The organism is Flavobacterium agrisoli, assembly GCF_016522065.1.
Lineage (GTDB): Bacteria > Bacteroidota > Bacteroidia > Flavobacteriales > Flavobacteriaceae > Flavobacterium > Flavobacterium agrisoli.
Genome location: NZ_JAEHFV010000006.1, coordinates 1 through 230,686, shown reverse-complemented (window position 1 = coordinate 230,686; position 230,686 = coordinate 1). Strand labels below are relative to the sequence as shown.

Sequence of the window (230,686 nt, the reverse complement as noted above, 5' to 3'; positions counted from 1 at the left end):
TGCGAATAATTATTTAACACATTTGCCATAGCCGTCAAAGTTTGCGAAGTAGCAAACGGCCAAATCGCTCCATCCCACTCACAAGTTCCGGTTCCGTGAGTTCTAAAACGCGGACTTCTTCTTTCTGCCGTTGTCAAACCAAAAGGAGCCGAAAACCCATTTTCATCTTTGACCTGTAGCCAAGCTTTTTCAAAACCTTTGTTTTTAGTTGGCAAATTAAAATACCACGGAATAAATCCAATGGCTTCTCTCACCTCTGCCAAGGTATCTTTCTGGGTAAAGGTTTCAAAGAATTCACTTTTCGAATTCCACAATTTGGTTTCCACCAATTCTTGCAAAACATCGGCTTTGACCTTAAATTTAGCCTCCACTTCTTTGTCACCTTTCAACGAAGCCATTTCAGCAATTGCCATCGCATTTCCGTACATATAACTGTTGATGGTTGGTCTTGCATTTTGCACTTTTCTTCCACCGCTCAGCGATTCTTCCATACCATCTTTTACATCGTGTTGCCAAAACAAACCATCTTTACGCTGACGGTCTTTTTCCCAAACCGCATAATCCGTAATCATGTCTGGATACATATCCAACAAGAATTTCTCATCCTTATTCACCAAATAACTGTTGTACAAAGCATCCGCCGTCCAACTGCTGAATTTATACAACTTGTTCATTGGTTTTCCTTCATTACCACGGTACCAAATCTTCACATCCTGTTCAATGTATTTCGGGTCGTGTACCCAACGAAATTCATTAATATGATGTCCCACCGCACAAGCAATCAAATTGTATTTATCGGCATACGAACGATCTACTAAAAACTCGGTAATAGCATAACCTTGCGGTGTTTCTTTGATATGTTTTCGAGCTGTCCACCAACGGTAATAGTAGATTTCTTCAAAATTTTGTTGCGGACATTCAAACAACGGAATATTCTTTTCCATCCAAGCCCAAGAACTGTCATTCGGAATCGCAAATTTCAGATTCTCGTCCTCCATCGTGTTGAAATAATCCACATAATGCTTGTAATTTTGACTTTGCAAAACCACTCCTTTTCCGCCTTTAGACGAAACCGAAGTCGATTTACAACTGCTTAACGTTGCAATTGCAATTCCTAAAGCGATTATTTTATATTTAAATTGGTATAACATATTCAAATTTATTTTATTTTTTTGGGCGTGCCCCTCCGGGTCGTGCTGTACGTTCCCGCTTTTTTTTGTTCGGCTGAAAAAGCCTCTCAAAAAAAGAGCTCCACTGCCATCACTCACGCGGACCGACAATCACATTTATTCCACTTCTATACCCAGAATATTTTCTTTTTTCTGTCACATCGAGCGCAGTCGAGATGCTGTTAGTGTTTTCAACTGCGCTCGGTTCTCGACTGCGCTCGAACTGACAACTAAAACTTAGTTATCAATAATCAAATTAATTTCCGAAAAAACTATACGTCTGCCCAGCTTTCATTTCCACATCGTATTCATTGTACTTTGGTAATTGTACTTTAGGCAATTTCGCTTCTTTTGAAACAATCGGTTTCTTCACTTCCACATCATAAAACAACGGATTTGAATTTTTACCTTTTGCTTTTTTAAGAGAAATTCCTTTATCTCCTTTCAAGGTATTTTCTAATTTCAAACGGCAGTTTCCTCCTAATTTTGAATAAATTTTTAAAGTCGAAACTTTATTGTTTTTCCATTCCATATCAATTACAAATCCACCACGGGCTACCAATCCTTTTATAGAACCGCTTTTCCAAACCGTTGGCAAAGCTGGCAACAAGTGAATGGCGTCTTCTTGTGATTGCATCAACATTTCGGCGATTCCGGCGGTACAACCAAAGTTTCCGTCAATTTGAAACGGTTGGTGTGCATCGAGCATATTCGGATAGGTTCCACCACCTTTACGTTGATCGGCGGTTACTAAATGTAATTGATCCTGAATCAATTTATACGCATGATTTCCGTCTAATAAACGCGCCCATAAATTTACTTTCCAACCCATTGACCAACCCGTAGATTCGTCGGTTCTGTAAATCAAAGATTGCTTTGCTGCTTCAAATAACTCAGGGGTTTTTATTGGCGAAATTTGGTTGCTCGGAAACAAGCCATACAAATGCGAAACGTGTCGGTGATTGTCTTTTGGATCATCCCAATCTTCTTGCCACTCTTGCAACTGATTGTGTTTACCCACTTTCATCGGAGGCATTTTTGCCAAAGCAGTGCTTAATTCTTTTGTAAAAATTTCATCTGGGGCAACTAGTTTTGACGCTTCCATCACGTGCGTAAACAAATCAAAAACCAACTGATTATCCATAGTCGTTCCTGATGCAATCGTTGATTTTCCATCTTCTGCCGCATGGGTATTTTCAGGCGAAGACGAAGGCACTACCACCAAATAACCGGTATTTGGGTCTTGAATCATAAAATCCAAAAAGAACTGTGCTGCGCCTTTCATCACAGGATAGATTTCTGCTAAATATTTTTTATCACCTGAATACAAATAACGTTCCCACAAATCCTGACAAACCCAGGCACCACCTGTTGGCCACATCCCTGAAGCCGCCTGATCTACAGGAGCAGTCACACGCCATATATCGGTATTGTGATGCAATACCCAACCTCGGGCATTGTACATTGTTTTTGCTGTTTCAGCGCCCGTTATACTCAACTCTTTTGCCATCTGGATAAAAGGCTCGTGCATCTCCGAAAGATTGGTAACCTCAGCCGGCCAGTAATTCATCTCAGCGTTGATGTTGGTCGTGTATTTACTGTCCCAAGGTGGCGAAACCATATCGTTCCAAATTCCTTGTAAATTGGCTGGTTGGCCGCCCGGTTGCGAAGAAGAAATCAGCAAGTAACGTCCAAACTGAAAATACAAACTTGCCAATTGCGGATCAAATTCTTTTTTGAAATCACGAATTCGTTCATCGGTAGGTTTCTTCACATTTTCATTTGAACCCAAATCCAAACTCACGCGATTAAAGTATTTTTGATAAAAAGCTACGTGATTGTTTTTTATCGTTGAAAAATCTTTTGGCAATGCTTTCTCCAAATACGTTTTACATTTCACCGATTGATTTTCGTCTAAAGTTTTATAATCAACAAAATTAGTTGCAATCGAAATGTACAAAGTAGCTTCATCAGCTCCGTTGATGCTTAAAATACCATTTTTAGAGGTTACTTTTCCACCTTTATTCTGAACTGCCAAACGACCTTCAAACTTCACTTTCCCTTTTACGCCTTCAAAATTGGTTCCGGTTCCCGTCATTACAATTTCGTTGTTATCCGAGAAAGAAGTGGTTTTATCAATTGGGGAATTCATCATCACATTACAACTGATTTTTCCGGCTTGACTCGCCGTTAATTTTACAGCAATAACCTGATCTGCAAAAGCAGTCAACACTTCTCTTTTATACGTAACACCATCCACTTCATATAGTACCGATGCTGTTGCATTACTGATATCTAAATCGCGATAATAGTTTTTATAATCGTTATGCCCGTTGAACGAAATGTAAACGCTTCCAAAAGTTTGATACGCCATACCGTCATTGGTTTGCGACATAATATCTTTGGTTGCTAAATCTTGTGCTTCTTTGTATTTGCCTTCAAAAATTAATTTTCGAACCACAGGCAAAGCCGCGATTGATTTATCGTGTGCATTGGTATTTGGCGAACCTGCCCAAATAGTTTCTTCGTTCAATTGCAAACGCTCAACAGACGGATCTCCAAAAACCATCGCCCCCAAACGACCGTTTCCTAAAGGCAAAGCTTCATTCCAGATTGCAGCAGGTTTGTTGTACCAAAGTTTTAAATCGGATTTTGATTGCGCTGTTGTGGCAAATGAAACGATTCCGAAACAGATTGCTGTAATTTTACTTTTTAACTTCATATTTTTATTTTTTCTCACGCAGTCCCGATAACTATCGGGAACAGATTTTTTTCTTTCTGTTTGTCTTAATACTTGATTCTTTGTACTTAATTCTTCTTAACTTCTGGCAACTTCTCGTTTTTTTCGCCGAACATTTCATATAATTTGTTGATGTCTTTTAAAGCATTTTTAGGTAAATTTTCAGCTTTATTACCAAAAACATATAGTTTTTCATACGGTTCAATTACTACCGATGACTCATCAATTTCGCCTTTCGAATTTTGTACTTTTTTTAAATCCAATCCTAAATATTTGGCCATAAACGGATACATTGCCATTCGTTTTGACAAACCATAATCATGCCCTTCGGTTGGAAAATGGGCATTTTCGACCAAATTCTTTTTACCATACAATTCATACGTTCTTTGAATAAAAGGAAACTCCAATTGCGGCACCGCCAAAGTCCAATCTTTTCCATCGGAAATTACCAACTGCGGATTTGGTGCTGCCATTGCCGCTACTTCTGCATTGTTCGTTCCGTTGCCACATAAGTGAATCCCACGACCACTTTCGCAAGGACAACCTCCCGAAAAATGAGAAGAAACCATCACCACGGGAACCGAAACCGTAATTCTTGAATCTAAAGCAGCTAAAAACATCGTGTGTGAACCACCTCCTGAACCGCCCGTAACCCCTACTCGGCTCATATCGGCATATTTGAGAGTGGAAACATAATCCAGCAAACGCATTCCGCTTAAAGCCTGAATGGTCGCTGCAATACTGTTTCGGTGGGTTTCTGAAGGGAATTGCAATAAGGATTCTCCCCAAGCAAACAAATCAAAATTAACCACGATTGCTCCCATTTGCGCCAACATTGCACAACGATATTGTTCATCTTTTCGATATCTTCCATCACCAAAATGTCCGTTTGGAGTTACCACAACCGCCGCTTTTTTTGGCAACGGAAACGGTTTGTAAATTGACCCAGTGGTATAAACTCCCGGCAGGATTTCTAACGCAATATTCTCTACCGAATAATTTTTGTATTTGCGAATGGGTGTCAAAATCGGTTTTGATTTAGGCATCGCTGGAGCTTTGTCTAACCCTAATGAAGTTCGCATACAGGCTTGTAATTCGGCTTTGCGTGTTTCCCATTGTGCTTTTGTGGGATACAAATCGACTAAATATTTTAAGTTTTCGCTTGCCTGATCTACCGAAATTTTATGATGTTCGTATTTTCTAATTTGGTACGTACCATCAGGTTGTTTAAAATACATCAACTCAAATGGTGTAAGCACTTTGGTTAACGAAACTTCCAGATTCCCAGGTTCAATTCTCCATAATCCATAATCCAGGGTTTTGTCTTTCAACAATCCGCGGTCGTCAACGACTTTTATTTTAAAAATAGATTCAATGCGTTGCACCGTTTCCTGCAAAGTTGCTTTGTAATTGGTATCTGAAGTTTGCGCTCGCAATTGTGTCACCACAAAAACAAACAACAACATTATCATTTTATGTACGTTCACTATTTTCATTTTTTATTTATTTTCAATTCACTTTCAATTCTATATTTTCCGGAAGGCAATTCAAAAACCATTTTATTCACTTTTGAATCAAATTTCATTTTTTTGAAAACGTTTCCGTTTACTTTCACTTTCGATTTTTCTGTAATTGGCAATTGAATTGTAGCCGATGTATTGACAGGAATTTCAAATTGGAACTTGATTGTTTTATCCGATTTATGCCACTCCGAATGAATGTTTCCATAAACCGACTCGTAATTGGCTTTCACAAAAGTCATATCGCCAACAATTTCCGGAGCTAAGAAAAAATGTTTGAATCCAGGTTGTTTTTCATCCAATCGAATTCCAGCCAAACTTTGATAAAACCATTCTTCAATTTGCCCCATCATAAAGTGATTCCACGAATTTCCTTTGCGCGGATCCCATTGCTCGGTTAAAGTAGTCAAGCCAAATTTTATCTGAAAACCATAACCCGGCGCATCATAATGATTATTGATTTTGTACATCGTTTCATTTTGACCGTTTAGCGCCAATGCTTGAAATAAATAACGATTCCCCACATCACCAGTTGACAATCTATCGCCTTTGGCTTTGATATCGGCTAATAAATTTTGCATCACGGCATCTTTATCTTCCGGGTTAACCAAATTCATATAAATAGCCACCGCATTGCTAAACTGACTTCCAGTTCCGTATTGTTTAGTTTGTGGATTGAAAAACTCGCGGTTGAAAGCATTCTTAATATCTTTTGAAAGTGTCTCGTATTTAGAAACATCCGATTTTTGATCCAAAAACTTTGCTGCTTTGGCTACCAAAAATGCCGCATAATAGTAATGTGAAGTCGCCGAAAGTGCAATCGGACTGTTTTTAGAATAGCCCGCAGGATGATCGCCATAATCGTACCAATCGCCTAAACCATGCGAAACAATATGATTTGTTGCTTTGGTTCCTAAATAATCCACGTATTTTTTCATTACCGGATAATACTTTTTCAATAAGGAATCATCGCCATAATATTCGTAATACATCCAAGGCAACATCACACCCGTAATTCCCCACTCTGGCGAATCGGTAAAATCACCACCAAAAATCACATACTCCGGAACAATTGAAGGAATTAATCCGTCACGTTGTGAATCGGCGATGTTTTGCATCGTTGCTGGAAAGTACCCCTCCATATTGTAATTAAACATCAAACCAGGTCCGTTCAAATGAATTTCTTCTAACCAACCTAATTTTTCACGTTGCGGACAATCGGTCAAAACGGATTGGAAGTTACTTTTTATCGCATTATTGATTAACCAATGTGTTTGGTTAAAAAGCTCACTTGACGATTCAAAACTTCCCGCTTCTCCAGCCGAATTGTAAATGAAATTTGATTTTAAATCGACAACTGTTGGAAGTTCATTGTTTTTAGCTTCTTTGTAATTGATGTTCTCAATTTGCACGTATTGATACCCGTAATAACTAAATTTCGGTGTCCATTCTTCTGTTCCTTCGCCTTTCAAAACATAATCAAAATAATACGGTTTACCCGTTTTCCCCTGACTTACCGTTCCGTCATCATTCAAACTTTCGCCCACCCACATACGAACGCTTTGTCCTTTTTTTCCTTTCACTTTAACCGTTGGAAATCCCGAAAGATTTTGCCCCATATTAAAAATGTAAAAATTAGGTTTCAGCTCTTTTGCTTCTTTAACATCGTATTGTTTTTGAACGATAATCGGTGTTGCCGTTTGCGCTCTCAAAACGCCCTTTGGTGCTTTCTGAACTACTACTTTTTTCCAATCCGAATCATTAAATCCTTTATCATTCCAACCTTTTTGTTCAAATTTGGCATTGTAATCTTCGCCTCCAAAAATGCTGTTGTACGTAATCGGGCTTTTGCTATATTTCCAACTTTCATCTGATTTTATAATCTCCTCAGAACCGTCTTTATAAGTGATTTTCATTTTCAAAAATAAAGTCGGAGGTCCAAAACTCACATAAAATTTAGTGTAACGATCGGCTACGGTGTTGTACATTCCGTTCCCCAACCAAACGCCAATGGCATTTTCGCCCTGCTGTAAATCAGAAGCAGTAAGTTCGTAAGTATTAAAATTTACCGATTTATCATAATCTGTCCACAAAGGCGCAAAAACACTGTTCCCAATTTTTTTTCCGTTAATAGACAATTCATATTGCCCTAAACCCGAAACATAAATCACCGCTTCTTTGATTTCTTTGTTTACCGAAAAAGGTTTACGCAACAAAATACTTCTGCGTGACAAGGAATCCGAAGCATTAATTATGGCTAATTTTTTCTCTCTTTTAAAAGTTGCCGTATGCATATTTCTACCTTCTGGCAAATGGCTATCGGCTTTGGTAATCGCTCCAATCCAAGTTGGTTTTAAAGTTGCAGCTTCAGGAATAGTTCTGAAAAATGCCGAATCACTCCAACTGGATTCGATATTGGAATTATCCCAAATTTTCACTTTCCAGAAATATTTTTGACCAAAAGCCAATTGTTTCCCGGTATAATTTACCAACTGACTTTGCGCTGATTTTACTCGACCGCTATCCCAAATATCCCCTTGATTTTGCTTTAATTTTTCGGCAGAAGTAGCTACCAAAATCTGATAATTTTTTTGAATTACTTTTTCTTTAGAAGCATTTAATTGCCAGCTAAACCGAACCTGATTCGGATTTATAGCCAATGAATTTATCATTCGTTCGCAAGTCAATTTTTGAACGGTAACTTGTCCAAAAGTTGATAATGAAACGAATAATGTTAAAAGAAAAAATAGGTTTTTAAAATTTTTCATATTGTTTTTGCACGCAGATTTGACAGATTTACGCAGATTATATTTTTTACACTTTCGTATTACCACTGCAATTTCTTCTTTTCGAATATTTTAAATACACTGTAAATTATAAATACAATTAGAAGTAAAAGACTCATCAAAAAAATAAAAAACATTGTAACTGGAATATATACGACTTCCCACTCAAAAGTTATTGGATGCGACAAATAATATCCTGGATTATTGCGATTTATTATATCAGAAAAAATAAAATAAACGAACGGGATACTAAACATCAGAAATTGAAAAATCTTGAATTTATATTTGATAAATTGATCAACAACCAAAAGAATAAGTCCGATTAAAAGAAAAATAAATACGGTTGCAATTGCAAAAGTTGATGGCAATAAAACAAAATAAGTGTCATGAATATTCAAACTTTGGTCATTCTGACTAATTAAAGTGTATAAAGTCAAAACAATTCCAGTTATAAAATAAAGATTGGCAACCTTTTTAAGTTTCTCCATCGCTTTTACTATTTCAATCATTAAATCTTTCAATTTTACAATTTCTTCGTCACCAACGATTTAATATTAAACACCGCTTCAGGAATTTCCATTCCGGTATTTTTTAAATCGTCATAATCTTCGGTATCAGGTTCAGTATCTGGATTTGGCGTATAACGTTGTTCACCTGTGCGGAACATTATACGTTCAAAACCATCAACAGGAGCATAAAAAATACGTCTTGATTCTTCACCGTTATTTACTTTTACGATGTAAGTACGCATTTTAACATCCAAATTAACTGTGATGGTGTATTCTTTTCCAGCCTCATATTTAGCAATTGAGCTATGACGCGCTCCATTTTTTACTTTAATTTGTCCTTCCGAATCAAACACCAATCGCACTGCAGGTAAACCTTGTCGATTTTGGAACTCAATTTGCAACAAACCATGATTATTTTGTTCTGGTTTCACGGTAAAAGTCGCCTCCATTTTTTCAGCAAAAGGAATCACACGTTCTACTCTTGAATAATCAAATAAATCTTTATCACGCAACGTCAGCCATTTTTTGCCATCGTCTTTCTTTTCGATTTTGGCAGAAGCCCAAGATAAGTTGTAGGTATTCCATAGTTTTAATTCTTCGCCATTTGGTAAATTGCTAAAAACATCATTTACATTGTCTTTCACAGTACTTTCCACAGGCACTGGCACTGAAGCCACCCAAATATCTTCTTTGTTGACACTATAAGAAACCCAAAGTTTTCCGTCCGGTGGTGTTCCATTATTTTCGGTTATTCCGCGAGGATATTGTGGTCCCGCAGATTTGTAATTTCCTCCGTAACGCATTGGGCTCACTTCGCCGTGAACCAACAATAAATCTTTATAATTGATTCCATCATCAGAAGTCGAAATCGCCAACGGCCAACGGTATTCTGAAGGATTATAAATCGTTGCGTAACGGTTATCCGAAGTTTTTTGTCCCCAAATTTTGGCATTACTGTTTACAAAACCAGGTGCGCGCAACGGCATATACTCCCAAGATTTTCCACCATCTTTACTCAATGAAGTCAAAGCGTGTTTCCATAAACCCACTACATTTCCGTTTGGCAAATGATAATAACTAAAGGCTTTGTATGGCTTTTGCAACGGAATTAATTCATCATCACGATCAGCTTCTTCTACCCATTGCTGCATGATTAACGGTTTAGACAAAATCTCTTCGCAGGCTTTTTTCAAAAATTTATCTTTTGATTGGGTATAAAATGGAAATGCCGATTTCGATTTGTCCCAGGTTTTATTGTAACGAATGAAATAAATTGGTCCAAAACTTCCATCTTTACGAACCTCACGAATCACACGACCAATTCCTTTTCCATCGTTTGGATCGTCTTTTTCGTCCATCGCAATTCCGTAATACCCCAAAGCGTATAACTTTTTATCCGAAGACGTATAAAAGCCCATACGTTGGTGCATAATGGCATCCAGATTTTTAGCAACGCCTTCAACACCTTCTTTTTTCCAGCCGTCGGGAATGTGATAAATTGGAAAAATCACCTGAGGTTTAGTCCAATTTTCTCCATCTTTTGATGACAAAATCAATGTCTGGCTTGGCGGAATATGCTCTCCCGAAGGATCACTCAAATAATGTAAATAAAAAGTATTATTCCAATACGCCATCATCGGTTGGTGGTTGTATGTCCATCCAAAACCGTCTGCTTTTTCGGGATTTTCACGGCTGGCACGCATAATTTGTGTAGCGTGAACTCCTACCGCTGGAGCCAATTGCCCATGATGGTAATCAACGTTTGAAAGTGTTTTGCCAACGTAACGAACGGTATCATTTTGTGCCATTACAGAGTTTACGGCTCCACAAGTCAACAAAATAGCTGATGCCGTTGCAATGTTTTGTTTTATGTCTTGAAATGCAATCATTATTATTATTTTTTCTCTAATAATCCTTTTAAAACTTCTTCGGAAATTGTGGTAATCGTTCCGTGTTTGTGTCCTTGTGGAAGCGATATTTTAGAAGAAACATCTTCAAAATGCACAAAATCAGTCGTGCTTAACGCTTTGTAATTTTTGGATCCATAATTGTCATAATACAACAACCAGTTTTTACCCACCTTTACCACTGTAGGTCCTTCTGATAAATATTCGGTTAAAGGTTCCGATCTTTTTCCGAATGGTCCTAAAGGCGTTTTACCGAATGCTACTTCTATCTTTCTATTGGGTCTGGTGTTGTCTTTTAAAACCAAAACATAAACCTTTTTCCCTTTTTTGACAATCACACAATCAATGACGCTAAAGCCTGGATCATAGTACAATTTAGTATCCGAAAAGGTTTTGAAATCCTTAGTCGTTACATAATACATTCGGTGGTTGTTTTTCTCATCTTCTACTCCTTTTTCGAATCGAAAAGGAATTGTCGAAGCCCAGATAATGATGTATTCTTTTTTGACATCATCATAAAAAATTTCGGGTGCCCACACGTTTACCACTTCGGGTTCATGCTTCATCACCGGAATATATTGTTGCTCCGACCAATGCATTAAATCTTTGGAATTGGCATAACCAAAACCATTTCCGCCTTTCCAATCCGTTGTCCAAACCATGTGATAGGTTCCATCTGCACCTTTTGTGATGGACGGATCACGCATAATTTTGCTGGCTCCGATTTCAGGTTTTAAGAATGAACCTTCCAGACCTTTCCAGTTGTAGCCGTCTTCGCTGTAAGCCAGATACAAACCTTCGGTAGCCGGTTCACGAAAAGAAGTAAAAAGATACAGCTCTTTCTTTTTCTGGGAATAGCTAACTGCAGAAAGTAAAAGTGTGAGTATAATGACTATTTTTTTCATTATAATAAATAAATCAATTATTCTACAAATGCATTTTTAGCTAATGTACTTCCTTTTTTTACCGGCGTTTTCACATTATTAAAAACATTGTTTTTCAAAAATACATTTTGCGTATTTTTTCCATCAGCTTCAATAAAAACATCGGTTGTGTTAAACGGAAAATTGTTTGATATCATTGCATTTGAAACGTTTTCTAACTGTATAACTGCCTTATCTTTCAATGGGCTATTCGAACCTACATTGTCTAAAATGATGTTTTTGGTATCTGTAATTTTGAATGAGGAACCAATGGTTGTATTGATTTTTACGTCGTGAAATTCGATTCCATCGGTAACCGCCACGGTGAAACCTTCTTTAGCATCCATGTTGATGTTAGAAAAAGTAACATTTTGCACAGGCATTTCGGTAATTCCCCAGACTACACCCGCTTGATTTACTTCAGAACCAGTAATGTTACTCATGTGAATGTTTCTAAAAATTGGTGTACGTTCTGAAACAGGTTCTTCTTTCGTTCCTTTATCATAAAACAAATCCAATACAATGGCTTCTTTTTTGATGTTTTTCATCACGATATTATCCACACGAATTTCTTCAACAACTCCACCACGACCGCGAGCTGCTTTCATTCGGATTCCACGATCAGTTCCATCAAAAATACAGTTAGAAATAGTAATTTTTCGGATGCTTCCCGACATTTCACTTCCAATTACTACACCTCCATGACCACTTAACATGGTACAATTGGTAATCGTAACATTTTCAGTCGGACGGTTATATTTTCGCCCATCGGCATCACGCCCAGATTTAATAGTAATACAATCATCACCAACACTGATGTGCGAATTTGAAATATGTACGTTCGTACAAGAAGATGGATTGATTCCGTCAGTATTTGGCGAATATGGATTGTTGATCGTAATTCCATTGATGGTAACGTTATCACAAAACACAGGATTTACGGTCCAGAAAGGAGAGTTTTTAAAAGTAACTCCTTCAATTAAAATGTTCTTACATTCGAAAGCCTGAAAAAAAGCCGGACGGAAAAACTTTTTATCGATAGTTCTTTTGTAATAAGCTTCATATTGGATGTTTTGGTTTTGCTCTACCCACATTTTTTGCCATTTGGTTAACGGCAGTGGTTCTTTAGCCGATTCAATTCGGTACACTTCTTCCCACCAAGCTTTACCTTGCCCGTCAATAATTCCACGCCCGGTAATAGCAATATTTTCAACATTTTTCGCATAAAATAAAGGCGAGAATGTTTGCATCACAATTCCTTCGTAACGCATTTCTACAAAAGGTAAATAGTCGTCAAAATTCTGAGAGAACTTTAATAAAGCGCCCGAATCCAAGTGAATCGTAATATTGCTTTTTAAAACAATTGGTCCTGTCAAATATTCTCCTGCCGGGAAAAATATTGTTCCTCCTCCATTTTTTGAAGCTTTTTCAATGGCTTTTTGAATAGCCGAAGTACACAATTTCCCTTTATTGTTTCCGCCTTCGTTCAAAATATTAATCCAACCATCATTTGCGAAAGCACTGTTGAGTCCGGTGATGAAGAAAAGAATTATTATGATGCTTTTGATTTTCATTGTGTTTAATTTTTGGCTCTCGCAGATTTAGCAGATTGTGCGGGATTTTTTATCTGCTTGATCTGCAAAATCTGCGAGAAATATTTTTTATTTATTTGATGTTAAAATTAAAACCCAGTCGTTTCCGTCTTCTTTTTTCCCAGAAGGTTGAAATTCTTTTGCTCCTTTATTATCAAAAGTTCCAATGGTTGTTTTTTCTCCATTTTTTGGGTTATACCAGGTTGCAGTTACTTTATTACCTGAAATTTTCCCCAAGTTCACTTTCAATTTTCTTCCGTTGTAGGTATATAGTAACGCATAATTTTTTCCTTTAAAAACAGGTACATAATCATATTTTTCACCTTGGTTGGCAATTAATGAAACATCGGCAATACCTTCGGTAAAAGGAAACTCTTCCATTAATTTTTTGATGTAAATCATTTGTCCGGCTCCAGTATCATTGATAGCATCGTACCAAAACACTTTATTTCCGTAGGCTGGCTTATCCCCTTTTCTGAAAAATTGCATTACGGCACTATGTCCATAAGTATAACCCGCACCACCCGAAAGTACCGACCAATAGCCGTAACGACGCACATCATTTGCATTCCATTTTGGCTGTAAAGTATCGTGTAAACCATGAGGAATTCCTTCATAAGATGGTTCTCCGTCCAAAGTTGGTTTAGTCGGTTTTAAATCCCAATCTCTCAACACAAATTTGTAATTGTCTTCTTTAAAAGCGGTAGGATCCGTTTCCTGAGCATAAGTTTTATGTCCGGATTGGAACATATTAAAATCCAGCCAACTTGCATTATGAAAATTCTCTGAAGAATCGGTTCTACCAAATGGGTGAAAAGTCATTAACTGATCTGGATTTGACTTTTTAATGGTGTTTCCAATGGCATTCCAAATATCCTGAAATTCGTTTCCTTTGGTATCGCCTCCATTTAACCAAATGATATTGGTTCTCTTTTTGTATCGGTCGGCCAAAAACTTTGCGTATTTAGTCGCTTGTTCTTTACTTACCTTATCGCCTTTAGAAACATTAGTTCCCCAAACCGGAACCATCGCAACGTAAATTCCGTTTTTTTGAGCCATATCCAAAGTATAATCGATATGATCCCAATAATCATATTCCGATGCATCATTCGGATCATTACCCGGTGATGTAATTTGATCGGCCACATTATCATTCATTAATGCTTGATCACCGTAGACATTTACTGCATTCAAATTATGCAAAACCATAACCTGAACTACATTGAAACCCTTGGCTTTTCGATCCTCAAAATATTTATTCACACCTTCTCTATCCAGTTTACTAAATGCTAACCAGCCTGTATCACCCAGCCAAAAGAATGGTTTTCCGTCTTCGGTAACCAAATAATGTTTGTTCTCTGATACTCTTAATTTTGGCAAATTCTTGGATTGCGAAAAACCAGTTTGTGCAGTCAACACAAAGCTTATACACAAGGCGAAAATGGATTTCAGGTTCATTTTATATTTATTTTGAATTATGTTTTTTTCTTTTGCCACAGATTTAGAATGATTAAAATGATTTATTTCTAGACTGTGTATTATAATTTTGCACGCAGTCCCGATAGCTATCGGGAGCAGACTTATTTATTTTTTTATTTTTTCACAACAAAAAGTACTTTTTCATTCGTTAAAGAAGTTGGAAAATCTACTGAACTCCCTCCTTTTATGTCTTCCAATTGCATTGCTTTTCCTGTTTCGGCATTAATAGCAAAAACTTCGAATATCCCTTTGTAATGGTTTAAATCAATTGAAAAATCTTCATTTTTGTTTTTATAAAAAAGATAACTTTTGCCTTCATCCTGCAATTTCCATACCGAATCAGTATAAGAAGTGTTAATTTTACACGTCATTTTTTCAAGTGATTGATAAAACCCTGTAATTGAAATTTTTGGAACATTTGACAAAGAACCTCCCGCCATTAAAACAGCCCATCCAAATCGTGGTGATCCCATTGTAGAATAAATAACAGCCTTTTCAGGATATTTTTCTCGGTATTCTCGAACGGCACGATAGGTTTGTTCAAGCGTTTCTTTTCCGGTTTTCATCTTTCTCGCGTGCTGCCGCGGAGCCAAGTTTTTTCCACCTTCGGGTGCGTATAAACTTCCGTCCTCCTTATAATACCAATAACGAATATCGATTACATCAACGATTTTGGCTCTTGAAGCATCATTCAGAATAGCATCCTGAACATCTTTGGTGGCGCTCAACGCAATTTTAGATTCGTTTTTATTCGCCTTTTCGTAGTTCGCGATAACATCAATCCAGAATTCCATGAAAGACAAAGGCCCGGTATATTCGGCACTTGTTAGTTGCAGAACGTTTGCGTTGTCTTTGAAATTCTCTAAATTTTTCTCGATAAAAGCAACATGTAGTTTTCGGATATTCTCATTTTTTACATCATAAAATTGTTCTGCTAAGAAAATCCTTTTATCACCCGCATAAGGTGGAGGTTCCGGCAAACCGGTTGTATTGATGTTATTCGCAGGACGCCAAGGCGAACTTGCCCAGTGAGCTCCCGCTTCTAAAATATTGTGCTGAAAATAAGCTTCGTTTAATAACACTTTGTCTTTTTGAGCGGCTAATTCGGCAAAAGTTTTCAATCGGTTCCAATAAAAGGCATTGTAATGGGTTAAATCGTATTTACTTAAATGATCCCAAGCGGTTCCTTGTCCACTTCGGTCGAAAGGCTGTTCGTAAAAAGGAGCCCAAACATCGGCATCAATTCGGCGAATACGCTCGTGATCGGCCATGCGTTGTTCGTACCACAATCCGTAATTATGATCGATTGCCGATTTATTATTTTCGACTAAATAATTCACCGTTTCTTCCAGATTATCCGTGTAACCCAATCCATAATGTCCGGGAACAAAACGCGTAATATGAGGTCTTGATTTGGCAATTTCCGATTCGCGTAAACTACCGCGCCACCAAGGTACATCAATCACTTCTCCCGTAATTACTCCTTTTGAAGCAACTAGCCATCCGTTTTTAATACCCATTTTATTTTCAGAATTTAGCGATTCTTCTTTGGGTTTTACCTCAGAAATGCGTTTGGCTTTTTTATAGTCAATCGAAATCGGATTTCGAACAGATGCTTTTTCAATAAACTCTTTTAATGTTTCGTTTAATTTATAAGCCTGAGCAGTTAATTCGGCTGCTTGTTCTAAGGTTGGACTCGATGATGGCTCTGAACCTAAATCCAAAATTTGCGGTTGCATTGGCAATTTACCCAAACGCTGTTCCAATAAAGCATAAAACAAACTTCTCGGACTGATATGGTTATTTACATCTTTCCAATGTCCGTTTCCTGCCCATTGCGCCCAAACACCAAAAGCCCAGTTGTTGGCGGTTGGTGGATTATAATTTTCAATTTTCGAGGCCGACGTTTCCCAAATTACGCTATTGGCAACATTCCACCCAAGGCCTCTGGCATCTTGTTCTTTGTTTTTGAAACTAATGGCATTTCCATCAATTGAAGTAACATCAAATAGAATTCCCGTTGCCCAACTTCCAACGGAACCACTAAAACTAAATGGCAAATGTGATTCGCATTGCAAGAAAACATTTGGTCCTGCCGTAGCATATCCTCCAACCACAAAATCATTATACCCAAACTCCGAATAACAACGTTGAAATAAAGTTTGTTGTCCTTCCGTATAAAAAGTATTTCTTCTAAAAGCTGCAATTTCTGAAATGGGGTTCAATGCCAAACAATCTTCAACCGTAATTCTTTTGGCCGTTTTTAAAATAGAAACCGCTCCTCCAGCAAACTGTTCAAAATTAACCTGACGTACCCAAATATCTTCCGCATTTTCTATCGAAATTCCGTACCAACGGTGTTGCTCGTCTTTTGGATTTGTGGTATCATAAACTGATTTTAAGGTCAAATTTTCGATTCCGATGCTATTAATTCGGCCAGCCCAATCATACGAAACAACAGTCGATTTGGATAATTCTTCGTCTAATGCATTAGTTAAAGGCGCATCTAGCGTAATTTTATTTCCTTCAACAGCCGTGATTTCACGATCGGCACGGATAATAAAATCATCTGCTTTCCATCCAATCCATCCACTTTCACCACCAAAATCGGCAGTTCCTAAAAGTTCAATCCAATTTTTAGCGATGGGCGTATTGATTACAACATGATCGCCTTTTTTAAATTTTGCTGCATTTTTAACCGAAAGCTGCATGGCTCCCAACGGAGTAAAATTATTGGCTAAACCAACTGAATCTTTAAAAACTCGATTATTAATTCCAGTGATATTGACAATCGCTTTTCGATTTATAGAAGTACCTAAAAGAGTCGTTCCGTTAGTTCCTGAACCGCTTCCTCTAAGTACAACTCCAGTTTCTTTCAAAATAATTTCGCCCGAAACTTTGAAAACACCTTTATCCAAAAGAACCGTTCCTTTAAAACCGTTTTTATCCGCTTTTAATTTAGAAACATAATCCACAGCAGCCTGAATCGTAGCGGTTGCATCTCCCGAAATATGCGGTACAAAAGTTTTTATACCCACATCGGGGAGAGCAACAGTAGAAGCCCTATAACCCGCAAAAGAAAAATCAGGAATTTGGTTTCCTTTTGCATCGGCTGTACGTTCTAACTTTCCTTCTTTGGTTTTTGTAATATCGGGAAATGTGTTTTGAGAAGTTCCTATTTGAATGCTAAAAAGCAGCACAAAACCAGACAAAATTATTTTATCTTTTTGAAGAGCGATTCTATTTTTAAAGTAATTGAAGTTCATTCTATTTTTATTTTTTAGAAGATAGAGACAAGAAGCAATCGTTTAAATTCATATCAAATATCTTGCTTCTTGTCTCTATTCTCTAAGCTCTATACTTACTGCAATAATGCCTTTTTCAACGGATCTGTATTATTTTCTGTTTTGGTCCAATCAACTTTTTGCGTTGGATCAATTCCGTTAAAATATTTCTCGATATTAGTATAACCATCGCCGTTCATATCTTTATTTGCATCGGAAGCATCGTTTGGATTTAAACCGAATTTCTTTTCCCAAGCATCCGGTATTCCGTCATTATCCAAATCTTTATAGGCTTTTCCTTTGTATTCCGGATAACCGCCTACTTGATCAGGATGAGTGATGATTCCTTTTTTATAAGAATCGGCAGGTAATCTTCTTTTAATAAATTCCTTACCAATTGTATTTTCCAAACCGTCTTTCACCTCGATTTTTCCGGTACGAACCTGTTTTAGGATTCTTTCGTCAACACCATCACGTTTTGGTAAAGTAGCACCCACATTTTCCAAAACATAGTCATACGCTTGCTCTGCTTTCATGATAGAAACAGGAGGCATTTTGAATGCTTTGTTTTGTTTGATTTGGGCTAAAAAATCTTGGGTTGCCTCAGGCGATAAATCTTCCAATTGCACACCACCGTTCCAATTATCTGCCGTTACTTCAGGAGAATTCACGATAAAATTTCCGTCAACATAAGCTTTTCCAAATTGTTTGGGGCTGATGTAACCTGATTCTGGCTTGATGATTCTGTATCGAATTGGCTGATCGATTGGCGTAATAGGACCCGGTTTGAAATAATTGTTGATGATGTTGTATTGCGAACGATAGTCCCCTCCATCAAGGGTACGGTTCCACCAATTGAAAATCACATTATTAACAAAGTTAAAACTTCCGAACATTCCAACAGAAGCATTTCTCGAAATATTATCGGCCCATAAATTGCGAATAAACATACTATTCAAACCTCCAATAGTACTCCCAAAAGCGTGATTGTATGTATCCAATCCTTCTGAAGAAATCGTATTTTGTATGGTGACATTAACAGCAGGCAATTTTTCTAATTTTGATTTTTCATTCACTTGAAATTGATGACGATATAACGAAATATTTTCGTCTAATCCCCAACTCAACGAACAATGATCAATAATTACATTTCCGATAACATTTCCTCCTAAGGCATCATCGCGACGCGTAACATCAGTTGCACCACGACGAAAACGAAGGTAACGAATGATGATATCATGCGTATCCAATAAAACGGATTCGCCCGCAATACAAATTCCGTCACCCGGAGCGGTTTGACCTGCAATGGTAATATAAGGCGCCCGAACGGTAATTGGTTTTTTAAGTTGAATAATTCCCGAAACATTAAAAACTACGGTTCTAGCTCCAACAGATTCTAGCGCTTCTCGAAAAGTTCCTTTTCCGCTATCTTCCAAACTAGTCACCACAAAAATTTTACCACCACGACCACCGGGTGTTTGCGCACCGCCTCCCATAGCTCCCGGAAATGCAGGAATATCTGCAAATACTAAATCGGTTGGAACGGCAGCCCAAGGCACATAAGGTCGCCCTTGTAAGGCTTCGGCTTTAATAATGTGTTCGTTGTCTTTCCAAATTTCATCCAAGCGCGCACTTTCGGATTTCATCATAGCATCTGTTTTATCCTGTGATTCTTTAGGAATTTCGGGATATTGTGCAAAAAGTGCAATAGAAAAGATGAAAAAAGAAAAGGTGGTTATTTTTTTAGGCAGAAAAGAATATTTCATAAGATTGCTTTTTAGTTAATAGAACAAAAATTATTCCTTTGTTTTATTCTTTTCTTTTTCTTCCAAGCGTTTGTGCCAATCGGTACTTTCTTTATTTAAATCGTAACCTTCTTTTGACAAATAATTGTTGATACGCCCTTTATATTTACCAAACCAAGCGTGTTTTTCTTTAGATGTTCCAGCATCCATAGCATGTTCACGAGCTTCGACCAATGCATCGTAAATGTATTTTTTTTGAGGTGCGGTTAAATTGGGAATCATATCCTGAAAGGCCGCATAAGTATTGGGCATAACATTGTAGGTCATGCCGTCTTTTACAGCGGTAATTTGGTCTTCATTTAAATTTTTACCTAATTTTTTCAAATAAGATTTGTGTAATTTGGTAATTGACTTATCTGATTTAGCAGTAATTTTTTCAACTTTTGCTTTTTGATCTTCTTCGTTAAGAGCAGAAGCCATTATCTCTTTTACATCTGCCTCTTTTTTTTCTTGAATACGACTCAAATTTTGATATTGTTCGGCAATGGTTTGCGTGACTTCTTTTTGAGTTTTAGTATCGTGTAAGTCCAGTTTATCGACAATTTTGGCCGCACGTTCTTCGGTAACTTTTATATATTCTGGATCCAAATTTTGCTGTGCCATTGCGGGAATTGCTGCTAGCATAAACAATCCGATTAGCGTTATTTTTTTTAGTAACATCATGTAGGGGTTTGTAAATTTTAAAAAAACATTCTTACTTCACCAAAAAATGAAGTAAGAATGCAGCAAATAGAACTTAATAAATTAATTAAGCAATGATTTTGTTAACGTATCGCGATTGTTTTTCAAATCTGTCCAATCGGTCTTCTTTTTAGGATCGGTACCGTTAATGTATTCTTCGATATTCGTGTAACCATCATTATCCGAATCGATAGTCGCATCCGACGCATCATTTGGATTTAATTTGTGTTTTTTCTCGTAAGCATCTGGCAAACCGTCTTTATCCGAATCGGTATAAGGCGTTCCTTTGTATTCTGGATAACCGCCCACTTGAGAAATATCTGTAATAATTCCTAACTTATACGAATCCTGCCCTAAACGACGGTGTTCAAATTGATAAAAAGAACTCGGATCTAAACCTTCAATATACTCTGGTTTTCCGGTTTTTACCACACGTACAATTCGGCTGTCTACTTGGTCTCTTAATGGCAAAGTCGCTCCTGCATTTTTAAGCACATAATCGTATGATTCTTCGGCACTCATAATTTTATCAAACCACGGCATTGGCATTGGCTCGTTGACTCTCATTTTAGGGAAATAAGTGGAAGCTTCTTCAAAACTCATTAATTCACCTTTTTTATTTTCCATCTGTACACCACCATCCCAGTTGTCTTTGGATACTTTTTTGTTTCCTTCCACCACATTTCCGTTAACATACGCTCTACCAAAAACCAAATAAGGCAACTTACTTCTGCCCGATTCTGGTTTTAAAATACGGTAACTAATTGGTTCGTTTAAATTGGTTACTGGACCTGGTTTGAAATAGTTATTAATGATGTTGTATTTGGCTGTATAGTCACCCCCATCAATAGAACGATTGTACCAATTAAAAATAACATTATTTACAAAGTTGAAAATTCCGTTCCAGCCAATAGATGGATTTCTTCCGGTATTAGAAGACCATAAATTGCGTAAAAAAGAGCAATTTTCGCCGCCTAAAGTACTTCCAAAGGCATGGTTGTAAGTATCTAATCCTTCGGCAAATAAACTATTCTGAATGGTTACATTAACCGTTGGTAATTTTTGGTCTTTAGAACCTGGCATACCATCATTATACATATGACGGTAAAAAGACATGTTTTCATCTAATCCCCAAGTACCCGAAACGTGATCCATAATGATGTTTCCTACAGGATTTCCTCCGATAGCATCATCACGACGGCCTACGAAAGTTTCGCCACGACGAAAACGCATGTGACGAATTACAACATCGTGCGTATCGACCCAAATGGTTTCACCAGCCACACAAATTCCATCGCCAGGAGCGGTTTGACCTGCAATAGTTACATAAGGCGCGCGAACAATTAAAGGACTATTTAATTTGATAATTCCCGAAACATTAAACACTATTATACGGGCTCCACCTGTTTCTAAAGCTTCGCGTAAGGTTCCCGTACCGCGATCCTCCAAACTGGTAACGGTAATTACTTTACCGCCTCGACCGCCAAAGCTGTACATTCCTCCTCCTTCAGCACCTGGAAAAGCAGGAATAGACGCTTGTGGCAAATCGGTAGGTCTAGATGCCCACGGAATATAGGGCTTACCCTGACTCGCTTCTTGTTCGACAATTACTTTTGCTTTTTCCCAAGCTTCATTAGACAATTTTTCAGCCGCAGCTTTAATTGAGTCTTCTCTTGCTTTTACTTCTGGCGAAATTTTCGGGTATTGGGCAAAAAGCATGGAACTGCTCATCCCTAATCCTACTAATAACATCATTTTCAAAGAGCAATTTTTCATAGAAATTTTCATTATTGTGGCATTTTATAACCAAATCACCTGTCTCTTAGGGAGAACAGGTGAGTTGGTTTATTATTAAGTAAAAAAATTATTCTTGGTAATTATAGATTCCTTGAGCATTGGATGCATCATTCCAACCTATTGTCTGCTTTAACCATGGGTTTTGTGTTAAAGCTTCTGAATTCAATCCCATTATATAATAATTAGGATTAAATTTAATGGTTACCTCTGTCTTATTAACATTATCCATTGGTGTTACTAAATCAGCTAAAACAAAATTAGTTGTGTAAAAGGCAGCTAACGTATTCAATTGTGTTTGAAAATTAGCAGAATCTGGATCAACACTTATTGAAGCTCTTGCAGCTGTTAAAGGATCAGTTGCTGTGGCTACATTTTTGTACTGCAAATAATGTCCGGTACGTTTTGTACCATTAATCGGAGTTAATCCTAATTTTGCGCAAGTGTTATTAACCACACCATTAACTGCTTCATCACTATATAACATCCAACGTTGTACATCATAAAAACGCTTTCCTTCATAAGCTAATTCAATTTGACGTTCGTATAAACAAGCCGCTATTGCAGCATATTTATCGGCTAATGTTCCTATACCATAATTATTGGCAGAAGGAATTCCTACTCGGTTTCTAATTTTTCCAAGATAAGATATTGTACTCGCTGTATTACCCAATGCGGCATAACATTCGGCTATATTTAACAGCAATTCTGCATATCGATACTCAAAAATATCAGTACCCGAATATTGATAAGAATTCGCATTTGTAACTGCAACATTGGTCATTTTACGAACATAGGCAGGACTGTTTTCTTGATTATTATCACTAAAATTTGCTTTACCACTAGCATCTAACCAACGGTAAGACCAAGCTACACTATTCGCATTTTCTTTATATCCCCATTTCATACCCGAAAAAGCAAAGGTTCTATAAAAACGTGGATCACGATTTTTGAAGAACAAAAAAGGATCATATTGATTGGCACTTGTAGGTTTTGATCCATCGGCCATAGGAAACAAATCAATCATTTCTTTTGGAGCTTCTAAGGCTCCCGTACCACCTTGAGAAACTAAACGGATTGTTTTTTCCCAAGAATTGTTTAAGTAAACATTTGTATTACCTGTACCCATTAATTGAACCGTAATTGCTTCAGGACAAAAAGCATTATCAATTACAAACATATCTTGCCATTGCTTAGCAGAATTACCATACAAGCCATAACCATCAGCAGTTAATTGATTTTCGGCAGCTAAACCAGCCGCTAAAGCTTTTTCCCAACGCTCTGTTGAAGAGTCCCAATTTTTGTTAAACAGTGGACTAGCATACGTTAATAATACTCTAGACTTTTGGGCTAAAGCAGCACCTTTTGTAAAGCGTCCATAATCTGTAGAATCCCATTTACCAGGCAATAAGGAAGCAGCCATGTCTAAATCAGCTATAATTTGATTTACAACCTCTGTTACAGAAGCTCTTGGCAATTTAATTGCTTCGTCATTAGATACTGCATTTTCAACAGTAGTAACAATAGGTACACCACCATAAACACGCATCAAATCATAATATTGAAGCGCTCTTAAATAATATACCTGTCCTTTACATCGATTACGAAAAGTCTGGTCTAGATCAGCCCCTTTCACGTCAATTTCTGCTAAAAAACTATTACAATCTCTAATACGGTTGTACGGATCATTTTGAGTTTTATCAGATAAGGACTTACCGTAGTAACCTGAACCATCGACTGAATTCACCAAAGTTAATTGCGGATTTGTCAAATCATAAACTCCTCCAATTTCTTCGGTTAATCTTGAATTGGTATCATTATACAATCCCGTTGTATTAAGAGTAGGCGATTTATATGCCGAGAAAAAATCGTAATACAAATTATTTACATACCATCCGGTTTGTTCTTGACTTTCATAGAAAGAATCGTCGGTTTGGTTATAGTTTTTTTTCTCTTCTAGAAAATTATCACTACATGAAGCACTTAGTACAGCTGCCATGGCTAGTGTTAAAATTGATTTTATATTAAATTTCATGATTTTGTAATAATTAAAATTAGAAAGTTAAGTTTACGTTTAATGACCAAGTTCTCAATGTAGGATATGGCATATATGGGCTATCATACATATTACGGTAATGATCAGGATACGGATTGTATAAATCCCATAAATTATTACCTGTTAGTCCAATCGTAAACGTTTGAATATTAATGCTAGACAATACATCTTTAGGTAACGAAAATCCTAAAGTTAAATTTCTAACAGTACAACGAAAAGTATCCAATTGCCAAAAATCAGAAGGTGCACCAACCATTTCATCATCATAAAACGCGATATTTGGATATCTTCCATCAATATTATCACTACCGTACATGTCCGTCAAGAAACTTTCATGACTCCACATATTGTGTGATGAAGACGTCCCTTGTTTCACTACATCAATATCACGGAAGCCTCCCCATGATGTTGCTATCTGAGTTCTAGCAAAAAAGCCTTTATACTTGATTCCGAAATTCGTTGTAAAGCCATACGTTCTGCTATTATCAACCAATTTTACGTAATCATTGTTTTTTTCAATTCTTCCATCAGCACCAGCTTGCTCACCAGTAGTAGAATTAAATTGTCCGCCAACATCTTCGTAAGCTAGCATCCCTTTTTGCATACCCGAAATATCGGTTATTTTATTAAACATAGGAGTTGTACCTGCAGCAGTTGCTCTTTCTGTTAAATAATTCCAATAATTGGTGATATCCTCATCTGTTCTCAAAATACCATCTCCTGTAGATGTTCCTTTCCAAGTTCTAAAACCCCAAGTTGGGAAGAATGTAGACGCTCCCTCTTGTGTGATGTTGAATGAAGGATGTTTTAAAGCTTGCTCTGGATATTTTTTTACCTCATTACCATTAAATCCAAAGTTGACCCCTACATTATAGCTTAAATTTTCAGTCGCTTTGTCGCTCCAATTAACGCTAAACTCTGTACCCCATGCATCTACTCTAGCATAATTTTCTTCTGCAAAAGCTCCTCCTACTGAAATTGGCACTCCTACCGAACTTGCCATTGAAGTTAGCATATCATCATTTTTATCTATATAGTAGTCGATACTTACTTGTAAACGATTACGCAACACATTAAAATCAAGTCCAATATTATTTTTTATAACAGCATCCCAACCTACATTACGATTCGGATTTACTTTTGGAGAAAGACCTGTTCCTAAAAGACCTCCATTACTACCAAATTGATAGCCTTTATCTGTTATGATATCATAGTATTGATCCCATCTCCAAGCCTGAACATTATCTCTACCCGTTTTACCAATCGAATAACGTAGTTTTAAGAAATCAATTCCTGGCAAAGCATTTTGAAACCAATCTTCCTTAGACATAATCCAACCGAATTGTGCTGATGGAAAGAATCCCCAATAGTTTTCTGGTGCAAATTTTGTTGAAGCATCCGATCGGAATAAAAATTCAACTATATAACGATCTTTAAAACTATAATTAACACGCCCTAAATAGGATAATGTTCCAGATTCTCCTTTTGTTGCAATAGAATTTGAGGTTGAAAGGGTACCAGCGGTTTGATAAGTTCCACCATAATCTTTACCAGTACCTTCATACAATAACGTTCTATTAGTATAATCATTCTCAGATTTTTCAACACCTGCCATCGCTTGAATATCATGATTACCAAAAGTTCTATTATAATTAATAAAAAAGTTAGATTGTACACTTTTATTAAAAGACGTATTATAAGCAACCCTTGCGTTTGAAGTATTGGTTTTTACTTCCATATTTTTTTCTTCGGCAGCACTAGCAAGATGATACCCTTCTTTTTCGTAATTTTTTATTCTCACCAAATCAAAAGGCAATTGCACCTGCTCTGTGTCATTCGTAAACTCCGTTCTAGCATAAGTTCCTTTAAGAGATAATCCCTTTACAAAAGGCACTTTGTAATTAATAGACATATTTACATTATACGAAAAATCATTTGTAGTTTGCTTCGAACCATTGTCTAAAGTCGCAAAATAATTCCATCCCGCAATAGTTCTATTATTAGGCGCACCTAAATTACGATCGGTACGAGGAAATGGCGAAGTGTAATATTCTTGACCTTTATAGTCCATAGTAATAGGAATGTATTTAGGCATATGGAGTAAATACCCATAATCAGCTTGTTCTCCTCCACCCGCTAATGATCCGTAACTACCATCACTAATATTTGCTGAAGCCTTCGTAAAAGATTTTTCAAGATCGGTTGTATTGGCCGAAATAGCAGCGGAAAAATCTAAAGAGTTTGATATTTTAATATTTGACCCTGTTCTAAAAGTCCATTTATTATAATCTTGTTTTCCTAAGTTTGCTCCTTGCGTAAAATACGTAGCACTAGCAAAATAGGTGGCTTTCTCCGTTCCGCCACTCACATTTAAAGCGTGTTTTTGTTGAATAGCTGGTTTCCATGCCTCTTTTAACCAATCGTAATTCAAACTTTTCATTTGTTCCAATTCATCTGCCGAAAATAATCTTGCTTGATCATTATTTTTAGCACTTAAAAAACGATTAGACCACAAACCATAATCATAAGCATTCATGGTTTTCGCATGACTAATAGCGTCATTTACAGAGAACTGACTTAAATATGACAATTTTGTAGCCCCCACTTTACCTCTTTTGGTCTTTACAACAATTGCCCCTTGAGCCGCACGAGCACCATAAATAGCAGCAGAACCATCTTTTAAAACGGTAATACTTTCAACTTCCGTAGGATCTAAACGATTGAATGTTTCTAAAGTTGGTTTACCGTTCACAGGATCTACCTGTACCATATCATCAATAACAATCAACGGAATATTCGTTCCTCCGTCTTTAGAAAAGCTAAAGGTTTGACGAATTTGTAGTGCAGCTGCATCTCCTGGTCTTCCTGAACCACCAGAAACAGACAATCCCGGAACTAATCCTCTTAAAGATTCCGATAAATTAGAAACTGGTAAATCCTGAACCTGAGAAGGATCTATTTGAACAATCGCACCTGTTAATTTTTGTTTTTTCTGCTCACCATAACCTACTACTACAACATCCTCAAGTTGATTCGCATCGTCTTTCATTCGAACATTTAAAACCGTTTTTCCAGCTAAAGGCAACTCCTCTTTCTTCATACCTATAAAGGAAAAGACTAAAGTAGCATCGGCTTTAGCAACTTCAATTTGATAGCCCCCATTGAAATCTGTAACCGAAGTATTTTTGGTCGATTTTTCAGTTACATTTACCCCTGGAATAGGTGCCCCACCTTCATCGGTAACTGTTCCGGTAATTTTTACTTGCGACCACGAGCTTTGAGAAAATCCCAACATACTCATCAGTACAAATAAAATAACACTACATCTTTTTGTAAGTGCTTGTTTCATAAATTTTTGATTTTAGTTATTAATTTAGTTTGGTTTGTATTTAAAATAAGTACGTAAATTAAACCTTGATATGTGTTAAAACTATTAAATGTTTAAATCACATTTATTATTTCCCTCAAAAATAAAGGTATAGACCTGCATGACTATCCTGCTCTATCCTGCTTTTAACCAATACTCTAGTTAAAAAGGAAAATAAAATTCATATAACATAAAAAAAAGAATAAATAATAGCTAATATTCAAAATTTTACATTAAAAAAATATCAAATATTCAAAGTTTAACAAAAACAGTGTCAATTTTTCAAGAATGTTAAAACACAACATCTAAAACACTAATAATCAATAAAATAAACACAATTACAGTACAAAATCAAGTAATTAAAAAATATTTTCGTTGATTTAGTTTTGACGAAAGATAACAAAAATGAAAGAAAAATAATATTAAACAAAACAGATTTATTCTGACAAAAGCTTTTTGGTGTAAATTTCAACTATAACGTTATCGTAAAATTAAACTATAAAATTGAATTCATGCTCTTTCTAGAGGATCTGTTTACAACAAAACATAAAAAAAAGTGCTCTAAAATTCTCTAGAGCACTTTGTAAGCATGTAAAAGTTTTTTTTATGGCTTCCAACCTTTTAAAACTTTTTCTAAATCGTACTTTTTAAGATCCGATTTTTTCAATTGATGCGACCAGGATATTCTTTTCGACAAATCTTTAGCTCCTTCACCTTTGCTGTTATATTCCGCATAAAAAACAGTTTTTTCTTTATCTGGAAAATTTTTGTCGCCTTTCCAAGGATTCCAGCCTTCCGGAAGAATGTGGCTTCCCATTTCGGTATTGATAAAAACGGTTTGCGCATAAGGCCTCCAAGGTCTGCCTAAGAAAACTTTATCTACCGTATTGTCTTTCGCAATTAATTTACAATCCACAAATACTAAACCGTAAGCATCCTCCTGATACGTTGAGGCTGCTGTGATATACGAATTCGTCAGACTTTCAATCGTGCAGTTTTTGAAATAAGCCGTTGCTGCGCCAAAAATAAAATCGGTTGTACCGTTAATAAAGCAATTTTCAAAATAATTTCGAGTGCCTGCTTTTGCCAAATACAAAGTATCCTGATTCCCTAAAATGGAACAATTTTTTACAGAAACCCTGTCGCCTTCGGTATGCAGAGCCACAGCCTGACCTACTCTCCCAGCTGTATTTTGAATCGTCAAATTTTCTAAAGAACAATCATTGCCCTGAACGAATAAAGTGTACGAAGTATAGGTGCTAAATTTTGTATCGCCCGTAACATCAATGCCTCGGAAAGGTTTTCCGGAATAGTCATCAAACAATATAATGGTTTTCTCCCTATCAGCTCCTTTCAACGTAATATTTCTTTTGAAAGAAGGGATTACTACTTTTTCATTATATGTTCCCGCTTGAATCGTGATCACAACTCTTTTCTCGGCATGATCTCTTACTTTATTGATCGCTTCCTGAATGGTTTTAAAATCTCCTGAACCGTCTTGTGCTACGGTTAATTCAAATCGGTTATCGGTGGTTTGTGCCGATAAAAAAAGCGAACTAAATGATAAAAATAGTGTTACAATATATTTCATAGTTTTATTTTTTTTTAAACCATATAAGATATTTAAGGCATGTAAATTTCAACTTAATTCTTAATTCTTAATTCTTAATTCTTACATGGTAATTTATTTTAATGCGATAACCAAACAGACATTTCTCCTTTGCCATGATTTCCCCACGCAAAATACGGAATTAATTTCACCTTATATTCTTTATTGTCTTTTGTCGAAATAGGTTTGTATAATTTTTTATCCCAAGAATTATCCGGAGTAATAAATGAATTAGCAGTTATATGCAACAATTGTCTGTTAGCCACTTTTACAAAATCGGTAGTGAATTTAGAATTGACATCTAACGTTACATCATTTACACTGGTATTGGCCGGTAGCGTATTCGATTCTAAACAATACACAATCGGCCCACGTTTTACTGCCAACTGATTTTTTACTTCTTCCACCAACGGATTGGCTCGCATTACCTCAACCGGCATTGGAATATTCAATTCGATTACATCTCCTTTTTTCCATTTTTGAGCCATTTTTTGATACGAACCTGAAGTAATAGCCTCATTTATATTTTTACCATTAATTGAAATAGCTGTTCCTTGGCTCCAACCTGGAATTCTTAAAAAGAAAGCAAAATCTTTTTTCGGTGCTTTTTCTATTTTCAAAGTAATTTTTCCGTCCCAAGGATAATTCGTGGTTTGTTCTATTTCAATTTTTTCTCCAGTTTCTGTTGTGGAATGCAAATGATTACTTCCGTATAAGTTCACATAAACGCCCTCTTTTGAAAAACTGTAGGCATAATTATTTACCTCAGCTACCGTTCGGGTAACATTTGGCGCACAACAATTGGACAAAGCGATATAACCTTCACGCTCATTCCCCCAACGTTGCTGAAAAGGCAAATCGTTAGAAACATTCAAGGGATTATTATAGCAAAATTTATTTCCTTCTAAATTAATGCCCGACAACACACTATTATACAAAGCCAGTTCTACAATATCTGCATATTTGGCTTCGCCGGTAATTTGAAGCATTCGCCAATTCCATAATACGTTTCCAATATTCGCACAGGTTTCAGTATGCGCTGTTGCGTTTGGTAGTTGAAAAGGCCTTCCGTATGCCTGATGAATTTTCTGTACCACCGTTGGATCATACGAAGTGCCGTCTGGAGAAACACCATCATACAAAGCTCCACAAGCTCCGGTAATGTACATTTTTCGATACGTTACATCATCCCAAATCGATTGCAAATTATCCAGTAATTTTTTTTCACCTGTTTCTGCATATAAATCGGCTACACCGGCATATAAATAATTCGCTCTAACGGCGTGACCCATTGCAGTTGTCTGCTTTCTAAACGGAATTCTATCCTGATTGTCATCAGTTCCATCGTTAGTTGTTCCTCTAATATCAATCAGATTATTAGCCAGTTCCAAATATTTTGGATTTTTTGTCGTACGGTACATTTCGACAATTCCCATATAATGTGACGGACAAATGGCATTACGGGCTAATTCAGGTGACGCTTTTTTGTAGAAATCATATAAAAAATCGGCAACGCCTTTGGCAATATTTAAAAAGTTCTCTTTTCCGGTTGCACGATAATGAATACAAGCTGCCGTCATCAAATGCCCCATATTGTATTTCTCAAAACCCAATTGTTTTTTTACTTCCTCTGGACCTAAAGTTCCCCAACGCTCATCAATTAAAACGGGAGTGTGCAAATAACCATCCTTACGTTGGACTTTTGCAAACAGCGCAATGGCTTCATCCATTTTTTTGTTCAGATTTTTATCTTTGGTAACAGCATAAGTTGCCGCCATTCCTTCAAAAATCTTGTAAAAATCACCATCATGAAAAGAAGGTCCTTTGAAAGTTCCTTTTCTGTTTCCGGCTGCAATTTCAAAATTAGCGTAAGCATGCGAAACGTCATCATTATGATACAAGTCCCACATATACGGCAGGGTATTTTGGGTTTCTACATCAAATTGTTCTTTCCAAAAACCGTTTGTCCATTGTACATCCTGCATTCCTACACTCTGTAATTTAGAATACGGACTGTTGGAATTGGCAACCAAACCTTTGTTTTGGGCAAAGATTACGGTTGAAAGAAATAAAGAGGATATGATGATGTTCTTTTTCATTTTGAATATCTTATTTATATAAAAAAGTTAACCGCTAAGTTCGCGAAGAATTACGCAAAGTACACAAAGTTCTGCGAACCTTGCGTTTCCTTTGTGCCATTGCGGTTAGAATTTTATTTCACAAACACATTAAAAGTTCGACTCATCGAATCGCCATCTTTATCGGTTACTTTTACCGTAAAAGAACCAAAACCAGAATCACTTGAGGCTATAAATTCAATAACTGAACCTTTTAACACTCCTTTGCCTTTGCTAATTTCTAAAATAGCAAATGAAGGTTTATTTTCATATCCTTTGAAATAGTCTTTAGCATCTAATTTTAATTTCCCTCCTTTTTCAATAAAGAAATGAGGCTCTGCCATCCAATTCAAATAATCTTCCAGTTGGGTAAAGCCGTCTTTATCAGTATCTGAATTCGCATCCGAAAAATCACCTGCTTTTGAATTCTCATTCAAACCTTTTGCTTTTTCCCACCAGTTTGGCAATCCATCGTGATCGGTATCCCAATCAGCAGCTCTCGTCTCTGAAGTGAATTTTGGAAAACCTCCTGCATCGGCTTCGTTATCAATCAATCCACCCAAACCACTTTTACTTCCTTTGTAAGTATACGTTCCTTTAAGAGTTTCATCAATAATACGTTGGTCGTGTTTATCAAAAAATGGCTGAGTAGCTCCAACATCAGATAAAACATTTTTATAAGCTGCATCTGCACTTTGTGTCGTTACATACGATTCAAAAAAGGGTTTCGGTAAAAACACATCATAATCTACAGTGGCGTTATTGGACAACGTAAACTTTCTTCCCTTGTCTTGATTTTTTTCATCAAAATAACCCGGCATCACATTTCCATCAAAATAATATTGCTGTTTCCCTTTTCCAACACCTTCAATTTGAGCATTCAAAGCCACAAAAATTTTGGTAGAAGCTCCCGGTTTGTAATAATTATTGACAAAATTCACCTGATTAGCGCCACCATCGGTAGCACGATGTCCCCAGTTGTACACCACATTATTTCGGATATCAATTTTTCCTCCGTAATAACCATCACCATTTAAACCACCACCAATACTCCAGTTTCTACCTTCATTATGCGCTAATAAATTATGATGAAAACTTCCGATATCACCACCAATAGTAGCCGCATAACCGTGCATTTTTCCTTCTCCATATTTATGATGTCCTGCTACATTCAAAGCCTCTGAAATTAACGTGCGTTGCAAACTAATATGATGCGCACCACGAGAACTGAAAGATTCATCAATTGTCCAACTAATCGAGCAATGGTCAATAATACTATAATCGGCACCCGTTAATCCCATTCCGTCAAATGTTCTTCCGCCACCAATACGCACCTTTAAAAATCGAACAATTCCATCATCACCCGTTAACCCAATTGGCGCTCTAGTAATTGTAATTCCTTCGCCCGGTGCCGTTTGCCCCGCAATTGTTATATAAGGCTGATTGGCTACTAATCTTGACTTTAACTCGATATTTCCAGAAACCGTAAAAACAATAGTGCGTGGCCCAATTTCCTGGTTAATCGCATCACGTAAACTTCCTGGCCCATCATCATTTAAGTTGGTAACTTCAACCACTTTTCCACCTCGGCCTCCAATAGCAAAACGCCCATAGCCTTCAGCTCCCGGAAAAGCCAGTTGTGCAGGTTTGAAAGACCAAACATTTCCTGTTGTTACATTTCCTTTACCATCAATAGCATCCACTCTCCAATAATACGTTGTACCGCTATATAAATCAGTTACTTCAAAATTATTTTGAGTAAATTTTCCTTTGTATTCCTTTGATTTTTCGTTGGCATCAGCAACTGCTTTTTCGTTTTCACCATAATACAACTGATGCGAAACTGCATTTTTAGAAGAGTTCCATTCTAAAGTTGCTTTTTTATCCGTTGCAACAAAATGTTCATCTCTGTTTCCAGGTTTTGGAGAACGTGCCTGATTCATCAAATTAGGAGTATCCAATTCGAATCCGTTGATAACAATTTGTTGCACAACATTGGGATCTGTTGTAGGATCAATTTCAAAACGAATTTTAGCCTCCTTTGATTTATCCACACTAAAATTCAAATACGCCATCGTCGCATCAATTTTGGCATTAGCTCTTTGAGTAGCGTTTACTGTTTCTACTAACTTTCCGTTGACATAAATTTTGATTGGCGAAAAACGTTTACCAGTAATCACATCAAAAGCATTATGAAACGTTAAAAGGGTGTGGTTTCCTTCGGTTAATCCACTAATGGTCAATTCCAAATTTTCAGCAGAAACCAATCCATCTGCTCCCAATCTATTATAAAAAGGCGCACTCATTCCTAACTTATACCATTTGGAATTGAAGTTTCCTTTTAATTTAAAATTGATTCCGCTAAATGATTTTTCGGCTTCTTTTACTTCATTCAAAACCCAGGATTCATACCCCACATCGTGTACTTCTTCCAGTCGTCGTCCTGCAAAATCAAAATCTACTTTCACCGATTTTTTATCCAATGATTGGGCTTGCGCATTTGAAGCTAAAATCATTGCCAAAGCAAAAGAACCTACTAATTTCTTCACCATTTTTCTTTTAATTTAATTGTATTTTTTCTGCTTCAGATTTACCCAGCAGATTAATTATGTCTTTTTCTCTTTCTTTCGGAGTTACTTTTAAAAGTTTTAATTCGCCATTTAAAAGTTCCACCTCAACTGTTGTATTTTGTGTGGCGTGTAATTTAAAATGCACATTCCAATCTTTTGGCCAGGCTGGAAACAAATAAATTTTCCCATCGGATTCCTGCAACAGCATTTCCTGCATACCAATCATTCCTGCTCCACCCCAATTGTGATCGGGAACCCAATCAAATCCTGGTCCCCAAAAAGCTGGAAAACGTCTTTCGGAATTCGCCATTTTTAGTAAATTATATTTGGCTGCTTCTGGAGTTAATCCCAAACGAGCCGAAAAAATATTGTCCTGTTTCCACCCAATATGACTTCTGAATTTAATCGCATCGGCATCGTATTTCCAGGTGTTCAAAGCGGTTTGCAAATCCTGTTTTCCAATACCGTAAATCCCCCACGGATACACGGGATACAATTGCGGTACTTCGGTGTTATTGATTCGTTCCCAAGATTTTGCAGGAACTAAAACTTTATGGTTTTCGATTTGACCAAAATTCAAAGGCGGAATCCTTTTTTGAAAACTTTTTAAATATTCCACTTCTTCTTTGGACAACTGATTTTCGGAAAAGTTTAAAAGATTTTCTGTAATTACCGTCAAAGCCGAAATAGTACTATTGGCATTGTTCGCCATTTTATAGGTTTCTGCTCCCGAACCCGGAAAAAGAATTAATTTTCCGTTTCCATCCAAGGCTTTACGACCTCTTTGTTTGGCTAAATATTGGTAATGTTCATCAAAAAAACGAAGACAACTAATGATAAATCCGTTGTATTTTTGAATGTTTTCGTTCGCGTATTCTTTTTGCTGCAACATCATCTGGCAGAATTCCAAAACCGTGTCCCATTCGTATTCCAGCCAGGCATTATATTCCATTCCCGGGTCGTAATCCGCTGGGCGTTTCCATTCGTATTCTGCAGGATTAGGCAATCCGAAATTTTCTAATTGCTCTGTAAATGATGCTCCGTTGTGATTCCAATACACTTTCGAACGCAATTCGGCATTTTTTTGCAGACGTAAATAATAATCCAATTGCGATTTCATCATATCAAAATCGCCACTTTTTACCATTGGAAAATAGACCAAACGTTGGTTTTGTTGTGTCATGGTTCCTCCTCCCCAATTTCTGAAATCGGGTGTGAAATCCAAATCTTTATTGGTAAAAACGGGATCTACTGTAAACAATCCGCCATTAAATTTCGTCGGGTATTTTCCATACGCATTACAGCCCAACATATAGCGAAACAGTTGATAATTCTGTCCGATTTGATAAACCGAATCTTTTTCAACTTTTGATTTTTGGGTGTAAATAAAACTTCTATTCCAATAGTTTTTCCACCAAGCTAAAGTTTGTTTTTCCGCATTTGTTTTATTTTTTGATGAAGATGTAATTCTACTTTGCAAATTGGTTTTCCAAGTGGAAATATTTTCAGATTGAACTGTTTCCAATACAATTTTAAAATCGTGTTTTTTGGATGCTTTCAAAGAAGACAACTTATAGCCCTTGAAATCGGTACTTTGGTACTTTCCTTCGTAGGTTCCATCTCCTTTTAGATTGTTACCCAAAAGCATTCCGCCAAAAGTTAAATGCGACAACGGATTCATCATTTGGTCTTTTACCGACTCCATTTTTTGTTGTTTTACAGTCACATCAAAAACGGTTTCAGCTCTGTTTTTATGATAAAATTGAATGCTATTTTTATCAAAAGCAACCGAATCTTTAAAGGTGAAAATTTCGCCCTGTGGTGCCCATTTGTATGAATTCGCATTGTTCGCTTTTCCTTTAGATGGTCGATTAAAATGACGCCAGTTTTCATACGAAACCGTCATTCTTACAGGCTGTTCACTTTCGATATCTGCATAAATCACTGGGTTAAAAACGTCTACCCACAATTTGATTTTAGTGTCATTTTGCGAAATTTTCACACAGCCTTCTTCCAAATCCAATTCTTGTCGGAAACCTTGATTTCCCTGAAACGGATTCGGACTCAAACTTACTTTTACTCTTCCTAATTTCAGTAAGGTATTGTGCTCATCAAAAGTGCCACTTCGCGAAAAATAAAAATACAAATCGTTGTTTTCTACCCAAACATTCAGTCCGATATCTCCACCACCCAACGGCATGGATTCAGATGAATTGTTACTTTGCGTACTCCAGATTTGGTTGTAATTATTGAGCACAGGAATTTGCGCTTTTGCTAAAAGCGTAATGAAGAAAAGTATGTATTTTATGTATTTCATTTTCTTAAGTTTCGTTTGTCATTCCGTAGGGCACGAACGATAGTGAATTGGCGAAGCAATCCCAAGTTGGTTACTCCCGTTGCTGAGATTCCTACGGAATGACAAACTGTGAACTAAAAACTGTGAACTGTCAACTTTTTTTACCACTCATCAGTCCTGAAAGACGACAACGGCAAACCACCTCCGCTAAACAATTCTGCCTTTGCAAAATCTTTCCACAAAAAACGTACTGCCACAGGTTTCGCTACTTTATCCGAAGTCAACACCACTGATTTTCTGCGAACAACCGTTTTTGCTGGATAAAAAACTTTGTCTTCTCCCGCAATTTCAAAACCAACAACTTCTTTTTCAAAAGTCATGATTCCGTTTTCTACATTATCAAAAGAAACGGTAACCGAACCATCTTTAATTTCCATCGATTTGTATTTCGGACTTTCATATTCAAAGCCTTCCAAACCATAGGTTTTCGCCAATGCCCAAAAAGCCAACCGGTTTCCGCCTTTTTCTTTGTCCATTGGATGAATGTTATTTTCTTCGCCCACATCCATTAACACCGCCATTCCCGAATTCGGAATTACTGTTGAAGCCTTCAACTGTGCCTCTCTCAAATAAGCCGAATTGTATTTTTCGACATAATCCTTCGGGTGAAATTGTTTGTAATTAAACGGTGCGATTTGGCAATAATAAAACGGAAAATCACCTTGTTTCCACAAAGTTCTCCAACTGCTCACCATTTTTTGAGACAAGGCCGAATATTCCGAAGCACGTTCGTAATTCGATTCGCCTTGGTACCAAATACAACCTTTGATGCCGTAACCAATTACTGGCGACAACATTCCGTTAAATAATGTCGTAGCCACACGATTTGGATCTTTAGCTAAATCTTCTTTTGTAGTTGGAATTTTAGCACTGGCAAAATCCTTTAACATTTCCTGGTTCATCCAAGCTTCCATACTTGAACCACCATACGAAACGACAATCATTCCCACAGGAACTTGTAAAACCTCGTTTAACAACGACCCAAAATACCAAGCCGTAGCACTAAAATTAGATGTCGATTTTGGCGAAGCTACTTCCCATTTCCCTTCAAAATCTTCTTTAGGTTCTAGAACGGTCGCTCTCGGAACGGTAATCAAACGGATATTGTTATTACTAGAACGAACTATAGTTTCGTTTCCATTTTTTACTGGTTGCCCCTGAAAACCTTTCAACGGCATTTCCATATTGGATTGTCCCGAACAGAGCCAAACTTCACCAATCAACACGTTTTTGATAACTACTTTATCCTTACCTTCCACAACTTCTATCGAATAAGGACCACCAAAAGCTGGCGTTTGCAAATTGGTTTTCCATTTTCCTGAAGTATCGGCTTTTACTTTATAGGTTTTCGCATCCCATGAAGTTATGATAACCACATTGGCATTCTTTTCTGCCCATCCCCAAATGGGTGCGTTTGATTTTTGTTGTAACATCATATTGTCGGTAAACAAGGCCGGGAGTTTGATTTTGGCGTTGATTTGAAAAGTTGCTAAAAAGGCTAAAATTCCTAAACCAAATTGCTGTATTTTTTTCATAAAATCTATATTACACTTCGTATTATTCTATTTGTCAGTTCGAGCGCAGTCGAGAACCTATTATCTGCATCTCGACTGCGCTCGATGTGACAAAAAAATCATCTTATTAATTCTCTTTTACAATCTTAATCGGTCCCAATAAACCTGCCTTCAACAAAGGTCTTCCCTCCAATCGATAGCGCGCCAAAGTCCAAGTCAATCGCTCTTTTTTGGGTAATTTTTGGTCGCCCATCAAACGGTTTGCCCAAGTGTTTGTCACTTTAATTTCGATGATATTATTTCCTTTTTTTAAAGCAGATGTAATTTGCGTTTGATACGGAAATGTCCAAATGGTACCACAATCTATGCCATTAATTTTAACTTCGGCGATGTTGGCAATTTCTCCTAAATCAATCCAAACTTTCTCGCCTTTTTTCCCTTTCCATTTGAATGCTGACGTGTAAACCGCAGTTCCCGAATAATACTTGATAGCTTCATTTTTTGAAGTTGACCAATCGAATAATTTTGTGATTTTCTGCATTTCTTTCGGACCATTGAAAGTTTCGTCAAATTGCAAATTCCAGTTTTCATCTAAAGTTTGAACCGTTTCAAATTCACTCCAATTTTTAGCTTTTTCCGCTACTTTTGAATTTAAATCTTCTTTAAAAATCACAAAACCGGATTCGTTAGCATCTAATTGAATCGGAATTACAGTTCTTCCCTTTTCGATTACAAAATCTGTTAAAACGGTACTTTCATCCGTCACGGGATTGTACCAAAATGGTTTTTTATTTACAATTCTAAACGAAATTTTCACCGTTCGATTTTCTTCTTTTTGATTCGAAATAAAATACAAATCTTCAGTTTCCGATTGACGGTGTGTCCACGCAAAAGTCTCTACTTCTTTTCTGCTCAAATCCGGAAAAAGCACATCAGGCTGAATCCCAATTTCGGTAAAATCATTTCCTAAATACGGTAATTTTATAACCGTTCCTTGACCAATTTTCCATTTTGATTTGTTTGAAGTAATCCAAATTGCATCAATTACTTTTTGCCATTTTGCCTTCAATTCTTCTGATTGATTGCCAAGCATTATTTCGGGTTTTTCACCCACCAAAACCGTTGCACCGTGCTGAATCAATTGCAGAATTTTTTCGGCAGTAACCAAAGTCATCACTTTGTTTGGTGCTAATTTATGAACGCCCGGAAACAACAAAGCACCGTACTGAATTCCGTTTTCAAAAGTGACTTTTCCGTTTACTACTTTGGCTTTGTTCAGCAACACATCAGCATTAAACGAATCATACTGATAACCATTTAACGGATTAATCCATTGTGATAAATCGGTTACATTTTTAGAATAGGTTACCTCTTTTGGCATATTCGCCGAAGGTTGCCCTTCATTTTCCAAACGGATTTTCTCGCTTTCCAATCGTGCTGCCCCAAAAACATTCGGAATAAAAGGCACTAATCTGTCCGGGACAAACGAACGTGAAGGTAAATCTTCACCAATGAAAACCGCCAAATCAACCACGGGATTTCCTTTTTGCAATTGCAATTGTACGCGTTGGCAATAATCAAAAAATGCTCTTCCGGGTTTCCACCAGGTTTGATCTCTTTGGAAAAAAGTTCCGATATCATCCAAAGTCATTCCCGGTTTTCTGTCCGTCCACGGATTATGTACAAAAACGTGGTAAAACAAACGATTGATTCCCAATGCATAATTACGGTCGGCAACTGTTTTTAAATTTCCGGGATGTTCATCCCAATCCATTCGCAAAGCCGTAAAAGCCTCGGCCTGTATGATATTTTTTCCGTAAATATGACCACCAGAAATAGCATCAACCATATCAAAAGGTTTGTCGTGCGTTGGGCTTTTCAGCCAAAATTCGCCACCCGGATAATCCACATATTTAAAATGCAACAAAGCATCACTCATCATTGTAGGCGCTACATTTTCGGAACTGAATTTTACATTTGATTTTTTGGCAATATCGGCAACCGTTCCGTAGAAATTCTCCGCAACCAATTCGGATATCGTTTTCCGAACATCGTACAAAACGTTTTCTGAAAACTGTACATTTTCAATTGGAATTCCGGCTAAAACAGGCAAATAATCTACAATGTCGTAACCACGTCTTTTTTGAAATTCACTTCTAAAAACATCCGACCAATTCTGGCTTCCACATTCCCAACTGTCTAAATGTAAAATTTTCAACACTTTCGAAGCCAACTCCGGTCCCGCTGTTCTTTCAGCTTCTCCAAACCAATGATCGAGTTGAAAACGTATGTATTCGGGATTGAATTTATCCACTTCCAAACCTTTTCCGGCTCCGCCTGTTGCATTTTCGTGTCCAGTAGAAGTGTGCCCCATTCTAAGTATTTTCCAGTTTCCTTTGGGTGCTTTCCAATTTAATTTTCCGTCGGCATCAACAAATTGGGAAATATTGACGATTGCCTTTTTGGAAGCTACATCCGCATCGGGAATTTCAGCCGTAGTTGTAAACGGACTCAAACGCCAAATAGCTCCGGATTTACCTTGGAAATTTCCAATCGTAGCCAGACTAGAAAGCGTAATTTTACTCACTTTCAAACTCGATTGTTTCCATTTGGCAAAATCCAAATCTTCGGCTCCCGGTTCGGTTCCATTTAAATCTAAAACGAAACGGAAGTATTTTGCTGTAATCGGTTTTAGGCTAAAAGTGGTTCCATAATCTGTATTTTGCCAGCCTTGACGCGGTGGTTGCAATCGCTGATGAAAAGTGAAATTTTTTCCATCATTACTGGTTTCGATAATCATTCGCTGTGCCTGAAAATCCAAACCTTTGGTTTCAACTGTAATCGTTCGGCATAAAAAAGGCTTACTGAATTCGTATAAAATCCAGCCTTTCTCTGCAATTTTAAGATTTCCATCTTTCTTAGAATCCGCTAAAAAAGAAGCTTCTTCATTATTGGAAGTCGTTACTTTAGGCAATAAAAAATTCGAATTTTGCTCGAAATCTTTAATCGGAATCGCAAAAGTAGCAATGTCTTTATAGTAGTCTTTATAATGTTCAGGTGTAGGTAAATTCAAAGAAATTGATTTTCCACCCGTGATTTCTTTGGATGACCAAACCACTTTTTGCATAGACTTTTCAGGCGTAATCCAAGGACCTCCAGCTACAGCAAAACCATCGGCCGCGTGAAAAGCCAGTTTTAATCCCAAACGATCCGCTTCGATAAAAGCCCATTTGATCATATCCCAAAACTCGGGAGATAATTGCAATACGGGTGGCGAAATCAAGGGCGGATCTGCTGGCCCTTTAATTGTCATCAAATAAGCGCCTGCCAATCCAGCCTGTTTCATGGCTTCTAAATCGGCGGTAATTCCGGCTTTGGAATAGGCCGATTTCATCCAATACCAATACACCCATGATTTTGAGGATTCGAGTGTGGGTTGAAAAGAGGTATTTTCTTTTTCATGAATTCCCTGTGCGGAAACGAATCCCGCAAAAAGTATGATGAAAAAGAAGCTTATTTTTTTAAACATTATTATTCATTTTTAATCTGCTTGATCTGCTAAATCTGCGGGGAAAAATTCTCTCTCGCAGATTTAGCAGATTCGGCAGATTTTTTTTTATTCTATTACTATTTAAGTTTCTTCAAATTTTCTTCCAATCCATTTTTGCTTTCGCTAAACGGAATCAAATAGAAACTATACTTATAATCTTTTGCCTTAATTTGGTATTGCTTTAAAGGTGCTGATACAGGCGACCAACTGTCATTTCCACCCACACCCATTTGCAACAAATCGATATTTAAAGTGATATAACCCGGATCATCTAATTCGTACGTGCGTTTTGCCGAATTCATATTTTCCTGCGTAAATGGCCAGGCACTTGTCTGCAAAAATTGATCTTTATGCGCAATCAACAATCCTTTATTTTGATTTGGAGTTGACAATGCCATCCAGCGTACTTCCATTCTGTTTCCGTTTTCTTGCGGTTTCAAATACGGCTCGATGAATTTGTCAATCGGCAACGAATAACGCCCAACTGTAAATCCGAAACTTCTGTCCCAATAATTTTCCAACTCCCCTTTTCCGTACCACGAAATTTGGCTGAATTGTTTTTGAACTCCCATTTGCATTCCCACTTTTGGAATATTTGGCAATGGTTTTTCTACTTTTAATTGGTAATCTACCTGAATCGTTCCGTTAGACTGAATCAAATAATCCACACGGACAGAAGCCGAATCTTTCACCACTTCGTAATCACTGCTGATTTTGATTTGGCTGCCATTAGTTTCCGAAGTCATTTTTCGCAACTTCGGTACAGCATTGTACCATTGTTTCAACAACTTGTTTGGTTTCCAGCCTTTTTTATCATTATCCGTTAACGGACGAGTGAAATTAGGCAATAACGGCGCAAAAACCTGTTGTTCTTTTTTGTACAAATACGAAGATAAAGCGCCATTTTTCTTGTCGATTGTAATTTCGAAATCAGCTCCTGAAACTTTATAATTAGCTTCCGATTCAGCCAATTTTGCAGTTCCTTTTGAAGACAATTCGATGTTGTTTCCTTTTTGCAACAAAAACTGATCTTGTGAAACAGCCCATCCTTTTGAAGCCCAAAATTCGTCTTTGGCTAATTGGAATTCGATATTCAAGAAATACTCGGCTCCGTTTTTAAACTTCGGAAGGTATTTTTTTACATTCAAAGAATAATCACTTCCGGCAGAAATATCAATCGGTTTTAGAACTTCGGTTTTAATTACAATTCCATTTTCCAAAACTTTAATTACCGGAATAAAATCAGCTAAATTTTGAACAATCGAACGATTATGAATTTTCAGAACGGAATTATTTTCTAAAGTAGAAACAGCAGGCTGATAAATCCATTTGTTTTCATACATCGCAGCTTTTGGACGACCATCTGCCGAAACCATTCCGTTGATATTGAAATTTCCGTCATGTTTTTTCTCTCCAAAATCACCACCATAACCAAAATATTCTCTACCGGTTTTGGCATCTTTTCGAAGCATTCCCTGATCTTTCAAATCCCAAATACAACCTCCAATTATGCGAGGCGTATTGCGAAATTCATCCCATAATTCTTTCAGATTTCCAGTTGAATTCCCCATCGAATGCGCATATTCTACAAACAAAATCGGACGTGTATCTTTCTTTTGATCCACCAAAAATTTAGGAGTGAAAACACCCGGATAAAAACGGCTTACCATATCTACATAAGGTTCGTCCTGCGGGTTTTCGAAACGGTGCGAATGATCAACCGTTTTTGGGTAACGCGGATCTAAAGGATCGATGTAACCGTCCAATCTCGGATTTCCTTGTGCCGGTTCGTAATGCACCGGACGTGTAATATCATAATCGTGCACCCAGCCAGCCATTGCAGAATGGTTCGGGCCTTTTCCGGCTTCGTTACCCAAACTCCACATTACCACACTTGGGTGGTTTTTATCTCTTTCTACCATTCGGGTCATTCGATCCAAATAGGCTCCAGTCCAGGTTTGATCGTTACTCAAAAAACCTCCCAATCCGTGAGTTTCCAAATTGGCTTCGTCCATCACCATCAAGCCGTATTTATCGCATAATTCGTAGAAATACGGATCATCTGGAAAATGGGCAGTTCGCACAAAATTGAAATTGAATTTTTTCATCAATTTTACATCTTCTTCCAAATCCTGATGATTTACGGCTTCTCCACGTGACGGATGATGTCCGTGATGATTGACTCCGTAGACATAGGTTTCTTTTCCGTTGATGAGCATTTTACCGTTCGCCTTGGCGAATTCAATAGAACGGAAACCAATTTTTGATGTTTTTACTTCGCTGATACTTCCATCAGGATTTTTGAGCGTCATGACCAAAGTGTACAAATTTGGCTTTTCGGCACTCCATTTTAACGGATTTTTGATCGTTTCTTCAAAAAATCCAAAACGTACTTTGTCCAAACGTGGCGATACTTCGCTGATGATATCAATGGCTTTTCGAACCAATGGTTTTTCAAACAAAGGTTTGTGATTGGCATCATATAATTGCACTTCGAAAGTGTGATTTTTAATGGTATCCCCAGTCAAATTATCCAAACGTGGACGTAATTGAAACACTGCATCTTTGTATTCTTTATCTAATTTGGTTTGCACAAAAAAGTCTTGAATACGCAACTTTGGCTCTGCCATAATGTACACTTCACGCTGGATTCCACTCAAACGCCAATGGTCCTGATCTTCTAAATACGAGCCATCACTGTAACGGAACACACGAACCGAAAGAATATTTTCGCCCTTTTGCAAATACGGTGTAATATTAAATTCAGACGAGTTGAAACTGTCTTCACCATAACCCAAAAATTTGCCATTAAGCCATACCTGAAAAGCCGAACTTACACCTCCAAAATGAAGCGAAACGGTCATTCCGTCCCAATTAGCTGGAACGGTAAATTTGCGTTGATACGAACCTACAGGATTATCGTCTTGAGGAACATAAGGAGGATTTACGGGGCGGAACGAATACACAGCACTTTTATAAATTGCCTGCCCGTACCCTTGCATTTCCCAATTGGATGGCACTGGAATTTTATTCCATCCTTTGACTTCTGATTTGTAAAAATCTTGTGGAGCTTCCTGAAGATTTTTAGCGAATGAAAAATTCCAATCGCCATTCAAAATCTGAATTCTACTTTTCATTCGGTTACCTGCAAGAGCATCGGCTACGCTAGCATACGAATAACCTGTAGCACGAGCCGGCTGACGGTTTATTCCTGAAAGCATAGGATTCTCCCAAGGCGTATCAGCATAAACTTGAGCCAAACGAGGCACTCCGGCAGGTTCTCCTGTTACTAGTTGTGCGTTTACTCCATAAGTTGTAAATAGTAAAACACAAAATGTAAATACTATTTTAGGAGTCCAAAATCGAAACTTAGAAAAGTGATTTATTTGAATTGACTTGAACATTCTATTATTTTTAGTGTTTTTTGTCATTCCGTAGGAATCCCAAGTTAGTTACTCACGTTGCGTGAGATTCCTCCGGAATGACAAACTGTGTCTTTATTATTTTATGTGTACACGACCTAACAGGTTTTCAAAACCTGTTAGCTCTGACAGATTCTTAATTTTTTTATTTCTTCTCTTTTTTAACCTGTGGCGCAACAAAATTCATTTCGCTTTTCCCTAAATCTTTTGAAGTCGCCACGGCAATTCCTCTTTGTTCTGCTTTGTTAACTGCGCAGTAAAAATGATAAACCACGCCATCGTGTTTTACCACAAAAGATTTATGTGCAAACCTATTATCGTAAGGTTCTGAAGATTCAATTAAGTTGTCACCTTTCCACTCTTTCCAGTTCACTAAATCATTCGAAACGGCAAAACGATTGAAGGCTCCTTGATTCCAATCTCTCCAAAAAGCACCAAAATAAAACATCACCCAAGTGTCATTGATTCGCTGAATATAAGCATCTCCTGTGATTCCTCGGTGGTGATTCAACAATGGTTTTTTACCGTAACGTTTCCATGTTTTCATATCATTTGAAACCGCCATACCAATGCGTTCAGCACCTTTTGCCGGATTCAAACTATCGCCACGGGCGTTGTAATACATGATGAATTTACTTCCCGTAATGCGTTCTTTATCTTCAATAACCGAATTTTTATACATCGTGCTGTTATCCCAAAAACTTGCATCTTTATCTTTTGGTGTCAAAACCGGTTTTGGCAAACGTTCAAATTCGTGGGCTTTAGTTGGTGCTTCTTTGGTATAAGCCATTCCGATGGATAAAACTCCAGCTTCATAACCTGTCGTGTTTCCACCAAAATAACTCATCCAGTATTTATCATCGTATTTTTTCCATTCGTACGAACCGCCCCAAGTGTAATCCTGCAATGCAATGTAACCTGCTTTTTGGTTCACATCCCATTCTTTTTCATCTTTAGAAAAAGACATTACTTTTCCTAAATGTTTCCAATTTAATAAATCATCGCTTTCGGCCAGCCAAGTTTCATAACCACGTCCGTCGTAAATTAAATACGTCATGAACCATTTCCCATCTTTACGAAAAACCGAAGGGCAGTCCATTTTATAGGAATTGTCCGTTGGCACCATTACCAAACCGTATTTGTATGGCGTTTTTATTTCGTTGTAAATTTCGTTCATCACGGCATCGTTGATGTCACGCTTTTTGTAATGGGTGGCACAACTGGCGATAAGAAACAATGCAACAGCTATTAATAAATATTTGATTCTCATTTTGTTTTGTATATTTTTTTGGCACGCAGTCCCGATAGCTATCGGGAGCAGATCGAGCAGATTTCTCTATACTCTTGTTTCTTGCCTCTATTTTCTATATTCTCTTTTCTATTCTCTTTACTCTACTTCAAATCCTTCAAACGTTGTTCCATAACCTCTCGATCCAATTTTACTTTCACCATTCCAGTTGGATGGAATCTTCTTTTTAGATCGATAGCATTGTAAACAATAGTGTATTCGTCATTCCCTTCCGGAATCAAACACAAAGGCGTACGCATGATGTCCCACCATTTTTTGACTTTGGTTTCGATAGGAATATAACGTGCTTCCGACCAATTTACACCATCTTTTGAAAGTGTGTAACCGATCATATTGGGTAAATGATGCCCCCAGCCTTCAGGACCTCCATCAAAAATGGCAATGTACAAACCGTTTGGCAACTGACTCACAATCGGGTTTTCTACAAATTGCGGATGTATTGTTTTTATTGGTTCTAAACCTTTATTTAAGCGTGACCAAGGTCCTTCCAGACTTTTTGATTCAGCCAAAGCCACAAACCAGCCTTTTCCAGATTTTTTAGGATAATCTGCCCAAGATTCAAATGGATAAGCTCCCGAATAAAATCCGAAGAATTTATCGCCCACCTGATACGGAAAAAACGAAGCCACACCCTGACGGCCTTCCCAAGGTTGAGAATCCAATCCGGGTTCCATAATAATGCCCATATCTTTGTAAGGCCCTCCAATTCCGTCGATTCCTTCTACCGTTGACTCACAACGCCAAATTCTTCCAAAAGAATGATTCGGCTCTATTTCTTTGTGAACCGTATAGGCCAAATAATAACCGTACCATTTATTTGTTTTTTCATTAAAAACAGGCATATACGACCAAATTGCAGCACGACGATCATTCATTGGGTTATCATCTTCGGTGATGGCATACACTCCGCTGGCTTGATAAATAGTGGATTCTCTTTTCCAATGAATAGCATCTTTACTGGTCCAATGTCCGATTTTAGTTTTTACACGATCGTAATAATAGTCCACTCCTTTTTCACCAGCACGTTCTGTTGGGAACATGTGATACGTATCTTTTATTTTTACCACACGACCGCCTTCAAAACCGCCCTGAATTCCTTCTGTTCCGGACATTCCTTCATCAATTACCGGAGCATCTTGTCCTCCAATAACTTTAAAAAGTGGTTTTTCATCAGAGAAATCTTCAATGATATATGGGAATTTCCATTCTCTTCCGTCTAACATTTTAGCATCTGTCTGAACCAATGAATTCGCATTATTTAAGGCTCCCAATACCATAAATAATCCTTTTTGATTTGGTAAAATGGTTTGTATCCCTTTTTTAAAATCCAAAGCATAAACATCAACAGCAGGAAGTCCGGTTACGGTAACTCCATTTTGGATAACCAACTGTGCATTCCCTAATTGATTCGGTTGTAAATAATCGGCTGAAGTATCTTTAAAAACTCCGATTAACAATTTTGAAGGATGCGAAAAGTTTAATTTCAAAGCATCATGAGACCCGTTTTTATAACTTCCCAGTGGAAGCCGAACTGCTTTAAGACCTTTTAGTTCCGGAGCAAATCCGACAATATTGTGTTTACTTTCCGAGAAAACATGGGCATATTGTTGCACAGTATAAGTCTGCCTTTTTTTTGTAACGACAGTGTAAGAAACGGGTTTTAAAGATGTATTTTGTGCAAAAATGGAAAACTGAACGCCTAAAACGAACAAAAACAGGCTGAATATTGATTTAATTTTTCGCATTATTATTTATGAATAATTAAGGATTTTATCAACCCTTTCAGAGTTCTAAACTCTGAAAGGGTTACTTAAACAATTAGATTGCTTTATAAGTTATTTTATATTCTACATTTGGTTTCACAATTAACTGGTATTTGTTTTTAGCCAATTCTGTAATTGTTCCTGAATTTGTTTTTGGTTTCGATTTACTTTCGATAATCAATTTTCCTTCGCCTTCGGCAGATTTTACTTTGATTTCTGATTTACTAACGTACAAATCAACTTCGCCTTTTGGTGTAGGTACTTTTCCTTCCATCCATTCCAATCCGCCTAAATTCGGTTTGATTTCATATTCGGCATAGCCCGGAGCTGTTGGTTTTACACCCAAATAATATTTTCCTAATAAATAAATCGGACTTGCTCCCCAAGCGTGGCAAAGGCTTTTTCCGTAAGGGCGACCATACATTGTTAAATGCTCTGTTCCTTTTTTGTTGGGTCTGTATTCTTCCCAGAAAGAGGTTGCGCCTTCATTTAACATTCCGCCCCAATAATCTTTCATTTCTTTCAACACATAATTTTGTTCACCCATTGCACATAAGGCTTCCAACTCATAAAAACGCATATAGGGAGTTGTAATTTGAAGAACATCTTTATTCAGTAACACCTTATTTTTTACACTTTGTTTTTGTTCTTCATTAAAATAATTGAAGAAAATACCAAACATATTTGCGTATCGGGTTACAATATTTTGGATTACGCCGTCGATACGCTGGTGTTTCATCACGTTCTCTTTTTTATCCCAAAACACATCAAAAAGCTTGGTTTTTAAATCTGCTCCTAACTTTTGATATTGTTTTTGATCATCCTTTTCACCAGCAATTTCAGCACTAACAGCCATGGCCTCCAAACTTCTTGCCAAAAGCATTTGCTCAAAACTAACCTCGCCGGTTTTAGGCAATCCATCTGCCCAATCAATAAAAACCCAATCCCCTTCTAATGGTTCTAAGAATCCGTTTTTGTTTCTTCTTTCTAAACAGAAATCCATTAATGATTTCATTCTTGGATAAAAAGTTTTAATGAATTTCGTATCGCCTGTGTGTAAATAATAATCGTAAACACCCACAAACCAATACAGCGAATAATCCATGATGATATTGACATGCGCCGTCACAGGATCTTTACCACGCAAAGCCAATAACGTTCGTTCTACAGATGGCGAATCAAAGAATAAATAATAATTCATTAAATAACTTTGATACGCATCGCCTGACCAAACCCAGCGGTCACGTTTTATTCCATCAATAAAAAATTCGCGGGAAGTTAAATGCATCGTGTAAGCCGATACATCCCAAATTTGATTCAATTGTTTGTCCGAAGATTTGAATGCCCCTCGATAATCCAATGGTAAATATTCATACAACATCGAAATCGAATCGTATTTTACACCCGCATCTGCCTGCACCTGAACATAACGGAAGGCTTTCGAACCATCGTGTGTATACGTTTCAGATTGTTTTCCATCAAAAGATAAATGGTCTAAAGTTTCGCACTTGGCAGAATCCAAAGCTTCTTCACGAGATTCTCCATAGTACAATGCTAGTTTTCCTTTTCCTTTTAAACCGTGAATTTTGATATAACCAAAGGTTTCTTTTCCAAAATCGATTAACTGACCAGCTCCTATTTTCTCCGTTTTTTTGGCGCTCATAGGTTTGGTTGTTAGTTTGAATTCGGAAGGCTTGCGCTTTGGTGAATCAAAATTCCAAGAACCAACAGGTACCCAAGGCGTACCGGATTGTTGTGCTTTTCCCGTTTCATCAATCCAAAGTTTATCTTCGTTAGTTACTTTCCAGGAAGCGTCCGATTTCACGTATTTACCTTCAATATAAATAGCTGGTAACACTTCCTGATTATACACTTTAAAGGAAATTTTGTGTTTTCCGGCAGGAACTGTAATTGATTTTGGCTGTCCGTAAATCTGAACACCATCTAAAAGTAATTGAAAAGGGCCTTCTGAGAATATTTTTACCTCATCTGGTTTTGGAATATCTACTTCAGTTTGAAAAGTAACCAAAGCATACGGACTGTAATATTGCCAAAGCGGTGGAAATACGGCTTCGCGTTCTGTACGCCTTACCTGCATTTTATTGCTTAACCAAATTTCGAAATCCCCTGGATACCAAATCCAGGTGGCTGGTTTGGTTTCCTGAGCCTGAACAGAACAAACTGGAGCTAAGAAAGTAAAAAAGGCAATAAAAAACACCACCTTTAAAAAGGAGTTACGAAAACGGTTTAGCATAGTTAGTTAATTTGAGCGCTAAAGATAAGTGTTATTTTTACATTTTACAACTTCACTTTTTTTAGTTTTGAAAAATAAGTCAGTAAAAAATTAATTATTAAGACTTTATATTTTAAAATATTTGCAATATCATAAAATTAAAAAAGGCCGCTTCATTTCTGAAACAGCCTTTTCTACTCTTTATTTTACGAACTTAGGGTAATATCCTATTTAAGATTTTTTGGATATCGGTTTTTAATTCGATTAATTCATTTTGACTCAAATTTAGTTTTTCCTGAATTTTACTCGGAATCTCGCAAGCTTTAGTTTTTAGCTGTTTTCCGGCTTCATCCAAGAAAATCTCCACTACTCTTTCGTCTTCTTTTTTTCGTTTTCTGCTTATAAACTTTTTATTTTCAAGCCTTTTTAGCAGCGGTGTTAACGTGCCACTATCGAGATACAACTTTTCGCCAATTTGATTTACTGTTTGCCCGTCTTGTTCCCAAAGCACCATTAAAACCAAATATTGCGAATAAGTAATATCCAACTCATCTAAAAAAGGTCGGTACAAACCCGTAATTTCTTTGGCAATTGCATAAAGCGGAAAGCAAAGTTGTTGATTCAGTTGTAACGATTTTGAATTTTCCATGAGTTAGAAATGAGAAACTATTCGAAATTATTTTTTAGTGATGATGAATTCCTCCATCGGAATTCTGACTTTTTTCATGTGTGAAAGCCAATCGTTGGCCTCGTCGCGATAACCTAAATACAAAAGAGAAACGCTTTTTAAACCTAATTCGTTTAGATTTAAAATTTCATCAACAGCTTCATTACTAAACCCTTCGGCTGGAGTACTGTCAATTTTTAATTCGGCAGCCTGTGCCATAGCCAAACCAAGTGCTATGTATGTTTGTCGGGCCGTGTGTGCAAAATGTTCTTCGGGCGTTTGAGCGCCGTATATTTCTTTAATTTTATCGGTATAACTGCTAAAACGACCTCTTGGTAATTCGCGTACATCGGTATGCAAATCGTAAACTTTATCAATTTTTTCGGGAGTGTAGCTGTCCCAAGCCGCAAAAACCAAAACATGTGAACAATCGCGCATTACCTCTGGATTTAAAGCGCCTTGCACCATTTTTTCTTTCAGTTCTTGATTTTCGACTACAATAACACGAAAAGGTTGCAAGCCCGAAGAAGTTGGCGCCAATCGTGCCGACTCTAAAATTTTAAACAAATCTGCTTCTGTTATTTTTTTGGTTGCATCGTATGCTTTAACTGCGTGTCTCCAGTTTAAATCGTCAAGTAAGGCCATTTTTATTTTTTTTAATTAAATACTATTTTATTTGATTACAAAATTACGACACAATTATATTGTACACAATTTAATTGCGTTAAAGTTGTTTTAAAGAATTTATATTATATTCAAAAAAAACTCAATCAAAATCTAATGATTTTGATTGAGTTTCAAAAATTGGTAACCTAATTAAATTTAATCAATCATTTCCCAATCGCCTAATTTAAAGCTTTTATCAAAAAATGGTTCTGTTGGTCCGTATAGTCTGAAATATACAAACCAACCATCATCACCAACTGTTTTCATATAATTAGACTCAAACCCTTTCGGTGCTTTGGCTCCAACATAAATATCTACAGATCCATCTTTATTTTTCTTTAATTGTTCGCTTCTGCTTCCTAATGTAGCGGCTTTTAAATCAGTCCCTCCATTATCGTAAGGTCTTCTGGTATTTTCGCTATAAAGTGTAACCGACCAAAATTGTTTTACAGGAACATTTGCTGGAACGTGTAATTTATACGTTTTATCCGCTCTTAATAAATTTCCGTTTTTATCTCTTTTGCTCGTCATATACACTTGACCTGCGCCAACTGGAGGATTAACCATTCCTTTAGAACTGTATACCGCTTCGTAAAACCAAGTCGTTCTTTCATCAATTTCTAAACGCTTATCCGTTTCCTGTTCGACTGTAAAATCAAAACTTTTGTACCAAGAAGTTCCTTTCCACCATGGTTCTGCAAAGCGAGGATTAACTTGTAAATTTCGGCACATTAATTCGCCCATGGCCGCACCTTTAAGTAAAATTGTTTTTTGTGCTTCGGTTGGATTAAACGGTTTTCCTTTTTCAATTCCCAAAGGCATCAACATCGAAGGCCAAACTTTATCAATTTCACGAATTGGTTCGTTGTTTAAAATCTGAGAAAGACTTTTCCAATACTCCAAACCTCTTGGGGCAGTACCGCTCCATTCCACATCTTTATTTTCAATGTAATTGAATGGTTTTTGGGCTTCACCAACATGACCCATTGTAAATTCTTTTTTGAATTTATTATAATATTCTGGACTTGGATCCAAGATTCGTAGTGCGATTACTAAAAAGTTAGAAACACTTTGCAATGTATAGGTATTAGGCTTTTCGTATTTTTTAATATCGTCTTCAGGCCCTACAATAATAAAAGTACCTCCTTGCGCTTTTTCTGGACCTGTTTGACCAATATCGGTAACGGTGCGTTGCCAAATATCAAGTAATCCACTTGCAGTTGCTCCGGCTGGGTAATGAAACTCAACTGGCCCTTTTTTCAAATCTACATAACCAAACATATAGGGAGTGGTTAAATTTCCAGTAACAATTCCTCTTTTTTCTTTAAGTGATTTTAACACTACGATATCATGCTCCGTAGTTAAGCCGTATTTTTCTCGTAAGGCATTTTGTTGCGTCACCACACTTACCATTGGCATACTCCAAACATAACTTTGACAGGCACGCTGATAGTCCATTTCGCTAAAAATTTTATTCGAACTTTCGGTATCAAAATAATTATCAACGAGTTTAATATCACCAAAAGAAGTTTCGATTGTTTCGTCTCCTTTTAAAGTGGCTTTTTCTAAAGGTACTTTACTACTTTGCGCCTGAGCACTTACAGTCATTATACCTGTAAGCAAACCTAAAAAAATTGTTTTTTTCATAATGGTATTCTTTTAATGAATTATTTATCTCCTTTTTTTACCAATTCAAAATCACCTACTTTATACGTTCTGTCAAAAAATGCTTGATCAGGCCCATAAAAACGGAATAAACTGAACCAGCCTTTACCAGGAACCGTTTTAATCCAATTCACATTTCCTTCTGGTTTTTCTGGCGCAATATAGAAGGTATAAGTTCCGTCACTATTTTTTACTAAATTATTCATTGAATTAAGCGAAGGATAATCTTGACCTTTGGCCACCACACCCGAAGCGGTTTCGGCATCATAAATAGTTAACGACCAAAATAATTTGGCGGGCGGATTGGCTGGGAAAGTAATTTTATACGTGTTTTCACCCATTAAAAAATTGCCATCTGCATCTTTATAGGCATTTCCATATTTAGCACCCAATCCTACTATCGAAGACATCATTCCCGTACTTATAGAATAATGGTTTACATACATGTGCGCTTTTGCATTTACATCGGTATGACCCGTTTTACGATCTCTAAATTCTTCATCTAATAACGTATGCATAAAGTCATCAAATTTATTATGCGCATGGGCTACCCATTTGCGATCTTCCCACCATAAACTGTCTGGTTCTTCATCAAAATTACCCGAAATGGTTTTGGCCATTCTCCAAGCAGTTTCGGCAGCTTGACCTAAAAGTTCTTTTTGACGTGGACTTGGTTTAAAATCGGCTCCTTTTTTGATTCCGATTGATGCCATCATACCGTGCATATACGGATCTACTGAATCCACTCGGTCACTTTGGATAAAGCGGTTAAGCATTTAGAAATAAGTAAAATCATGCGAGAACAAAGCAAAAGAAGGTACATCAGAAGCATGTTGAAATTCCATTGGTTTTGCCTCGCCAGACAACGGATAAATTTTGATTCCTTCTACTCCTTTTACTCCTGGTTCTAAATTGTCAACCGATTGAAAAAATCCTCTTTGAAAAATAAAAACTCCATTGGTTTTACTTTCATAAACAAAATAGCCTTCCGGAATTTTTCCGTTATAACCTTCGGGAATTACTACATACTTTCCGCCTTTACCATGATCAGGACCCGGAAAACCAATGTCTCCCAAAAAGTAGGTGCCATCTGGTTTTTTTGGACCTTGTAGCGGTCTGTGCCAATAATCATCTAACAAACCCTGCAACATCGGAGGAACATCTAAAACCAATGGACCTGTTTTACTCAAATCAGCAAAACCAAGTGCATAAATAACATCCGAATTAGGCGTCGTAATTACCGTATTGGGTTTTAATCTTTTTTCGAAAACCGATATAACATTGTAGCCTTCTCCAAAAGTTTTGCCTAAACCTTCTTTCATAGCATACATATTAACAGCAGGAAGCGACCATAAATAAGTTTGTACCGCTCTTTGAAAATAGAGTTCTTCTGTTAAAGTACGGGCATCATCGGCAGAAGGATAGCCACTTTTTAAATCCAAATTGGCTAATTTTTCGTAATGATTTCCTCCATTGCTTTCTGAAGAGCCATGTTTCTCTTGGTCTTTACAACTGGTTAATACTACTGCAGAAAGTAGTATCATACCTAAAACTTTTTTTTTCATCTTATTCAAAAATTGGTTAATAGTGTGTCCATGAAGGCGTTATTACAATAAAAAATGAATTTCATATTAATAAAACCCTTAACAAAAATAACACAAATTATATTACAAAATTTTAAATATATATATTAAAATTTCAACACGTACTATTTTGAATTTTAGAATATATATCTGGAACATAAAAAAAAAAGACTATTCCGTAATCTGAAACAGCCCTCACATATAAATTTTTAAAAGAATTATTACGGAATAGCAACCGTATATTCTGTTTTACTCACCAATTTTTCGATGCCATTGCCGGTTAAAAAATGAGCATCAATCGTCTTTTCGGATGGACTAAAATCGGCATCATTAAAAACCAAATAATAAATTTTAAATCTAGTAGTAAACTTTACATTTTTATTTTTGTCTAGGTACGAAGCCATCAAACATAAGGGCTGGTGTGCCGATAAAACATCGCCTGGTTTCACTAAAATAGTTTTATCATCAATATCAAAATAGGAAGTAAAAGTATTGTCAGGATGTTGTAGAATTATTTCTTTCTTTTCTACACTTGTGAGTGCTCCTGTTGCATCATTAGCCGATGTGCTAAATAATGATCGTATTTCAACCACTTGCCCTTTTCGCATTGCAAAAACGGTATCTTGAGTTGTTGAATAAACCCTATGCGCTTTCCATTGGTTGTTATCAAAACCCTGTCTATAAATATCATACGTTTTAATCTTTTTATTTTTTTCAAAAGGTAAATAATACACCGTGGTTGAATCAATTTTCGGATTTAAAAAACCGCGATGTACAGCATATCGAAAGGATAAATCAATCTTTTTGGTTGTATCAATAGGCTTTAGTTTAAACAAAACGCCAGTATCTTCATTCACATTTACAACTTGTTTGCCTGTAGTTTCTGAATTCAAAAGCTTTGTAAATTCTACAACCGCAACATAACTACCAATTCCTTCTTTTAAATATTTAAAATCAACCGAATTATCATCATTAACTTTTGGTTTTATAATAAGATTAGGTTTCGAAGAAGATTGAGCAAGAGCGCTATTTGCAGACAATATAAGGGATACAAAGAAAATTACCCTAAATAATTTTACATTCATAATAATTTGACTATTAGTTAATAATCAAATATAGATAAAAAAAAAGCTACAAAAATGCAGCTTTAAAAAATAATATTACCTTAATCAATGACCATTAAAAAACAAATATAAAGCGAGCATGACCAAGCTCAATAAAATCCAGAGTATTTTTACTTGTTTATCAGGTTTGGCAGCGGGGTTGATTCGCAATAATTCTTGATGGTCCTTTTGTCCTTTTGTATCGAAAATGGTGATCAAGTAAGCCATAACGGAAAGTCCGACGAAAATATAAAACGATAATAGTAAAAAGTGAGGCCATTGGTAAACCCCATTGGGTAAAACCCACAAATACAAAACGCCTGTTCCTAAACTGATAATGGTTCCTAAAGTCAGCGTTAAATTGGCTGCTTTTGTGGTTGTTTTATTCCAAAGTACACCAAACAAAAACACAACCGACATAGGCGGAGCGATAAACCCCAAAACCGATTGAAACACATCAAAAAGATTCAGCCCTTTTATGCTATCAATAGCCAAGGTAATAAAAACAGAAAGCAAGGAACCGATTAAAACGGTGAGCCTTCCTGTTTTAACAATTTCGGCTGAAGAGGCTTTTGGCGCGTATTTTTTCACATAAATATCCATAGTAAAAACGGTGCTTAACGAATTTAAAGCCGAACCAATTGTACTAATTAAAGCAGCAATTAAAACCACGATAATTAATCCTCTTAATCCCGCTGGAAAAAGTTGCGTCACCATAGTCATGTAGGCTTCGTCTGGGTTTTTTAGTTCCGGAAAAAGTACCAAACAAATAATTCCGGGTAAAATAAACAAAGGCACATCCAAGATTTTTAACCAACCAATAAAGTTGGCTCCCAATTGTCCTTCTTTTAAACTTTTGGCTCCCAAAATTGATTGCACCATCGATTGATCGGTACACCAAAACCAAACGCCCATTATCGGATAACCGAGTACAATGGCAATCCAAGGGTAATTTTTATCATCGGCAGGTAATAATAAATTCCAATGCGAACCTGGCACACTTTCGTAAATATGCAGGAGGCCACCGGCTTTGTTGACACCTAAAACAACTAATAACAACGAGACTCCGATGAGCAACAACATCTGAAAAACATTGGTATACGCAATCGCTTTTAGTCCGCCTGCTGCTGCAAAAAAACCAGATAAAACCACCATTAAAATCACCGAAACATACATGGGCAAGTCTAATAATTGTTTGACTAACACACCGCCTGCAAATAATGTTAACGACAACCACGAAATTAAAATGGTAATTAAAGTGTACCAAGCCAAAATAGTTCGGGTAGAATCGCCAAAACGTTTCCCCATGAACTCAGGCAATGTGAGTACTTTTGCACCCAAATAACGAGGTGCAAACACGACGGCTAATAATAAAATAAATACGAAGGCATACCAAGCAAAATTTCCGGCAACTATTCCGGTAGTAAAACCCACACTAGCCGAAGCAATTAACATAGAAGGCCCCACATTGGTCCCCCACATATTAAGTCCGATACTGGGCCAACCTAATGAATTTCCGGCTAAAAAAAGGTTTTCATCGGATTTTTTATTCTTCACAAAAGAAACATAATACCCAAAAAGGATTAAAACCAACAGGTATCCTATAATGACCAAATAATCGACCGTTTCTAAAAAACTACTTATTTTTCCCATGGTTACAGAATTGTTTCGGGCAAATCAAATTCATTAAGAACATCAGCAATTTTGACCGGCATTCCTGTTTGTAAAGTTTTATCCATCGCTTGTAATAATGCCACGGTTCCGATACCTTCTTCCATATCGGGATAAGCGGTAAAACCTTGCTCAATGCTATCTACAAAATATTCTAAATAGTTTTGATATTCTCCTCCATGATGGCTTTGTCCTTCAAAACGGAAGTAATATTTTAATGTTGAATCGCCCCAGGTGATTACTTTTTCTTCACCAGTTCTATCCGTAACGGCATAACGTAATTCGTGATAATCAGCCTGACTTGCTCCTTCGGTTGCTCGCAAAATAGTACTCATTCCACTGTCACGTTGTGCGGGTTGTGTTGGCGAAGTATAGACTCCACTCACACGAGCAATTCTTCCATCAGTCGCTTTGAAGATAAAATGCATGGTATCTTCATTTTTTAAACCAGCAGATTGTCCGTTACTGCTAATCATGCCATACCCCATCACTTCTTCGATATTTGGCAAATACCAACGAATAAAATCTACAGGATGACTCAAACCTCCATACAACCACTTAAACGATTGTAAAAGCGACCATTCTTTTTTCAAAAACCACCTATGATCAGCGTGATATTGCGCTTCAATCGTAATTAAATCACCAATTAAACCTGCTTCATAATCAGCTCTTTGTCTTTTGGCCGGTTCAAAAAATCGAGAGCTTTGACCAATGAAAACTTTTTTTCCTGTTGATTTACTCAATTCTAATAATTCCTTGGCATCCGAAAGATCATCGATAAAAGGTTTTGTACACACCACGTGCTTTCCATTCAATAAGGCTTGTTTGACATGTTCAGCATGCAAATGATCAGGAGTATAAATGGCTATGATATCAATAGATTCATCTTGTAATAATTCATTATAATCGGTAGTGTAAGAATGAAAATCGAATTCTTTAGCACGTTGCTTGCAAATTTCTTCATTTCTGTCACATACTTTTACCAGTTCTAATTTTGAACTTTCCAAAGCAGCCGACATGGTGCTACGCCCTTCTCCTAATCCTAAAATGGCTATTCTTAACATTGGTATTTTTACTTTTAAATAGTTAGTTTTAATTTTTCTAAAATGAAACTCAACTGTGTTCAATTTGACAGAAGTCTTGTTTCTTTACTCTGTTTTCTATTTTTTCTCTACTTTTTCTCTTCCAAATTCACCTTGTCCATAAACATCCAAACTTCTCCTGGTTTTGTTCCTTCAATTCCGGTTTGGTATTTTTTCATTAAGGCATTCCATTGGTCAACTCTCGGATTGTTTTCAGTAGTTTTCGGATTTAATTTATCCAGATTTTCCCCTTTTGGAATACTAATTACTAAGATTAACTGACGCCCGTTTTTGAAAACCTTTAATTGCTGAAAATCGGCATTACAGAAACCTTTGGCTACTTCCGGCCATTTTTCAAATTGTGTGGTATGATAATCAATGTATTCTTTTTGCATTTTTTCATCGGCTACTAAATTAGCTGTCAAGACAATGTTTTCCCATTCGGATACTGGTTTTACATTTTTACATCTTTCAAAGTTTTGGAAATCATACACCGGATTTTCGTAAATTTTAATTTCTAATTCCGGAAAAGCCAACGCTAATTTACGCTTAGTTCGTTCTGGCTGATTCATCAAACCATAAATCACCAAATGATTTTGCCATTGGTACAATTCCTCTCCAACAATTCTAAAACCTTTTATGGTCGATTTAATTTTGGCAAGATCCAAATCTTTTCCGATTACTTCAATTGCAACCGCTTTTGGCATTTCTTGTAATCCCCAAGCTTCATCAATTACAACCTCTTTCGTTAAAGCTTGAAAAGGCTTTCTAACGCCTGCATTTTCTTTGATTTTTGAATCTACAAATGCATAATTATCTTTCCAGATATTTCCAGCAGGACCATTATTGTTTTTTAAAATTTTCTGAATCGGAATCCAGTTGTTTTGAATAGTAAAATGTTGTGAACCTTCGTCAGTATACAAATACAACCACAAGAACGGATCATGTGCATACGGACTGTTGTATACTTTATCTATATAATTTTCTTCAATACGTGAATTCGCTTGTGATGAAAGTGTGTAAATTCCGGCTACATCATGTAAATGTTTGGCATAATGATGAATTTTATTGGCGATAATTTTATTGTTTTTCATCACATTTTCCGTGTGCGTCCAACCCCAGCCCATCGAAATTCCGCTATACGCGACATTAGAAATTTCGTTATGTTCAATCGTTAGATTTTTCACAAAACCGGCAGCAATTCCCAAACATCCCCAATCATCATTAGCAACATTTGTAATTACGTTATCTGCCACCAATTCATCCGAACAAATTTCGCGATCGTCTTTAACCACCAAAGGCAAATGTGCCTCAAAAGGTTCTTCAGAGAAAACGCCTAAAGCGATTCCGTTTCCACCAATATCTTTGAATAAATTTCCTTGAATTGTATTGTGATTGGTTCCTTTGTTATAATCAAGTCCCGTTGATGACAAATGTTCAAAAGAACAATTTTCAAATAGCGTATTATTGGCAAAATTAACCTCTACCGCAGCTCTTGGTCTACCTACCCATGCCTGATTTTCTAAATTAGCCTGATTTGGAGTTCCCGGTTCTTTTAATTTGTAAGCATCCAACAAATACATTCCTGCTTGCAATGGCACGTGACCTTGTTGCGACGGGCGCAACCAGTTACTGTACTGAAATGAAATTCCTTTAAAATGAAAATCATGCACAGGCGAATCAATAGTTCCTTTTACTTCTACTAAATTTTCTAAAACAGGAGCTGTAACTTTGGCTTTCGTCATATCTTCTCCCTTTCTAGGAATGTAATAGATTTTAGCATTTTTTCGATCCAAATACCATTCCCCAGGTTCATTCAATAAATTTTTAGCATTATTTAAAAAGTAAGCCGAATTTCCGTTGTTTTTAGAAATCCAAGGAGCTGGCCACGGATGCTCACTCTGAATTCTACTCTCGGGCTTTTCAAAAGAAAGTCTGGCACTATCTTTTACTACTTCAATATTTTTAACTCGCAAATGCGCAATGGCCCACCATTGTACAATGTACATTTCCATTCCCGGCTCATATTTTACCGATCTATCTTTAAACGGAATCCAACACGTTTCTGTTTCCTTATCCCAAGACAAAATACGCTCCATCGTAGTTCCAGGCGTATTTTTAGCACGAACTGCTTTTACATCATTTACCCAAAGCTGACGGTAATTTAAAACTTCTCCAGCCACCGATGGTGCATCGGCAACCCAAACCGTCCCTTTTTTAAGTCCGTTTATAGCTTCGGCTTTTTTCCAATTTTTAATTTCAATTCCACCATGCATAATTGGTCTCGCATTGTTTGCGGCCATAATTACCGTTGGACTTTCTTTAGTTCCAGAATCTTCCGGGCGAATAAAAATAGGCTCATTTAGCCAATACGTTCCGTCCATGACCATAATTTGAATTCCATTTTTGATCGAAGAATCTTTTAATCGTCGAAGTTCTCTAGCTTTACGAACAGCCATATGAACAGTTGCCAATGGACTTTCTTTTGTTCCTGAATTGGTGTCTTTTCCTTTAGCAGAAACCCAAATTTCGGCAGCGTTAACAGAAAATAATGAAGTTAAAAAAAGAACAAAAATCAATCTGATTTTTAAGGTAATACAATGCATTTTGTTTTGTTTTTATTTTTGATCAATTTAAAAAATACTCAAACTGAATATCTCAATCGTTTGTAAAAGGGACACAATATAATAGAAATAAAAATAATAAGTGTCATGTTTACACAAATAAATTTTAGAACTGTAAAAAGGATCTATTCGGTTACCCTCCAAAACATTAAAAATGGCATTCAATAAAATAAATATAGTTCTAAAATTAATTATTCGTAAAAAAGACCACATCTGAATGCTAAAGCAATTCTTTTAACAAGATTTGAATTTGTATCTTTGGCGATTTATTTTCAAAAAACAATATGATTGCACGATTAAATGAGAGAAAATCCTATCCCTGGATTGTTGTTGGTTTATTGTGGTTTGTGGCTTTACTAAACTATTTAGACCGCCAATTATTATCCACAATGAAATCAGCAATGATGGTAGATATTCCCGAACTTACAAAAGCAGAAAATTTCGGTTTATTAATGGCCATTTTTCTATGGATTTATGCAATCATGAGTCCAATTTCTGGGATAATCGCCGATCGTCTCAATCGTAAAAACATCATTATAGGAAGTCTTTTTGTGTGGTCTGGTGTTACCTTAGCAATGGGTTATGCAAATTCTTTTAATCAAATTTATATTTTGCGTGGCATCATGGGTTTTAGTGAAGCCTTTTACATTCCTGCCGCTTTATCTTTAATTGCCGATTATCATCAAGGAAAAACACGCTCTTTTGCCATTGCCATTCATACTACAGGAATTTATTTAGGACAGGCTTTGGGCGGATTTGGCGCAACAATTTCTAAACATTTTTCTTGGCATTTTAGCTTTCACTCTGTTGGTTTATTGGGTGTTTTGTATAGCATTATTTTAATCTTTTTTATAGAAGAAAAGAAAACGTATTTTGTTGAAGCTTCGCAAAAAATAACTTTTTCACAAGAATTCAAACAACTATTTAAAGGACTCGGAATTTTATTCGGTAATATTTCTTTTTGGGTCTTACTTTTTTATTTTTCCGCTCCGAGTTTACCAGGATGGGCGGCTAAAAACTGGTTACCTACTTTGTTTTCAGAAACCTTAAATTTAGACATGGCAGTAGCCGGACCAATTGCTACCATTACCATTTCTATGGCTTCGTTTATTGGCGTTTTGGTTGGAGGATCAATTTCTGACAGATGGGTTATGAAAAATATTAAAGGTAGAATTTACACAAGTGTCATTGGATTATCCTTAACTATTCCAGCGCTATTTCTATTTGGAAATTACACAACGATACAACCCATTATTTTGGGCGCTATACTTTTTGGTTTAGGGTTTGGAATTTACGATACCAACAATATGCCGATCTTATGCCAATTTGTTTCTCCAAGATATCGTGCAACTGGCTACGGAATCATGAATTTCGTTGGAATTTCTGCTGGAGCTGTGATAACAGAATTTTTAGGAAAAGCAGCCGATAAAGGTGGCATGCGAGACGTGTTTGTTTTATTACTTTTTGTAGTGATTGCAGCCATTGCTTTACAATTAATCAGTTTGCATCCCAAAACTATTGATATGACAGAGGAACAATCTAATTCTTAATTTAAATACTAAAAAAGGCATACAAGATTCAACTTATATGCCTTTATATTTTTATTTAAGATTTCAAAAAAAATCTAAATCTCTAATTTGTAAAACGATTTGGCATTTTCAAACCAAACTTTATTTTGCTCATTTATACTAAATTGAGACAAATAATTTTCTACAGTTTGCACCACTTTTTGATATTCAGCAGCTACATTACAAACAGGCCAATCGGATCCAAATAACAAACGATTAGCTCCAAAATTTTCAAAAACAACGTCTAAATACGGTTGTAAATCTTGGGTTTTCCAATTTTGCCAATCCGCTTCGGTAACCATTCCAGAAACTTTACAAAGTACATTTTCTGCTTTGGCAATTTCTTCGATATTTCTTCTCCAAGAATCAATTTCACCCGATTTAATGTCGGGTTTTGCAATATGGTCAATCACAAATTTTTGTTCCGGAAAACGATTTACCAAATCAATAGCAGCAGGCAATTGGCGATGAAAAATCAAAATATCATATGTATAATTAAATGATTTTAAAGCTGCAATACCATTTCTAAAATCATTTCGCAACATAAAATCATCCGCTTCGGCTTGCACCACATGACGAAATCCTTTAATAATTTTGTGATTAGAAAAATGTTCCAATCGTTCCGATATGTTTGCTGCACGCAAATCCACCCAACCTACAACACCTTTTATGAAATCATTTTTAGCCGCTAAATCAACCAAAAAATTCGTTTGTTCTTCTGATTGGTGTGCTTCAACCGCTACACAACCTTGAAATTGATTTTCATCCAACAAAGGTTTTAAATCAGCTGGTAAAAAATCACGTTGAATTGCAGCCATTGAATCGTCAATCCAACTATCACGAACGGGATCAAATTTCCAAAAATGCTGGTGCGAATCAATTCTTTTCATTTTCAATTAATTTACATCCGAAATTAAAGCACGATCCAAATGCACATAACCTCCATCTACAAATACAAATTGTCCAGTGGTGTGTGAGGAACGATCCGAAATAATAAACAATGCGGTATCTGCAATTTCAATCGTTTTGGTCATACGCGATTCAAACGGAATACTTTTATTGATTTTTTTCAAAACAGCTTCTCCATCTGGAACCGTTTTAATCCAGTCTTCGTAAGCTGGCGTATAGCTTTCGGCAATAATAATAGCATTCGAACGAATTCGGTATTGAATCAAATCAACAGCCCATTCTCTCGTAAGTCCAAGAACACCGCCTTTTGCTGCAGCATAACCTGAAGTCCCGCCTTGGCCTGTTAAAGCTACTTTTGAACCAATATTCAAGATGTTTCCTTTTGATTCTTTTAAATAAGGTAAAGCAAATTTTACAAGCAAGAAATAACTCACCACATTCAATTTTAATGAATCCATAAATTCATCATAAGTTGCATCTAACCCAGCGCCATCATTCACTCCTACATTATTAATTACAGCATCAATTCGACCGTATTTTTCAATAATTTTTGCAACTGCGGCTTCCATTGCCACCGGATCGGTAACATCGGTTTGTACAAACAAAGCATCAATTCCTTTCTTTTGCAACGCTTCGGCATAACCAAAACCTCTGTTATTTCTATCAACCAAAGCAGGAATAGCACCTTCTTCGGCCAAACGGTTAATCATGGTTTCGCCGATGCTTCCTTCTTTTCCGGCTGAACCAGAAACCACCACAATTTTTCCTTTTAAATTCAAATCCATTCTTATTATTTTTTGAATTAATTTATTTCAATTAATGCTTTAATCGTATTGTTTTTGGGATCAATCCATTTTCCAAATTCCGAAATCATTTCATTAAAATCGGCTCTGTGGGTAATGTATTTTTTAGGATCAATTTTTCCTGATTTTAAACAGGTCATTACATATTCAAAATCTTCAATAGTGGCATTTCGGCTACTCATTAAAGTTGATTCTCTTTTGTGAAAATCAGGATGGCTAAAACTCAATTCGCCTTTTTGCAATCCTACCAAAACAAAACGTCCGCCATGCGAAATATAATTAAAAGCCGTATTCATTACTTTTTGATTACCCGTTGCATCAATCACTACATTTGCCATATCTCCATTGGTTAACGCTGCTAAACGAGTAGCAACATCTTCATTCAATGGATTGATAGTTTCATCTGCCTGAAGTGCTTCTTTACAGAAATTCAATCGATAATCATTGATATCCATCACAATTACTTTGGCGCCGGCAATTTTGGCAAATTGAATTAATCCCAAACCAATTGGTCCTGCTCCCATAACTAAAACCGTATCCGTAGCTTTTACCGCAGCACGACGAACTCCATGAGCCGCAATTGCCAAAGGTTCAACTAAAGCCAACTCATCAAAATCAAGACCCTGACCGTGTAATAAATATTGCTCTGGAATAGTCACATATTCACTCATTCCCCCATCAATATGCACACCAAAAACTTTGATATTTGCACAACAATTGGTCAAACCATTACGGCACGCCACACAAGTTCCACAACTGAAATACGGAATAAAAGTTACTTTATCACCTGGTTCAAAACCTTTTGCATTTCCTTTTACATATTCAGCAGCCAATTCATGACCTAAAATTCGTGGGTATTCAAAATAAGGTTGTGTACCTCCAAAAGCATGAATATCAGTACCACAAACGCCAATTCGTTTTATTTTTAACAATACCTCTCCCTCTGCAGGTTCTGGCATTGGTTTTTCTTTAATTAAAAACTCTTGCGGTTTTTCGCAAACAATATATTTCATTTTATTTAGTATAAGCTTTAGCTACTTGTTTACTTGACCCCAAACCTTCTAATCCTAATTCAATTACATCACCCGGTTTAATGTAAATTGGATCTGGCTTAATTCCTAATCCAACTCCTGGAGGAGTTCCCGTGCTAATAATATCACCTGGAAGCAACGTCATAAACTGACTTAAATAGTGTACTAAAAATGGAATTTTAAAAATTAAGTTTGATGTATTACTGTCTTGAAACGTTTTTCCGTTTACAGTTAACCACATTTTTAAATTATTTACATCGGTAATTTCGTCTTGAGTAGCCAAAAATGGTCCAAGTGGTGCAAACGTATCGCTTCCTTTTCCTTTCGCCCATTGACCACCTCTTTCAATTTGAAATGCTCTTTCGCTATAATCATTTAACAATGCATATCCCGCTACATAATCCAAAGCTTCAGCTTCTTCTACATAACTTGCTTTTTTACCTACCACAAAAGCCAACTCGATTTCCCAGTCTGTTTTTTCACTATTTTTAGGAATAATCAAATCATCATTTGGTCCACAAAGAGAAGTGGTTGATTTGAAGAAAATAATAGGTTCTGCAGGAACCGGAGCATTGGTTTCACGACAATGATCAATATAGTTTAAACCAATACAAATGATTTTTGAAGGACGTGCCACAGGCGAACCTAATCGCACTTCATTACTTACTTCAGGTAATTCAGGATTTGACTCTAATGCTTTTTTTAATTTTTCTAAACCATTTTCTTCAAAAAAAGCTTCATTATAATCCGAAACCAAAGAAGAAACATCGTATTTTTTTTCACCGATTATCACACCCGGTTTTTCTTTTCCAATTTCACCAAAACGTATTAATTTCATTTTTTTATTTTTTAAGTTACTAAGTTCCTAAGTTCCTAAGATTCTGAGTTTCTAAGGCTAAAAAACTTAGCCACTTAGTTACTCAGCATCTTAGTTGCTCTTTTTTTTAAAGTTACTAAGTTGCTAAGATCCTGAGTTGCTAAGGCTAAAAAAACTTAGCCGCTTAGTTAATCAGCATCTTAGTTGCTCTTTTTTTTTAAGTTACTAAGTTGCTAAGATCCTGAGTTTCTAAGCTTAAAATCTTAGCCGCTTAGTTACTCAGCATCTTAGTTGCTCTTTTTTCTAATTGTTTAATTTAATAAATCCACCATCAATTGGGTAATCTGATCCGGTAATAAATCCAGCCTCATCACTACATAAATATAATGCTAGTGCCGCAATTTCGTCTGGTTTCCCCATACGCCCAATTGGTTGTGATTTAGATAATTTTTCAAAAATTTCTTCTTCTTTGCCTGGATAATTTTTATTGATAAATCCGTCAACAAAAGGTGTATGAACACGTGCCGGTGAAATAGAATTACATCGAATTCCTTCATCGATATAATCTCTTGCCACAGACAAAGTCATTGCCATTACTGCACCTTTAGCCGTTGAATAAGCAAAACGATCTTGGATTCCTACCCATGAAGCTATAGAAGCCATATTTAAAATCACACCTCCGTTTGATTTACGAAATTGAGGAATTGCAGCGAATAAACAGTTATAAACTCCTTTCACATTCACATTCATCACACGGTCAAAATCAGCTTCGGGAGTGGTATCTACTTTCCCAACATGGGCAATACCAGCATTATTAATCAAAATATTGACGTTCCCTATTTTTTCAAAAGTCTGTGTAACCTCTTGTTGATTGGCTACATTACAAGCATATGAAAACACATTTCCACCTGCATTTTTGATTTCTTCAACTGCATCTTGAGCACTTTCTTGAGACAATTCAACAATATGAACTTCGGCACCCTGTTTAGCGAATAATGTTGCAATGGCTCTACCAATACCACTGCCTCCCCCTGTTATTACCGCTTTTTTGTTTTGTAATGAAAACATATTTATTTTAAATTTAATTAACTGATCTGTGTGTTTATTTAGCTATTAAGTTGCTAAGATTCTAAGTTTTGTAAAACTACTTTTCTCTATCTTATAGTTTATAAACTTTAAAATAAAAATCACTCCTTTTTATTTTGAAACTAAGAAACTCAGTAGCTTAGAAACTTAAAAATTATTTATTTAATTCTAAAGCTGCCAAAATAAAAGGCCCAGTCACTTTAGGATCGTTATCTTTTCTTCTTTCGTTAATGTAATATTCATACGAACCATCGCGATACGGTTTTCCGCCCAAACCAGCAACTGCACAAGCATTGGTAATTTCAATTTCACCATTTGGATAAACCTTAGTAAATTTTGAAGTAATTCCATCAAACGCTTTTTCAGCTATTTTATGAAATTTTTTAGGCAAGTAGCCATTTTTGGCCCCTTTCGCAAAAGCATATGCAAACATAGCCGTACCCGAAGTTTCTAAATAATTTCCTTCGCGAGTTCCCATATCAGTCACTTGATACCACAATCCAGACTTGTCTTGAAATTTCACTAAAGCATTTGAAATATCATTTAAATACGAAATCAACGCTGCGCGTTTTGGGTGATTTTCAGGAAAATAATCCAATACATCTACCAATCCCATCACATACCAACCCATAGAACGTGACCAAAAATTAGGCGAAACACCTGTTTCTTTATTTGCCCAAGGCATTTGTTTACTCTCATCCCAAGCATGGTATAACAATCCCGTTTTTGTATCAGTTGCATATTTCTGAATCAATTCAAATTCTTTAGCAACTTCATCTAATTTGGCACCATTTTCAAAAGTTGTTGTGTATTCAGCAAAAAATGGTTCACCCATATACAAACCATCTAACCACATTTGGTTTGGATAGATTTTTTTATGCCAAAATCCACCACTTGGCGTTTTAGGTTGTTCTTCCAATTGCTTACGCAAGGTTTGCATGGCAATTAAATAACGTTTGTCTTTGGTTTGTTCGTAAATATCAAATAAAATACGCCCCGTAGGAATATTATCGATATTAAAAGCCTCATATTTATAGGTTTTAATCGTACCGTCGGCTTCAATCAATTCATCAGCATATTGTTTAGCATAAGCGGTATACTTTTCATTTTTAGTCACTTTTCCCAATTCTTGAAAAGCATAAGTTACCAAACCATGAACGTAACTTATATGTGCTTTTTTAGCATCGTCAAGCATCCATGATTCTGGATGACGCTGCATTAAAGTTTGCGCCATTCGTTCTGACCATTTTAAATCTTTAGAAATAGTTTGCGCAATAGCACTATTCACTAAACCAATTATTATTAATATGGTAATTTTTAGCTGTTTTTTTAGTTTAAAAATCATTACTGAATTATATTGTTAACAATTAAAAGAATAATAAATGTTATTTTCACATTTACAAATATAAAACTTAATATTAAAAAAGGACTTCAATTTTAAAAATGAAACAAAAAAATAAATTTACTCAAAAACATTGAATCTTTTTAATCTGATTTTAAACATACAACAAAAAATACGTTGACAAATTGAGAAAAAAAATTTTTTTGATTATAGCATATAAATCTAATTTCTATATTTGTAAATGTAAGTTCTACATTTATTAAATTATATTTCCTGAAATGAAAATACTCAAAGGCATAACTTGGAATCATACTCGTGGATTATTACCCATGGTTGCCACCGCTCAACGTTTTAACGAACTTCACCCAGATATTGAAATCACTTGGGAGAAAAGAAGTTTACAAGAATTTGCTGATGCATCAATTGAAACTTTAGCCAAAAAATTTGACTTAATGGTAATTGATCACCCTTGGACGGGTTTTGGGGCAGATACCAATACTATACTTCCATTATCTGACCATTTTTCTACCGATTATATTAAAGACCAAGAACAAAATACAGTTGGAAAATCATACGAAAGTTATGTTTTCCACAATAAATTATGGGCTTTACCTATTGATGCAGCCACTCCTGTTGCAGCAGCTCGTTTAGATATATTAGAAAAAAATGGAATTGCGGTTCCAAAAACATATGCCGATTTATTAGCCTTAGCCAAAAAAGGATTACTCGCTTTTGCTGGAATTCCGGTTGATTCGTTAATGACATTTTATTCTTTTTGCTGTAGTTTGGGAGAAGCTCCTTTTCAATCAAAAGAAATCGTGATTTCGGAAGAAATTGGAACCAAAGCCTTACAAATGCACCGCGAACTAGCACAATTGATGGATCCGGCTAATTTTAACCGAAACCCAATTCAGGTGTATGAAGATATGGTAAATTCAGATGAAATTGCATATTGTCCTTTTGCTTACGGTTATTCCAATTATTCAAGAGAAGGTTACAGCCGTAAACTATTACATTTTTATGATTTAGTTGAATTAAATGGCAATCCAATGATTAGTTCTTTAGGCGGAACCGGATTGGCCGTTTCATCCCATTCTCAATTTCAAAAAGAAGCTTTGGCTTACGCCGAGTTTGTAGGTTCGTCGCACACCCAACAAAATATTTTTGCGGATAACGGTGGACAACCTGGACATTTACAAGCTTGGAAAAGTGACCGCATTAATAACATTACTCATGATTATTTCAAAAATACATTACCTACTCTACAACGGGCCTTTTTACGTCCGAGGTACATGGGACATATGTATTTTCAAGATCATGCAGGTGACGTAGTTCGCAACTATTTAATGAATGGTGGAAGTGAAAATGAAGCATTACTTGCTATGAACGAATTGTATCAAAAGTCATTAAACTCAAAATAAAATGAAACCATTAGAAGGTTTAGTGGTATTAGAATTTTGTCAGTTTTTGGCAGGGCCTTCGGCTGGATTAAAATTAGCCGATTTGGGTGCTCGTGTCATCAAAATTGAACGACCAATAAAAGGAGAAGCTTGTCGTCAACTAAGTATTAAAGATTTATTTGTGGATGACAGTAGTTTACTTTTTCATACCATTAATAGAAATAAAGAGTCATTTGCGGCTGATTTAAAAAATCCCGAAGATTTGATTTTGGTTAAAAAATTAATCGAAAAAGCCGATATCATGACCCATAATTTCCGTCCGGGTGTAATGGAAAAAATTGGTTTAACCTTTGACGAAACTTTAAAAATCAATTCTAAAATCATTTACGCCACAGTAACAGGTTACGGAAACGAAGGTCCGTGGGCAAAAAAACCTGGACAGGATTTATTGGTACAATCCCTTTCTGGCTTAAGCTGGTTGAGTGGCACAAAAGATCAAGGCCCAGTTCCTTTTGGAATATCGGTTGCTGACTTAATGTGTGGTAATCATCTCACTCAAGGCATTTTAGCCGCTCTACTCAAAAGAGCCAAAACTCAAAAAGGGGTTTTAGTAGAATTAAGCTTATTAGAATCCATCCTAGATGTTCAATTTGAAGCCATCACTTCGTATTTGAATGATGGTGGTCAACTCCCAGAACGTGGCAGTGAAAAAGGTAGCGCCCACGCATTTTTGAGTGCTCCCTACGGCGTTTATAAAACCACTAATGGTTATTTAGCTTTAGCAATGGGCGATCTACTTTTTATTGGTAAAACTTTAGGTATAGATTTAAATGAATATGCCGATAAACATGTACAATTTTCAAAAAGAGATGAAATCCGAGAAAAATTAGCCAATCAAATTAAAACTCAATCGGCTGATTATTGGGTAGCATTACTAAATAAAAATGGAATTTGGTGTGGCAAAGTAAACAATTATCAAGATTTGGATCAACATGCATTTGTCAAGGATTTACAATTAAAACAAGTTGTTAAAAATTCGCAAGGCAAAATTTTAACCACTACCCGATCTCCAATTCAATTGGACGGAAAAGTATTAACTAGCGAAAAAGCGGCACCAAAAGTAGGCGAACACAATTCACAAATTCACGAACAATTTTTATCCTAATGAAACCTTTAGAAGATTATTTAATAGTTGATTTTAGCCAGTTCTTATCAGGACCTTCAGCTAGTTTACGATTAGCCGATTTGGGTGCTCGTGTGATAAAAATTGAGAAACCAGGAACAGGAGATATTTGTCGTACATTGTATACTTCTGATTTAATTATGAATGGTGAATCTTCGGTTTTTCATACCATTAACCGAAACAAAGAATCCTTCGCCATTGATTTTAAACAAGCTTCAGAATTAGAAAAATTAAAAAAATTATTAGCCAAAGCCGATGTGGTAATGCACAATTTCAGACCCGGCGTTATGGAACGTGTAGGTTTGAGTTTTGAAGAAGTAAAAAAGATAAATCCAACAGTCGTGTATGCTTCTATTTCGGGTTATGGAAATCATCCCAATTTAAAAGATTTACCTGGACAAGATTTGCTTTTACAATCACTAACCGGATTAACTTGGTTGAGCGGAAACGAAGAAGATGGTCCAGTTCCGATGGGATTATCAATTATAGATATGTTAGCCGGAGCTCATTTGGCACAAGGAATTTTAGCAGCTTTATATCGTAAAACCACCCAAAATGTTGGCGCCTTGGTTGAAGTAAGTATGTTAGAATCTTCTTATGATTTTCAATTTGAATTGATTACTACTTTCTTTAATGATGGCGGGGCTTTACCAGTTCGAACGAAAGCAAATAATGCCAATGCTTATTTAGGCGCTCCTTACGGAATTTACCAAACACAAAATGGCTTTTTAGCTTTGGCAATGGGACATATTCCAACTTTAGCATCACTTTTAGGTTGTAAAGAGTTAGAAGTTTTTACTGAAAACAAATTTGATCTTCGTGATGAAATCAAAAATATTTTGGCCAATCATCTTAAAACACAAAACACAGAGTTTTGGTTGAATATTCTAGAACCTGCCGATATTTGGTGTGCTAAAGTCTTAAATTACAAAGAACTTTTTCTTGAAGAAGCGTACAAAGTTTTAGAATTTACTCAAAAAGTAAGCATGATTGATGGTTATCATTACGAAACAACCCGTTGCCCTATAAAAATTGACGGTGAGTATTTCACTTCGACCAAAGGTTCACCTAAATTAGGGCAAGACAATGAAAAAATAATCAACGAATTTATTGCTTAATCATGACAAAAATACGAATTGCAGTTCGAAAATTTGAACCATTTGAATCAACAATACAAAAGCTTTGGAACTTGTTTTGCCAACAAAACAACGTTTCAGTTGACTTAGAAATGGTTCCAATGGAATTACATGATTTGTATAATAAAACGTTAGTTGAAAAAGGGTTGCAAAATGGTGATTGGGACATTGCTCACCTCAATACCGATTGGATTTGGGAAGCCGTTAATGAAAAAGCAATCGAAAATTTAAGTCCGTTTATTGAACAAAATCCACCACAAGATTTCCCCGAAGGTTGGCACAATTCATTATTGCATTTACAAGAAGTTGAAGGAAAAGTTTATGGATTACCTTTTCATGATGGGCCAGAATGTTTACTTTACAGAAAAGATTTATTTGAAAATCCTACTGAAAAAGAAAACTTTAAAACACAATTTGGCTATGACTTGAATCCACCAAAAACTTGGATAGAATTTGAACAAATTGCAGCATTTTTCAATCGTCCTGAACAAAATTTTTTCGGCTGTGTTTTCGCTAATTATCCTGATGGTCACAATACAGTTTTTGATTTTTGCTTGCAATTATGGACACGGGGCGGCTCATTATTGAATGAAAAAAATCAAATAACAATCAACTCCCAAGCCGCTGTAAAAGCATTAGATTTTTACCGAAAGATTGTCAATAATTCAAATACAACACATCCTAATTCTAAAAATATTGACTCGGTTGAAGCCGGATTAACTTTTGCTAAAGGAGAAGCTGCTATGGCAATCAATTGGTTTGGTTTTGCTTCTATGTCCGAAGTTATTGACGAATCAAAAGTGAAAGAAAAAGTAGAAATTACCGAACTTCCTTGCGATCCCAATCATAAATCAGCCTCTCTTAACGTATATTGGCTATATACTATTGGTAGTGGTAGCAAAAATAAAGATTTAGCATATGAATTTTTAAAATTCGCTACCACACCAGAATCTGATGCTTTGTTAACGAATGAAGGCGGAATTGGCTGTAGAAAATCAACTTGGCATAATACGGAAATCAATAAAAAAATTCCATTTTATCACAAATTAGGAATGTTGCACGAAAACGCACTCACTTTACCTCAAACACCTTTATGGCCAAGAATCACAGAACTTATTGACCAAATGGTCATAAAAGCAATTGAAACCAACATTTCATCAGAAGACATTTTAAACGAAACACAAAAATCAATCGAAAAATTATAAGTACGATGGATATACAATATAAACCATTATTACCCCAAAATCCGGATCCTATTATTATTATTGGCGCCAGCGGTATTGTAAAAGATGCACATTTACCAGCTTATAAAATGGCGGGATTTTCGGTATATGGGATAACAAACAGAACTTTTGCTAAAGCTAAAGCTATGGCCGAGGAATTTGGAATTCCAAATGTATATGAAAATGTAGCCGAAGCCGTAAAAAAAGCTCCTAAAAATGCGATTTACGACATCACCGTTTTACCCGACCAATACATCGAAATTTTAGAACAATTACCTGATGGTGCTGCTGTTTTGATTCAAAAACCAATGGGTAACGATTTAGCACAAGCACGTGAAATTGTAGAGGTTTGCGAACGAAAAAGTTTGGTAGCTGCCATGAATTTTCAACTTCGATTTTCTCCTTTTGTCAGTGCTGCTCGCTATTTAATTAACAACGGAATTATTGGGGATTTATACGATTTTGAGTTTAAAGTAACCGTCAACACACCTTGGGAATTATTCCCTTTAATTAAAGAACATCCGAGATTAGAAATTCTTTTCCACAGTGTACATTATATCGATTGTATTCGTTCGTTTTTAGGAAACCCAAAAGGTGTCTATGCAAAAACTTCGCATCATCCTTTAAAAAAATTATCCTCTTGCCGTTCATCCATCATTTTAAATTATGGCGATGACAAACGTGTGGTAATTAATACGAATCATGATCATCATTTTGGACCCGAACACGAAGAAAGCTATATAAAATGGGAAGGTACAAAAGGCGCTATTAAAGCAAAAATGGGACTTTTAATGAATTATCCCGACGGAATGCCCGATAGTTTTGAATATGCTGTGGCTGATAAAAATGGCGCTTTTAACTGGACAAAAGTAGCTTTAGAAGGTTCTTGGTTCCCAGAAGCTTTTATCGGAACAATGTCAAATTTAATGCGATTTAAAGAAGGTTCTGATGACAAATTATTGGCTAGCGTGCAAGATGTTTTAGACACTATGAGAGTCGTGGAAGCCTGTTACATTAGCGATAGCCAAGGCGGAATTTCACTAAATGAATTATAATTGAGTCGAAAGTCAAAAGTTGTAAAGTCTTAAAGTTTTTCGTTTTGATTACTTCTTTTTGACTTTTGACATTCGACTTTTAAACTTTTAAACATAAAATATATGTATTTCAAATCCACTTTTTTTGAAGATTACCAACTTCATGATAAACGAGTTACTTTAGGCAGAACCATTACCGAAACCGATTTTGTGGTTCATGCGGGTCACACAGGGGATTTTTTTCCGCATCATATGGATGAAGAATGGTGTAAAACACAGCCTTTTGGACAACGAATAGCCCACGGAACTATGGTTTTTAGTATTGGAATTGGTTTAACAGCTTCAGAGATTAATCCTGAGGCTTTTTCAAAAGGCTATGATCGTTTGCGTTTTGTAAAACCCGTTCATATTGGTGACACTATTCATTCAGAAATTACTATTTCTGAAAAAACAGAAGCTAAAAATCCAGCTATGGGAACTGTTATTGAACATGTTGAAATAATTAACCAACGCGGCGAAGTGGTTTTGGTTTGCGATCACATTTTATTAGTCAAAAAGAAATAATTCTTTGTCAGGTATAAAACTCAAACAAACAAAAAGAAAACGATTTCTTTGCTTTTAACCCAAAACCTTAAAAAAAACTAACTATGCAAATAACCAACCAAACAGGCGATACGCACGAAGTACCCACTCAAAACGGCTCTTCTAAACAATACCTTTTGCCTTTCATATTAATTACGAGCTTATTCTTCCTTTGGGGAATGGCGCATAATCTGGATTCAATATTGATTCCGCATCTCAAAAAAGCCTGTCAACTCAACAACAGCCAATCTACTTTAATTGACACGGCTGTCTTTTTTGCTTATTTCGTCATGGCGATTCCGGCGGGAATGCTCATCAAACGTTTTGGTTATAAAAACAGTATCATTACCGGATTATTGGTATTTGCCACTGGAGCCTTTTTGTTTGTGCCTGCCGCTAATTCTAGAACCTACGAAATGTTTTTATTCGCCCTATTCATTATTGGTTGCGGATTGACCATTTTAGAAACCAGTGCAAATCCGTATGCTGCCATTTTAGGACCTCCTGAATCAGCTTCAAAACGTTTAAATCTAGCGGCATCCTTTAACGGACTAGCAGCTATGGTTGCTCCAATTGTAGGCTCTTTATTTATTTTATCAGGAAAAAATTATTCCGAAACAGAATTGGCCGCAATGCCTGATGCCACCCGAGCTGCTTATTTATTAGAAGAAGCTTCGGCTGTAAAATTACCTTACATTATTTTAGGAAGTGTGTTGGTTTTGGTAGCCATTTTGTTTTTTTTCATGAAATTACCATCCATGAAACCTACTCATACCGAAGCCGAAATTAAACCTGGTTTTTTCTCGGTTTTAAAATTTTCTCATTTAAGTTGGGCGGTAGTGGCGCAATTTTTTTATGTGGGCGCACAAGTTTGTATTACCAGTTTTTTTATTAGAATTGCACAACAAGGCGCAGGCTTAGATGAAAAAACAGCTGGTTATTATTTAGGTATTTACGGTTTCCTTTTCATGGCCGGACGTTTTATTGGAACTTTCTTTTTAAAATATGTAAAAGATTATGTTTTGTTATCAATTTACTGTGCCATCAGTATGATTTTGTGCCTGATTGCCATTTATGGAAGTGGAATTATTGTGATTTATGCGCTTGGCGGAATCGGTTTTTTCATGTCAATTATGTTTCCTACTATTTTCTCATTAGGATTAGTTGGTTTAAAATCGAATACCGAAACAGGTTCTTCTTGGTTGGTGATGTCAATTGTGGGTGGAGCTATAATTCCGTATGGAATGGGGACTTTAATCGACATGAAACACGATGATATTCAATCTGGTTATATTATTCCGTTGATTTGCTTTGGTATTATTTTGTACTTCGGAATTTTTGGAAGAAGAGTAAAAACGGTGTAACAAAGCAATTATTTTATCTAAAAAACGGCTATTTCTTAAAACAAGAAATAGCCGTTTTTTAATTTCCCCTCTTGGAAGAATTCCGTACTAAAAGTGCTGCGTCTAGTATGATTTTGTTGAGCATCACTTTCTTTTCCGGATGTTTAATACGTTCTAAAAAAGCCAATGCTGCTTCTTTACCAATATCGGCACTAAACTGGTTGATAGTTGATATTTCGGGTTTCATTATCGTACTAAAAGGTTCATTGCCAAAACCTACTAAAGCCATTTCTTCGGGAACTTTAATTCCTTTTTCTAACAAAACTTGCAAAGCACCTAAAGCGGCATTATCACTCGCAGCGTATACCGCATCGGGGCGTTGTTTTCGGTTTAATAAGGAAGCCATAATACGTCGACCGTCTTCAATTTGCAAATTACTTTCGATAATTAAATCTTCCTCAACCGGTAATTCCCATTTTTGCAACGCATCTCGAAAACCTCTAATTCTGTTTTTAAAAATTCGGGTATGACTAAACCCCGTTATATGGGCTATTCGGGAACAATTTTGCTGTACCAAATGTTCTACAATTAATTGACTGCAATTGTAATCATCGATCCCAACATAATCCACTTCTAAATCATTTTCACCGCGGTCAAACAAAACCAATGGTACGCCTTTTTGTTTGATTTTTCGATAAAACTCAAAATCGACCGTTTCGCTGGCAATCGAGGCGATAATACCGTCCACCTGAATATTAAGCAAGGTATAAATACTCTGACATTCTTTTTTATACGATTCATTGGTTTGCGCCATGATCACATTATAGCCGTTTTTATTCAAAATAGCTTCAATGTTTTCGATAACCGAAGCATAAAAATGCGTATTGATTCGCGGTACAATTAAACCCACCAAATTGCTCTTGCCTTTTCGAAGCGCACTCGATAAATAATTGGGTTGGTAATTGAGTTGAATAACAGCTTCTTGAACCGCTGCTTTTGTTTTTTGGCTAATGCGAGGATGGTCATTTAATGCCTTAGATACTGCAGAAGGTGTTAAACCTAACAGCGTTGCAATATCTTTTATGGTGGTTTTTTTCTTTATTTCCAATTTTTTTCTACATTTGTTCCATCGATTGAACAAATGTAATTTCTTTTTCTTAAAAAAAACAAAAATTAAATAATAAAGTCCTTACATAGCCACAAAATTACACCTAAAGAATTGCGAGATTCTTTATTTTTTTGAAAAAAATTCAATCGATTGAACTAATCAAATTTCAAACTAGTTAACAATTATTAAAATGGAAAAAATAGTCACTTTTGGCGAAATTTTGTTGCGTCTTTCTACCGAAAGACACTTAAGGTATTCTCAGGCAGATACTTTCAAAGCTACTTATGGAGGAGGCGAATTTAATGTGGCCGTATCGTTAGCAAATTACGGTTTAAATGCAGAATTTGTAACCCGTATTCCGAATAATGATATTGGACAATGTGCCATAAATGAAATGCGCAAATTAAACGTAGCCAACCACAATGTATTGCGTGAAGGTGACCGTATTGGAATTTACTTTTTAGAAACCGGTTCAAGTACACGTGCTAGTAACGTGGTTTACGACCGTGCCAATAGTGCTATGGCTACCTTGGAAAAAGGAATGCTAAACTGGAGAGAAATTTTGAAAGATGCTACTTGGTTTCATTGGAGTGGTATTACCCCTGCCCTTTCTGAATCGGCTGCCGAAGCTTGTATGGAAGCCATCGAAGTAGCGCACGAAATGGGAATTACTATTTCGACCGACTTAAATTACCGCTCTAAACTTTGGAAATATGGTAAAACACCTAAAGAAGTTATGCCAAAAATGTTGCAATACAGCAACGTTATTTTAGGAGATATCGATACTGCTAACTTTATGTTAGGCGTACCAGACGTTAACCCCGATTACAAAAACTTAGAATCGTTACCTGCTTTATACGACAATCTTTTTAAACTTTGTCCTAACTTAAAATATGCCGCAACTACTTTGCGTTATTCTATAAGTGCTTCTTACCAACGTATTGGAGGTATTTTGTACGATGGCGAAACCGTTTACAATGCCGATGTACAAGATGTAACTCCTGTTGTAGATCGCGTAGGTAGTGGTGACGCTTTTATGGGCGGATTAATTTATGGATTAAATGAAAAACCATTAAACAAACAACGTGCTCTTAATTTTGCAGTGGCGGCTTGTTGTTTAAAACATACAATTGCCGGAGATTATAATTTAGTAACCAAAGAAGAGATTGAAAAATTAATCGGTGGAGATTTTTCAGGAAAAGTATCAAGATAAAAAAAGAAAAAATGGCACAATTTACAAGAATTGAAGTTGCACAAGCAATGAAAGATACCGGAATGATTCCGTTGTTTTTTAGTAATGATATCGAATTAAGCAAAAATATTTTAAAAGCCTGCTACGATGGTGGAGCTCGTTTGATGGAGTTTACCTCTCGTGGTGATTTTGCTCACGAAATTTTTGCCGAATTAACCAAATACGCTATCAAAGAATTACCTGGAATGATAATGGGTGTGGGTTCGGTAACCGATGCAGCAGCGGCTTCGTTATACATGCAATTAGGCGCTAACTTTATTGTAACTCCTGTTTTGAGAGAAGATATTGCCATTGTGTGTAACCGTCGAAAAGTTTTATGGTCACCTGGCTGCGGAACTTTAACCGAAATTACAAAAGCCGAAGAATTAGGTTGCGAAGTTGTAAAACTGTTCCCTGGTGATTTATATGGCCCTGATTTTATTAAAGGAATTAAAGGACCTCAACCTTGGACTTCCATAATGCCAACAGGAGGTGTTAATCCAAGCGAAGAAAACCTAAAAGGATGGTTTAGTGCGGGTGTTCACTGTGTAGGAATGGGTTCGCAATTAATTAGTAAAGAAATCATTGCCAATAAAGATTATGCTGGTTTGACTCAAAAAGTTAAAGAAGTATACGCTATTATTGACAAATTGAGAAAATAATACCCAACTTGGTTTTCCCTAAAAAAAGTCCTCGAAAATTCGAGGACTTTTTGTTTTTACAATTCCGATTTATAATGTACTTCGGACAAGTTGCGTAAAATTTCAGCACTTTTTTCGGCGGTAATATCCCGTTGCGACTCTCCTAATAATTCATATCCTACCATAAATTTTTTCACGGTTGCCGATCGCAATAAGGGTGGGTAAAAATGCATGTGAAAATGCCATTCCGGATGCAACTGTCCATCGGTTGGCGCTTGATGAATTCCGGATGAATAGGGAAAAGAAGTCGAAAATAAATTATCATATTTTATAGTCAACTTTTTCAAAATAGCAGCATAGGCGCTGATTTCTTCATCCGTCATATCGGTTATTTTCCCAAAATGACGTTTGCTAATAACCAACGTTTCATAAGGCCAAATAGCCCAAAATGGCACCAAAACTACAAAATAATCGTTCTCTAAAACAATGCGTTCTTTTTTGACAAGTTCTTCCTGTAAATAATCCCCTAACAAACTCGATTGGGTTTTAGTATAGTATTGTTTTAAACTCAACTGCGTTTTAGCCACTTGTGTAGGAAGCGACGATTGCGCCCAAATTTGTCCGTGTGGATGCGGATTACTGCACCCCATTACACTGCCTTTGTTTTCAAATATTTGAACGTGGTTGATAAAATCATTCGCGCCTAAAGTAGTATACTCTTTTTGCCAAGTTCGGATGATATTTTCGATGTCTTTTTCTTCCATTTCTGGCAAGGTCAAATCGTGTCGAGGCGAAAAACAAACCACTCGCGAAATGCCGCGTTCGGGTTGCGCTCTAAAAAAAGTAGTATTTGAATCGGCCTTAAACTCGATTTCTTCTTGTTTCATAGCCGCAAAATCATTTTCGAAAACATAGCAATTTTCGTAGTCCGGATTTTGCTCGCCGTTAGCTCTTACATTACCGGGGCACAAATAACATTCCGGATCATATTCGGGTCTTTTTTCTGTAGCAACGCTTTCTTTTTGCCCTTGCCACGGACGTTTGGCTCTATGCGGAGAGACCAAAACCCATTCATCTAATAACGGATTATATCTTCGGTGCGGATCTTCGTTTATATCAAAATTTCTCATAGTATTATCCTTTATAAAGTGTGGTGCCATCGCTAATTTTTACATCATACGATTTCAATTCAATGTCAAATGCCGCTTGGTACAATGCTTTAAATTTAGTTTTAACCGCTTCTTCCGATCCTTTTTTTATCAAATTAATAGTACAACCACCAAAACCGCCGCCCATTAATCGAGAACCGATTACCGCTTCATCTGCTTTTGCATAATCAACTAAAGCATCCAATTCTGCACAACTTACTTCATAATCATTTGACAAACCATCGTGCGTTTCAAATAAAAGTTGACCAACCAATTGAATATTACCCGCATCCAAAGCTTGACAAGCTCTAGAAACACGGTTTATTTCGCCTACCACATAACGTACTCTTTTGTATACATCGGCCGAAAATTGTTCTTTAATTGTTTCAACTTGATCGGGAGTACAATCTCTGTAGGTTTTTAATTCTGGAAAATTCCGTTTTAAAATCGAAAATCCTTCTTCACATTCTTTTCTGCGCGTATTATAAGCCGAAGTAAACAAGGAATGTTTTACATTACTATCAAATAAAACCAAAGAATAATCGCTAAAATCGGCATCGTGATAGGTATATGCTAAAGTATTACAATCTAACTGAATCACTTTGTTTTTTTGGCCGTGAACACTAGCAAACTGATCCATGATGCCACAATTAATTCCAACCCAATGTTCTGCTTTTTGTCCCATTAAAGCAATGTCTTGTTTCGAAATTTCAAAACCAAATAAAGCTTGTAAGCCAAAAATCAACCCACACTCTAAAGCAGCCGAAGAAGACAAACCCGAACCAACCGGAATATTACTGCTAAAAACACAATTAAAACCCGAAAGCTCATATCCACTTTCTTTTAAATATTTCACAACACCCGAAAAATAATTGGTCCAAATTGCATCGCGCAATTGCATTTCGCCTTGTAAATCAATGGTAACGGTTTCATTCAAGTCAACCGCAACAATGTTCGCCGTTTGTGAGTTGTTTTTTTCAAAGGCAAAACAAATAACTTTATCAATTGCAGCAGGCAATACATCACCATCATTATAATCAACGTGTTCGCCAATTATGTTAATTCTACCTGGAGAAAGAACTACCTTATCTGGTTCATTTCCAAATTTCTCAGCAAAAAATCCCGTGGTTTGTTCAATTAAAATAGCATTCATTTTTATTTTTTTTCTTATTTGAATCTTATGAAAGTTTTCAAATTATTTCCAAAACAAATCTAAGCACAATTTAAAAAAAACCACACTAGTACCTACCAGTTTTTGTTTTAAAACTTAAAAAAGCACCTTTATAATCGAGCGCTATTCCATCAAAAATTAGAATACTCTATTAAAAAAATGTATTTTTAAAAGAAATTAAAAAGTGCCATGATTGAAGAAAAAAAATACCCTATAGATAAAGTTATTTACCCTATTCAAAAATTTATTCAACAGGAAAAAGCAGGCGGAATTGTACTAGGAATTAGTGTCATTATTGCCATGTTTTTAGCCAATTCGGCTTGGTCGGACGATTATTTTCATTTTTTTGAACATAAAGTTGGGTTTCATTACGACGGTAGATCCTTTTTAACCTATAGTTTTCACCATTGGATAAACGATGGTTTGATGGCGGTTTTCTTTTTTGTGGTAGGTTTGGAGTTAAAACGCGAAATTGTTGGTGGCGAATTATCCAATCCCCGAAAGGCATTACTTCCTATTGCAGCAGCCTTAGGCGGCATGCTTTTTCCGGCTCTTATTTACTATTTTTTTAATCCAACCGGAATTGCAAGTAACGGTTGGGGAATTCCGATGGCAACCGATATAGCATTTGCATTAGGCGTTTTATATTTGTTAGGAGATAAAATTCCGCTTAATCTAAAAGTTTTCCTAACCGCCTTAGCTATAGTCGACGATTTAGGCGCTGTTTTAGTAATTGCCTTTTTTTATACTTCGCATATTTCGTTAGAAAGTTTGCTCTTTGGTGCTGGCTTTTTATCTATCATGTATATGGGAAACAAAATGGGTGTTCGGAGTATTTTATTTTATGCTTTTTTCGGAATTCTAGGAGTTTGGACTTCCTTTTTGCTTTCCGGAGTTCACGCCACTATCGCAGCTGTTTTAGCCGCTTTTACCATACCGGCAGATGTGATTATAAAAGAAAATGCGTATGCTAAAAAAATCAACGATTACATTAATCATTTCAAAGGAATTGATCCTGTGGAGCAAATTCCAACACTAACCAGTCATCAATTGCATGTTTTAGAAAAAATAAAAACCGATACCAATCAGGCCATTCCGCCTTTACAACAATTGGAACATGCCATGCATCCTCTTATAACCTTTGTGATAGTTCCTATTTTTGCCTTGGCCAATGCCGGCATTTCGATCAATGTTGATTTTAATGAGTTATTCAATACCAACATTGCTATTGGAGTAGCTTTAGGACTTTTAATTGGTAAAGTAGTAGGAGTTGTTGGTTTTACTTTATTATTGGTAAAACTAAAAGTAGCGCCTTTTCCGAAAGGAATGACTGTTGCTAATTTATTTGGTTTAGGCATGTTAGCCGCCATCGGATTTACCATGTCACTATTTATCACTTCTTTGGCCTTAACCGATCCTACCCATATTACGCAAGCTAAAATTGGGATTTTCTCGGCTTCCATTATTGGTGGTTTACTCGGCTATTTTATTTTGAAAGTTTGCGGCAATAAGCCTTAAGATAGTCCATTTTTATCTAAAAAAAAGAATCAATTCCGCTTTATTTGTGTTATTTGGCTCTAATACTCCATTCAAAATCCATTTCCGAAACTTGAATTCCTTCTTCGTTAGTACCTATTGATTTCATCCAGAAAGTTTGACCTTCACCAGTTGCAATTGTTTTTTCGATGGCTTCTTTAATGAGATGGCCATCGTTACACACAAATACAATTCGACCGGTAGCTTTTTTGGAAAAATTTCCTTTGTTGTTGGCCACTAACATTGATATTTTCTTTCCGCTTTGCTGGATATACCCCATAACAAGTGCGCCCGTAGTCAATTCGGCTGCCATAGCTTGTACCGCGAAATACATCGAATTAAACGGATTTTGATTAATCCATCGATGCTTCACCGAAACCACACATTGGCTATCAGAATGGATTTTACTCGTACCCCACATAAATAGGCAGACGGCAACTTAAAAAATAAAAATTGGTTGAGTTTGGATACGCTAAGTCTCATTTTACTTGGATTTTTTGCTAAGATACTCAAAAATAGTATGCAAGCATATTAAATATATTTGTTAAAATTATGTTAATATATGGTACTATGCAATACAAGATACTTGTTTTAAGACATATATTTGCATAAGAAATTACTAGGTAATTCATTTAATCATCAAAATCATCAATCAAAATGGAAGCAACAAACTTTAAAAACACCGCAGCCTTAACACATTTAAGTGCTCTTTCACAATATTTAATTCCGTTTGCGAATTATATTTTTCCAATCGTTATCTGGAGCACTTATAAAGAAAAATCGGAATTTGTATCAGCCCAAAGCAAACAAGTTTTAAACTTTCAATTGAGTTTGTTACTGTATTCTATTATTCTGTTAGGAATTAGTATTCCGATTTTGATCTATCATTTTTTTCAAAATATTCCTTTTTCGACCATCATCAATGATAATGAAATCATCATCGACCATTTTAATTTTAATGGCCATATAGGCGCCTTGAGTGTTGCCATTTTAGCCTTAATCATATTAGGAATTTTAAAAGTATCCGAATTCTTTTTAATCATTTTTGGAGCCATTAAAGCTTCAAATGGCGAAAATTACCGCTACCCTATTAGCATCCCCTTTTTAAAATAAAATTCATCAATCAATCATCAATCAAAAAACGAATTGTTCAATCAAAAAAAAACATCATGCAATTATGAACATTGAAAACACAAAAGCCCAAATGCGCAAAGGTGTTCTTGAGTTTTGTATCTTATCTGTTTTAAAAGAAAAAGATGCTTACACTTCGGAAATATTAGACACCTTAAAAAACGCCAAATTATTGGTTGTAGAGGGTACTGTTTACCCTTTGCTAACGCGACTTAAAAACGATGGTTTGCTCACTTACCGTTGGGAAGAATCAACCTCGGGACCACCTAGAAAATACTACGGACTAACCGAAATTGGCAAAACATTTTTAAAAGAACTAAGCGGTACCTGGACCGAACTTTCAGGCGCAGTAAACACAATCACCAATCAAAACTAATAATCATGAACAAAACAGTCAATATAAACTTAGGAGGCATATTTTTTCATATAGACGAAGATGCTTATTTGAAATTATCGCGTTATTTTGACGCTATAAAACGCTCTATTAACAACTCGGTTGGACAAGATGAAATCATCAAAGACATCGAAATGCGCATTTCGGAATTGTTATCCGAAGGTCAAAAAAGCGACAAACACGTAATCAGTTTAAAAGATATTGATGCCGTGATTGCTGTAATGGGTCAGCCAGAAGATTACATCATCGAAGACGACGCTGCTCCAAAATACAATTACAACCAAACCAACACGAGCAAGAGAAAACGCATGTATCGTGATGTTGATAATAAAGTGATTGGTGGAGTGGCAACCGGAATTGCTCATTATTTAAAAGTAGATCCGGTTTGGGTAAAAATTGCTTTTGTCATTTTGTTATTTGCCAGTTTTGGAAGTATGTTAATTGCGTATTTAATTCTGTATATTGTAATTCCGCCGGCGATTTCAACTTCTGAAAAATTAGAAATGACTGGAGAGGTTGTAAACATTAGCAACATCGAAAAAAAAGTACGTCAAGAATTTGACAATGTAACGGATAAAATTAGAAACACCGATTACGAAAAATTAGGTAATGATATTAAATACAGTGCAAAAAAAACAGGAGATACCTTTGGTGAAATTTTGCTAAAAATATTCAAAGTTTTTGCCATTTTTCTAGGGAGTATTTTAGTAGTAACCGGAATTTTTACTATTCTTTCTTTGTTCATCGGATTGTTTACTTTGGGCAGCAGTACTTTTATAGAATATCCTTGGAGTGATTTTATCAATGCCGGAAATTATACCGATTATCCTATTTGGACATTTGCTTTAATGACGTTATTTTCGGTTGGAATTCCGTTTTTCTTCCTAACATTATTAGGATTTAAATTAATTTCTCCCAATTTAAAATCGATAGGAAATTTAGCTAAATACACTTTATTGGCGCTGTGGTTAGTATCAATTGCCTTTTTAATTGCTGTTGGATTAAAACAAGCTTCGGAAGTTTCGGTAGAAAATAAAATAGAAACCAAACAAGAAATTGCGATCGCTAAGACAGATACTTTAAAAGTAAAATTCAAGTACAACGACTATTATGCAAAAGATATTGATGATCGAGATGAATTTCGATTTGTAGAAGATGCTGCTGGGAATTCCTTAATTTATTCTAACGACATCCGACTGTATGTAAAATACAACGAAAACACCACAACACCGTACATTCAAATTGAAAAATCAGCCAAAGGAAATTCGTTTTCAGATGCCCGAAAAAGAGCCGAAGGCATTCAGTACAAAGCCGAAATTGTAGGCAATGAGCTTATTTTGGACAATTATTTTGTAACAGCAGTTAAAAATAAATTTAGAGATCAAGAAGTTCGCATATATTTGTACTTACCTAAAGGTCAGTATTTTAAACCAGACTATACGATTTCACATTTTGACCATTCCGATAGCGATATTTTTGACCCTAATTTTGACAACCATCAAAACTACATTTACAAAGCCGATGCCTACAAAATAGAGTGCTTAAATTGTCCGAATGAAGTAAAAAACGAAGAATGGGAGAACGAAAACCATTCTCAAGAAGACACCATCAAAGAAGTTTCGGTAAAAATCAACGGAAAAGAAGTTATTAAAACTTCTGTAAATTTAACCAAAGACAAAAACGGAGTGATAATTAAAAACAACTAATCATGGTCAAACTCATCATTTACATCACCAAATTAATCATACTTACCATTACGGCCCTATTTTTTGCCTCTTGCCATTTTGGCGATCGTATGAATAGTATTACCGGAAGCGGAAATGTAATCACCGAAACCCGAGACATTGACGGAGAATTTACCGAAATTGAAGTTGACAATGCTATTAATTTAGTGATTGAACAAGCAAACAACACCGAAATTACGGTAGAGGCAGATGATAATATTATTGATAAAATTACGACCAAAATTGAAAATGGCGTTTTAATTATTGAGTCTGAAAGTTCGGTTTTTAACAACGTGACCCAACGCAAGGTAACGGTAAAAGTACCTGTAATTCATAAAATTGAAAGTTCAAGTGCTTCTTCAGTAACATCATCGAATGTTATAAAAAGTGATAATTTGAGTTTGGATGCTTCTAGTGCGTCTACTATGAAATTGAAAATTGAAGCAGAAAAAGTATCGGTTAGCGCCAGCAGTGCCAGCAGCATCCGATTGGAAGGAATGGCTCTTGATTTGGAAGCCGATGCTTCGAGCGCTTCGTCTATCCACGCCGAAAATTTGGAGGTAAACAACATTAAAGCCGATGCTTCGAGCGGCTCTTCAATTAACACCCACCCTATTCTTTCGCTTAACGCAGAAGCCAGTAGCGGAGCCTCAGTACGATACAATAATATTCCGAAAAACCTCCAAAAAGATTCAAGTTCGGGCGGCTCTATCAAACAAAATTAAAACCAAAAGCTGTTAAAATACTTTCAAATCATTCATCAAAAGTGGATGATTTTTTTATATTTGTCCAAATCCAAAAGCATTTTTGATGAAAAAAGCGACTCTTATATTTTTATTAATTTTTTCCACAACCCTTGTCTTTGGCCAACGAAAAGACCGCATAAAAGGATCTAAATCCGTTACGGTAGAACTAAAAGAAATTGGCTCATTCAATCAAATTGACATTGAAGACAATATAGAAGTGTTTTTAGAAAAAGGAACTAAAAATGAAGTAAAAATTGAAGCCGATAGCAATTTACATGATATTATTGAATTGGAATTACGGGATAAAAATTTGCGAATTTATACTTCCAAAAGAACAACCATTTTTAAAAAATTAGTGGTTCATGTAGTGTACACAAACGAGTTGAAAATGGTAACAGCCAAAAACGATGTTCATTTGTATGCTATTGAAGAATTAAATTTAGATGATATCACGTTGAAATCGAATGATTATGCTAAATTATTTCTGAATGTTAATTCGAAAAAATTCAGTCTGATTGCCAATGATAAAAGCAAAATAGAACTGAATTTAAAAGCAGAAGAAGGAACTATTCAACTCAACCAAAATACCGACATTAAGGCTTTGGTGGCCACAACTCAATTTAATTGCGACATGTATCAAAAAACAACGGCTGCTATTGAAGGGGAATCGGTTAGCGCTACCATTCGTTTAGACAACAACGCTGTATTTACTGGAAACAAACTCACTATCAAAAGTGCCAATCTCACTTCCGAAAATTATGCAAATTGCTCGATTTTTGCGGCAGAAAACATTTCAATTGCCGCGGCAGGCGAAACCGAGACGTATTTATATGGCAATCCTAAAATTCAAATAACGCGTTTTGCCAATCAGGCGCAACTATTAAAAGTTCCGAAATAAAAAAATCCCGACCTAATATTAAAGTCGGGATTTTTTTTAGGTTTTAATTCGAAACTATTACTCTTTTGCAGCCAAATAACGCTCTGCGTCTAAAGCAGCCATACAACCTGTTCCTGCAGCTGTAATGGCCTGACGGTATACGTGATCTGCAGCATCTCCCGCTACAAAAACACCTTCAACGTTTGTTTTTGCCGTTCCAGGAGTATTAATAATATAACCGGTTTCATCTAACTGTAAATAGTCTTTAAAAATATCTGTATTGGGTTTATGCCCAATGGCCACAAAAAAACCAGTCGCCGAAATATCATAAGAAGCTCCTGTCGTTTTATCCAATACTTTAACAGCTTCTACCACTTGCCCATCGCCTAAAACTTCAAGTGTATCGTGGTTTAACAAAATTTCAATATTTTCGGTCTTACGCACGCGTTCTTCCATAATTTTAGAAGCTCTAAATTTATCGCTACGCACCAACATGGTTACTTTTTTACATAATTTAGATAAGTAATGTGCTTCTTCGCAAGCCGAATCACCAGCACCCACAATTACTACTTCTTGATTTCGGTAAAAGAATCCGTCGCAAACCGCACAAGCAGAAACACCTCCGCCCATTTGCAAATAGTGTTGTTCTGAAGGCAATCCTAAATATTTAGCCGATGCACCGGTAGAAATAATCACCGTTTCGCAATGCAACTCAATACTATCATTAATCCATACTTTATGAATTGATCCTGAAAAATCAACTTTAGTAGCCCAACCATCGCGGATATCTGCTCCAAATCGTTGTGCTTGTTGTTGCAGTTGTACCATCATTTCGGGTCCGGTAACGCCATCTACATAACCCGGAAAATTTTCTACTTCATTGGTAGTTGTTAACTGACCTCCAGGTTGCATTCCTTGATATAAAACAGGATTCATATTAGCTCTAGCAGCATAAATAGCGGCCGTATATCCAGCCGGTCCAGAACCAATTATCAAACATTTAATTTTTTCGATTGTATCTGACATAGTATAATATTTTCTTTTTTTAGAGTTACAAATGTAGTTTTTTTAATAAAAAAACAACCTGTTAAACACATCACTTTTACTTATTTAAAAATAATAAGGTTCTATTTAAAAATATGCTTTGGTAAACTAAAAATAAGTTTTATATTTGCACCCGCTAACGGGGTGTAGCGTAGCCCGGTTATCGCGCCTGCTTTGGGAGCAGGAGGCCGCAGGTTCGAATCCTGCCACCCCGACAAAGTCTTTTCATTTACTTGGAAAGACTTTTTTTTTTGCAAAAAACTAAAATATAAAAAAATTTTAGTGTACCAATTGCAATCAGAAAGACAAAAAAATCAAATCTTGCTACCAAGAAAACATCGTATACTAAAGAAAAACATTACATCTTATTTACCGACATAAAAAAACATTCAAAAAGTTACTTCTTGAATGTTTTTCAATCTAACTAGTGATTTCAACTTTTAATTAAAATCAAAGTTTAGAAAATACTATTTTTATTCGGCATTCCCGTACATATTCGATTCGCCTCCATCAATTGCAATCGTTTGACCACTTACATAACCATTTTCGTCGCTAATTAAAAAAGCAACTAATTTAGCCACATCTTTCGGGTTTCCCAGAGCTCTTGTAGGATTGTGTTTGGCATATTGCTCTTCGGCAGCTTTTGGATTATCTGGATTTACTTGTTTAAAAGCCTCTGCAACCATCGGTGTCAAAATAGCGCCGGGAGCAATAGCATTGGTTAAAATTCCGTATTTACCATATTCCAAAGCAGCGTTTTTAGTCATTCCCGAAACAGCATGTTTACTAGCCACATAAGGCATTTGATTGAGCACTCCACGAATACCACCAACAGAAGCCACATTTACAATTCGGCCGTAATTTTGCTTTTGCATAACAGGCAGCACATAACGCAATCCGTAATAGACACCCATTAAATTAATATCGATCACTTTTTTGAAAATCGACACATCGTATTCTGTAATCGAAGCTTGTTTACCTTCAATTCCGGCATTATTATACAAACCATCAATTCTACCAAACTTTTCTACGGCTTTATTCACATAATTTTCTACAGCTTTTTCATTCGAAACATCGGCAACCACGGTTAGTATTTCAACATCACTAAATTGCTTTTGAATATCGGCTGCGGCTTTATTCAAACTTTCCTCATTATAATCAACCATAACTAAATGAGCACCTTTTTTTGCTAATTCTTCAGAAGCGGCATAACCTAAACCCATCGCTGCGCCGGTTATAATCATTACTTTATTTTTCATTTTGTATTAAATTTTTTATGAATTTTAAAGTTACCCAATCTTTTTTTCGATTTCCGTTAAAAGGCTATTAAGCTTTTCTTAATTCGAGAGTAAATTGTAAATAATTCACTTTTAAAGAGGCCAAACAAATCAAATAAATAGTAGAAACTACAAAATCAAAACATTCCAATCGCCTTAAGTCGTATCAAACAATGGCTTTCCCAAATGTTTATAAAATAGATTTTCAAAAACCATAATTAATTGTATTTTTACGGTTCAAAATCAAGAAAACAAATGGGCAAAATCATTGCTATTGCTAATCAAAAAGGAGGCGTTGGAAAAACGACAACATCAGTAAATCTGGCCGCTTCTCTAGGTGTTCTAGAAAAAAAAGTACTTTTAATTGACGCTGATCCTCAGGCAAATGCCACCTCTGGCCTCGGGATTGATGTAGAAAGTGTCGAAATTGGTACTTATCAAATTTTAGAACACAGTCATACCCCAAAAGAAACTATTCTTCCTTGCACAGCTCCAAATGTTGATGTAATTCCGGCGCATATCGATTTGGTTGCTATCGAAATAGAATTGGTCGACAAAGAAAACCGCGAGTACATGCTAAAAAAAGCGTTAGAAAGCGTAAAAGAAGAATACGACTTTATCATTATTGATTGCGCGCCTTCATTAGGTTTACTTACCTTAAATGCCTTAACGGCCGCCGACTCGGTGGTAATTCCTATTCAATGTGAATATTTTGCATTAGAGGGTTTAGGCAAATTGCTAAATACTATAAAAAGCATACAAAAAATACACAATCCAGAACTCGATATCGAAGGATTATTATTAACGATGTACGATTCGAGACTTCGTTTATCCAATCAAGTAGTTGAGGAAGTTCAAAAACATTTTAATGATATGGTTTTTGAAACCGTAATTCAGCGAAATGTAAAATTAAGTGAAGCCCCTAGTTTTGGCGAAAGCATTATTAATTATGATGCTACCAGCAAAGGAGCCGTTAATTACATTCACTTAGCACAAGAAATTATAAAGAAAAACAGCAATTAGTTTTTATGACAAAAGCAATTAAAAAACAAGCATTAGGAAGAGGTTTGTCGGCATTATTAAAAGATCCAGAAAACGACATCAAATCGGTTGAGGATAAAAATGCAGATAAAGTAGTAGGAAATATTATTGAGCTTGAAATTAGTGCTATAGAAATAAATCCGTTTCAGCCTAGAAGCAATTTCAACGAAGAATCGTTGCGTGAATTAGCCACTTCTATTAAAGAATTAGGTGTAATTCAACCCATTACTGTACGTAAATTAGATTTCAACAAATACCAATTAATTTCGGGAGAGCGTCGTTTGCGTGCTTCTAAATTAGTGGGATTACAAACGGTTCCTGCTTACATCCGAATAGCTAACGATAACGAATCGTTGGTTATGGCTTTGGTAGAAAATATTCAACGTCATGATTTAGACCCAATTGAAATTGCGCTTTCGTATCAACGTTTGATGGATGAAATTCAATTGACACAGGAACAAATGAGCGAACGTGTCGGTAAAAAACGCTCGACCATTGCCAATTATTTGCGTTTGTTAAAATTGGATCCGATTATTCAAACCGGAATTAGAGATGGTTTTATTTCTATGGGACACGGGCGCGCTATCATCAACATTGAAGACTTAGATGCGCAAACAGATATCTACCAAAAAATTGTAAGCCAAAATTTATCGGTTCGTGAAACAGAAACTTTGGTTAAAAACTACCAAGAAAGTCTAAAGCCAAAACCAGAAGGAAAAGCCAAGCCAACTAGTTCTTTTGTGGTAAAAGAAACACAAAAAAACACCCTAAACGATTATTTTGGGACTAAAGTTGATGTGAAAGTAGCCGGAAATGGAAAAGGAAAAATCACCATTCCGTTTCATTCGGAAGAAGATTTTAGCCGATTAATGAAATTAATTAACGGGTAGTGTACAAATTTGCATTCATAACTATTTTTTTAATCGGTATTACGAACGGCTCTCTTTTTGCTCAAACCAAAAAAGACAGTATTTCGGTAGCAGAAGACAGCCTTCCCAGACTGGACATTGACCCGTTAACACCAGCAAAAGCAGCTTTTTACTCGGCTATTTTGCCCGGTCTCGGTCAGGCGTACAATAAAAAATACTGGAAAATTCCGCTTGTTTACGGGGCTATCGGAACGAGCATGTATTTTTATATCGACAACAATAAAAAATACCACGACGTACGAGACGCCTACAAACGGAGGTTAGAAGGCTACAACGATGATGATTTTGAATATCTTGACGATGACCGTTTAATTGCGGCTCAAAAATTTTACCAACGCAACCGAGATCTTTCAGCTCTTTTTGTAGTTGGTTTTTATGTTTTAAACATCATCGATGCCAATGTTGATGCGGCTTTAATACAATTCAACGTAAACGACCGTTTGTCTTTTAAACCAAATGTTTACACCAATGATGTAACATTTAAGCCCAATGTGGCACTAACTTTTAATTACAACTTTTAAAAACAACTTACGTTTTTACAAAAGATAAAATACATACTGATGAAAATTGCACTTTTAGGATACGGAAAAATGGGTAAGGTAATCGAAAGAATTGCTTTAGAAAGAGGACATGAAATTGTCTTAAAAAAAGATGAATTTAACACTTATGACGGACTAGAAAATGCCGATGTTGCTATCGATTTTAGTGTTCCAACAGCTGCGGTTCCTAATATTTCCGCTTGTTTTAATACGGGTATCCCTGTAGTGTCGGGAACTACAGGTTGGTTAGCCGATTACGATAATATGATTGCGCTTTGCAACGAAAAAAAAGGAGGCTTTATATCTACATCCAATTTTAGTTTAGGAGTGAACATCTTTTTTGGCTTAAACGAATATTTAGCAAAAATGATGGCCACTTTGGATACCTATAAAGTGAGCATGGAAGAAATTCATCATATTCATAAATTGGATGCGCCTAGCGGAACTGCCATTTCTTTAGCTAAAGGTGTTATCGAAAACAGCCACTATGCCAACTGGACTTTAGAAAATCCGCAAGCAAACGAAATTCACATCGAAGCCATTCGTGAAGGAGAAGTACCCGGTACTCATACAGTTACCTATCAATCAGAAGTAGACACAATCGAAATCAAACACACTGCACACAATCGCGAAGGTTTTGCTTTAGGAGCTGTCATTGCAGCCGAATGGTTGGCTGGAAAACAAGGTATTTTTACCATGAAAGATGTTTTGAATATCAACTAATTTCGAAATTAGAAGTCACCATTCTTTTTCAACACTTTAAACAAGACAATTATGACACTTTATTTATGGTTTGTGTTTTTCTTAGCGGTACAAGTAATTCACTTCTTAGGAACATGGAAACTTTATGAAGCGGCCGGAAAAAAAAGCTGGCAAGCAGCAGTACCGGTATACAATGCCATCGTATTAATGAAAATTATAGGTCGCCCAACTTGGTGGACTATTTTGTTGTTTATTCCCATAATCAACTTAATTATGTTCCCTGTAATTTGGGTAGAAACGTTACGCTCTTTTGGCAAAAAAAGCACCTTAGATACTGTTTTAGGTATTGTAACTTTAGGACTCTACATTTATTACGTTAATTACACTCAAAAATTAGAATACCAAAAAGACCGCAAACTTACGACAAAAGACAAGGCTTCAGACACTATTAGTTCTTTGCTTTTTGCCATAATTGTCGCTACTTTGGTACATACTTATGTGGTACAACCCTACACTATTCCGACTTCATCGTTAGAGAAATCACTTTTAATTGGCGACTTTTTATTTGTGAGTAAAGTCAATTACGGACCCCGTGTTCCTATGACCACCGTAGCTTTACCGATGGTACATGATTCGATTCCGTTTATCAAACAAAAATCATACGAAAAATGGCCGCAACTACCTTATTTCAGATTACCTGCTTTGGAAAAAATTCAGCGTACGGATATTGTGGTTTTCAACTGGCCAATGGATACGGTCTACAAATTTTTCGACCGATCAGGTCGTAGAGCCGACAAGCCTATCGATAAGAAGTCAAATTACGTGAAACGTTGTGTTGGTATTCCTGGCGATAGTTTGGCTATCAAAGACGGCTATGTTTACATCAACGGAAAAAAATTGGTAATGCCCGAAAGAGCCAAACCGCAATACTCGTATGAAGTGGCTTTAGATGGTAAAACTCCTATCGATTTTGAATATTTATTGCGAGAATTAGATATAACAGATGCAGCTGGATTTAAAAACAGCGCCACAAGAGATACTATCATTTTTAGTGCTCTTACAGCTGCTAGCGCCGAAAGGCTTAAAAACACACCTGGAATTACAGCCGTAACCAGAATGATTACAAAAGGTGATGACCCTAGTATTTTTCCTCACAACGGAAAAGGAAATGCTGACAACATGGGGCCAATATACATTCCCGAAGCTGGAAAAACGGTCGCTCTTAACACCGAAAGCTTGCCTTATTACAAAGAAATCATAAGTGATTATGAAGGTAACGACTTGAAAGTAAACGGAAATGAAATTCGTATTAACGGTGCCGTGGCAAAAACCTATACTTTCAAACAAAACTACTATTGGATGATGGGAGACAACCGTCACAACTCCGAAGACAGCCGTTATTGGGGTTATGTCCCTGAAAATCACATCGTCGGAAAACCTGTTTTTATTTGGATGAGTTGGGACACAAACGGAAAAGGATTAAACAAAATTCGCTGGAATCGTGTGTTTACAACAGTTGATGGCGAAGGTCAGCCACAATCATATTTTCAATATTTCTTATTAGTATTGGTACTCTTTTTTGTCGGTGATTATTTCTGGAAAAAAAGAAAAGAAAACAAAGCATAAAATACCGTTCAAAGTCCAATGGTCTGAAGTCATAAAGCAAATTCAAAAAATTAGCTGCCGACTTTAGACTATTGGATTTTAAAAACTTTAGACTTAAGAAATGAACTCTTTACTACTTCCAACCTATTTCCCTTCTATAAGCCATTTTGCTGTAATGGCACAATCAGAAACAGTCACTTTTGAGATTGAAGATAATTTTCAAAAACAAACCAACCGTAACCGAACGTATATTTATAGTCCAAATGGAATCCAGCTTTTAAACATACCCGTTAAACACTCGAAAGACAGTCATCAAAAAACGAAGGATATCCGAATTGAAACCGAATTTGATTGGCAAAAACAACATTTTAAATCCCTAGAAGCCGCCTATCGTAGTTCTCCTTTTTTTGAATATTTTGAAGACGATATTTATCCCATTTTCGAGAAAAAACATACTTTTTTGATGGATTTAAATTGGGAAGTTTTCGAAATTGTAAGCCAATGCCTTCGTATGAAAATTGAATACTCCACCACAACGGAATATTTTAAAGAAGTTCCGGGTTTGACCGATTTTCGACAGTTAGCGAACGGAAAAAAAGACCCAAATCAATTTCAACCGTACACCCAAGTTTTTGATGACAAACATGGTTTTATCAATAATTTGAGCGTATTGGATTTATTATTTAATGAAGGAAAATTTGCTGCCGAATACCTAAAAACACAGCCTTTACAATCGTAACTAATCCATTGAAAGTGTAGCCAAAATGGGAAAATGATCAGAATTTTCAAAATCTGAGAAGCTCTCAAATTGTTTCACTTTCATACTATTATCTACAAAAATATAATCGATACGGGCTGGATAATAACGGAATTTATAGGTGGCACCAAAACCAATTCCGGCCTCTTCAAAACTATCTTTCAAACCGCCTTTAATATTTCGGTATACATACGAAAATGGACTATTGTTCATGTCGCCACAAATAATCGTTTTGTATTTGCATTCTTTTTTATGCTCTTTAAAAATCTCGGCTTGTTGCTGTTGTTGCATAAAAGCTTTCCCAATACGGCTAAGCAACTTATTTGATTTTTTTTGATCAATCACATCGATATTTTCGGAAATTTCGTTAACATCAGGAGAAATTTTGATCGACTGTAAATGCATGTTGTATACGCGAATAATTTCTTTTCCTCTTTTAATATCGGCATAAATCACATTATTATTGGAATTCGGAAAAGCGATATTACCCTGATATAAAATGGGATATTTAGAAAAAATAGCTTGACCCGTTTTAATTTTATTGCCTTCCATCAAAATATAACGGTGTGGGTATACTTTCAAATCAATATTACCCGAATTCGAATATTCTTGAATACATAAAATATCTGGATTTTTTTCGTTGATAAAATTCAAAATATTCTCCGGTATATCATCTCTCGGCACCCATTTGAATACATTTAATAGTCTTACGTTATAACTCATTACAGTAAAATCCTTATCATCTGGATGAAACTCAGGAGCCGAAAATTTATAAAACTTATTAATGAATGTAATTCCCATAAGCAACACCAAACCGGAAAGAATCATTCGTTTTTTTAGTTGCAAACCCCAATAAATAAAAAATAAGCCATTTAAAACAAAAAATAACGGCATGAAAAGCGTAAAAACGGATAACAACGGAAAAACCCGAGGCGCTAAAAAAGGAAGAATATAGGCCGTAAAAGTGAGTACAGTTAACACTATATTCAGAAAAAACATGATTTTATTGAACCAAGAAAGGTTTTTCATTACGTAATTTTAAAGTTTACTTTCCGGCTTTAAATAAAAATTCCTTTTCCTCTTTAGTCAAACAATCGTAACCCGACTGGCTGATTTTATCTAATATTTCATCAATTTGCTGTTGTGTTTTGTCTCGGGTAACAATTCGAGAAGTCGTCTTGGGGTTAGGTTGTGCTTTGTAATTTTTGTGGACTTTTTGAAAAGGTGTTTTGGGTTTTCTATTGAATAAGTTTGCAAAAAAATCAATAATCTTAGTTACGATTATGCTTAAATCGGTGCCATTTTGCAATAATTTTATATATAAAAACCCAAAAAAAGCGCCTGCTAAATGCGAAACGTGACCGCCCATATTACTCAGCTGAAATTGCATCAAATCCAAAAGTAGAATAACAGCGGTAACATGCCATAATTTCACATTCCCTATCAACATCAATCTAACTTGCATAAGCGGCTGATAAGTGGTCACGGCTACCAACAAAGCCATAATTGCCGCAGAGGCCCCTACAATTGAAGCTTGATAACCCAAAAAATAAAAAGTAGCCGCATAAAACAATCCAGCAAAAACGGCACTTAATAAATACAAGCCTAAATATTGTTTTTGAGTAAAGAATGTTAAGAAAAGATAACTTGAAAAATTGAGGACAATCATATTAAAAAACAAATGCAAAAATCCGTCGTGCAGAAAGGCATAAGTTAAAAATGTCCATGGGTAAAAAAGGAAGTCGGAAGGATTTGAAGACAAAGCCAACCAAGAAGGTAAGCTGAAAAGTCCAGTTGAAAATTGATAGAAAAAAACCAACGAAACCAAAAAGCAGCCAACATTCCAATAAATCATGCGTTGCGCAATGCCTCCCAATTTATATTGCAATTTCAAATCATCAATAATACTCATACAAATTTTCTTATAATTCTGAATAAAAATAAAAAATTAAAATGCTAATTCCAACGATTGTTATTGAACTGATTTTTTTGCCAATACTTCATAATTAAAAAACCAGCAATAGCACCACCAACGTGAGCAAAATGGGCAATACCGGGGCCACCACCTCCAAAAAGCGAGTTCCCTTTAAAGCCTAAAAACAGATCTATAGCCAACAAACCCGGAACAAAATATTTGGCTTTTATCGGAATTGGAACAAAAAGCAAAGCCAATTCAGCATTTGGAAACATGCAAGCAAAAGCGACCAAAAGGCCATAAATAGCACCCGAAGCCCCCACTACTGTACCCAAATAAGAACTAGCAAAATTTTGAAACTCCGAAACAGTCATTACTTCTTGCCAACGCGTATCAATTTTTCCTTGATTTAACAAAGAAACAATATCGGTTTTTTCAAAACTATGATTGCTTAATATGGAAATTCCATCTTCAAAAAAATAATAATTCACTCCTGTATGCAATAAAGCTGCACCTAAACCACACGAAATATAAAAAAACAAAAACTTTTTAGGTCCCCAAAAATGCTCTAAAGCCGAACCGAAAGAATACAAAGCAAACATATTAAAAGCAATATGCATCAGATTACCATGCATAAACATGTGGGTGATAGGCTGCCAAAATCTAAAACTTTCGTTTTCCGGAAAAAACATGGCTAAATAATCATACGAAACAGGCACTAACTGCGACCCTATAAAAAAGATCACGTTAATGATTAACAATTGTTTTACTAGAGGAGTGATTCGCATCATAAGGCAAACTTTTTATCTATATCTTCTACACGCATGGTGATGAAAGTTGGTTTATTAAAAGGAGAAATATTAGGATCTTTGCATGCAAAAAGCCCATTTACTAAGTTATCTTGTTCTTTTTCGGTTAGATAAGAACCTGTTTTTACCGCCAAACTTTTTGCCATCGATTTGGCAATAGTATCATTTTGGCTGTAATTGTTTTCGGGAACGCCATCTTGCAAATCCGAAATTAATTGTTCGATTACAATTGAAACTTCGCTTTCGGTGATGTGAACCGGAATGCCGGAAATGACCACATGGTCTTGCGTACTTTCTTCAAAAACAAAACCGGTAGTGACCAGCGATTGTTGCAACTCACGAATCAACTCCATTTCAGTTGCCGAAAAAAACAAATTAAGCGGAAACAACAATTGCTGACTTGCAGCCTGATTTACGGTCATATTAAGCAAAAATTGTTCGTACAAAATGCGCTGATGCGCGCGTTGTTGGTCTACAATCACCATTCCTGATTTTATAGGCGAAACAATGTATTTTTTATGAATTTGATACGTTTTATACACCGCTTGCTCCACTTCATTATCATTAAACAAAGAGGCTGTTACGGCTTCGTTTTCAAAAGTATGCGAAACTATATCTTCGGTATCATTTTTTAAACCGACGTACAAACTTTCCCAACTGGCAGTAGGTTCGACTTTTTTATACGAATACGAATTTCCACCAGAAGAAGCTGAAGCCATTTGTTTTTTAGGCATTTCAGACATTTCAAAAGGATTAAAGGTACTATCAACCTGAATTGTAGGCGTTTCACCTTCTAAATCTTTATAATGATAAGGCGTATCCAAATTGGCATCGCGATCAAAATCGAGAATCGGCGCCACATTAAACTGTCCCAAACTATGTTTGATGGCTGCTCTTAAAATAGCGTACAAAGCCTGTTCATCGTCAAATTTAATTTCGGTTTTTGTGGGATGAATATTAATATCGATGGTATTCGCAGGAACCTGTAAATACAAAAAATAACTTGGTTGCAAACCATCTTTTAAAATACCGTCGTAAGCCGCCATAACAGCGTGATGTAAATACCCACTTTTAATAAAACGATCGTTGACAAAGAAAAACTGTTCGCCCCTACTCTTTTTGGCAAATTCGGGTTTACTCACAAAACCTTGCACTTTTACGATTTCGGTTTCCTCGGTTACAGGCACTAATTTTTCGTTGGTTTTCCCAGCAAAAACACCAACTATTCGCTGACGTAAAGTAGTTGCAGGCAAATTAAACATTTCACTTCCGTTATGATAAAACGAAAAATGAATGTTCGGATGCGCCAAAGCCACACGTTGAAATTCATCCATAACGTGCCTAAACTCAACCGTATCCGATTTCAAGAAATTGCGACGAGCCGGAATATTAAAAAACAAATTTTTAACCGAAAAAGAAGTCCCTTTAGGCAATACGGCTACTTCTTGCGAAACAAATTTACTTCCTTCAATTACAATATGTGTACCTAGTTCGTCTTGGTCTTGTTTGGTTTTCATCTCCATATGCGCAATAGCAGCAATTGAAGCCAATGCTTCTCCTCGAAATCCTTTAGTATGCAGCGAAAACAAATCTTCGGCATGGCGGATTTTAGAAGTTGCATGACGAGCAAAACACAAACGCGCATCGGTTACACTCATGCCTTTTCCATTATCGATTACTTGTACTAACGATTTTCCAGCGTCTTTAATAATTAACTTGATATCGGTTGCTTGAGCATCTACCGCATTTTCAAGTAATTCTTTGACAACCGAAGCGGGTCGTTGAACCACTTCGCCGGCAGCAATTTGATTGGCAACATGATCTGGAAGTAATTGTATAATACTCGACATTATTGGAAATTGGGTTTGAAATTTTGGTGCTTTGGATTCTAAACCAAGAAGCACAAATTTAATGAATTTTGACTGGCTTTTGGAGCTTATCCCTTCATAAAAAAAACAAAAAACCCATACCATTTTAAGACGGCATGGGTTTATTACACGTATTTATTTTGTTATTCTTTGAGTTCCAAGGGTGTGCCTTCATCAATTTGAATAGCGCCACTAGTTAACATCGGATTTTTATATTCGTGTATTAAAGATGCTTGCTGACGCAAAAAAGCCATTTTAATAGCCGCAATGGCAGCTTCGGTTCCTTTATTACCATGAATTCCACCACTTCGATCGATAGATTGTTGTTCGGTATTATCGGTTAACACACAAAAAATAACGGGTACATCGGTTTGCACATTCAAATCTTTTATACCTTGGGTAACACCTTCACAAACAAAATCAAAATGTTTGGTTTCGCCTTGAATCACACAGCCAATAACAATTACCGCATCCACATTTTGCGTTTGCAGCATTTTTTTAGCCCCGTAAACCAACTCAAAACTTCCAGGAACATTCCAACGTATGATATTTTGTTCACGAACATCATTATCAATTAAAGCATCGTAAGCACCGTTATACAAACCTTCTGTCACTTTTTCATTCCATTCTGAAACCACAATTCCAAAACGAAAATCTTTTGCTTTTGGCAGTGTATTTTTGTCGTATTCTGATAAATTTTTATTTGCAGTAGCCATTTTTACTATTTTTATATTCTAATTTACGAAACTAAAGTTAAAAAATAAAGGTTAGAAGCGATAAGAAATTAATAAATTTCTAACAACTTCTAACCTTTAAATTAGGAATAGATTTTAATTACTGAGCCAAACCAATCAAGGCATCAACAGAGGCGCCTTCTGGAGTAGCTTCGTATTTTTCTTTTATTTCAGTAAAATATTTTAATGCATCTTCTTTTTGTCCTAGCTCATAAGCCGTTTTTCCAGCTTTCATTAAAAAACGAGGCGTTGTAAAATCATTTGTATTGTATTCGGCCGCTTTTACGTAATAATCTAAAGCTTCTTTTGGTTGATTTTTTTGCGAATAAGCATCACCGATTGCGCCTTTAGCCAAAGCACCCAATACCATATCATCCGATTTGAATTTCTCTAAATAAGCAATGGCTTGATCGTATTTACCTGTATTTAAATACGCAACTCCAGCATAATAATTAGCTAAATTTCCCGATGCTGTTCCTGAATACTCATCGGCAATTTTAACAAAACCAAATTTTCCTTCTGCCCCATTTAAGGCCAAGTTGTATAACGAATCGCTAGCAACTCCGTTGGTTGCTTTTTCAAAATTTTGTTGTGCTAAAAACATTTCGTTCGCAGCATCTTGCTCTTTTGGAGCGGCAATAAATTTTTGATAAGCCAAATAACCAATTGTAACAACCGCAATACCAGCTACTAATCCAATAATTATTTTTTGATTTCTAGCAACCCAATCTTCTGTTTTAGAAGCTGTTTCATCTAACTTAGAGAAAACTTCAGCTGTTTTACTGTCTTTTTCATCAACAATAACTTCTTCTACAGTTTCTTTAACTTCTTTTTCTTTAGGTTGTTTATATCCTCTTTTATTGTAAGTTGCCATTTAAAAATTAAATTTAGTGAACGGCAAAAATAAAATTTTTATTGAAACCGACGTAAAAAAATTAGATTTTATCGCTTTTTTACAGTTATTTTTCTTTTATTAAAGTAAGCCTCTGAAATTCAACATTCGAAATCGACAACGAGACCTTATTTTTAAAGGCAACTTTGTCAAATATTTTCAATAATTTGCAACTTCAAAAATAAAAAATCGCTAAAAACACAACTTGCTGTAAAAGTGTTACTTAATCCATGTATTTAAAAAAACTAGCCTTATTTAATTATAAAAATTTTGCCGAAGCCAATTTTGAATTTGACGCGAAGATCAATTGTTTTGTCGGAAAAAACGGCATTGGAAAAACAAATGTTCTCGATGCAATTTATCATTTGGCCTACGGAAAAAGTTATTTTAATCCGCTGGCAGTGCAAAATATAAAACATGGCGAAGAGTTTTTTGTGATTGATGCTGAATTAGAAAAAAACAAGCGCAATGAACAAATTGTTTGCAGTTTAAAAAAAGGGCAGAAAAAAATCCTAAAACGAAATGGTAAAACCTATGATAAGTTTTCGGAACACATCGGTTTTATTCCGTTGGTGATTATTTCTCCGGCCGATCGCGATTTAATAATTGAAGGCAGCGAAACCCGACGCAAATTCATGGACAGCGTTATTTCTCAACTGGATGCTCCTTATTTACATCAACTTATTCAGTATCAAAAAATCATTAGCCAACGCAATGCACTGTTAAAATATTTCGCACTAAATCACGTTTACGACGCCGATACTTTATCAGTTTACAACGAGCAATTGAATGGGTTAGGAAAGGCTATTTTTGAAAAAAGAAAAGAATTTATTTCCGAATTCATCCCGATTTTTAACCAACACCACCAAAGCATTACGGGAGAACAGGAAAAAGTTCAAATTGTATACGAAAGTCATTTATTCGAAAAAGATTTGTTGCAATTATTTGAAGAAAATTTGAGCAAAGACAGAGCCTTGCAATACACAAGTGTGGGCATTCACAAAGATGATTTATCATTTGAAATTGACGAACATCCCATTAAAAAATTTGGTTCGCAAGGCCAACAAAAATCGTTTTTGATTGCATTAAAATTGGCTCAATTCGAATTTTTAAAAAAACAAAGTGGCGTTAAACCCATTCTGCTTTTTGATGATATTTTTGACAAACTCGACGAAAGTCGGGTCGCCAAAATTGTCGAAATGGTCAACACCGATACATTCGGTCAATTATTCATTTCGGACACACACCCCGAAAGAACCGAAAGCATTGTTAAAACCACACATCAGTCTTATAAAATATTTAATTTATGATTTTATAAAGTCATGCAAAAATCAAAAATCCTTATTTTAGCTGAAAACATTTTGCAATCCCCAATCCTTATCTTATATGAAAATCACTAAAATTCTATTATTAATAACCGCTTTTATTTTTGCCTCTTGCAACGGACAATCCGAAAAAACGGTTGAAGTTTTGCCTTCCAAAACCTTTAGCGAAAAAATAAATACCACTCCGAATGTACAATTACTCGACGTACGAACTCCAGAAGAGTTTTCATCGGAACACCTTGACAAAGCCGTTAACATCAACTGGAAAGACAGTGATTTTGAAACACAAGTAGCAAAATACGACAAAGAAAAACCCGTTTTTGTATATTGTTTAAGCGGTGGAAGAAGTAAAAAAGCAGCCGAAAAGTTAAATGAATTAGGATTTACATCGGTTTACGAATTAGAAGGCGGAATCACCAAATGGAATGCCGATGGTTTTGGAAAACCTCTGGACAAAGTGATCGGAATGACCAAAACCGAATACAAAAAATTAATTAAAAGCGATAAAAAAGTATTAGTCGATTTTTATGCCGAATGGTGTGCTCCTTGCCAAAAAATGAAATCGTACATCACCAAAATGGAGCAAGATTCAACAAGTGATGTTGTCGTAATTCGCATCGATGCCGATAAAAACAAAACGCTAGCTTCTGAAATGAAAATCAACCAATTGCCTACTTTAATTTTATACAATCCAAATCAAGAAGAACAATGGCGCTATTTTGGATACATTAGCGAAGAGAATTTAAGAAAACAATTGTAAACCAATTATATGCTAACGGAAGAATCACTACAATTTTTAGACGATTTAAAAAACAATAACAACCGAGATTGGTTTTTAGCTAACAAAAAAAGATACGAGATATTCAAAAAAGATTACCACCAACTGGTGGCTGATTTTCTGGATAAAATAAAACCTTTAGATCCATCTTTAGAAATGCTTGAAGTCAAAAACTGCACTTTCCGCATTAATCGCGACATTCGTTTTTCGAAAGACAAATCACCTTATAAAGCGCATTTAGGCATTTGGATTTCTGCGGGTACAAAGGGTTTGAATCGCTCAGGATATTACATTCATATTGAAAAAGGAAATAGTTTTATTGCGGGTGGTTTGTACGCTCCCGAATCAGAAGATTTAAAAAAAATAAGAAAAGAAATCGCCTTTTTTTATGACGATTTAGAAGCTATTTTAAACGAACCTCACTTTAAAAAGGAGTTCAATACTTTTGATGTAAATGAAAGTAATTCGCTTAAAAATCCACCAAGAGGTTACGAAAAAGACCATCCTGCAATTGCATTTTTAAAACTAAAAAGCTTTGTTGTAAGTCAAAAATACGAACTTAATGAAATTCTGAAACCAGATTTTGTAAACAAAATGACTCAGAAATTGATCACCCTAAAACCATTAAATGATTTTTTAAATCGTGGTTTAACTACCGACGAATTTTAGGCAAATGCAAAAAAGAAAAATACTCTTTTTGGGCGAATCCTACCGAGCCGATGCTATAACTTGGATGAACGGTTTGAAAGAATTTGGCGATTTCGACATCATTACATGGGAATTACAAACGCCAAATCTGCAAAAAACAAAACGTATTTACGAGTTTTGCACTGCTTTATTTGCCATAAAAAAAATTGTTCAGAAAGAAAATCCGGATATGGTCATAGCCGAACGAACCACGAGTTATGGTTTTTTAGCTGCTTATTCAGGAGCCAAAATAATTGCTGTGGCGCAACAAGGCCGCACGGATTTATGGCCAGAAAACTCTATTTTATTGCCTTTTAAAAAATATATTCAAAAAAAAGCATTTCAAAAAGCAACACTTATTCATGCTTGGGGACCTGTAATGGCTGAATCAATGCAAAAAATTGGAGTAGACATAAACAAGGTTTTAGTACTCCCAAAAGGCATCAATCTGGATACTTTTACGCCAATCGAAAAAAAGTTTCAGTTTATTACTGCAATTGTAACGCGCTCGCTTCAACCCGAATACAATCATGAAACCATACTTAATGCTTTTGGTATCTTACACCAAAAAGGAATTTATTTTTCTTTACTAATTGTGGGCGATGGCAATCAGTTAAAAAAATTAAAAAATAAAGTTCACGATTTACAAATTGATAAAAAAGTCACTTTTACGGGAAGAATTGCCAATACCGAATTACCTCAATTGTTACAAAAATCCAACATCTATTTGAGTATGCCAGTTACAGAAGGCGTTTCGGCTTCTTTATTTGAGGCAATGGCCTGCAACTGTTACCCCATTGTTTCGGAAATTCCGGGCAATCAAAGTTGGATTTCGCATCAAAAAAACGGGCATTTAATTCCAACCAACGAAGCTCAAAAACTTGCTGATGCCTTACTTTGGACAATACAAAATCCTGATTTGTGTGAACAAGCTATTTCCGAAAACCTAAAAATGATCGAAAACAAAGCCAATTATGCCATCAACATGAAATACATTGCGACAAAATACCACGAATTAATTGAAGCAAATTCGAGTAAAACCAACTAAAACTTACGCTATACTGCCCGTACAACTCAATAATAATTCTTACTTTTGGCAGATGCAATTCACTTAAAAAAGTCGGTTTTTTATGCACATCACTACTCATTTTCCTTTAAAAAAATACAACACTTTTGGTATAGAAGCTTTTGCTTCCGAATTCATAGCCGTGCATTCAGTTGAAGAGCTAAAAACCGTTTTAATCGAAAATAAAGACAAGAAAAAATTCGTTCTTGGCGGCGGAAGTAACATGTTATTGACAAAAAACATCGACGCTTTGGTGATTCACATTGATTTAAAAGGCAAAAAAATAATTCAAGAAAACGAGGAAACTGTTGTTATTGAAAGTCAAGCCGGCGAAAACTGGCATGAATTTGTACTTTGGACCATTGACCAAAATTTTGGCGGTTTAGAAAACATGTCGTTAATTCCCGGGAATGTGGGTACAACTCCTGTTCAAAATATTGGTGCTTATGGCGCCGAAATAAAAGACACTTTTATTTCTTGCGAAGCTCTACATATTGAAACGCAAGAAAAACGCACTTTTACCAATGCCGAATGTCATTTTGGTTATCGCGAAAGTATTTTTAAAAATGAGGTTAAAGACCAATATATTATAACTTCGGTACGATTTCAATTGACCAAAAAAAACCACCAAATTAATACAGCTTATGGAGATATTTTGGGCGAATTGGCTAAAAACAACATTTCAAATCCTACTATAAAAGACGTTAGCAATGCCGTAATTGCGATTAGACAAAGTAAATTACCCGATCCAAAAGAACTCGGTAACAGCGGCAGTTTCTTTAAAAACCCGATTTTATTGAAACCCGATTTTGAAAAAATCCACCAAAATTTTCCGGAAATGAAATATTTTGAAGTTTCCGAAACCGAGGTCAAGGTTCCTGCAGGTTGGCTAATTGAACAAGCCGGATTAAAAGGCAAACGTTTTGGCGATGCAGGAGTGCATAAAAACCAAGCTTTGGTTTTGGTAAATTACGGAAATGCAACCGGGCAAGAAATTTTGGCTGTTTCTAAAAAAGTACAAGACACCGTTTTCGAAAAATTTGGGATTGCCATTGAAGCTGAAGTAAACATAATTTAACTTTTATTCAGTTGCATTTTTGTACTTAAAAACACCTTAAAATAGTGCAAAAGTTACCCTTTAAATATGATGAGAATTAAGAATTCCTAATTACATTTGTTGCTGCAAAATTCAAATTAAAAAGACATAAAAACCAGATGCTTACAATCATATTCTTCTTTTTTATTGCCATTACCATCATACAATTTTTATATTATTTGGGTATTTTTAGCAAATTTGCATTTATTGCACCCGCCACATTTACCTCCAAAAAAATTCCGGTTTCGGTAATTGTATGTGCTAAAAATGAAGAAGAAAATGTAAAAAAATACATTCCGCTTTTAGCCGAACAAAATTATCCCGATTTTGAAATTGTTTTAATTGATGATGCTTCCAGTGATGAAACCCTTGAGGTTTTTGAACAGTTTGAAATATTATATCCCAATGTACGTTTGGTAAAAGTAAAAAACAACGAAGCGTTTTGGGGCAATAAAAAATACGCCTTAACTCTCGGTATTAAAGCGGCCAAAAAAGAGTATTTATTGTTTACCGATGCCGATTGTTTCCCCAATTCAAAAGATTGGATAACGGCTATGACGTCGCAATTTACGCTTAACAAAACCATTGTTTTAGGCTACGGAGGGTATCAAAAAAGAGAACGTTCTTTACTGAATAAAATCATCCGATTTGAAACTATTTTAACGGCAATTCAGTATTTTTCGTGGGCAAAAGTAGGCAAACCTTATATGGGAGTGGGACGGAATTTAGCTTATAAAAAAGAGGAATTTTTTAATGTAAACGGGTTCATCAACCATATTCAGGTGCGTTCGGGAGATGATGATTTGTTCATTAACGAAGCCGCAACCAAAACCAATACTACTATAGCGTATGCTCCGGAAAGTTTTACCTATTCCGATCCGAAAGAAACCTATAAAGAATGGTTTAATCAAAAAAGAAGACATGTTGCAACAGCATCGCATTACAAACTTTTTGATCAAATTCAGTTGGGATTATTTTACAGTTCGCAATTATTATTTTTCCTTTTAGCGATTCTTTTGTTTGCTTTTCAATTTCAATGGATGATTGTTTTAGGCTTGTTTTTACTTCGTTACTTAATTTCATGGATCATTATTGGAAATTCAGCTAAAAAATTTGAAGAAAAAGACCTTATTTTTTGGTATCCCGTGCTCGAATTGGTTATTATTTGCACACAAATGAATATCTTTATAACTAATATCTTTTCAAAACCGGTACATTGGAAATAAATTCGAAAATTGAAAAAGCTAAAAAAGGCGACCAAAACGCTTTTACTTTTCTGTTAGATCGTTATTGGAATGAAGTCTACGGTTTTATGCTAAAACGTACCGAAAACGAAACGATTGCTGAAGATATTACCATTGAAACTTTTTCTAAAGCTTTTGATAAAATTAGCACCTATAATACCGAATTTCAGTTTAATACTTGGTTGATTGCCATTGCTAAAAATGTACATATTGATTTACTTCGCAAAAGAAAATCAAATCTTTTTGTTTCGATAACCGATCAAGAAGAACAACAAGCCTACAACATTGCCGATACCGCTCCTACTGCCGAAGACACGTTGATTACCGAACAAAATTTATCGCGATTACTACAATGCATTAAAGAATTAAAACCGCATTATCAAGAAATTATTCAATTGCGGTATTTTCAAGAATTGAGTTATCAAGAAATTGCCCTAAAAATCAATGAACCACTAAGCAATGTAAAAGTAAAATTACTTCGTTCTAAAAAATTATTAGCCGAAATCATAAAATCGAAAAGATAATTGCTTAACTTTATAGAAAGAGTTACGATTCTGATAATTTTACCTCTCCTTTTTTACCGATTACCCATTTTTGTTCTTTTCGTTTTTAACTTTTAAAAACAATTTTGCTTATGATTTAACTGCTACTTAACCTTTAAATCCATGAATTATGTCAAAATTAAGCATTTACGAAAACAGCTGGAATGAGCTCGTTTTCGAAAACCGAAACAAAGAGTATGGTGCGTATCAACTACGTCATGACAATTCAAAAACAGCCTTTACAGCGCTCTTTATGGGTTTATTGTTCTCGGCGAGTATTGTGGCTATTCTATTCTACATCAGTAAAATAAAAAGTCCTTCGCCCGATATGAGTCCGACAGAAATTCCAACAATCGACCGGGTAATTGAGTTTTCGAAAGTACACACAAATCAATTAAAACAGCCCGTAACACCACCAACTGTAGCATCAGCTAAAACAGCTGCTCCTGCGCCCATTGTTGAAAAAAGCCAATTAGTAAATCCAGTTGTAGTACCAAGTACCGATGTTACCCAAGAAATTGCAAAAAATATTGAAAACAACATTCCTACGACTGCCTCTATCGAATCGGTTGGAACAGGTTCTGGAATTTCAGCGGGAACTTCCTCAGGAACTGGAAATGGAACCGATAGCAGTGGAAAATCAGATTTAGATTCGGCCATTGTAAATAGTGGTGTTTTAGATGTAAAACCAACTTTCCCGGGTGGAATTGAAAAATTTTATAAATATGTGGGAACTAATTTCCGTCAGCCAGAATTGGATTCGGATCAAATTTTCAAAGTATATGTTTCGTTTGTAATTGAAAAAGACGGTAGTTTGACTCAAATTAAAGTGCTCCAAGATCCTGGATACGGATTAGGCAAAGAAGCAATTCGAGTTTTGCAATCTTTAAAAACCAAATGGAATCCCGGCATAATAAACAACAAACCTGTTCGTACCGCCTATAATTTACCCATAACAGTAAAAGCGCCCTAATACAAGACAGAACTTCGGTTCTGTTTTTTTTATTCTTCAAAGAAAACAAACACATTCTTCGGTTAGAGAACTAACAACATATCCCAATTAGGCTCTATATTTTAAAACTACATTCCGTATCTTTGCACTTTGAATTTTGAGATATGGAAAGCGTTATAGAAAACAATTTACCCGTTGGTAAACCGAAATGGTTAAAGGTAAAATTACCAATTGGTCAAAAATATACCGAACTTAGAGGCTTAGTCGACAAATACAGTTTAAATACCATTTGCACCTCCGGAAGTTGCCCCAATATGGGCGAATGCTGGGGCGAGGGTACCGCCACTTTTATGATTTTAGGAAATACCTGTACCCGTTCTTGTGGTTTTTGCGGTGTTAAAACCGGTAGACCCGAAACGGTAGATTGGGACGAACCCGAAAAAGTTGCGCGCTCTATCAAAATAATGAATATCAAACACGCCGTAATTACCAGCGTGGACCGCGATGATTTGAAAGATGGTGGTTCTATCATTTGGAACGAAACCGTGAAAGCCATTCGCAGGATGAATCCGAATACAACTTTAGAAACCTTAATTCCGGATTTCCAAGGGATTGAAAGAAATATTGATCGAATTGTAGCGGCCAATCCAGAAGTAGTTTCCCATAACATGGAAACCGTTCGCCGATTAACCAGAGAAGTTCGAATTCAGGCAAAATACGATCGTAGCTTAGAAGTTTTACGCTATTTAAAAGAAAAAGGCATTAACCGAACTAAATCGGGAATCATGCTTGGCTTGGGTGAATTAGAAGAAGAAGTTTACCAAACCATGCGAGATTTACGAGAAGCCAACGTAGATGTAGTAACATTGGGTCAATATTTACAACCCAGCAAAAAACACTTGCCAGTACTCGAATTTATTACACCCGAACAATTTGAACGTTACGAAAAATTTGGTTTAGAATTGGGTTTCAGACATGTAGAAAGTGGGCCTTTGGTACGTTCTTCTTATAAAGCACAAAAACACATTTTATAGTCGAATGTAATAAAGTCAAAAAGTCGAAAGACTTGATAGCTTGACTTGACAACTTTCTGACTTTAGACTTTAATATCTATGATACGAATTGCTATAAATGGTTTTGGAAGAATTGGACGCAATTTATTCCGATTACTCTTAAACCATCCCGAAATTGAAGTAGTGGCTATTAACGACATTGCAGATACCAAAACCATGGCTCATTTGATTAAATACGACAGTATTCACGGTGTACTACCTTATACGGTAACATCGGATAAAGCGGGGTTATCAATCAACGGCAAGTCTTATTTGTTTTTTCACGAAAAAAATATTGCCAACCTCGATTGGAAAGCACAGCAGATTGATTTTGTTATCGAATCTACTGGAAAATATAAATTGCACGAAGATTTAGAAAAACATTTAAAAGCAGGAGCCAAAAGAGTCATTTTATCCGCTCCATCTGAAGTGGACACAATAAAAACAGTAGTTCTTGGTGTGAATGAAAACAGCTTAGACGGAACCGAAAAAATAATATCTAATGCCAGCTGTACGACTAATAACGCAGCTCCTATGATTCAGATAATTGAGGAATTGTGCGGAATTGAGCAAGCTTACATTACCACCATTCACTCTTACACCACCGATCAAAGTTTACACGATCAGCCCCATAAAGATTTAAGAAGAGCCAGAGGTGCCAGCCAATCTATTGTTCCTACCACAACCGGTGCTGCTAAGGCATTGACCAAAATTTTCCCTAAATTGCATAACAAAATGGGAGGTTGCGGCATCCGTGTTCCGGTGCCCGATGGGTCGCTAACCGATATTACTTTTAATGTAAAACGAGCCGTAACCATCGAAGAAATTAATGAAGCTTTTAAAAAAGCAAGTCAAACGCAACTAAAAGGAATTTTAGATTATACCGAAGACCCAATTGTTTCGGTTGATGTTATCGGCAATACCCATTCCTGTTTATTTGATGCACAATTAACTTCGGTTATTGATAAAATGGTAAAAGTTGTCGGTTGGTACGATAACGAAATTGGCTATTCTTCGAGGTTGATTGATTTAATTTTATTAACCCATAAAACAATTGAAGATTAAATTTTAAGAAGCAGTAAATGAAAAAAATTTTCCTTTTAATTTTTCTTGGATTTTTTCATTATAGTTCGTTCGCTTACCCGAATGAAACGCAGGACAGCATTGCTTATTACAATAAAATCGCCAATTACAACCTCTCTTTAAAAAAAACAGATAAAGCTATTTTTTTTACTAAAAAAGCAATTGAATACAGCCTTAGAAAAAAACTTACTAGCGAAACAGCATTTGAAACTTTTAAATTAGGAAAACTGTATTACAGCAATAAAGAATATGATTTGGCTTTAAAAAACTTCAACAGAAGTATTCTTTATTACAACAAACTTCAACCCCAAACCAACAAAGGTTTAGTCTATTTTTATTTGGGATTGACCCAAATTGCGAAAGAAAATTATTCGGCTTCCGAAAATTATTTTGACATTTCGACGGAAATTTTCCAAACATTAGGCGTTTCCGATACCTCAGGTGCACTCAACTTAAAAGCTTCCAATGCTTATCTGCAAAAAAAACAATACGATTTAGCCAAAAAAACGCTTAAAAAAACGACTGAAAAAAAAACAATTGCTTCACTAAGCAAAGCCAAATCGGAATCTTTTTATCAATTAGGCATTATCGAAAACGAATTAAAAAGCGATTCGGCCATTGTATTTCTCGAAAAAGCTTTGCAATTGAATAGCCAAAGAGATGATTTAAATCAAAAAAGCAAAATACTTTTGGCGATAAGTAAATACTACAAAAACAAACACGATTACGATCGGGCTTATACGTATTTAGATGAACATTTTCAGTTAAAACACCACATTCAAGAAATTAACAATGCAAAAACCGAATATTTAGCCTATAAAACGTATAAAAAAAATGAGCTTTTAAACGAAGCGCATCAACGTGAAAAAGAAGAAATTGAAGCCGAAAATTCGGAAAAATACACACAATTAGTCAGTATTTTGGCAATTGGATTAATTTCTATTTTGTCTTTATTGAGTTTGTCCTTGTACAAAAACAATATTATTAGAAATCAAAATAACATTGTTTTAAAAGAAAAAAACCACGAACTATTAATTGCCAAAAACAAAGCCGAAAAAGCTTCGAAAGCCAGAGCCGAATTTTTATCAACGGTGAGTCATGAACTCCGAACACCACTGAATGCCATTAACGGAATCACTCATCTTTTAATGCAGGAAAAGCCTAAAAAATCGCAAATTGGGTATTTGGAATCCTTGAAATTTTCGGGCAATTATCTTTCAACTTTTATCAATGAAATTCTTGAAATCAACAAAATTGAATCGAATAAATTAGAAATTGAAAAAATCAGTTTCAACCTGAAAGAATTAATGACCAATATTAAAAGTTCGTTAATCGAAATGGCGTCTTCAAACAACAACGAATTTATTTTGAATGTTGATGAAAAAATCCCCACTAATTTAATAGGCGATCCCACTAAATTGGCGCAAATTGTCATGAATTTGATTAACAATGCTTTGAAATTTACTCAAAATGGGCAAGTAAAAGTTATGGTTAATTTGAGTGAAATTCAGAATGAAACCACTGCCTTACTTCATTTTCAAGTAATCGATACTGGAATTGGTATTCCAGCTGACAAACTACAAACTGTTTTTGAGAGTTTTTCGCAAGGTTCTGTCGAAGTCAATCGAAAATATGGTGGTACAGGCTTAGGTCTTACTATTGTAAAAAAATTGGTAGAAATTTTGGGTGGCAAAATCAAATTAAAAAGCGAAGTGGGTAAAGGCTCTACTTTTTCTTTTAATCTAAAATTTGATATTACACCCGTTTCGGAAGTTAGTATAGAAGAAGTGGATGAAATCTACAACGATGCCATTCTAAAAAACAAACGAATATTATTGGTTGAAGACAACAAAATCAATCAAATGATTACCAAAAAAATGCTTCAAAATAAAGAAATGGAGTGTTTTATAATAGATAACGGCGAACAGGCAATTGAAACTCTAAAAGCTGAATCGTATGATTTAGTACTGATGGATGTTCACCTACCAGGCATTAACGGTACTACAGCTACGCAAAGTATTCGAGCATTTGATACCAAAACTCCCATTATTGCTTTAACAGCTATTTCGTTAGAAGAAAACCGCGATTCGTTATTGGCATTTGGAATGAATGATGTAATTACCAAACCTTTTGTTCCCGAAGAATTTTATGCCATAATTGCCAAATACTTGGAGCAAAATTAATCGTTTTCGATCATTTTTTTGATTAGCAAACAAACTTTGGGCTCGGCTAATTTAGCAGCTTGAAGGACCTCATCATGCGAAATAGTTTCTAAAAAACCCTCTCGACCAATATCCGTAATTACCGAAATACCAAATGTTTCTATTTCCATGTGACGCGCCACGATTACTTCGGGAACCGTAGACATTCCGACACAATCACCACCCATTTTGGCTACCATATTGTACTCGGCTAAAGTTTCGAAAGTAGGCCCTTGCAAGCCAAAATAAATTCCTTCCTGAACTTTTATTCCATTTTTTAAAGCAATTTTTTGAGCTTGAGCAATCATTTTTTTGGAATAAGGTTCGTTCATGTTTACAAATCGAGGACCAAAACGCTCCTCATTAGGTCCGCGCAAAGGATGCTCGGGCATGAAATTGATATGGTCTTTAATTAAAATAATATCACCTACTTCATAATTTGTGTGCACGCCACCAGAAGCATTGGAAACAATCAATTTTTGAATTCCCAAATATTTCATTACCCGAACAGGAAAGGTAACTTCTTGCATCGAATAGCCTTCGTAATAATGAAAACGACCTTGCATGGCCACCACTTTTTTGTCCCCAACGGTACCAAATAATAATTTGCCTTTGTGTCCAAAAACGGTAGAAACTGGAAAATTAGGAATATCGGAATAGGGTAACGAACAAGTAATTTTTATTTCTTTAGCAAATTTTCCCAATCCGGAACCTAGAATTATTCCGTATTCCGGAACAAAATCGCACTTACTTTGTAAAAACTGAACGGTTTCTTGTACTTTCTCCCACATAATTTTGTATTATTTCATCAAATTTATTTTGGTTACGTACAAATGAAGATTGTATTGGCAAATAGTACAATTGAGGCGCTAAAACCGTATCCATTAACCGAACATAATCTTTTTCGGTAGTTATAATTTTTAATCCTTTGGCTTTTTCCTGAATAATTTGGATATCGGTTTCGCTAAAAAAATGATGATCCGGAAAAACCAAACAGTCATCTTGAGCCGACTTTAAAAAAGTAAAAAAACTATCCGGCTTGGCAATTCCAGCTAAAAGCAGCTTCTTTTCATTTTTGATTGAAGCTACATCAAGAACCTCGTTTTGACTATAAACATTTGTATCGTAATCTATAAAGGTAAAAAATAATTCTTGTTTGGGCTGTAATTTCAACTTCTGTTTAATTCGATTTTGCTCTTCTAAAGAAATATCAGGCGAACATTTGGTTACCACAATTATATTGGCACGGTTAGCTCCCGCTTTAGTTTCTCTTAAATTCCCGGTTGGCAACATACAATCATCAGCATATAAATCGCCGTAAGCGGTTAAAAGCACATAGAATCCAGCTTTAACTTTTCGATGTTGGTAGGCATCATCTAATAAAATAACGTCGGGTTTGTTTTTTTGCGAAAGCAATTGTTCTATACCGTTTGCTCGGTTAGCATCGACAGCAACCTGAATTCCTTTAAATTTTGTAAAAAACTGAAATGGTTCATCGCCTAAAATAGCCGCATTGGCATTTTCATCAGCCAATACAAAACCTTCCGATTTCCGTTTGTAACCGCGGCTTAAAGTGGCTAATTGATTCCCCTCAGCTAATAAACGGATTAAATATTCTATTTGAGGGGTTTTACCCGTGCCGCCTACACTTAAATTTCCAACGGCGATTATGGGTAAATTATAGTACTTTGATTGTAAAAATTGGCGGTCAAACATCCAATTGCGAATGCTTGTTATACAACCATATAAAATGGAAAATGGAAATAAGAGTATTCGAAGAAATTTCATTTCACGAAAGTATAAATTTTTCGTTAATTTGTTTTATTAACCCCTTTTAGCTTTACATGTTTATATTTTAAAGACTGCACAAAACGAAAACTCCAAACCCAAAATAAAGATGAAATTACAAGATATAGTTACCGTACTTGAAGAAATGGCTCCCCTAGCCTATGCCGAAGATTTTGATAATGTCGGTCTTTTGGTTGGAAATCAGGAAATGGAATGCAGCGGTATTTTGGTTTGTCACGATGCGCTCGAATCGGTAATTGACGAAGCCATTGGGCGTAATTGCAATCTGGTAGTATGCTTTCATCCTATTTTATTTTCGGGAATTAAAAAAATTACGGGCAAAAATTATGTAGAGCGTGCCATTTTAAAAGCCATAAAAAACGACATTGCTTTATATGCCGTTCATACCGCTTTAGACAACCATCCGAATGGAGTAAATCAAATTTTTTGTGATGCCTTAGGACTTATCAATACTAAAATTTTAGTTCCGAAACAGCAATTTATTCAAAAATTAGTTACCTATACTGTTCCCGAAAATGCCCAACAAGTGCGTCAATCCTTATTCGAAGTCGGAGCAGGTTCTATAGGCAATTACGACCATTGTAGTTTTTCATCAACTGGCACAGGAACCTACCAAGGAAATGCTGAGAGCAATCCCGTAATTGGCGCAAAACACGAACTCGTATCGACCGAAGAAATTAAAATTGAAGTTACTTTTGAAAAACACTTACAGTCTAAAATTTTAAAAGCCCTTTTTTCTAGTCACATCTACGAAGAAGTGGCTTACGAAATTTATGATTTAAAAAACCTTCATCAAAATATTGGTTTGGGGATGATTGGAGAACTTTCAAAAGCAATGACTGAAGTTGACTTTCTTCAAATGGTGAAAGAAAAAATGCAAGCTAACGGCATCCGTTTCAGCAATTTATTAGCAAAACCCATTCAAAAAGTCGCCGTTTTAGGGGGTTCGGGAAGTTTTGCAATTACAAACGCTATTCAGGCAGGAGCTGATGCTTATCTCACTGCCGATTTAAAATACCATCAATTTTACGAAGCCGAAAATAAACTATTACTCGTGGATGTGGGGCATTTTGAAAGTGAACGTTATACAAAAAATTATATTGTTGATTTTCTTAGGAAAAAAATCCTTAATTTTGCAATCATTTTATCAGAAGAAAATACAAATCCAGTTAAGTACCTATAGAATATGACGAATACGAAAGAATTAAGTGTTGAGGATAAATTAAGAGCTATTTACGATTTACAGTTAATCGACTCTAGAATCGACGAAATCAGAAACGTAAGAGGAGAACTTCCGTTAGAGGTGGAAGATTTAGAAGATGAAGTGGCTGGTTTAAGCACACGTTCAGAAAAATTAAAAGGAGAACTTGAATTAATCGATGAGCAAATCAAAGCTAAAAAAATTGCTATTGACGAGCACAAAGAGGCTATCAAAAAATACTCAAAACAACAAGAAACGGTACGTAACAATAGAGAATTTAACTCTTTGACTAAAGAAGTTGAGTTTCAAGAATTGGAAATTCAATTGGCTGAAAAGCACATCAAAGAAATGAAAGCTTCTATTGAGCATAAAAAAGAAGTTATTGCTGGAATTAAAGAAAAATTAGATGCAAAATCTTCTCACTTAAAACACAAAAAATCAGAGTTGGATGCTATCATGGCCGAAACTCAAAAAGAAGAATTGTTTTTAACTGAAAAATCTGCCGAATATGCAGCTCAAATCGAAGAGCGTTTATTGGCTGCTTACAACCGTATTCGTTCTAGTGTTCGTAACGGATTAGCTGTAGTTTCGATTGAAAGAGGTGCTTCTGCTGGATCTTTTTTCACAATTCCACCACAAACACAAGTTGAAATTGCTTCAAGAAAAAAAATCATCACCGATGAGCATTCAGGAAGAATTTTAGTTGACGCCGCTTTGGCCGACGAAGAAAAAGAAAAAATGGAACAACTTTTCTCTAAGTTGTAATACACATACCAAGCCTCGAAATTCGAGGCTTTTTTTATTTTGTTTTTTATTTTGGGAATTAAAAAAAACATCCGGTTTGTAACATTAAAATCAATTGGGATTTACCTCAATTGTTTGAGTTACATTCACCCCGAAAAAGCGTTATCAAAATCTTACGCTTTATTCAGTCAGCCACGATTGGGTCGCTTACAAAAAGAAAAACTACCTGCCATCCTGCAAAATACTATTACCGAAACTTTCACTCACGAAGACCATCATTTTCAAACTTATATTTGGCAAGGAAATGAAAACACCATTTTATTGGTTCATGGTTGGGAAAGCAATTCGGCTCGATGGGAAAAAACATTGCCCTACTTACAAAAATCAGGCAGTACAATTATTGCCCTAGATGCTCCCGCCCACGGACAAAGTAGTGGTGTCGAATTTAATGTACCGCTTTACACCCAATTTATTCAAAAAGCCGTTCAAAAATACCAGCCCAAAAGCATTATCGGACATTCTATTGGCGGGATAGCCTGTGTCTATCACCAATATTTGTTTCCGGAAAGTAGTATTCAAAAAATGGTAATTTTGGGAGCACCTTCCGATTTACGAACTTTGCTGAATAACTATCAAGGAATGTTGGGCTTAAATCGCAAAAATTATTCGCTTTTAGAACGCCGTTTTTTAACGCACTTTAATTTTAATGTCGAAGATTTTTCGGGAAGTAAATTTGCTGAAAAAATTACCATTGAAGGGTTGATTGCACACGACCAAACCGATACTGTTGTAGCGTATTCTGAGGGTGAAAAAATGGCAACAAGCTGGAAAAAAAGCCAGTTTATAACCACTAATGGATTGGGGCACGGCATGCATAATTCCGATTTATATGAAAAAGTCTACTCTTTTTTATTTTCTTCTTAACATCTTATTTAACCTTCGTTTTTTTTAGTTTACCTTATTTTCCTAATTGTTCCGTTTTCAAATTACCTATCTTTGCCTCATGGAAGAATCTTTAAAACGCTTAAATAAATTCATAGCCGAAACCGGTTTTTGCTCCCGCCGTGAAGCTGACAAATTCATTGAAGAAGGACGTGTAACCATTAACGGTAGTATTCCTGAATTGGGTACCAAAGTTTCTCCCAACGACGAAGTTCGAATTGACGGTAAACTGATACACGAAAAAAATGAAAAACTTGTTTATCTAGCCTTCAATAAACCAGTCGGAATTGAATGTACCACCAACCTTGATGTTCCAAATAATATAGTAGATTACATCAATTATCCCAAAAGAATTTTTCCAATTGGCCGCTTAGATAAAGCCAGTGAGGGATTGATTTTTATGACCAACGATGGAGACATCGTAAACAAAATACTACGCGCCCGAAACAACCACGAAAAAGAATATACCGTTACCGTTAACAAACCCATTACCGAAAGATTCATCCAACGAATGGGAAATGGCATACCGATTTTAGATACAGTTACCCGAAAATGCAAAGTCGAGCAAATTAGCAAATACAACTTCAAAATTATTTTAACACAAGGTTTAAACCGTCAAATTAGAAGAATGTGTGAGTATTTGGGTTATGAAGTTACCGCTTTAAAACGAATTCGGATTATCAATATTTCTTTGGATGTGCCAGTTGGTCGTTATCGCGATTTAACAGATGCCGAGATTAAAGAGTTGAACCAATTAATTGCGCCTTCAAGCAAAACGGAAGAAGCAAGTTTACCTAAAGCTGAACCCACGCAACGCAAAACGAATTTTTATCCAAAAAACCAAAACCCGTTTAAAAAAAGAGGCGAAAAGTAATTTGGCTTTAAATTTTAAAATGCAGTAATTAAAGTTAATTCTTCCGATAAAAGTCCGACCAAAAAATCGAACATATTTAATATAATCGTAATTGAAACCCGTAAAACCGTTCCAGGACTATACCCAAAATAACGTTTAAAGGCCGTTACAAAATGACTTGGCGTTTTATAACCAAGTTTGTCGGCCACTTCGCTCACATTATAATCGCCTTTCTGCAACATTTGATTGGCTTTGTTCATTTTAATTTCATTCAAATAACCAAAAACGGTATTTCCAAAAAGGGCTTTAAATTGCTTTTTGAGTTTAAATTCGTTGGTGCCTACTTTTTTTGCCAAATCAATTAAAGAACAAGGCGAAGCTAAATTTTGAATCACCAATTTACGCGCTTCGTTCATCTTTTCGATATCCGATTTAGAAAATTGAGTCTGAACCGATTCGTTTAGTTCATATTGCTCTAATTGCAGTAATAGTAATTCGGTAATTTTATTTTCTAAATACAATCTTTTGTATTGCCCCGTTTTTTCGCAAGAAGCCATTTCTCTCAAAACCGTTTGCATTTCGGGCGTTAAAGCCAAGGTATTTTTTATAAAATCTTGAGGAATTTTGGTGTGTTGTATTTCGGTAAATTCCATTTTATTATCCCAAAACATATAATTCAAAAGTGCTTCAAAAGCTTCGCTGGGAAAAAAAATAGATACCGATTTAATGGTTTCTGAACTCGCTGGAACTTCAAAAACCTCCGTTCCTTTATTGATTTTACGAATATGATGCGAAAGCGAATGAAGGTCTAATCCTTTAAGAAAAAAATTCATTTGCATCAATTTATCATTAGATTGCAATTCAAAATGAACGGGGCGAACCAAATCAAATTCTAAAAAACTAATCAAGAACGAACCCGCATCCAATCGGTTTTCAGTAATAATGCCATATTCAGGGTCATCAAAAACAACTTTTGCTTCTTGCAAACTGTTTGCTTTTTTCTTTTTGCTTCCATTTAACTGATTGCAAAAAGTAAAATTCGTTTCTTTAATAGTAGTTTTAATTCTCATTAGGCAATTCCATTTCGACAAAAATAAACTATATTTATTCTAAATAAAAATAATCCTTTAAATAAAATTCGTAATCCTTTACAGACAACTTCAAAAAGAACTTCTTAGAATATTTTTGCCCAAAAAATAAACCAATACCCAAAAAGGATTAATGAAAGGCAAAAACTACCATTTTTTTTACCAAGCTCTAGTTTTAATTTTCGCGCTGTTTTGCACCAACTTTATCGTGGCACAAAGCGGAAATGTATCTGGAAAAATTTTGTTAGGCAATTCGCAACCACTTCCAGGAGCGAACATTTTAATTAAAGGAAATACCATTCAACGTTCGGCTATTTCGGGAAATAATGGCGATTATTTTATAGAAAATTTGCCTTATGGACATTATGATATGGAAATTTCATCTTTAGAATCGGAGACCAAAAAACACCATATTCATCATAATAGCCCGAAACACGTTAGTAATATTAAGGTAGAAAAAGCATCTACTAAGGAGTTGGAACACGTTATTGTTCAAACGACTTCAAAAAAGAAAAAAATTGAAACAACCGGTTTTGCCGTAACTGTGATTGAAACCAAAGAAGCTTCGTTACGAAATTTAACTACTAACGAATTATTAGATCGTTCTGTAGGTGTTCGTGTGAGACAAAATGGAGGAATCGGTTCTAATGTAGAATACAACCTTAACGGAATGTCAGGAAGTACCATCGGGGTTTTTCTAGATGGAATTGAAGTTTCTACTTATGGATCTTCTTTCAATTTAAATAATATCCCACCTTCAATGATTGAGCGTATTGAAGTTTATAAAGGCGTACTTCCATCACATTTAACCGGAGACTACGTTGGTGGTGCCATCAATGTCGTTTTGAAAAAAGATGTTTCACAAAACAATTTTACTGCGGCAGCTTCATATGGTTCATTCAACACTTTTCAATCGGATCTTGGAGGTTCTTATCGCGACAAAAAAACAGGGTTAGCTGTAAGAGGCTCGGGATTTTATACTTATACTGATAATAGTTATGAAACCTGGGGGAGATCCACAAAATATGTAAACAGAGATTTACAACAAATTCCTTACTATAGAGCCAAACGTTTCAATAATACGTATAAAAATATTGGCGGTCGTATTGAAGCCGGATTTACCGATACCAAATGGGCTGATCAATTTTTCATAGGTTATAACGGTTCTAGCAATTACACTGAACTTCCGCACGGAATAACAATGGCAACACCTTATATGGGTAGATTTAGCGAGACTAAGGCTCATGTTTTATTGTTGAATTATATCAAAAGAGATTTTCTAATAAAAAATTTAGCCTTGAATATTAACGGTACACGAAGTTTTCGTAGTACGTATGTACAAGACACTGTAGGTTATGCCTACAATTGGGATGGTAAAATAAGAGAGACTCCTACCGAAGAATACCTACTTGACGAAAGCGGAAATCAAGTACCTAAAAGAGATTCTCTTGGGAATATTATATATAGAAAGGATGACCAAACAGTTCCAGAATATGAAACGGAAACGGTATACATTCCATTAAAAACGTTATTGGGTGGGCAACAAGGTAGAAAAACGATTACCAATACAGATCGAAAAATTACCAATGTTCGTTCTAATTTGGGGTATCTAGTTGCAAATGGTCATCGTGTTTCGTTGAATCATAAATATGAAGCTACTGATAGAAAAGATGAAGATTTATTCAATCAGAATATGACAGGTTTAGCCACTGTTAGTAAGATTTCAAAACACATCCTTTCGATGAATTATGAAGCAGAAACCTTCAACAAAAAACTGCGGACTAATATTTTAGGAAAATATACTAACAATCGTACTAGTCAAACCAGTTATGAAATTGCGACTACCGATAACGTAAACACACTTATACGAAAAGACACTGTTACAACTGATTATAATTTTGGATACGGGGCAACGGTTTCTTATAATATTTTATCCAATTTATATCTGATAGGTTCTACAGAAAATTCGCCTATAATGCCTAGTGATGAGCAAATATTTGGAGATCCAGAGTTGAATATTTTGTCTAATCTTGATTTACAGCCTGAAAAATACATCAATTATAACTTAGGTTTCCGTTGGGGACCAGCCGATTTTGGTAAACATAGAATTTCCCTTTATGGCAATCTATTTTGGCGAAATGGGTATAACAAAATTGTCAGACAAACCGTTGCCGACAGTGATATTGAAGACGAAGCAGAGGCCGACATTCAAGTAACCAAATATGTGAATCTAGATCAAACACAGGCCAAAGGTTTTGAAGCCGAAGTGAATTATGTTTATAATAACCGGTTGAATGCTTCTTTTAATATTTCAAAATTCAACAACCTTGATAAAAGTGAGATAGATGACCAAGGAAATCCAAATGCTTATTATGGTCATCAAGTTGCCAATGAGCCTTATTTTACGATGAATCTGAACACACAATATAGTTTTCGCAATGTGTTTCAAAAAGAATCGGTTTTATACGCTTATTACAATTTTGGATACGTAGGAGAATATTATGTCGTAAGAGGTGAACCTTCATGGTCCAAAACACCAGCTCAGATTCCGCAGGATTTAGGATTTAGTTATCGTTTTCCATCTAAAAAATTAATTGCCAGCTTAGATATTAAAAACATTTTTAATGCCGAGGTATATGACAATTTCCAAATTCAAAAGCCCGGTCGAGGTATCTATTTCAAATTAAATTACACTTTTAATACATTTTTATAATCAAAACAATAAATAACATGAAAAAGAATTTATTTAAATCAGTACTATTAAGTACCGCAGCCATCACTTCAATACTGTTAGGAAGCTGTAGTAGCGATGACAATTCAGAGCCAACCACTCCACCCGTAGAAAATGAAACACGCTGGATCAGTTTAACGGGATCATTCCCAGACGAAGGAGGAACCGCTGGTAATGGCGGTACACGTGCTTATGCTATCACAGAAGAAAATGCAGCCAATACTAATTATGTAGTGGAGTTATTTAAAATGAATGGACAAACCTATGTAAATGGGTTTGGTTTAAAATCGGAACGTACTGCCCGTGTACAAGCATCTGCTGATGGTAAATTCTTGTATAATATTCAATATACTGGAACTGAAGGTGGTACTTTTAACAAATATGCTGTAAATGGTGAAGGGAATTATGAAGAAGTAGGTTTTGAATTGAATACTGCTACCATTTTAGGAACAGCTCCTCGTTGGGTAAAAGCTGCTGAAGGAATTGGTGTGGGTGTGTATGCTAGTGCTGGTGATATAGAATATGAAGGTACTGCTCCTAATTTTGTTTTCAAAAAACGAGAAAGTGAAATAAAGATTGCAATAATTAATTTAGATAATACTTCAATTACTAATACCGCTGTATTTAATTTTCCATTTACAGATGCTGAAAAAGCTGCTGGTTACAGTGTAGGGCGTATTGATGTTCCTGTATTAAACGCTGCCAAAGACAGAATATATATCGGATGTAATGTAAGCAAAATTGATCCTTCAGGTAAAATTACAATTAATGCTACTTCAGGATTACCTTCTTGGCCAAATGATGCTGCTAATATTGATGGTACAAAAACATTGGTGGTTGATTATCCTTCACTTAAAAACCCTAGAGTAATGACTTCAACATTGACTAAAACGAATAACCACGGATATCGTACGATGACACAATATGTGGGTACTGATGGGCATGTTTACCAAGCTACTGCTACTTCTGGTGCTGATATCTTACGTATTAGTAAAGCCAATTATAACTATGATGCAGGTTACCACTTTAACTTAAACACTGCTTTAGAAATTACAGGTGCTCAGATTAGAGCTTGGAAATATGTTAAAGATGGCTTAGGAGTTGTACTTTATACTATTTCTGGTACTCCAGGAGGATATGTTGCTTTAATTAATTTAAATGATAAAACAGCAACTAAATTAACAACTGAAATCGAAACAGATGCCGGTTTAAATACTACTTTAGGTCAATATCAAAATATTGGGGTAGTTGGTGACAAAGTTTATCTTCCATTGACTCCAGCTGGTAAAGATGGTAACATTTATATCGTAGATGTAAAAGCCAAAACGATCACAAAAGGAGCTCAGTTAAAAACAGCTACAGGAAGTTTTTACTTAGGAGCTTACTAAGTAAAAACTAATATAAATAATCTGAGGCGTTCTAAAAAGAGCGCCTCATTTTATTTTTTCAGGTTATTCCGCTAAAAATTGATAATACAAAATTTTGGATAAAAAAGGTGCTTTTTCGTTATCCTTGATTTGGTAATCTACCCAAACATTCTCAATATTATTTTCCTCAAAATAGGCTTCTCTGAGTGTGTGATTAAAATGCAAATTTGCTAAATACTCGGGCTCTACTCCCTTTCCAACTGCAATATTGTATTTGGTAATTAAGTTTCCCCAATTGACAAAACTACATACTAAAATAGTAGCAAATCCGTACCAAAAAATACGTTTAAACAAATAAGCATTCGTTTTTTTATTTTTAATTTTTTGAAACGAATACCACAGTCCAAAAAAGACCAAAATCAGAAAAGCAAACACACCCAAACGTTTGTAGGTAAAACCAAATTCTGAAACGTATTCGGTATTTTTAAGAAAAGCGGTAAACAGCAAACACATATTTAAAACTATCCAAGTTTGCGCTAAAATTCGCAACCGATTTCCTTCTTTTTGAAAACTATCTATAGTTCTAAAAAAGATCAAAACTACTGCAATGGCCATAATCATAGAAACAATTACACTGTTGATACGCTCATGAATTTCGGCACTTAAATTACCCGAAATGGTTGTTTGAAAAAATTGTTCGTAGGTATACGAAGCGATAAAAATTAGAATAAGCGCATTCAATAAAAACAGACTTATTTCGCCACTTTTACGTTCGAAATCAATTCCTAAAAAAGAGTTATTTCCATTTGATGCTGCATTAAAATCATCCTCCAATCGGTTTTGAAAATGGTAAACAGCATCCGGAATCCAAAAATTCCAATAACTGAATGAAAAATAAAATCCAAAAACAGAAACAAACAGAAGCTGATAGAAGTTAATATCCAATTCGTATCCCATGAACAAATCGGTAATTAAAGTACTCCCGTTGGCGTAAACCCAAACGAACAGACTTAAAAAAACCATAGGAATTATTAAAAATGCAATGGTTTTTTTTAGCCAATTTTCTTTTATATTTTGTTGTGGAACATAGGATTGAAAGAAAAAAACACGAATTGAACTTGCCACGGCATTCAGAATCGCTAGCGGAAAAGCCAAAATGATGGTTAAATTGGGCTTTTCTAATCGAAATTGTAATAAAACGAACGAACTAAATAAAGCCAGAAAAGAGAAAAAATCGCCATAATAAGCAAAGGAAAAACAAGAACATAAACTACAAAGCCCTAAAATCAAAGCCACTTTGTCTTTAAGGAAAGTTGTTGCATGTTGATAGACCAGTAAACCAAGTAAAAAAAGGCCATAAAGCCCCAAATTATAACCGAGCCATTGGTTGTAAAACAGCACGATAAACGCAATTGTGCTCGCTAAAATGAATTGATGTTTTTTCATAATTTAAAATTTAAAAGTACTTTGAATTTCAAAGTAGATTGATAAAAAAAGGTTATTTTGATTTAAATAATTTTTCGAGAACGTTTAAATGATCTGTAAAAGCTTTTCTTCCTAAAGCAGTAGCCCGATAAGACGTTTTAGGTTTTTTACCCACAAATTCTTTTTTAATTTCGATATAATTTGATTTTTCAAGTGCCGTGGAATGGCTGGCTAAATTACCATCGGTAATTTCCAACAAGGCTTTCATCTCGGTAAAATCAATCCATTCATTAACCATTAAAACCGACATGATTCCTAAGCGCACCCGACTTTCAAAATCTTTATTTAACTTATCGATGATACTCATTTACTTGTATTTTTTGAACACCACCAAACCGTAGACAATATGTAAAATTCCAAAACCAATTATCCAAAACACTAATCCGTAACGCAAATAAAAAAGCGATACTAATCCCACAATAATTTCCAAAACCCCAAGGTATTTAATATCTGAATAGGTATATTTTTCAGCATTTACCAAAGCTAAACCGTAAAACAACAAAGTAGTGGGCGCCACCAAAACCATTAAATTATATTTAATCAAGGCTAAACAAAAAATAGCTCCAACCAATAATGGAATAGCTAACTGAATCAACATTTGTTTGGTGGCAGTGGTCCAAATAGGCAGTTTGTATTTTTGGCTTTTTCTCACCGTAAAAAAAATGGCAGAAATCAAAGCTACAATCAAAATGATCATACCTACTCCAATCAAATGTGTAATGACATCACGACCATACACACGATCTTCCAAATCAAAATAGTTAATTTTATTTGTTTTAAACCATTGCAAAATATACAAACCCCCTATAAGCGCTGATAATCCGGCACAAACACCTGACAAACCGCTGAGCGAAATAAACCGTGAAGAGCGCTCCATCATGGAACGTATGTGTATTAAATCTTCGTGATGTTTTGAATCCATATAAAAAGTACTTTGCAATTCAAAGTTAAATAAAAAAAGAATACGAAAAACATTGAAACAAAAAAACCTGCTCTCTCGAACAGGTTTTTTATTTATTTTTATTTTCTTCTTATTTAATATTAAAACTTATCACCCCACCTAAACCAAACTGAAAGGTACTTACATAATCGGTAACACCGACAATTCCAAAATAAGTCCAATAATAACTATCCCCCACAGCAGCGGTCATCGATTGCAAATAAGCATGCAAATTAACCGAAACAGCCGAATTGGTTTTGATCTTAACCCCTGCTTTAATATCCCACGCAAAGTTAGTATCATTGCCACTTTGCGGCGTTTCAAGAATACCTAAACCAAGTCCACCTCCTATAAAAGGTGCCACTTTAGACGAAGGACGATCAAAATAATGAGTACCTTCGACTAAAATAAAATTCAAAGCCCCTTTATCATCTCCCGCATTTAACTGCATCCCCAAAGGTCCACCGTATAAGGGCAAACGTGTGTCTTCACGTAAATATTTTATTTCGATAGAATTATGGTTACGAAGAAAATATTCTAAACCCACACCATATTGAAAAGCATCTTCCACATAGGCACGCGAATATTCGTATTCGATTTTATCCGAGAACGAATAACCACCATATATATTAACCGAAAAAGTTTGCACTGCTTGTGCTTTAATCCCTAAAGACAACAATAAAAAAAGTGCTAGAAATTTAATTTTTTTCATATCACATACAATTTAGAATTAACATTTTTTAACAAATTTAATCTTATTTTTTAAATGATATTAAATTGGATGCAGAATTAACAAAAAAACCTGCTCTCTCGAACAGGTATTTAGCTTTATTTTTTTAGAAATTTTATTTCCTCGCTCTAATCTTTCGAGCCAAAAGTGTATTTTTCAGCAACATGGCAATCGTCATTGGTCCTACTCCACCTGGTACTGGCGTAATGAAAGATGATTTCTTACTAACGCCGTCAAAATCAACATCTCCTTTAATTACATAGCCTTTTGAGTTTGTTGCATCCTCAACACGGGTAATTCCTACGTCAATAATAACTACGCCATCTTTTACCATATCCGCTTTTAAGAATTCAGGAACACCTAAAGCAGTGATGATAATATCGGCATTTTTAGTGAATTCTGCTAAGTTTTTAGTACGGCTGTGCGTTAAAGTAACCGTTGAATCACCTGGGTTTCCTTTACGGCTCATCAAAATACTCATGGGGCGACCCACGATATGAGAACGACCAATAACCACGGTATGTTTTCCCGAAGTTTCGACTTTATAACGCTCTAACAATTCCATAATTCCGAAAGGAGTTGCTGGTAAAAACGTTTCCATTTCTAAAGCCATGCGCCCAAAATTTGTTGGATGAAAACCATCAACATCTTTTTGTGGATCAATCGCTAAAAGAATTTTTTCTTCGTCGATATGTTTTGGTAAAGGTAACTGAACGATATAACCATCTAGGTTTTCATCTTCATTCAGCTCTTTAATTTTAGCTAATAATTCTGCTTCTGTAGTTTCTTCTGGCAAAGCAACCAAAGTCGAATCAAAACCGATTTGCTCACAAGAGCGCACTTTACTACCAACGTAAGTTAAACTCGCACCATTACTTCCGACAATTACAGCAGCTAAATGAGGCACTTTTTCGCCGTTGGCTTTCATTTGTTGCACTTCGGCAGCAATTTCTTTTTTAATATCTTCTGAAGTCTTTTTACCGTCTAGAATTTGCATAAAAACTATTTAATTTTGTTATTGAATTGGTTGTAAAACAAAACAGTTTTTTAGTATTACATCTTGAATACTAAAAAACTGTACGCTTATTTATTTTGGCATTCCCGGCATTCCTGGCATCCCGCCTTTCATACCACTCATCATTTTCATTAAATTTTTCCCGCCTGGCCCTTGCATCATTTTCATCATCTTGCTCATTTGGTCAAACTGTTTCATCAATTGATTTACTTGCTCCACTTTAGTACCAGAACCTTTGGCAATACGTGCTTTTCTTTTCACATCGATAATAGACGGTTTACTTCTTTCTCCAGGAGTCATCGAATGAATGATGGCTTCGATGTGTTTGAAAGCATCATCTTCAATTTCGATATCTTTCATGGCTTTTGAAGCACCCGGAATCATTCCGACTAAATCCTTCATATTACCCATCTTTTTCACTTGCTGAATTTGCGTTAAGAAATCATCAAAACCAAATTCGTTTTTAGCGATTTTCTTTTGAAGTTTTCTAGCTTCTTCTTCATTAAATTGTTCTTGCGCACGTTCTACCAACGACACCACGTCTCCCATTCCCAAGATACGCTCTGCCATACGAACTGGATAGAACACATCTAAAGCATCCATTTTTTCGCCAGTTCCTACAAACTTAATTGGTTTGTTCACTACGGTTTTGATAGAAAGTGCGGCACCACCACGAGTATCACCATCTAATTTGGTTAACACTACTCCATCAAAATTTAATATATCGTTGAAGGCTTTAGCCGTATTCACCGCATCTTGACCCGTCATAGAATCTACTACAAATAACGTTTCTTGTGGTTTGATAGCCGAATGTACACGGGCAATTTCGTCCATCATTTCTTGATCTACGGCCAAACGACCGGCGGTATCTACAATAACCACATTTAAACCACTCGCTTTTGCGTGTTTTATTGCATTTTGAGCAATTTCAACTGGGTTTTTATTTTCGGGCTCTGAGTATACTTCTACCCCAACTTGCTCACCCACCACGTGCAACTGGTTAATTGCTGCTGGACGATAAATATCACAAGCTACCAATAATGGTTTTTTGCCTTTTTTAGTTTTTAAATAGTTGGCCAATTTACCCGAAAAAGTCGTTTTACCCGAACCTTGTAAACCCGACATCAAAATAACGGTTGGTGTTCCCGACAAATTAATTCCGGCCACATCACCTCCCATTAATTCCGTCAATTCGTCTTTCACTAATTTAACCAACAATTGCCCTGGTTGTAACGTAGTTAATACATCTTGACCAATGGCTTTATCTTTTACACGTGCCGTAAAATCTTTAGCAATTTTAAAGTTAACATCGGCATCCAGTAAGGCGCGACGAACTTCTTTTAAGGTATCGGCAACGTTTACTTCGGTAATTTTACCGTGCCCTTTTAGTATATGAAACGCTTTATCTAATTTATCACTTAAATTATCAAACATAATGGTGCTTTTTTTTGGAATTGCAAATATAGTAAGAAGTTACAAAGGTGCAAAGTTACAAAGGCGCAAAGTTGTGTACAGAATGGCTATATTTTAAAACAAAAAAAGAGGCCAGACAAGTCCAACCTCTTTCCAAAAAAAAAATAAAAAAAACCAAGTTACTAACTTTTGAAATTTTAGTATTACTTCAATAAGGCATATTCAAGTACAGGATTTCCTCTTACACCTGCATCGTTGGTAATCGATAAAAAATTAAGTTTATAATAATTACCAACTGCATCTTTCACTACATAAAAACGATCTGTTCTTACACTTGGTAAAGAAGTTGGACCTCCACCGCTTCTCCAGTTAGCTCCAATAACTCTTTGATCTGATTCAGAAGTGGCAAAATTAGCCTCTACTACTTTGGCAAGCGTATAATCGGCATACGAACCACCTTCGGCTACTAATACTTGATATACTTTGGTTCCAGCTCTAAAATTGGTTGTAATAAAATCAGCATAACTATAAGTAACATCCTGACCTGAGTATGGAAAATAGTTGGTAAACGTTGTAAAGTTTAAATCCCATTTTGTTTTTAAAGGCTCTACGTTTACTGTCTTAGCATCTGTTAAACTAAAAAATGTAAAGTTATAATTGTTATCTTTTGCAATGGTTTTTTCGGTAAAAGTAGTCGAGGTTAAATCGGCATATTGAATTTTATATCCGCTTCCGCTTCTTAGGATTCTTACCTTTTTCCAACCTCTAGCGTCGCCATCTACTGCAACCGAACCTACGGCTGGTGTTGTAGTGCCTACTGCATTTCCAAGGTTTACTAAATACACTTTATTATCAGCATCCGTAGCCGAAATTTCAGCAATAGCAGTACCAACTCCAGCACCAGCACCTGTTAGAATTCCTGTTGGATTATCTACATATCCTAAGGAAGCTGCGGTAGAATATCCTACCACAACAGTATTGTCAATTTCTTGTGGTAAAGTGATATCGGTAGTTTCTAATTTTTTTACAGCCATTTTTACAGATCCATTAATTACCACTATAAAATCAGATCCAGAAGCAAAACCGAAGTCCCAAGAAGTTCTGTTAACAGCTGTAGTTTCGCCTGCACTCAAATCAACATACACTTGGTTGGGTTGGTTGGGTCCACCAACTTCTGGTTGCAATGTTTCACCCACAGTAGGAATTTCAATTGGAGTTTCGTCATCGCTTGAACAAGATGCAAGTGTTAATAGAGCAAGCGCTAAAGAAAAAATAGTCTTTTTCATGATTTGTATTTATTATTTAAGATTAAGATTATACGTGAGTTTTATAAAATAAGAGCGCCCATAAGCCAACATCACGTCCGAAGAAGTGGCATGTGCTGCTCCGGTGTTGGTTCCGGTTTGAAAAACATTGGTTACATCAAATAAATTTCTAGCTCCTATCATGGTTTCGAACTTATCATTGAAAAAAGTTTTTCGAACTGTTAGATCTAACCAATTGCTATCTCCTATTTCCGAAATTACATATTCTGAATTTCCTTCTATATACTGTTGTGTTTTACCATTGTATTTGTAATAGGCAGCGAAAGTGGTTTTCCAGCTAGGCACCAAATAAGACACACTACTGTTTAGATTGAATGAATACAAAAACTTATCATCCGAAACAAAATCCTGATTATCGATCAACTGCGATACACCAATAAAAGAGGCTCCTAAATTAAAATTGAATCTACCTTTTTGAAACTGATTCACAGTAGCCACATTCCACATTTGGTATTTACTAATATTAATGTATTGATACATCGGCGTACCTGTATCTTCATTAAAGCCAATCAAAGCCATATCAATACGATCATCAACATCCATAAAACTTGCGGTAATCATATTTGATAGTTGCCAATCCGACCCTAAATAAGACACTTTTTTAAGGCTTGTTTCGTATGATGTGCTTTTTTCTGGAATTAAATTTTCATTTCCTGTAAAAAAATGGCCGTCAAAAATTTGTTTAGAATAAAGTTCATCGAAGGTCGGTGTTCGAAACGATTTCCCTGCCGAAATACGGTATTCTATCCCTTTATTAAAAGCATATCGAAGACCTAACGAGGAAGCGTATTGATTATCAAAAAGAGACTGAATAGAAAAACGAACTCCAGGTCGAATCGCAAATCGTTTGGTAGCATTAATTTCCGAAGAAGCAAAAAAATCATAATTATCGATTCGCTTTTCGATAGGCACATACAAGTTATTAGCTTCTTGTACCAAAGCAAATCCTTTGTTATGAGTTAATTCGTAACCCAATTGCAAATCGACAACCTCACTATCAAAGAAATTCGAAAAAGTTCCGGTAGCATACGCCACTTCCATTGCTTGATCTTTTTCTTTTGCATTGTTGGCTTCGGTCTGGGTGTATAAATAATATCTAAATTTTTCTTCGTCACGTTGCTGTTTTTGATGCGAAAACGAAACGTTAAAATGCAATCGCGAAAACAATCTTCCCGACGCATTCAGATTATGAAAATAGCGATTGGTCAAATAGCGCTTATCATCAGCATATCGGTAAGAACCCAATTGCGAATTATAACCTGATTGTACGGTGCTGTTATAATAATCTATCGTTTCGTCTAAATATTCAAATTTGTAAAAAAAGTTAAACTGATTTTTGTGATACGCAACTAAAGCAGTCCCGTTTAATTGCTCTTTTGGCAACCAATTGTACCCTCTAGTAAAATCGGTTTCGTAATAATCTTTCCCATTTTTGCCACCTAAATAGCCTTGAAAATCATTTCTATTTAGTCCTGCGCTCACATACCAATTATCATTAAAAGTATGAGCAGCACGTAGTGATTGAATATGTCTTCCTTCATCAAAAAACGCAAATTCATCTCCAACAGTTTCTTCTTGAACCGAGGCCGTTAAATTCCATTTGTATCGAGATGTTTTTTTGGTAATAATGTTCAATACTCCACTAACTGCATTGGCTCCATATGCCACACCCATAGAACCTTCTACAATTTCGATTTGAGCTACATCATTCAAATTAATTTGAGATAAATCGGTATTATTACCAAATCCTTGATCGTTAACTAAAGGCACATTATCAACCAAAATTTTAAAATATTGCGCATCTAAACCAAATAACGATACTGTCGAACGGCCACTTGAGCTGCTAGGTCTTAAGGTAATATTTAAATATTGGTTTAACACATCTGATAAATTGGTTGCTGCTAAATTCTGAATGTCTTTACTCGAAATAACACGCACATTAAAAACGGACTTTTTAATTGATTGCGGATTAAACTGGCCGGTTACCACCACCTCATTCAATCGTTCATCTATTGCCGTACTGTCTTTTGTTTGACTAAAAATACTTCCGCAAAAAAGGAAGCATAAAAACGTGGTATTTTTAAAATTCATTATTTTTATTTAATCTTAATAATCTGATGCAAATATATAATTATTTTTATTTGTTCTAAATAAATTTTTATATTTGCCGAAATTTTTAAAACAAAAAGAAACCAGTTATGATTACAAAAAAACGCTATTTTACTGCTTTTCTAGCACTTAGCACGCTGTTAGGATTTAGTCAAGACAAAAAACAAAAAGACATTCAAGCCATTAAATCGATGTGTGGGTGTTATGAAGTAAAATTCAACTTTGCCGAAACATTTGCGTACCCAAAAGATTCTGCTTCTTACAAAGCCTCTGCAACTAAACATGAAGGTGCGTTAGAATGGGTGGAACTGATAGAAGACACTCCGAACAAAATTTCAATGCAACATTTACTAATTGCTGGCCCAGATATGATTATCAAACACTGGAGACAAGATTGGTTATATGAAAACACTGATTTGTATTCTTTCTATAAAGACAACACTTGGAAATATAACAAATTAGATAAAAAAGCCGTAAAAGGGCAATGGACGCAAAAAGTTTTTCAAGTAGATGATAGTCCGCGTTACGAAGGTTCTTCAACTTGGGCGTATGTCGATGGAAATACCTATTGGGTAAATGTGGCCGATGCGCCATTACCTAGAAGAGAACATACCAAACGCGATGATTACAATGTTTTAAAAAGAAGAAACATTCATGAAATCACGTCAACAGGATGGAATCATGAGCAAGATAACGACAAATTAGTCCGTGATGATGCGGGTAAAGAGTATGTATTGGCTCAAGAAAAAGGCTTTGATGTATACACTAAAGTAGCCGATTCTAAATGTATTGCAGCTCAAAAGTGGTGGAAAGAAAACGAAGCGTTATGGAAAAATGTTCGTGCGAAATGGAATCAGGTTTTTGCCGAAAATAAAGACTTGAAACTAGAAGAAAAAGTAGATAAAAAAGCCTTGTATTCGCATTTATTCAAATTAGAGCCAAATGCGCCAAAATCAGAATCGGATGCGATTATTGACCGTTTTATAAAAAAATAACAATTTGTGTTAGTTTGGTTAGTTGTAAAAAGCCGGTAGTTTGCAAAAACTATCGGCTTTTTTTATAATTTGAATAATCTGGATTCTATCGAATTACATTCTTTCTGGAACTTCTATTCCTAATAAAGAAAAGGCCGATTTAATAATTTCGGCTACTTTTTTAGAAAGCTGCACGCGGAATACTTTTTTGGTAACATCAACCTCTCCTAAAATATGCACCGATTGGTAAAACGAATTGTATTCTTTAACCAAATCATAGGTATAATTTGCAATTAAAGCCGGGCTGTGGTTTTGAGCCGCGTTTTGAATTACTTCTGGAAATAATTCGATTTGTTTTAAAAGTTCCTTTTCTTTTTCGTGGATTTCAAAATCCAAATTCACATTTGCAGAAAAATCAAAATCGGCTTTACGAATAATCGATTGTATACGCGCGTACGTGTATTGAATAAACGGCCCTGTGTTTCCAGCAAAATCAACCGATTCTTCTGGATTAAATAAAATACGTTTTTTAGGATCGACTTTTAAAATATAATATTTCAAGGCACCCAAACCTATAGTGCGGTACAAATCGGCCTTTTCTGTTTCCGAATAACTATCTAATTTACCTAATTCTTCGGAAATTTGACGCGCTGTATCGGTCATTTCAAACATCAAATCGTCAGCATCAACCACGGTTCCTTCACGACTTTTCATTTTACCAGAAGGCAAATCGACCATTCCGTAAGACAAATGAAATAAGTTTTCGGCCCAATCAAAACCTAATTTTTTCAAGATGATGAACAACACTTTAAAGTGATAATCTTGTTCGTTGCCAACTGTGTATACCATTCCGCCTACATCGGGTTTGTCTTTTACACGTTGAATGGCCGTTCCGATATCTTGCGTCATGTAAACAGAAGTTCCATCAGAACGCAATACTAATTTTTCATCTAAGCCTTCATCGGTCAAATCAATCCAAACCGAACCGTCTTCTTTTTTATAAAAAACACCACGCGAAAGTCCGTCTTCTACCACGTCTTTTCCAAGTAAATAGGTGTTACTTTCGTAATAATTGTAATCAAAATCAACACCAATGTTTTGATACGTTACCTCAAAACCATCATAAACCCATTGGTTCATTTTCTTCCAAAGTGAGACCACTCCTTCATCGCCGGCTTCCCATTTACGCAACATTTCTTGGGCTTCTAGAATTAAAGGCGCTTTCTTTTTGGCTTCGTCTTCGGTTAAACCTTGTGCCATTAAACCGTTGATTTCATTTTTATAGGCTTTATCAAATTCGACATAAAAATTACCAACCAATTTATCGCCTTTCAAACCAGTTGATTCGGGCGTTTGACCTTCGCCAAATTTTTGCCAAGCCAACATCGATTTGCAAATGTGTATGCCTCGATCATTAATGACTTGCGTTTTATAAACCTTTTTCCCAGATGCTTTTAAAATTTGAGAGACCGAATAACCCAAAAGTACATTACGAACATGCCCCAAATGCAATGGTTTATTGGTATTAGGCGAAGCAAATTCTACCATTACCGCTTTTTCGCCATCGGTTGGTTTTACATATCCAAAAGTGGAATTGTCTTTAATAGAATTGAAAAAATCCAAATAATACGAATCGGAAATTACAATGTTTAAGAATCCCGAAACCACATTAAAACGAGAAACTTCGGCTACATTTTCAACCAAATAAGCACCAATTTTGTTTCCTAATTCTACCGGATTGCTCTTAATTACTTTTAACAACGGAAAAATCACCATGGTCACATCGCCTTCAAACTCTTTTCGAGTAGTTTGAAATTCGATTTTTTCCACGTTTACATCAAATAAAACTTGAATGGCTTTTTGTATAGAAGGGGTAAGAATTTGCGCTAATGACATGTACATGTATTTTTTTAAGACTGCAAATATACTTCTAATTGGTTAAAGTTTAAAGAGCAATTGCTTGTAAAATACAGTTTCAGGAATTTGGTGCGACTCTTTTTTTGTTAAAAATGCATGGCACTTGTAACATATTAAAAAAACAACTGTCTTATTTAGCATCAATCATCAAATTATCAATCAATCAAAATTCGAAATCATGAAAATCAAACTTTTTGTCCTATTCTTCATCGGAATAGTGAACGGACTTCTGGCACAAAACGGAGGTACCATTTCGGGAACTGTAACCGAAAAAAACAGCAAATTTCCTATTTCTTACGCCACAGTTGCTTTAAAAGAAAACGGAAAACTAATTACCAGTATGGTAACAACAGACAATGGCGGTTTTACCTTTAAAAACCTGGCCTTAAAAAATTACCAGATTGAAGTACAATACATCGGTTTTAAAAACTTTGTAAGTATAGTCGATTTGAATGCAAGCAAAACTTCGGAAAATTTTAAAATCGAATTAGAAGAAGTGGCCACCGAGCTTAAAGGCGTTAACATTATTGCCGAACGCTCTCCTATGGAACAAAAACTCGACCGAAAAGTCATTACGGTTGGTAAAGATTTAACCACTGCCGGCGCAACGGCTTCGGATATTATGAGCAATATTCCTTCGGTAAATGTAGATCAGGACGGAAAAATTTCGCTAAGAGGAAATGAAAATGTAAGAGTGATGATTGACGGTCGTATTACCAATATTGATCCATCACAATTACTAAAACAAATTCCGTCGACTTCCATCAAAAAAATTGAATTAATCACCAACCCTAGTGCAAAATACAATCCAGAAGGAATGTCGGGAATCATCAATGTGATTTTGCATAAAAATGCCAACAATGGGTTTAACGGTAGTTATAGCGGCGGTATCACGTTTGGTGAAACGGCTAAATTCAATCAATCTTTAGACTTGAATTACAAAGTAAACAAAGTCAATTTTTTCGGAAATTTCGGAAACAACTCAGGTTTAAACCACAACACCGGAAAAATTACACGTTTGGATGCTCCGAATACACAGATGTTAGATATTTACAACGACAATGATTCCTTTTTATATAAAGTAGGAATGGATTATTTAATTGATGACTTTAATACGCTTTCTTTTTACACCCATCAAAATAAATATTCGGGAACTGGAACTGTAGATACCGCTATTGATTATTTTAACAGCGATCCGAATGTTGCGTCTCTTTTTCAGAATTCGCTTTATGATAGCGAAAACAACACCGGAACTTACAATTTGGCCTACAAACACCTATTTAAAAAAGAAGGGCATACCTTAGATGTGGAGGGAAATTATAGCGATTCGAAAGAAACTCAAGTAGCTTTTTTTGATACTGATGTCACCGATATTAACAACAGCACCAGTAATAGCAGCTACCACGATAACAATAAAAACGAACGAAAACTGAGTACTTTTAATATCGATTATGTTAATCCGTTGAACGAAAAAACTACTTTAGAAGCGGGAGCCGAAGCTCGAATTACCCGTTCCAACAACGATTATTTTACCGAAAATCCCACAGTAGCCATTGAAAACCGAACCTCAACCTACACCTACGATGTGGATATTTATTCGGCCTATGTTACGTTTGGACAAAAATTTGAAAAACTCAGTTACCAAGTAGGCGGCCGATTTGAAAGTTACAAAGTAGCGACAAATTTAAATGAAGGTCAGGAAAGATTTGATGACGATTACATCACGCTATATCCATCGGCTTATTTAACGTACAATTTGAATGAGAAAAACACCCTTCAACTCAGCTACAGCCGAAGAGTGGATCGTCCGAGTCTGGAGCAAACCAAACCTATTAGAGAGTTTTCGACTCCGCTAGTGACCTCTTACGGAAATCCCGAATTACGTCCGCAATTTACCAATTCGGTTGAGCTTAATTATACCCGTAATTTCGAAAAAGGCACTTTTACCACGGGTGTTTATTTCCGTAATATAAACGACCAAATAAGCCGAGTGCTGTATCCCGACGTAAATGATCAAACTAATAAAAAACAAATTCTGACGTATACCAATTTTGATCAAAATACAGCTTATGGCTTTGAAATTTCAGCAAATTATAAAATTACCAAATGGTGGGATGTACAACCATCTGTAGATTTTGCGAGCATTAACCAAGAGGGTATTGTCTTTCAATACAACCCGGTTTCGCAAGAAAACAATCCGTTGAACCGTAAGGTAACCATGTCTTCCTTAAACGCAAGATTGAATTCGAATTTAAAAGCGAACAAACGTTTAAGTTTTTTGATTTTTGGATTTTACAGAAGTCCTGTTGATGAAATCCAAAACCACCGCAAAGAAATGTATAAAATAGATGCCGGTGCTCGCTACACTTTGTTAGACAACAAAATGAGCCTGAGTGTTCGATTTAATGATATTTTCGATACAATGCGATTTGCTTTTGATACCGAATATCCTTATCCGCAAAGCGGGCAATTTAACTGGGAAAACCAAACCGTATATCTTGGTTTAAACTACAATTTTGGTGGAGGAAAAAACAAAAGTTTACAACGCAAACAACGTGAAGACAACACCAACAAAGGTGGCGGAGGCATGTTTTAACCGTAACAACACCCATTTTATTTTTTGAATTAGTTTTTGTAGAAAAAAAATCCCGAGACAGTCTTGCTTCGGGATTTTTGATTTATGCTGTGGTTAAAGAATGAAGAAGCCCTTCAATTTCGGGGACACTCGGCACATCGGATTCGTCTAAGATGGCAGCCGAATGGTATATTTGTTTCCCTAAAACATTTTGAATTGGTTTGATAGTATCAGCACGAATACCGCCTCCCGCAATGATTTGAATTCTGTCTTGAGCTTGTTCAACCAATTGCTCTAAAACAGGAAGTCCTGCTAAGGCCGTTTCGGCTTTTCCCGAAGTTAAAACCGATTTAAATCCCAATTCTATCAGCGTTTCCAAACCTTCTTTTACGTCTGGCACGCTATCAAAGGCTCGGTGAAACGTACAAGGCAACGGATAAGCAAGTTGAATTAATCTTGAATTTCGCATTTTATCGATTGTACCATCGGGATATAAATTTCCGAAAACAAATCCGTCGATTCCCAATTTTTTAAAAATGCTAATTTGTTGTTCCATCAATTCAAATTCGTCATCAGTATACACAAAATCGCCACCTCTTGGCCGAATCATGACAAATAATTTAGCTGTAGTAATATTTCGTGCGGCTTCAATTAATTTTACATCAGGAGTAATTCCGCCTAGTTCCCTATTATCGCACAATTCTATCCGGTGAACGCCACATCTTTGTGCAAGTGCAACCGAATACAATCCAAAACAAGCAATTTCCAATTGGCTATAATCCATTTACATTTATTTTGTATTTTAAACTCAAAATACAAAAAAAACGTATCTGAAACAGTATACGTTTTCTTAAAATTTTTATGTTATTACCATTTGATAATAGCACTAGCCCATGTAAATCCACTTCCAAAAGCGGCTAAAACTACGGTATCGCCTTCTTTAATTTTGCCTTGTTCCCAGGCTTCGGTTAAGGCAATCGGAATAGAAGCTGCTGTGGTGTTTCCGTACTTTTGAATGTTATTATAGACTTGGTCGTCTGTTAATTTGAATTTATTTTGAATAAATTGCGAAATACGCAAGTTGGCTTGATGCGGAATGAGCATATCAATATCCGAAACCGTCAAATTATTGGCTTCTAAGCCCTCATTAATTACTTCTGCAAAACGAACAACCGCATTTTTAAATACAAACTGCCCATTCATATATGGAAAATAACTTTCATCATTTGGGTCGTTGTCAGCAATAATATCAGTTACCCAACGTGCACCCATACCCGGAGCTTGCAAAGCCAATTCTTCGGCATGTTGCCCTTCTGAATGCAAATGAGTAGATAAAATTCCTTTTGAAGTATCTTCCTCTCGACTTAAAATAGCGGCTCCGGCACCATCGCCAAAAATAACCGATACACTTCGGCCTCTAGTGGTCATATCCAAACCGGTTGAATGCACCTCGGAACCAATTACCAAAATATTTTTATACATTCCGGTTTTAATATATTGATCGGCTACCGAAATAGCGTACACAAAACCCGAGCATTGGTTACGTACATCCAAAGCACCTACCGTTCGTAAACCCAAATCCCGTTGCACCAAAACACCTGGACCTGGAAAATAATATTCCGGGCTCAGCGTGGCAAAAACAACAAAATCAATATCCTCTTTGGCTATACCCGAGCGTTCGATTGCAATTTTGGCCGCTTTAACCCCCATTGTGGTAGTCGTATCCTCTCCTCTCACAATATGCCTGCGTTCTTGGATTCCGGTTCGTTCCTGAATCCAAGCATCGTTGGTGTCCATAATTTTAGACAAATCATCATTGGTAACCACGTTGGAAGGAACATAATACCCTAATCCTGCTATTTTTGAACGATACATATTCTTCTTTTTTGTTAAAAATTGGAATGCAAATTTACTTATCTTTTAAAAATCAAGTATACAATTTAGTGTTTTTTTCGATACTTCAATTTTTAATGTTATTTTTTATGAATTAGAAATATTTCAAATAGGATATTTCAAGAATTCGAATTTCATAAAAAACAAGCCTCAAAACGGCTGTTAAAATTAATATTTCGCACTACTTTTTACTTTTTATTGCATTATTTTAGTCGAATAAACTTCTAAACAAAATTTCCCCTATGAAAGTAAAAGTCGCGTTTTACCTTTTGCTAACCACTTGTTTAACAGGTTATGCACAAGAAAATTTAACCTACCAAAAACCTCCAGCTTCTATTTTAGCTTTAGCCGATTACGAAAGAGCGCCTGCCGTTACAATGGATTCGAAAAAAGAATACATGCTTTTGTCGTATCGAAATACCTATAAAACATTAGACGATTTAAGCCAAGACGAATTGCGATTAGCAGGCTTGCGAATTAATCCGAATACCAACATTTCGACGACGGTAACGTATTACAACAACATCAAGTTGCGAAAAATAAAAGATTTACAAGAAGTACAAGTCAGCTCGCTGCCAGTAAATCCTAAAATTGCTTACCTAACATGGTCGCCCGATGAAACAAAAATTGCCTTTACCAACACAACGCCAACTGGTGTAGAACTATGGGTCGTGGATGTAGCTTCGGCCAAAGCAACTAAACTCAGTACCCCAACGGTTAATGCCAATTTGGGCAATCCTATTAACTGGTTTAACGACAACAAATCAATTTTGGTTACGTTGTTGCCAAAAAATAAAACAGCCTTATTAGATAGTAAAAAAGATTTGCCAACCGGACCTATTGTTTCCAATTCTGATGGTGCCAAATCGCAAAACAGAACCTATCCCGATTTATTAAAAAATAAAATTGACGAATCTAATTTTGAAAGTTCGGCCACTTCCGAATTATACAAAATTGACTTGAACGGAGCCGCTACTTTATTTAAAGAAGCAGATTTATATACCGATGAAAGCTTTTCGCCCGATGGTAAGTATATTTTGCTTACCACCATTCAAAAACCATTTTCTTACATTGTGCCTTTGTACCGTTTTCCGCAAACCTCAACCGTTTACGATGCTAACGGAAATAAGATAAAAACGGTGAACGAAGTTCCTTTAAACGAAATTATGCCAAAAGGTTTTTCATCGGTAAGAAAAGGAAAACGAAGTATGAATTGGAGAGCCGATCAACCGGCAACGCTTTATTTTGTTGAAGCTTTAGATGAAGGCGATCAATCAAAAAAAGCCGATTTTAGAGATGAATTATTCATTTGGAAAGCGCCTTTTGATACCGCGCCTACATCAATCACCAAATTGCAACAACGTTATGCTGGCATTATTTGGGGAGATGAAACCAACTCCATCGTTTTTGATTCATGGTACGATACTCGAAATACCAAAACCTATTTAATCAATCCTTCTAAACCTAGCGCAACACCCAAAATTATTTCAGATAGAAATTCGCAAGATGTGTATGCTGATCCTGGAAATTTTGAAACCAAAAAAAATCAATTCAATCGTAAATCATTGGCTATCGAAAACAACAAAGCCTTTTTAATTGGTGATGGTCTTACTAAAAAAGGGCAATTTCCTTTTATTGATGAACTGGATTTGAATAGTTTAAAAACCAAGCGTCTTTATACCTCTACTTTAACCGATAAAAAAGAAGATTTACTCTCAATTGAGGATTTTAAAAAAGGAGACGTTTTAGTCTCGATTCAATCTAAAAATGATTATCCTAATTATTATTTCCGAAACATCAAACAAAAAAACAAACTAACTCCTATAACCCATTTTGCTAATCCGTTTGAAAGCATTAAAAATGTATCTAAAGAAGTTATCAAATACAAGCGAAAAGATGGCGTTGAATTATCGGGAACACTTTATTTACCAGTTGGTTATGATAAATCCAAAAAAGAAAAATTGCCTTTGCTAATTTGGGCTTACCCTACCGAATACAAAGACAAAAATTCGGCGGGACAAGTAACTTCTAATCCAAATGAATTTACTTACCCGAGTTACGGTTCATTTATTTATTGGGTTACGAAAGGGTATGTTGTGTTAGACGATGCTGCGTTTCCCATTATTGGCGAAGGAAAAACGGAACCAAACGATACTTTTATACAACAATTGGTCGCTAATGCCGAAGCAGCTATTGATGCAGTAGATACATTAGGTTATATTGACAGAAAAAAAGTTGCTGTGGGCGGACACTCGTATGGTGCTTTTATGACTGCCAATTTATTGACACATTCCAATCTTTTTGCTTGCGGAATTGCCCGAAGTGGTGCTTACAACCGAACGTTAACTCCTTTCGGATTTCAACGTGAACAACGTAATTATTGGGAAGTACCTCAAATTTACAACGAGATGTCGCCTTTTATGAATGCCGACAAAATGAAAACGCCTTTACTTTTGGTACATGGAGAAGCCGATAACAATCCCGGAACGTTTACGCTTCAAACAGAACGTTATTTTCAAGCCTTAAATGGTTTGGGCGCACCGGTAAGAATGGTGATTTTACCTAAAGAAAGTCACGGTTATGCTGCCAAAGAAAACATTTTGCATTTGCTTTGGGAAGAAGACCAATTTTTAGAAAAACATTTGAAAAATTAATTTTAAATAAGCCCGAATCAACATATGGTTCGGGCTTACTTTTTATAGGAGCGATAACCTCACATCGGTATTATGTTCTATTTCAAAAGGACAATCAAAAAACAATGGTTTTTTTTGATAAGCAGCCACAATTAAATAATGACTTCCTTTAAACAAACATTGTTTTACCGTTACAGCCAATTTTCCTTCTAAATCCAATTGCAATTGATGTGGATAAACTAATATGGCAGCATCGGTATCTTTTTCTTCCAAATCAAATAAATCCGAATGCAACAATTCGTTTACCTCTCCAAACAAAGAAGCTACATATTTGGTTTGTGGATTATGATAAATTTCTTTTGAATCACCTTGTCGCACAATTTCGCCCTTTTGCATCACAATGGTTTCATCCGAAAAAGACAAAGCATCGGTACTATCGTGCGTAGCGATAATACAAGTGATTCCTTTATGTTTTAAATAGCGGAATAAATTGCGTCTAAGTGCATTTTTTCTAAAAGCGTCAATTTGGCTAAAGGGTTCATCTAATAAAAGTAAATCGGGTTCCAAGGCTAAAACACGAGCTAACGCAACTCGTTGTTGCTGGCCACCGCTCAAATATTTGGCTTTTACTTGGGCAAATTCGGTCATTTCTACCATTGCCAACAATTCATCTACACGCTCTTTTTTTTGTTCTGGATAAATATTCGATAAATACTTGCCTACATTTTCTTCTACGGTAATGTATGGCATCAAATCAAAATCCTGAGCCAAATATTTCATGTTTTCTACCCCCGGAATCAAATTATGACTTGGACCTAGCACTTCGGCATCATTATAAAAAATTTGTCCCGAATCTAAATTATAAAGTCCGTAAATTAATTTTAAAAGCGTGCTTTTCCCGCAACCGCTTTCGCCGATGATGGCTACATTTTGTCCTTTTTGAACAGAAAAATTCAGTCCTTTAATTACTGCTTTTTCGATGTAAGTAAAGGTTATATTTTGCGCTACTAACATAGTTTAATTTTGAGGTGCAAAAGTACAATCTTAATTATATTTTACCACTTAATGATGTACTAAAAAAAAGAAAATGCACGGCACTATTTGTTACTTATAGAACTAAAAAAAAAGCTGCTTCCGCAATGGAAACAGCTTTTGTTACATACAATATAACATGTTATTGTCCCGCCTCAGTTTTGGCATCTTGTACCATTTTATCATTTGCCGTAATAGCAAATTCAACACGACGGTTTTGACTTCTACCTTCTGGTGTATCGTTTGTTGCAATTGGATCGGCAATACCCAATCCTTGCGTTTTAAATCGGCTTGAAACCAATCCTTTAGAAGCTAAATAGGCTTTCACCGATTCGGCTCTTTTTTGAGACAAAGTCAAATTATATTCTGGTTTTCCTGTATTATCGGTGTAACCAAAAATTTGAATATCAGTATCGCTGTACTCTTGAAAAACAGGCACTAACTTATCTAAGTTTGCTTTTGCTTGCGCTGTCAAACTCGATTTGTTAGTATCAAAACGAACCGCGTCTTCGTTTAAGGTTAAATGAATCCCTTCGCCTACTCTTTCAACATCAGCTCCTGGCAATGCTTGGTCAATTTCACGGGCTTGTTTGTCCATTTTATTTCCAATCAAAGCACCTGTACCTCCTCCAACTGCAGCACCAATGGCAGCACCCAAAGCAGCATTACCACCTTTACCAATATTATTTCCTAAAATTCCTCCAAGAACAGCACCTGCTGCCACTCCAATTCCAGCACCTTTTTGGGTATTGTTGGCATTTTTAACCGAATCACAACTCGTGAATAATCCTGCCATTACTAATAAAGCGCTTAACCCGTATAGTTTTATTTTTTTCATCTTTTAAATCTGTTTTAATAATTAGTTGCTTCTTTGAAATTGGTAGGTAACACTTTTGGTTTGTCCGCCTACATTAATTTGATCAATCAATTGAAATGAATTTTCGGTTTGATTGGCAACTGTTAATAAATACCCACTTTTTACATTTTTAGATTTTTCGCCTTCGTTTAAAATCTTCAACACAAAAAGACCTTGGTTGTTAATACTCCACACAATTGGCGATTGAAAAGAGGTACAACCCGCAGCATTCAAACTCATGTTTCCTTTGTTATTGTTGGAAATAAAACTCCAAGTACTTCCAATAAAACATTTTGAATCGGCAATATCAAAAGAATTTACTTTGATATAATCAGACCCCGGATAACTTACATCGGTTAAAATCCAGTTTCCTTTAATGGCTACTTGCGAAGACTTATCTAACTTGGTAGACAACGTATCCGAATCTGCCGCTGTTGCCGAAGATTTGCAAGCAAAGAACGACAAAGCTACTACGCATATTAAAATAATTTTTTTCATCGATTGGTTTTTTTAAAATTAATTCTCTTACAAAGATACAATCCAAAATTATTTTCAAATGTCTAAAATTTTAATTTTTTCTTTCAAAATTTACACTCCGACATTTTGTCACTCCTAATTGGTTTGGTATCAGATTTGAATACAAGAAATCCGATTACAACATACATTAAATTAAAATTTAAAAAATATGGCAACAGGTAAAATTAATGTTTCAGTAGAAAACATCTTTCCTTTAATTAAGAAGTTTTTATACAGCGACCACGAAATTTTCTTGCGTGAATTGGTATCGAACGGAACCGACGCTACATTAAAACTCAAACACCTAATTAGCATTGGAGAAGCTAAAGTTGAATATGGTAATCCTATTATTGAAGTTAAGGTAGACAAAGAAGGAAAAAAAATCCATATCATCGACCAAGGTTTAGGAATGACAGCCGATGAGGTAGAAAAATACATTAACCAAGTCGCTTTTTCGGGCGCTGAAGAATTTTTAGACAAATACAAAGATTCGGCCAAAGACTCTGGAATTATTGGTCACTTTGGACTAGGATTTTACTCGGCATTTATGGTAGCCGAAAAAGTAGAAATCATTACTAAATCATACAAAGAAGAACCGGCTGCTCATTGGACTTGCGACGGAAGTCCAGAATTTACGCTTGTTCCAGCTGACAAAACTACACGCGGAACCGAAATCATCTTGCACATTGCCGAAGATTCATTAGAATTTTTGGATGATTCTAAAATTGGTGGTTTATTAAACAAATACAATAAGTTTATGCCAATTCCGATTAAATTCGGAACCAAAACAGAAACGCTTCCAAAACCAGAAGATGCGCCAGAAGATTACGTAAACGAAACTATCGAAGTTGATAACATCATCAACAATCCTAATCCGGCATGGACCAAACAACCTTCTGAATTAACGGATGAAGATTATAAAAACTTCTACAGAGAATTGTACCCAATGCAATTTGAAGAGCCGTTGTTCAATATTCACTTAAATGTAGATTATCCGTTTAATCTAACCGGAATTTTGTATTTCCCAAAATTAGGTACGGATATGCAAATTCAACGCGATAAAATTCAATTGTACCAAAATCAGGTTTTTGTTACCGATAATGTTGAAGGAATTGTGCCTGAATTCTTAACGATGTTAAAAGGAGTTATCGATTCACCAGACATTCCGTTAAACGTGTCGCGTTCTGGTTTACAAGCCGATGGTGCGGTGAAGAAAATCTCAAATTATATCACGCGTAAAGTGGCCGATAAATTAAAAGCATTGTTCAACGAGAACCGTGCTGACTTTGAAGCCAAATGGAATGATATTAAAATTGTTTTGGAATACGGAATGTTATCGGAAGATAAATTCTACGAAAAAGCAGGTGCTTTTGTATTGTACCCAACGGTAGACGATACTTATTTTACTTTAGCTGAATTAAAAGAGAAAGTAAAAGAAAATCAGACTAATAAAGACGGTAAAATTGTCATTTTATACGCTGGAAACAAAGAAGCGCAACATGCTTATATTGAAACAGCTAAAGAAAAAGGATACGAAGTATTGTTATTAGATTCGCCAATTATTTCGCATTTAATTCAAAAATTAGAAAGTGACAATAGCGACTTAACTTTTGTACGTGTGGATTCGGATCATATTGACAATTTGATTAAAAAAGAAGACAAAGCAATTTCTAAATTATCTGAAGAAGAAAAAACAAGCTTAAAAACGTCTTTAGAATCGTATATTCCAAAAACCTATACGGTACAATTGGAAGCTTTAGATAGCAAAGCCGCTCCTTTTATCATTACGCAACCTGAGTTTATGCGAAGAATGAAAGAAATGAGTCAAACTGGCGGTGGCGGAATGTTCGGAATGGGCAATATGCCAGAAATGTACAACTTGGTAGTAAATACCAACTCTGATTTGGCAAACAACATTTTGAACACCGAAGACAAAACACATCAAGAACACTTGGTAAAACAAGCGCTTGATTTGGCTAAATTGTCTCAAAACTTATTAAAAGGAGAAGCCTTGACAGCTTTTGTTAAACGTAGTTTTGAAATGATTAAATAAGCTTTTTATAAAAAAATAAATTTATCCAAACCCTCTCTGAGTTCCATATTCAGAGGGGGTTTTATAATTTAAATTACAAATTTACGTTACATTAAAGTGCTGTTAGAATTCTTCTTACACGATTTTTGATAACATTTTATATATTTGAAGCACCCTTAAATCAATTATAAACTAAAAAAAACCAACATGAACAAAACCAAAATTTCTTTCCTGTTAGCTACTGTCGTTATGAGCTTCTTTTTTTCTTGCAGCAGCGACGAATCTACTCCAACTGTAGCAGAACCGTCAGCAATAATGGCGGCTATGACCATTGATGCTGCTAACAACTTCGATTTGCAAACCGGTATCGAAGTAAGCACGAATAACAGCACCACCAAAAAATCTACTGCCGAAACCTGCGCTACGATTTCTGTTGAAAACACGACAACCGCCTACCCTAAAACTTTTATAGTTGATTTTGGAACAGGTTGCACAGTCAATCAAATTACCCGAAAAGGAAAACTAAAAATTACCATTACGGCGCCGGTTATCGATACGGGTGCCAAAATGACGATTGAACGTGTAGACTATTCCATTAACAATTTAAAGTTAGAAGGAAGCATCGAATATACGAACACAACAACCGATGCCAAAGTACCACAATGGACACGCAAAGTGACAAATGGGAAATTCACCAATGGCAACGGCAATCTTTTTCTGAATTCGGGTTCGTATACGGTAAAACAAACCGCTGGAGTTGACACACCGTACCTATTAACAGACAATGTTTACGAAATGACGGAAGGAAAACATGTTGTGACCGATCATAATGGAAACAACGTAACGTTAACTGTAAAAATCCCATTAATTAAAAAATACAGCTGCGCCTTTATTTCGCAAGGCCAACTTCAAATTGAAAGTGGTTTATTTAATGGTACCGTGAATTATGGGAATAACGATTGCGACAGCGATTACACTTTTACACTCAACAATGGTTTTGTGTTTAATTTAAAAATGTAACCTAAATACAATAGAATTTTCAAAAATCCCGTTAATTTTTTAATGGGATTTTTTTTTAGAATTAAACCTTTTATAAAAAATAAAATCTAACAATTAAGTGGTTATTAAAATCGAGGTTATTATGAATCAGAATACGCTTTGGTCACTCCGATTGGGATTTTCGAATAAAGAAGCCCAAAAAATAGATAAAATGGGTTTTAAATCTTTTTTATCGAAATCTTTTGCTGTCAAAAATTCGGATACTATTCCTGATTTTTTAAAAACTTCGCCCAAAACCAAAGCCGATTTTGCCGAAAAAAGAACTTTTTTAAAAACCGCAACTGCAGAAGAGAAAAAAGAAATTCAAAAAGAATCCATCCATGTCTTATTCGAAATGAAAAATTGGTGGATTGAAAAAATGATGACAGCCGAATTTCCGCTGCAAGAAAAAATGACATTGTTTTTACACAATCATTATGTGGCCACTTACCAAAAAGTGAAAGCCAACTATTGGATTTACCAGCACAATCAAGTAATTCGTAAAAATGCTTTCGGCAATTTTAAAACCTTAACCAAAGAAATTTTAAAAACCAATGCCATGGTTCGGTATTTAGACAATACTGATAATCGAAAAGGAAAAATCAACGAAAACTTGAGTCGTGAATTGCTTGAATTATTCACTTTAGGAATTGGAAATTATACCGAAAACGACATTCAGAACGGGGCAAAAGCCTTAGCTGGATTGGGAATTGGCGATGAAAAGGCCGAATACAATCCGCGCTTCCAAGATCGTTCTAGCATTACTTATTTTGGAAAAAAAGGCGTTTTCGATTCGGATGCCATTGTCGATATTATTTTCGAACAAAAAAGCAGTCCGTATTTAATGACTCGCAAAATTTTAAAATGGTTTTTATATGACTATCCTTCCGAAGATTTAGTGCAGTATTATGGCGATTATTTTAGAAAAGTCGACTTTGAATTTCAACCTTTATTGAAGAAAATTTTTACCGAAGAATTTGAAAAAAACACAGCGGGCACTAAAATTAAAAACCCAATCGAATTTAGTTTGCAACTTGTAAATGAACTCGAATTACATCCGCAAAATCTCACCCCGATTACGCAATTTATAAAATCGCAAAGCATGGATTTGTTTAACCAACCGAATGTTAAAGGTTGGGAAGGCGGAAAATCGTGGTTAACAACTCAAATTTATTTGCAACGAAACCTTATGGCCGATAGACTGTGCAATGGAAATTTGAACCCGAAAACGGACAAAAAGAACAAAAAATACAATGTCGCGCCAAAATTAGAATGGCAAAAAGGAACCAATTTGACCATTATAAAAGAACTTAGTCAGCGCTTATTATTTGAAGTAAATCCAGAAAATCAAAAAGATTTTGAATCTATCTTGAAATATGATTTTGACCCCGAAGCACCGAATGCTAATCAAGCAGTTGTGCGTTTGTTTAATGAAATGATAAAACAACCCGAATTTCAATTAATTTAACCTAAAAAACGAGTTATGAATAGGAGAAATTTTTTATCGCTAACCGGAACTTTAACCGGAGGCGCTTTGCTCGTTCCTGATTTCTTGTTCTCTTTTGGAAAACAAAAAAACATCATAACGGGTGAACAATGTTTGGTTTTTGTACAATTAAACGGAGGAAATGATGGACTTAACACGTTTATTCCGTACCAAGATCCGTTGTATTATGAAATGCGTCCCAAAATTGCAATTAGTAAAAACGATGTTATTTCGGGCAATAAAAATATGGCTTTTCATCCGGCTTTGAGCGGTTTTGCAGAGATGCAGCAAAATGGTGATTTAACCGTTTTACAAAATGTAGGCTATCCAGAACCGAATCGTTCGCATTTTCGAAGTCAAGAAATTTGGCAAACAGCCTCCAATTCCAATCAATATTTAAACGAAGGTTGGTTGGGTCGTTATTTGGATTTGCAGTGTAAAGAACATACCCCAACGGCTGGAATTAACTTAGATAATATTGATAATTTATCACTTAAAGGAGAAGTTCCAAATTCGATTACTATTAAAGATCCGGCTAAATTTAAAATAAAAAATTCACAAGAAGAAAACAACAGTTTATCCAAAAACCCTGAGCTGGATTTTGTTCGAAAATTAGCCAATTCGGCGGTAGAAGGTTCTGAACAAATTCAAAAAGCACTCGCAGCATCTAAAACCGAAAATTCATATCCCACTACCGATTTGGGCAAAAACTTAGAATGGATTAGCCGTTTAATTAAAGGTAATTTAAACTCAAAAGTATATTACACTTCTTTAAATGGTTTTGATACCCACGACAACCAATTGCCGCTTCATAAAAACAAATTAACCGATCTTAATAATGCCTTATCGGCTTTTTATAAAGATTTAAAAAATGCCAATTTGCTTCAAAATACAACAATTGTCGTTTTTTCTGAATTTGGACGACGTGTGAAAGACAATGGCAACGGAACCGATCATGGCACAGCAGCGCCCGTATTTGTAATTGGAGGAAATAACACAGGTGATGTGATTGGTGATAATCCAAATTTAAGCGATTTAGAACACGGGGATTTGAAACATCAAATTGATTTTAGAAGTGTGTACGCCACCTTGCTCGAAAAGAAATTGAATTTTAAAGCCGATGCCATCGGAATTACAAATCCAATCATTCAAAACCTTTTCTAAAACCTCTTTTAAAAGAGTATCTTTGGGGCTAATTTTAATAAATGAAAGATTCTACTGTTTTAAAAGGAGTTATTTTGGTTGCCATTGGAGCTAGCAGCTATGGCATGTTGGCAACCTTTGTAAAAATGGCTTATGAGGAAGGATATACAACTGCCGAAGTTACTTCATCTCAATTTATATACGGAATTTTAGGTTTATTACTTATTACTCTTTTTCAGAAAACAAAAACAAAAACAAATATTGTAAATCCTTCTAGAAAAAACATTTGGTCTTTAATGCTAGCTGGAACCTCTACAGGACTTACAAGTGTTTTTTATTATTTGGCCGTACGTTATATTCCTGTTTCAATCGGGATAGTTTTGCTTATGCAAACGGTTTGGATGGGCGTTTTACTCGAATATTTTTTGGATAAAAAAAAGCCTTCTTTACAAAAAACGCTAGCCGTACTACTAGTTTTAACAGGAACTGTTTTGGCTACTAATATATTTCAAAACCAGACCCAACTGGATTGGCGCGGATTAGTTTGGGGTATATTAGCCGCAGCTTCGTTTACCACCACCATGTTTACCGCTAACCGAATTGCTACCCATGTTTCGTCGGCACAACGCAGTTTGTTTATGCTTTTAGGTGGAGCCATTATTGTGTTTTCTTTTGCGGTAATGACACAAAACACGCCTTTTAATTTGGAAATTTTTTATAAATGGGGTATTATTTTGGCTTTATTTGGTACTATCATTCCCCCCATGTTAATGAATGCCGGTTTTCCGCTTACCGGAATTGGTTTAGGCAGTATTGTTTCCGCATTAGAATTACCTGTTTCGGTACTAATGGCCTACCTTTTATTACACGAGCAAGTCCTTTTTATACAATGGATTGGAATACTTATCATTATTACCGCTATAATTTTAATGAACCTCCAATTTAAAAAAAGCAACTAATTGTTTAAAAACTGTTCAAAAAAATCTTACACAACTTACTTCTCTTTTCTTTTTTTCAATAAATTCGTACTAAATACTTTTTAAAAAGTGGTTTACTAAAAGTTGTTGTGCATTATTTGATAATATTTATTTCCTGATTCCATTTTAAAACTATTTGATTATCAGGAAAAAACCACAACATTTCTTAATAACTCATTTTCAAATTGTATCAATCAAATCGCTATTGCATTTGCTTTATAAATATGAATAAGGCATTCAATATACCTTTAATTAATAACCCTAATTTTAAACTATTTATTATGAAAAAATTATTTGCAGAATTTTTCGGAACCTATTGGCTGGTTTTTGGAGGTTGTGGTAGTGCCCTTTTTGCTGCTGGAATTCCCGATTTAGGAATAGGCTTTGCCGGAGTTGCGTTGGCGTTCGGTTTAACGGTTTTGACCATGGCGTATGCTGTTGGTCATATTTCTGGCGGGCATTTTAATCCAGCGGTTTCTTTTGGTTTATGGGCTGGCGGACGTTTTTCTGCCAAAGAATTAATTCCGTACATCGTTGCACAGTGTATTGGTGCTATTGCTGCTGCCGGAACTTTGTACACCATTGCTGCCGGAAAAGCGGGTTTTGCCATCGACAATACGCAAGCAGGCGCTTTTGCTTCCAACGGATTTGGCGCTTTTTCTCCCGACGGATATTCTTTACAAGCCTGTTTTATTGCCGAATTTGTACTTACTTTATTTTTTCTATTGGTTATTTTAGGTGCAACGGATAAATTTGCCAACGGAAAATTTGCCGGAATTGCAATTGGTTTAGCGTTAACTTTAATCCATTTAATTAGTATTCCAATTACCAACACTTCTGTAAATCCTGCACGTTCTTTATCACAAGCTCTTTTTGTAGGTGGCGAACCTTTGGGACAAGTTTGGCTGTTTTGGGTGGCACCAATATTAGGAGCAATTGCAGCTGGTTTTATTTATAAATTACTTTTGCAAAACCATAACGAAGTATAACTATTCATTTATTTAAAATATACGAAACAAGGAGTCTCAAAACCTCCTTGTTTTTTTTTGTAAAAAATTGAATTTTAGCAATATTTACAACCTCTTATTATTAATTTTTATAAAAAAACATCTAAAAAATAACAAGCTAAAATAAGCATTCAAAAACCTTAAAAAAAAATTGCTGAATCTGTGAAATAATTATTTTTTTTATTAATATTGATATGAAATTTGAAAATCAATCTATAAATCATTAATACCTATTTGAATTAATTTTCACGAGATGAAAAAGAGTAGCCGCAAAGAATTGAATTGGGAAGAAACAGAGAAGCTTGTTACGTTTGCCCTTGAAGAAAGAAATCCGTTCGAAATTATAAAAAAAGAATTTGGATTATCTGAAAAAGAAGTTCTAGAGATAATGAAAAAGAAAATGCCAGCTGAAAAATTCGAGATGTGGAAAAAAAAGGCTCAAGCAACTAAACCAAAACCAAAACCAATCAAAGTAGATGATTTTGATGAAGACTTGGATGGTAAATATTACATTAAAAACAAATTTGACTAATAGCTTAAAAAAGAAAGTCGCCTGGAATAGCTAGGCGACTTTCTTTTTTAAATTCGAATTCCAGGAGGTAACAGCTCTTTATAACTCGGATTTTTTTTAAAAAACTGCACAATACGAGGATAAATGGGCACTACTCGCAAACGTTGCTCAGTGGCATTTTCCAAAATTGCTTTAATTAAACTATCAATGAATTCTTCATTTTCAAATTGATCGGGCAAATTAATTTTAGTTAAAAAAATCTTTCGCTCCTGAAAAGAATATTCAACCGTAATCAAACCTTCTGGTACATTGGTTTCAAATTGTCGGGCGAATGAATTGTCTTTAATTGCTGCAATGGTAATTGGCTCCATGATTGTTTTTGTTTTTGTATGAGGTATCACAATTTTAATTTTCCTTAATCCATACGTACTTCGTGGTAAAATACGTTGTTTAAAAAAAGAATTGCTTTTAAGAGGGTACAAAGTTAATCATTTGAAAATCAACAACAAACCATTTTAACAAGTCGTTTTAGATATTATTTTCAAAATTGACGCTGTCAAGTACCTAAAATTTGAATTTAAATTTTCATAAAACCTAAAAATTCCGTTATTTTTATCCTTAATTGATGTAGTAAAACGCCAAACATGAACAAAATTCACGTTTATTTTATGCCGGGATTAGCCGCTGGCAGTTCGATATTCGAAAACATACATTTACCCGAAGACTTTGAAACTCATTTATTAGAATGGGAGATTCCGTTACAAAACGAGTCATTATCGAACTATGCCAAAAGAATGTCTCAAAACATTACCCAAGACAACCCGGTTTTGATTGGAGTATCGTTTGGGGGTATTTTAGTTCAGGAAATAGCTAAACATATCAAAACACAAAAAGTAATCATAATTTCGAGTGTAAAATGCAACAAAGAATTTCCGTTACGCATGCGTTTTGCCAAAACAACTAAACTATATAAACTGCTTCCAGTTCATTTGTTAACTAATTTGGAAAGGCTTTCGCAATTTACTCTAGGCGAAAAAACCAATAAACGATTGGATTTGTATCAAAAATACCTATCGGTTCGTGACTACAACTATTTAAAATGGGCAATTGAACAAGTGATTGTTTGGAACCAATCGGAAGCCAATAAAAATGTAATACACATTCACGGTGACCAAGATGCTGTTTTTCCTATCAAATACATTTCGGATTGTATAATCGTCAAAGGCGGAACACATATTATGATTTTAAATAAATTCAAATGGCTTAATAAACATTTACCAGAATTGATTCGTTCTTAATTTCGTTAATTACGTGCCACAGGTATTTTAGAAGTACTGTTTTTTAAAACACCGGTATTGATCATGGAGTTAAATTTAAGATAACTGTTGGCGGTAGCATCCTCCAAAGTAACACCCGACATCATTGGATTGGATATTCGATTAATTGTGACTACTTTTTGTTGCGAATCAATAAAATAAGAAGTGGGAAAGCCTAAAGTGTTTTTCAATCTTTTAACCAAATCAAAGTTTTCGCGATAGCGTGTATCGGTATAGCAAATTTGAATTTTTTTATGAAACAAGCGCGAGGTTTTTTCTAAATCATCTTTAGTTCCCCAGAAGAAAATCATAATTTGTAAATCATCATCATGCTCTTCGGCAAGTCGGTTAATAGCCGGAATATCACCTTTGTTAATTACACCCCAAGAAGCATAGGTTAAAATAAAAACAGGTTTACCAAGTTTACTCAACGTAATTTTTTTGGAGTTGAGATTTTTTACTGTAAAATCATCAAACTGTGTTCCAATCAATTTATAATTTACTAACGAATCAAATAAGCGCTGCCCTTCTTGAAAATTTTGCTCCAAATAAGCTTTATTACTTGCTTTAATATAGGAACGCATATTGGCTTGTAAGGCATTCGAAAAAGACACAATCGTATCTTGTCCGTAACCCAACCAACCCAATTGCATTACACCTATATAGAGTATTTTTTTTAGCATATCTGACTTTTAGTATAATTAAATTACTAAAAACCAACAGCATACTTCAAAAAACACGTTCAAACGTAAATTTATTTGATGAATGGTATAAAAAAACCATCCGATAAGGGATGGTTTTATAATAGGTATAGGAAATAGAAAAAATTAAATTCGTTTTAATTGATCTTTCATCATCGAAATTTGATCTTTCAACATCCCTTGTTTATCTAATTTTTTTACTTCAGCCAATAAGTTCGTCGCTTCTATCTTTCTTCTTCTAGACATGGCAACGCCAGCCAAGTTTAATTTAGCTACGGCCAAATCCATATCCATAGACAATCCTAATTCAATCGCTTTTTTAAAATGCTTTTCGGCTAAGTTTAAATTGGTTTGCGAATGCATAATGCCGTGCAAATAATTAAAGTAGCCTTGTTGTTTACGAACCAAAGCCGTTTCTGGATTTTTAATTTTAGCCAACCACATCTTAGCGCCTTCAAAGTCTTGTTTTCTTAATTTTAAAAAAGCCAACAAGATAAATTCATTTTTAAAATAAAGAAAAACAGGTATTGCTGCTAGTAACAACAAAAAAATCCCATTGCCAATATTATTTTCTGTAAACTGCCAAATACTCGCTACAACAATGAGTGCAGCCAAAATTAATTTAATATTTTTATGAAACATAATAAGGTATAAATTTATGTTGCAAAGATAGTAAAAGGAATTAAAAATATTTTTATAAAACTACTTGCCAATAAAAAAAGACTTTGTATATTTGCACTCGGTTTTGGAAGAAGGGTATTCTAAAACAAAATTAAAGATAATAGACACCATTTTAAAGATACAAAGCAATGAGCAAAAGAACATTTCAACCATCGAAAAGAAAAAGAAGAAATAAACACGGATTTATGGACAGAATGGCTTCTGCGAATGGAAGAAAAGTTCTTGCCCGTAGAAGAGCTAAAGGTAGACACAAATTGACTGTTTCTTGCGAACCAAGACACAAAAAATAATGTTTCTATAAACATAATTAAGGCGTTACTTTTTTTAGTACCGCCTTTTTTTATATCTTGTCATTAAAAAAACGTTTAATCTGTTAGTTTTAAGAATTCTACAACTAAAAATTAAACCAACTATAACACTCACAATTCAAATAAAATGCCTAAAGACACATCAATTAAATCGGTTTTAATTATAGGTTCAGGACCTATCGTTATCGGACAAGCTTGCGAATTTGACTATGCAGGATCACAATCTGCACGTTCTATTCGCGAAGAGGGTATTGAAGTTATCTTAATCAATTCAAACCCGGCAACAATCATGACCGACCCATCCATGGCGGATCATATTTACTTAAAGCCTTTAACCACAAAATCGATTATTGAAATCCTTAAGGAACACCCACAAATTGATGCTGTTTTACCAACAATGGGAGGTCAAACTGCCTTAAATTTATGTTTAGAAGCCGAGGAAAAAGGAATTTGGAGCGATTTTAACGTGCGCATGATTGGAGTTGACATCAACGCTATCAACATTACCGAAGATCGTGACCAATTTAAAGATTTACTTAAAAGAATAAATGTTCCTACTGCTCCTGCAGAAATTTGTACTTCTTATTTAAGAGGAAAAGAAATTGCACAGGAATTTGGGTTTCCTTTGGTAATTCGTCCTTCGTTCACTTTAGGGGGCACAGGAGCTTCTATAGTATACAAACCAGAAGATTTTGATCGTTTGTTAACTCAAGGTTTAGAAGCATCACCAATTCACGAAGTTTTGATTGACAAAGCTTTGATGGGCTGGAAAGAATACGAATTAGAGCTTTTAAGAGATAAAAATGATAACGTGGTAATCATCTGTTCTATCGAAAACATGGACCCGATGGGAATTCATACTGGAGATTCTATCACAGTAGCTCCAGCCATGACGTTATCCGACAGAACCTTCCAAAAATTACGCGACTACGCTATTTTGATGATGCGCAGTATCGGTAATTTCGCAGGAGGATGTAACGTGCAATTTGCGGTTTCGCCTGACGAAAAAGAAGATATTGTGGCAATTGAAATCAACCCACGTGTATCTCGTTCATCAGCATTGGCCTCAAAAGCAACTGGCTATCCAATTGCAAAAATCGCTTCTAAATTAGCTTTAGGATACAACCTAGACGAATTATCAAACCAAATTACCAAATCAACTTCTGCCTTATTCGAGCCAACTCTTGATTATGTTATTGTAAAAATTCCTCGTTGGAATTTCGATAAATTCGAAGGTTCCGACCGTACTTTAGGACTTCAAATGAAATCGGTTGGAGAAGTTATGGGAATTGGACGTTCGTTCCAAGAAGCGCTTCACAAAGCCACACAATCTTTAGAAATAAAACGCAATGGTTTAGGTGCCGACGGAAAAGGATACACCAATTACGAGCAAATTATTGAAAAATTAACGTATGCTAGTTGGGATCGTGTATTTGTTATTTACGATGCTATTGCTATGGGAATTCCGTTGAGCAGAATTCACGAAATCACAAAAATTGACATGTGGTTCTTGAAACAATACGAGGAATTGTACATTTTAGAAAAAGAAATTGCCTCTTATAAAATTAGTGATTTACCAAAAGAACTATTACTCGAAGCGAAACAAAAAGGATTTGCCGACAGACAAATTGCCCACATGACAGGATGTTTGGAAAGCGAAGTACATGCTTTACGTACCGAAATGAATATCAACCGTGTGTTTAAATTAGTAGATACTTGTGCGGCTGAGTTTAAAGCAAAAACACCTTACTACTACTCTACTTTTGAAGCTGAAATTGAAACAGCAGATGGAAAACGTTTTGTAGACAACGAAAGTGTTGTTACCGACAAAAAGAAAATTGTAGTATTAGGTTCGGGTCCTAACCGAATTGGCCAAGGAATCGAATTTGATTACTCTTGTGTTCACGGTGTTTTGGCTGCTAAAGAATGTGGCTACGAAACCATCATGATCAACTGTAATCCAGAAACAGTTTCGACTGACTTTGATACTGCAGATAAATTGTACTTTGAACCGGTTTTTTGGGAACACATTTACGATATCATTCAACACGAAAAGCCAGAAGGTGTTATCGTACAATTAGGTGGACAAACGGCGCTAAAATTAGCTGAAAAGCTATCTAAATACGGAATCAAAATTATTGGAACTAGCTTTGATGCTTTAGATTTAGCGGAAGACAGAGGACGTTTCTCAGATTTACTAACAGAATTAGAAATTCCTTTCCCTAAATTCGGAATTGCAGAAAGTGCGGATGAAGCTTCAAAATTAGCTGACTCATTAGATTTCCCATTATTAGTTCGTCCTTCTTATGTATTAGGCGGACAGGGAATGAAAATCGTCATCAACAAACAAGAACTTGAAGAACACGTAATCGATTTATTAAAGTCTATTCCAGGAAATAAATTATTATTAGACCACTATTTAGACGGCGCCATTGAAGCAGAAGCAGATGCAATTTGCGATGCGGATGGAAATGTGTACATCATCGGAATTATGGAACACATTGAGCCTTGTGGAGTTCACTCCGGAGATTCGAATGCTACCCTGCCTCCATTTAATTTGGGTGAATTTGTTATGCAACAAATTAAAGACCACACGCATAAAATTGCAAAAGCATTAAAAACAGTTGGTTTAATCAACATTCAATTTGCCATCAAAAACGATACAGTTTACATTATCGAAGCCAATCCGAGAGCTTCTCGTACCGTTCCTTTTATCGCAAAAGCATACGGTGAACCCTATGTAAATTACGCCACTAAAGTGATGTTAGGTCACAGTAAAGTAACCGATTTTGATTTCAATCCGCAATTAAAAGGATACGCTATCAAACAACCGGTTTTCTCTTTCAGTAAATTCCCGAATGTAAACAAAGCTTTAGGACCCGAGATGAAATCAACAGGCGAAAGCATTTTGTTCATTGAGGATTTGAAAGACGATCAATTTTACGAATTATATTCAAGAAGAAAAATGTATTTAAGCAAATAACAAAGCCTAAATACCTTGATAAAAAAAGCCTTAAAGTTTAAAACTTCAAGGCTTTTCTTTTATTTCAAAAAAAAATCAAACTTCCGTTTCCAATTCTTTGTTGAAGAAAATCGTAAAAACACTACCTTCGTTAACAGTACTTTGCACTTCTACTTGACCTTTCATAGAGTCTATTTGATTTTTGGTGATGTAAAGACCGATTCCCCTTGCTTCCTTGTGTTGATGAAATGTTTTGTACATTCCAAATAACAAATCGCCGTATTTTTCTAAGTCAATACCTAAGCCGTTGTCTTTAATAGTCAAACTCGCAAATCCTTGTTTGGCTTCAGGCTCAAAACAAAACTCAATTTTAGGTTGGCGTTCGGGATGAGCGTATTTAATAGAATTAGAAACAAAATTCAACAAAACACTTTCCAAATATGCCGGATTATACAAAACAAAAGCTTCATCAGGAATTGCATTTACTATTTCTGCATTCAATTCGCAGGTTTTTGTTTTTAAAATCCCCAATGTTTTTTTAACAAACGTATTCAAATGCAATTCTTTAATCTCCAAATGCAATTGATTTTGAATATCAACCACCTGAGTCAAATTACAAATGGTTTCGTTTAAATCATTAGAAACAGTACGCAAATGGGTCAACATTTCTTTATTGCCTTCTAAATCATTTTGCATTTCTATCAAATCCAAAAGCAGTTTTATATTACCTGCTTGTGTGTTGAGATTGTGCGTAACAACATGCGAAAAATTAATCAAGCGACTATTTTGCTCACTATATAATTCCATTGTTTTAATCAAGGCAAGTTCTTTCTCTTTTTGAGCTGAAACATCGGTGTGCGTACCAATAACCCGCATTGGCTTACCATTTTCATCGCGTTCGATAACTTTACCGCGATCTAAAATCCATTTGCATTTTCCGCTAGAAGTTAATACACGGTGGTAATTTTCGTAATAGGGAATTTTATTATCAAAATGCTCGTGAATGTCCGAATAATATTTTTCTAAATCATCGGGATGTACAATTTTATCCCACATTTCGGGATTATCGAAAATATCTGTTGAATCTTGTTCTAATATTTTTAAAGATAGCGAAGAATAAAAGACGTTGTTTTCGACCATATCCCAATCCCAAATTCCAACCGTAGAAGCATCTAGTGCAAATTGAAAGCGCTCTTCTGAAATTTTCAAACGCAACTCTTGGTCTTTAGAATCGGTAATATCCAATATTCTACCATAAAAACTCACCTCACCATTTTCTCCGCGCTCCGGTTTGGAAGTCACTTTTAACCATCGTTTACCTTTTCTTGGCAAATTGGCTCTAAATTCAATTTCCCAAGGTGCAAGTGTTTGTGTGGCTTTTAGTAATGAAGTATAAAAATTCCGACGGTCTAAAGGTGAAATTTTTTTTAAAATAGAAAATCGAGAAGCACTCGAAAATTCAGAAACAGGCATTTCAAACACTTCCTCAGCCGATTTACTGATTAAAGGAAATGAACAACTGTTATCAGAATATATGGTAAACTGAAATATTAAATCTGGAATTTGCTCAAATAATTTTTTATAAAAATTATTGATGGCCTGAACGTCCTCGCTTGCATACAAATCAAAAGCCATATTTAAATGAGGTTATAAAAAAACGAAAACAAATATACTTATATTAAAGTAAATAAAAAAAGTCTACCAATTTAAAACACATAATACACTAAAAATACAAAAACACTATTTATAATTTATTTTCTAGGGTGAAATTTTAACAAAACATCAGCCAAAAACCGTTGATCGAGATGCACATAAATTTCGGTCGTAGTAATTGATTCGTGACCCAACATCATTTGAATAGAGCGCAAATCGGCACCATTTTCTAACAAATGTGTCGCAAAAGAATGCCGAAATGTATGCGGGCTTATTTTTTTGGTAATATTACATTGTACTGCCAATCTTTTGATTATCGTAAAAATCATCGCTCGGGTTAGTTGCGAGCCTCGTCGATTTAGGAAAACCGTATCTTCAAAACCCTTTTTAATAGTAATTTCCGAACGGACATACGAAATATAACGACGCACCATTTCTTGTGTGTTTTCGCCAATTGGCACAAAACGCTGTTTGTTACCTTTTCCCGTAATTTTCACAAAACCTTCTTCAAAAAAAAGATCTGAAATTTTTAAAGCAACCAATTCCGACACCCGCAATCCACAACTGTAAAGCACTTCTAAAATCACTTTATTTCGTTCGCCTTCGGGAGTACTCAAATCAATCGCAGCAATCAACGCATCAATTTCTTCAAGAGCAAGCGTATCGGGTAATTTTCTACCTAATTTGGGCGATTCTATAAGTTGCAACGGATTATCGTCACGGTAATCTTCGAAAATTAAAAAGCTGAAAAAACTTTTTAAACCCGATATAATTCGAGACTGCGAACGAGTTGCCACTGTTTTAGAAGTAGCGTAAATAAATTCCTGAATAGTAGTTTCGGAAATGGTAATCGGACTGACATCGATTTCATTGGTTTCTAAAAAAAGGTACAATTTTTCGATATCCAAAGAATAATTTTCGATAGTATTTTTACTTAAACCACGTTCAATTTTTAAATATGCCTGATATTCTTTTATATACCGATCCCAATTCATACACGCAAATTAAAGTTTTTTAGGGTTTTGAAATGTATAAAATTAAAAAACAAATTGAATGCTTTATTGATACTCCTTTTTAATATCTTTATTAAATAATGTGTAACAAAATTAAATGTCAACAGACTCATTATTTTAAACAAAATAACACTGTATGAAAAAAATAGTACTATCATTAGTGCTTGCTTTATCGCTTTTAAGCTGTAAAACAGGTTCTAGAAGCGGTAAATCTTCTTCAAAAGAAAACGTAAAAGTGGCAATTGACCTCAACACAATTACAGCTGATAAAGTTTTGGTAACCTTAATGCCACCAAAATTCACAACCGACGAAACCACATTTAGCATACCCAAAACCGTTCCCGGAACCTATTCTTCGGATAATTATGGTCGCTATATTGACGATTTAAAAGCTTTTGATGAAAAAGGAAATGCTTTAGAAGTGACCAAATCCGATGATAACAATTGGAAAATTAAAAAAGCAAAATCGTTGGCAAAAATCACCTATTGGGTAAATGATACTTTTGATACAGAAAGCGGAGAAGGTTTCGGAAAATCGGATATTTTCTCACCTGCTGGGACAAATATTTTAGACAAAACAAACTTTGTAGTAAACACGCATGGTTTTGTAGGTTATTTTGCTGAAAAATTGCACGTACCTTACGAAGTTACTATTTCGCATCCGGAAAACATTTGGGGAGCTACCTCTATGACCGACCTTGACGCTAGCAAAACCAACGATGTTTTTGATACTCCAAGATATGCTGTTTTAGTTGAAAACCCGATTATGTATGCTAAACCGAATTACACAACATTTAATGTAAACGGAATGGACATTCAAATTGCGGTTTACTCGCCAACTGGAAAAGTGACTGCGGAAAGCATTACTCCGGAAATGAAAAAAATGATGACCGCGCAAAAAAACTTTTTAGGCGACATCAACTCGACAAAAAAATACAGCGTTTTATTGTATTTATCAACTATGAAACCCGACGATGCCAAAGGTTTTGGAGCACTAGAACACCCTACCGCCACAACAGTTGTTTTACCTGAAATGTTGCCTCACGACGAACTTCAAAAATCAATGAAAGATGTGGTTTCGCATGAATTTTTCCATATTGTAACCCCACTTACAATCCATTCAAAAGAAATTCAAGATTTTGATTATAACGATCCTAAAATGTCGGAACATTTGTGGATGTACGAAGGTGTAACCGAATATTTTGCCAACCTATTTCAAATCAACCAAGGTTTAATTCCAGAAAGTGAATTTTACAGTCGAATTGCCGAAAAAATTGATGAAGCCAATACCATGAATGATACTATGTCGTTTACGACTATGAGTAAAAATGTTTTGGTGGAACCTTATAAAGATCAATACCTGAACGTATACCAAAAAGGAGCTTTAATCGGAATGTGTATTGACATAATTATTAGAGAAAAAAGCAATGGCGAAAGAGGAATTTTAGATCTTATGCATAAATTATCAAAAGAATATGGTGAAAACAAAGCTTTTGATGATGCTGAATTATTTGGTAAAATTACCCAATTAACATATCCCGAAGTGGGTGAATTCTTAAAAACGTACGTAGCCGGTACCACTCCTATTCCGTACAATACTTATTTAGCAAAAGTAGGTGTTACGCCAAGTTCTGAAAAAAAACCAGGAAACCCATTTTTAAAAGGGCAAGTTCCTTATATCACGATAAATCCTCAAAATAAAGCCATTACCGTTGTCCCAGATATCGAATTGAATACTTTTTTTACTAATTTAAATTTAAAAGGTGGCGATGAAATAGTGGAAATTAACGGTGTAAAATATTCTTTAGAAAACATATACGATTTGATTACTATTAGTCAAAGTTGGAAAGAAAACGACCCAATAACTGTAATCATCAACCGAAATGGAAAACCAGAAACAATTAAAGGAACCGTTAAATTACCTTATGAAGATTCAAATTCATTTCAAGCGACCGATGATAGTAAAAAAATGTTACGAGAAGCTTGGTTAAAAAAATAATCAGAAGACTTAAACCTTTCCCAATCCTTTAAAAGATTGGGATTTTTTTTAAAATTATATTTGCAGGTAGTAAGTTTTCAACAAATTTCTTTATTTTGCACGAAATTTAAAAAACAATGAAAAAAACAATTATTGCAGCTACAACTGTAATGCTCTTAGCCGCTTGTAGTAAAACGCCATCAAAAGACAATTTGCATTTGGTTGGCGATGTAAAAGGACTAAAAAAAGGAACATTATATATTCAGCGCGTGGTGGATACTAACTTGGTTGCAATAGATACGATTTCAATTGATGGCGACTCACATTTTGAAAGTGATATTCCATTAAAATCGCCCGAAGTTTTATATTTATTTTTAGACAGAGGTGTTACCAATTCTTTAGATAACAATATTTTATTTTTTGCCGAACCAGGCGAAATGACCTTAGAAACCAATTTAGATAATTTTTTGACAAGTGCTAAAATTACCGGTTCAAAAAATCAAGAATTATACGAAGAATTTAAAAAAGTAAATTCCCGTTTTATCGATGAGAATTTAACTTTACTCGAGAAAAAATTCAAGGCCATCAAATACCAAAGTCAAAAAGTGGTAGACAGTTTAACGGTTCGTCAAGAATCTAATATCAAAAGACGTTATTTGTATGCCACCAATTTTGCTTTAAATAATAAAGATTACGAAATTTCCCCCTACATTGCCTTATCTGAAATTTACGACATTAATATTAAATATTTGGATACGATACAAAAATCAATGTCACCTAAAGTAGCCAATTCGCTTTACGGAAAGCAACTCACCAAATACATAGCCGAAATAAAAAAGCAACAATAAGTCTTTTCAAACCTTAATAAAAGCGCACTTCAAAATAGTGCGCTTTTTTATTTTAAATTTATAAAAGAAATTATATCAAATAATTACATTGTAAAACAAAAAAACCATCACATTGCTGTGATGGTTTTTATTTGAGCCGATAGAGGGACTCGAACCCACGACCTGCTGATTACAAATCAGCTGCTCTAGCCAGCTGAGCTACATCGGCGTCTCATTACGGGTGCAAATATAAGTCTGTTTTTTAAAATTCCAAAAAAATATTGCACTTTTTTATCGCTTTTTTTGACTACAATTCGTTGATTTTAGCAATCAATTGATTTGCAGTTTCTTCCAATTCTACATTGATTTGTTTGAAATGTGCTTTTTTGTTTTCAACGTTTTTTTGATTCACTTTTGCAATCAAATTATCAAAAGCAACGATTGCTTCATCGATAATAGCATTAGTTTCCGGAGTAGGATTACCTGTTGTAGAAAGCTCAAATAAGTAAACTGCCTCTATAATATCACCCAACACAAAATTGATATCTTTCTTTAAGTTTTTAACGTTTGCCATTTTTATATGTATTTAAATTTTTCGAGTGCAAAAGTACGCATTATCTTTCGATTAGCACTTATGAAATATAAATTTCTAAAATTGAAGCGTTTCCATTCAATTTCAATTCCGAAATTTGAGCGGGTAGTAAAACCGTATCTCCCTTTTTATATTCATACCGCTGCTCGTTAATTTCTATTGAGAATGATCCTTCTACACACATATATACCGTAAAACTATCGGTATTTTTTTGCACCTTTTTAGCGCCATCTAGCGGAATAAAATTGGTCGTAAAATATGGACAATCAACCATATTATTTGATTGATTAACGTGAATATCGTATTTTTTCTGAGTTTGAACCTTTTTATAATTAATAGCATCTAAGGCTAAATCAACATGCAATTCGCGTGTATTACCATTAGCATCTTTTCTATCAAAATCATACAAACGATAGGTAATATCTGATGTTTGCTGAATTTCAGCAATAACCAGACCGGCACCTATAGCATGCACAGTCCCCGTTTCAAGAAAAAAAACATCGCCTACTTTGGCTTCTACAGTATCTAAAATAGAAAGCAAGGTTTTGTTTTCTAAGTGTTCCAAATATTCTTCTTTATTGGAATCCTCTTTGAAACCTACTATAATTCGCGCACCAGTATCGGCTTGCATGACATACCACATCTCGGTTTTTCCAAATGAATTGTGCCTTTTTTGAGCCAGTTCATCGTTAGGATGTACTTGAATAGACAAATCTTCACGAGCATCTAAAAATTTAAATAACAACGGAAATTGCTTACCAAATTTTTTAAAAACTTGTGTTCCTAAAATTTTTTCGGGAAATTGATCTATTAATTCAGTAAGAGATTGGCCTTGAAAAGCTCCTTTCTCCACGACACTTATATCGCCTGGAACGGTAGAAATTTCCCAACTTTCGCCTGTAGTAGCTGATGGGATTGGTTTGTTGAATTGTGTTTTTAATTTTTGACCGCCCCAAATTCGGTCTTTTAAAATAGGGTTGAATTGTAATGGATAAAATGGTACGTTCATGTTCGTAGTATTGCTTTGGTTACATCCAATTTCTAAACTCGTTAATTTGAAATCAAGATACTAATTCTTTTACAGTATCCAAAGCTTTTTCTATGTGTTTTTGCGCGTTCAAACCATCAAATATTAGAATGATTACGCCATTTTTATCGGCTACATACGTCACCCGACCTGGAATTAACCCCAATAACCGATTGTATACCCCAAATAATTTACGAAGTTTTTTATCCTCATCAGATAATAAAATAAAAGGAAGTTGGTGTTTTTTGGCAAATTTCTGATGTGATTTAACACTATCACTACTAATACCAATTACTTCGGCTCCTAAGTCTTTAAAATCCTCGTAAGCATCCCTAAAAGAACAGGCCTCTGTGGTACAACCCGGCGTATTATCTTTAGGGTAAAAATAAATCACTAAAGGTTTTCGGCCCACTATATTTTTACTTTCAAACCACTCCCCTTTAGTATCTTTCGCAATAAAATTGGGTACTATATCTCCTATTTTCAATGCCATTTATTCTCCTTTATAGGTTACAAAATTCCGTGCAGTTTCAAATAAAACTATTTCTAAATCAAAATCGGCTTTTAACCTGTTTTTGACTTTATTCCAAATTACATAAGCAATATGTTCGGCTGTGGGATTGAGGTTTTCAAATTCGGCCACATCAAGATTCAAATTTTTATGATCAAAAGGCAGTTCTACTTCTTCGTATAAAATGGTAGCCAATTCTTTAACATCCATCACAAAACCGGTTTCAGGATCCACCATTCCAGTTACACTCGAAATCAATTCATAATTATGTCCATGATAATTTGGATTATTACACTTTCCAAAAACAGCTTCATTTTTTTCAAAAGACCAATCCTTTCGATACAAACGATGTGCAGCATTAAAATGAGTCTTACGTGACAGAGTAACTTTCATAATTCGGATTCTTTTAAAGCTTGTGTTCTTCTAGATAATGATAAAATTCGTCAAAAATAATTTTAAACCAAACCGTGTACATTTCGGGTTTTTTCTCTAAATCGGCTTTAATATCCTCAATCTTCATCCATTTCCAAGACTCTACTTCTTCGGTATTAATCACCGGTTCTGAATTGTAATAGCCAATCATAACATGATCCAACTCATGCTCGGTTAAACCGTTATCGAAAGGCGCTTTGTATATAAAATGGAACAATTCTTTCAATTCGGTTTTAAAACCCATTTCCTCAAACAATCGTCTTTGACCTGCTTCCAAATTACTTTCACCCTCACGTTGGTGACTACAACATGTATTTGTCCAAAGTAAAGGCGAATGGTATTTTTGATGCGCGCGTTGTTGTAACATTATTTCGTTTTTATCATTTAAAATAAAAACAGAAAAAGCGCGATGTAACAGTGCTTTTTCGTGCGCTTCTAGCTTGGGCATGAGACCAATTGGCTCGTCGTTGGTGTTAACTAGAATTACTTTTTCTTCTATCATAATCATAATTGTACTTAACAAAAATACGAAAAAAGAAGCTTCTATAAAGTCAATTTAAAGTTTGTGATAAGTTTAACTTAGCCCTTTAATACCGTTTTTAGGGTTTTACTTAACTTTCAATTCACCAATTATCAACTCCTTAAAAGAGTATTAAATCACCCGATAAACTAATATGAAATCGAAATTTTCTTTACTGTTTTTTTTAACTTTTGTAATAACTTTCGCTTTTCAAGCTTGTGGTCAAAAAAAAGATAAAACCATAAAAACAACGACTGCAAATGTTATTTCAAAGCCAAATAACCCGTACTATTCTAATACGGATACCTCTAAAATCAACATTCCGAATTCGGAATGGAAGAAAGTATTACCTGCTGATGTGTATGCAGTGATGCGTGAGGCAGATACCGAACGGCCTTTTACAGGAAAATATTGGGATGCCGATACAAAAGGAACCTATTACTGTGCTTCGTGCGGAAACTTACTTTTTAAATCGACAGCAAAATTTGCGAGCAGCTGTGGGTGGCCCAGTTTTTTTGAACAAGAAAACAAAAAAAGCATCGTTTTTCGGGAAGACAATTCAATTGGCATGGAACGAATTGAAGCTTTATGCGGAAGATGCGGCGGTCATTTAGGTCATTTGTTTGATGACGGGCCAAAACCAACCGGAAAACGATATTGCATGAATTCAATCGCACTCGATTTTATACCAGACAAAATGTAAACCAATGAAAAAATCTATATTATTTTTAATTTTGTTAATAACTGCTAGCGCTTGTGCCCAAGGCAAAACAGAAAAAGAAAACAAAACAACAGAAAAAAAATTCTCAACCATCACGCTGGGAGGCGGTTGCTATTGGTGTGTAGAAGCCCTTTACGAAGATTTGATTGGGGTAAAATCGGTAGTTGCTGGTTTTGCCGGCGGACAAACTGCCAACCCGACTTACGAAGAAGTTTGTACCGGCACCACCGGACATGCCGAAGTAGTTCAAATTAAGTACGATGAATCAAAAATAAGTCTCGAGGAAATTTTGAAAGTTTTTTTTACTGTTCACGATCCGACTACACTAAACCGACAAGGAGCCGATATAGGAACTCAATACCGATCAATTATTTTGTACAGCAATGCGACTCAAAAAAAAACAGCTGAAAACATAATCACCGAGTTAACCAAAGCAAAAGCATTTCAGAATGCAATCACCACACAAGTAGTGCCCCTCACCAAGTTTTATATTGCCGAAGACTATCATCAAGATTATTTCAAAAACAACCCGAATCAGCCTTATTGCCGAATGGTGATTCAGCCTAAAATGGATAAATTTGAAAAAATATTTAAAGACAAAATAAAAAAAGATTGAATTCCTAAATTAGAATTCAATCTTTTTTTACAGAAGAATAATTCTCCTAGTGAGTTACTTCTAACGTATAAAATTTCATGTTAGCAAAAGAGCCAACTTCTTCACTTTGTAAGTTACAACCCACAGTGAAATAATTATCAAAATTATTCCATTTTTGGTAGTTAATACCTGAATATTCTTTGGTTTCTCTTTTATTAAGTGTCACCTCCATTTTACCGTCTGTAATTTCAATTTCAAACGTAAATTTATCTTGATCTACTTTATCTTTAAAAGTATAGCCATCGTCATCTTCCCAAGAATCTTCTCTATAAATATCATTTCCAACAACACCATTTTTAAGTTTTTTTGAGCGCAATTTGATATATCCATTATCCCAATAAACTTTCAAAATGGCAGGCGCATCATTATCGCTGGCTCCAATTAAATTAGCTTGGTCGTCCGAAATTCTGCCACCAATTTGTACAAAAATCACTCGCGGATTTTTATCGTTCTTTTTAGAAATATCACCCATTCGAGCAACAATTTTCAATTTTGCACCCTCTTTAAATGTCCACCCAATATCACTTCCAAATGAATTTTGTTCTTTCAACTCGGTTTTGGTATAAGGCCTCTTTGATTTAATTGAAGGAAAAGAATAAAACACTAATGACTTATCATTCAGATCATTAAACATATACTTCTGAATATCCTTATCATTAGCGTAGTCTAATAATTTGGGTGCTTTAAAGGTTTTGGTTGAACCTTCTGGAATAGATAATTTCCATAAAGACAAATCGATTTTAGGTGTTTTTTGAGCATGCACTAATCCCATGCATAATGTCAGTAAAAAACACCAACAGATGTTCATTTTTTTCATTGTAGGTTACTTTAAAAGGTTAATTAAGTTGTTTTTGAAAAACTTAAAAAAGGGTAAAAATAAAATTGCATATATATTATACCGAAATACAAACAATCCATTTTTACCATTTTTATGGAGCTTTATTTGGTTTCAAATATATATTTTTTGAGAATAATTAAAAAAACTATCCGATTATTTTTAAAATTAAATAATAAAAACACAATAAAAAACAAATAACGAAATAAATATCACAAAAATGATAGGAGTTTTAAATCTAAAATTACGATATTACCAATGAAATCGATTACATAGAATAGCGCAAATGAAATTATAAGAGTATAACAGGATAAATTAGGTATCAAAATCAGCAATTAATATCCTAAAGAGCTGTTTTTTTTTTAAATAAGGGAGTATATTTTTTACTTTAATGCTGCTGCAACCATTAAAGCACACTTTTCGCCATCTATAGCTGCCGAAATAATTCCACCAGCATAACCCGCTCCCTCCCCACAAGGATAAAGGCCTTTAATTTGAAGATGCTCGAGCGTAACCGAATCTCGTGGAATGCGAACTGGTGACGAAGTTCTGCTCTCTGGTCCATGCAAAACCGCTTCATTCGTTAAATAACCTTTCATCGATTTACCGAAATCAGTAAACCCTTGTCGCAATATTTGAGTCAAAAAACCAGGAAAAACAGCACCTAATTCTACCGAAGTAGTTCCAGGAACATAGGATGTTTTAGGAATTTCAGCAGATACTTTTCCTTTTGTAAAGTCAATCATTTTTTGCGCAGGTACACATTGGCTATTTTGCGATTCGAGATTATCAAAAGAACCGCCTGCTACATGCCATGCTTTTTGTTCAATACTTTTTTGAAAAGCCATTCCTGCTAACGGACCATATTTTGCGAAAGGTTTAAAATCTTCTAGTTTTAATTCCACCACAATCCCCGAATTAGCCGTAGCTTGATCGCGTTTAGAGGGCGACCATCCATTGGTAACCACCTCGCCCGGACTTGTAGCACAGGGAGCGATGACACCCCCGGGACACATACAAAAAGAGTACATGCCACGACCATTTACTTGCTTTACTATAGAATAAGGGGCGGGAGGCAAAAACGCCCCACGGTAATCACAACTATATTGTATTTGATCAATTAAAGCTTGAGGATGCTCGGCTCGTACTCCTAAGGCAAAAGGTTTGGCTTCGATCAAAATATCTTTAGCGTGTAACATTTCAAAAACATCACGAGCAGAATGTCCTGTAGCCAAAATCAATTTATTAGCTTCAATAACATCGCCATTTTGTGTCAGCACTCCTTGCACTTCGTTATTTTTCAACAGAATATCAACTACTCTGGTATCAAACAAAACTTGTCCACCAAACTCCTTGATTTTTTCACGAATATCTTCTATAATTTGGGGTAATTTATTAGTCCCAATATGCGGATGGGCATCCACTAAAATATCGGGATTTGCTCCAAAAGCAACCAATAACTCTAAAATCCGTGTAACATCGCCCCGTTTTTTAGAGCGAGTATACAATTTCCCATCGGAATAAGTTCCTGCGCCACCTTCGCCAAAACAATAATTAGAGTCTTCGTTTACAATATGATCCCGATTAATTGCCTTTAAATCACGTCTTCTTCCTCGCACATCTTTTCCTCTTTCAACCACTATCGGACGTAGGCCCAATTCTATCAATTGTAAAGCAGCAAACAAACCTGCAGGACCAGCTCCTACTACAATGACCGCTTGTTTTTCAGCTACATCTTTATATTCGGGTAATTTAATTTTATGTGTCTCAAAAGATTCACCATTTACGTAAACATTAACTTTAAGGTTTATTTTTACGCTTTTTTGTCGTGCATCAATAGAACGCTTTACAATCACTACATGCGCAATATCAGCTGTAGCTAAATTCATTTTTTTTGATATGTTTGCTTTTAACAAAGCAGTATCGGCAGCAGTTTCAGGCGAAACTTGTAGTAAAATCTCTTTTGGCATGCCACAAAGTTAAAAAAAGTTCTGCTAGGTTAAACCATTTTAAAAAACACAAATTTTCAAAAAATAAATGTTTTTATAACACTAACTACATAACATAAAACGTAATTTATTATGTATTTTTTTACTTAAATCACTATTTTTGTATATCAAATTGAAAAAATATGCAAAAAAATTGGATATTAAATTTTATAAACTATATTTGTGTAATCGATTACACTTTAATTTTAACCATCAAAACATAAAAAACAATGACCCAAACCAATAAATCCGTTGGAAATTATCGCTGGACAATTTGTGCAATGCTTTTTTTTGCCACTACCATTAACTACCTTGATCGTCAGGTACTTTCGCTTACATGGAGCGACTTTATAGCACCTGAATTTCATTGGACGAATAATGATTATGGTAACATCACCGCTTTATTTTCAATATTTTACGCCGTATCACTTTTGTTCGCTGGAAAATTTGTAGATTGGATGGATACCAAAAAAGGATTTCTTTGGGCAATTGGAATTTGGTCATTGGGAGCGTGTTTACATGCTTTTTGTGGAATTGCAACAGCCGGAATCATAACTGGTAATTGGTTCGTAGGTTTTGAAGGAGCCAAAGAAGCCATTAGCACCGTTGAAGACACCGCTTTGATTATTAACGTAAGTGTTACCCTATTCATTTTTGCTCGTTTTGTTTTAGCGGTAGGTGAAGCAGGAAACTTTCCCGCTGCTATTAAAACAACAGCCGAATATTTTCCTAAAAAAGACCGCGCTTTTTCTACAAGTATTTTCAACGCTGGCGCCACTGTAGGTGCCTTAGCTGCCCCGATCACCATTCCGTTTATTGCAGAATCTTTTGGATGGGAAATGGCTTTTATCATAATTGGTGCATTAGGTTTTATCTGGATGGGATTTTGGATTTTCATTTATGAAAAACCAGAAAAACACAAAAGAGTAAGTACATCTGAATTAGAATACATCCAACAAGATATTTTAGCCGACAGTAAAATGGAAGGTTATGTTGCCGAAACCGCTACTAAAGTTTCGTTAGTAGATTGTTTTAAATACAAACAAACATGGGCATTTGCTTTTGGTAAATTCATGACGGATGGCGTTTGGTGGTTTTTCTTATTTTGGACACCTGCATATTTAAGTTCCGTTTACGGAATGGATTCTACGCAAGCCGCCTTCCCTCTTTTTGTATTATACATGATTACATTATTATCTATCATTGGAGGATGGTTACCAACTTATTTTGTTGACAAAAAAGGAATGAATCCGTATGAAGGAAGAATGAAAGCCATGTTGATTTTTGCATTTTTCCCATTATTAGCCTTGGTTGCTCAACCTTTAGGTCATATTTCCTATTGGCTACCTGTTATCATCATTGGTATCGCAGGAGCGGCTCACCAAGCTTGGTCGGCCAATATTTTTACAACAGTTGGGGATATGTTCCCGAAAAAAGCCATTGCTACCATTACCGGAATTGGAGGATTAGCTGGAGGTATCGGATCGACAGTAATTAACAAAGGCTCTGGAATGTTATTTGATTATTCTAAAGAAAGCAACATGCTCTTTATGGGATTTGAAGGAATTGAAGCCGGTTATTTCATTATATTTTCTATCTGTGCCGTTTGTTATTTAATCGGATGGTCGGTAATGAAATCATTAGTTCCTAAATACGCACCAATTACCGACTTGTAAAAAAATCGGTAATTTTTTGGCTAAAATTAAAAATAAACAGTAATAAATATTTAAAAAATCATACAAATTAAGCTAACTATAATTAACCAAAACCAACCAACCACAAAATGACCATTAATACATCAAGTTCAATAGGCAAATACCGTTGGACTATTTGTAGTCTGCTTTTTTTTGCTACTACAGTAAATTATTTAGACCGAAATGTCATTAGCTATATACGCCCTTATTTAGCTGAAGCATTTAATTGGACACCTGAACAAGAGGTAATTGATTATTCGAATATCGAAGTAGCTTTTAAAATCGCCTATGCTTTTGGGATGTTAGTGGCAGGTGGAATCATTGACAAACTGGGAACCAAAATAGGTTACGCCTTAGCAACAGGATTATGGAGTTTAGCTGCAATTGCGCACGCTATTGCAACCGGAACTGGAGGATTTATTATTGCCCGTATCTTTTTAGGAGTAACAGAAGCTGGGAATTTTCCTGCTGCCATAAAAGCAACTTCCGAATGGTTTCCTCAAAAAGAGAGAGCATTGGCAACCGGTATTTTTAATTCAGGGAGTAACATTGGTGCAATTATCGTACCTTTGACAGTACCTCAAATTGCTGAAAAATTTGGTTGGCAATGGGCATTCATCCTAACAGGAATCGTTGGATTCGTTTGGCTAATTTTATGGTTTGTTTTATATGAAGTTCCAGAAAAGCAAAAAAGACTTTCAGCAGCTGAATTACAATATATAAACGCTGACCAAACACCAAAAAATGAAGAAAAAATAGAGGACAAGGAGAAAATAAGTTGGTTACAACTACTATCATTCAAACAGACTTGGGCTTTTGCCATTGGAAAATTATTAACAGACCCTATTTGGTGGTTTTATTTATTCTGGTTACCAGATTTCTTAATGAAAGAATACAAATTATCTGCAACTGAGATTATTTGGCCAAGCGCATTAGTATATACTATTGCGAGTTTAGGAAGTATCGGAGGCGGGTGGCTTCCATTAAGATTGATGAACAATAACTGGTCAGCCTATAAAGCTAGAAAAACAAGCATGTTATTGTATGCATTTGCCGTTGTTCCTGTAATATTTGCTCAATACTTAGGAAAAACAAACATTTGGTTAGCCATTTTAGTAATTGGATTAGCAACATCAGCGCATCAAGCTTGGAGTGCTAATATCTTTACAACTGTTTCGGACATGTTTCCTAAAAAAGCAACAGCATCAGTAACAGGAATAGGAGGAATGTTTGGAGCACTTGGTGGAATTTTATTAACCTTATTAATTCAAAAAAATATGTTTGTTTATTACACTAAGATAGGTCAAATTGAAACCGGATATTTTATAATGTTTTGCATTTGCGGGTTTTCGTATCTGTTAGCATGGTTCATAATGCACCTATTGGTACCGAAAATGAAAAAAGTAGAATTATAAACGGTTAAATTCAATCTAAATTAACAACATATTCTGACATCGTTAAGTTATACTAAAAGAATATCGCTAAAGGTATTTGAAATATCATATTAAAAGAATTACATTTGTGCAATCGATTACACTAAATTACAAATTATGACAAAATACAGTTCAAGATACGCTTCAAGCCCTGAGGCTGTAAAGAAATACGACACCAAAGAATTAAGAGATGAATTCTTAATTGACAACTTGATGGAAGTAGACGAAATCGTTTTTACCTACTCTCATTATGATAGATATATTACGGGTTCTGCTGTTCCTGTAAAAGGGGATTTAGTTCTAGAAACTATTGATCCACTTAAAGCGCCTTACTTTTTAGAGCGTAGAGAAATGGGCATCATTAATGTTGGTGGAAATGGTTCTGTAGTCGTTGAAGGAACTGCTTATGAATTGGGATTTAAAGATGCTTTATATATTGGAGCTGGTAATAAAGAAGTAATTTTCAAAAGTGCTGATGCTCAAAATCCTGCGAAATTTTACATTAACTCCGCACCTGCTCACACCACTTACCCAACTACAAAAGTAAGTTTGGCCGAAGCAAACAAATTGCACTTAGGAGCAATGGAAACTGCTAATCACCGTACGGTAAACCAAATGATTATTGGTAGCGTAGTTACTACTTGCCAATTACAAATGGGAATGACAGAATTGAAACCAGGAAGTGTTTGGAACACGATGCCTGCTCACGTACATGACCGTAGAATGGAAGTATATTTCTACTTAGATATTCCAGAAAACCAAGCGGTTTGCCATTTCATGGGACAACCACAAGAAACCAGACATATTTGGATGAACAATCACCAAGCGGTTATTTCCCCACCATGGTCGATTCACTCGGGATCAGGAACTAGTAACTATACTTTTATCTGGGGTATGGCTGGTGAAAATTTAGATTATGGAGACATGGATGTTTGTAAAATAACCGATTTAAGATAAGAAAATGACAAACTTATTTGATATAAAAGGAAAAGTTGCCTTAATCACAGGAAGTACTCACGGATTGGGAATGGCAATGGCTAAAGGTTTGGGTGAAGCGGGCGCTACGATTGTGGTAAACGGAAATTCATCACAACAAAAAATTGACGATGCAGTACAATTACTAAAAAGTGAAGGCATTAACGCCGTTGGTTATAAATTCAATGTAACCGAAGAAAAAGAAGTAATAGAAGCTGTTCGAAAAATCGAATCAGAAGTAGGACCAATCGATATCTTAATTAACAACGCCGGAATCATCAAACGTATTCCGATGTTAGAAATGGAAGTTGCCGATTTTAGAGAAGTAGTGGATATCGACTTAGTAAGTCCTTTCATCGTTTCTAAGCATGTGGCCAAAGGAATGATTGAAAGACGTCAAGGAAAAATAATCAACATCTGCTCGATGATGAGCGAATTAGGCAGAAGCACAGTTTCGGCTTATGCAGCTGCCAAAGGTGGTTTAAAAATGTTAACTAAAAACATGGCTACCGAATGGGCCAAATACAATGTTCAAATTAACGGAATTGGCCCTGGTTATTTCGCTACAGAACAAACCAAACCTATTCGTGTTGACGGACATCCTTTTAACGATTTTATCATCGGAAGAACACCGGCAGCAAAATGGGGAGATCCTAGTGATTTAGCTGGTGCGGCTATCTTTTTATCTTCAAAAGCCAGTGATTTTGTAAACGGTCATATTTTATATGTTGACGGCGGAATATTGGCCACTATAGGAAAACCAGCAAACGAAGAATAATTTTAGTACAACATAATGAGCACAAAATCTTTTATACACGATAATTTTTTATTAGAAAACAAATACGCTGAAGAATTATACCACAATTACTCTAAAATTCAGCCTATTATCGATTATCATAACCACTTGTCTCCACAACATATTGCCGACAATACTGTTTTTGATAACATTACCAAAGTTTGGATCAATGGCGACCACTATAAATGGAGAGCCATGCGTACTTTAGGTGTAAACGAACAATTTATCACCGGAAATGGTTCGGATAAAGAAAAGTTTTTAAACTGGGCCAAAACAGTTCCGTACACCATGCGTAACCCATTATACCATTGGACGCATTTAGAGTTAGCTCGTTATTTTGGAATTACAGAGTTATTAAACGAAAAATCGGCAGAAAGAATTTACGAAGAAGCTTCGGCTAAAGTAAACTCAGCCGAATACAGTACACAAAATTTATTGCGCAAAGTAAACGCTTCTTACGTTTGTACTACTGAAGATCCTATTGACACTTTGGAACACCACCAAAAATTAGCAAAAAGTGACTTCGAAATTAAAGTTGGAACTGCTTTCCGTCCGGATAAAGCGATTTTAATCAATAATGATGGTTATAATGCTTATGTAGATACTTTAGGGCAAGTTTCAGGAATCGAAATTAGTACGTATGCTGACTTATGTGCAGCGCTTCGTAATCGTATCGAGTTTTTCAACCAAAATGATTGTAAAATTTGTGACCACGGTCTAGATCAAATCTATTTTGAAAATTACACTGAAAGTGAAGTAGTAGCTATCTTTAAAAAGAAAAGAGAAAACGGAACTTTAAGTAACGAAGAAGCATTGAAATTCCAAAGTGCTATTTTAGTTTACTTATGTGAAACCTATCACGAATTTGGATGGGTACAACAATTTCACTTAGGTGCCTTACGTAACAATAATGCTCGTATGCACCGTATTTTAGGACCTGACACAGGATGGGATTCTATTGGAGATTATCCTCAGGCTCAAAAATTATCAGCTTTCTTGAATGCTTTAGACAGTAATGATAAATTGACAAAAACTATTATTTACAACTTAAACCCTGCCGATAACGAGGTTATGGCTACTATGATTGGAAACTTTAACGACGGAAGCGTTAAAGGAAAAGTACAATTTGGTTCAGGTTGGTGGTTTTTAGATCAAAAAGACGGAATGATCAAACAAATGAATGCCCTTTCAAACATGGGATTAATTAGTTGTTTTGTTGGAATGTTAACCGATTCAAGAAGTTTCTTATCATTCCCAAGACACGAATATTTCCGCCGTATTCTTTGTAATTTATTAGGAGATGAAATCCAAAGAGGCGAATTACCTAATGATATGGAGTGGATTGGAAAAATGGTAGCCGACATCAGCTACTTTAATGCTAAAGAATATTTTAACTTATAAAATTAGTATCTAAAAAGAATAGATTTTAGATCCTTAGTACAAAAAAAAGATGAAAAAATTAAACCGTGAAAATACAGGAACAACTGAAAAATTACCTGTAAAAGTGATACAATTTGGAGAAGGAAACTTCTTAAGAGCTTTTGTTGATTACGCTTTTCAAAGATTAAACAATGAAGTAGATTTCAATGCCGGTATTGCAATGGTCCAACCATTAGCAGGTGGTATGGTAAACATGATTAACGACCAAGATGGTCTTTATACCTTGTTTATGAACGGAATCAAAAAAGGAGAAAAAATTCAAGATATTCAGTTAATCACGAATGTGGTAAAAGGAATTAATCCTTATACTGATTTTGCAGATTATTTAGCTTTGGCTAAAGAAGAAGAATTGCAATTTATTGTTTCAAACACTACTGAAGCTGGAATTGAATTCGTTGCCACAGATACTCCAGATATGCAGCCTCCAACTTCATTCCCTGCAAAATTAACGGTTTTATTACACGAAAGATTCAAACATTTTAATGGAGATGCTTCTAAAGGGGTTACTATTATTCCTTGCGAATTAATTGATTACAATTCAGAAGCCTTAAAAAAATGCATCTTACAATATTGTGAATTATGGAAATTAGAGGACGCATTCGTAAAATGGGTTTCTGATGCTTGTACGTATCACAGTACTTTGGTGGACAGAATTGTTCCAGGATATCCAAGAGCCGAAATTGAAGATTACAACAGCAAATTGGACTACGAAGATAATTTAATTGTAGCTGCTGAACCTTTCTTCCTTTGGGCAATTGAAGGTGGAGAAGATTTAAAAGCGAAGTTACCCTTTCACAAAACAGATTTGAATGTAAAAATTGTTGACGATATTCGTCCGTTCAAAATGATTAAAGTTCGTATTTTGAATGGCGCACATACCGCAATGGTTCCGGTTTCGCTTTTATTTGGCAATAAATTAGTAATGGAAACCGTTAATGGTGATTTTACGGGGCCATTTGTTGACAATGTTATCAGTGAAATTAGTGAAACGCTTCCAATGGATAAAAACGAAATCACGGCTTATGCTGAAGAAGTAATGGATCGTTTTAAAAATCCATTTATCAAACATGCTTTGGCTGATATTGCTTTAAATTCTATTTCAAAATTCAAAGTAAGAGTTTTACCTAGTTTATTAGGCTATTATAATGCAAAAAAAGAACTTCCAACTAGCTTAACTTTTTCATTAGCATGTTTAATTCAATTCTATAAAGGAACTTGGAATAATGAAGCTTTACCAGTAAAAGATACTCCAGAATTAGTTGAAGCTTTCAAAAAAGCTTGGGAAATAGGTGACTTAGATAAAGTTGTCACTTCAGTTTTAGCAAATACTGATTTTTGGGGCGAAGATTTAAATAAAGTTGACGGACTATCACAAGCCTTAGTGCTTGCCTTAAATGAAATTGAGACCAATGGTATAGAACAAGGTTTTATCAATTTTTCAGAAAAAAATAAATAAAAAAAAATCAAGTTACTACAATGCAAAAAAAATTAATAAAAGTAAACCCTACAGACAATGTAGCTGTTGCGCTAGTCAATTTAGTAGCTGGCGAAACGATTGCATTTGAAGGAGAAGACATTTTAGTATTATCCGATACTAAAATGAAGCATAAAATTGCTATGGTTGACTTTGCTGAAGGCGATAAAATCATCATGTATGGTGTTATCGTAGGTAAAGCGAGTCAAACAATTGCAAAGGGAGATGTAATAGGTACTTTTAATGTGAAACACCAAAGTGCTAAAGTTACTGGTAAAACCGAAACCATTGGTTGGGATATCCCAAATGTGGATCGTTGGAAAGACAGAACATTTATGGGTTATCACCGTGAAGACGGACAAGTTGGTACAGAAAATGTTTGGTTGTTTTTTCCATTGGTTTTTTGTGAAAACAGAAACATCGAAATTTTGAAAGGAATTTTCGAAAAGGAACTAAAAAAACCAAGAGAAACCGACTACCAATTATTACTTCGTTCGTTAGTAAATTCTGAAAAAGGTGGCGACGATGCTGTTGCCAAATCAGAAGAAGTAGATTTGTTCGAAAATATCGAAGTAAAATTCATCCAACACCAAGGTGGTTGTGGTGGTATCCGTCAGGATTCTCATAGTTTGGCTAAATTATTAGCGGGTTATGTAAACAATCCAAATGTGGCTGGAGCTACAGTATTGAGTTTAGGTTGCCAAAACTTGCAGATTTCCATTTTCGAAGATGCTATGAAAGCAATCAATCCTAAGTTCAGCAAGCCCGTTTTGATTTACGACCAACAACAAATTGGAACTATCGAAAAAATGCTAACTACCGTGGTGAAAGATTCTTTTGAAGCCATTAAAGAAGCAAATAAAATAGTAAGAAAACCAGCGCCTCTTTCTAAATTAAGAATTGGTTTAGAGTGTGGTGGATCAGATGGTTTCTCTGGAATTTCGGCAAACCCAACTTTAGGCGTTTTATCAGACAACTTGGTAGCTTTAGGAGGAACTACTATTCTTTCTGAATTCCCAGAATTGTGTGGTGTTGAACAAGAATTAGTAAACCGTTGTATTGATGATAAAGACGGTGAGCGTTTCTTAGATTTAATGAAATGGTATGAAAAAACGGTTGTTGATGCAGGTTCAGGATTTGATATGAATCCTTCTCCAGGTAACATCAAAGACGGTTTGATAACCGATGCCATGAAATCAGCAGGAGCCGCTAAAAAAGGAGGAACTTCTCCAATTGTAGGCGTTTATGATTACGGCGAATACATCAATGAATCTGGATTTACTTTATTATGTACACCTGGTAACGACGTTGAATGCACCACTGCAATGGTAGGTTCTGGAGCGAATATGGTATTATTTACAACAGGTTTAGGAACTCCAACAGGAAACCCGATTGCACCTGTGGTAAAAATATCTTCTAACACACAATTGGCACAAAAGATGCCAGATATTATTGATTTTAATACCGGAGAAATTATTACGGGAGAAAAATCAATTAATGAAACTGCTGATGAAATGTTAGAATTCATCATTGATGTAGCGAGTGGTAATGTAAAAACCAAAGCGGCCATCTTAAATCAGAATGATTTCATTCCATGGAAACGTGGGGTATCATTATAAATTAGTTTTTTGAGTTTTTTAGAAAAAAAGGGGTGTGAAGCAATTCACACCCTTTTTTGATTCTATTATTTTCGTCCTGATGATTTCCGAATTTGTAACACCGGACTTAACACCATTTTTTTCTCAATTTTCACACCACTTTTATTGTTGATTTGCTCCAGAAAAACTTCAGCTGCAACTTTACCCATCTCAAGTGCGGCCTGATCTACAGACGAAATACTCAATTCCATAAATTTCGTAAAAGGCTCATTTCCAAAACCTACTACACAAACATCGTCTGGAATACTTTTTCCGCTGGCTTTTAATTCTTGAATTGCGCCCAAAGCAGCAAAATCACTCGAAGAAAAAATAGCATCCGGAGCTTGATCCAAAAGCAATAATTTCTTAACAGCCAAAGCCCCCTCTTCTACCTTACTTTTAGTAAAAATTACATAGTCTTGATTAACTTTCATGTCATTATCCAATAATGCTTGCGAATAGCCTTTAAAACGATTTTCATAAATCTCTAAAGACTGATCGCCAGATAAGTGGGCAATAAATCGACAACCTTGATCAATCAAATGCTGTGTGGCCATATAACCCGCTTTATAATCATCAATAGTTACCGAACTTACCCCATCAATATTTTTACGTCTATCAAAAAAGATTAGTGGAATATTATTATCCGTAATTCTTTTTAAAATTTTTTCGTTTTCTTTTGATTTGTTTGTAATCGATATGATGATACCATCCACTTGAGCGTTAAGTAAAGTGTTCAAATTTTCAATTTCACGTTCCTCATCTTCATGCGTTTGGCAAATGATAACATTGTATTTCATAGCCTGCAAAACTTCCTCAATACCCCTTATGGTCGAACCAAAAAAGTTACTATCCACACGCGGAACAATAACGCCCACGTTATTGCTTCTTCCGCTTCGTAATGCCTGTGCCAATTGATTTTGCTTGTAATTCATTTGATTGGCCGTTTCCATAACCAATTTCCGAGTTGTTTCACTAATCTTAGCATTATTATTCAAAGCCCTAGAAACCGTAGCTGCAGTTATATTTAATTTTTTGGCAATGTCGTAAATGGTCACTTTTTCGTTCATTCTCTTTAAAGGGCTTAAAATTTTATAGATGGTTGACAAAAATAAGATAATTTTTATAATACTGACTATCTTAATGTTATCGATTACACTACTGTTAAAATATTTTTAAAAATATCGCAGTAAATGCCATATTAGAACAAAATAAGCTGGAACATTTAATAATTTTTAACAATAATTTTAAATTATTTGCAAAAAAAACAAATAAAAAAAACATTAAATAAAATTTTCTGACAAAAAAGTTGCCTATAAGATTTATTACATATAACTTTGGGCAATCGATTACATACTCAGCGCACATGATTTTATTCAAAAAAAATAATACGGTTTTATGCTTAACATTCCTTTTTATGTTAAACGTTTCCTTGCACGCGCAAGTTTCTGATTTGGCTTGGAAGAAAAGCAAAACCATTTTGACCAACATCAAGCAAACCTCATTTAAAAATAAAACCTATAATATTTTAGACTTCGGCGCACAGCCAATAGCAAAACAAGATAACACGCAAGCAATAACTAAAGCCATAAACACTTGCTCCAAAAATGGTGGCGGAAAAGTGATTATTCCAAAAGGTAAATTCTTCACTGGGCCTATTCATCTTGATAATAATGTAAATCTGCATTTAGAAGAGGGCGCCGAATTGGCTTTTAGCACGAATTCAAAGGATTATCCAATAGTCCAAACTTCTTTTGAAGGAACGGAATGCATGAATTATTCCCCACTGATTTATGCATTCCAAAAAACCAATATTGCCGTTACCGGAAAAGGAACTTTAAACGGTCAAGCTTCGGAAGACAATTGGTGGAAATGGGTAGGAAAAGACCACAAATCAATTCCAGGCGAACCAAGTCAAAACGATCCAGAAAACAGAGACCGCTTGGTTAGCATAGCAGAAGAAAACATTCCGGTATCGAAAAGAATATTTGGAGAAAATCATTATTTACGCCCGAATTTCGTAGAATTCTTTGAATGCAATACGGCTTTGATTGAAGGCATTACAATTACAAATGCCCCTTTTTGGATTATTCACCCCATGAAATCAAAAAACATTACCATTGATGGCGTAACAGTTGCGAGTCACGGTCCAAATAACGATGGTTGCGATCCGGAATACTGCGAAAATGTATGGATAAAAAACTGCACATTCAACACAGGCGATGACTGCATTGCGATTAAATCAGGTCGCGATGGAGATGGCAGAAGAGTAAACATGCCAAGTAAAAACATCTTAATCCAAAATTGTAAAATGATAGATGGTCACGGAGGTGTTGTAATTGGAAGCGAAATTTCGGGCGGTGTAAATAATGTTTTTGTTGAAAATTGCACTATGGACAGCCCCAATTTAGATAGAGCTATTCGCATCAAAACCAACTCAAAAAGAGGCGGCGTTATTGAAAACATCTTCGTTAGAAATTGCGAAGTAGGAACCGTAAAAGAATGTGTTTTAAAACTCAATATGTTCTATGCTATCTACGGCGACCAATCGGGTTCTTTCATCCCAACTATACGTAACATTTATTTAGAAAACATCAAAGTCAAAAATGGTGGAAAATATGCCATTCTTGCTAACGGATACGAAGAATCACCCATAGAAAATGTGGGCTTTAAAAACGTTACGATCGATAAAGTTGAAAATGATTTTTCATTAAAAAACGTCAAAAATTTACAAATAACCAATACCACTATTAACGGAAAAAAAATAGAGAATCAATAATAAATTATACTATTAACCATTAAAACCAAACTATGAATTTTAAAAACCAATTGAAAAGTAGGTTGAAATACAATTATGTATTTTACACTTTCCTTTGTCTTTTGTTGGGTGTACAGGCAAACGCACAATCGGGACAAGGAATTACCATTTCGGGTAAAGTAACCGATGCGTCGGGATTAGCTTTACCAGGTGTAAACGTTATCGAAAAAGGCACAACCAATGGTGCCTCTAGTGATTTTGAAGGAAGTTACAAAATCACAGTAAGCAACAAAAACGCCACGTTGGTGTTTTCGTATCTTGGATTTAAAAACCAAGAAATTGCCCTTGGAGGCAAAACCAACATTTCCGTAACCTTAGCTGAAGAGTCAAACGCTTTAAATGAAGTAGTAGTTGTAGGATATGGTACAGTAAAAAAATCAGATGTAACTGGAGCTGTTAGCACCATTAAACCTGAGGCCATTACAGAACGAAATGTAGTAAATCCTTTAGAAGCTATTCAAGGTAGCACACCTGGGGTTCAAATTTCATCCAGTTCAGGACGTTCGGGAGATGGATACAAAATGGTGATTCGTGGTAACAACTCGCTTTTACAAGGGTCTGGCCCTCTATATGTTGTAGATGGAGTACCAACCGACAACATCGACTTTTTGAATCCGCAAGACATTGCACGTATGGACGTTTTAAAAGATGCGTCTTCGGCAGCTATTTACGGATCTAGAGGAGCGAGTGGAGTTGTAATTATTGCTACTAAAAGTGGAACATCAGCAAAAGCAGGCATGAACGTTTCTTTCGAAACTTCTTATGGTACCAAAACAGCAGCACGTTTGCCTGAAATGATGAGCGGAGATCAATGGTGGTTGTTTCACCAAACAGCTTATTTATCAGCTAATCCTACTACCCAAACACCTGCAAATTTAGCTTCGTTAGCAGGAAATCAAAGCCCATTATTAGTATCAAGAGCCAACAGTGGCTATAATTTTGATTGGTACGATGCGGTTTTAAAAAACGGTATGACCGCTAATAATTATATCAATTTATCTGGACGCGCTGAAAACGGATTGAGCTATAACATGGCTTTTGGTATTCAAAGTGATAAAGGATTAATTGATAACGATTCAACAGATAAGTATAATTTTAAATTAGGTGTAAACCACAGAATCAATGACAAATTTTCTACAGGTGCTAATATTACTGTAGCAAGAGTGGAAACACAATTAGGTAGTGATTTGGCTATGCAAGACGCTTTCCGTTTTAGCCCACTTTTATCTCCCTATGCAGTTGATGCAAATGGTAATGAAACCAAAGACTTATTTTTTCAACCAGGAAAATTAACTTATCCTGACGGAAGTTGGGCAATCAACAAAACCAGTACTGTAAATCCTTTAATGGAAATCGCTAACTCATCTCAAACAAGAAATTACTGGCAAACGATCGGAAATGTATATTTCCAATACCAAATTTTAGATTGGATGTCATTTAAAACCAACTTCTCAACAGGTGTTTTAAATAGTGCAGAAGAAAAAGCGTATGGAGCTCAAACAAATGCAGGGGTAGCGTTAAGTAATAAAAATTCGGCTTCAATAAAAAACATTGAAAACTTCAATTATACGTGGGACAATCAAATCGACATTAAACACACTTTTAATGACGTTCATGATTTTAGCGCATTATTATTACAAAGTGTTTACTCAAACAGAGATAAAAACGCATACATGTATTCTAACAACCAACCATTTGATGTTGGAACAAACAATATGGGATCTGGAGTACAAACTAGTTACCAAATGACTTCGTTTTACTCTAAAAACACCTTAAGTTCTTATGCCGTTCGTTTAAACTATGGTTATAAAGACAAATATTTAATTACGGCTTCTACACGTTGGGATGGCTCTTCAGTACTTTCTGAAGATAACAAATGGGCAAGTTTCCCATCTGTAGCGGTAGGTTGGAATATTAGCAAAGAATCATTCTTAGCCAATAGCAACGCAGTATCTAATTTAAAATTACGTGCTAGTTTTGGTTACACTGGTAATGATAACGTAGCAGCTTATACTACACAAGCATTGTTAGACCAACAAACTTTTATTGCAAATGGTGCAAACATGGTAGCAGGATGGCGCTCAAAAAACTTAGCGAACCAAGCCTTAACTTGGGAAAAAACACGTGAGTTTAACGTGGGGCTTGATTTCGGATTCTTATCAAATAGAATTTCGGGTAGTGTAGATGTATACGACCGTTTATCAGACAAATTGATTTATGAGCAAAAATTACCGTATGAAACCGGCTGGGATAAAACATTTGCCAACGTAGGATCGGTAAGCAATAAAGGTATTGAGGTGGCCTTAACCACTAAAAACATCAAAACAAATTTAGTAGACTGGGAAACAAGTTTCACTTTTACTAAAAACACCAATAGATTAGAGTCTATTTACAACCAAGACCAAGTAAGTGATATCGGAAATAAGTTAATATTAGGTTCTGAATTAAATCCAAACTACAATTATGTTTTTGATGGCGTTTGGCAAGAAAGTCAAGCAGCTGAAGCAGCATCTTACGGAATGGCTCCTGGACAAGCAAAACCAAAAGATTTAAATGGTGACGGAAAATTCAATGCCGATGATAGAACAGTTATCGGAAATGCAAATCCAGATTGGCAAGGAAGTATTTACTCTAAGTTAAGAGTAGGACAATTTGACTTGAATTTCTCGATTTTAGCAAGTGAAGGCCAAACGGTTTTAAGTACTTTCCACCAAAATTTTGCCGATGTAAGCGACCGTGGTCGTCAAAAAATTGCAATGGACTTTTTTATTCCAACCAACAGTGCTGGTTTAACAGCTAATGCTTCAAATACCAATCCTAGACCAGGTCCAGTAGCTACAGGTGCAGGAACGTTTTGGAGTTCTGGATTTGGGTATTACAGAGAGGTTTCTTATGTAAAAATTAAAAATATTTCATTAGGCTACACATTTAATGCTGACTTATTAGACAAATTAAAAATGAGTAACTTAAGAATCTATGTAAATGTTTTAGATCCTTTTGTATTTACTGATTTTGATGGATATGACCCAGAGTGGGCTGGAGCTGCATTCGGAATTAACAGACCGGCATCAGTAACAACTCAATTAGGATTAAGTGTTAAATTTTAATAAAAAGACAAAATGAAAAAAATCATCATATTATTAGGACTATTAACTGCATTTAGTTCTTGCAACGATTATATCGAAGAGGAATCGCTCTCCTATGTACCGGCCGATGAGACCTACAAAACAGCTTCAGGGTTTCAACTATTGGTTAACTCTAATTATGCTACGCTAAAAAATATCTATGGAGGAAATCCATGGTTATTTTGCTCTGGAACCGACATGTATGCCGAGGGAAGAACTCCTGAACCAGCAGGTTTAGCAGAATACTCACTTTTGATTCCTTCTTCAACAAATGTTCAAGAATTGTATCTTAGTTGTTACCAAGCAATTCAATCTGTAAACAAGACGATCTATTATTCGACCATTACAGAACAAAATGCAAACATTCCAGCTTTGGTTGGTGAAGCGAAATACATAAGAGCTAATGCGTATTTCTTATTGGTACAAACCTACGGAGGAGTACCCATTGTAGATGAGAACATCACGTCGACTATTCTTTCTTTTGATAGAAATACAGCGGAAGAAGTATATGACCATATTATTAAAGATTTAAATGAATCTCTTGCAACTGTAGGAACTGCTTCATATGCAACCTCTGGAAAAGTAAATAAAAGAGCCGTACAGGATTTGTTGGCAAAAGTATATTTAACAAGAGGGTATGAAACATTTGGTTCACCATCCGATTTTACTGAAGCTGCAAAATATGCAGACTTAGCTATTGCCGGACAAGCTTTAACTATTCCTTTTGCTGATTTATTTAAAGCTACTACAACATCAAATAACGACTTGAATGCCGAAACTATTTTCTCTGTTCAATATAGCCAAGCCTCTACAAGTACAGATCCAACCAAATTAGGAAGCAGTCAGTTTTACTTTTTTGGTCCCTATTTAGGTGGTTCAGAAACCAACGGAGCACCTTTAAGAAGTTATAACTTATGCGCAACAGGATATACTTTAAGTCTTTATGAAAAAGGAGATACAAGATGGAATGCAACATTTATGACAGAAATTTTTGAATATAAAAGGCCATCAGATGGAAAAGTGGTATTATACACACCTTATTATGATACAACAATTCCTACTGCCAATTTAAAAATAAGACATTTTTATGAGCCTAAATGGTTTACTGCTGCTGACAAAGCTGCTTATCTATCTACCAACGCTAGTAGATTAGCTACTGGATTTGTATACCATCCTTGGGGTGAATATACTGCGGAACATACTTTAATTGACAACAGAGACTGTTACACAATTCCAGTTAAAAAGTTTGATGATCCTTCACCAACTACACCAATTTCAGCTCCAATAACTACTGATGGAATTACTTCAGGCGTAAGTACAAGAGATATTATTTTGGCTCGTTTAAGCGAAACGTATCTAATCGCTGCTGAAGCTTACCTAAAAGCAGGTAATCCTGCAACTGGATTAGCTAGATTAAACGAAGTGCGTAAAAGAGCGGGTGTAGCCAACGCTACTGCTGCACAATTCAACATTGATTATATTCTAGACGAAAGAGGTCGTGAATTAGTAGGTGAATACAAAAGATGGTTCGACTTAAAACGCACAGGTACACTTATTACAAGGGCTTCGACCTATAATTATAAAATTAAAGCTAATAATTTTGATGGCGCAAATGGTGAAAAGAAAATTTTAAGACCGATCCCTCAATTGGTTCTTGACTTAAATCAAAACAAAAATTTCCCACAAAATCCGGCTTACAATTAATGAATTAGTAAATGTTTATTGAATTTTAGTTTTTTGAGTTAAATTAGGGGCTTGGTTTAAAAACCAAGCTTCTAATTTTTTTTAATTTCAACCCTATTACAATGAAAAAAATCCTATTTATTATTTTCGCTTTAATGACTTTTACTTTAAATGCGCAAGTAAAATATAGCATTGATACTTCATTCACGCCACACAGCACCTACCTAAAAGAGGTTAAAAAATACCCAAATATTAAAATCAAAACACCACAAGAATTCAAATCCGTAAAAACCATTGCGGATATTCCTTATAAAAATACCGCTACAAGACCTTTACATTTGGATGCCTTCCTTCCTAAAAAAGGCAAAAACCACACTGCCATCGTCATGATACACGGAGGCGGCTGGAAATCAGGAAACAAAACCAATCTTAAACCCCTTGCTCAAACACTCACCAGCTTAGGATACGCCTGTTTTCCGGTAGAATACCAATTAAGTTTAGAAGCAAAATACCCCGAAGGTGTTTACGATGTAAAAAATGCGATTCAATTTGTTATAGAAAATCACAAAAAATTCAAGATAGACACTACAAAAATGGTAATTTTGGGCTGCTCGTCGGGTGGTCAAATGGCTGCTTTAATTGGCACGACCAATAACAACCCAAAATTTCAGGATTCCATCAAAAAAAACAACCATACCACCGCCGTGCAAGCCATAATTGATGTTGATGGAATCTTAGCATTTCACCATCCACAATCAGCAGAAGGCACTGTGGCATCATTTTGGTTGGGAGGTACCTACGAAGAAAAACCAGAAATTTGGGAAGAAGCGTCTGCCTTGAATCATACCGACAGTCAAACGCCCCCAACGCTTTTCATCAACAGCCAATTTGAACGCTTTCATGCAGGACGCGATGACATGATTGCCATTTTAAAAAAAAATAATATTGATTACGAAATAAAATACATCGAAAATTCGCCACATCCTTTTTGGCTTTTGGATCCTTATTTTGACCAAACCGTAAAGTACATCAACGATTTTTTGAACAAAATTTTTAAAAATAAAAAAGAGATTGACAATTAGTAACTCTATAAAATACAGTACAATGTTAAATAAGGTAATTTCAAATTTGCTTTCCGTTTTAGCGCTATGTTACTTTTTAAGTATAGAGTTGCCCGTTTACTCCCAAAACAATACCAAACAAACAGAAGTAATTTCAGAAAAACTGAAATATTCGGAAAGAATGGCTCTTTCAATTGTTAAAAGATATCCTGAAGCTTGGAAAATAGACAATAACGACAAACTCAAATGGGATTACAAAACAGGACTTACACTTTATGCTTTTGACAAGTTATATGGCAAGACAAAAAACGAAGTTTATTACAACTACATTAAAAATTATATAGATAGTGTAATAGAACCCTCTGGAGCTATTTTAGGAATAACTAAAGAAGAACACAACCTGGATGTCATAAATACAGGTAAAGTGCTTTTTAATTTATACAAAACAACAGGCGACCAAAAGTATTTAAATACCATCCATTTTTTAGCTGAGAAATTAAAAAATCATCCCCGTACAAATTCTGGTGGATTTTGGCATAAGGACATTTATCCCTTTCAAATGTGGCTAGACGGCTTGTACATGGAAGCTCCTTTTTACGCACAATATACCGTTGAATTTGAAAACGGAAAAAATTTGAGTGATGTTGTAAAACAGTTTGAAGAAATTCAAAAACATACTTACGACCCCAAAACAGGCTTACTTTTCCATGCTTGGGACGAAAGCAAAAAAATCGCTTGGGCAGATCCGGTTACAGGACGCTCTCCAAATTTTTGGTCGCGTTCAATTGGTTGGTACGTAATGGCTCTCGTAGATGTTTTAGACTATATGCCCAAAGACCATCCGAAACGGGTTACCTTGATAAAATTTCTTAATCAAGCTGCTGAAGGTATAGCAAAATACCAAGACAAATCTGGATTGTGGTTTCAAGTAACCAATATGGGGAAAAAAAAGGGCAATTATTTAGAAGCATCTGGATCTTGCATGTTTAGTTATGCTTTTGCCAAAGGAGCAAATAAGGGATATTTACCGCCCAAATATAAATTAATTGCTGAAAAAGCATTCGACGCAGTTGTAAAAAAACTAATAATAGTTGATCCTGACGGAGAACTTCATTTAACACAAATTTGCGGAAGTGCTGGATTGGGAGGTAATCCTTATAGAGATGGCTCTTTTGATTATTATATTAGCGAAAAAATTAAAATCGATAACTCACACGGAACAGCACCATTTATAATGGCTGCCTTAGAATTAAACAAATAATAAACTATCATGTTAAAAACAAAACAAAACCTTTTTAAAGTGGCAACATTGGCATTAGCGATGTCTATTTTGAGTTGCAAAACAAAAAACACTACCGTTGTGGATTCTTCAAAAATCCAAACCAATCAAAAATGGTCGGATAGAATGGCACAAACCCTTATAAAAGCGCATCCAGAATCTTGGATGATCGATGATGCCAAAGCGCCAAAATGGGATTATGTTCACGGATTGGTGTTAACTTCTATTGAAGAATTAGATCATACCAGACCCAATAAAACGTATGAAAATTACGTAAAAAGCTATGTGGATAATTTTATTGAGGCCGATGGATCAATCAAAACGTACAGCCTAGAGAAATACAACATCGATATGATTGTAGCAGGTCGTTTATTATTTGATGTGTATGCCAAAACAAAAGAAGATAAATATTTAAAAGCGATGCAGTTGCTTCGTAAACAAATAGAAGAACAACCTCGTACACCAAGTGGTGGATTTTGGCACAAAAAAATCTATCCAAACCAAATGTGGTTAGACGGATTGTATATGGGAGAGCCTTTTTACGCAGAATATACGGCTACTTTTGAAAAGGGAAAAAGTTTTGATGATATCGCCAAACAATTTGAGCTGATTCAAAAAAATGCAAAAGATCCTAAAACCGGTTTATTGTACCATGCTTGGGACGAAAGTAAAGAAATGGCTTGGGCTAACAAACAAACCGGACAATCGCCAAACTTTTGGTCGCGCTCTTTGGGTTGGTATGTAATGGCTTTAGTCGATGTATTGGATTATATGCCTAAAGATCATCCTAAACAAAAAGAATTGGTTAGCTATCTAAACGAAACAGCTGAAGCTTTGGTAAAAGTACAAGACAAATCAGGTTTATGGTACCAAGTTACCGATATGGGTAACCGCGAAGGAAATTACCTAGAAGCTTCTGGTTCGGCTATGTTTGCCTATGCTTTTGCTAAAGGAGCCAACAAAGGATACTTACCAGCGAAATACAAAAAAATTGCCAATCAAACTTTTGATGCAATGGTGAAAGATTTAATCAAAGTGGGACCTAACGGCGAAGTCGTAATTACACAAGCCTGTGCTGTGGCTGGTTTAGGAGGTAATCCATATCGCGATGGTTCTTACGAATACTATGTAAACGAACGTAAAAAAGACAATGACCCAAAAGCAACTGGACCATTTATCTTAGCTGCGTTAGAATTAAACCGATAAATTTTCAAATGAAGTACTTCAAAAGTACCACTGTCGCTTTAGCCATAGCCTTTACCACCATGGCTGAAGTAGTGGCTCAAAATAAAAACCAAACTTTAAAAGAAGAAATTGGGATTGCTGATAACGGAAACGGAACCTTCAGCAACCCAATTTTGCATAGTGATTACTCCGACCCCGATGCCATACGCGTCGGTGACGATTATTACATGACCGCTTCTTCTTTTAATTGCATTCCGGGCTTGCCTATTTTACATTCCAAAGATTTAGTAAACTGGACTTTGGTTAATTATGCCTTACCAAAATTAGAACCCTCCGAGGTTTTTTCCAAAGCACAACACGGTGGTGGCGTGTGGGCGCCTTGTATACGATACCACAACAACGAGTTTTATATTTTTTATCCCGATCCAGATTACGGAATCTTTGTGGTAAAAACCACTGATCCATTAGGTAAATGGTCAAAACCAATGCTAATCAAAGAAGGAAAAGGATTGATTGACCCTACTCCGCTTTGGGATGAAGACGGGAAAATTTACTTGACCTATGCTTTTGCAGGAAGCCGAGCCGGAATAAAATCATTACTAGCCGTTTGTACTCTAGAAAAAGAAACCTTACAAGCAAATCAGGATGATGTAATCATTATTGATGGGCATGAAGGAGAAACCACTATCGAAGGGCCAAAATTTTACAAACGCAACGGTTACTATTATATTTTTGCTCCTGCTGGTGGAGTTCCAACAGGATGGCAAACCGTGTTGCGTTCTAAAAACGTTTGGGGTCCTTATGAAAAAAGAAAAGTAATGGATCAGGGCAATACACCAATAAACGGCCCACATCAAGGTGCTTGGGTAACCACTCAAACGGGTGAAGATTGGTTCTTACACTTTCAAGACAAAGGTGCTTACGGGCGAATTGTACATTTGCAGCCCATGCAATGGAAAAAAGATTGGCCTATTATTGGAGAACCCTATGGCAAAGAAATAGGAAAACCGGTTCTCACTTACAAAAAGCCAAATGTCGGAAAATCAAATTTCCCTGTTACACCTTTAACCGTATCGGATGAATTTGACAAACCACAATTGGGCTTACAATGGCAATGGCATGCTAATCCACAAGTATACTGGGGCTTCCCTTCTACTATGGGTTACTATACCTTATACTGCCAACCCACTCCTGAAAATGCGACCAATTTATTTGATGTTCCAAATCTGTTATTGCAAAAATTCCCAGACGAAGTTTTTACCGCTACAACCAAAATGACTTTTAACGCGCGTTTTGATGGAGAACAAACTGGATTGGTCATTTTAGGTTTGGATTACACCTATTTAAAAGTAAGTCAAAAAGACGGGAAACTGTTTTTATCGCAAGTAACCTGCCAAAATGCAGATAAAAAAGGAACCGAAACAGAAAGCAAAAGCAAAGCGTTACAATCAAATACCTTTTATCTCAGAGTTAACGTAACCAAAGGAGCTGTATGCACTTTTGAATACAGCGAAAACGGAACAAATTTTGAAACCTTCGGAAAGCCTTTTACTGCTAAAGAGGGAAAATGGATAGGAGCCAAAATCGGTTTTGTTGCTCTTAGAGAAGGAAAGATAAACGACGCCGGGAATGTTTTAATCGACTGGATAAAATTCACTAAATAAAAACCAATGAACAACTTAATCAAAAAAATACCACTTTTATTACTAATCATTACAGGCTCCTTGCAAGCTCAAATGGGATACAACAAATGGGTTGATATCGTTCGTAAGAATCCAACAGCTTGGTTTCAAACCGAAGTAGCCAAAGCAGTCGCCGAAAACGTATTGCTTTACCAAAAAGACATAGGCGGATGGCACAAAAACATCGAAATGCAAAAACCGATTTCGGAGGAAGAGAAAGCCAAATTAAAAGCCGAAAAAAGCGACCCAAAAGGCTGCACCACCGACAACAACGCCACCTATCAAGAAATGAATTTCTTAGGTCGAATCTATCAAGAAGTTCCCGATGAGCGGTACAAAGCGGCTTTTCTATTAGGATTGGATTATATTCTTAAAGCACAATACGAAAACGGAGGTTGGCCACAATATTACCCGCTTAAAAAAGGATATTACACCCACATTACGTACAACGATAACTCCATGTACAACATCATGGTATTGCTAAAAAGCATCATTGATTACAAGAAATTTTACACTATTGATATTCCCGAAGACAAAATTAAAAACTGTCAGGTTGCTTTTGAAAAAGGAATTAGCTGCATCTTAAAAACACAGTACAAACAAGATGGTGTATTAACCGCATGGTGTGCCCAACATGACGAAGTAACCTTTCTACCTACCAACGCCAGAGCCTATGAACTTGCGTCTTTAAGCGGAAAAGAATCGGCAAAATTGGTACTTTTGTTAATGAGCATTGACAGACCTTCTCCCGAAATTGTGACAGCCGTAACCGCCGCAGACGATTGGTTTAGAAAGGTAAAAATAACCGATACCAAAGTAGAACGTGTATACGACGAAAACGGAAAAGTTACCGATACCAAATTGGTTAACGAACCCGATGCACCCTTTTTATGGGCACGTTTTATGGAATTAGACAACAACAAACCGTTCTTTTGTGACCGTGACGGAATAAAAAAATACAGTTTAGAAGAAATTGGGGCTGAACGTAGAAATGGATACAGCTGGTACTCTAACGAGCCGAAAGAAGTCCTGAAAAAATTCTACAAATGGAAAAAGAAAAACAATTTGGAATAAGCACAAAATGTAGTTCTAAAAAAGAAAATCTTGTAAATAGCAAAGCATACACCAAATGATTAAAATTAATAAAACAAACCGTAAGAACAGAAATTGGAGTTTATTAATCCTATTATTTGCTTGTACGGCATTCACACAAGAATCTGATTTTCATACTCAAAAAGCCGATGCCATTGTAAATGCCATTCAGTTGCCTACTATTCCGGATTATTCGGTAAACGTAAAAAAATTAGGTGCCAAAGGAAATGCCATTGCAAATGACAAAAAATATTTTGACAAAGCCATGGCGCTTTGTCAAAAAAACAAGGGAGGAACGATTGTGGTGCCCGAAGGGGACTACCAACTAAACGGCCCAATTCATTTTGTCAGTAATGTCAAATTGCAAATTGACAAAAATGCAATCCTTCGTTTTAGCGACAATCCTGATGATTATTTGCCTTTGGTACCCACCAGTTGGGAAGGCACTTTCATTTATAATTATAGTCCTTTGATTTACGCCTATAATTGCACCAACATAGCCATTACAGGCGAAGGAACTATTGATGGCGAAGGCGGAAAAACCTGGCATTCTTTCAAAGAAAAAGAAGGCCCTGGAAAAGCCAAAACCAGAGAAATGAACCACAACAACACACCCATATCCGAAAGAAAATTTGGAAAAGGCTATTTTTTAAGACCGCAACTGATTCAATTTTTTAATTGTAAAAACATTTTGGTAGAGGGTGTCAAAATCGAAGATGCTCCTTTTTGGTGTTTACATTTACTGAAATCGGAAAGCATCACCATTCGCAATTTGCGTTACCATTCCTTAAACAAAAACAACGACGGTATTGATCCCGAATATGCAAAAAATGTCCTAATCGAAAACATCCATTTTGATAACGGCGACGACAACATTGCCATCAAAGCAGGTCGTGACACCGAAGGTCGAGCTAATTCCAATACACCAAGCGAAAATATTGTAATTCGAAATTGCAATTTTAAAGGTTTACACGGAGTGGTTTTAGGAAGTGAAATGTCAGCAGGCGTTCAAAATGTTTTCATCGAAAATTGCCAAACAATTGGTTACCTTAAAAGAGGCATTTATTTTAAAACCAATGCCGATCGCGGTGGATACATCAAAAACATATACGCACGCAATATCAAATTAGATGAAGTGGAAGATGCCATTTACATCACAGCCAATTACATGGGAGAAGGAAAAGGACATCAAACCGAAATCTCCAATGCTTATTTCAGCAATATTTCGTGTAACAAAGCCAACCAAACCGGAATTGTAATACAAGGATTTCCCGATAAAAAAGTCCACGATCTGTATTTCGACAACATCGAAATCAAAGCAGCCAAAAATGCTATTAGTTCTGAATACACCGAAAACATCATCATGAACAATTTAGTAATTGGCGAACGCGCTACTATTCCAACAGCTGCAAAATAAAAATTTAAAACAATGAAAATACAATTAGCATCTTTATTACTACTGCTCTCAGTGGCAGTATCGGCTCAAAAAACCACTATTTACGGCATTGGCGACTCGACCATGGCCAACAAAAAGGATCCAGAAAAAAATCCAGAACACGGTTGGGGACAGGTACTACAACCGTATTTAAAAGACAATCTGATTTTTGAAAACAAAGCCATTAACGGCCGCAGTACCCGAAGTTTCATCAATGAAAAAAAATGGGACGAAGTATATCAAAAACTAAAAAAAGGCGATTATGTATTTATCGAATTTGGCCATAATGATCAAAAAATAAAGGATTCGGCACGTTACACCAACCCGCACACTGCGTATCGTTATAACTTAATTAAATTTGTCACCGAAGCCAGAAGTAAAGGAGCTATTCCGATTTTGTTTACTTCTATAGTAAGACGTGATTTTAATGAAAATGGGGTTTTAGTCGATTCTCACGGAGAATATCCGCTCGAAGTTCGTTTGGTAGCACAACAATACAATGTTCCTTTTGTAGACATGCAATACCATACCGAATTATTAGAACAAAAATACGGACCAGAAGGCTCTAAAAAACTGCATTTGCATTACAAAGCAGGCGAAAATCCCTACTATACCTCCGATAAAGATGATGATACCCATTTATCAGAATTGGGAGCCAATGAAGTGGCGAAAATTGCACTTCAACAAATAAAATTATTGCAAAATCCAGAGCTTAAGCTTTTACAAGCCGGAATTAAATAAAATAATGCCATGAAAAAGATACCCTTTTTACTGTTTGTACTTGGGTTTTGCCTAACTTTTGGAGGTTATGCACAACAAAAAACCATCAATTTATGGTCTTCTAAAATTCCCAATAGCATAGAAGCAAAAGACTATGCCGAAAAACCACAACTGGAAGAAGATGGAACGGTAAAAAGTACTTCACAAGTAGCCATTCCTACATTAAGTATTTTTGAGCCAGAAAATGGAAAAAGTAACGGAACCGCTGTTTTGATTTTTCCGGGAGGAGGCTATACTCATTTGGCCATGAATAAAGAGGGCTTTAAAGTAGCCAAATGGTTCAATTCGTTAGGAATTACAGCTTTTGTTTTAAAATACCGTTTACCCAACGATTTAATTGCTACCAATAAAACTATTGCGCCTTTACAAGATGCACAAGAAGCCATGCGTTATATTCGTTCGAATGCAAAAAAATGGAATCTGGATACCAATAAAATTGGTGTTTTGGGCTTTTCGGCTGGTGGCCATCTAGGCGCCACTATTGCTACTCATTTTGAAGATAAGGTGTACGAACCCACTACAGCGGTAAGTGCAAGACCTGATTTTTCAATTTTGGTTTACCCAGTAATCACCATGAACGAAAAATACACCCACATGGGTTCTCGTAATGCTTTATTAGGAAAAAATCCAACGCAAGAAACAATCGAGAAATATTCAGGCGAATTACAAGTTAGCGCTAACACACCGCCTACTTTTTTAATTCACGCTACCGATGACGGAGCTGTTCCTGTAGAAAACAGCATCAATTATTATATGGCTTTTAAACAACATAAAGTAAGTGCCGAAATGCACGTGTACAAAGTCGGTGGTCATGGTTTTGGCCTAGGTGTAAAAGACACGAGTTTATACTGGCCAGTGGTATGCGAAAATTGGCTTAAAAGTTTACAATTGATTCCGTAAGACTACTTGCCAACCGAATCAAACGCTTTCAAAGCAAACGTAGCCAACCAATGTTCGCCTTCATAATTACCATCTACAACCGAAGGTAAGGAAAATTGAAGATGTTGGTTGGCTATAGTTTTTAAATGCCCATATTGTTTGGGATAGTGGTTAGCCAAGTAAAACAAATTCCAAGCCCGACTAAAATTCAATCCATCCAAATGAACCAAATGTCCGTCGGTTCTATCGGAAACCTGAGCTACTTCCCAACTGAATTTTTTATCAGATAAATTAGGAGCAAATGCTTTGACCCATTTCAAAAATGAAGCCGAATCCATCACCCGTTGCATAATGCCCAATTCCTCCATACAAGGTGATAAAAAATCGGTACCGCTGGGTTCCCAAGTAAAGGGACAATTTTCGTCTTTTAAAAACAAACGCAATGCATTTTCTCTTATCGCTTTTTGTAAAACCGCATGATTACTATGCACGGCATAATCCCAAGCTAAGGATAATCCGAATGCCGTATTGGTATGTGTTCCTGCTCGAACGGGATAAAGCAATTTGGGCAAAAATTCCAGATAACGTATTACAATCAAGTCACTCAAAGGCTGCAACTGTTGCGCTAATTCTTTAGCGTACGCCCCATCACTTGTATCCAAAGCCAACTGCAATTGCAACAACCAAGCCCAGCCGTAAGTACGTTCAAATGATTTTTCGTGTATCTTAGAAAGATAGGCTATTTCAGCTTGAATATTGGCTGTAAACAAATTCACCTTTAATTTTTCGATAATCAATTCCTTTTGATTTAAATCTGGAAAATGTTGTAATAGATAGACCAAACTCCAATGCCCGTGCACCGACGAATGCCAATCAAAACAACCATAAAACGCCGGATGCAATACTTTAGGCGACTGAATTTCGGTACTATCCTGCAACAACTGACTTAATTTATTGGGATATTCTTGTTGCAAACAGGTAATCGGCAAACTAGCCAAATGATTGGCTTTTTCGAGAGTTAAGGTTTGTGCATAAAAATAGGGCGAAATAAAAAGGAAGAGCAAAATCAAAAAATTTCTCATAGGCTAGTTTTAATGATAAAGGGATAGTTTAAAAAGCAAAGTTTGTAAATTTGCCATCAAAAACAAGAAAATGTCACGAAAAATTAAATTAATTTGGGATTTTAGAGGACCTGCTGCCGCAAAAATAGCCGAACATCATGAAATTCATTTGAAAGAGTTCATTACGATTGAAAAGCTAACCCCAAATATCACGGGTTTTGAAATTAAAAATGAAATGTTAGCACTCGCTTATATGGTGGTAACCGAAGAAAATATGTTAGCCGTTCGAGATGCCCTAAAACCCCACCGCGGAGAAGTATATCTAGAAAACGAAAAGTCTTAAAACCGAAAGTTTCAAACAATCGACTTTAAGACCTTTGTACCTTTGTACCTTTGAGACTTTGCAGCTTAAAAAAAACCTAATTAGCCACTTCACTAATAAATTTAATACGCATCAAACGCAGCTCATCTATATCATATTCGCCATCAAATTCTTTTAAGGCATCGTTTATTTTATCCGAATCCGATTCCATAAAATAATCGTGAATTTCTTCTTGTTGGTCTTCATCTAATAAATCATCCAACCAATAATTGATATTTAATTTGGTACCCGAATATACAATCTGTTCCATTTCCTTAATCAACGCATCCATGGATAATCCTTTTGCCGAAGCAATATCGGTTAACGGTAGTTTGCGGTCAATGTTCTGAATGATATATAATTTATTTGCCGAGTTCACTCCAGTAGATTTCACTACCAAATCATCGGGTCTGATAATATCATGATCTTCTACATAACGGTTAATCAGGGCGATAAAATCAGCGCCATATTTTTTGGCTTTCCCTTCTCCTACCCCGTGAATGTTGCACAATTCCGGAATCGTAATGGGATATTTCAAGGCCATATCTTCCAAGGAAGGATCTTGAAAAACGACAAAAGGAGGCACGCCTAATTTTTTAGCCACTTTTTTACGCAATTCGCGCAACATTTCCATCAAAGCCTCATCCGCTGTAGCCGAAGATTTGGAAGCCGTAACTATGGTATCATCCTCGTTTTCGCTGTACTCGTGATCTTCCGACATCATAAAAGACCTTGGGTTTTTAATAAAATCCAGGCCTTTAGGGGTAATTTTAATGATCCCGTACGTTTCGATATCTTTAGAAAGAAAGCCTTCAACCAAAACTTGTCGCAACAAAGCCATCCAATATTTTTCATCATGATCAGAACCCGAACCAAAAAACGATTGGGTATCCGTTTTATGTGCTTTTATAACGGCATTAATCCGACCAATTAAGGTAAACACAATTTCTTTCGACTTGTAAATATGTTTGGTATCGCGTACAATTTCTAACAATTTCACTACTGCATCTTGGGCTTCCACCTTGGTTTTCGGATTGCGTACGTTGTCATCCATGTCGGCACCCTCTCCTGTCTCGCTGTCAAATTCTTCACCAAAATAATGCAATAAAAATTTACGTCGCGACATAGACGTTTCGGCATACGCTACCACTTCTTGCAACAAGGCAAAACCAATTTCTTGTTCTGCAACCGGTTTGCCCGACATGAATTTCTCTAATTTTTCAACATCTTTATACGAGTAATACGCCAAGCAATGTCCTTCTCCTCCATCACGTCCTGCGCGACCCGTTTCCTGATAATAACTCTCTAATGATTTGGGAATATCATGATGAATCACATAACGCACATCGGGTTTATCGATACCCATTCCAAAAGCAATAGTTGCCACCACCACATCGACATCTTCCATCAAAAACATATCTTGGTGTTTGGCTCTGGTTTTGGCATCTAGTCCGGCATGATACGGAACGGCACTAATGCCATTGACCTGCAAAACTTCTGCAATCGACTCTACCTTTTTGCGACTCAAGCAATAAATAATTCCTGATTTGCCTTTATGTTGGCGAATAAACCGAATAATATCCGATTCCACATTTTTCGTTTTAGTACGAACCTCATAATACAAATTAGGCCGGTTGAACGAGGCTTTAAAAGTATTCGCATCGGTCATGTCCAGGTTTTTTAAAATATCTTCCTGTACTTTTGGCGTAGCCGTAGCGGTCAATCCAATTACCGGAACATCTCCCAATTGCTTGATAATATGGCGTAAATTTCGATATTCGGGTCTAAAATCATGTCCCCATTCCGAAATACAGTGCGCTTCATCGATAGCCACAAAAGAAATAGGCACACTCTGTAAAAACTGCACATATTCTTCTTTGGTCAACGACTCGGGGGCAACGTATAACAACTTGGTAATTCCAGCAGTAATATCGGCTTTAACTTGGGTGATTTCTGATTTGGTAAGCGAAGAATTTAAAACATGTGCTATTCCGTTTTCTGAGGACAAACTCCGAATAGCATCTACTTGGTTTTTCATTAATGCAATTAAAGGTGATACTACAATTGCGGTTCCTTCCTGAATTAAAGCGGGTAATTGATAACAGAGCGACTTTCCGCCTCCTGTAGGCATAATCACAAAGGTGTTTTTTTTATTCAAAATACTTTGAATTACTTGCTCCTGTAAGCCCTTAAATTGACTAAAGCCGAAATACTTCTTTAATTCCTTATGTATTTCAATTTCGTTTGAATTCATTCTTTATTATATGGTATTTTGTCTAAATTTGCATCATATAAAGATACAACTTTCTTTTATACACACAAACTTTAACGATTCTGTTTTGATTACTAAAGAAAATATATTGGCCATCGCCAAAAAAACCATTTTATCTGAAAGTGAAGCTATTAGCAAACTAATCGATTACCTCGATGAAAATTTCAGCAAAGCAGTGCAAACCATATACGAAAGCAAAGGCCGTTTAATTGTAACAGGCATCGGAAAAAGTGCCATTATTGCACAAAAAATGGTCGCTACTTTTAATTCCACCGGAACACCGTCTTTGTTTTTGCATGCCGCCGAGGCCATCCACGGTGATTTGGGAATGGTACAAGAAAACGATGTGATTATTTGCATCTCCAAAAGCGGGAATAGCCCCGAAATAAAAGTACTGGTTCCGCTATTAACGCGTTTTGGAAATACCTTAATCGGTATGACAGGAAATACGACTTCTTTCCTAGCCAAAGGCTCAACGTACGTCCTAAACACCACCGTAGAAACCGAAGCTTGCCCCATTAACCTAGCACCAACCAACAGTACAACCGCGCAGTTGGTCATGGGTGATGCCTTAGCCATAGCTTTGATGGAATTACGCGATTTTAAACCCGAAGATTTTGCAGTATACCATCCCGGAGGTGCTCTAGGTAAAAAACTCTTATTACGTGTTAAAGATATGATCGAAAACTCTCTAAAGCCAATGGTTCATCCTGACGATTCGGTTAAAAAAGCCATTTTCGAAATATCCGAAAAAAGACTCGGAGTCACAGCCGTTATCGAAAATAATACTTTAGTCGGAATCATAACCGATGGGGATGTTCGTAGAATGTTAAACGACAACGATTCGATTGCGCATTTAACAGCAAAAGACATCATGACCAAAAACCCAAAAATAGTAACGCCCGAAACCATGGCAGTTGAGGCCTTACATATTTTAGAAGATTTTTCGATTACGCAATTAATTGTAGCCGAAAACGGCCAATACATAGGGGTATTGCATTTACATGACATTTTAAAAGAAGGAATTGTATAATGGCAAAAAAAATAGTTACCGAAATGTCTTTTTTAGACCATCTCGAAGAATTAAGATGGTTACTCGTACGAAGCACTATTGCCATTATAATCATGGCGATTGCCACGTATTTTATCAGCGATTATCTATTTGATGTCATCATTTTTGGTCCCACGCGTCCTACTTTCTTTACCTATGTTTTCTTTTGCGATTTAGCACATCAGTTGGGTGTAGATAGCATCTGCATTACCGATTTATCCTTTGTGATTCAGAATACCGAAATGGAAGGACAGGTGAACATTTTTGTATGGATGTGCATTTTATGTGGATTCATACTGAGTTTTCCGTATATTTTATGGGAAATATGGCGTTTTATAAGTCCGGCCTTATACCATAATGAAAAGAAAAATGCTCGATTGTTCATTGTGGTTTCTTCTTTATTGTTTTTCTTAGGCGTGCTTTTTGGCTATTTTATCATCATCCCGATGTCGATTAATTTCGTAGCCACCTTTACCATCAGTGATGTTGTCGTCAATCAATTCACAATCGATTCCTATATCGGATTGGTAAAAACCAGCGTATTAGCCGGGGGCTTGTTTTTTGAACTTCCTATAATCATTTACTTTTTAACCGCGTTGGGATTGGTTACTCCTCAAATACTCCGTCAATACTGGAAATATGCGGTCATTGCCATCTTAATTATAGCGGCAATCGTAACACCTCCCGATGTAGTGAGCCAAACGATTGTAGCACTCCCGATGTTACTCATCTATGAAATCAGCATTTTAATATCTAAATTGGTATACAAAAAACAAAAAGACTAAATTATGAGCAATAGTGTACAAGAATTCAACGATTACCGTTCTAAAATGAACGAAAAATTGTTGGCCGACAATAACAAAATCATCAAAAGAATATTCAATTTAGACACGAATGCGTATGCCGAAGGAGCTTTGGATGTAAAAACAAAAGAACTTTTAGGCCTAGTAGCATCAACGGTTTTGCGTTGCGACGATTGTGTAAAATACCATTTAGAAACAAGTTACAAAGAAGGTGTTTCCAAAGAAGAAATGATGGAAGCCATGGGAATTGCAACACTTGTAGGTGGTACGATTGTGATTCCTCATTTGCGAAGAGCGTACGAATTTTGGGAAGAGCTAGAGAAACAAAAATAGTGGTAGTTGACAGAAATCTGATGGCTGTTTCTAAATTCTAGCTAACCGAATTTAAAAACCAAAATTGAAGTTAAAACCTAAAACCAAATAGACGAAATTCGTTTCTTTGCAATTACAAAAACTTAGTTACGTAGTAACTATGCTACTTAGCAACTTTAAAAACATGAAATTAAGAGCCGATAATTTAATCAAGACCTACAAAGGACGCAGTGTGGTAAAAGGGATTTCTGTAGAAGTAAATCAAGGAGAAATCGTGGGCCTTTTAGGTCCGAATGGAGCCGGAAAAACAACTTCTTTTTACATGATTGTGGGATTGGTAAAACCCAATTCGGGTAATATTTATCTAGATGAAATGAACATTACCGATTTCCCGATGTACAAAAGAGCCCAACACGGCATTGGTTATTTAGCTCAAGAAGCATCCGTTTTTAGAAAACTAAGCATCGAAGACAACATTCTAAGCGTTTTGCAGTTAACCAAACTTCCTAAAGAAGCTCAAATTGCCAAAATGGAGGAATTAATTGCCGAGTTTAGCTTAGAACACATTCGCACCAACCGTGGCGATTTACTTTCGGGTGGTGAGCGTCGCCGTACCGAAATTGCTCGCGCCCTCGCTACCGACCCAAAATTCATCTTATTAGATGAACCCTTTGCAGGAGTAGACCCTGTTGCGGTAGAGGACATTCAGCGTATTGTAGCGCAACTCAAAAACAAAAACATCGGCATCCTAATCACCGATCACAACGTACAAGAAACCCTCGCCATCACCGACAAAACCTATTTAATGTTTGAAGGAGGAATCCTAAAAGCCGGTATTCCTGAAGAATTAGTCGAAGACGAAATGGTTCGACGTGTGTATTTAGGACAAAACTTCGAACTCCGCAAAAAGAAACTGGAGTTTTAAAGACACGACCTCTGCAAGTTTAACCGCAAAGGACGCAAAAGAATTTCTTAAATTATCCGCTTAAAATATCGCAAAGGAGCGCTACACAACAGTTTCTTGTTTTAGTAGCTGGCAATTTATTCGTCATTCAACTTTAGAATTTCATCAATAATATTCTTAGATATTCGGAAATTCGTCAACAACATTTTATCAATGAAAGGCTTAACTTTTGGTATAATGGCCATTTGTTTTGCTTTGTGTATTACCCCCAAGGCTCCAGTTGTCCTAAGTTTTAATTGTAGCGCTAATTTGCGAGCTTTAAGATCATCCAATAATAAGGTAACATCTTCAAATTCCGACGCTAATGCAATTGCACTTGCTTCGCCACGATCTACTTGTGTTTCCAAAAACCTTTGATACTTTTCATCAGTTACGGATTGTACAGTTATCCAATCTGGTAATTTTTCTCCAAATTCTTCAGCAATTTCAGGAGTAGTAATAAGTTCTCCATAAACTTGTTGCAAGATATTAAGTTCGTTTATTTTATGAAGAATAATTAGCGTACTTGTATCGGAAATTATTATTTTATGCATTTGCTATATCGGATTGTAAATCATCTATTGAATTACTAAATATGGAAACACCATATTTCCCAAGTATTTCTAGGAATGCCCTTTTGGTTAGGCCAGCTATTTCTGCAGCTTGCCCTGCCGATAATTTTGCATCCTCATAAAGTTTTGACGCTATTATCATTGAAAAATCGTAATCTTTTAAATCAACACTATCGGGTATATTTACTTGTATTGTTCTCATAGTTTCTCTTTTTTTCAAAAGTACAAAAATATTAAACCACAAGTTGGATATACAAAGAAAATGGTGCTAGTGAGAAATAAAACAGTGCCGCCCATACCGGGAATAGGGTTGAATTTTACCAATAAGAATCGAGTAAACAGTAAAGGCATCAAGTGAGCCGGCAAAATCACCAAATTCTCTAAAAACCGATTTTTATGAATTGAAAAACACGTTTTTAAGAATTATTCCTACCAACCATCAACTATCCCCAATAAGTCAATCCACGGTAATAAACTGCAATTGCTGCAAATCACCGTTGTAAACATTCACATCTACCAGTCGTGGAATACCCGTTACCGACGCTTTTTCGGTGAACTGCCAAAACAACCAATCCGAATCCATTTTTTCGCGGTAAAAATTGTAATTGGCAATCCAAAAAACATAATCACTAAACTCTTCTTTTAAGAAATCATCGTAATAACGCTCACCCGAATAAATAATGGGGCGGACTTTATAATGCGCTTCTACCTTATCCAACCAGCGATGCAAACCTACTTTCAAACTATCAATCGACTGGGTTTTGGGCAACTTTTCGATATCTAAAACGGGAGGCAAATCGCCTTTTTCCAGATGCACATGCTGAATAAAAAAAGCAGCTTGTTGAATTGAATTCTCGTTCGGACGGTAATAATGGTAGGCACCACGAATCAATTTTCGATCTTGAACGGCTTTCCAATTGCGTTTAAACCGCCGATCCAAACGATCACATCCTGCAGTTGCCCTAACAAAAACAAAATGAATCGGATAGGTTTCTTCTACGGTTTCCACCAAATCCCAATCAATTTTTTCCTGAAACTCCGAAACATCAATTCCCAACACCTTGCCTTTGTGGTTTTCTATTACCTGTATATTGCGCACATCCGAAATGCGCTTTTCTTCACCAACCAACGTTTTATCGGTTTTAAAACTAAAATAATAAGCAAGCCCACTTCTGAAATGATACAACACAAACACAAAACAACCTAAAAAAAACAACAACAAAAAACGTTGAAACAAGCGTTTTAAGGAAGAAGAATTCGATTTAGCACTGCGTTTGTATGTGGTTTTACGCTTAGGCGATTTTCTCATAATCAAGCACTACTTTTTCAAAAAGGCATTAGCAAAAACAGACAATGCAACGTATAAAATGATAACCAACGTAATCCCTAAAAAGGCATAAAAAACGACCAATAAAAAAGAAAGCAGCAAAAAGCCAATTTGCAAAGCATTGTCTTTTAACTTAAACTTTTTTACTTTCAAGGAAAACAACGGAATTTCGGCATTTAAAATAAAAGCACTACTAACAATAACCAATAACAAAAACCATTGATTAGTAAACAATTCCAAGACAAATAACGAATCGGTATACTGCAACACCAAAGGCAAACTTAAAATAAATAAAGCATTTGCTGGCGTTGGCAACCCAATAAACGAATCGGTTTGACGTGTATCGATATTAAAATTGGCCAAGCGGTAACAAGAGCCCAAAGTAATGATAAAGCCTAAATACGGAAAAAAAGAACTTTCCGTAATTTCATGTTGAGCATGTTGCAATAAAACAAACATAGCATAGCCCGGCACCACACCACTGGTCACCATATCGGCTAAAGAATCCAATTGCAACCCCAACGGACTCGATACTTTAAAAAGACGTGCAAAAAAACCATCAAAAAAATCCAAGAAAATACCCAAACACACAAAATAAAAACCGTTTTCATAATCCGCTTTCGAAATAAAAACCAAAGCAATACAGCCGCAAAAAAGGTTTAACAACGTAATGATATTCGGAATATGCTTTTTGATGTTCATGTGTAGAAAAATTAAGAATCTTGGAGAACAAATTTAGCATAATAACCGATTGTCTTACGGCTTTTGCAGACAGAATTTCGTTAAAATAAACTTCTTTGAGATAATTTCTGAGAATCAAGAACTAAGCTCGTTAAAAAATTATATTTTTGAAGCCGTCAAACCAACAACCAACCGTTACCATATACTCTTGAGAAAAAGTTTAGTTTTTACTTGTTTATTTGTCAGCGCCATTCAATATGCGCAAACGGCTCGAAAATATTCGAATGAGTTCCTAAATATAGGTGTAGACGCGGCTGCTTTGGCCATGTCCAACACCGCAGTAGCGGCAACAAACGATGTGAATAGTGTTTATTGGAATCCCGCCGGTTTGGTGCATTTAGAAGACCACGCCTTGGGCTTAATGCACGCCAATTACTTTGCTAACATTGCGCAGTACGATTACATGGCGTATGCAAGTCCGATTGACGAGGAAAGCGCGTGGGGATTTTCAATGATTCGTTTTGGAGTAGACGACATCATGAATACCACCAATTTGATTGACAACGAAGGCAATATCGATTACAACCGAATCAGTTTGTTTTCGACCGCCGATTATGGTTTTACTTTTTCGTATGCCCGAAAATTACCGGTTCAAGGTTTGCAGTACGGGGTGAATGCCAAAGTAATTCGCCGTATTATAGGCGATTTTGCCAACTCGTGGGGATTTGGATTTGATATTGGCATCCAAATGGATCGCAACGATTGGCAGTTTGGCCTCATGCTACGGGATATTACCACAACCTATAACGTTTGGAACATTGACGAAGAGGCCTACCAAAAAATAGCCGATGCGGTACCAGGACAAAACCAAGAATTACCCGAAGACCGAGAAATTACCTTGCCAAAAGCGCAACTCGGAATAGCGAAAAAATTTGTAATTCATTACGATTACAGCATTTTGGCTGCCACCAATTTGAACATGCGTTTTACCGAAACCAACGATATTATTTCGACCGACTTCGTAAGTATTGATCCCGCAGTTGGACTGGAATTTGGCTATACCGATTTGGTTTTTTTGCGAGCGGGAGTAGGAAATTTTCAAAAGATCACCCAACTCGACCAATCCACTAGCGTGGGTTTTCAGCCCAATATCGGACTCGGATTTCAATACAAAGGCATACATGTAGATTATGCGTTGACCGATTTAGGCAATCAAAGTACTGCTTTATATTCGAATATTTTTTCGTTGAAAGTAGATTTAGGTATTTTTAGAAAATAAAAAAAAATATGAAGGCGCTACAAAAATTACTTTATCTAGTCGGGTTATGGAGTTTGCTTTTTGCCAAAGGTTACTCCCAAAACACACCGTTATCCACCCAAGCAAAAGTTAGTGTGCTCACTTGTGGCACCGGAAACGAATCGTATTCCTTATTTGGCCATACTGCCATTCGAGTGAAAGATTCGGTTCAAGGTTTGGATGTGGTGTACAATTACGGGGCTTTCGATTTTAACACGCCTAATTTTGTAGCTAAATTTGCCAAAGGCGATTTACAGTATTTTGTAGTAGCCCATTCCTATGCCGATTTCATTTACAATTATACAGCCGAAAAACGGTCGGTTTACGAACAAGAATTGCAAATAGAAACACCTGCCAAACAACTCATTTTTAATAACCTCAACAAAACGCTCTTTTCGGAGGAACGCTATTACACTTATAAATTCATCGATAAAAACTGTACCACAATGGTGGTGGATATCCTAAACCAATCATTAGGTTCGGACTATATAACCAAAAAAGGAGATACAACGCAAACCTATCGATCGGTTTTATATCCTTATTTCGACGGTCATTTTTACGAACAATTGGGCACGAGCATTATTTTCGGAACCAAAGTCGACCAAAAAGCGACCCACATTTTTCTGCCTTTTGAATTAAAAAACAGCCTAGCAAAAACTAAATACCAGCAGCATCCCTTAGCACGCAAAAGCAGTACTTTATTGTATTTTGAAAAAGAAAAAGCAAGCTCTTGGTGGAACAATTGGTACACCTATGTCCTATTTTTAGGGCTTGTGCTCGTACTGAACAAAAAGTCCCTAAATTATACCTTCTTAACCATCTTAGGAATTTTAGGCCTCTTTTTTATCACGATGGGGTTTTATTCCTTCCACCACGAATTAGCCAACAATTACAATGCTTTGTTGTTTAGTCCCCTATTGGTGCTACTCGTATTTTTTGCGGTAATACAAAACAAAAAAAGAGTCTATCAATTGGCGGTTTTCCACTTAATACTACTAGTAGCCTACACTATTTACATCGCCAACAAAGCCCATTTTTTAATAGTATTGCCCTTATGCATCACCACTTTTTTGATACTACTACGAATAGCTTGGCACAATAAAAAAATACCAATCATCATGTAGTGTATATGGCTTTAGGCAATAGGCTTTAAGCAATAAGCTTTAAGCTATAGGCAATAAGCACCATACTTAATACTTAATACTTAATACCTAGTTCTCAATTTCTGATTTTGAATTCTAGCTTTAGGCAATAGGCTTTAAGCTATAGGCAACATACTAAATAATAAATACCTAGTTCTCAATTTCTGATTTTGAATTCTAGCTTTAAGCAATAGGCAATAAGCTACCTGCTTCAATCTTTAAATCTTTAAATTTATCCACTTAAACTCCCCTTACTGCCCTCTATAAAAAACAATAGTCGTAATTGTTTTTAAGGTAATACTCAAATCGAGGAAAACGCTGCGGTGTTTAATGTAATAGAGATCGTATTGCAACTTGATCAAACTCTCTTCGATGGACTCACCATAAGAGTAATTCACTTGCGCCCAACCTGTTAATCCTGGTCGGATTATGTGACGTGTTTCGTAAAAGGGCATTACTTTGGCTATTTCCTTGACAAAAAAAGGTTGTTCCGGTCGCGGTCCTATCACAGCCATATCGCCCTTTAGCACATTAACAAACTGAGGGAATTCATCTATACGGGTTTTGCGCATGAATTTTCCAAAGGGGGTCACACGGCAATCTTTTACTTTTGCCAACACGTTGGAAGGATTATGGGCAGACATCGTTCTGAATTTGTAAATTTTAAACACTGCCCCATCTTTTCCAATTCGTTCTTGGGTGTAAAACAAAGAACCACGATTACCAAAAGCGTTTCCAATTAAAACAAACGGAATCAAAACTGCGGTAACAAACAGCCCGATTACGGATAAAAGCAATTCCATAACACGAACGACTAGCAAGTATAATCGGTTGCTGTTGCTGCGACTAAAAGGAAAAAAACGGTAAAAATCGCGGGCAATAAACTGTACCGGAATGCGCTGTGTTTTGCTTTCGTAGACCTGTGTATATTCTCTAATCACTTTGCCCGATTCTAACAGATGGAGTAACTGTTGATATAACTCAGCCGTAATGCCTTCGGTGTTTTGTGAAGCAATTACAATTTCGGAAATGCTGTTTTGCTTCACAAAAAGAGCTAACTTTTCTTTAGGAATACTCCGTACAGAGGTGACAGCATCTGTTACTAATGAATCTGAATTCACGTAGCCCACAATTTTATAATGAGGATCTACTTTTTCCAACCCTTCCACCAACTCATTCACTTGTGCTTTATCACAAATTAAAATCACATTTTGACTAAAACGATGCGATGCCAAATAATACACATAAAACAACCGCCATAATAAAAGTCCGCCGACCATAACCACATAAAAAACCACAATCGGCAAGCGATTTTGAGGCAAAACAGGTGATAAAACAGGCGTAAATAAAAATACAAAAACCGTCGTAGTTCCGGCTAACAAGGTACTTTTTAGAATTTCCAAATGATTGCTTGCCGTTTGCAGGTTGTACATTTCGAAAATAGCACCGAATATATTGAGATAAAATAGCAGTAACGCTACCTTGAAATACTTAAACGAAAGAAAGTTAAAATACTCGTAATCAAATAAAAATTGCACGAGATTCAACACCGAAATCACCACCATGATATCCATCAAACGAAGCATCATTTTTCGTTCGGAAATCTCAAAATGCATTTTATTTTTTAAAAGCATGCCTAAGGGAAAAGAAATTGTTTTTGGTAGGCAAATATAGAAATTTATTGCGGCAACACACTCACCTAAAACTAGGATTTACGGGTTTCCTTTTGTGCATCGTTTGGAGGTAACCAAATCACCTTGAGCAAACAAAGTCCATATACAAAAGCAGGTGCTGCCGTACGCATAGCAGCATGGTTAATGGTTAACAACCAAAAAATAAAAAAAGACAAAAAATAGGGATTTTGATTATGCCCCATATAAAACGAAAAAGGAACTAAGAGCAACAGGAGTAAGGCACACAAACCGAACATTCCTTGTTCGGAAAGCAAACGGGTTATCTCGTTATGAGAAGCCACTTCCTGCCCCGTCATTTGGGCTCGGTACGATTTACCAATTCCTACCCCTACTCCCAAGATGGGATTTTCGGAAAAGAGTTTGAATTCGTTACTCATAACTTGTTCACGCCCTCCCAAACGATCTTCTTTGGTTCTACCCGCCGCATCTTGATTGGCATATCTTTTTTCAAGTAAGCCGTGGGTTTGTAAAGTACTGAATACCCAAACTGCCCCCACCATAAAAGTTGTTAACGCCACAATCCATTTCAATTTTTGCTTTCCCGAATAATTACTTAGCAAATAAAGCGATAACAACACCAAAACGATCATAGCAAAACCCGTAATAACGCCACCCCGTGAAAAGGTAACAAGAGCACGATAACCCGAAAAAACAAACAAAAAGCCGTTAACCGCTACCATTATTTTCGATTTGGAAAGCAACACCAATTGGCAGAAAAAAACAAACAGACCCAATCCTAAGATAGTCGAAACTTGGTTGGGACCAAAACCTCCCGATGTTTCAAAATTTGACTGCGTCCCCGTAATCACATCTTGCACGCTAGGGTTGTACAACACCAAATAAGTCAAAGTCGTTACAACAGGTAAACCCATCAAAACCAGAATATTTTGCAGTTGGGTATACAATAGCCTGCGATGGTAACAATAAATAGCACAAAGCCCCAAACAAACAGGTCCCGAAATATTAAACACAATGGCTTTCCGGATTTCGAGATTTAGATTATCATGGGTCATCGTCACCAAAATACCGGGAAGCAGTAAAAGTAAAAACACCCAATACACGAAGCCTTTTCTGGAAAAACCGCTCAGCACAAAACCCAGTACCATAAAACAGGCCACCAACGTTTTAACGTATTCGTTGTTAAAATTTCCACCCGTCATACGCAAAAAAACCTCTGCCCCAACCAAATAAGCCGAAACATACAACACCTCATTCTTTTTGTTTTGATGGCGCATTATATAATAAAAACCGAAAACCGCAATGAGTAACGCATACAGCTTGGATAAAAGCGGCACAACATACACCGCCATGGCAATACCCACATGGAGTAAACAAAGTAAAATATAGTTGCGATCTGATTTTTGCATCTTACGAAAGTGATTCAACCCAATGAAGGTATTTTTTTATAACGGTTTGAGCCGAATACTGTTCCTGTACCCGTTGTTGCAAATTTGCAGAAAATTTTTCGCGAAGACGAACATCGTGTATTAATTTTTGGAGACTTTGAACAAAAGCGGCGTCATCACCGGATGCCACTACAAAACCATTTCCATTTTGTTTTACTATTTCGGGAACTTGTCCTACTAGGGTCACAACTACCGGCAACCCTACACTAGCATATTCTAACAAAGCCACTGGCAATCCTTCGGAAGAAGACGTCAAGACACCAATCTGAGCTTGTTTTAAAACTGCCGAAACATCCGAACAAGAATCATATAAAAAAACCTGTTGCTGTAAGTCGCGTTGCTGTATTTCCTGTTTTATTGTTTTGGAATAGTCATCCTGAAAGTCTTTACCCACCAAATGAAAAGTCCACGCAGGGTCAGAATCTTGTAATTGTTGTGCAATTTTTAACAATAATAGATGATTTTTTTGAGGTCTTAGATTAGCCAAACATACAATTCGCTTACCTGATTCTCCTTTTAAAATCGTTTTTACGGTATTCTCTTTCGTTTTTAGTAGCGGAAAATTAGGTAGAAAAACGGTGTTTTTAAAATGTAGTTTTTTTTGAGACCAGTCTTTTAAACCCTGGTTGACGGCAATAATTCCCCAAAAAAAAGGAGCGCAAAAGCGTAAAATACGAGAGGGTCGATTGGCTAAAAAGGCGCTATTCCCATAATGATCGTGCCAAATAATTTTAAGTTTTGGCAAAGTCAATTTTACTAAAACAGCCAAAAAATAAGAAGAACTGTGTGCGTGTATAAAAGCAATATCATTTTTCAGCACATACTTTCGAAGTCTAGCCACCGCCCGCCAGTCGAGGGTTTTTCGTTTGTTTAAAAAAAGATAGGCAACATTGTCCGGAATTTCATTTTTCAATTCGCCTTCTTGGCGAGTCGCCACTAAACCCGAAAAGGCAACCTTCTCCGCCAAAACAGTAGCGTATTGTAGTGCCATTCGTTCGGCACCGCCGGCTTCTAAAGAATCGATGAGTTGGATGATACGCATTTATACTAATTTTTGAATGGCGGCTTCAAACAGCTCCAAAGTAAACTGTCGTGACCATATCACCGCTTTTTGCCTTTTTTGATTATAAAGTGTCGGATTATCCAAAAGCGTTTGTATCCCTTGTACATCAGTTGTTATATCGCTTTGTAACAAAACCCCTCTTCCACCTTCTCCCAGCATATAGGGCACACAGGATACCGAAGTAGCCAAAGGCACACAGCCCCAAAACATCCCTTCGGCTAGTACTTTGGGCCAGCCCTCACTTTTAGATGGTAAAATGACGAAATGGCTGTTTTGATAGGCTTTTTTCACTATTTCAGCGAATTGATTACCATGTAAAAAAATGAAATGCTGCAATTGCCGTTTCTGCACGTACCTTTCTAATTCGGTTCGTAATTTTCCGTCACCAAACACATCCAATTGCACTGTATATCCTTTTTTAGAAAATGCTTCTACCACTTGTATCGCATAATGTGGGTTTTTACCTTCCACTAAAGTGCCGGCAAAAACAAACCGTATCATAGCATCAGTAACTTTTAAATCTTGTAAAGGTAGTATTTCATTTTCGGAATACGAAGCCGTAAAAAAAGGTACTATATTCTGGGTTTGGTTGGGCCATTCACCATATACCAAAACCTGCATGTTACGCGTTAAAAAGGTATTGCTCAAAATACATTTTTGAAAACGATACGTCCAAGGCTGTTTACTTTTTGGGTCCCAATTTCCGGCGTATTTAGCGGTTTTTGATTTATTGGGAAACAAAATCTGAAGCACACACCCTATTAAACCAACATTTCCAGGACAACGCAAATGAATGTGATCGGCCTTTATCATTGCCCAAAAAATCTCCCAGAAAAGAATCGGCATCTTACCTAATGCGCTCACCGTATTCCTAAAATTTGTAAAACTAAAATCGGGAACTGCTCTAAAATCAATTTTATCGTGCTTATACGCTATATCAATTGGCGTTATGTCACTACCGCTCAAAGGCCCAACAACTACAACCTCATCTACAAATTTCAGCCAAATATTCATTTCACGCACATAGGGCGCGTAACCAAAATAGTGATTCTCTTTTTCTTTGTGATGGACGTGAGTGATGATGAGGAATTTCATTTATACTCTTTCAATTAATCGACTCAAAACTTTTTTTGGAGCTAAAAACTCATCAAAATATAACCGATTTGCAATCTCCATTTTTTTCTTAAAATCTAAATCATTTAATAATAAAATGATACTATTTTTTATTTCCTTTTCGTTCTCAACAATTAGTAAATGCTTTCTATTAATTAGTACAGCAGGCATTTGATTATAAAGTGGAGTTGAAATAATCGCCTTACCCATCGCTAAAAACTCACCTAATTTCCAACCATGGCAATCAAGAACTGCGGGTGTATTGAATACAAATGCAGATTGTTTAATTTTCTTAATGTATTTTTTCAAAGAAATTTTTTTGGAATAAACAAAGTCCTCAAAACCTAAATTGTCTCCATTACTTCTTGCAGCAAAACCGCCTTCAAAATCAAGATCCAAAAACTCCCTGCAAACTTTAATAAATGACGCTCTATTATTGTTTGTCTTTCCTTCATTTTTCCAAATGCTATTAATAAAAAAAACTGCATATTGAGAAGAATTTGTAAAAGTATACTCATTCAATCTCAATCTCTTATATTGTCTCCAATAATTTGCAATAAATTCTCTCTTATTAACAATAGAATTGCTGAATCTAATGAAATTTGTACTTAAATGATAAAAGGTTTCAAACAAATTCCAAATTTTAATTCCAAAACTAGGTCCAATGGAAATTATTTTAAAACTATTTTCTTGTAATAAATTATTTTCATTGTTATTAATTTTGCCATAAATATCACACCATTTTAATTCCTTTTCATCAATTTTATTCGAATCTTTCGAATCGATAATTATTTTTTTAGTTTCATTTCCATTTTCAATTATACAAGCAAATGTTCCATAATTAAAACTTGTAAATTTTGAAATATTAAATTCTAAATTTCCATAAATTCCCTTTAATCCTTGAATATAGAAGGCATCATAAAAAACATTACAAAGTCCGTAAATATAAACCTTTGTTTTCATCTCGTCATTTTAGGTTTATTAAAAATTAAACTCCACCAGCCAACTGTTCTTCCTATAGTTTCTGTAAAAGCCTCTGCTCTTTTCTTAGTTGTTAATATATTAGTAAAACGTATTAAAGTAAGCAAGAATGTAATTAAATGCCACTTAAACATATCTTTAAAATTTGGATTTGGATTTTTCACTTTCCAAACGTACCAACCATTACGTACCACCATTTTGCCATACTTATACTGATTCGGACGCCCTGAGGGTTCATGATAATGGGCTACTTTTGCAGCCGTATTTAGATATAGTTTCCCAATTTTAGCAACTCTTAATGAAAAATCAGCATCTTCATACAAACCATAGCCTTCAAAATAAGTAGAAAACTGTAATCTCTCAAATACTTTTTTTCTGAAAGACGAAACGCCTCCCATTACCATTTCAACTTCATAAACTTTCCCACTTGGGGGTAAAAAACCTACACTCCTACCATGTGAATATAACGTTGAATATCCCGGAGGGCAATTGCTATCTAAACCTAATTTCTTTCTGAGAACAAAACGACTACTTTGTTGTCGTTTCCATCCATCAAAATAAAATTCATTAGTTTGGGGAATGTAATGAACAGCAACTTTTTTCCATTTCACTTCATTAGCAATATAACCTCCAACCCCTAAAGCTTCTGGAAAAGACGTATAAGTTTCTACTACTTTTTCAAAATAATCAGGTTCCAAAATGGTATCATCATCCAAAAAACAAACCACTTCACTTAAGTCCATTACTTTAGAAATTCCGTAATTGCGTTGTTTGGTAAGTCCTCTATCTTTTTCAGCAACCAAAAAATAGCGTAAATTGGGGAAATGATTTTCTTGTATTATCTTTTCCGTTTGACGGTTTTTGGAACCATCCACAATTAAAATCTCATCGGGATATACCGATTGTTCCTTGACTGAAAGTAATAACTTCAGTAAAGGTTCTGGACGATGGTAGGTACAAATGATAAGGGAGAATTTCATGAGTTATGTATATCGTGTGCCTAATTTATTCAATTCACTGGCGTAAAAAAGTGACTTCTTAAATTGCATGATTTTTAACGGTAACTTCAAAAGACGAAATACAAAAGTCCTCTTTTTACCTTTAAATAAAAACAAGAAAAAATATTTATAGCGGTATTCTTTCAATTGTTGTGTCGTAAATTGTTTTTGGATGCCATACACAATAGTGGGACTCGGAACAGGACGAATCCATTTTACAGGTGTATCTAATTCCCACGGTTGTTTTTTTCGTTTCTTTCCTAAAATTTTTGATTCGTTCCCCCAAAAACGATAACCTCCAGCGGGTGGTTTTAAATGTAAATTAACTGAAAAAGGATTCGATAAAACTATAGCCCCCGCTTTAGATAATGACATACCAAAATCACTATCTTCACCATAACCGCCATCAAAATTAACATCATTACCCACTAATTTATGAACGAATTCGCTACTCACACATGAATTAGCATTACTAAACATCAAGGCACAACCTGCTTTAAATGATGCTTTCGATAATTTTCTAATTTTTTCATGTAAATCATCTAAATTCTGATTTTCATGATCAGCTCTAATATCTAATCCATTACAAGCATCCACTTTATAGGTTTGCAAAAAACGAATATGATTTGCGATAAAATTTTGAGGTATTCGTATATCATCGTCTCCAAAAACGATATAATCTCCTGTACATAATGCAATAGCCTCATTTCTAGCTCTACAACTCCCTTTCGTAATTTGCCAAACCAGTTTCACTTCAAATGGTAATGACTCAAAATTATAAATCTCTAAATTTCTTTTCTCAACCGGCGTAGCATCAACAATAATAACTTCTGTTGGCAAATATTCCTGCTTTGACAAATCTTTCAATAAATTCATTGTAAAATCTTGACGTAACATTGTTGGAATAATGTAACTTATCGTAGGGTTCCCCTCAACTGAATTTAATTTTCTGGGTGCTAAATAAGGGGTATTCTTTTCTATTTTAAAATGCTTTGCCACAAAAATCAATGCGTTCCATTCCTTCCAGTTAAAAATTCCTTTTCGAAAAAGCATGAGTAAAGCATGATCTATTTTATACTTTTTTCTATAAAAAACATAACGATCTTGAACTGAAATAGGTGTTATAAATTCCGTATCAGCAAGAAACAACCCTTTTACATGTAACGGAATTCCACCCGATTTTAAGGCACGATAACCCAAATCCAACCCTTGCATAGTGCCTGTTTCAAAATCAACATCAAATCCATTTAACGATTCCCAAACAGATTTACGAATAGCAAATTGACTTGAATTGATACGCCAACTTACACAAAGGCTTAAATTTTCATAATCATTTATATACCAAAAAGTTGCCGTTTGATAGACTATTTCTGGGAAGAGATTTCGATAACCTTGGTCTAACGAACTGTGCCAAATATCTCCAGATCCTTTTGATAAAAATTCTAATTGCTGTAAATCAGGATTTCCGTTATATAAAATGGTTTCACCAGAATGGGTTGTAAACTCTTTTAATTTCATTATCTAAAAACTTTTTTTTTCTTGTAACCTTATTACCGGCCTCCTAACTTACATTTGAAAAACATATCGCTTGGTTGCTTTTTATTTACCTAAAAAAAGCAATTGTGCCTATGGGTTTACACGGCTTCGACAGGCTCAGACTGACAAAAATAGTGATAATATTATCTGCTAAGATAGTGTGATTTTGTCTGAATTCGGACTTACGGGGCTTCGACAGGCTCAGCCTCCGGTATCAATCTTGGTCACTAACCGGAGTCGAAGTTACAGTATTTTTCTTTCCCTACAGCTTCGACCCTTCGACAGGCTCAGGGTCCGAACCTTCCGGTTGGAAGCCTGTCGTGGAGCTTGTCGAAGCCACATATTGAGTATAATTCCTTGATAACAATGGTAAATCTATAGGTCTATTTTCAATCAAAGCTTCTTTCTTTTTTCTGCTCCATCCTTGCACTTGTTTCTCTCTGTAAAACGCTTCATCTATTCTTTGATATTCTTCATAATAAACCAACTTAACTGGTAAATATTTCTTCGTATGATTTGCTCCTTCTCCTGCCTGATGTTGCTGAATACGAATTTCTAAATCGTTAGTACTTCCTGTGTAGTACGTTCCATTAGAACATTCTAAAATATACAAATAACCTTTCATATTACTATTATTTAAAGGATTAGCTAGTCCTTTTATAATTTAAAAAAATGCTATACTCTTCGATACTCAATAGCGCTTACCCTGCGGCTTCGACCCTTCGACAGGCTCAGGGTCCGAAGTTCAGCCTCTGGTTGTGAAACCTTTACTCCTATCGAAGCAATGACTAAGCGGAGTCGAAGTTACTGCTGTATCAGTTCTAATTCCTACGGCTTCAACAGGCTCTATAACTCTTACCTGAGGCTTCGACCCTTCGACAGGCTCAGGGTCCGAAGCTCAGCCTCCGGTTATGAAACCTTTACCCCTATCGACGTGGTGACTGAGCGGAGTCGAAGTCACTGCTGTATCAGTTCTAATTCTTGCGGCTTCAACAGGCTCTATAACTCTTACCCTACGGCTTCGCCCCTTCGACAGGCTCAGGGTCCGAAGTTCAGCCTCTGGAGGAGAGAAAACTCAAGTATCAGAATCTGAACTTGTCGAAATCACTTTTTTATAAAAAGCTAAACTCTGTTCTGCAACCACCGAGATATTAAATTTTTGATGTACTTTTTCTCTTGCTGCTATTCCAAATTGTTGACGTTGTTCTTCATTAAAAAGTAGTTTATTTATCTGGTTGGCATATGCTTCATGATTTTTGGGGTTTACCAAAAAACCATTTACGCCGTCCTCCATTACATCTGTGGCCCAACCAATATTCGATGCGACAATGGCTTTTTGCATGGCCATTGCTTCTATCCAAGAAACGGGTAAAGCTTCTGCAAAAGAGGGAAACACACAAACTGCCGACTCTGCAATATAGTTCTGAATCTCATGATAAGGCACGCTTCCTAAATAACACACATTAGCTAAAGCTTTCTCTGAAAACAACCCTTTCATCATTTCCCATGTAGAACTTGAACCCGAAATGATATCTGGTACATCTTTACCTATCAAAACGAGTTTCGCTTTCGAGTTGTTTTCGATAACCTTATTAAAAATAAAAGGCAATTCCAACAGTCCTTTTTTTCGAATTATGCTTCCAAAATACAAAATGGTTTGCATTACTTCTGTTACTGTTTCATCCTTTTGAAAAACATCGCTATCAATCGCATTCGGAATAATGGTAAATTCTTTTTGCAAACCAAAAACCCGATTCGTTTCATCGGCCGTAAATTGGCTTACCGAAAGTAAAGCATCAGCCTTTTGTAAAGCTCTTTTTTCATGAAATTTATTGATCCATTTCACGGGACGATGGTCTAAATGACAAAAATAAGTATCCGAACCATTCAATCGGATCACTATAGGGCATTTTTTAGGCTGAATGAAAGAGGTAATTCCCGTCCAATCTGGCGCTTCTACTACCTCAATTTTATTTTCTTTATGAAGTTGATTGATAATTTTTGTTATTTTTTTCCGAGTCAAAAACCAAGATAATCCTTTGAATTTCACATTGCGAATTTGCTGTATAACAATTCCTTCATCTTCGAAAAAAGCGTCCTCTTTTTGACCATAAACCAACACACGAACTTGGCAATCTTCCTGCAAAAGTCCTTTCGCCAAATTTTTTATACTCGTACCAATACCACCTGAATTGCCAGTTTCAGGATGCGGGTATTCGGGGGTTAGAAAAGCTATTTTCATAAAATGGTGAATTGTGAATTGTGAATTGTGAATTAAATACCCACAATCAAAATTCTGTACTTTAAAAAAAATCTTTTAGAATTCTAGCGGTAAATAGTTTGGCTCCGGCATCATTTAAATGTCCGCAAGAGGAAAAATAGTTATCATCTGTAACGGCATTTTCGTAATTGTAAATCTCCGGGTATAATTTTTGTACTTTTTCAAAATACTCCATCCCAATAGTATTGGCACACATGGGCGTCATTACCGTAATTAATCGAATATTATGTTGGTTACAAAGCCTTTTAATCGATTCATAATAATGGTTTTGTAGCGGCTTTAATTTTGAAATATTATTTTTCATACTCGCGTTGGGTTTAACTCCTAAGGGATAATAGCCTTGATTATTGAATTGATTGGTTTTTTCCTCTTTTATTTTTTTATAAACCTCCCGAAATCCAATTTGCGCATCGTATTCAATGTACCGATAAAAGGGAATATAATACAAATAGTTGTAATCGGCTTCGTTTTGAAACTGTTGTTGAATGACTTTTGAACTATGCAAATAGGGCAAAAACTTGGAAGCAATTCCTTCCGCTCTTTGGTCGTTTGATAAATTCAAATCGGCTTCTAACAAAACGGTTTTTATTTGATACTTTCGTTCAAGCATCAATTTGAGCATCAAATCAGCTTCAAACAAATGCCCGCCACTCATTCCGTAGTTGAAAGTTTTAAGTCCTTTTTCTTCAAACAATGACGGTACGAAATGATTATTGGCTCGAGAGGAACCTAACATCACCACATCATACTGTTCCTTTTTTCCATGAAACACTGCATCTACTTTGGTTCGGTTAAAGCCGTAGACGAAAATAGTGGTGTAAGCGAGGTCTAGTAGTACTGCTAAAAAAACAGCTAAACCTAGTAGTGTTATTATTTTTGTGGTGAATTTTTTCAATGTTATTTAGCTTTAAATATTCTTTTCTTTTTCTTACCCCGACCCTAAAGGGTGGAAAAAGAAAAAAGGAACATTCGCTTGATTTTCGGCTCCCTTTAGGGTTGGGGGAAAACGAAAATCAATCTATTGTGGTTTTGGAATAAACTCTTTAATTCTATCTATAACCTCTGGCAATTTCATCAGCACTTCTTCATTTGTAAATCGAATTACTTTTAGTCCTTGAAATTCAATATCACTTGTTCTTTTTTCATCTAAAAGTTGCTGTTCTTGGTCTAAATGATAACCTCCGTCTATCTCAATTACGAACTTTAACGCATGGCAATAAAAATCTACAACATATATACTTAGAGGATGTTGTCTTCTAAATTTATATCCATCTATCCCATTATCTTTTAATGCTAACCATAATTTTTCCTCAGCCTCAGTAGAGCTCTCTCTTAATTTTTTCGCATTTGAAAAAATCGTTGGAGATGCACCTTTCCACATATCATCTGGTTTCAACGGATTCTTTTTCATAACATATCAATAAAATAAATCAATTCAGTTGTTTTCTTTTTCTTACCCCGACCTTAAAGTTTTTTCCTTACCCCAGCCCTAAAGGGTGGAAAAAAACTTTAAGACATCTTCTAATTCGTTTGATTTTCGGCTCCCTTTAGGGTTAGGGGAAAACCGAAAATCAGTCATAATCAAAACTGAAAATAAATAAACTCCTTATAATCTGAGTAGGTCCCCAATGCCAACAGAGTGATTATTCCTAAACTAATTTTTAGCCAACTATAACGTCCTGAGAAGGGTTCTTGTTTGGTTCTATTGTACCATTCTACCAAAACAAATAATCCTACTAATGCTACAAATTCGTAATTGTATCGTTCGTTTTCTAGGTATTGTGAGGCCCATTTCTGATTTACTATCATTCTTTCGATATATCCGAAAGCATCCGAAATACTGGGTGCTCTAAAGAAAATCCATGCCAAACAACTCAAAGCAAAAGTAAGCAGCATACTTCCGAAAACCCGTATTGATTCCCAACGCCAACCCAATTTAGCCGTATCCATATGATTTCGATTGGAACTGCTGAACAGTAAAGGCAGGAAATATACGGCATTGATACCTCCCCAAAGCACATAGGTCCAGTTTGCTCCATGCCAAAAACCACTGACTAAAAAGATAATAAAGGTGTTACGGACTTTCAACCAGGTTCCGCCACGACTTCCGCCGAGTGGAATGTACAAATAATCCCGAAACCACGAAGAAAGCGAAATGTGCCAACGACGCCAAAACTCGGCTATATCTCTGGAAAAATAGGGGTAATTAAAGTTTCTAAGCAGCTCTAATCCGAATAGTTTTGACATTCCCAGCGCCATGTCTGAATAACCTGAAAAATCGCCATAAATTTGAAAAGCGAAATACACGGCTCCTAAAACCAAGGATAGGGAATTCATGCTTTCATGATGATCAAAAATAGCATTGGCATACGTGGCGCAACCATCGGCAATAACCACTTTCTTAATTAGTCCCCAAATGAATTGATAGATTCCTGCTTTGGCTTGTTCGTAATTAAAGGATCGCTTTTCTTTTAATTCGGGTAACAAATGTGTGGCACGTTCAATAGGACCGGCAACTAACAATGGAAAATAACTCACAAAAAGTGAATAATCAACAAAGTTATATTCGGCTTTGATTCTTTTGTAATAAATATCAATCACATACGATAATCCGTGAAAGGTGTAAAACGAAATTCCGACTGGTAAAACGACATTTAGCAAAAATGGACTGCTTTTAAATCCAACAGCACTCATCATTTCGGCAAACGAACCGGCAAAAAAATTGTAATATTTAAAGACTCCTAAAAAACCCAAATTGACTGAAATACTCAGCCAAAACCAGAATTTACGGCTTTTCTCAGAGGTTGATTTTTCAATTCGGATTCCGGTATAATAATCTAAAAAAGTAGAGAAAACGAGTAAAAACAAGAACCGCCAATCCCAGCAGGAATAAAAATAATAGCTGGCGACAATTAATAATGCGTTTTGGGCTGTTTTGGTTTTATTAAAAACGAACCAATACAATATAAAAACAATCGGTAAAAAGAGCGCAAAGGCCCAGGAGTTGAAAAACATTTTTCAGTTATGAGTTATGGGTTGTGGGTTGTGGGTTGTGAGTTGTGAGTTGTGAGTTGTGAGTTGTGAGTGCAAAATTAATTTTTTTTTATTCCCTGACTAACTCCAAATATTTTTCTACCATTTTTTTTAATGAAAAAGAATTTTCTATAAAAGGTCTCGTTTCTTTATCGATTTTTAAATTAGCATCCCAAACCTGTTTAATTAAATCTGATAATTGATTTATTTTTTTTGCTTCAAATAAAAATCCATTCTCTAAATGTTCAATAATACCTAATACATTTCCACCTTCATATGTTGTTATTACTTTTATATTCGCTGCCAAGGCTTCAACTACAGTATAACAAAAAGTTTCTTCATAAGAGGGATGAATCAAATAATCATACTTATAATAGGTTGATTTTAACTCTGAAGAACTTCCCATAAAAGTAAAACAGCTTTCTAGTTGAAAACGCTGAATCATTTCAGTTAAATACCTTTGATAAGGTCCCTCTCCATAAATGTCAATTTGAATTTCACTTTTTATTTGTGAAGGGAGTAAATTAACGGCTGCAATCAAATCCTGAATTCCTTTGGATTCTCTTATATGCGAAGCAACTAAAAAAGTAGGTTTTGCAATATTTCTTTTTTCTTGAACTAAAATTGCATCAATGATTACCCCATTGTAAATGGTAATTGTTTTTGATTTTAAATGGGTACCAAAATCTTTTAGAATTGCGTTGATCGTATAATTTGAAACCCCGACAAAAAGATCAATGTATTTTGAAAACAAAATTCCTTTCAGTCTCTTGTTTATTTTCTTCTTGAAGGAATATCCGTTTAAAGGTCTTGGGTTGTGGTCAACAGCGATCATTTTTGCATGGGAAAACTTTTTAACCTCAGCAAAAAAAGGTGTACATAACTCTACAAAGTGAGTTATGACATGCGTATAATCTGAATTGTTGTTTTTTACAAAATGCAGAAAATTATTTTCAATACTTTTCGATTCATCACTGTAGATTGTCAATTCAGGATAACTCCCATGATTGGAATAATTAGGAAAAAACCAATCTACCCCAATGCCATTTTCATTGCATTTCTGATTAAATTCCCAAAAAAAATAATCCATTCCGCCAATACGCTGAGGCAGTAATTTATAATTACAGATTACGGCTATTTTTCTTGACTCCATTTCAAAAGTGTTTCGGTAATTCTTTTTGATGTTCCTTTCAACTCACCTCCAACTTGCATTTGCACTAATTTTTTTCGGTTTTCAGCATCTGTTTCTGGAGCATCAAGATATAAATTTATGGATTCAATTAATTCCTGTTCATTCTTCACAATTCGGGTGGCTTGAGAATCAACAACTTTTTGGATATGCGGATATTCTAAAAACCGTTGATCATTATACAACCCATTATCAGGATTACCAAATACTGGATTAACAACTGGTTTTCCAAATTGCATAAAATCTAAACTCATAGTCGACAACATATTCATATTAACATCCGAAAATTCTAAAATACTTCTCAAATCGGTTACATCTTGCTTTGATGGAATGCGTTGTGACCATTCTTCCTGATGGCCTGTTCTTGCTAAAATCCATTTGGGGTAATTCCATTTTATAAAAGGAAACTTTTCTATGAAACTCTCAAATCGGATAGGATCTTCAGCTGGAGAAGTTCTTACTAAAAAGTTAACTACTGGAATTTTATTTTCCTGAATGGCTTGTGCAATCGTAGTAATATATAATTCGTCGTTTTTACTGGTCGAAATATCGCCGCAACTAAAACAAATTGTCTTTTTTGTTGCATCCAACTGAAAATGTTGAACGAAATCATCCTTTGTTGTTTTATATCGATCCAAAACATAGGGTTCAAATTGAGGAGTACCAACAACCGAAACTTTTTCAGGTAATACTCTTTTGTAAAAATGGCATAATTCGGCTTTCATCAAATCGCTCCAAACCAAATAATAATCAAAATTGGCGGCCATTCTTCCTTTTGAAGCCAGATTATCCCAACTAAAAATGAACGATGCCGTTTTGACTTTAAATTGCTCCGCCCAATACACTAATGGCGCGATAAAAGGGGGACGTTGATGCGTAAAAAACAATATATCGAAATTTTCTTCTTCAAAAAGGGTTTCATATCCTTTTACAATCGTATTCGTTGCAAAAGATTGTTGCTGTAAATTCGTATACCGTTGAATCCAATTCTCCGAATTAAAAAAGGAAGTCCACTTAAAAATGAATCGGGTAGCATATCCTCTAGGCGTTTTTGATTTCGATTGATTCGTTTTTAAATTATCGGTTATGCCAAAGTTGTTTTTTTTATGCAATTGCAAATGTGCCACTTCTTTGGTCTTTCTAAAAAACCAATTGGAAAATTTTTCTTGAAAAACAGCCAACTCTATTACTTTTGATTTTTGCAAAAACCCCTCATAAACGGATGCTGGCAAACACGACAAAATGACTACCTCATCAAATTGTTTTTCAGCATCTGTCAAGAAATCACTTAAAATGAAATTTCTAAACCCTACACCATCAGTTATAACTATTCCTAGTTTTTTCATGTATAATTTATCAACTTTTTTATTCTATTTTTAAATACCTTTTTTTCTTTTTTATAGATGTATTTTACTTTTTGAATTAACTCATATAAAGAACCATAAATTTTTAACTTCCAATATTGGTTAGACAACTTAAATTTAGTATCATCATGTAAAATCCATCTATTTGGAAAATAATCAGATTCATCATATTTTTTCGAATAACCATTATCAAATATTTGAATCGGTCTAATTATTTTTGACTCCTTTTTTTCACCTAACCAAGCTAACCACCACGAAAAAGTTGAATTACTAATTATATAGTTATCAAATTTTGATCCCAGACATAATTGTTCAATTGCATTCAATTTTTCGAGAAAAAAAACATTTGGTAAAAATGAAAAATGATTTTTACAATACCCTATATTATCACTTGCAAAAATAATATTGTAGCCTTCTAAATCCCCAAAATGGTGTATTAAAGCGGTCAAATAAAACTTATAGGATAATTGAAAATAATCAGGATTATTAACAAAATCACCTCTCCTTACGCTAATTAGAATAGTTGGTTTGGAAAATAAAAAATCATATTTTTTTATTAAATCATTTTCGATATTAGAATTAAACTTAAATACATTTTTAATATTAGCCTCATAAAAATATTTTTCTGTCTGCAACCATCCAGACAAATCATAATTTCCATCTAGAAGATTCCAATCATAATAATTATATTTATTCTCTTTAATGTGAATCCAATCTTCTACATCAGAACAAGTATTAAAACTAAATTCAAAATATTTCGAATATTGCCATTCTGGAAAACAATATTTAAAATTCCTTTTTTTTGCAATCCCAATAGTTGATGCTATCTGAAATAATTGGTTGGCTAGATTTCCTTTTTTTCCTAGATTTAAAAATGTAATCATTAATCAGAATCTCTAAATTGTTTTTGATGATTCAATTCCCAAACAGCTGGTTTCTGAAGACATTCCAAAAATAAAACAGCACTATTTCCTTGACCAAAATCAATAGTTGTTTTTTGTATCTCATGAGAATCAATACTGCAAAGTGCCTGCGTTATTTCTTTTTCAGCATAACTTACATGTATAATATCCGCATGAACCGCTCTATTGTGCTGACGAGTTCCAATATTAATAATCGGAATACCATAATAAGGCGCTTCACGAACTCCTGCACTACTATTACCAATTATAAATTGGCTATTTTTTAAAAGCGTCAAAAAATATTCAAATCTAAGTGATGGAAAAACCCTAAAACGATCATTATTTTTTAATCTTTCATAACTTTCTAAAATAAACTGACTTCCTAAATCGTTGTTTGGAAAAATAACTACGTACTTGTGGCTATCATTTAGTAAAGCTGACACAAAATTTTCTGCATATTGCTTCATATTTTGAATCTCGGTCGTCACGGGATGAAACATTACGATAGCGAATTTATCGAAAGGAATAGTATAGTACGCTTTTACAACATCCAAATCTGGTAATTGATCCGAAAACATAATATCAATATCTGGAGACCCAATGGTAAAAACAGACTCTTTTATTTCTCCCATCTGAATGAGTCGTTTTTCCGCTTCTTTGTTCGATACAAAATGAATGTGGCTTAATTTACTTACACTATGCCGAATTAATTCGTCTACCGTTCCTGATATTTCACCACCTTCAATGTGCGAAACTAAAATATTATTTAATGACCCCACAATAGCACCCGCCAAAGTTTCTACCCTGTCGCCATGAACTACAATCATATCCGGCTGAATGGTTTTGACGTAATTTGAAAATCCTTCAATAGTTTTAGCCAAAGTTAAATCCATGGTGGTTTCATGCGTATGATTCTCAAAAGTGTGAATGTTTTTGAAATTACATCGCTCAATTTCAATTAAAGTATTGCCATATTCGGCCTGTAAATGCATACCTGTTACAAATACGAAGGCTTCAAAATCCTGATGATCATCAAGAATTTGAATCAGTGATTTTATTTTACCAAAATCGGCTCGGGTTCCTGTTAGGAAAAGGATTTTTTTTTTCATTTTTTGACTCTAAACCTTTTCAACCCTTTCAGAATTTTGAACTCTGAAAGGGTTCTTTATTTACACCTCCCTAACCCTCCTCAAGGAGGGAACTAGATAGTGCTTATTTCAAATTTATACTCCTTTTGAAAAATCTTTTAATATTAACTTTTTTACACCTCCCTAACTCTCGCCCAATGTCATTAAGTTAAGCCGAAATTAAATGGTATCCTTTTGATTTTTAGTTATTTTAGGTTTCACTCTAGCC

Annotated in this window: 184 protein-coding genes, 2 tRNA genes and 1 pseudogene (1 of these 187 cut by a window edge); 82 read left to right on the top strand and 105 right to left on the bottom strand. The window is 35.7% G+C overall.

Annotated features, from left to right (window positions below; all coding sequences use genetic code 11):
- The 34 genes from I5M07_RS13775 to I5M07_RS13610 form a co-directional block, all read right to left on the bottom strand.
- Positions 1-1,151, bottom strand: the 5' portion of a protein-coding gene (locus tag I5M07_RS13775; RefSeq protein WP_200107028.1) for an MGH1-like glycoside hydrolase domain-containing protein. The gene continues 415 nt to the left of window position 1, outside the view; only the first 1,151 of its 1,566 coding nucleotides appear in the window; the start codon lies at positions 1,149-1,151; its stop codon lies off the left edge, out of view.
- Between the two features lie 274 nt (positions 1,152-1,425).
- The gene (locus tag I5M07_RS13770) at positions 1,426-3,891 is read right to left on the bottom strand and encodes a glycoside hydrolase family 95 protein (protein ID WP_200107027.1); all 2,466 of its coding nucleotides are present in this window, start codon (positions 3,889-3,891) and stop codon (positions 1,426-1,428) included.
- 86 nt (positions 3,892-3,977) lie between these two features.
- The gene (locus tag I5M07_RS13765) at positions 3,978-5,405 is read right to left on the bottom strand and encodes an acetylxylan esterase (protein WP_200107026.1); all 1,428 of its coding nucleotides are present in this window, start codon (positions 5,403-5,405) and stop codon (positions 3,978-3,980) included.
- Complete coding sequence (locus tag I5M07_RS13760; protein WP_200107025.1) at positions 5,402-8,197, bottom strand: glycoside hydrolase family 78 protein; 2,796 nt, start codon at positions 8,195-8,197, stop codon at positions 5,402-5,404. Before I5M07_RS13760 ends, I5M07_RS13765 begins: the two co-directional genes overlap by 4 nt.
- 59 nt (positions 8,198-8,256) lie before the next feature.
- Complete coding sequence (locus I5M07_RS13755) at positions 8,257-8,724, bottom strand: hypothetical protein (protein WP_200107024.1); 468 nt, start codon at positions 8,722-8,724, stop codon at positions 8,257-8,259.
- 14 nt (positions 8,725-8,738) lie between these two features.
- Positions 8,739-10,613 carry an exo-alpha-sialidase gene (locus tag I5M07_RS13750; protein ID WP_200107023.1) on the bottom strand — a complete coding sequence of 625 codons (1,875 nt, stop codon included), beginning with the start codon at positions 10,611-10,613 and terminating at the stop codon, positions 8,739-8,741.
- Between the two features lie 5 nt (positions 10,614-10,618).
- The gene (locus I5M07_RS13745) at positions 10,619-11,536 is read right to left on the bottom strand and encodes a glycoside hydrolase family 43 protein (protein ID WP_200107022.1); all 918 of its coding nucleotides are present in this window, start codon (positions 11,534-11,536) and stop codon (positions 10,619-10,621) included.
- Between the two features lie 17 nt (positions 11,537-11,553).
- Positions 11,554-13,128 (bottom strand): glycoside hydrolase family 28 protein, encoded by a 1,575-nt coding sequence (locus tag I5M07_RS13740; RefSeq protein WP_200107021.1) that lies wholly within the window; start codon positions 13,126-13,128, stop codon positions 11,554-11,556.
- An 87-nt stretch (positions 13,129-13,215) separates the two neighbouring features.
- Complete coding sequence (locus I5M07_RS13735; protein WP_200107020.1) at positions 13,216-14,604, bottom strand: glycoside hydrolase family 140 protein; 1,389 nt, start codon at positions 14,602-14,604, stop codon at positions 13,216-13,218.
- A gap of 134 nt (positions 14,605-14,738) precedes the next feature.
- Positions 14,739-17,891: a DUF6298 domain-containing protein gene (locus I5M07_RS13730; RefSeq protein WP_200107019.1), complete on the bottom strand. Its 3,153-nt coding sequence runs from the start codon at positions 17,889-17,891 to the stop codon at positions 14,739-14,741.
- A 95-nt stretch (positions 17,892-17,986) separates the two neighbouring features.
- Positions 17,987-19,675: a polysaccharide lyase gene (locus I5M07_RS13725; RefSeq protein ID WP_233622069.1), complete on the bottom strand. Its 1,689-nt coding sequence runs from the start codon at positions 19,673-19,675 to the stop codon at positions 17,987-17,989.
- A gap of 30 nt (positions 19,676-19,705) precedes the next feature.
- Positions 19,706-20,377, bottom strand: coding sequence for a DUF3826 domain-containing protein (locus I5M07_RS13720; protein ID WP_233622068.1), 672 nt, complete (start codon positions 20,375-20,377; stop codon positions 19,706-19,708).
- Positions 20,378-20,458: 81 nt separating this feature from the next.
- On the bottom strand, positions 20,459-22,150 hold the full coding sequence (locus tag I5M07_RS13715) for a polysaccharide lyase (protein ID WP_233622067.1): 1,692 nt from the start codon (positions 22,148-22,150) through the stop codon (positions 20,459-20,461).
- Positions 22,151-22,259: 109 nt separating this feature from the next.
- Positions 22,260-24,224, bottom strand: coding sequence for a RagB/SusD family nutrient uptake outer membrane protein (locus I5M07_RS13710; RefSeq protein WP_200107017.1), 1,965 nt, complete (start codon positions 24,222-24,224; stop codon positions 22,260-22,262).
- A gap of 19 nt (positions 24,225-24,243) precedes the next feature.
- Complete coding sequence (locus I5M07_RS13705; RefSeq protein WP_200107016.1) at positions 24,244-27,594, bottom strand: SusC/RagA family TonB-linked outer membrane protein; 3,351 nt, start codon at positions 27,592-27,594, stop codon at positions 24,244-24,246.
- A gap of 622 nt (positions 27,595-28,216) precedes the next feature.
- On the bottom strand, positions 28,217-29,203 hold the full coding sequence (locus I5M07_RS13700) for a pectinesterase family protein (protein WP_200107015.1): 987 nt from the start codon (positions 29,201-29,203) through the stop codon (positions 28,217-28,219).
- Positions 29,204-29,301: 98 nt separating this feature from the next.
- Positions 29,302-31,320, bottom strand: a complete 2,019-nt coding sequence (locus I5M07_RS13695; RefSeq protein ID WP_200107014.1) for an aceric acid hydrolase — start codon at positions 31,318-31,320, stop codon at positions 29,302-29,304.
- Between the two features lie 113 nt (positions 31,321-31,433).
- Positions 31,434-33,890, bottom strand: a complete 2,457-nt coding sequence (locus I5M07_RS13690) for a fibronectin type III domain-containing protein (RefSeq protein ID WP_200107013.1) — start codon at positions 33,888-33,890, stop codon at positions 31,434-31,436.
- 7 nt (positions 33,891-33,897) lie between these two features.
- Positions 33,898-36,225, bottom strand: a complete 2,328-nt coding sequence (locus tag I5M07_RS13685) for a DUF5703 domain-containing protein (RefSeq protein ID WP_200107012.1) — start codon at positions 36,223-36,225, stop codon at positions 33,898-33,900.
- A 140-nt stretch (positions 36,226-36,365) separates the two neighbouring features.
- Entirely contained in the window at positions 36,366-37,799 is a 1,434-nt protein-coding gene (locus I5M07_RS13680) for a sialate O-acetylesterase (RefSeq protein WP_200107011.1), read from the bottom strand.
- A 106-nt stretch (positions 37,800-37,905) separates the two neighbouring features.
- On the bottom strand, positions 37,906-41,307 hold the full coding sequence (locus I5M07_RS13675) for a glycosyl hydrolase (protein WP_200107010.1): 3,402 nt from the start codon (positions 41,305-41,307) through the stop codon (positions 37,906-37,908).
- Between the two features lie 98 nt (positions 41,308-41,405).
- Entirely contained in the window at positions 41,406-44,732 is a 3,327-nt protein-coding gene (locus I5M07_RS13670) for a glycoside hydrolase family 2 TIM barrel-domain containing protein (protein WP_200107009.1), read from the bottom strand.
- Positions 44,733-44,895: 163 nt separating this feature from the next.
- Complete coding sequence (locus I5M07_RS13665) at positions 44,896-46,020, bottom strand: glycoside hydrolase family protein (RefSeq protein WP_200107008.1); 1,125 nt, start codon at positions 46,018-46,020, stop codon at positions 44,896-44,898.
- A gap of 122 nt (positions 46,021-46,142) precedes the next feature.
- On the bottom strand, positions 46,143-47,804 hold the full coding sequence (locus I5M07_RS13660; RefSeq protein WP_200107007.1) for a glycoside hydrolase family protein: 1,662 nt from the start codon (positions 47,802-47,804) through the stop codon (positions 46,143-46,145).
- A 73-nt stretch (positions 47,805-47,877) separates the two neighbouring features.
- Positions 47,878-50,076 carry an alpha-L-rhamnosidase-related protein gene (locus tag I5M07_RS13655; protein ID WP_200107006.1) on the bottom strand — a complete coding sequence of 733 codons (2,199 nt, stop codon included), beginning with the start codon at positions 50,074-50,076 and terminating at the stop codon, positions 47,878-47,880.
- A 193-nt stretch (positions 50,077-50,269) separates the two neighbouring features.
- Positions 50,270-50,704, bottom strand: a complete 435-nt coding sequence (locus I5M07_RS13650; RefSeq protein WP_200107005.1) for a MarR family winged helix-turn-helix transcriptional regulator — start codon at positions 50,702-50,704, stop codon at positions 50,270-50,272.
- Positions 50,705-50,731: 27 nt separating this feature from the next.
- Positions 50,732-51,367 carry an NAD(P)H-dependent oxidoreductase gene (locus I5M07_RS13645; protein ID WP_200107004.1) on the bottom strand — a complete coding sequence of 212 codons (636 nt, stop codon included), beginning with the start codon at positions 51,365-51,367 and terminating at the stop codon, positions 50,732-50,734.
- A 177-nt stretch (positions 51,368-51,544) separates the two neighbouring features.
- Positions 51,545-53,035 (bottom strand): DUF1254 domain-containing protein, encoded by a 1,491-nt coding sequence (locus I5M07_RS13640; RefSeq protein WP_200107003.1) that lies wholly within the window; start codon positions 53,033-53,035, stop codon positions 51,545-51,547.
- A 20-nt stretch (positions 53,036-53,055) separates the two neighbouring features.
- Positions 53,056-53,829 carry a DUF1214 domain-containing protein gene (locus I5M07_RS13635; RefSeq protein ID WP_200107002.1) on the bottom strand — a complete coding sequence of 258 codons (774 nt, stop codon included), beginning with the start codon at positions 53,827-53,829 and terminating at the stop codon, positions 53,056-53,058.
- Positions 53,830-54,597, bottom strand: coding sequence for a DUF1254 domain-containing protein (locus I5M07_RS13630; protein ID WP_200107001.1), 768 nt, complete (start codon positions 54,595-54,597; stop codon positions 53,830-53,832).
- Between the two features lie 260 nt (positions 54,598-54,857).
- The gene (locus I5M07_RS13625) at positions 54,858-55,721 is read right to left on the bottom strand and encodes a hypothetical protein (protein ID WP_200107000.1); all 864 of its coding nucleotides are present in this window, start codon (positions 55,719-55,721) and stop codon (positions 54,858-54,860) included.
- Between the two features lie 84 nt (positions 55,722-55,805).
- Positions 55,806-57,392 (bottom strand): sodium:solute symporter family transporter, encoded by a 1,587-nt coding sequence (locus I5M07_RS13620; protein ID WP_200106999.1) that lies wholly within the window; start codon positions 57,390-57,392, stop codon positions 55,806-55,808.
- 2 nt (positions 57,393-57,394) lie between these two features.
- On the bottom strand, positions 57,395-58,474 hold the full coding sequence (locus tag I5M07_RS13615; RefSeq protein ID WP_200106998.1) for a Gfo/Idh/MocA family protein: 1,080 nt from the start codon (positions 58,472-58,474) through the stop codon (positions 57,395-57,397).
- A gap of 107 nt (positions 58,475-58,581) precedes the next feature.
- Positions 58,582-61,098 carry an L-rhamnose mutarotase gene (locus tag I5M07_RS13610; protein ID WP_200106997.1) on the bottom strand — a complete coding sequence of 839 codons (2,517 nt, stop codon included), beginning with the start codon at positions 61,096-61,098 and terminating at the stop codon, positions 58,582-58,584.
- Positions 61,099-61,400: 302 nt separating this feature from the next.
- Here I5M07_RS13610 and I5M07_RS13605 point away from each other — a divergent pair, with 302 nt between their 5' ends.
- On the top strand, positions 61,401-62,666 hold the full coding sequence (locus I5M07_RS13605; RefSeq protein WP_200106996.1) for an MFS transporter: 1,266 nt from the start codon (positions 61,401-61,403) through the stop codon (positions 62,664-62,666).
- 74 nt (positions 62,667-62,740) lie between these two features.
- Here the strand turns inward: I5M07_RS13605 and I5M07_RS13600 are convergent, their stop codons facing one another.
- From I5M07_RS13600 to I5M07_RS13575, 6 genes are all read right to left on the bottom strand, one after another.
- Positions 62,741-63,574 carry an amidohydrolase family protein gene (locus tag I5M07_RS13600; RefSeq protein WP_200106995.1) on the bottom strand — a complete coding sequence of 278 codons (834 nt, stop codon included), beginning with the start codon at positions 63,572-63,574 and terminating at the stop codon, positions 62,741-62,743.
- A 6-nt stretch (positions 63,575-63,580) separates the two neighbouring features.
- A complete protein-coding gene (locus I5M07_RS13595) occupies positions 63,581-64,378 on the bottom strand; it encodes an SDR family oxidoreductase (protein ID WP_200106994.1) in 798 nt (265 codons plus the stop codon).
- Positions 64,379-64,395: 17 nt separating this feature from the next.
- Positions 64,396-65,409: a zinc-binding alcohol dehydrogenase family protein gene (locus tag I5M07_RS13590; RefSeq protein ID WP_200106993.1), complete on the bottom strand. Its 1,014-nt coding sequence runs from the start codon at positions 65,407-65,409 to the stop codon at positions 64,396-64,398.
- A gap of 1 nt (position 65,410) precedes the next feature.
- Positions 65,411-66,265, bottom strand: coding sequence for a fumarylacetoacetate hydrolase family protein (locus tag I5M07_RS13585; protein ID WP_200106992.1), 855 nt, complete (start codon positions 66,263-66,265; stop codon positions 65,411-65,413).
- 282 nt (positions 66,266-66,547) lie between these two features.
- Complete coding sequence (locus I5M07_RS13580) at positions 66,548-67,312, bottom strand: SDR family NAD(P)-dependent oxidoreductase (protein WP_200106991.1); 765 nt, start codon at positions 67,310-67,312, stop codon at positions 66,548-66,550.
- A gap of 172 nt (positions 67,313-67,484) precedes the next feature.
- Positions 67,485-68,675: a glycoside hydrolase family 88/105 protein gene (locus I5M07_RS13575; protein WP_200106990.1), complete on the bottom strand. Its 1,191-nt coding sequence runs from the start codon at positions 68,673-68,675 to the stop codon at positions 67,485-67,487.
- Positions 68,676-68,950: 275 nt separating this feature from the next.
- Between I5M07_RS13575 and I5M07_RS13570 the strand changes: the two genes are divergently transcribed.
- From I5M07_RS13570 to fucP, 7 genes are all read left to right on the top strand, one after another.
- Positions 68,951-70,093, top strand: coding sequence for an ABC transporter substrate-binding protein (locus I5M07_RS13570; protein WP_200106989.1), 1,143 nt, complete (start codon positions 68,951-68,953; stop codon positions 70,091-70,093).
- Position 70,094: 1 nt separating this feature from the next.
- A complete protein-coding gene (locus I5M07_RS13565; protein ID WP_200106988.1) occupies positions 70,095-71,237 on the top strand; it encodes a CaiB/BaiF CoA transferase family protein in 1,143 nt (380 codons plus the stop codon).
- Positions 71,237-72,373: a CaiB/BaiF CoA transferase family protein gene (locus I5M07_RS13560; protein WP_200106987.1), complete on the top strand. Its 1,137-nt coding sequence runs from the start codon at positions 71,237-71,239 to the stop codon at positions 72,371-72,373. The genes I5M07_RS13565 and I5M07_RS13560 overlap by 1 nt, the downstream gene beginning before the upstream one ends.
- Before the next feature lie 2 nt (positions 72,374-72,375).
- Positions 72,376-73,596 (top strand): ABC transporter substrate-binding protein, encoded by a 1,221-nt coding sequence (locus I5M07_RS13555; RefSeq protein ID WP_200106986.1) that lies wholly within the window; start codon positions 72,376-72,378, stop codon positions 73,594-73,596.
- 5 nt (positions 73,597-73,601) lie between these two features.
- Positions 73,602-74,669, top strand: a complete 1,068-nt coding sequence (locus I5M07_RS13550) for a Gfo/Idh/MocA family protein (RefSeq protein WP_200106985.1) — start codon at positions 73,602-73,604, stop codon at positions 74,667-74,669.
- Between the two features lie 102 nt (positions 74,670-74,771).
- Positions 74,772-75,212, top strand: a complete 441-nt coding sequence (locus tag I5M07_RS13545) for a MaoC/PaaZ C-terminal domain-containing protein (RefSeq protein WP_200106984.1) — start codon at positions 74,772-74,774, stop codon at positions 75,210-75,212.
- An 83-nt stretch (positions 75,213-75,295) separates the two neighbouring features.
- Positions 75,296-76,594: an L-fucose:H+ symporter permease gene (fucP, locus tag I5M07_RS13540; RefSeq protein ID WP_200106983.1), complete on the top strand. Its 1,299-nt coding sequence runs from the start codon at positions 75,296-75,298 to the stop codon at positions 76,592-76,594.
- A gap of 58 nt (positions 76,595-76,652) precedes the next feature.
- On the opposite strand, the gene I5M07_RS13535 is transcribed toward fucP, so the two are convergent.
- Positions 76,653-77,681, bottom strand: a complete 1,029-nt coding sequence (locus I5M07_RS13535) for a LacI family DNA-binding transcriptional regulator (RefSeq protein WP_200106982.1) — start codon at positions 77,679-77,681, stop codon at positions 76,653-76,655.
- Positions 77,682-77,871: 190 nt separating this feature from the next.
- On the opposite strand from I5M07_RS13535, the gene I5M07_RS13530 reads away from it, so the two are divergent.
- Together I5M07_RS13530 and I5M07_RS13525 are read left to right on the top strand one after the other, a co-directional pair.
- Positions 77,872-78,894 (top strand): sugar kinase, encoded by a 1,023-nt coding sequence (locus I5M07_RS13530; RefSeq protein WP_200106981.1) that lies wholly within the window; start codon positions 77,872-77,874, stop codon positions 78,892-78,894.
- 11 nt (positions 78,895-78,905) lie between these two features.
- Entirely contained in the window at positions 78,906-79,574 is a 669-nt protein-coding gene (locus I5M07_RS13525) for a bifunctional 4-hydroxy-2-oxoglutarate aldolase/2-dehydro-3-deoxy-phosphogluconate aldolase (RefSeq protein ID WP_200106980.1), read from the top strand.
- A gap of 56 nt (positions 79,575-79,630) precedes the next feature.
- On the opposite strand, the gene I5M07_RS13520 is transcribed toward I5M07_RS13525, so the two are convergent.
- Positions 79,631-80,683, bottom strand: a complete 1,053-nt coding sequence (locus I5M07_RS13520) for a UDP-glucose--hexose-1-phosphate uridylyltransferase (protein ID WP_200106979.1) — start codon at positions 80,681-80,683, stop codon at positions 79,631-79,633.
- Positions 80,684-80,687: 4 nt separating this feature from the next.
- Positions 80,688-81,854 (bottom strand): galactokinase, encoded by a 1,167-nt coding sequence (gene galK / locus I5M07_RS13515; RefSeq protein WP_200106978.1) that lies wholly within the window; start codon positions 81,852-81,854, stop codon positions 80,688-80,690.
- 207 nt (positions 81,855-82,061) lie between these two features.
- On the opposite strand from galK, the gene nhaA reads away from it, so the two are divergent.
- On the top strand, positions 82,062-83,390 hold the full coding sequence (gene nhaA, locus I5M07_RS13510; RefSeq protein WP_200106977.1) for a Na+/H+ antiporter NhaA: 1,329 nt from the start codon (positions 82,062-82,064) through the stop codon (positions 83,388-83,390).
- 49 nt (positions 83,391-83,439) lie between these two features.
- Here the strand turns inward: nhaA and I5M07_RS13505 are convergent.
- A pseudogene (locus I5M07_RS13505) lies at positions 83,440-83,891 on the bottom strand (DUF4442 domain-containing protein).
- A gap of 174 nt (positions 83,892-84,065) precedes the next feature.
- Between I5M07_RS13505 and I5M07_RS13500 the strand changes: the two are divergent.
- From I5M07_RS13500 to I5M07_RS13480, 5 genes are all read left to right on the top strand, one after another.
- Entirely contained in the window at positions 84,066-84,521 is a 456-nt protein-coding gene (locus tag I5M07_RS13500; protein WP_200106976.1) for a DUF4870 domain-containing protein, read from the top strand.
- A 64-nt stretch (positions 84,522-84,585) separates the two neighbouring features.
- Positions 84,586-84,915, top strand: coding sequence for a PadR family transcriptional regulator (locus tag I5M07_RS13495; RefSeq protein ID WP_200106975.1), 330 nt, complete (start codon positions 84,586-84,588; stop codon positions 84,913-84,915).
- Positions 84,916-84,920: 5 nt separating this feature from the next.
- Positions 84,921-86,639: a PspC domain-containing protein gene (locus I5M07_RS13490; RefSeq protein WP_200106974.1), complete on the top strand. Its 1,719-nt coding sequence runs from the start codon at positions 84,921-84,923 to the stop codon at positions 86,637-86,639.
- A 2-nt stretch (positions 86,640-86,641) separates the two neighbouring features.
- Complete coding sequence (locus tag I5M07_RS13485) at positions 86,642-87,382, top strand: head GIN domain-containing protein (RefSeq protein ID WP_200106973.1); 741 nt, start codon at positions 86,642-86,644, stop codon at positions 87,380-87,382.
- An 85-nt stretch (positions 87,383-87,467) separates the two neighbouring features.
- The gene (locus I5M07_RS13480; protein ID WP_200106972.1) at positions 87,468-88,301 is read left to right on the top strand and encodes a GIN domain-containing protein; all 834 of its coding nucleotides are present in this window, start codon (positions 87,468-87,470) and stop codon (positions 88,299-88,301) included.
- Between the two features lie 57 nt (positions 88,302-88,358).
- Here the strand turns inward: I5M07_RS13480 and trxB are convergent, their stop codons facing one another.
- The gene (gene trxB, locus I5M07_RS13475; protein WP_200106971.1) at positions 88,359-89,306 is read right to left on the bottom strand and encodes a thioredoxin-disulfide reductase; all 948 of its coding nucleotides are present in this window, start codon (positions 89,304-89,306) and stop codon (positions 88,359-88,361) included.
- Positions 89,307-89,464: 158 nt separating this feature from the next.
- Between trxB and I5M07_RS13470 the strand changes: the two genes are divergently transcribed.
- Positions 89,465-89,539: transfer RNA gene (locus I5M07_RS13470), tRNA-Pro, on the top strand.
- A 258-nt stretch (positions 89,540-89,797) separates the two neighbouring features.
- On the opposite strand, the gene I5M07_RS13465 is transcribed toward I5M07_RS13470, so the two are convergent.
- Positions 89,798-90,583 (bottom strand): SDR family oxidoreductase, encoded by a 786-nt coding sequence (locus tag I5M07_RS13465; protein ID WP_200106970.1) that lies wholly within the window; start codon positions 90,581-90,583, stop codon positions 89,798-89,800.
- Positions 90,584-90,856: 273 nt separating this feature from the next.
- On the opposite strand from I5M07_RS13465, the gene I5M07_RS13460 reads away from it, so the two are divergent.
- From I5M07_RS13460 to I5M07_RS13435, 6 genes are all read left to right on the top strand, one after another.
- Positions 90,857-91,624, top strand: coding sequence for a ParA family protein (locus I5M07_RS13460; protein ID WP_200106969.1), 768 nt, complete (start codon positions 90,857-90,859; stop codon positions 91,622-91,624).
- Between the two features lie 5 nt (positions 91,625-91,629).
- A complete protein-coding gene (locus I5M07_RS13455; protein ID WP_200106968.1) occupies positions 91,630-92,532 on the top strand; it encodes a ParB/RepB/Spo0J family partition protein in 903 nt (300 codons plus the stop codon).
- Positions 92,532-93,092: a DUF5683 domain-containing protein gene (locus I5M07_RS13450; protein WP_317191329.1), complete on the top strand. Its 561-nt coding sequence runs from the start codon at positions 92,532-92,534 to the stop codon at positions 93,090-93,092. The genes I5M07_RS13455 and I5M07_RS13450 overlap by 1 nt, the downstream gene beginning before the upstream one ends.
- 39 nt (positions 93,093-93,131) lie before the next feature.
- Positions 93,132-93,833 (top strand): 4-hydroxy-tetrahydrodipicolinate reductase, encoded by a 702-nt coding sequence (dapB, locus tag I5M07_RS13445; protein ID WP_200106967.1) that lies wholly within the window; start codon positions 93,132-93,134, stop codon positions 93,831-93,833.
- A gap of 51 nt (positions 93,834-93,884) precedes the next feature.
- Positions 93,885-95,438, top strand: a complete 1,554-nt coding sequence (gene lepB / locus I5M07_RS13440) for a signal peptidase I (RefSeq protein ID WP_200106966.1) — start codon at positions 93,885-93,887, stop codon at positions 95,436-95,438.
- A 100-nt stretch (positions 95,439-95,538) separates the two neighbouring features.
- A complete protein-coding gene (locus I5M07_RS13435) occupies positions 95,539-96,156 on the top strand; it encodes a WbqC family protein (protein WP_200106965.1) in 618 nt (205 codons plus the stop codon).
- On the opposite strand, the gene I5M07_RS13430 is transcribed toward I5M07_RS13435, so the two are convergent.
- The 6 genes from I5M07_RS13430 to I5M07_RS13405 form a co-directional block, all read right to left on the bottom strand.
- Positions 96,157-97,203: an endonuclease/exonuclease/phosphatase family protein gene (locus I5M07_RS13430; RefSeq protein ID WP_200106964.1), complete on the bottom strand. Its 1,047-nt coding sequence runs from the start codon at positions 97,201-97,203 to the stop codon at positions 96,157-96,159.
- A 16-nt stretch (positions 97,204-97,219) separates the two neighbouring features.
- Entirely contained in the window at positions 97,220-98,086 is an 867-nt protein-coding gene (locus tag I5M07_RS13425; RefSeq protein ID WP_200106963.1) for a rhomboid family intramembrane serine protease, read from the bottom strand.
- A gap of 44 nt (positions 98,087-98,130) precedes the next feature.
- Entirely contained in the window at positions 98,131-98,880 is a 750-nt protein-coding gene (locus I5M07_RS13420) for a rhomboid family intramembrane serine protease (protein WP_200106962.1), read from the bottom strand.
- On the bottom strand, positions 98,877-100,748 hold the full coding sequence (gene mutL, locus I5M07_RS13415; protein WP_200106961.1) for a DNA mismatch repair endonuclease MutL: 1,872 nt from the start codon (positions 100,746-100,748) through the stop codon (positions 98,877-98,879). Before mutL ends, I5M07_RS13420 begins: the two co-directional genes overlap by 4 nt.
- A gap of 161 nt (positions 100,749-100,909) precedes the next feature.
- Positions 100,910-101,482, bottom strand: coding sequence for a 6,7-dimethyl-8-ribityllumazine synthase (ribH, locus tag I5M07_RS13410; RefSeq protein ID WP_200106960.1), 573 nt, complete (start codon positions 101,480-101,482; stop codon positions 100,910-100,912).
- A 118-nt stretch (positions 101,483-101,600) separates the two neighbouring features.
- Entirely contained in the window at positions 101,601-102,374 is a 774-nt protein-coding gene (locus tag I5M07_RS13405) for a tetratricopeptide repeat protein (RefSeq protein WP_200106959.1), read from the bottom strand.
- 248 nt (positions 102,375-102,622) lie between these two features.
- On the opposite strand from I5M07_RS13405, the gene recF reads away from it, so the two are divergent.
- The 11 genes from recF to I5M07_RS13350 all read left to right on the top strand — a co-directional run bounded on the left by recF (position 102,623) and on the right by I5M07_RS13350 (position 114,400).
- Positions 102,623-103,702, top strand: coding sequence for a DNA replication/repair protein RecF (recF, locus tag I5M07_RS13400; protein WP_200106958.1), 1,080 nt, complete (start codon positions 102,623-102,625; stop codon positions 103,700-103,702).
- Between the two features lie 76 nt (positions 103,703-103,778).
- Positions 103,779-104,477 (top strand): thioredoxin domain-containing protein, encoded by a 699-nt coding sequence (locus I5M07_RS13395; RefSeq protein WP_200106957.1) that lies wholly within the window; start codon positions 103,779-103,781, stop codon positions 104,475-104,477.
- 9 nt (positions 104,478-104,486) lie between these two features.
- Positions 104,487-105,164 carry a DUF2461 domain-containing protein gene (locus I5M07_RS13390; RefSeq protein WP_200106956.1) on the top strand — a complete coding sequence of 226 codons (678 nt, stop codon included), beginning with the start codon at positions 104,487-104,489 and terminating at the stop codon, positions 105,162-105,164.
- Positions 105,165-105,168: 4 nt separating this feature from the next.
- The gene (locus tag I5M07_RS13385) at positions 105,169-106,230 is read left to right on the top strand and encodes a glycosyltransferase (RefSeq protein WP_200106955.1); all 1,062 of its coding nucleotides are present in this window, start codon (positions 105,169-105,171) and stop codon (positions 106,228-106,230) included.
- 82 nt (positions 106,231-106,312) lie between these two features.
- On the top strand, positions 106,313-107,326 hold the full coding sequence (gene murB / locus I5M07_RS13380) for a UDP-N-acetylmuramate dehydrogenase (RefSeq protein ID WP_200106954.1): 1,014 nt from the start codon (positions 106,313-106,315) through the stop codon (positions 107,324-107,326).
- A 137-nt stretch (positions 107,327-107,463) separates the two neighbouring features.
- Positions 107,464-108,570 carry a glycosyltransferase gene (locus I5M07_RS13375; RefSeq protein WP_200106953.1) on the top strand — a complete coding sequence of 369 codons (1,107 nt, stop codon included), beginning with the start codon at positions 107,464-107,466 and terminating at the stop codon, positions 108,568-108,570.
- Entirely contained in the window at positions 108,561-109,112 is a 552-nt protein-coding gene (locus I5M07_RS13370; RefSeq protein WP_200106952.1) for an RNA polymerase sigma factor, read from the top strand. The genes I5M07_RS13375 and I5M07_RS13370 overlap by 10 nt, the downstream gene beginning before the upstream one ends.
- A gap of 148 nt (positions 109,113-109,260) precedes the next feature.
- Complete coding sequence (locus I5M07_RS13365) at positions 109,261-110,103, top strand: energy transducer TonB (protein WP_200106951.1); 843 nt, start codon at positions 109,261-109,263, stop codon at positions 110,101-110,103.
- 143 nt (positions 110,104-110,246) lie between these two features.
- Positions 110,247-111,116: a lipoyl synthase gene (gene lipA / locus I5M07_RS13360; RefSeq protein WP_200106950.1), complete on the top strand. Its 870-nt coding sequence runs from the start codon at positions 110,247-110,249 to the stop codon at positions 111,114-111,116.
- Positions 111,117-111,194: 78 nt separating this feature from the next.
- Complete coding sequence (gene gap / locus I5M07_RS13355) at positions 111,195-112,199, top strand: type I glyceraldehyde-3-phosphate dehydrogenase (RefSeq protein ID WP_200106949.1); 1,005 nt, start codon at positions 111,195-111,197, stop codon at positions 112,197-112,199.
- A 17-nt stretch (positions 112,200-112,216) separates the two neighbouring features.
- Entirely contained in the window at positions 112,217-114,400 is a 2,184-nt protein-coding gene (locus tag I5M07_RS13350) for a tetratricopeptide repeat-containing hybrid sensor histidine kinase/response regulator (RefSeq protein ID WP_200106948.1), read from the top strand.
- On the opposite strand, the gene I5M07_RS13345 is transcribed toward I5M07_RS13350, so the two are convergent.
- Positions 114,397-115,209 carry a purine-nucleoside phosphorylase gene (locus tag I5M07_RS13345; RefSeq protein ID WP_200106947.1) on the bottom strand — a complete coding sequence of 271 codons (813 nt, stop codon included), beginning with the start codon at positions 115,207-115,209 and terminating at the stop codon, positions 114,397-114,399. The genes I5M07_RS13350 and I5M07_RS13345 overlap by 4 nt on opposite strands.
- Positions 115,166-116,206, bottom strand: coding sequence for a tetraacyldisaccharide 4'-kinase (gene lpxK, locus I5M07_RS13340; RefSeq protein ID WP_200106946.1), 1,041 nt, complete (start codon positions 116,204-116,206; stop codon positions 115,166-115,168). The genes I5M07_RS13345 and lpxK overlap by 44 nt, the downstream gene beginning before the upstream one ends.
- Positions 116,207-116,315: 109 nt before the next feature.
- On the opposite strand from lpxK, the gene I5M07_RS13335 reads away from it, so the two are divergent.
- The 4 genes from I5M07_RS13335 to rluF all read left to right on the top strand — a co-directional run bounded on the left by I5M07_RS13335 (position 116,316) and on the right by rluF (position 119,988).
- On the top strand, positions 116,316-117,410 hold the full coding sequence (locus tag I5M07_RS13335; protein WP_200106945.1) for a Nif3-like dinuclear metal center hexameric protein: 1,095 nt from the start codon (positions 116,316-116,318) through the stop codon (positions 117,408-117,410).
- A gap of 3 nt (positions 117,411-117,413) precedes the next feature.
- Complete coding sequence (locus I5M07_RS13330; RefSeq protein ID WP_200106944.1) at positions 117,414-118,193, top strand: zinc ribbon domain-containing protein; 780 nt, start codon at positions 117,414-117,416, stop codon at positions 118,191-118,193.
- A gap of 51 nt (positions 118,194-118,244) precedes the next feature.
- Positions 118,245-119,096: an alpha/beta hydrolase gene (locus I5M07_RS13325; protein WP_200106943.1), complete on the top strand. Its 852-nt coding sequence runs from the start codon at positions 118,245-118,247 to the stop codon at positions 119,094-119,096.
- Between the two features lie 79 nt (positions 119,097-119,175).
- Positions 119,176-119,988: a 23S rRNA pseudouridine(2604) synthase RluF gene (rluF, locus tag I5M07_RS13320; protein ID WP_200106942.1), complete on the top strand. Its 813-nt coding sequence runs from the start codon at positions 119,176-119,178 to the stop codon at positions 119,986-119,988.
- 14 nt (positions 119,989-120,002) lie between these two features.
- On the opposite strand, the gene I5M07_RS13315 is transcribed toward rluF, so the two are convergent.
- Positions 120,003-121,037, bottom strand: a complete 1,035-nt coding sequence (locus I5M07_RS13315) for a helix-turn-helix transcriptional regulator (RefSeq protein ID WP_200106941.1) — start codon at positions 121,035-121,037, stop codon at positions 120,003-120,005.
- 151 nt (positions 121,038-121,188) lie between these two features.
- Between I5M07_RS13315 and I5M07_RS13310 the strand changes: the two genes are divergently transcribed.
- On the top strand, positions 121,189-123,768 hold the full coding sequence (locus tag I5M07_RS13310) for a TonB-dependent receptor (RefSeq protein WP_200106940.1): 2,580 nt from the start codon (positions 121,189-121,191) through the stop codon (positions 123,766-123,768).
- Between the two features lie 17 nt (positions 123,769-123,785).
- Positions 123,786-125,174 carry a hypothetical protein gene (locus tag I5M07_RS13305; RefSeq protein ID WP_200106939.1) on the top strand — a complete coding sequence of 463 codons (1,389 nt, stop codon included), beginning with the start codon at positions 123,786-123,788 and terminating at the stop codon, positions 125,172-125,174.
- Between the two features lie 63 nt (positions 125,175-125,237).
- Here the strand turns inward: I5M07_RS13305 and I5M07_RS13300 are convergent, their stop codons facing one another.
- From I5M07_RS13300 to I5M07_RS13265, 8 genes are all read right to left on the bottom strand, one after another.
- Positions 125,238-126,599: a DUF4153 domain-containing protein gene (locus tag I5M07_RS13300; protein WP_200106938.1), complete on the bottom strand. Its 1,362-nt coding sequence runs from the start codon at positions 126,597-126,599 to the stop codon at positions 125,238-125,240.
- A 52-nt stretch (positions 126,600-126,651) separates the two neighbouring features.
- Complete coding sequence (locus I5M07_RS13295; protein ID WP_200106937.1) at positions 126,652-126,945, bottom strand: winged helix-turn-helix domain-containing protein; 294 nt, start codon at positions 126,943-126,945, stop codon at positions 126,652-126,654.
- Entirely contained in the window at positions 126,946-127,560 is a 615-nt protein-coding gene (locus I5M07_RS13290) for a hypothetical protein (RefSeq protein ID WP_200106936.1), read from the bottom strand.
- Positions 127,561-127,669: 109 nt separating this feature from the next.
- Positions 127,670-128,290: an outer membrane beta-barrel protein gene (locus I5M07_RS13285; RefSeq protein ID WP_200106935.1), complete on the bottom strand. Its 621-nt coding sequence runs from the start codon at positions 128,288-128,290 to the stop codon at positions 127,670-127,672.
- Positions 128,291-128,423: 133 nt separating this feature from the next.
- Positions 128,424-129,305 carry a bifunctional 5,10-methylenetetrahydrofolate dehydrogenase/5,10-methenyltetrahydrofolate cyclohydrolase gene (locus tag I5M07_RS13280; protein ID WP_200106934.1) on the bottom strand — a complete coding sequence of 294 codons (882 nt, stop codon included), beginning with the start codon at positions 129,303-129,305 and terminating at the stop codon, positions 128,424-128,426.
- A 90-nt stretch (positions 129,306-129,395) separates the two neighbouring features.
- Positions 129,396-130,757 (bottom strand): signal recognition particle protein, encoded by a 1,362-nt coding sequence (gene ffh / locus I5M07_RS13275; protein WP_200106933.1) that lies wholly within the window; start codon positions 130,755-130,757, stop codon positions 129,396-129,398.
- A 182-nt stretch (positions 130,758-130,939) separates the two neighbouring features.
- Positions 130,940-132,022 carry an HmuY family protein gene (locus tag I5M07_RS13270; RefSeq protein ID WP_200106932.1) on the bottom strand — a complete coding sequence of 361 codons (1,083 nt, stop codon included), beginning with the start codon at positions 132,020-132,022 and terminating at the stop codon, positions 130,940-130,942.
- 12 nt (positions 132,023-132,034) lie between these two features.
- A complete protein-coding gene (locus tag I5M07_RS13265; protein ID WP_200106931.1) occupies positions 132,035-134,152 on the bottom strand; it encodes a TonB-dependent receptor plug domain-containing protein in 2,118 nt (705 codons plus the stop codon).
- A 107-nt stretch (positions 134,153-134,259) separates the two neighbouring features.
- Here I5M07_RS13265 and I5M07_RS13260 point away from each other — a divergent pair, with 107 nt between their 5' ends.
- Entirely contained in the window at positions 134,260-135,165 is a 906-nt protein-coding gene (locus tag I5M07_RS13260; RefSeq protein WP_200106930.1) for a DUF6607 family protein, read from the top strand.
- A gap of 93 nt (positions 135,166-135,258) precedes the next feature.
- Here I5M07_RS13260 and argS read toward each other — a convergent pair whose 3' ends face one another.
- A complete protein-coding gene (gene argS / locus I5M07_RS13255; protein ID WP_200106929.1) occupies positions 135,259-137,040 on the bottom strand; it encodes an arginine--tRNA ligase in 1,782 nt (593 codons plus the stop codon).
- A gap of 199 nt (positions 137,041-137,239) precedes the next feature.
- Here argS and I5M07_RS13250 point away from each other — a divergent pair, with 199 nt between their 5' ends.
- Positions 137,240-139,657, top strand: coding sequence for an outer membrane beta-barrel family protein (locus tag I5M07_RS13250; protein ID WP_200106928.1), 2,418 nt, complete (start codon positions 137,240-137,242; stop codon positions 139,655-139,657).
- Positions 139,658-139,739: 82 nt separating this feature from the next.
- Here the strand turns inward: I5M07_RS13250 and I5M07_RS13245 are convergent, their stop codons facing one another.
- Both I5M07_RS13245 and I5M07_RS13240 read right to left on the bottom strand, forming a co-directional pair.
- Complete coding sequence (locus I5M07_RS13245; RefSeq protein ID WP_200106927.1) at positions 139,740-140,420, bottom strand: copper homeostasis protein CutC; 681 nt, start codon at positions 140,418-140,420, stop codon at positions 139,740-139,742.
- An 83-nt stretch (positions 140,421-140,503) separates the two neighbouring features.
- The gene (locus I5M07_RS13240; RefSeq protein ID WP_200106926.1) at positions 140,504-141,511 is read right to left on the bottom strand and encodes a 3-oxoacyl-ACP synthase III family protein; all 1,008 of its coding nucleotides are present in this window, start codon (positions 141,509-141,511) and stop codon (positions 140,504-140,506) included.
- 260 nt (positions 141,512-141,771) lie between these two features.
- On the opposite strand from I5M07_RS13240, the gene I5M07_RS13235 reads away from it, so the two are divergent.
- Complete coding sequence (locus I5M07_RS13235; RefSeq protein WP_200106925.1) at positions 141,772-144,183, top strand: S9 family peptidase; 2,412 nt, start codon at positions 141,772-141,774, stop codon at positions 144,181-144,183.
- Positions 144,184-144,225: 42 nt separating this feature from the next.
- Here I5M07_RS13235 and I5M07_RS13230 read toward each other — a convergent pair whose 3' ends face one another.
- From I5M07_RS13230 to I5M07_RS13220, 3 genes are all read right to left on the bottom strand, one after another.
- The gene (locus I5M07_RS13230) at positions 144,226-145,176 is read right to left on the bottom strand and encodes an ABC transporter ATP-binding protein (RefSeq protein ID WP_200106924.1); all 951 of its coding nucleotides are present in this window, start codon (positions 145,174-145,176) and stop codon (positions 144,226-144,228) included.
- Positions 145,177-145,336: 160 nt separating this feature from the next.
- Complete coding sequence (locus I5M07_RS13225; RefSeq protein WP_200106923.1) at positions 145,337-146,032, bottom strand: OmpA family protein; 696 nt, start codon at positions 146,030-146,032, stop codon at positions 145,337-145,339.
- A 21-nt stretch (positions 146,033-146,053) separates the two neighbouring features.
- On the bottom strand, positions 146,054-146,548 hold the full coding sequence (locus I5M07_RS13220; RefSeq protein ID WP_200106922.1) for a lipocalin family protein: 495 nt from the start codon (positions 146,546-146,548) through the stop codon (positions 146,054-146,056).
- 187 nt (positions 146,549-146,735) lie between these two features.
- Here I5M07_RS13220 and htpG point away from each other — a divergent pair, with 187 nt between their 5' ends.
- The 7 genes from htpG (at position 146,736) to I5M07_RS13185 (ending at position 154,781) form a co-directional block, all read left to right on the top strand.
- Entirely contained in the window at positions 146,736-148,619 is a 1,884-nt protein-coding gene (htpG, locus tag I5M07_RS13215) for a molecular chaperone HtpG (RefSeq protein ID WP_200106921.1), read from the top strand.
- A 186-nt stretch (positions 148,620-148,805) separates the two neighbouring features.
- The gene (locus I5M07_RS13210; protein WP_200106920.1) at positions 148,806-149,618 is read left to right on the top strand and encodes a hypothetical protein; all 813 of its coding nucleotides are present in this window, start codon (positions 148,806-148,808) and stop codon (positions 149,616-149,618) included.
- A gap of 121 nt (positions 149,619-149,739) precedes the next feature.
- Positions 149,740-151,104, top strand: coding sequence for a DUF1800 domain-containing protein (locus tag I5M07_RS13205; protein ID WP_200106919.1), 1,365 nt, complete (start codon positions 149,740-149,742; stop codon positions 151,102-151,104).
- A gap of 15 nt (positions 151,105-151,119) precedes the next feature.
- Positions 151,120-152,286, top strand: a complete 1,167-nt coding sequence (locus tag I5M07_RS13200) for a DUF1501 domain-containing protein (protein WP_200106918.1) — start codon at positions 151,120-151,122, stop codon at positions 152,284-152,286.
- 41 nt (positions 152,287-152,327) lie between these two features.
- Positions 152,328-153,224 (top strand): DMT family transporter, encoded by an 897-nt coding sequence (locus I5M07_RS13195; protein ID WP_200106917.1) that lies wholly within the window; start codon positions 152,328-152,330, stop codon positions 153,222-153,224.
- Positions 153,225-153,523: 299 nt separating this feature from the next.
- Entirely contained in the window at positions 153,524-154,231 is a 708-nt protein-coding gene (gene aqpZ / locus I5M07_RS13190; RefSeq protein WP_200106916.1) for an aquaporin Z, read from the top strand.
- Between the two features lie 271 nt (positions 154,232-154,502).
- Positions 154,503-154,781, top strand: a complete 279-nt coding sequence (locus tag I5M07_RS13185) for a DUF2805 domain-containing protein (protein WP_200106915.1) — start codon at positions 154,503-154,505, stop codon at positions 154,779-154,781.
- A 47-nt stretch (positions 154,782-154,828) separates the two neighbouring features.
- Here the strand turns inward: I5M07_RS13185 and I5M07_RS13180 are convergent, their stop codons facing one another.
- Positions 154,829-155,131: a GNAT family N-acetyltransferase gene (locus tag I5M07_RS13180; protein WP_200106914.1), complete on the bottom strand. Its 303-nt coding sequence runs from the start codon at positions 155,129-155,131 to the stop codon at positions 154,829-154,831.
- A 273-nt stretch (positions 155,132-155,404) separates the two neighbouring features.
- Between I5M07_RS13180 and I5M07_RS13175 the strand changes: the two genes are divergently transcribed.
- Entirely contained in the window at positions 155,405-156,058 is a 654-nt protein-coding gene (locus I5M07_RS13175; protein WP_200106913.1) for an alpha/beta hydrolase, read from the top strand.
- A 5-nt stretch (positions 156,059-156,063) separates the two neighbouring features.
- Here I5M07_RS13175 and I5M07_RS13170 read toward each other — a convergent pair whose 3' ends face one another.
- Both I5M07_RS13170 and I5M07_RS13165 read right to left on the bottom strand, forming a co-directional pair.
- Positions 156,064-156,759: a TlpA family protein disulfide reductase gene (locus tag I5M07_RS13170; RefSeq protein WP_200106912.1), complete on the bottom strand. Its 696-nt coding sequence runs from the start codon at positions 156,757-156,759 to the stop codon at positions 156,064-156,066.
- 144 nt (positions 156,760-156,903) lie between these two features.
- Entirely contained in the window at positions 156,904-157,419 is a 516-nt protein-coding gene (locus I5M07_RS13165; protein ID WP_200106911.1) for a DUF2892 domain-containing protein, read from the bottom strand.
- 167 nt (positions 157,420-157,586) lie between these two features.
- Between I5M07_RS13165 and rpmH the strand changes: the two genes are divergently transcribed.
- A complete protein-coding gene (rpmH, locus tag I5M07_RS13160; RefSeq protein ID WP_007136275.1) occupies positions 157,587-157,748 on the top strand; it encodes a 50S ribosomal protein L34 in 162 nt (53 codons plus the stop codon).
- A 145-nt stretch (positions 157,749-157,893) separates the two neighbouring features.
- Entirely contained in the window at positions 157,894-160,749 is a 2,856-nt protein-coding gene (gene carB / locus I5M07_RS13155) for a carbamoyl-phosphate synthase large subunit (RefSeq protein ID WP_200106910.1), read from the top strand.
- A 75-nt stretch (positions 160,750-160,824) separates the two neighbouring features.
- Here the strand turns inward: carB and I5M07_RS13150 are convergent, their stop codons facing one another.
- Positions 160,825-162,363 (bottom strand): sensor histidine kinase, encoded by a 1,539-nt coding sequence (locus I5M07_RS13150; RefSeq protein WP_200106909.1) that lies wholly within the window; start codon positions 162,361-162,363, stop codon positions 160,825-160,827.
- Between the two features lie 116 nt (positions 162,364-162,479).
- Entirely contained in the window at positions 162,480-163,376 is an 897-nt protein-coding gene (gene xerD / locus I5M07_RS13145; RefSeq protein WP_200106908.1) for a site-specific tyrosine recombinase XerD, read from the bottom strand.
- A gap of 154 nt (positions 163,377-163,530) precedes the next feature.
- Here xerD and I5M07_RS13140 point away from each other — a divergent pair, with 154 nt between their 5' ends.
- Entirely contained in the window at positions 163,531-165,393 is a 1,863-nt protein-coding gene (locus tag I5M07_RS13140; RefSeq protein WP_200106907.1) for a M61 family metallopeptidase, read from the top strand.
- Between the two features lie 116 nt (positions 165,394-165,509).
- Positions 165,510-166,220, top strand: coding sequence for a DUF4369 domain-containing protein (locus I5M07_RS13135; RefSeq protein WP_200106906.1), 711 nt, complete (start codon positions 165,510-165,512; stop codon positions 166,218-166,220).
- Positions 166,221-166,354: 134 nt separating this feature from the next.
- Here the strand turns inward: I5M07_RS13135 and I5M07_RS13130 are convergent.
- From I5M07_RS13130 to idi, 6 genes are all read right to left on the bottom strand, one after another.
- Positions 166,355-166,428: transfer RNA gene (locus I5M07_RS13130), tRNA-Thr, on the bottom strand.
- Between the two features lie 78 nt (positions 166,429-166,506).
- Entirely contained in the window at positions 166,507-166,773 is a 267-nt protein-coding gene (locus tag I5M07_RS13125) for a hypothetical protein (RefSeq protein ID WP_200106905.1), read from the bottom strand.
- A 58-nt stretch (positions 166,774-166,831) separates the two neighbouring features.
- On the bottom strand, positions 166,832-167,800 hold the full coding sequence (locus I5M07_RS13120; protein WP_200106904.1) for a type I phosphomannose isomerase catalytic subunit: 969 nt from the start codon (positions 167,798-167,800) through the stop codon (positions 166,832-166,834).
- A 52-nt stretch (positions 167,801-167,852) separates the two neighbouring features.
- Positions 167,853-168,311: a peroxiredoxin gene (locus tag I5M07_RS13115; protein WP_200106903.1), complete on the bottom strand. Its 459-nt coding sequence runs from the start codon at positions 168,309-168,311 to the stop codon at positions 167,853-167,855.
- Entirely contained in the window at positions 168,312-168,722 is a 411-nt protein-coding gene (locus tag I5M07_RS13110; protein ID WP_200106902.1) for a 6-carboxytetrahydropterin synthase, read from the bottom strand. It lies immediately after the preceding gene.
- 13 nt (positions 168,723-168,735) lie between these two features.
- Positions 168,736-169,263 (bottom strand): isopentenyl-diphosphate Delta-isomerase, encoded by a 528-nt coding sequence (gene idi / locus I5M07_RS13105; RefSeq protein ID WP_200106901.1) that lies wholly within the window; start codon positions 169,261-169,263, stop codon positions 168,736-168,738.
- A gap of 172 nt (positions 169,264-169,435) precedes the next feature.
- Between idi and msrB the strand changes: the two genes are divergently transcribed.
- Positions 169,436-169,984, top strand: a complete 549-nt coding sequence (gene msrB, locus I5M07_RS13100) for a peptide-methionine (R)-S-oxide reductase MsrB (RefSeq protein ID WP_200106900.1) — start codon at positions 169,436-169,438, stop codon at positions 169,982-169,984.
- A 4-nt stretch (positions 169,985-169,988) separates the two neighbouring features.
- Positions 169,989-170,618 carry a peptide-methionine (S)-S-oxide reductase MsrA gene (gene msrA / locus I5M07_RS13095; protein WP_200106899.1) on the top strand — a complete coding sequence of 210 codons (630 nt, stop codon included), beginning with the start codon at positions 169,989-169,991 and terminating at the stop codon, positions 170,616-170,618.
- A gap of 46 nt (positions 170,619-170,664) precedes the next feature.
- Here msrA and I5M07_RS13090 read toward each other — a convergent pair whose 3' ends face one another.
- Together I5M07_RS13090 and I5M07_RS13085 are read right to left on the bottom strand one after the other, a co-directional pair.
- Positions 170,665-171,474, bottom strand: coding sequence for a polysaccharide lyase family 7 protein (locus tag I5M07_RS13090; protein WP_200106898.1), 810 nt, complete (start codon positions 171,472-171,474; stop codon positions 170,665-170,667).
- Positions 171,475-171,875: 401 nt separating this feature from the next.
- The gene (locus tag I5M07_RS13085) at positions 171,876-173,462 is read right to left on the bottom strand and encodes an NAD(P)/FAD-dependent oxidoreductase (protein ID WP_200106897.1); all 1,587 of its coding nucleotides are present in this window, start codon (positions 173,460-173,462) and stop codon (positions 171,876-171,878) included.
- A gap of 248 nt (positions 173,463-173,710) precedes the next feature.
- Between I5M07_RS13085 and I5M07_RS13080 the strand changes: the two genes are divergently transcribed.
- The 7 genes from I5M07_RS13080 to I5M07_RS13050 all read left to right on the top strand — a co-directional run bounded on the left by I5M07_RS13080 (position 173,711) and on the right by I5M07_RS13050 (position 182,911).
- Positions 173,711-175,156 (top strand): MFS transporter, encoded by a 1,446-nt coding sequence (locus I5M07_RS13080; protein ID WP_200106896.1) that lies wholly within the window; start codon positions 173,711-173,713, stop codon positions 175,154-175,156.
- A gap of 107 nt (positions 175,157-175,263) precedes the next feature.
- Positions 175,264-176,589 (top strand): MFS transporter, encoded by a 1,326-nt coding sequence (locus I5M07_RS13075; protein WP_200106895.1) that lies wholly within the window; start codon positions 175,264-175,266, stop codon positions 176,587-176,589.
- Between the two features lie 135 nt (positions 176,590-176,724).
- Entirely contained in the window at positions 176,725-177,564 is an 840-nt protein-coding gene (gene kduI / locus I5M07_RS13070) for a 5-dehydro-4-deoxy-D-glucuronate isomerase (protein WP_200106894.1), read from the top strand.
- Between the two features lie 4 nt (positions 177,565-177,568).
- Positions 177,569-178,360 carry a gluconate 5-dehydrogenase gene (locus I5M07_RS13065; protein ID WP_200106893.1) on the top strand — a complete coding sequence of 264 codons (792 nt, stop codon included), beginning with the start codon at positions 177,569-177,571 and terminating at the stop codon, positions 178,358-178,360.
- Positions 178,361-178,375: 15 nt separating this feature from the next.
- Positions 178,376-179,779: a glucuronate isomerase gene (gene uxaC, locus I5M07_RS13060; protein ID WP_200106892.1), complete on the top strand. Its 1,404-nt coding sequence runs from the start codon at positions 178,376-178,378 to the stop codon at positions 179,777-179,779.
- Between the two features lie 49 nt (positions 179,780-179,828).
- Positions 179,829-181,274: a tagaturonate reductase gene (locus tag I5M07_RS13055; protein WP_200106891.1), complete on the top strand. Its 1,446-nt coding sequence runs from the start codon at positions 179,829-179,831 to the stop codon at positions 181,272-181,274.
- A gap of 20 nt (positions 181,275-181,294) precedes the next feature.
- On the top strand, positions 181,295-182,911 hold the full coding sequence (locus I5M07_RS13050; RefSeq protein ID WP_200106890.1) for a UxaA family hydrolase: 1,617 nt from the start codon (positions 181,295-181,297) through the stop codon (positions 182,909-182,911).
- A gap of 65 nt (positions 182,912-182,976) precedes the next feature.
- Here the strand turns inward: I5M07_RS13050 and I5M07_RS13045 are convergent, their stop codons facing one another.
- Positions 182,977-183,999, bottom strand: coding sequence for a LacI family DNA-binding transcriptional regulator (locus I5M07_RS13045; protein WP_200106889.1), 1,023 nt, complete (start codon positions 183,997-183,999; stop codon positions 182,977-182,979).
- 347 nt (positions 184,000-184,346) lie between these two features.
- Here I5M07_RS13045 and I5M07_RS13040 point away from each other — a divergent pair, with 347 nt between their 5' ends.
- The 11 genes from I5M07_RS13040 to I5M07_RS12990 all read left to right on the top strand — a co-directional run bounded on the left by I5M07_RS13040 (position 184,347) and on the right by I5M07_RS12990 (position 199,969).
- Positions 184,347-185,708, top strand: coding sequence for a glycoside hydrolase family 28 protein (locus I5M07_RS13040; RefSeq protein ID WP_233622066.1), 1,362 nt, complete (start codon positions 184,347-184,349; stop codon positions 185,706-185,708).
- A gap of 32 nt (positions 185,709-185,740) precedes the next feature.
- Positions 185,741-188,854: a SusC/RagA family TonB-linked outer membrane protein gene (locus tag I5M07_RS13035; protein ID WP_200106887.1), complete on the top strand. Its 3,114-nt coding sequence runs from the start codon at positions 185,741-185,743 to the stop codon at positions 188,852-188,854.
- A 12-nt stretch (positions 188,855-188,866) separates the two neighbouring features.
- Positions 188,867-190,576, top strand: coding sequence for a RagB/SusD family nutrient uptake outer membrane protein (locus I5M07_RS13030; protein WP_200106886.1), 1,710 nt, complete (start codon positions 188,867-188,869; stop codon positions 190,574-190,576).
- 101 nt (positions 190,577-190,677) lie between these two features.
- A complete protein-coding gene (locus I5M07_RS13025) occupies positions 190,678-191,637 on the top strand; it encodes an alpha/beta hydrolase (protein WP_200106885.1) in 960 nt (319 codons plus the stop codon).
- Between the two features lie 22 nt (positions 191,638-191,659).
- The gene (locus tag I5M07_RS13020; protein WP_200106884.1) at positions 191,660-192,877 is read left to right on the top strand and encodes a glycoside hydrolase family 88/105 protein; all 1,218 of its coding nucleotides are present in this window, start codon (positions 191,660-191,662) and stop codon (positions 192,875-192,877) included.
- A 9-nt stretch (positions 192,878-192,886) separates the two neighbouring features.
- Positions 192,887-194,101: a glycoside hydrolase family 88/105 protein gene (locus tag I5M07_RS13015; RefSeq protein ID WP_200106883.1), complete on the top strand. Its 1,215-nt coding sequence runs from the start codon at positions 192,887-192,889 to the stop codon at positions 194,099-194,101.
- An 8-nt stretch (positions 194,102-194,109) separates the two neighbouring features.
- Entirely contained in the window at positions 194,110-195,744 is a 1,635-nt protein-coding gene (locus I5M07_RS13010; protein ID WP_200106882.1) for a glycoside hydrolase family 43 protein, read from the top strand.
- Between the two features lie 6 nt (positions 195,745-195,750).
- Positions 195,751-196,836 carry a pectate lyase gene (gene pelA, locus I5M07_RS13005; protein WP_200106881.1) on the top strand — a complete coding sequence of 362 codons (1,086 nt, stop codon included), beginning with the start codon at positions 195,751-195,753 and terminating at the stop codon, positions 196,834-196,836.
- A gap of 55 nt (positions 196,837-196,891) precedes the next feature.
- Positions 196,892-198,271 carry a glycoside hydrolase family 28 protein gene (locus I5M07_RS13000; protein WP_200106880.1) on the top strand — a complete coding sequence of 460 codons (1,380 nt, stop codon included), beginning with the start codon at positions 196,892-196,894 and terminating at the stop codon, positions 198,269-198,271.
- Positions 198,272-198,283: 12 nt separating this feature from the next.
- Positions 198,284-199,030, top strand: coding sequence for a rhamnogalacturonan acetylesterase (locus I5M07_RS12995; RefSeq protein ID WP_200106879.1), 747 nt, complete (start codon positions 198,284-198,286; stop codon positions 199,028-199,030).
- 9 nt (positions 199,031-199,039) lie between these two features.
- Entirely contained in the window at positions 199,040-199,969 is a 930-nt protein-coding gene (locus I5M07_RS12990) for an alpha/beta hydrolase (protein WP_200106878.1), read from the top strand.
- A 2-nt stretch (positions 199,970-199,971) separates the two neighbouring features.
- On the opposite strand, the gene I5M07_RS12985 is transcribed toward I5M07_RS12990, so the two are convergent.
- Positions 199,972-201,030 (bottom strand): DUF2891 domain-containing protein, encoded by a 1,059-nt coding sequence (locus I5M07_RS12985; protein ID WP_200106877.1) that lies wholly within the window; start codon positions 201,028-201,030, stop codon positions 199,972-199,974.
- Between the two features lie 70 nt (positions 201,031-201,100).
- Between I5M07_RS12985 and I5M07_RS12980 the strand changes: the two genes are divergently transcribed.
- The gene (locus I5M07_RS12980; RefSeq protein WP_200106876.1) at positions 201,101-201,352 is read left to right on the top strand and encodes a hypothetical protein; all 252 of its coding nucleotides are present in this window, start codon (positions 201,101-201,103) and stop codon (positions 201,350-201,352) included.
- A 76-nt stretch (positions 201,353-201,428) separates the two neighbouring features.
- Here the strand turns inward: I5M07_RS12980 and recQ are convergent, their stop codons facing one another.
- The gene (recQ, locus tag I5M07_RS12975; protein WP_200106875.1) at positions 201,429-203,624 is read right to left on the bottom strand and encodes a DNA helicase RecQ; all 2,196 of its coding nucleotides are present in this window, start codon (positions 203,622-203,624) and stop codon (positions 201,429-201,431) included.
- 85 nt (positions 203,625-203,709) lie between these two features.
- Between recQ and I5M07_RS12970 the strand changes: the two genes are divergently transcribed.
- From I5M07_RS12970 to lptB, 4 genes are all read left to right on the top strand, one after another.
- The gene (locus I5M07_RS12970; protein WP_200106874.1) at positions 203,710-204,675 is read left to right on the top strand and encodes a KpsF/GutQ family sugar-phosphate isomerase; all 966 of its coding nucleotides are present in this window, start codon (positions 203,710-203,712) and stop codon (positions 204,673-204,675) included.
- Positions 204,675-205,478: a twin-arginine translocase subunit TatC gene (tatC, locus tag I5M07_RS12965; protein ID WP_200106873.1), complete on the top strand. Its 804-nt coding sequence runs from the start codon at positions 204,675-204,677 to the stop codon at positions 205,476-205,478. The genes I5M07_RS12970 and tatC overlap by 1 nt, the downstream gene beginning before the upstream one ends.
- Before the next feature lie 3 nt (positions 205,479-205,481).
- A complete protein-coding gene (locus I5M07_RS12960; RefSeq protein ID WP_200106872.1) occupies positions 205,482-205,829 on the top strand; it encodes a carboxymuconolactone decarboxylase family protein in 348 nt (115 codons plus the stop codon).
- Positions 205,830-205,992: 163 nt separating this feature from the next.
- The gene (lptB, locus tag I5M07_RS12955; RefSeq protein WP_200106871.1) at positions 205,993-206,733 is read left to right on the top strand and encodes an LPS export ABC transporter ATP-binding protein; all 741 of its coding nucleotides are present in this window, start codon (positions 205,993-205,995) and stop codon (positions 206,731-206,733) included.
- Positions 206,734-206,849: 116 nt separating this feature from the next.
- On the opposite strand, the gene I5M07_RS12950 is transcribed toward lptB, so the two are convergent.
- From I5M07_RS12950 to I5M07_RS12935, 4 genes are all read right to left on the bottom strand, one after another.
- The gene (locus I5M07_RS12950) at positions 206,850-207,305 is read right to left on the bottom strand and encodes a DUF3368 domain-containing protein (protein ID WP_200106870.1); all 456 of its coding nucleotides are present in this window, start codon (positions 207,303-207,305) and stop codon (positions 206,850-206,852) included.
- A complete protein-coding gene (locus tag I5M07_RS12945; protein WP_200106869.1) occupies positions 207,298-207,525 on the bottom strand; it encodes a UPF0175 family protein in 228 nt (75 codons plus the stop codon). The genes I5M07_RS12950 and I5M07_RS12945 overlap by 8 nt, the downstream gene beginning before the upstream one ends.
- Positions 207,526-207,780: 255 nt before the next feature.
- Entirely contained in the window at positions 207,781-208,635 is an 855-nt protein-coding gene (locus I5M07_RS12940) for a glycoside hydrolase family 25 protein (RefSeq protein ID WP_394369063.1), read from the bottom strand.
- 6 nt (positions 208,636-208,641) lie between these two features.
- On the bottom strand, positions 208,642-209,352 hold the full coding sequence (locus I5M07_RS12935) for a CDP-alcohol phosphatidyltransferase family protein (protein ID WP_200106867.1): 711 nt from the start codon (positions 209,350-209,352) through the stop codon (positions 208,642-208,644).
- A gap of 187 nt (positions 209,353-209,539) precedes the next feature.
- On the opposite strand from I5M07_RS12935, the gene I5M07_RS12930 reads away from it, so the two are divergent.
- Together I5M07_RS12930 and I5M07_RS12925 are read left to right on the top strand one after the other, a co-directional pair.
- The gene (locus I5M07_RS12930) at positions 209,540-210,610 is read left to right on the top strand and encodes a putative type IX sorting system protein PorV2 (RefSeq protein WP_262894780.1); all 1,071 of its coding nucleotides are present in this window, start codon (positions 209,540-209,542) and stop codon (positions 210,608-210,610) included.
- A gap of 8 nt (positions 210,611-210,618) precedes the next feature.
- Positions 210,619-211,752, top strand: a complete 1,134-nt coding sequence (locus tag I5M07_RS12925; protein ID WP_200106866.1) for a lipoprotein N-acyltransferase Lnb domain-containing protein — start codon at positions 210,619-210,621, stop codon at positions 211,750-211,752.
- Positions 211,753-212,021: 269 nt separating this feature from the next.
- Here I5M07_RS12925 and I5M07_RS12920 read toward each other — a convergent pair whose 3' ends face one another.
- From I5M07_RS12920 to neuC, 16 genes are all read right to left on the bottom strand, one after another.
- Entirely contained in the window at positions 212,022-213,404 is a 1,383-nt protein-coding gene (locus I5M07_RS12920) for an exopolysaccharide biosynthesis polyprenyl glycosylphosphotransferase (protein ID WP_200106865.1), read from the bottom strand.
- Between the two features lie 71 nt (positions 213,405-213,475).
- Positions 213,476-214,831, bottom strand: coding sequence for an O-antigen ligase family protein (locus I5M07_RS12915; protein ID WP_200106864.1), 1,356 nt, complete (start codon positions 214,829-214,831; stop codon positions 213,476-213,478).
- Position 214,832: 1 nt separating this feature from the next.
- Positions 214,833-215,912, bottom strand: coding sequence for a glycosyltransferase family 4 protein (locus I5M07_RS12910; protein ID WP_200106863.1), 1,080 nt, complete (start codon positions 215,910-215,912; stop codon positions 214,833-214,835).
- Positions 215,913-217,028 (bottom strand): glycosyltransferase family 4 protein, encoded by a 1,116-nt coding sequence (locus tag I5M07_RS12905; RefSeq protein WP_200106862.1) that lies wholly within the window; start codon positions 217,026-217,028, stop codon positions 215,913-215,915.
- Entirely contained in the window at positions 217,029-218,009 is a 981-nt protein-coding gene (locus I5M07_RS12900; protein WP_200106861.1) for a hypothetical protein, read from the bottom strand.
- Complete coding sequence (locus I5M07_RS12895) at positions 218,006-219,007, bottom strand: glycosyltransferase family 2 protein (protein ID WP_200106860.1); 1,002 nt, start codon at positions 219,005-219,007, stop codon at positions 218,006-218,008. Before I5M07_RS12895 ends, I5M07_RS12900 begins: the two co-directional genes overlap by 4 nt.
- A 3-nt stretch (positions 219,008-219,010) precedes the next feature.
- On the bottom strand, positions 219,011-220,543 hold the full coding sequence (locus tag I5M07_RS12890; RefSeq protein WP_200106859.1) for a glycosyltransferase family 2 protein: 1,533 nt from the start codon (positions 220,541-220,543) through the stop codon (positions 219,011-219,013).
- A gap of 280 nt (positions 220,544-220,823) precedes the next feature.
- Positions 220,824-221,186 carry a GIY-YIG nuclease family protein gene (locus I5M07_RS12885; RefSeq protein ID WP_200106858.1) on the bottom strand — a complete coding sequence of 121 codons (363 nt, stop codon included), beginning with the start codon at positions 221,184-221,186 and terminating at the stop codon, positions 220,824-220,826.
- A 450-nt stretch (positions 221,187-221,636) separates the two neighbouring features.
- A complete protein-coding gene (locus I5M07_RS12880) occupies positions 221,637-222,803 on the bottom strand; it encodes a glycosyltransferase family 4 protein (RefSeq protein ID WP_200106857.1) in 1,167 nt (388 codons plus the stop codon).
- Between the two features lie 61 nt (positions 222,804-222,864).
- Positions 222,865-223,737: a hypothetical protein gene (locus tag I5M07_RS12875; protein ID WP_200106856.1), complete on the bottom strand. Its 873-nt coding sequence runs from the start codon at positions 223,735-223,737 to the stop codon at positions 222,865-222,867.
- Between the two features lie 123 nt (positions 223,738-223,860).
- On the bottom strand, positions 223,861-224,253 hold the full coding sequence (locus I5M07_RS12870) for an endonuclease domain-containing protein (protein ID WP_233622065.1): 393 nt from the start codon (positions 224,251-224,253) through the stop codon (positions 223,861-223,863).
- 170 nt (positions 224,254-224,423) lie between these two features.
- Positions 224,424-225,857: an MBOAT family O-acyltransferase gene (locus tag I5M07_RS12865; protein WP_200106855.1), complete on the bottom strand. Its 1,434-nt coding sequence runs from the start codon at positions 225,855-225,857 to the stop codon at positions 224,424-224,426.
- A gap of 88 nt (positions 225,858-225,945) precedes the next feature.
- A complete protein-coding gene (locus I5M07_RS12860) occupies positions 225,946-227,028 on the bottom strand; it encodes a glycosyltransferase family 4 protein (protein ID WP_233622064.1) in 1,083 nt (360 codons plus the stop codon).
- Positions 227,010-228,410: a hypothetical protein gene (locus tag I5M07_RS12855; protein WP_200106854.1), complete on the bottom strand. Its 1,401-nt coding sequence runs from the start codon at positions 228,408-228,410 to the stop codon at positions 227,010-227,012. Before I5M07_RS12855 ends, I5M07_RS12860 begins: the two co-directional genes overlap by 19 nt.
- Entirely contained in the window at positions 228,407-229,312 is a 906-nt protein-coding gene (locus I5M07_RS12850; RefSeq protein WP_200106853.1) for an alpha-1,2-fucosyltransferase, read from the bottom strand. Before I5M07_RS12850 ends, I5M07_RS12855 begins: the two co-directional genes overlap by 4 nt.
- Positions 229,312-230,439, bottom strand: a complete 1,128-nt coding sequence (gene neuC, locus I5M07_RS12845) for a UDP-N-acetylglucosamine 2-epimerase (RefSeq protein WP_200106852.1) — start codon at positions 230,437-230,439, stop codon at positions 229,312-229,314. The genes I5M07_RS12850 and neuC overlap by 1 nt, the downstream gene beginning before the upstream one ends.
- Positions 230,440-230,686: the final 247 nt, after the last annotated feature.

What these genes read in the sequence shown, in the direction of transcription:
- I5M07_RS13745 (WP_200107022.1), bottom strand. Translation starts at nt 11,536, where the DNA reads ATGAAAAAAATAGTCATTATACTCACACTTTTACTTTCTGCAGTTAGC.
- I5M07_RS13730 (WP_200107019.1), bottom strand. Translation starts at nt 17,891, where the DNA reads ATGAACTTCAATTACTTTAAAAATAGAATCGCTCTTCAAAAAGATAAA.
- I5M07_RS12960 (WP_200106872.1), top strand. Translation starts at nt 205,482, where the DNA reads ATGAGCAATAGTGTACAAGAATTCAACGATTACCGTTCTAAAATGAAC.
- I5M07_RS13305 (WP_200106939.1), top strand. Translation starts at nt 123,786, where the DNA reads ATGAAAAAGAATTTATTTAAATCAGTACTATTAAGTACCGCAGCCATC.
- I5M07_RS13375 (WP_200106953.1), top strand. Translation starts at nt 107,464, where the DNA reads ATGCTTACAATCATATTCTTCTTTTTTATTGCCATTACCATCATACAA.
- I5M07_RS13635 (WP_200107002.1), bottom strand. Translation starts at nt 53,829, where the DNA reads ATGCTTAACCGCTTTATCCAAAGTGACCGAGTGGATTCAGTAGATCCG.
- I5M07_RS13285 (WP_200106935.1), bottom strand. Translation starts at nt 128,290, where the DNA reads ATGAAAAAAATTAAATTTCTAGCACTTTTTTTATTGTTGTCTTTAGGG.
- I5M07_RS13750 (WP_200107023.1), bottom strand. Translation starts at nt 10,613, where the DNA reads ATGATTGCATTTCAAGACATAAAACAAAACATTGCAACGGCATCAGCT.
- I5M07_RS13300 (WP_200106938.1), bottom strand. Translation starts at nt 126,599, where the DNA reads ATGAAAAAACATCAATTCATTTTAGCGAGCACAATTGCGTTTATCGTG.
- I5M07_RS13055 (WP_200106891.1), top strand. Translation starts at nt 179,829, where the DNA reads ATGAAAAAATTAAACCGTGAAAATACAGGAACAACTGAAAAATTACCT.
- I5M07_RS13545 (WP_200106984.1), top strand. Translation starts at nt 74,772, where the DNA reads ATGTATTTCAAATCCACTTTTTTTGAAGATTACCAACTTCATGATAAA.
- I5M07_RS13010 (WP_200106882.1), top strand. Translation starts at nt 194,110, where the DNA reads ATGAAGTACTTCAAAAGTACCACTGTCGCTTTAGCCATAGCCTTTACC.
- I5M07_RS13625 (WP_200107000.1), bottom strand. Translation starts at nt 55,721, where the DNA reads ATGAATGTAAAATTATTTAGGGTAATTTTCTTTGTATCCCTTATATTG.
- I5M07_RS12920 (WP_200106865.1), bottom strand. Translation starts at nt 213,404, where the DNA reads ATGCTTTTAAAAAATAAAATGCATTTTGAGATTTCCGAACGAAAAATG.
- ffh (WP_200106933.1), bottom strand. Translation starts at nt 130,757, where the DNA reads ATGTTTGATAATTTAAGTGATAAATTAGATAAAGCGTTTCATATACTA.
- I5M07_RS12985 (WP_200106877.1), bottom strand. Translation starts at nt 201,030, where the DNA reads ATGAGAAATTTTTTGATTTTGCTCTTCCTTTTTATTTCGCCCTATTTT.
- I5M07_RS13520 (WP_200106979.1), bottom strand. Translation starts at nt 80,683, where the DNA reads ATGAGAAATTTTGATATAAACGAAGATCCGCACCGAAGATATAATCCG.
- I5M07_RS13735 (WP_200107020.1), bottom strand. Translation starts at nt 14,604, where the DNA reads ATGAACCTGAAATCCATTTTCGCCTTGTGTATAAGCTTTGTGTTGACT.
- I5M07_RS12860 (WP_233622064.1), bottom strand. Translation starts at nt 227,028, where the DNA reads ATGGAGTCAAGAAAAATAGCCGTAATCTGTAATTATAAATTACTGCCT.
- I5M07_RS13240 (WP_200106926.1), bottom strand. Translation starts at nt 141,511, where the DNA reads ATGTATCGTTCAAAAATAGCAGGATTAGGGTATTATGTTCCTTCCAAC.
- recF (WP_200106958.1), top strand. Translation starts at nt 102,623, where the DNA reads ATGTATTTAAAAAAACTAGCCTTATTTAATTATAAAAATTTTGCCGAA.
- I5M07_RS13330 (WP_200106944.1), top strand. Translation starts at nt 117,414, where the DNA reads ATGACGAATACGAAAGAATTAAGTGTTGAGGATAAATTAAGAGCTATT.
- I5M07_RS13180 (WP_200106914.1), bottom strand. Translation starts at nt 155,131, where the DNA reads ATGGAGCCAATTACCATTGCAGCAATTAAAGACAATTCATTCGCCCGA.
- I5M07_RS13030 (WP_200106886.1), top strand. Translation starts at nt 188,867, where the DNA reads ATGAAAAAAATCATCATATTATTAGGACTATTAACTGCATTTAGTTCT.
- I5M07_RS13315 (WP_200106941.1), bottom strand. Translation starts at nt 121,037, where the DNA reads ATGAGAATTAAAACTACTATTAAAGAAACGAATTTTACTTTTTGCAAT.
- ribH (WP_200106960.1), bottom strand. Translation starts at nt 101,482, where the DNA reads ATGGCTACTGCAAATAAAAATTTATCAGAATACGACAAAAATACACTG.
- I5M07_RS12980 (WP_200106876.1), top strand. Translation starts at nt 201,101, where the DNA reads ATGTCACGAAAAATTAAATTAATTTGGGATTTTAGAGGACCTGCTGCC.
- gap (WP_200106949.1), top strand. Translation starts at nt 111,195, where the DNA reads ATGATACGAATTGCTATAAATGGTTTTGGAAGAATTGGACGCAATTTA.
- I5M07_RS13495 (WP_200106975.1), top strand. Translation starts at nt 84,586, where the DNA reads ATGAACATTGAAAACACAAAAGCCCAAATGCGCAAAGGTGTTCTTGAG.
- I5M07_RS13530 (WP_200106981.1), top strand. Translation starts at nt 77,872, where the DNA reads ATGGAAAAAATAGTCACTTTTGGCGAAATTTTGTTGCGTCTTTCTACC.
- I5M07_RS13560 (WP_200106987.1), top strand. Translation starts at nt 71,237, where the DNA reads ATGAAACCTTTAGAAGATTATTTAATAGTTGATTTTAGCCAGTTCTTA.
- htpG (WP_200106921.1), top strand. Translation starts at nt 146,736, where the DNA reads ATGGCAACAGGTAAAATTAATGTTTCAGTAGAAAACATCTTTCCTTTA.
- I5M07_RS13210 (WP_200106920.1), top strand. Translation starts at nt 148,806, where the DNA reads ATGAACAAAACCAAAATTTCTTTCCTGTTAGCTACTGTCGTTATGAGC.
- I5M07_RS13555 (WP_200106986.1), top strand. Translation starts at nt 72,376, where the DNA reads ATGACAAAAATACGAATTGCAGTTCGAAAATTTGAACCATTTGAATCA.
- I5M07_RS13650 (WP_200107005.1), bottom strand. Translation starts at nt 50,704, where the DNA reads ATGGAAAATTCAAAATCGTTACAACTGAATCAACAACTTTGCTTTCCG.
- I5M07_RS12855 (WP_200106854.1), bottom strand. Translation starts at nt 228,410, where the DNA reads ATGAAAAAACTAGGAATAGTTATAACTGATGGTGTAGGGTTTAGAAAT.
- dapB (WP_200106967.1), top strand. Translation starts at nt 93,132, where the DNA reads ATGAAAATTGCACTTTTAGGATACGGAAAAATGGGTAAGGTAATCGAA.
- I5M07_RS13480 (WP_200106972.1), top strand. Translation starts at nt 87,468, where the DNA reads ATGAAAAAAGCGACTCTTATATTTTTATTAATTTTTTCCACAACCCTT.
- I5M07_RS13460 (WP_200106969.1), top strand. Translation starts at nt 90,857, where the DNA reads ATGGGCAAAATCATTGCTATTGCTAATCAAAAAGGAGGCGTTGGAAAA.
- I5M07_RS13245 (WP_200106927.1), bottom strand. Translation starts at nt 140,420, where the DNA reads ATGGATTATAGCCAATTGGAAATTGCTTGTTTTGGATTGTATTCGGTT.
- I5M07_RS12900 (WP_200106861.1), bottom strand. Translation starts at nt 218,009, where the DNA reads ATGAAAACAAAGGTTTATATTTACGGACTTTGTAATGTTTTTTATGAT.
- I5M07_RS13565 (WP_200106988.1), top strand. Translation starts at nt 70,095, where the DNA reads ATGAAACCATTAGAAGGTTTAGTGGTATTAGAATTTTGTCAGTTTTTG.
- I5M07_RS13260 (WP_200106930.1), top strand. Translation starts at nt 134,260, where the DNA reads ATGATTACAAAAAAACGCTATTTTACTGCTTTTCTAGCACTTAGCACG.
- neuC (WP_200106852.1), bottom strand. Translation starts at nt 230,439, where the DNA reads ATGAAAAAAAAAATCCTTTTCCTAACAGGAACCCGAGCCGATTTTGGT.
- I5M07_RS13615 (WP_200106998.1), bottom strand. Translation starts at nt 58,474, where the DNA reads ATGTTAAGAATAGCCATTTTAGGATTAGGAGAAGGGCGTAGCACCATG.
- recQ (WP_200106875.1), bottom strand. Translation starts at nt 203,624, where the DNA reads ATGAATTCAAACGAAATTGAAATACATAAGGAATTAAAGAAGTATTTC.
- I5M07_RS12915 (WP_200106864.1), bottom strand. Translation starts at nt 214,831, where the DNA reads ATGCAAAAATCAGATCGCAACTATATTTTACTTTGTTTACTCCATGTG.
- I5M07_RS13525 (WP_200106980.1), top strand. Translation starts at nt 78,906, where the DNA reads ATGGCACAATTTACAAGAATTGAAGTTGCACAAGCAATGAAAGATACC.
- I5M07_RS13710 (WP_200107017.1), bottom strand. Translation starts at nt 24,224, where the DNA reads ATGAAATTTAATATAAAATCAATTTTAACACTAGCCATGGCAGCTGTA.
- I5M07_RS13430 (WP_200106964.1), bottom strand. Translation starts at nt 97,203, where the DNA reads ATGAAAAACCTTTCTTGGTTCAATAAAATCATGTTTTTTCTGAATATA.
- I5M07_RS13610 (WP_200106997.1), bottom strand. Translation starts at nt 61,098, where the DNA reads ATGCATTGTATTACCTTAAAAATCAGATTGATTTTTGTTCTTTTTTTA.
- I5M07_RS13065 (WP_200106893.1), top strand. Translation starts at nt 177,569, where the DNA reads ATGACAAACTTATTTGATATAAAAGGAAAAGTTGCCTTAATCACAGGA.
- I5M07_RS13680 (WP_200107011.1), bottom strand. Translation starts at nt 37,799, where the DNA reads ATGAAAAAAATACAGCAATTTGGTTTAGGAATTTTAGCCTTTTTAGCA.
- I5M07_RS13585 (WP_200106992.1), bottom strand. Translation starts at nt 66,265, where the DNA reads ATGAAATTAATACGTTTTGGTGAAATTGGAAAAGAAAAACCGGGTGTG.
- I5M07_RS13435 (WP_200106965.1), top strand. Translation starts at nt 95,539, where the DNA reads ATGAACTCTTTACTACTTCCAACCTATTTCCCTTCTATAAGCCATTTT.
- I5M07_RS13465 (WP_200106970.1), bottom strand. Translation starts at nt 90,583, where the DNA reads ATGAAAAATAAAGTAATGATTATAACCGGCGCAGCGATGGGTTTAGGT.
- I5M07_RS13630 (WP_200107001.1), bottom strand. Translation starts at nt 54,597, where the DNA reads ATGATACTACTTTCTGCAGTAGTATTAACCAGTTGTAAAGACCAAGAG.
- I5M07_RS12925 (WP_200106866.1), top strand. Translation starts at nt 210,619, where the DNA reads ATGAAGGCGCTACAAAAATTACTTTATCTAGTCGGGTTATGGAGTTTG.
- I5M07_RS13420 (WP_200106962.1), bottom strand. Translation starts at nt 98,880, where the DNA reads ATGATGCGAATCACTCCTCTAGTAAAACAATTGTTAATCATTAACGTG.
- I5M07_RS13080 (WP_200106896.1), top strand. Translation starts at nt 173,711, where the DNA reads ATGACCCAAACCAATAAATCCGTTGGAAATTATCGCTGGACAATTTGT.
- I5M07_RS13250 (WP_200106928.1), top strand. Translation starts at nt 137,240, where the DNA reads ATGAAAATCAAACTTTTTGTCCTATTCTTCATCGGAATAGTGAACGGA.
- I5M07_RS12865 (WP_200106855.1), bottom strand. Translation starts at nt 225,857, where the DNA reads ATGTTTTTCAACTCCTGGGCCTTTGCGCTCTTTTTACCGATTGTTTTT.
- I5M07_RS13660 (WP_200107007.1), bottom strand. Translation starts at nt 47,804, where the DNA reads ATGCGAAAAATTAAATCAATATTCAGCCTGTTTTTGTTCGTTTTAGGC.
- I5M07_RS13280 (WP_200106934.1), bottom strand. Translation starts at nt 129,305, where the DNA reads ATGCAAATTCTAGACGGTAAAAAGACTTCAGAAGATATTAAAAAAGAA.
- I5M07_RS13220 (WP_200106922.1), bottom strand. Translation starts at nt 146,548, where the DNA reads ATGAAAAAAATTATTTTAATATGCGTAGTAGCTTTGTCGTTCTTTGCT.
- I5M07_RS13590 (WP_200106993.1), bottom strand. Translation starts at nt 65,409, where the DNA reads ATGAAATATATTGTTTGCGAAAAACCGCAAGAGTTTTTAATTAAAGAA.
- I5M07_RS13000 (WP_200106880.1), top strand. Translation starts at nt 196,892, where the DNA reads ATGATTAAAATTAATAAAACAAACCGTAAGAACAGAAATTGGAGTTTA.
- I5M07_RS13225 (WP_200106923.1), bottom strand. Translation starts at nt 146,032, where the DNA reads ATGAAAAAAATAAAACTATACGGGTTAAGCGCTTTATTAGTAATGGCA.
- aqpZ (WP_200106916.1), top strand. Translation starts at nt 153,524, where the DNA reads ATGAAAAAATTATTTGCAGAATTTTTCGGAACCTATTGGCTGGTTTTT.
- I5M07_RS13025 (WP_200106885.1), top strand. Translation starts at nt 190,678, where the DNA reads ATGAAAAAAATCCTATTTATTATTTTCGCTTTAATGACTTTTACTTTA.
- nhaA (WP_200106977.1), top strand. Translation starts at nt 82,062, where the DNA reads ATGATTGAAGAAAAAAAATACCCTATAGATAAAGTTATTTACCCTATT.
- I5M07_RS12950 (WP_200106870.1), bottom strand. Translation starts at nt 207,305, where the DNA reads ATGCATAAAATAATAATTTCCGATACAAGTACGCTAATTATTCTTCAT.
- xerD (WP_200106908.1), bottom strand. Translation starts at nt 163,376, where the DNA reads ATGAATTGGGATCGGTATATAAAAGAATATCAGGCATATTTAAAAATT.
- I5M07_RS13455 (WP_200106968.1), top strand. Translation starts at nt 91,630, where the DNA reads ATGACAAAAGCAATTAAAAAACAAGCATTAGGAAGAGGTTTGTCGGCA.
- I5M07_RS13740 (WP_200107021.1), bottom strand. Translation starts at nt 13,128, where the DNA reads ATGAAAATCAAAAGCATCATAATAATTCTTTTCTTCATCACCGGACTC.
- fucP (WP_200106983.1), top strand. Translation starts at nt 75,296, where the DNA reads ATGCAAATAACCAACCAAACAGGCGATACGCACGAAGTACCCACTCAA.
- I5M07_RS13050 (WP_200106890.1), top strand. Translation starts at nt 181,295, where the DNA reads ATGCAAAAAAAATTAATAAAAGTAAACCCTACAGACAATGTAGCTGTT.
- I5M07_RS13705 (WP_200107016.1), bottom strand. Translation starts at nt 27,594, where the DNA reads ATGAAACAAGCACTTACAAAAAGATGTAGTGTTATTTTATTTGTACTG.
- I5M07_RS13395 (WP_200106957.1), top strand. Translation starts at nt 103,779, where the DNA reads ATGAAAATCACTAAAATTCTATTATTAATAACCGCTTTTATTTTTGCC.
- I5M07_RS13310 (WP_200106940.1), top strand. Translation starts at nt 121,189, where the DNA reads ATGAAAGGCAAAAACTACCATTTTTTTTACCAAGCTCTAGTTTTAATT.
- I5M07_RS13350 (WP_200106948.1), top strand. Translation starts at nt 112,217, where the DNA reads ATGAAAAAAATTTTCCTTTTAATTTTTCTTGGATTTTTTCATTATAGT.
- I5M07_RS13040 (WP_233622066.1), top strand. Translation starts at nt 184,347, where the DNA reads ATGTTAAACGTTTCCTTGCACGCGCAAGTTTCTGATTTGGCTTGGAAG.
- I5M07_RS13165 (WP_200106911.1), bottom strand. Translation starts at nt 157,419, where the DNA reads ATGTTTCATAAAAATATTAAATTAATTTTGGCTGCACTCATTGTTGTA.
- I5M07_RS13365 (WP_200106951.1), top strand. Translation starts at nt 109,261, where the DNA reads ATGTCAAAATTAAGCATTTACGAAAACAGCTGGAATGAGCTCGTTTTC.
- I5M07_RS12905 (WP_200106862.1), bottom strand. Translation starts at nt 217,028, where the DNA reads ATGAAATTCCTCATCATCACTCACGTCCATCACAAAGAAAAAGAGAAT.
- I5M07_RS13675 (WP_200107010.1), bottom strand. Translation starts at nt 41,307, where the DNA reads ATGTTTAAAAAAATAAGCTTCTTTTTCATCATACTTTTTGCGGGATTC.
- I5M07_RS13500 (WP_200106976.1), top strand. Translation starts at nt 84,066, where the DNA reads ATGGAAGCAACAAACTTTAAAAACACCGCAGCCTTAACACATTTAAGT.
- I5M07_RS13205 (WP_200106919.1), top strand. Translation starts at nt 149,740, where the DNA reads ATGAATCAGAATACGCTTTGGTCACTCCGATTGGGATTTTCGAATAAA.
- I5M07_RS13490 (WP_200106974.1), top strand. Translation starts at nt 84,921, where the DNA reads ATGAACAAAACAGTCAATATAAACTTAGGAGGCATATTTTTTCATATA.
- I5M07_RS13605 (WP_200106996.1), top strand. Translation starts at nt 61,401, where the DNA reads ATGATTGCACGATTAAATGAGAGAAAATCCTATCCCTGGATTGTTGTT.
- I5M07_RS13110 (WP_200106902.1), bottom strand. Translation starts at nt 168,722, where the DNA reads ATGAAAGTTACTCTGTCACGTAAGACTCATTTTAATGCTGCACATCGT.
- I5M07_RS13700 (WP_200107015.1), bottom strand. Translation starts at nt 29,203, where the DNA reads ATGAAATATATTGTAACACTATTTTTATCATTTAGTTCGCTTTTTTTA.
- I5M07_RS13075 (WP_200106895.1), top strand. Translation starts at nt 175,264, where the DNA reads ATGACCATTAATACATCAAGTTCAATAGGCAAATACCGTTGGACTATT.
- mutL (WP_200106961.1), bottom strand. Translation starts at nt 100,748, where the DNA reads ATGTCGAGTATTATACAATTACTTCCAGATCATGTTGCCAATCAAATT.
- trxB (WP_200106971.1), bottom strand. Translation starts at nt 89,306, where the DNA reads ATGTCAGATACAATCGAAAAAATTAAATGTTTGATAATTGGTTCTGGA.
- I5M07_RS13385 (WP_200106955.1), top strand. Translation starts at nt 105,169, where the DNA reads ATGCAAAAAAGAAAAATACTCTTTTTGGGCGAATCCTACCGAGCCGAT.
- I5M07_RS13015 (WP_200106883.1), top strand. Translation starts at nt 192,887, where the DNA reads ATGTTAAAAACAAAACAAAACCTTTTTAAAGTGGCAACATTGGCATTA.
- tatC (WP_200106873.1), top strand. Translation starts at nt 204,675, where the DNA reads ATGGCAAAAAAAATAGTTACCGAAATGTCTTTTTTAGACCATCTCGAA.
- I5M07_RS13115 (WP_200106903.1), bottom strand. Translation starts at nt 168,311, where the DNA reads ATGGCATTGAAAATAGGAGATATAGTACCCAATTTTATTGCGAAAGAT.
- I5M07_RS12935 (WP_200106867.1), bottom strand. Translation starts at nt 209,352, where the DNA reads ATGAACATCAAAAAGCATATTCCGAATATCATTACGTTGTTAAACCTT.
- I5M07_RS13765 (WP_200107026.1), bottom strand. Translation starts at nt 5,405, where the DNA reads ATGAAAATAGTGAACGTACATAAAATGATAATGTTGTTGTTTGTTTTT.
- I5M07_RS13755 (WP_200107024.1), bottom strand. Translation starts at nt 8,724, where the DNA reads ATGATTGAAATAGTAAAAGCGATGGAGAAACTTAAAAAGGTTGCCAAT.
- I5M07_RS13655 (WP_200107006.1), bottom strand. Translation starts at nt 50,076, where the DNA reads ATGCTAAACCGTTTTCGTAACTCCTTTTTAAAGGTGGTGTTTTTTATT.
- msrA (WP_200106899.1), top strand. Translation starts at nt 169,989, where the DNA reads ATGAAAAAATCTATATTATTTTTAATTTTGTTAATAACTGCTAGCGCT.
- I5M07_RS13390 (WP_200106956.1), top strand. Translation starts at nt 104,487, where the DNA reads ATGCTAACGGAAGAATCACTACAATTTTTAGACGATTTAAAAAACAAT.
- I5M07_RS13620 (WP_200106999.1), bottom strand. Translation starts at nt 57,392, where the DNA reads ATGGGAAAAATAAGTAGTTTTTTAGAAACGGTCGATTATTTGGTCATT.
- murB (WP_200106954.1), top strand. Translation starts at nt 106,313, where the DNA reads ATGCACATCACTACTCATTTTCCTTTAAAAAAATACAACACTTTTGGT.
- I5M07_RS13405 (WP_200106959.1), bottom strand. Translation starts at nt 102,374, where the DNA reads ATGGCAACTTACAATAAAAGAGGATATAAACAACCTAAAGAAAAAGAA.
- I5M07_RS13760 (WP_200107025.1), bottom strand. Translation starts at nt 8,197, where the DNA reads ATGAAAAATTTTAAAAACCTATTTTTTCTTTTAACATTATTCGTTTCA.
- uxaC (WP_200106892.1), top strand. Translation starts at nt 178,376, where the DNA reads ATGAGCACAAAATCTTTTATACACGATAATTTTTTATTAGAAAACAAA.
- I5M07_RS12945 (WP_200106869.1), bottom strand. Translation starts at nt 207,525, where the DNA reads ATGAGAACAATACAAGTAAATATACCCGATAGTGTTGATTTAAAAGAT.
- I5M07_RS13695 (WP_200107014.1), bottom strand. Translation starts at nt 31,320, where the DNA reads ATGAAAAAGAACATCATCATATCCTCTTTATTTCTTTCAACCGTAATC.
- I5M07_RS13685 (WP_200107012.1), bottom strand. Translation starts at nt 36,225, where the DNA reads ATGAAATACATAAAATACATACTTTTCTTCATTACGCTTTTAGCAAAA.
- I5M07_RS13020 (WP_200106884.1), top strand. Translation starts at nt 191,660, where the DNA reads ATGTTAAATAAGGTAATTTCAAATTTGCTTTCCGTTTTAGCGCTATGT.
- I5M07_RS13125 (WP_200106905.1), bottom strand. Translation starts at nt 166,773, where the DNA reads ATGGCAAACGTTAAAAACTTAAAGAAAGATATCAATTTTGTGTTGGGT.
- lpxK (WP_200106946.1), bottom strand. Translation starts at nt 116,206, where the DNA reads ATGAAATTTCTTCGAATACTCTTATTTCCATTTTCCATTTTATATGGT.
- I5M07_RS12895 (WP_200106860.1), bottom strand. Translation starts at nt 219,007, where the DNA reads ATGAAATTCTCCCTTATCATTTGTACCTACCATCGTCCAGAACCTTTA.
- I5M07_RS13140 (WP_200106907.1), top strand. Translation starts at nt 163,531, where the DNA reads ATGAAAAAAATAGTACTATCATTAGTGCTTGCTTTATCGCTTTTAAGC.
- I5M07_RS13085 (WP_200106897.1), bottom strand. Translation starts at nt 173,462, where the DNA reads ATGCCAAAAGAGATTTTACTACAAGTTTCGCCTGAAACTGCTGCCGAT.
- kduI (WP_200106894.1), top strand. Translation starts at nt 176,725, where the DNA reads ATGACAAAATACAGTTCAAGATACGCTTCAAGCCCTGAGGCTGTAAAG.
- rpmH (WP_007136275.1), top strand. Translation starts at nt 157,587, where the DNA reads ATGAGCAAAAGAACATTTCAACCATCGAAAAGAAAAAGAAGAAATAAA.
- I5M07_RS13720 (WP_233622068.1), bottom strand. Translation starts at nt 20,377, where the DNA reads ATGATGTTACTAAAAAAAATAACGCTAATCGGATTGTTTATGCTAGCA.
- I5M07_RS13580 (WP_200106991.1), bottom strand. Translation starts at nt 67,312, where the DNA reads ATGTTTTCATTACAAAACAAAAAAGCGGTAATAACAGGGGGAGGCAGT.
- I5M07_RS13035 (WP_200106887.1), top strand. Translation starts at nt 185,741, where the DNA reads ATGAATTTTAAAAACCAATTGAAAAGTAGGTTGAAATACAATTATGTA.
- I5M07_RS13045 (WP_200106889.1), bottom strand. Translation starts at nt 183,999, where the DNA reads ATGAACGAAAAAGTGACCATTTACGACATTGCCAAAAAATTAAATATA.
- I5M07_RS13550 (WP_200106985.1), top strand. Translation starts at nt 73,602, where the DNA reads ATGGATATACAATATAAACCATTATTACCCCAAAATCCGGATCCTATT.
- msrB (WP_200106900.1), top strand. Translation starts at nt 169,436, where the DNA reads ATGAAATCGAAATTTTCTTTACTGTTTTTTTTAACTTTTGTAATAACT.
- I5M07_RS13235 (WP_200106925.1), top strand. Translation starts at nt 141,772, where the DNA reads ATGAAAGTAAAAGTCGCGTTTTACCTTTTGCTAACCACTTGTTTAACA.
- I5M07_RS12890 (WP_200106859.1), bottom strand. Translation starts at nt 220,543, where the DNA reads ATGAAATTAAAAGAGTTTACAACCCATTCTGGTGAAACCATTTTATAT.
- idi (WP_200106901.1), bottom strand. Translation starts at nt 169,263, where the DNA reads ATGATAGAAGAAAAAGTAATTCTAGTTAACACCAACGACGAGCCAATT.
- I5M07_RS13120 (WP_200106904.1), bottom strand. Translation starts at nt 167,800, where the DNA reads ATGAACGTACCATTTTATCCATTACAATTCAACCCTATTTTAAAAGAC.
- lipA (WP_200106950.1), top strand. Translation starts at nt 110,247, where the DNA reads ATGGAAAGCGTTATAGAAAACAATTTACCCGTTGGTAAACCGAAATGG.
- I5M07_RS13665 (WP_200107008.1), bottom strand. Translation starts at nt 46,020, where the DNA reads ATGAGAATCAAATATTTATTAATAGCTGTTGCATTGTTTCTTATCGCC.
- I5M07_RS12995 (WP_200106879.1), top strand. Translation starts at nt 198,284, where the DNA reads ATGAAAATACAATTAGCATCTTTATTACTACTGCTCTCAGTGGCAGTA.
- I5M07_RS13230 (WP_200106924.1), bottom strand. Translation starts at nt 145,176, where the DNA reads ATGTTAGTAGCGCAAAATATAACCTTTACTTACATCGAAAAAGCAGTA.
- I5M07_RS13170 (WP_200106912.1), bottom strand. Translation starts at nt 156,759, where the DNA reads ATGCTAAAAAAAATACTCTATATAGGTGTAATGCAATTGGGTTGGTTG.
- I5M07_RS13715 (WP_233622067.1), bottom strand. Translation starts at nt 22,150, where the DNA reads ATGATGTTATTAGTAGGATTAGGGATGAGCAGTTCCATGCTTTTTGCC.
- I5M07_RS12850 (WP_200106853.1), bottom strand. Translation starts at nt 229,312, where the DNA reads ATGATTACATTTTTAAATCTAGGAAAAAAAGGAAATCTAGCCAACCAA.
- I5M07_RS13270 (WP_200106932.1), bottom strand. Translation starts at nt 132,022, where the DNA reads ATGAAAAAGACTATTTTTTCTTTAGCGCTTGCTCTATTAACACTTGCA.
- I5M07_RS13135 (WP_200106906.1), top strand. Translation starts at nt 165,510, where the DNA reads ATGAAAAAAACAATTATTGCAGCTACAACTGTAATGCTCTTAGCCGCT.
- I5M07_RS13670 (WP_200107009.1), bottom strand. Translation starts at nt 44,732, where the DNA reads ATGTTCAAGTCAATTCAAATAAATCACTTTTCTAAGTTTCGATTTTGG.
- I5M07_RS13150 (WP_200106909.1), bottom strand. Translation starts at nt 162,363, where the DNA reads ATGGCTTTTGATTTGTATGCAAGCGAGGACGTTCAGGCCATCAATAAT.
- I5M07_RS13575 (WP_200106990.1), bottom strand. Translation starts at nt 68,675, where the DNA reads ATGATTTTTAAACTAAAAAAACAGCTAAAAATTACCATATTAATAATA.
- I5M07_RS13725 (WP_233622069.1), bottom strand. Translation starts at nt 19,675, where the DNA reads ATGAAATATTCTTTTCTGCCTAAAAAAATAACCACCTTTTCTTTTTTC.
- I5M07_RS13595 (WP_200106994.1), bottom strand. Translation starts at nt 64,378, where the DNA reads ATGGATTTGAATTTAAAAGGAAAAATTGTGGTGGTTTCTGGTTCAGCC.
- I5M07_RS13485 (WP_200106973.1), top strand. Translation starts at nt 86,642, where the DNA reads ATGGTCAAACTCATCATTTACATCACCAAATTAATCATACTTACCATT.
- I5M07_RS13770 (WP_200107027.1), bottom strand. Translation starts at nt 3,891, where the DNA reads ATGAAGTTAAAAAGTAAAATTACAGCAATCTGTTTCGGAATCGTTTCA.
- pelA (WP_200106881.1), top strand. Translation starts at nt 195,751, where the DNA reads ATGAACAACTTAATCAAAAAAATACCACTTTTATTACTAATCATTACA.
- I5M07_RS13295 (WP_200106937.1), bottom strand. Translation starts at nt 126,945, where the DNA reads ATGAGTATCATCGATAAGTTAAATAAAGATTTTGAAAGTCGGGTGCGC.
- carB (WP_200106910.1), top strand. Translation starts at nt 157,894, where the DNA reads ATGCCTAAAGACACATCAATTAAATCGGTTTTAATTATAGGTTCAGGA.
- I5M07_RS13185 (WP_200106915.1), top strand. Translation starts at nt 154,503, where the DNA reads ATGAAAAAGAGTAGCCGCAAAGAATTGAATTGGGAAGAAACAGAGAAG.
- I5M07_RS13200 (WP_200106918.1), top strand. Translation starts at nt 151,120, where the DNA reads ATGAATAGGAGAAATTTTTTATCGCTAACCGGAACTTTAACCGGAGGC.
- I5M07_RS13570 (WP_200106989.1), top strand. Translation starts at nt 68,951, where the DNA reads ATGAAAATACTCAAAGGCATAACTTGGAATCATACTCGTGGATTATTA.
- lepB (WP_200106966.1), top strand. Translation starts at nt 93,885, where the DNA reads ATGACACTTTATTTATGGTTTGTGTTTTTCTTAGCGGTACAAGTAATT.
- I5M07_RS13335 (WP_200106945.1), top strand. Translation starts at nt 116,316, where the DNA reads ATGAAATTACAAGATATAGTTACCGTACTTGAAGAAATGGCTCCCCTA.
- rluF (WP_200106942.1), top strand. Translation starts at nt 119,176, where the DNA reads ATGGAAGAATCTTTAAAACGCTTAAATAAATTCATAGCCGAAACCGGT.
- I5M07_RS13645 (WP_200107004.1), bottom strand. Translation starts at nt 51,367, where the DNA reads ATGGCCTTACTTGACGATTTAAACTGGAGACACGCAGTTAAAGCATAC.
- I5M07_RS12885 (WP_200106858.1), bottom strand. Translation starts at nt 221,186, where the DNA reads ATGAAAGGTTATTTGTATATTTTAGAATGTTCTAATGGAACGTACTAC.
- I5M07_RS12880 (WP_200106857.1), bottom strand. Translation starts at nt 222,803, where the DNA reads ATGAAAATAGCTTTTCTAACCCCCGAATACCCGCATCCTGAAACTGGC.
- I5M07_RS13425 (WP_200106963.1), bottom strand. Translation starts at nt 98,086, where the DNA reads ATGAGTATTATTGATGATTTGAAATTGCAATATAAATTGGGAGGCATT.
- I5M07_RS13175 (WP_200106913.1), top strand. Translation starts at nt 155,405, where the DNA reads ATGAACAAAATTCACGTTTATTTTATGCCGGGATTAGCCGCTGGCAGT.
- galK (WP_200106978.1), bottom strand. Translation starts at nt 81,854, where the DNA reads ATGAATGCTATTTTAATTGAACAAACCACGGGATTTTTTGCTGAGAAA.
- I5M07_RS13600 (WP_200106995.1), bottom strand. Translation starts at nt 63,574, where the DNA reads ATGAAAAGAATTGATTCGCACCAGCATTTTTGGAAATTTGATCCCGTT.
- I5M07_RS13290 (WP_200106936.1), bottom strand. Translation starts at nt 127,560, where the DNA reads ATGGATTCAAAACATCACGAAGATTTAATACACATACGTTCCATGATG.
- I5M07_RS12870 (WP_233622065.1), bottom strand. Translation starts at nt 224,253, where the DNA reads ATGAAAAAGAATCCGTTGAAACCAGATGATATGTGGAAAGGTGCATCT.
- I5M07_RS12910 (WP_200106863.1), bottom strand. Translation starts at nt 215,912, where the DNA reads ATGCGTATCATCCAACTCATCGATTCTTTAGAAGCCGGCGGTGCCGAA.
- I5M07_RS13265 (WP_200106931.1), bottom strand. Translation starts at nt 134,152, where the DNA reads ATGAATTTTAAAAATACCACGTTTTTATGCTTCCTTTTTTGCGGAAGT.
- I5M07_RS12990 (WP_200106878.1), top strand. Translation starts at nt 199,040, where the DNA reads ATGAAAAAGATACCCTTTTTACTGTTTGTACTTGGGTTTTGCCTAACT.
- argS (WP_200106929.1), bottom strand. Translation starts at nt 137,040, where the DNA reads ATGTCATTAGCGCAAATTCTTACCCCTTCTATACAAAAAGCCATTCAA.
- lptB (WP_200106871.1), top strand. Translation starts at nt 205,993, where the DNA reads ATGAAATTAAGAGCCGATAATTTAATCAAGACCTACAAAGGACGCAGT.
- I5M07_RS13690 (WP_200107013.1), bottom strand. Translation starts at nt 33,890, where the DNA reads ATGGTGAAGAAATTAGTAGGTTCTTTTGCTTTGGCAATGATTTTAGCT.
- I5M07_RS13090 (WP_200106898.1), bottom strand. Translation starts at nt 171,474, where the DNA reads ATGAAAAAAATGAACATCTGTTGGTGTTTTTTACTGACATTATGCATG.
- I5M07_RS13345 (WP_200106947.1), bottom strand. Translation starts at nt 115,209, where the DNA reads ATGTGGGAGAAAGTACAAGAAACCGTTCAGTTTTTACAAAGTAAGTGC.
- I5M07_RS13195 (WP_200106917.1), top strand. Translation starts at nt 152,328, where the DNA reads ATGAAAGATTCTACTGTTTTAAAAGGAGTTATTTTGGTTGCCATTGGA.
- I5M07_RS13640 (WP_200107003.1), bottom strand. Translation starts at nt 53,035, where the DNA reads ATGAAAAAAACAATTTTTTTAGGTTTGCTTACAGGTATAATGACTGTA.